Origin of the sequence: Massilia jejuensis (assembly GCF_042656795.1) — a bacterium.
GTDB lineage: Bacteria > Pseudomonadota > Gammaproteobacteria > Burkholderiales > Burkholderiaceae_D > Telluria > Telluria jejuensis.
This window is the reverse complement of sequence record NZ_JBHSMS010000023.1, coordinates 1-230,686: the sequence shown is the minus strand read 5'-3', so window position 1 is coordinate 230,686 and position 230,686 is coordinate 1. Positions and strand designations below refer to the sequence as shown.

Annotated in this window: 191 protein-coding genes, 3 tRNA genes and 1 pseudogene (1 of these 195 cut by a window edge); 95 read left to right on the top strand and 100 right to left on the bottom strand. The window is 64.7% G+C overall.

The features are described from left to right. From ACFPOU_RS06685 to ACFPOU_RS06675, 3 genes are all read right to left on the bottom strand, one after another. Positions 1–1,632 carry the 5' portion of a T6SS effector phospholipase Tle3 domain-containing protein gene (locus tag ACFPOU_RS06685; RefSeq protein WP_379718500.1) on the bottom strand. It extends 648 nt beyond the left edge of the window, so 1,632 of the gene's 2,280 nt are visible here — the first part of the coding sequence; the start codon lies at positions 1,630–1,632; its stop codon lies off the left edge, out of view. A gap of 20 nt (positions 1,633–1,652) precedes the next feature. Further along, entirely contained in the window at positions 1,653–4,556 is a 2,904-nt protein-coding gene (locus ACFPOU_RS06680) for a type VI secretion system Vgr family protein (protein WP_379718497.1), read from the bottom strand. A 529-nt stretch (positions 4,557–5,085) separates the two neighbouring features. Continuing rightward, on the bottom strand, positions 5,086–6,249 hold the full coding sequence (locus ACFPOU_RS06675; protein ID WP_379718494.1) for a GGDEF domain-containing protein: 1,164 nt from the start codon (positions 6,247–6,249) through the stop codon (positions 5,086–5,088). Positions 6,250–6,935: 686 nt separating this feature from the next. Here ACFPOU_RS06675 and ACFPOU_RS06670 point away from each other — a divergent pair. Continuing rightward, on the top strand, positions 6,936–8,315 hold the full coding sequence (locus tag ACFPOU_RS06670; RefSeq protein WP_379718491.1) for a PQQ-dependent sugar dehydrogenase: 1,380 nt from the start codon (positions 6,936–6,938) through the stop codon (positions 8,313–8,315). A 290-nt stretch (positions 8,316–8,605) separates the two neighbouring features. On the opposite strand, the gene ACFPOU_RS06665 is transcribed toward ACFPOU_RS06670, so the two are convergent. The 15 genes from ACFPOU_RS06665 to ACFPOU_RS06595 all read right to left on the bottom strand — a co-directional run bounded on the left by ACFPOU_RS06665 (position 8,606) and on the right by ACFPOU_RS06595 (position 27,443). Beyond that, entirely contained in the window at positions 8,606–8,893 is a 288-nt protein-coding gene (locus ACFPOU_RS06665; protein WP_379718488.1) for a hypothetical protein, read from the bottom strand. 97 nt (positions 8,894–8,990) lie between these two features. Beyond that, positions 8,991–9,335 carry a hypothetical protein gene (locus tag ACFPOU_RS06660; RefSeq protein ID WP_379718485.1) on the bottom strand — a complete coding sequence of 115 codons (345 nt, stop codon included), beginning with the start codon at positions 9,333–9,335 and terminating at the stop codon, positions 8,991–8,993. A gap of 139 nt (positions 9,336–9,474) precedes the next feature. Then, a complete protein-coding gene (locus ACFPOU_RS06655) occupies positions 9,475–11,931 on the bottom strand; it encodes a cation-translocating P-type ATPase (protein WP_379718482.1) in 2,457 nt (818 codons plus the stop codon). Positions 11,932–11,938: 7 nt separating this feature from the next. Then, positions 11,939–15,358, bottom strand: a complete 3,420-nt coding sequence (locus ACFPOU_RS06650; protein WP_379718479.1) for an efflux RND transporter permease subunit — start codon at positions 15,356–15,358, stop codon at positions 11,939–11,941. After that, entirely contained in the window at positions 15,351–16,565 is a 1,215-nt protein-coding gene (locus tag ACFPOU_RS06645) for an efflux RND transporter periplasmic adaptor subunit (RefSeq protein ID WP_379718476.1), read from the bottom strand. The genes ACFPOU_RS06650 and ACFPOU_RS06645 overlap by 8 nt, the downstream gene beginning before the upstream one ends. Then, positions 16,562–17,839, bottom strand: a complete 1,278-nt coding sequence (locus tag ACFPOU_RS06640) for a TolC family protein (protein WP_379718473.1) — start codon at positions 17,837–17,839, stop codon at positions 16,562–16,564. The genes ACFPOU_RS06645 and ACFPOU_RS06640 overlap by 4 nt, the downstream gene beginning before the upstream one ends. Positions 17,840–18,309: 470 nt before the next feature. Then, a complete protein-coding gene (gene gph / locus ACFPOU_RS06635; protein ID WP_379718470.1) occupies positions 18,310–19,008 on the bottom strand; it encodes a phosphoglycolate phosphatase in 699 nt (232 codons plus the stop codon). After that, the gene (gene tkt / locus ACFPOU_RS06630; RefSeq protein ID WP_379718467.1) at positions 19,008–21,032 is read right to left on the bottom strand and encodes a transketolase; all 2,025 of its coding nucleotides are present in this window, start codon (positions 21,030–21,032) and stop codon (positions 19,008–19,010) included. Before tkt ends, gph begins: the two co-directional genes overlap by 1 nt. A 34-nt stretch (positions 21,033–21,066) precedes the next feature. Continuing rightward, positions 21,067–21,951 (bottom strand): phosphoribulokinase, encoded by an 885-nt coding sequence (locus ACFPOU_RS06625; RefSeq protein WP_379718464.1) that lies wholly within the window; start codon positions 21,949–21,951, stop codon positions 21,067–21,069. 37 nt (positions 21,952–21,988) lie between these two features. After that, positions 21,989–23,077: a class 1 fructose-bisphosphatase gene (locus ACFPOU_RS06620; protein WP_379718461.1), complete on the bottom strand. Its 1,089-nt coding sequence runs from the start codon at positions 23,075–23,077 to the stop codon at positions 21,989–21,991. Next, on the bottom strand, positions 23,074–23,802 hold the full coding sequence (gene rpe / locus ACFPOU_RS06615; RefSeq protein WP_379718458.1) for a ribulose-phosphate 3-epimerase: 729 nt from the start codon (positions 23,800–23,802) through the stop codon (positions 23,074–23,076). The genes ACFPOU_RS06620 and rpe overlap by 4 nt, the downstream gene beginning before the upstream one ends. 1 nt (position 23,803) lies before the next feature. Continuing rightward, complete coding sequence (locus tag ACFPOU_RS06610) at positions 23,804–24,571, bottom strand: HAD-IA family hydrolase (RefSeq protein WP_379719014.1); 768 nt, start codon at positions 24,569–24,571, stop codon at positions 23,804–23,806. Then, entirely contained in the window at positions 24,568–25,500 is a 933-nt protein-coding gene (gene cbbX, locus ACFPOU_RS06605) for a CbbX protein (RefSeq protein WP_379718455.1), read from the bottom strand. Before cbbX ends, ACFPOU_RS06610 begins: the two co-directional genes overlap by 4 nt. An 18-nt stretch (positions 25,501–25,518) precedes the next feature. Next, positions 25,519–25,950 (bottom strand): ribulose bisphosphate carboxylase small subunit, encoded by a 432-nt coding sequence (locus ACFPOU_RS06600; protein ID WP_379718452.1) that lies wholly within the window; start codon positions 25,948–25,950, stop codon positions 25,519–25,521. Between the two features lie 29 nt (positions 25,951–25,979). Further along, complete coding sequence (locus ACFPOU_RS06595; protein WP_379718449.1) at positions 25,980–27,443, bottom strand: form I ribulose bisphosphate carboxylase large subunit; 1,464 nt, start codon at positions 27,441–27,443, stop codon at positions 25,980–25,982. Positions 27,444–27,558: 115 nt separating this feature from the next. On the opposite strand from ACFPOU_RS06595, the gene ACFPOU_RS06590 reads away from it, so the two are divergent. After that, entirely contained in the window at positions 27,559–28,470 is a 912-nt protein-coding gene (locus tag ACFPOU_RS06590; RefSeq protein WP_379718446.1) for a LysR family transcriptional regulator, read from the top strand. A gap of 10 nt (positions 28,471–28,480) precedes the next feature. Here the strand turns inward: ACFPOU_RS06590 and ACFPOU_RS06585 are convergent, their stop codons facing one another. After that, entirely contained in the window at positions 28,481–30,985 is a 2,505-nt protein-coding gene (locus ACFPOU_RS06585; RefSeq protein ID WP_379718443.1) for a CehA/McbA family metallohydrolase, read from the bottom strand. Between the two features lie 386 nt (positions 30,986–31,371). After that, positions 31,372–32,712 (bottom strand): type VI secretion system baseplate subunit TssK, encoded by a 1,341-nt coding sequence (gene tssK / locus ACFPOU_RS06580; RefSeq protein ID WP_379718440.1) that lies wholly within the window; start codon positions 32,710–32,712, stop codon positions 31,372–31,374. 234 nt (positions 32,713–32,946) lie between these two features. Here tssK and tssE point away from each other — a divergent pair, with 234 nt between their 5' ends. Genes tssE through tssG form a run of 3 tightly spaced genes read left to right on the top strand, consistent with a single transcriptional unit; the run spans position 32,947 to position 36,327 of the window. Next, positions 32,947–33,435, top strand: a complete 489-nt coding sequence (gene tssE / locus ACFPOU_RS06575) for a type VI secretion system baseplate subunit TssE (protein WP_379718437.1) — start codon at positions 32,947–32,949, stop codon at positions 33,433–33,435. Position 33,436: 1 nt separating this feature from the next. Beyond that, on the top strand, positions 33,437–35,278 hold the full coding sequence (gene tssF / locus ACFPOU_RS06570; RefSeq protein WP_379718434.1) for a type VI secretion system baseplate subunit TssF: 1,842 nt from the start codon (positions 33,437–33,439) through the stop codon (positions 35,276–35,278). Then, positions 35,242–36,327 carry a type VI secretion system baseplate subunit TssG gene (tssG, locus tag ACFPOU_RS06565; protein ID WP_379718431.1) on the top strand — a complete coding sequence of 362 codons (1,086 nt, stop codon included), beginning with the start codon at positions 35,242–35,244 and terminating at the stop codon, positions 36,325–36,327. The genes tssF and tssG overlap by 37 nt, the downstream gene beginning before the upstream one ends. Positions 36,328–36,367: 40 nt before the next feature. Here the strand turns inward: tssG and ACFPOU_RS06560 are convergent, their stop codons facing one another. From ACFPOU_RS06560 to ACFPOU_RS06545, 4 genes are read right to left on the bottom strand one after another with little or no spacing between them, the layout of a single operon-like run. Then, on the bottom strand, positions 36,368–36,805 hold the full coding sequence (locus ACFPOU_RS06560) for a DoxX family protein (RefSeq protein ID WP_379718428.1): 438 nt from the start codon (positions 36,803–36,805) through the stop codon (positions 36,368–36,370). 26 nt (positions 36,806–36,831) lie between these two features. Then, the gene (locus ACFPOU_RS06555) at positions 36,832–39,120 is read right to left on the bottom strand and encodes a xanthine dehydrogenase family protein molybdopterin-binding subunit (RefSeq protein ID WP_379718425.1); all 2,289 of its coding nucleotides are present in this window, start codon (positions 39,118–39,120) and stop codon (positions 36,832–36,834) included. Further along, entirely contained in the window at positions 39,113–40,144 is a 1,032-nt protein-coding gene (locus ACFPOU_RS06550; protein ID WP_379718422.1) for an FAD binding domain-containing protein, read from the bottom strand. Before ACFPOU_RS06550 ends, ACFPOU_RS06555 begins: the two co-directional genes overlap by 8 nt. After that, positions 40,141–40,665 (bottom strand): (2Fe-2S)-binding protein, encoded by a 525-nt coding sequence (locus ACFPOU_RS06545; RefSeq protein WP_379718419.1) that lies wholly within the window; start codon positions 40,663–40,665, stop codon positions 40,141–40,143. The genes ACFPOU_RS06550 and ACFPOU_RS06545 overlap by 4 nt, the downstream gene beginning before the upstream one ends. 307 nt (positions 40,666–40,972) lie before the next feature. Here ACFPOU_RS06545 and ACFPOU_RS06540 point away from each other — a divergent pair, with 307 nt between their 5' ends. Further along, positions 40,973–41,986 carry a zinc-binding alcohol dehydrogenase family protein gene (locus ACFPOU_RS06540; protein WP_379718416.1) on the top strand — a complete coding sequence of 338 codons (1,014 nt, stop codon included), beginning with the start codon at positions 40,973–40,975 and terminating at the stop codon, positions 41,984–41,986. A gap of 132 nt (positions 41,987–42,118) precedes the next feature. Here ACFPOU_RS06540 and ACFPOU_RS06535 read toward each other — a convergent pair whose 3' ends face one another. Then, positions 42,119–42,772 (bottom strand): DUF6624 domain-containing protein, encoded by a 654-nt coding sequence (locus ACFPOU_RS06535; protein ID WP_379718413.1) that lies wholly within the window; start codon positions 42,770–42,772, stop codon positions 42,119–42,121. A gap of 115 nt (positions 42,773–42,887) precedes the next feature. On the opposite strand from ACFPOU_RS06535, the gene ACFPOU_RS06530 reads away from it, so the two are divergent. Then, a complete protein-coding gene (locus tag ACFPOU_RS06530) occupies positions 42,888–43,478 on the top strand; it encodes a histidine phosphatase family protein (RefSeq protein ID WP_379718411.1) in 591 nt (196 codons plus the stop codon). A gap of 287 nt (positions 43,479–43,765) precedes the next feature. Next, on the top strand, positions 43,766–44,545 hold the full coding sequence (locus ACFPOU_RS06525) for a glutaminyl-peptide cyclotransferase (protein WP_379718408.1): 780 nt from the start codon (positions 43,766–43,768) through the stop codon (positions 44,543–44,545). Positions 44,546–44,548: 3 nt separating this feature from the next. On the opposite strand, the gene ACFPOU_RS06520 is transcribed toward ACFPOU_RS06525, so the two are convergent. The 3 genes from ACFPOU_RS06520 to ACFPOU_RS06510 form a co-directional block, all read right to left on the bottom strand. Continuing rightward, positions 44,549–45,568 carry a zinc-dependent alcohol dehydrogenase family protein gene (locus ACFPOU_RS06520; protein WP_379718405.1) on the bottom strand — a complete coding sequence of 340 codons (1,020 nt, stop codon included), beginning with the start codon at positions 45,566–45,568 and terminating at the stop codon, positions 44,549–44,551. A gap of 64 nt (positions 45,569–45,632) precedes the next feature. Beyond that, positions 45,633–46,097 (bottom strand): DUF2269 family protein, encoded by a 465-nt coding sequence (locus ACFPOU_RS06515; RefSeq protein WP_379719011.1) that lies wholly within the window; start codon positions 46,095–46,097, stop codon positions 45,633–45,635. After that, positions 46,097–47,386 (bottom strand): SDR family oxidoreductase, encoded by a 1,290-nt coding sequence (locus ACFPOU_RS06510; RefSeq protein ID WP_379718402.1) that lies wholly within the window; start codon positions 47,384–47,386, stop codon positions 46,097–46,099. Before ACFPOU_RS06510 ends, ACFPOU_RS06515 begins: the two co-directional genes overlap by 1 nt. 31 nt (positions 47,387–47,417) lie before the next feature. Here ACFPOU_RS06510 and ACFPOU_RS06505 point away from each other — a divergent pair, with 31 nt between their 5' ends. Beyond that, on the top strand, positions 47,418–47,888 hold the full coding sequence (locus ACFPOU_RS06505; RefSeq protein WP_379718399.1) for a hypothetical protein: 471 nt from the start codon (positions 47,418–47,420) through the stop codon (positions 47,886–47,888). Positions 47,889–48,068: 180 nt separating this feature from the next. Here the strand turns inward: ACFPOU_RS06505 and ACFPOU_RS06500 are convergent, their stop codons facing one another. Both ACFPOU_RS06500 and ACFPOU_RS06495 read right to left on the bottom strand, forming a co-directional pair. Further along, positions 48,069–50,555, bottom strand: coding sequence for a TonB-dependent receptor plug domain-containing protein (locus ACFPOU_RS06500; protein WP_379718396.1), 2,487 nt, complete (start codon positions 50,553–50,555; stop codon positions 48,069–48,071). Between the two features lie 173 nt (positions 50,556–50,728). Beyond that, positions 50,729–51,673, bottom strand: a complete 945-nt coding sequence (locus tag ACFPOU_RS06495; protein WP_379718393.1) for a DUF808 domain-containing protein — start codon at positions 51,671–51,673, stop codon at positions 50,729–50,731. A 199-nt stretch (positions 51,674–51,872) separates the two neighbouring features. On the opposite strand from ACFPOU_RS06495, the gene ACFPOU_RS06490 reads away from it, so the two are divergent. From ACFPOU_RS06490 to ACFPOU_RS06435, 12 genes are all read left to right on the top strand, one after another. Continuing rightward, a complete protein-coding gene (locus tag ACFPOU_RS06490; RefSeq protein WP_379718390.1) occupies positions 51,873–52,085 on the top strand; it encodes a BrnA antitoxin family protein in 213 nt (70 codons plus the stop codon). Positions 52,086–52,210: 125 nt separating this feature from the next. Beyond that, positions 52,211–52,495: an HU family DNA-binding protein gene (locus tag ACFPOU_RS06485; protein WP_379718387.1), complete on the top strand. Its 285-nt coding sequence runs from the start codon at positions 52,211–52,213 to the stop codon at positions 52,493–52,495. Between the two features lie 108 nt (positions 52,496–52,603). Further along, positions 52,604–53,239, top strand: a complete 636-nt coding sequence (locus ACFPOU_RS06480; protein WP_379718384.1) for a LysE family transporter — start codon at positions 52,604–52,606, stop codon at positions 53,237–53,239. Positions 53,240–53,356: 117 nt separating this feature from the next. Then, complete coding sequence (locus ACFPOU_RS06475; RefSeq protein WP_379718381.1) at positions 53,357–55,108, top strand: DUF6600 domain-containing protein; 1,752 nt, start codon at positions 53,357–53,359, stop codon at positions 55,106–55,108. Positions 55,109–55,208: 100 nt separating this feature from the next. Further along, positions 55,209–55,475 (top strand): DUF493 family protein, encoded by a 267-nt coding sequence (locus tag ACFPOU_RS06470; RefSeq protein WP_379718378.1) that lies wholly within the window; start codon positions 55,209–55,211, stop codon positions 55,473–55,475. 92 nt (positions 55,476–55,567) lie between these two features. After that, the gene (lipB, locus tag ACFPOU_RS06465; protein ID WP_379718375.1) at positions 55,568–56,260 is read left to right on the top strand and encodes a lipoyl(octanoyl) transferase LipB; all 693 of its coding nucleotides are present in this window, start codon (positions 55,568–55,570) and stop codon (positions 56,258–56,260) included. Positions 56,261–56,284: 24 nt separating this feature from the next. Beyond that, the gene (lipA, locus tag ACFPOU_RS06460; protein WP_379718372.1) at positions 56,285–57,277 is read left to right on the top strand and encodes a lipoyl synthase; all 993 of its coding nucleotides are present in this window, start codon (positions 56,285–56,287) and stop codon (positions 57,275–57,277) included. 324 nt (positions 57,278–57,601) lie between these two features. Continuing rightward, positions 57,602–57,781: a hypothetical protein gene (locus ACFPOU_RS06455; RefSeq protein WP_379718369.1), complete on the top strand. Its 180-nt coding sequence runs from the start codon at positions 57,602–57,604 to the stop codon at positions 57,779–57,781. Continuing rightward, positions 57,782–58,420: a phospholipase D-like domain-containing protein gene (locus tag ACFPOU_RS06450; RefSeq protein WP_379718366.1), complete on the top strand. Its 639-nt coding sequence runs from the start codon at positions 57,782–57,784 to the stop codon at positions 58,418–58,420. It abuts the gene before it with no gap. A gap of 1 nt (position 58,421) precedes the next feature. Then, positions 58,422–58,961, top strand: coding sequence for a hypothetical protein (locus tag ACFPOU_RS06445; protein ID WP_379718363.1), 540 nt, complete (start codon positions 58,422–58,424; stop codon positions 58,959–58,961). A gap of 85 nt (positions 58,962–59,046) precedes the next feature. Then, positions 59,047–59,448, top strand: a complete 402-nt coding sequence (locus ACFPOU_RS06440; protein ID WP_379718360.1) for a DUF6396 domain-containing protein — start codon at positions 59,047–59,049, stop codon at positions 59,446–59,448. Between the two features lie 26 nt (positions 59,449–59,474). Next, positions 59,475–59,753: a PAAR domain-containing protein gene (locus tag ACFPOU_RS06435; RefSeq protein WP_379718357.1), complete on the top strand. Its 279-nt coding sequence runs from the start codon at positions 59,475–59,477 to the stop codon at positions 59,751–59,753. A gap of 125 nt (positions 59,754–59,878) precedes the next feature. Here ACFPOU_RS06435 and ACFPOU_RS06430 read toward each other — a convergent pair whose 3' ends face one another. The 16 genes from ACFPOU_RS06430 to ACFPOU_RS06355 all read right to left on the bottom strand — a co-directional run bounded on the left by ACFPOU_RS06430 (position 59,879) and on the right by ACFPOU_RS06355 (position 75,014). Further along, a complete protein-coding gene (locus tag ACFPOU_RS06430; RefSeq protein WP_379718354.1) occupies positions 59,879–61,219 on the bottom strand; it encodes a type II secretion system protein GspD in 1,341 nt (446 codons plus the stop codon). Next, on the bottom strand, positions 61,216–61,545 hold the full coding sequence (locus ACFPOU_RS06425; protein WP_379718351.1) for a hypothetical protein: 330 nt from the start codon (positions 61,543–61,545) through the stop codon (positions 61,216–61,218). Before ACFPOU_RS06425 ends, ACFPOU_RS06430 begins: the two co-directional genes overlap by 4 nt. Continuing rightward, positions 61,542–62,120 carry a hypothetical protein gene (locus tag ACFPOU_RS06420; protein ID WP_379718349.1) on the bottom strand — a complete coding sequence of 193 codons (579 nt, stop codon included), beginning with the start codon at positions 62,118–62,120 and terminating at the stop codon, positions 61,542–61,544. Before ACFPOU_RS06420 ends, ACFPOU_RS06425 begins: the two co-directional genes overlap by 4 nt. Next, positions 62,117–62,767, bottom strand: coding sequence for a hypothetical protein (locus ACFPOU_RS06415; RefSeq protein WP_379718346.1), 651 nt, complete (start codon positions 62,765–62,767; stop codon positions 62,117–62,119). The genes ACFPOU_RS06420 and ACFPOU_RS06415 overlap by 4 nt, the downstream gene beginning before the upstream one ends. Next, positions 62,760–63,863, bottom strand: coding sequence for a pilus assembly protein PilM (gene pilM, locus ACFPOU_RS06410; protein WP_379718343.1), 1,104 nt, complete (start codon positions 63,861–63,863; stop codon positions 62,760–62,762). Before pilM ends, ACFPOU_RS06415 begins: the two co-directional genes overlap by 8 nt. Beyond that, on the bottom strand, positions 63,860–65,014 hold the full coding sequence (locus tag ACFPOU_RS06405; RefSeq protein WP_379718340.1) for a GGDEF domain-containing protein: 1,155 nt from the start codon (positions 65,012–65,014) through the stop codon (positions 63,860–63,862). The genes pilM and ACFPOU_RS06405 overlap by 4 nt, the downstream gene beginning before the upstream one ends. Positions 65,015–65,025: 11 nt before the next feature. Then, positions 65,026–65,943: a DNRLRE domain-containing protein gene (locus ACFPOU_RS06400; protein ID WP_379718336.1), complete on the bottom strand. Its 918-nt coding sequence runs from the start codon at positions 65,941–65,943 to the stop codon at positions 65,026–65,028. Beyond that, a complete protein-coding gene (locus ACFPOU_RS06395) occupies positions 65,940–66,401 on the bottom strand; it encodes a prepilin-type N-terminal cleavage/methylation domain-containing protein (protein ID WP_379718333.1) in 462 nt (153 codons plus the stop codon). The genes ACFPOU_RS06400 and ACFPOU_RS06395 overlap by 4 nt, the downstream gene beginning before the upstream one ends. A 2-nt stretch (positions 66,402–66,403) precedes the next feature. After that, positions 66,404–66,832, bottom strand: coding sequence for a type II secretion system protein (locus ACFPOU_RS06390; RefSeq protein WP_379718330.1), 429 nt, complete (start codon positions 66,830–66,832; stop codon positions 66,404–66,406). Next, positions 66,829–67,413, bottom strand: coding sequence for a GspH/FimT family pseudopilin (locus ACFPOU_RS06385; protein ID WP_379718327.1), 585 nt, complete (start codon positions 67,411–67,413; stop codon positions 66,829–66,831). The genes ACFPOU_RS06390 and ACFPOU_RS06385 overlap by 4 nt, the downstream gene beginning before the upstream one ends. 17 nt (positions 67,414–67,430) lie before the next feature. Further along, entirely contained in the window at positions 67,431–67,991 is a 561-nt protein-coding gene (locus ACFPOU_RS06380; protein ID WP_379718325.1) for a prepilin-type N-terminal cleavage/methylation domain-containing protein, read from the bottom strand. A gap of 117 nt (positions 67,992–68,108) precedes the next feature. Further along, positions 68,109–69,236 (bottom strand): type II secretion system F family protein, encoded by a 1,128-nt coding sequence (locus ACFPOU_RS06375; protein ID WP_379718323.1) that lies wholly within the window; start codon positions 69,234–69,236, stop codon positions 68,109–68,111. Between the two features lie 9 nt (positions 69,237–69,245). Then, positions 69,246–71,270 carry an ATPase, T2SS/T4P/T4SS family gene (locus ACFPOU_RS06370; RefSeq protein WP_379718321.1) on the bottom strand — a complete coding sequence of 675 codons (2,025 nt, stop codon included), beginning with the start codon at positions 71,268–71,270 and terminating at the stop codon, positions 69,246–69,248. Beyond that, positions 71,271–72,788, bottom strand: coding sequence for an HD domain-containing phosphohydrolase (locus ACFPOU_RS06365; protein ID WP_379718319.1), 1,518 nt, complete (start codon positions 72,786–72,788; stop codon positions 71,271–71,273). It abuts the gene before it with no gap. Next, positions 72,778–73,182 (bottom strand): response regulator, encoded by a 405-nt coding sequence (locus ACFPOU_RS06360; RefSeq protein ID WP_379718317.1) that lies wholly within the window; start codon positions 73,180–73,182, stop codon positions 72,778–72,780. The genes ACFPOU_RS06365 and ACFPOU_RS06360 overlap by 11 nt, the downstream gene beginning before the upstream one ends. Beyond that, entirely contained in the window at positions 73,179–75,014 is a 1,836-nt protein-coding gene (locus tag ACFPOU_RS06355) for an ATP-binding protein (protein ID WP_379718315.1), read from the bottom strand. Before ACFPOU_RS06355 ends, ACFPOU_RS06360 begins: the two co-directional genes overlap by 4 nt. 255 nt (positions 75,015–75,269) lie before the next feature. On the opposite strand from ACFPOU_RS06355, the gene ACFPOU_RS06350 reads away from it, so the two are divergent. Together ACFPOU_RS06350 and ACFPOU_RS06345 are read left to right on the top strand one after the other, a co-directional pair. Beyond that, the gene (locus ACFPOU_RS06350) at positions 75,270–77,264 is read left to right on the top strand and encodes a helicase-related protein (protein WP_379718313.1); all 1,995 of its coding nucleotides are present in this window, start codon (positions 75,270–75,272) and stop codon (positions 77,262–77,264) included. Positions 77,265–77,344: 80 nt separating this feature from the next. Then, the gene (locus tag ACFPOU_RS06345; RefSeq protein WP_379718311.1) at positions 77,345–77,764 is read left to right on the top strand and encodes a PaaI family thioesterase; all 420 of its coding nucleotides are present in this window, start codon (positions 77,345–77,347) and stop codon (positions 77,762–77,764) included. 11 nt (positions 77,765–77,775) lie between these two features. Here the strand turns inward: ACFPOU_RS06345 and ACFPOU_RS06340 are convergent, their stop codons facing one another. The 6 genes from ACFPOU_RS06340 to ACFPOU_RS06315 form a co-directional block, all read right to left on the bottom strand. Beyond that, positions 77,776–78,417: a hypothetical protein gene (locus ACFPOU_RS06340; RefSeq protein WP_379718309.1), complete on the bottom strand. Its 642-nt coding sequence runs from the start codon at positions 78,415–78,417 to the stop codon at positions 77,776–77,778. A 229-nt stretch (positions 78,418–78,646) separates the two neighbouring features. Then, on the bottom strand, positions 78,647–79,162 hold the full coding sequence (locus ACFPOU_RS06335) for a peroxiredoxin family protein (protein ID WP_379718307.1): 516 nt from the start codon (positions 79,160–79,162) through the stop codon (positions 78,647–78,649). A 35-nt stretch (positions 79,163–79,197) separates the two neighbouring features. Beyond that, on the bottom strand, positions 79,198–79,833 hold the full coding sequence (locus ACFPOU_RS06330; protein ID WP_379718305.1) for a BON domain-containing protein: 636 nt from the start codon (positions 79,831–79,833) through the stop codon (positions 79,198–79,200). Continuing rightward, a complete protein-coding gene (locus ACFPOU_RS06325; protein ID WP_379718303.1) occupies positions 79,826–80,422 on the bottom strand; it encodes a phosphoheptose isomerase in 597 nt (198 codons plus the stop codon). The genes ACFPOU_RS06330 and ACFPOU_RS06325 overlap by 8 nt, the downstream gene beginning before the upstream one ends. A 78-nt stretch (positions 80,423–80,500) precedes the next feature. Next, positions 80,501–80,860 carry a YraN family protein gene (locus ACFPOU_RS06320; RefSeq protein WP_379718301.1) on the bottom strand — a complete coding sequence of 120 codons (360 nt, stop codon included), beginning with the start codon at positions 80,858–80,860 and terminating at the stop codon, positions 80,501–80,503. Between the two features lies 1 nt (position 80,861). After that, positions 80,862–82,121, bottom strand: a complete 1,260-nt coding sequence (locus tag ACFPOU_RS06315) for a penicillin-binding protein activator (RefSeq protein WP_379718299.1) — start codon at positions 82,119–82,121, stop codon at positions 80,862–80,864. 18 nt (positions 82,122–82,139) lie between these two features. On the opposite strand from ACFPOU_RS06315, the gene rsmI reads away from it, so the two are divergent. Both rsmI and ACFPOU_RS06305 read left to right on the top strand, forming a co-directional pair. Then, the gene (gene rsmI, locus ACFPOU_RS06310; protein WP_379718297.1) at positions 82,140–83,045 is read left to right on the top strand and encodes a 16S rRNA (cytidine(1402)-2'-O)-methyltransferase; all 906 of its coding nucleotides are present in this window, start codon (positions 82,140–82,142) and stop codon (positions 83,043–83,045) included. 101 nt (positions 83,046–83,146) lie between these two features. Next, positions 83,147–83,223, top strand: a tRNA-Pro gene (locus tag ACFPOU_RS06305). A 124-nt stretch (positions 83,224–83,347) separates the two neighbouring features. On the opposite strand, the gene ACFPOU_RS06300 is transcribed toward ACFPOU_RS06305, so the two are convergent. From ACFPOU_RS06300 to ACFPOU_RS06235, 14 genes are all read right to left on the bottom strand, one after another. Beyond that, positions 83,348–84,268: a hydroxymethylglutaryl-CoA lyase gene (locus ACFPOU_RS06300; RefSeq protein ID WP_379718295.1), complete on the bottom strand. Its 921-nt coding sequence runs from the start codon at positions 84,266–84,268 to the stop codon at positions 83,348–83,350. A gap of 1 nt (position 84,269) precedes the next feature. Further along, the gene (locus tag ACFPOU_RS06295) at positions 84,270–85,199 is read right to left on the bottom strand and encodes a 2-hydroxyacid dehydrogenase (protein ID WP_379718293.1); all 930 of its coding nucleotides are present in this window, start codon (positions 85,197–85,199) and stop codon (positions 84,270–84,272) included. Next, the gene (locus tag ACFPOU_RS06290) at positions 85,200–87,242 is read right to left on the bottom strand and encodes an acetyl/propionyl/methylcrotonyl-CoA carboxylase subunit alpha (RefSeq protein ID WP_379718291.1); all 2,043 of its coding nucleotides are present in this window, start codon (positions 87,240–87,242) and stop codon (positions 85,200–85,202) included. 107 nt (positions 87,243–87,349) lie between these two features. After that, positions 87,350–88,384, bottom strand: coding sequence for a biotin synthase BioB (gene bioB / locus ACFPOU_RS06285; RefSeq protein WP_379718289.1), 1,035 nt, complete (start codon positions 88,382–88,384; stop codon positions 87,350–87,352). An 18-nt stretch (positions 88,385–88,402) separates the two neighbouring features. Next, the gene (gene bioD, locus ACFPOU_RS06280; RefSeq protein WP_379719008.1) at positions 88,403–89,170 is read right to left on the bottom strand and encodes a dethiobiotin synthase; all 768 of its coding nucleotides are present in this window, start codon (positions 89,168–89,170) and stop codon (positions 88,403–88,405) included. A gap of 59 nt (positions 89,171–89,229) precedes the next feature. Further along, positions 89,230–90,411: an 8-amino-7-oxononanoate synthase gene (gene bioF, locus ACFPOU_RS06275; protein WP_379718287.1), complete on the bottom strand. Its 1,182-nt coding sequence runs from the start codon at positions 90,409–90,411 to the stop codon at positions 89,230–89,232. A gap of 14 nt (positions 90,412–90,425) precedes the next feature. Next, on the bottom strand, positions 90,426–91,766 hold the full coding sequence (gene bioA / locus ACFPOU_RS06270; RefSeq protein ID WP_379718285.1) for an adenosylmethionine--8-amino-7-oxononanoate transaminase: 1,341 nt from the start codon (positions 91,764–91,766) through the stop codon (positions 90,426–90,428). A 25-nt stretch (positions 91,767–91,791) separates the two neighbouring features. After that, positions 91,792–92,577 carry an enoyl-CoA hydratase/isomerase family protein gene (locus ACFPOU_RS06265; protein WP_379718283.1) on the bottom strand — a complete coding sequence of 262 codons (786 nt, stop codon included), beginning with the start codon at positions 92,575–92,577 and terminating at the stop codon, positions 91,792–91,794. A gap of 8 nt (positions 92,578–92,585) precedes the next feature. Further along, positions 92,586–94,193 (bottom strand): carboxyl transferase domain-containing protein, encoded by a 1,608-nt coding sequence (locus ACFPOU_RS06260; protein WP_379718281.1) that lies wholly within the window; start codon positions 94,191–94,193, stop codon positions 92,586–92,588. Between the two features lie 13 nt (positions 94,194–94,206). Further along, a complete protein-coding gene (locus ACFPOU_RS06255) occupies positions 94,207–94,662 on the bottom strand; it encodes a YchJ family protein (RefSeq protein ID WP_379718279.1) in 456 nt (151 codons plus the stop codon). A 93-nt stretch (positions 94,663–94,755) separates the two neighbouring features. Beyond that, positions 94,756–96,837, bottom strand: a complete 2,082-nt coding sequence (locus ACFPOU_RS06250; RefSeq protein ID WP_379718277.1) for a PAS domain-containing sensor histidine kinase — start codon at positions 96,835–96,837, stop codon at positions 94,756–94,758. Between the two features lie 116 nt (positions 96,838–96,953). Continuing rightward, positions 96,954–98,012, bottom strand: a complete 1,059-nt coding sequence (locus ACFPOU_RS06245) for an AI-2E family transporter (protein WP_379718275.1) — start codon at positions 98,010–98,012, stop codon at positions 96,954–96,956. A 112-nt stretch (positions 98,013–98,124) separates the two neighbouring features. Beyond that, positions 98,125–99,360 carry a D-amino acid dehydrogenase gene (locus ACFPOU_RS06240; protein WP_379718273.1) on the bottom strand — a complete coding sequence of 412 codons (1,236 nt, stop codon included), beginning with the start codon at positions 99,358–99,360 and terminating at the stop codon, positions 98,125–98,127. A 117-nt stretch (positions 99,361–99,477) separates the two neighbouring features. After that, positions 99,478–100,812, bottom strand: coding sequence for a serine hydrolase domain-containing protein (locus ACFPOU_RS06235; protein WP_379718272.1), 1,335 nt, complete (start codon positions 100,810–100,812; stop codon positions 99,478–99,480). A 114-nt stretch (positions 100,813–100,926) separates the two neighbouring features. Between ACFPOU_RS06235 and ACFPOU_RS06230 the strand changes: the two genes are divergently transcribed. From ACFPOU_RS06230 to ACFPOU_RS06190, 9 genes and pseudogenes are all read left to right on the top strand, one after another. After that, positions 100,927–101,670 (top strand): GntR family transcriptional regulator, encoded by a 744-nt coding sequence (locus ACFPOU_RS06230; RefSeq protein ID WP_379718270.1) that lies wholly within the window; start codon positions 100,927–100,929, stop codon positions 101,668–101,670. Between the two features lie 95 nt (positions 101,671–101,765). Beyond that, the gene (gene murQ / locus ACFPOU_RS06225) at positions 101,766–102,647 is read left to right on the top strand and encodes an N-acetylmuramic acid 6-phosphate etherase (RefSeq protein ID WP_379718268.1); all 882 of its coding nucleotides are present in this window, start codon (positions 101,766–101,768) and stop codon (positions 102,645–102,647) included. A 75-nt stretch (positions 102,648–102,722) separates the two neighbouring features. Next, entirely contained in the window at positions 102,723–103,988 is a 1,266-nt protein-coding gene (locus ACFPOU_RS06220; protein ID WP_379718266.1) for an MFS transporter, read from the top strand. Positions 103,989–104,253: 265 nt separating this feature from the next. After that, complete coding sequence (locus ACFPOU_RS06215; protein ID WP_379719005.1) at positions 104,254–105,852, top strand: glycoside hydrolase family 10-like protein; 1,599 nt, start codon at positions 104,254–104,256, stop codon at positions 105,850–105,852. Positions 105,853–105,947: 95 nt separating this feature from the next. Further along, positions 105,948–106,871, top strand: a complete 924-nt coding sequence (locus tag ACFPOU_RS06210) for a BadF/BadG/BcrA/BcrD ATPase family protein (RefSeq protein WP_379719002.1) — start codon at positions 105,948–105,950, stop codon at positions 106,869–106,871. 34 nt (positions 106,872–106,905) lie between these two features. Then, positions 106,906–107,673: pseudogene (locus tag ACFPOU_RS06205) on the top strand (N-acetylmuramoyl-L-alanine amidase); the annotation flags it as partial. A gap of 303 nt (positions 107,674–107,976) precedes the next feature. After that, complete coding sequence (locus ACFPOU_RS06200; RefSeq protein WP_379718264.1) at positions 107,977–108,882, top strand: LysR family transcriptional regulator; 906 nt, start codon at positions 107,977–107,979, stop codon at positions 108,880–108,882. Next, positions 108,883–109,503 carry a M15 family metallopeptidase gene (locus ACFPOU_RS06195; RefSeq protein WP_379718262.1) on the top strand — a complete coding sequence of 207 codons (621 nt, stop codon included), beginning with the start codon at positions 108,883–108,885 and terminating at the stop codon, positions 109,501–109,503. It abuts the gene before it with no gap. Between the two features lie 159 nt (positions 109,504–109,662). Continuing rightward, entirely contained in the window at positions 109,663–110,292 is a 630-nt protein-coding gene (locus ACFPOU_RS06190) for a hypothetical protein (protein WP_379718260.1), read from the top strand. A gap of 14 nt (positions 110,293–110,306) precedes the next feature. On the opposite strand, the gene ACFPOU_RS06185 is transcribed toward ACFPOU_RS06190, so the two are convergent. From ACFPOU_RS06185 to ACFPOU_RS06175, 3 genes are all read right to left on the bottom strand, one after another. Continuing rightward, positions 110,307–112,772, bottom strand: coding sequence for a TonB-dependent receptor plug domain-containing protein (locus ACFPOU_RS06185; protein WP_379718258.1), 2,466 nt, complete (start codon positions 112,770–112,772; stop codon positions 110,307–110,309). A gap of 287 nt (positions 112,773–113,059) precedes the next feature. Continuing rightward, a complete protein-coding gene (dacB, locus tag ACFPOU_RS06180) occupies positions 113,060–114,523 on the bottom strand; it encodes a D-alanyl-D-alanine carboxypeptidase/D-alanyl-D-alanine endopeptidase (protein WP_379718256.1) in 1,464 nt (487 codons plus the stop codon). 16 nt (positions 114,524–114,539) lie between these two features. Then, a complete protein-coding gene (locus ACFPOU_RS06175; protein WP_379718254.1) occupies positions 114,540–115,778 on the bottom strand; it encodes a nucleoside recognition domain-containing protein in 1,239 nt (412 codons plus the stop codon). A gap of 232 nt (positions 115,779–116,010) precedes the next feature. On the opposite strand from ACFPOU_RS06175, the gene ACFPOU_RS06170 reads away from it, so the two are divergent. The 4 genes from ACFPOU_RS06170 (at position 116,011) to ACFPOU_RS06155 (ending at position 122,370) form a co-directional block, all read left to right on the top strand. Beyond that, positions 116,011–117,813: an ABC transporter substrate-binding protein gene (locus ACFPOU_RS06170; protein ID WP_379718252.1), complete on the top strand. Its 1,803-nt coding sequence runs from the start codon at positions 116,011–116,013 to the stop codon at positions 117,811–117,813. 186 nt (positions 117,814–117,999) lie between these two features. Next, complete coding sequence (locus tag ACFPOU_RS06165; RefSeq protein ID WP_379718250.1) at positions 118,000–120,843, top strand: TonB-dependent receptor domain-containing protein; 2,844 nt, start codon at positions 118,000–118,002, stop codon at positions 120,841–120,843. A gap of 88 nt (positions 120,844–120,931) precedes the next feature. Next, the gene (locus tag ACFPOU_RS06160) at positions 120,932–122,017 is read left to right on the top strand and encodes a S66 peptidase family protein (protein ID WP_379718248.1); all 1,086 of its coding nucleotides are present in this window, start codon (positions 120,932–120,934) and stop codon (positions 122,015–122,017) included. Between the two features lie 209 nt (positions 122,018–122,226). After that, positions 122,227–122,370: a hypothetical protein gene (locus tag ACFPOU_RS06155; RefSeq protein WP_379718246.1), complete on the top strand. Its 144-nt coding sequence runs from the start codon at positions 122,227–122,229 to the stop codon at positions 122,368–122,370. Here ACFPOU_RS06155 and ACFPOU_RS06150 read toward each other — a convergent pair. The 7 genes from ACFPOU_RS06150 to ACFPOU_RS06120 all read right to left on the bottom strand — a co-directional run bounded on the left by ACFPOU_RS06150 (position 122,367) and on the right by ACFPOU_RS06120 (position 129,712). Then, on the bottom strand, positions 122,367–122,918 hold the full coding sequence (locus tag ACFPOU_RS06150; protein ID WP_379718244.1) for a GNAT family N-acetyltransferase: 552 nt from the start codon (positions 122,916–122,918) through the stop codon (positions 122,367–122,369). The two genes, ACFPOU_RS06155 and ACFPOU_RS06150, sit on opposite strands and share 4 nt — an antisense overlap. Positions 122,919–123,009: 91 nt before the next feature. Continuing rightward, positions 123,010–124,137, bottom strand: a complete 1,128-nt coding sequence (locus tag ACFPOU_RS06145) for an acyl-CoA dehydrogenase family protein (RefSeq protein ID WP_379718242.1) — start codon at positions 124,135–124,137, stop codon at positions 123,010–123,012. Positions 124,138–124,169: 32 nt separating this feature from the next. After that, positions 124,170–124,838: an SDR family oxidoreductase gene (locus tag ACFPOU_RS06140; protein ID WP_379718240.1), complete on the bottom strand. Its 669-nt coding sequence runs from the start codon at positions 124,836–124,838 to the stop codon at positions 124,170–124,172. Between the two features lie 64 nt (positions 124,839–124,902). Continuing rightward, complete coding sequence (locus ACFPOU_RS06135; protein ID WP_379718238.1) at positions 124,903–126,102, bottom strand: acetyl-CoA C-acyltransferase; 1,200 nt, start codon at positions 126,100–126,102, stop codon at positions 124,903–124,905. Beyond that, positions 126,095–127,918 (bottom strand): bifunctional isocitrate dehydrogenase kinase/phosphatase, encoded by a 1,824-nt coding sequence (gene aceK, locus ACFPOU_RS06130; protein ID WP_379718236.1) that lies wholly within the window; start codon positions 127,916–127,918, stop codon positions 126,095–126,097. The genes ACFPOU_RS06135 and aceK overlap by 8 nt, the downstream gene beginning before the upstream one ends. Before the next feature lie 77 nt (positions 127,919–127,995). After that, positions 127,996–129,180: an isovaleryl-CoA dehydrogenase gene (locus tag ACFPOU_RS06125; RefSeq protein WP_379718234.1), complete on the bottom strand. Its 1,185-nt coding sequence runs from the start codon at positions 129,178–129,180 to the stop codon at positions 127,996–127,998. 112 nt (positions 129,181–129,292) lie between these two features. Next, on the bottom strand, positions 129,293–129,712 hold the full coding sequence (locus tag ACFPOU_RS06120; protein ID WP_379718232.1) for a MerR family transcriptional regulator: 420 nt from the start codon (positions 129,710–129,712) through the stop codon (positions 129,293–129,295). 113 nt (positions 129,713–129,825) lie between these two features. Between ACFPOU_RS06120 and ACFPOU_RS06115 the strand changes: the two genes are divergently transcribed. The 3 genes from ACFPOU_RS06115 (at position 129,826) to ACFPOU_RS06105 (ending at position 131,867) form a co-directional block, all read left to right on the top strand. After that, complete coding sequence (locus ACFPOU_RS06115) at positions 129,826–130,878, top strand: MBL fold metallo-hydrolase (protein WP_379718230.1); 1,053 nt, start codon at positions 129,826–129,828, stop codon at positions 130,876–130,878. A gap of 286 nt (positions 130,879–131,164) precedes the next feature. Next, positions 131,165–131,578: a hypothetical protein gene (locus ACFPOU_RS06110; protein WP_379718228.1), complete on the top strand. Its 414-nt coding sequence runs from the start codon at positions 131,165–131,167 to the stop codon at positions 131,576–131,578. Positions 131,579–131,693: 115 nt separating this feature from the next. Further along, positions 131,694–131,867, top strand: a complete 174-nt coding sequence (locus ACFPOU_RS06105) for a hypothetical protein (RefSeq protein WP_379718226.1) — start codon at positions 131,694–131,696, stop codon at positions 131,865–131,867. Positions 131,868–131,881: 14 nt separating this feature from the next. Here the strand turns inward: ACFPOU_RS06105 and ACFPOU_RS06100 are convergent, their stop codons facing one another. Next, positions 131,882–132,484 (bottom strand): UbiX family flavin prenyltransferase, encoded by a 603-nt coding sequence (locus ACFPOU_RS06100; protein WP_379718224.1) that lies wholly within the window; start codon positions 132,482–132,484, stop codon positions 131,882–131,884. Next, the gene (grxD, locus tag ACFPOU_RS06095; protein ID WP_379718222.1) at positions 132,477–132,794 is read right to left on the bottom strand and encodes a Grx4 family monothiol glutaredoxin; all 318 of its coding nucleotides are present in this window, start codon (positions 132,792–132,794) and stop codon (positions 132,477–132,479) included. Before grxD ends, ACFPOU_RS06100 begins: the two co-directional genes overlap by 8 nt. 155 nt (positions 132,795–132,949) lie before the next feature. On the opposite strand from grxD, the gene ACFPOU_RS06090 reads away from it, so the two are divergent. Next, positions 132,950–133,258 carry a hypothetical protein gene (locus ACFPOU_RS06090; protein WP_379718220.1) on the top strand — a complete coding sequence of 103 codons (309 nt, stop codon included), beginning with the start codon at positions 132,950–132,952 and terminating at the stop codon, positions 133,256–133,258. A gap of 70 nt (positions 133,259–133,328) precedes the next feature. Here the strand turns inward: ACFPOU_RS06090 and ACFPOU_RS06085 are convergent, their stop codons facing one another. Then, positions 133,329–135,683, bottom strand: a complete 2,355-nt coding sequence (locus ACFPOU_RS06085; RefSeq protein ID WP_379718218.1) for a Tex family protein — start codon at positions 135,681–135,683, stop codon at positions 133,329–133,331. Between the two features lie 443 nt (positions 135,684–136,126). Here ACFPOU_RS06085 and ACFPOU_RS06080 point away from each other — a divergent pair, with 443 nt between their 5' ends. The 31 genes from ACFPOU_RS06080 (at position 136,127) to ACFPOU_RS05930 (ending at position 168,511) form a co-directional block, all read left to right on the top strand. Then, positions 136,127–139,243, top strand: a complete 3,117-nt coding sequence (locus ACFPOU_RS06080; RefSeq protein ID WP_379718216.1) for a DEAD/DEAH box helicase — start codon at positions 136,127–136,129, stop codon at positions 139,241–139,243. Between the two features lie 255 nt (positions 139,244–139,498). Next, positions 139,499–140,683: a PAS domain-containing sensor histidine kinase gene (locus tag ACFPOU_RS06075; RefSeq protein ID WP_379718214.1), complete on the top strand. Its 1,185-nt coding sequence runs from the start codon at positions 139,499–139,501 to the stop codon at positions 140,681–140,683. A 16-nt stretch (positions 140,684–140,699) separates the two neighbouring features. Beyond that, positions 140,700–141,380, top strand: coding sequence for a response regulator transcription factor (locus ACFPOU_RS06070; protein ID WP_379718212.1), 681 nt, complete (start codon positions 140,700–140,702; stop codon positions 141,378–141,380). Between the two features lie 99 nt (positions 141,381–141,479). Continuing rightward, positions 141,480–142,184, top strand: coding sequence for a transposase (locus tag ACFPOU_RS06065; RefSeq protein WP_379718210.1), 705 nt, complete (start codon positions 141,480–141,482; stop codon positions 142,182–142,184). Between the two features lie 214 nt (positions 142,185–142,398). Further along, positions 142,399–147,120 carry a glutamate synthase-related protein gene (locus tag ACFPOU_RS06060; protein ID WP_379718208.1) on the top strand — a complete coding sequence of 1,574 codons (4,722 nt, stop codon included), beginning with the start codon at positions 142,399–142,401 and terminating at the stop codon, positions 147,118–147,120. 95 nt (positions 147,121–147,215) lie between these two features. Beyond that, the gene (locus ACFPOU_RS06055; protein ID WP_379718206.1) at positions 147,216–148,679 is read left to right on the top strand and encodes a glutamate synthase subunit beta; all 1,464 of its coding nucleotides are present in this window, start codon (positions 147,216–147,218) and stop codon (positions 148,677–148,679) included. 268 nt (positions 148,680–148,947) lie between these two features. Further along, entirely contained in the window at positions 148,948–149,751 is an 804-nt protein-coding gene (locus tag ACFPOU_RS06050) for an ABC transporter ATP-binding protein (RefSeq protein ID WP_379718204.1), read from the top strand. After that, entirely contained in the window at positions 149,748–150,530 is a 783-nt protein-coding gene (gene mlaE, locus ACFPOU_RS06045) for a lipid asymmetry maintenance ABC transporter permease subunit MlaE (RefSeq protein ID WP_379718202.1), read from the top strand. The genes ACFPOU_RS06050 and mlaE overlap by 4 nt, the downstream gene beginning before the upstream one ends. Positions 150,531–150,587: 57 nt before the next feature. Then, on the top strand, positions 150,588–151,061 hold the full coding sequence (mlaD, locus tag ACFPOU_RS06040) for an outer membrane lipid asymmetry maintenance protein MlaD (protein ID WP_379718200.1): 474 nt from the start codon (positions 150,588–150,590) through the stop codon (positions 151,059–151,061). Continuing rightward, positions 151,058–151,870 (top strand): MlaA family lipoprotein, encoded by an 813-nt coding sequence (locus tag ACFPOU_RS06035; RefSeq protein WP_379718198.1) that lies wholly within the window; start codon positions 151,058–151,060, stop codon positions 151,868–151,870. Before mlaD ends, ACFPOU_RS06035 begins: the two co-directional genes overlap by 4 nt. 74 nt (positions 151,871–151,944) lie before the next feature. Next, the gene (locus tag ACFPOU_RS06030) at positions 151,945–152,592 is read left to right on the top strand and encodes an MlaC/ttg2D family ABC transporter substrate-binding protein (RefSeq protein ID WP_379718196.1); all 648 of its coding nucleotides are present in this window, start codon (positions 151,945–151,947) and stop codon (positions 152,590–152,592) included. Between the two features lie 2 nt (positions 152,593–152,594). Next, a complete protein-coding gene (locus ACFPOU_RS06025; protein ID WP_379718194.1) occupies positions 152,595–152,870 on the top strand; it encodes an STAS domain-containing protein in 276 nt (91 codons plus the stop codon). Positions 152,871–153,075: 205 nt separating this feature from the next. Then, positions 153,076–154,008 (top strand): ABC transporter ATP-binding protein, encoded by a 933-nt coding sequence (locus ACFPOU_RS06020; protein ID WP_379718192.1) that lies wholly within the window; start codon positions 153,076–153,078, stop codon positions 154,006–154,008. Further along, complete coding sequence (locus ACFPOU_RS06015; protein WP_379718190.1) at positions 154,005–154,772, top strand: ABC transporter permease; 768 nt, start codon at positions 154,005–154,007, stop codon at positions 154,770–154,772. The genes ACFPOU_RS06020 and ACFPOU_RS06015 overlap by 4 nt, the downstream gene beginning before the upstream one ends. Before the next feature lie 44 nt (positions 154,773–154,816). Continuing rightward, positions 154,817–155,053: a BolA family protein gene (locus tag ACFPOU_RS06010; protein ID WP_056341013.1), complete on the top strand. Its 237-nt coding sequence runs from the start codon at positions 154,817–154,819 to the stop codon at positions 155,051–155,053. Then, on the top strand, positions 155,054–156,304 hold the full coding sequence (gene murA, locus ACFPOU_RS06005; protein WP_379718188.1) for a UDP-N-acetylglucosamine 1-carboxyvinyltransferase: 1,251 nt from the start codon (positions 155,054–155,056) through the stop codon (positions 156,302–156,304). 7 nt (positions 156,305–156,311) lie between these two features. Next, complete coding sequence (gene hisG / locus ACFPOU_RS06000; RefSeq protein WP_379718186.1) at positions 156,312–156,986, top strand: ATP phosphoribosyltransferase; 675 nt, start codon at positions 156,312–156,314, stop codon at positions 156,984–156,986. A 4-nt stretch (positions 156,987–156,990) separates the two neighbouring features. Further along, on the top strand, positions 156,991–158,319 hold the full coding sequence (hisD, locus tag ACFPOU_RS05995; RefSeq protein WP_379718184.1) for a histidinol dehydrogenase: 1,329 nt from the start codon (positions 156,991–156,993) through the stop codon (positions 158,317–158,319). Further along, positions 158,316–159,158, top strand: a complete 843-nt coding sequence (locus ACFPOU_RS05990) for a DNA-methyltransferase (RefSeq protein WP_379718182.1) — start codon at positions 158,316–158,318, stop codon at positions 159,156–159,158. Before hisD ends, ACFPOU_RS05990 begins: the two co-directional genes overlap by 4 nt. Continuing rightward, positions 159,155–160,252 (top strand): histidinol-phosphate transaminase, encoded by a 1,098-nt coding sequence (gene hisC, locus ACFPOU_RS05985; RefSeq protein WP_379718180.1) that lies wholly within the window; start codon positions 159,155–159,157, stop codon positions 160,250–160,252. The genes ACFPOU_RS05990 and hisC overlap by 4 nt, the downstream gene beginning before the upstream one ends. A gap of 28 nt (positions 160,253–160,280) precedes the next feature. Then, positions 160,281–160,871: an imidazoleglycerol-phosphate dehydratase HisB gene (gene hisB / locus ACFPOU_RS05980; RefSeq protein ID WP_379718178.1), complete on the top strand. Its 591-nt coding sequence runs from the start codon at positions 160,281–160,283 to the stop codon at positions 160,869–160,871. A 4-nt stretch (positions 160,872–160,875) separates the two neighbouring features. Then, the gene (hisH, locus tag ACFPOU_RS05975; RefSeq protein WP_379718176.1) at positions 160,876–161,517 is read left to right on the top strand and encodes an imidazole glycerol phosphate synthase subunit HisH; all 642 of its coding nucleotides are present in this window, start codon (positions 160,876–160,878) and stop codon (positions 161,515–161,517) included. 47 nt (positions 161,518–161,564) lie between these two features. Beyond that, positions 161,565–162,341, top strand: a complete 777-nt coding sequence (gene hisA, locus ACFPOU_RS05970; protein ID WP_379718174.1) for a 1-(5-phosphoribosyl)-5-[(5-phosphoribosylamino)methylideneamino]imidazole-4-carboxamide isomerase — start codon at positions 161,565–161,567, stop codon at positions 162,339–162,341. A gap of 17 nt (positions 162,342–162,358) precedes the next feature. After that, positions 162,359–163,120 (top strand): imidazole glycerol phosphate synthase subunit HisF, encoded by a 762-nt coding sequence (hisF, locus tag ACFPOU_RS05965; protein ID WP_379718172.1) that lies wholly within the window; start codon positions 162,359–162,361, stop codon positions 163,118–163,120. 2 nt (positions 163,121–163,122) lie between these two features. Next, positions 163,123–163,542 (top strand): phosphoribosyl-AMP cyclohydrolase, encoded by a 420-nt coding sequence (hisI, locus tag ACFPOU_RS05960; protein ID WP_379718170.1) that lies wholly within the window; start codon positions 163,123–163,125, stop codon positions 163,540–163,542. Further along, on the top strand, positions 163,539–163,880 hold the full coding sequence (locus ACFPOU_RS05955; RefSeq protein WP_379718168.1) for a phosphoribosyl-ATP diphosphatase: 342 nt from the start codon (positions 163,539–163,541) through the stop codon (positions 163,878–163,880). Before hisI ends, ACFPOU_RS05955 begins: the two co-directional genes overlap by 4 nt. Positions 163,881–163,975: 95 nt before the next feature. Next, complete coding sequence (locus ACFPOU_RS05950; RefSeq protein WP_379718167.1) at positions 163,976–164,350, top strand: histidine triad nucleotide-binding protein; 375 nt, start codon at positions 163,976–163,978, stop codon at positions 164,348–164,350. A gap of 116 nt (positions 164,351–164,466) precedes the next feature. Next, positions 164,467–164,712 carry a Sec-independent protein translocase subunit TatA gene (tatA, locus tag ACFPOU_RS05945; protein WP_379718165.1) on the top strand — a complete coding sequence of 82 codons (246 nt, stop codon included), beginning with the start codon at positions 164,467–164,469 and terminating at the stop codon, positions 164,710–164,712. Between the two features lie 15 nt (positions 164,713–164,727). Continuing rightward, a complete protein-coding gene (gene tatB, locus ACFPOU_RS05940) occupies positions 164,728–165,219 on the top strand; it encodes a Sec-independent protein translocase protein TatB (RefSeq protein WP_379718163.1) in 492 nt (163 codons plus the stop codon). Between the two features lie 6 nt (positions 165,220–165,225). Next, positions 165,226–165,981, top strand: a complete 756-nt coding sequence (gene tatC, locus ACFPOU_RS05935; RefSeq protein WP_379718161.1) for a twin-arginine translocase subunit TatC — start codon at positions 165,226–165,228, stop codon at positions 165,979–165,981. Between the two features lie 220 nt (positions 165,982–166,201). Beyond that, on the top strand, positions 166,202–168,511 hold the full coding sequence (locus ACFPOU_RS05930; protein ID WP_379718159.1) for a TonB-dependent receptor: 2,310 nt from the start codon (positions 166,202–166,204) through the stop codon (positions 168,509–168,511). An 86-nt stretch (positions 168,512–168,597) separates the two neighbouring features. Here the strand turns inward: ACFPOU_RS05930 and ACFPOU_RS05925 are convergent, their stop codons facing one another. The 6 genes from ACFPOU_RS05925 to ACFPOU_RS05900 all read right to left on the bottom strand — a co-directional run bounded on the left by ACFPOU_RS05925 (position 168,598) and on the right by ACFPOU_RS05900 (position 181,460). Continuing rightward, entirely contained in the window at positions 168,598–170,097 is a 1,500-nt protein-coding gene (locus ACFPOU_RS05925; RefSeq protein WP_379718157.1) for an alpha/beta hydrolase, read from the bottom strand. 194 nt (positions 170,098–170,291) lie between these two features. Further along, the gene (locus tag ACFPOU_RS05920; protein ID WP_379718155.1) at positions 170,292–172,028 is read right to left on the bottom strand and encodes an extracellular catalytic domain type 1 short-chain-length polyhydroxyalkanoate depolymerase; all 1,737 of its coding nucleotides are present in this window, start codon (positions 172,026–172,028) and stop codon (positions 170,292–170,294) included. Between the two features lie 279 nt (positions 172,029–172,307). Next, a complete protein-coding gene (locus ACFPOU_RS05915; protein WP_379718153.1) occupies positions 172,308–173,111 on the bottom strand; it encodes a CsgG/HfaB family protein in 804 nt (267 codons plus the stop codon). 165 nt (positions 173,112–173,276) lie between these two features. Then, the gene (locus ACFPOU_RS05910) at positions 173,277–175,211 is read right to left on the bottom strand and encodes a DUF885 domain-containing protein (RefSeq protein WP_379718151.1); all 1,935 of its coding nucleotides are present in this window, start codon (positions 175,209–175,211) and stop codon (positions 173,277–173,279) included. A gap of 169 nt (positions 175,212–175,380) precedes the next feature. After that, positions 175,381–179,526, bottom strand: coding sequence for a DEAD/DEAH box helicase (locus ACFPOU_RS05905; protein WP_379718149.1), 4,146 nt, complete (start codon positions 179,524–179,526; stop codon positions 175,381–175,383). Then, positions 179,523–181,460: a S9 family peptidase gene (locus ACFPOU_RS05900; protein WP_379718147.1), complete on the bottom strand. Its 1,938-nt coding sequence runs from the start codon at positions 181,458–181,460 to the stop codon at positions 179,523–179,525. Before ACFPOU_RS05900 ends, ACFPOU_RS05905 begins: the two co-directional genes overlap by 4 nt. Before the next feature lie 167 nt (positions 181,461–181,627). On the opposite strand from ACFPOU_RS05900, the gene hemE reads away from it, so the two are divergent. The 3 genes from hemE (at position 181,628) to ACFPOU_RS05885 (ending at position 186,781) form a co-directional block, all read left to right on the top strand. Beyond that, positions 181,628–182,710, top strand: a complete 1,083-nt coding sequence (gene hemE / locus ACFPOU_RS05895; protein WP_379718145.1) for a uroporphyrinogen decarboxylase — start codon at positions 181,628–181,630, stop codon at positions 182,708–182,710. A gap of 566 nt (positions 182,711–183,276) precedes the next feature. Next, entirely contained in the window at positions 183,277–185,298 is a 2,022-nt protein-coding gene (locus ACFPOU_RS05890) for a primosomal protein N' (RefSeq protein WP_379718143.1), read from the top strand. Positions 185,299–185,341: 43 nt separating this feature from the next. Next, a complete protein-coding gene (locus tag ACFPOU_RS05885; RefSeq protein ID WP_379718141.1) occupies positions 185,342–186,781 on the top strand; it encodes a dihydrolipoyl dehydrogenase in 1,440 nt (479 codons plus the stop codon). Positions 186,782–186,827: 46 nt separating this feature from the next. On the opposite strand, the gene ACFPOU_RS05880 is transcribed toward ACFPOU_RS05885, so the two are convergent. From ACFPOU_RS05880 to modA, 3 genes are all read right to left on the bottom strand, one after another. Next, positions 186,828–187,313, bottom strand: coding sequence for an SRPBCC family protein (locus ACFPOU_RS05880; RefSeq protein WP_379718139.1), 486 nt, complete (start codon positions 187,311–187,313; stop codon positions 186,828–186,830). A gap of 63 nt (positions 187,314–187,376) precedes the next feature. Further along, positions 187,377–188,075, bottom strand: coding sequence for a molybdate ABC transporter permease subunit (gene modB, locus ACFPOU_RS05875; RefSeq protein WP_379718137.1), 699 nt, complete (start codon positions 188,073–188,075; stop codon positions 187,377–187,379). Beyond that, positions 188,072–188,842: a molybdate ABC transporter substrate-binding protein gene (modA, locus tag ACFPOU_RS05870; RefSeq protein ID WP_379718135.1), complete on the bottom strand. Its 771-nt coding sequence runs from the start codon at positions 188,840–188,842 to the stop codon at positions 188,072–188,074. The genes modB and modA overlap by 4 nt, the downstream gene beginning before the upstream one ends. Before the next feature lie 75 nt (positions 188,843–188,917). On the opposite strand from modA, the gene ACFPOU_RS05865 reads away from it, so the two are divergent. Then, positions 188,918–190,999: a UvrD-helicase domain-containing protein gene (locus ACFPOU_RS05865; RefSeq protein WP_379718133.1), complete on the top strand. Its 2,082-nt coding sequence runs from the start codon at positions 188,918–188,920 to the stop codon at positions 190,997–190,999. A 31-nt stretch (positions 191,000–191,030) separates the two neighbouring features. Further along, positions 191,031–191,237: a SlyX family protein gene (locus ACFPOU_RS05860; protein WP_379718131.1), complete on the top strand. Its 207-nt coding sequence runs from the start codon at positions 191,031–191,033 to the stop codon at positions 191,235–191,237. A gap of 7 nt (positions 191,238–191,244) precedes the next feature. Here ACFPOU_RS05860 and ACFPOU_RS05855 read toward each other — a convergent pair whose 3' ends face one another. Then, the gene (locus ACFPOU_RS05855; protein ID WP_379718129.1) at positions 191,245–192,537 is read right to left on the bottom strand and encodes an FAD-dependent oxidoreductase; all 1,293 of its coding nucleotides are present in this window, start codon (positions 192,535–192,537) and stop codon (positions 191,245–191,247) included. A gap of 316 nt (positions 192,538–192,853) precedes the next feature. Here ACFPOU_RS05855 and ACFPOU_RS05850 point away from each other — a divergent pair, with 316 nt between their 5' ends. The 5 genes from ACFPOU_RS05850 (at position 192,854) to ACFPOU_RS05830 (ending at position 200,269) form a co-directional block, all read left to right on the top strand. Further along, complete coding sequence (locus tag ACFPOU_RS05850; protein WP_379718127.1) at positions 192,854–194,989, top strand: M3 family metallopeptidase; 2,136 nt, start codon at positions 192,854–192,856, stop codon at positions 194,987–194,989. A 141-nt stretch (positions 194,990–195,130) separates the two neighbouring features. After that, entirely contained in the window at positions 195,131–197,293 is a 2,163-nt protein-coding gene (locus tag ACFPOU_RS05845) for a M3 family metallopeptidase (RefSeq protein ID WP_379718125.1), read from the top strand. Positions 197,294–197,407: 114 nt separating this feature from the next. Next, positions 197,408–197,623 (top strand): VF530 family protein, encoded by a 216-nt coding sequence (locus tag ACFPOU_RS05840; RefSeq protein WP_379718123.1) that lies wholly within the window; start codon positions 197,408–197,410, stop codon positions 197,621–197,623. A gap of 7 nt (positions 197,624–197,630) precedes the next feature. Continuing rightward, entirely contained in the window at positions 197,631–197,915 is a 285-nt protein-coding gene (locus ACFPOU_RS05835) for a DUF4404 family protein (RefSeq protein ID WP_379718121.1), read from the top strand. A gap of 164 nt (positions 197,916–198,079) precedes the next feature. After that, positions 198,080–200,269, top strand: a complete 2,190-nt coding sequence (locus tag ACFPOU_RS05830; protein ID WP_379718999.1) for a YgiQ family radical SAM protein — start codon at positions 198,080–198,082, stop codon at positions 200,267–200,269. A 128-nt stretch (positions 200,270–200,397) separates the two neighbouring features. Here ACFPOU_RS05830 and ACFPOU_RS05825 read toward each other — a convergent pair whose 3' ends face one another. The 3 genes from ACFPOU_RS05825 to ACFPOU_RS05815 all read right to left on the bottom strand — a co-directional run bounded on the left by ACFPOU_RS05825 (position 200,398) and on the right by ACFPOU_RS05815 (position 203,468). Then, positions 200,398–203,124, bottom strand: coding sequence for a PAS domain-containing hybrid sensor histidine kinase/response regulator (locus ACFPOU_RS05825; protein ID WP_379718119.1), 2,727 nt, complete (start codon positions 203,122–203,124; stop codon positions 200,398–200,400). A gap of 155 nt (positions 203,125–203,279) precedes the next feature. After that, positions 203,280–203,356: transfer RNA gene (locus ACFPOU_RS05820), tRNA-Asp, on the bottom strand. A 36-nt stretch (positions 203,357–203,392) separates the two neighbouring features. Further along, a tRNA-Val gene (locus tag ACFPOU_RS05815) sits at positions 203,393–203,468 on the bottom strand. Between the two features lie 610 nt (positions 203,469–204,078). Between ACFPOU_RS05815 and ACFPOU_RS05810 the strand changes: the two genes are divergently transcribed. The 3 genes from ACFPOU_RS05810 to ACFPOU_RS05800 all read left to right on the top strand — a co-directional run bounded on the left by ACFPOU_RS05810 (position 204,079) and on the right by ACFPOU_RS05800 (position 208,049). After that, positions 204,079–205,860 (top strand): S8 family serine peptidase, encoded by a 1,782-nt coding sequence (locus tag ACFPOU_RS05810; protein WP_379718117.1) that lies wholly within the window; start codon positions 204,079–204,081, stop codon positions 205,858–205,860. 128 nt (positions 205,861–205,988) lie between these two features. Beyond that, on the top strand, positions 205,989–207,065 hold the full coding sequence (dinB, locus tag ACFPOU_RS05805) for a DNA polymerase IV (protein ID WP_379718115.1): 1,077 nt from the start codon (positions 205,989–205,991) through the stop codon (positions 207,063–207,065). Between the two features lie 87 nt (positions 207,066–207,152). Next, entirely contained in the window at positions 207,153–208,049 is an 897-nt protein-coding gene (locus tag ACFPOU_RS05800; RefSeq protein WP_379718113.1) for a recombination-associated protein RdgC, read from the top strand. A gap of 66 nt (positions 208,050–208,115) precedes the next feature. Here ACFPOU_RS05800 and ACFPOU_RS05795 read toward each other — a convergent pair whose 3' ends face one another. Beyond that, entirely contained in the window at positions 208,116–208,601 is a 486-nt protein-coding gene (locus tag ACFPOU_RS05795; protein ID WP_379718111.1) for an asparaginase domain-containing protein, read from the bottom strand. Positions 208,602–208,739: 138 nt separating this feature from the next. Between ACFPOU_RS05795 and ACFPOU_RS05790 the strand changes: the two genes are divergently transcribed. Further along, positions 208,740–209,495 (top strand): L-asparaginase, encoded by a 756-nt coding sequence (locus ACFPOU_RS05790; protein ID WP_379718109.1) that lies wholly within the window; start codon positions 208,740–208,742, stop codon positions 209,493–209,495. A gap of 24 nt (positions 209,496–209,519) precedes the next feature. Here the strand turns inward: ACFPOU_RS05790 and ACFPOU_RS05785 are convergent, their stop codons facing one another. Then, positions 209,520–210,503, bottom strand: coding sequence for a D-2-hydroxyacid dehydrogenase family protein (locus tag ACFPOU_RS05785; protein WP_379718107.1), 984 nt, complete (start codon positions 210,501–210,503; stop codon positions 209,520–209,522). A 337-nt stretch (positions 210,504–210,840) separates the two neighbouring features. On the opposite strand from ACFPOU_RS05785, the gene ACFPOU_RS05780 reads away from it, so the two are divergent. After that, positions 210,841–212,706 (top strand): phosphoenolpyruvate carboxykinase (GTP), encoded by a 1,866-nt coding sequence (locus tag ACFPOU_RS05780; protein WP_379718105.1) that lies wholly within the window; start codon positions 210,841–210,843, stop codon positions 212,704–212,706. 175 nt (positions 212,707–212,881) lie between these two features. Here the strand turns inward: ACFPOU_RS05780 and uvrA are convergent, their stop codons facing one another. Continuing rightward, complete coding sequence (gene uvrA, locus ACFPOU_RS05775; RefSeq protein WP_379718103.1) at positions 212,882–215,731, bottom strand: excinuclease ABC subunit UvrA; 2,850 nt, start codon at positions 215,729–215,731, stop codon at positions 212,882–212,884. 450 nt (positions 215,732–216,181) lie between these two features. Here uvrA and ssb point away from each other — a divergent pair, with 450 nt between their 5' ends. The 5 genes from ssb to ACFPOU_RS05750 all read left to right on the top strand — a co-directional run bounded on the left by ssb (position 216,182) and on the right by ACFPOU_RS05750 (position 222,011). Beyond that, positions 216,182–216,679: a single-stranded DNA-binding protein gene (gene ssb / locus ACFPOU_RS05770; RefSeq protein WP_379718101.1), complete on the top strand. Its 498-nt coding sequence runs from the start codon at positions 216,182–216,184 to the stop codon at positions 216,677–216,679. A gap of 134 nt (positions 216,680–216,813) precedes the next feature. Beyond that, positions 216,814–218,064, top strand: a complete 1,251-nt coding sequence (locus ACFPOU_RS05765; protein WP_379718099.1) for a tyrosine-type recombinase/integrase — start codon at positions 216,814–216,816, stop codon at positions 218,062–218,064. Then, the gene (locus ACFPOU_RS05760) at positions 218,051–219,586 is read left to right on the top strand and encodes a site-specific integrase (RefSeq protein ID WP_379718097.1); all 1,536 of its coding nucleotides are present in this window, start codon (positions 218,051–218,053) and stop codon (positions 219,584–219,586) included. The genes ACFPOU_RS05765 and ACFPOU_RS05760 overlap by 14 nt, the downstream gene beginning before the upstream one ends. Beyond that, entirely contained in the window at positions 219,583–221,580 is a 1,998-nt protein-coding gene (locus tag ACFPOU_RS05755; protein WP_379718095.1) for an integrase, read from the top strand. The genes ACFPOU_RS05760 and ACFPOU_RS05755 overlap by 4 nt, the downstream gene beginning before the upstream one ends. Continuing rightward, positions 221,577–222,011, top strand: a complete 435-nt coding sequence (locus tag ACFPOU_RS05750; protein ID WP_379718093.1) for a hypothetical protein — start codon at positions 221,577–221,579, stop codon at positions 222,009–222,011. Before ACFPOU_RS05755 ends, ACFPOU_RS05750 begins: the two co-directional genes overlap by 4 nt. Before the next feature lie 253 nt (positions 222,012–222,264). Here ACFPOU_RS05750 and ACFPOU_RS05745 read toward each other — a convergent pair whose 3' ends face one another. From ACFPOU_RS05745 to ACFPOU_RS05725, 5 genes are all read right to left on the bottom strand, one after another. Further along, positions 222,265–224,673, bottom strand: coding sequence for a GAP1-N1 domain-containing protein (locus ACFPOU_RS05745; RefSeq protein WP_379718996.1), 2,409 nt, complete (start codon positions 224,671–224,673; stop codon positions 222,265–222,267). 20 nt (positions 224,674–224,693) lie between these two features. Beyond that, entirely contained in the window at positions 224,694–225,539 is an 846-nt protein-coding gene (locus ACFPOU_RS05740; protein WP_379718091.1) for a TRAFAC clade GTPase domain-containing protein, read from the bottom strand. Beyond that, on the bottom strand, positions 225,526–226,392 hold the full coding sequence (locus ACFPOU_RS05735) for a TRAFAC clade GTPase domain-containing protein (protein WP_379718089.1): 867 nt from the start codon (positions 226,390–226,392) through the stop codon (positions 225,526–225,528). The genes ACFPOU_RS05740 and ACFPOU_RS05735 overlap by 14 nt, the downstream gene beginning before the upstream one ends. Positions 226,393–226,484: 92 nt before the next feature. Beyond that, complete coding sequence (locus ACFPOU_RS05730) at positions 226,485–227,780, bottom strand: GTPase-associated system all-helical protein GASH (protein WP_379718087.1); 1,296 nt, start codon at positions 227,778–227,780, stop codon at positions 226,485–226,487. Between the two features lie 13 nt (positions 227,781–227,793). Beyond that, positions 227,794–229,104 (bottom strand): 5'-methylthioadenosine/S-adenosylhomocysteine nucleosidase family protein, encoded by a 1,311-nt coding sequence (locus ACFPOU_RS05725; protein WP_379718085.1) that lies wholly within the window; start codon positions 229,102–229,104, stop codon positions 227,794–227,796. Between the two features lie 171 nt (positions 229,105–229,275). On the opposite strand from ACFPOU_RS05725, the gene ACFPOU_RS05720 reads away from it, so the two are divergent. Together ACFPOU_RS05720 and ACFPOU_RS05715 are read left to right on the top strand one after the other, a co-directional pair. Beyond that, positions 229,276–229,416: a zf-TFIIB domain-containing protein gene (locus ACFPOU_RS05720; protein WP_379718083.1), complete on the top strand. Its 141-nt coding sequence runs from the start codon at positions 229,276–229,278 to the stop codon at positions 229,414–229,416. A 69-nt stretch (positions 229,417–229,485) separates the two neighbouring features. After that, positions 229,486–230,535: a PIN domain-containing protein gene (locus tag ACFPOU_RS05715; RefSeq protein ID WP_379718081.1), complete on the top strand. Its 1,050-nt coding sequence runs from the start codon at positions 229,486–229,488 to the stop codon at positions 230,533–230,535. Positions 230,536–230,686 lie beyond the last annotated feature (151 nt).

Below are 230,686 nucleotides of genomic sequence, written 5' to 3'. Positions count from 1 at the left end.
CAATCCGTTTTCGATCGAGATCGCGATCGCCGCCGTGATCGGGTCCACTTCCTCGCACGGCCCGCGGTCGGCCGCTGCCAACCTTGAGTGGGTCGAGCTTGCTGGAATCCCATTGGCGTCGATTTGATTGCCCCGCATGTCCGCCAGACAGGGCTTGATCAATGGTTCGCCATTGATCCTGCGGATTCCGTAGCGCTGATCCTCCGGCTTGTCGCCCTGCTGAATCGGCCACTTGGCGACTTGGAGCGATGCGCGCAACCCGCGCCCGCTTTCTGCGACGTGCGCGTGATCGTCCTCACCTTTGATACACAAGGCGAAATCGTGGGGTGGCTGGCCAATCAATACCGGCACCACTTTGCGCGTCCGTAGGTCGAACCGCTGCTTTGACGTGAACACGCGTTGGCGGAAGCTGTCTCCGAGTTCCTTGAGAGGCATGCGCGTGACCGTGGAAGGCACCCACTCCATTCGCGTCACGAAATCGTAGTCGCTCCCGCGTCCGATCCTTTTTTTCACTTGCTTGTATTTCGCTTCGGTGCCCTGAATGTAGTCAGGCACCCCTTGCCATCCAATGCCCTTCATATTTTCAAGCGCGACCGTCATGTCTTCCGGGCTGAAGTAGAGGTACACCTTGCCCCGGTTATCACGGTCCCCATCCGGTTTCCAGCGGCCCTCGACCATGCCGCCGCATTCTGCCTCGTTAATTTTTGTAAAGGCCGGGGTAGTTGCCTTGGCTTTGGCTACGCCTTGTACGATGTTAACGAGCGTCTGCAACCTGCCATGCAGGCTCTGTAACCCGGCAATACGGTCGTAATGACCTTTCATTGGTGCGTCTTCTCCACCGAAAAAGAAATTGGCTATATCGACCTTCCAGTTCAAATCCTCTTCTAGGCTATACGGTGGATGGGTCAGGATCAGGGTGTCGGCCGTGCGCTCGCCACGCTCCATCAGGAACGCCTGCGCGAGCAAACTCAGCAAGCCGCCCTGGCTATGGGCGACGATCGTAACCGTCTCGTCTGGTTCGTAGTCGCGGATCATTGCGATCAGCGCCGCCAGGCGCCGCGCGGCGAGCACCATGTACATGCGGCCGGGACCATTCTTGAGCGGCCGTAATGGGTCACTCATGAGGTCCAGCGGCGCGCCTACACCGCGGTTCCACATGTCGGGGAGAGTGCTGGTGGCATTGGCGAACGGGCCCCCGCCCTTGGACATGTCCTTGTCGAGACGAGTACCGAAACGGTCTGTCTTCTGGCCATTGACAGTTCTTGTTTGTTTTCCGAGCTCGCGAAAGCCCCAATAGAAGGGAATGACAGGGCTGTCCGTGTCGCTAGTCACCTTACGCTTGAAGTAGGTCGCATCCGGGTCCTCGACCACCTTGTCCTTGTCGGTCGGCAGCGAGTACTTCGCCGGCTTGAAGCAGCGAGACAGCCGTTGTTCCAGCCCGGCGCACAGGCCTTCCTCCACTTCACTAAAGTTGGTGCCGACATCGTTCACACCATGGACGATGATGACGTTACAAGGCTTGTCGCGGGGGTGCTCGATGACCCTGTCGGACACACGCTTATTTCGCAACACCGTGCAGGTGTGGTTCGCCAGATATTCAGACTTCGGATATTTTCTGCTCGAATCTGCCATGAGTTCACCTTCCGATAGGGCTATTGGTCGCCGCCGCGCATCAAGCTGATTTCGGCCATATGCATGGCGTCGCGCTCGATCAGTTCGGATTTGCCATCTGCACCGCTGCGCACCTGCATGTCGCTGCCGTCACTGAGCCCGATTTTCATCTTGGCGTCCTTGACGGCGCCGCCCAGCGGCCGATCGCCATTCTCGAGCGGCGTGCCCCGCGCGTAGTGCACCGCCAGCTTCTGGTCGGCGCCGCCCTCGCCGAACTTCGGGAACTGGGCCGTCATGCTCTCGGGCTCGTCGTACAGGAAGTCTGGTGCGTGGAACTTGAGCGGTTGTTTGCTGCCCAGTACTGGAGGCCCGTCGCCCAGTTTCAGGAACGAGCCGTCCTCCGCCACCAGCAAGATGATTTTGCCGGACACCGTGACCGTGCCTTCGGTGGCGGTCACGTTCAGGTTCTTGGCCGAGTTGATGTCGGTGTCGTCATGCTGGCTCTGGAGCAGCAGTTTGCCGAAGTGGGCAATACCAATGAGGCCACCATGCTGGGCGAACAAGGCAATGCCCTTGCCGGCGTTCAGGCTGAAGCGCTGGCCGGCGGTCATCTGCAGATGCTGCTGCGCCACGGTATCGATGTTCCGGGCCGAATAGCTGACAATGGCCTGGCTGCTGGCAAAGCCTATCCCCGCCGGGGATGTGATGCCGATGACCGGCTCACCCGGCTCGGTTGCCTTGGGTGCGGTGTTGCTGCCGTCTTCCCACTTCTTGAAGCGGGCCAGCAGTTCGTCCTGCTCCTTGGTGTCGATCGGCATGCCGTTGTGTTCGGCCGCGAAGTTGCCGAGCGCGGCGCACAGTTCACCGCACTCGCGCAACAGGCCCAGATAATCCTCGCGCGCGAGCTGGCTACCTTTCGAGTTCGCGCCCCCCAGCAGCTTCCACGTGCTCAGCAGGATGCCTCTGGCAGCGTGCAATGCGATCGCCTCGTCGCTGCGCAACTCCGCGCCTTCGCCGCGCGGAGCGGCACTGCCGTCCTGGCGCAGCTCGGTCAGGTAGCCGAGGTTGAGCTCCGTGGTGGCATGATCGCTCGCCAGCTGCGCGCTGATCTGGCCAGTCGTGTCGTCCAGACGTAGCTGGTTGCCGCGCCTGCCGCGTATTTCGCGCGAACGGATGCCCGACTGGTACTTGGTGTTCGGCAGCCCACCCTCCTGGCGGAATGCGGGCGGCGGGCCACTGCCGTTGTACAGCTGGCCAATGATGATTGGCTTGTCCGGGTCTCCGCCGGCCCAGCCGACCAATACCTCGGTACCGACCGGAGGCAGCAGGCGCGTGCCGCACTGCCCGGCGGTACCTGGGCCGTTGCCGGCCCAGGTGGAAGCCACGCGCACCCAGGCCGAGTCGGCGTCCGAGTCGGAGCTGCCGGCACCGTTGGCGTGTGCGTGGTCTTGCGCGCGCGTCGCCGGAAAGCGGATCTTGACGCGCCCCATGTCGTCGCACCAGACCTGCTCGTTCGCGGGGCCGACCACGATCGCCGTCTGCAGCGCCGGCCGCGGCAAGGTCGCGCGGGGCGGGGCGATACGAATGCCGCGCCGCACGCAGGTGAAACGCGTGTTGTAGCGGATCGGCTCATCGTCGCCATTGGCAAAGATTGCGTAGTCGCCCTGGCTCCAGCCGTTGCGGTTGAACAGCCGCTCGACACGGGCGCTAACCTCGACCGGCAAATTGTTCTGTGCCGCGATGTGCTGCGCAGTGATGACGAACTCGCGTTCCTTCGCGGGGTGGGTGTCGATTTCAGGGTGGCCGTCAAGGCTGAACCATTCACCTACCGCCAGGTCGCGCACGCCGCCTTCACCGTGAAAGCTCTTGGCTTCATATTCGTAGTGCGCGATCTGCGCATAGCCCAGATCGGCGAGGTCGCCTGCAGTGTCGCCGACGTGCGGCGCTGCGACGTAGTAGTCGTCGAGGCTGGCGGCCAATGCATTACCTCGCTCGCCCTGGTCGGTCTGCGATTCGGTGCGTGTTTCCATGAACACGCCGCCGGATAAATTCTTGTAGTCCCAGGTGTGTAGAGAAGCGCTGCCCGGCTGCAGCGTGCGCACGGCGCTCCAGCCAGTGATGGCGTCGCGCTGCTCCGTGGCGGCGTCCCGATGAAAGCGCACACTGCCGGCCGCGTTCTGCTCCAGGTGATTGGCGTCATCGAACAGGAACAGCGTATGCCCGATTGGCTCTTGCCGCGGGCGGCGCCGGGAAGGATCGCTTGGCAAGCCGGCACGGAAGAGCCAGGCGATACCGCGACGCTGCAACAGGCGCCGTATGAAAGCGGCGTCCGACTCGTTGTATTGCATGATGAATTCACGCTGCGCGAGCTTGCTGCCGAGCCCTATGTCGACCTGCAGCTCGAACGTCGCACGCAGCACAGAATTGCGCTCGTGCCATTCGGCCACCAACGTCGCGATGACGTCCAGTTCACTCTGATTCCGAAACACCCGGGTGTTGGTCCGGCCTTCCATGACCGACAGCGCATCGCGCATCATCAGCTGGTAGGTCGCAAGCGCGCCGTCGCTCTGGCCCGATGCCGCTTCGGTGACGATCCCGCAGATGCGACGTACATGCCCCCGGTCGGTGATCACGCGCAGTTCGGCAGCTACCCCGATGAAGTCCTTCAGGGCGAGCGCCGCGTTATCGGCCACGCAAAGAACGCGGTATTCGAAGCCGCCGCAGACGGCTTCCTTACCGATCATCCTCTGCGGTAGCAATACATCATCGTGCGCTCCGCCTGCGCGGGCAAGCGCTAGTCCTAAAGGGCGATCTCGCGTACCGAGCCTCGATACGGCAAGCCGAAGTTCCTGCATGGTGCGGGTGTCTGCCATCGCGTTCGTGGGGCGTGATCGAAAAAGCAGATTATTGACGTACGTTAAGCAGAGCGTGATGCGTTTGCGCAAGAGCTATCGGTTGCTTTTCTCTGTACTGCCGCGTGGCCAGGGCTGCAGCGTTCTCCGTCCTGCCCGCTATCCAGCGTCATGAAAGCAAGGTCTATCGTAGACGGTACATTGGAACTACAGTCCGGATGTACGGGTGCAATCTTCACCGTCTGCTCGTCAATGAATCTGTGCTTGGCACACCAGGGACGTCCATGTACGGCTGATTGTGTTGAAAACTCTCAGGCAAGAACAGTCTTGACGAAGTGACTGTGCAGGAAAGATGCGTCGAGTAGCTGGTGCTGGGTTCGCTCAGCTGGTCGCTGGTTCGATTCCCCGTTGCGGCGAAAGCAGTTTTTTCGCCATTCGCCGAAGTTATGGGCTGGCGCCGTCAGCAGAAACTCATCATGAGCACCACTGGCCCTAGGCAAGCGCAATTGGCCAAGCTTTAGGATACGTTTTGAGTCGTTTGCAGCCGGTCGTAGCTGCTCAAGGATAGGCCCGCATCCTTCGAAGCTGTCTTTCACTGGCGCGCAGCCGCCTCGGGCCAGGTTCAGGCTCTGTTGATGGCTTCCCATCCCGTCACGTGAACCCGGTTGCGGCCACTGCGTTTGGCGGCATACATCAGTTGATCGGCCCGCGCGATCAGGGCTTTACTGGTAATGCCGGGCAGGCCAGGCGAAAGGCGCACGCTGACCACGCCAAAGCTTGCCGTGGCGCCAATCCGGACCTGGTCGTGCAGGCTGCCAGATTCGGCAAGGCGTGCGCGCATGCTTTCGGCGAGTGCATGGCCATCGGCCAGATCGGTGTCAGGCAGGATCAGCAGGAATTCTTCGCCGCCGTAGCGCACCACCGTATCAATACCTTCACGGGTCATCGACAGCAGCAGACGGGCGAAATCATGCAGGAGCGTGTCCCCGGCTTGATGACCATGGGTATCGTTGATGGCTTTAAAACTGTCCAGGTCGCACATAATAATAGTGAGCGAGGTACCGCGGCTCCGGGCGCGGTCGATTTCACGTTCGAGCAGGCCGGCGTTCAAGTGACGCCGGTTGAAGGCGCCAGTGAGGGAGTCGCGGACTGACTGGTTGATCAGATGTTGCTGGGCCCAGTATTGCCGTCGCGACGAATGGGCGTCGCGCCGCGCGGCAGCGGCGCCGAATAGATTCGCGAGCAGCAGGAGCATCGCCATGGTCCACAGGTGGCGTGGGCTAACCATACCCTGGGCGTAGACGAGCGCCAGGAAGGCGGCGCTCGCGCTGAGTGCAACCAAGGTTGCATTGACCAGGCGGTTTGGAATGAACAGGTAGACGATGATCAGCATGATGGCCATCGACATGCCGTGAAGTAGCAGTTCGCCTCGCCAATAGGCTACTAGCAAGAACGAGAGCATCGCGAGGCTGGTGAATACGGTCGCTGCGCGATAGGCGGTGTTTCCTGGATTCGCGCTGCAGCGGGTTAGCACGATGCCGCTCACGGCGACCGCGGCGATTGCCAGGCGCACGATGAACAATGCCAATGTCTGGCTGCCATAGCCAAGATGGGCCATGTCGGCAAGCGCAAATATCAAATAAGCGATCCCACAAAATGAGAGCGAGCGTGTCAGTTCCTGCTGGATCACGCTGCCCTGATCGCGAAGGAAAGCCGATTCCAAGCTGGTGGAGATGAATTCACCGCGCCAGCGCAAGATGGCGCCGGCAGACTGCGGCTTGGACATGGAGGAGGCATGGAACGGGAAAGTGTCCGACTGTAGCGGCTTATCGAATTACTGTAAAGAATTATGTAATGGTCAACGCAATAGTTGTGGTAATGGCCTCCTGGCACCGATCAGCGGCGCTGCAAGCAGGGCTTGCAGCGTCAACATGCGGGCGTACGGCCTGATCGCCGCCAGCAATCCCTGGATGCCAAGTACGGGTGCTCGACCGTCGAGCGCCGAACTTGCATGGGCTCCGGCGTTGCTCAAGGCGATTCACTCCGTACTACTTCTTCCGGCGCTGAAAGGTCTGCTCAGAAATGCCGAGTTAGCGTAAGCATCAGTATCAGCCAGGTTGGTCGGGTGGGGGATAACGCGCACTGGGTGGGGGAAAACACCCAGTATCGGTCCCAGTGCCTGTACAGGCTTGAGAGATGAAGCCGGAAGCCCCGTACGACCACGAACCCTTATTTGGCATATGAATTGCTTGTGGGGTGGGAACTGCTTGCCAAGCCGGCGCAGTCTTTTCCTGGGGGTACGAAGGCGGGGATTTTCCATACTTGGACTGAAATCTATTCTTGTCGCGCGTAGCTCGCCAGTAAAATTTCTTGCATTCTAATGAAAATTTTGTCGTTACTTTTGTTTTTCTAATTTTGCTATGCAAATGAAAGTTCTATATCGGAGCAAAAATAGTTTGAGGGAGAACCGCCATGAACGCTGCACCTCGTCTTAGGAAAACACTTGTTGCGAGCATTGCTTACGCTGCTATTTCGCTGGTTCCAATTAATCAGGTTCATGCTGGGAAGGGTATCGACGTCGGGCTCAATACGATTGCATCGGGATTAGCGGCGCCGGTTGCAGGAGTCGCGGCGCCCGGCGACCTGGGCAATCTCTACGTTGTTGACCAGATCGGGAAAGTGTATAAGGTCGACACGGCCACCGGTGATAAAACTGTATTTCTTGATGTGATGGGTTTATTGACACCATTAGGAATTCCAGTCCTGGGGGGGTATGACGAACGCGGTCTTCTCGGGTTGGCCTTCCATCCAGACTTTGCTACTAATCACCTCTTCTATACCTTCACCACCGAACCCCCCAGCGAGCAAGCAGACTTTCCCAGCAAACCGGTAGACCATGACAACGTTATTCGAGAGTGGAATGCCATGCGCCCTGAGGTATCGCGAGTCGTGCTAAGGGTCGCGAACCCGCAGTTCAATCACACGGGGGGCACGATCGCTTTCGGACCGGACAGGATGCTATATATATCTTTGGGGGATGGGGGAGGCGAAGACGATCAGGATTGCCAAATCGGCGTGGACGGCACTGTCACCCAGGGTCATGGTTCTGATGGAATTGGCCAAGACCCGAACAGTATTCTGGCATCCATCTTGCGCATCGACCCAAATCCTGACAGTCAGGGTGCCCTATCTGCCAATATGCAATATCGAATCCCGTCGGATAACCCGGGCGTCATCACGTTTGCATCCGGAAGAGCCAGCGTCATTCCTGAAGTGTGGGCAAAGGGGCTGCGTAACCCGTTCCGGTTTTCTTTCGATTTCCCCACAGCACAGCTGATTGCCGGCGACGTCGGCCAGGATGATATTGAAGAAATCGACCTGATCAAGAAAGGCGGAAACTACGGCTGGCGCGTAAAAGAGGGTAGCTTCCTGTTTGATCCGAGGGGATGCGAAATCAAGGGATTTCAAACAGATGGGCGTGCATTCCGGGAAAGTCCCCGGTTTCCTGCTTTCGCAATCGATCCAATCGCCCAGTATCGTCACAACCAGGGCATTGCTGTCATCGCCGGGTTTGTCTACCGCGGCGATGCCATTCCAGCGCTCAGAGGCAAATATGTGTTTGGCGACTATTCGAAGAACAGCAACAAGCCGCGGGGAGTCTTATTCCATCTGGCCGCACCGGTTTCCGACAACCGCAATAAAATCGAGGAATTGGGCGATACCCTTGATATCTTCGTGCTGGGCTTTGGACAAGATTCAGCTGGCGAAATATACGTTCTCGGAAACCTCACTGGGATACCCGCAGGCAGTAGTGGGGTAGTCAAGAAGATCGTTCGTCGTTCCAAGGATTAGACATCATGGAGTATGCTGGAACCAGGCGTCCTCTCTTGTCCAGCAAAGCGTTATGGACTTGCCGAGTTTGATGCAACCCTTCGCGCGAATTCGCCCTCCTCTCCCTGACTGTTCGATTCGAACTGCGGTGAACAGTCGGGGAGAGCAATAGATGAGGGAGCAAGCGGCGAAAGGCGCCAACTGGATGCCTGCATGCCGCTCATGATGGATAAATAGCCGGCTAAAACTGGTGGCGCCACCCAAGGCAATTCAACGACCCACTGCAAGCCGGACATCTCCATCCCGCGTCGCTACGCCAGGACGTCCGTGATGACATATAAGATTAGCGCTAAGATCATGAGCCAACAGGCCCATTCCGCAGCGATTGCCCATCGCGGCTGCGTCGTGTGGGCCTGGCGCTCCAGGCGCCCCTTGGCGAACATGGCCCAGCCATGGGCTGCAATGCCGATGATGAGCGCCGCCAGGAAGTAAGGCTGCAACCACCGGGAAAACAGCAGCGCGATGCCTGCTCCAAGAACGCCGGCGCCCAGACTTCCCAGCAATTCAAGCTGCTTGAGCCTCTTTGCGTCGCGGTCCATACGCCTTCCTCCGTCTGCGCGATCATGGCGGCGGTTCAGCGCTCGCAGAAGCGCTGCCCAGCGCTTGTATGGTTCACCTCATCCTTCACCTCATCGGTCACTTCATCTGCATGATGAGCTGATGCTGCCCCTGCATCTGATCGAGCATCTGCTGCATGAGCTTCTGATGCTCGGCCATCCATGCTTCATGTTCTTGCGGGCTGAGGCCGGGCTTCGGCTTCATCGTTGCCATCTGTGCCATCATCTCCTGCATCATCTTCATATGTTCGGTCATGAGCGCCTTGCGTTTTTCGCCCCTGGCGGCCTCGGCCTGCTGGAGCTTCAGCTTTGCCGCCATCGCACGTTGAATCATCTGTCGTTGCGCCTCATCCTGTCCGGCCGTTGCCGAAAAAGTGGCGCTTGCCATGGCGATCATTGCTGCAATGAGCATGTTCGATTTCATTTCAACCTCCCGATAAAGACATGAATGGAGCCGTGTTGGTCGCTTACACGGCGAAACGATTGAGAGTACCTAACGAAACCTCCATGGCTGCGTTGCAGCTTCTCGCCGTACCGCCTGCACTATGCTGAAGGTCGGAAAATTAATGTCCTCGTATCCACTTGCGCGCAAACAGCTTCCATGCCTCGATCACGGTGAGCGGAATGAGGCCGATGACGATCGTGAGCATGCAATCGCTCAGGGACAGCGGCGTAAGCTGCATCAACTCGCGCATGACCGGCACATGGTGGATGCCGATTTGTACGACCGCCGACAGCATGACGATCGCAAACAGGCGCCAGTTGCTCAGGATGCCGACTTCCCAGAAGGTCTTGTCGCTGCGGCGTGCGCCAAAAGCACGGAACAACTCGCCGAAGACGAGCGTTGTAAACGCCAGGTTGCGTGCCTCGTCGAGTCCCCTTGCCTGCAGGGCCCAGGCAAATACGGTCAAGGTCACCAGCGCCTGGAGTGCGCCGGTGGCCAGCACGACGCTCCATTCGCGCCGCCCGAGCATGGGTAGCGCCGGGTCGCGCGGGGGCCGGCCGTTGACGTCTTCGTCGGTCGGATCGGTCACGAGCGCCAATGCGGGCAGGCTGTCCGTGACCAGGTTAATCCAGAGGATATGCAGCGGGAGCAAGGGAATCGGCAGCGCAAGCACTGCCGCAAACAGCATCACCGCCAGTTCGCCGGCATTGCCTGCCAGCAGATAGATCACGGTCTTCCGGATATTGTCGAATATGCCGCGCCCTTCGCGCACAGCGCCGACGATGCTGGCGAAATTGTCGTCCGTGAGGATGATGTCGGCGGCTTCGCGCGTCACTTCGGTGCCGGTGATGCCCATGGCGATGCCGATATGGGCTTCGCGCAGCGCCGGTGCATCATTCACGCCGTCCCCCGTCATGGCGACCACGGCCCCCTGGGCTTTCCAGTCCCTGACAATGCGCAGCTTATCCCCGGGCGTCGCGCGCGCGTGGATGCGCCCTTGCACCGCTTCGTCCGGGGCCAGGATACCCAATTCCCGGGCAATCGCCTCGGCGGTGACCGGATGGTCTCCGGTGATCATGACGGTGGTCACGCCGGCGCGGCGGGCTTCGGCGATGGCCGCAATGGCTTCGGGACGCGGCGGGTCGGCCAATCCGACGAGGCCCAGCAGAGTCAGGCCTTCTTCCGTTTCGCCCTCGCCGGTCGCGATGGCGAGCACCCGCAGGCCGCGCCGCGCCATGTCGTCGGCGGCCTCGCTCACGCCCTCCGGCGCCGAGCGGCTCCGGGCCAGCACCATTTCGAGTGCGCCCTTGACATATAAAACGCCGTTGGCGCGCCGGATCGCCATGCTCTTGCGCACGGAATCGAAAGGGATCACAAAGCGCCTGGGGAAGTCACGCTCGAGGTCTTCTGCGCGGATGCCCCGCTCCCATGCTGCCACCAGGATCGCCAGTTCGGTGGTATCGCCCACCCCTGCCTTGCCCTGGCTGTCGAGTTGGGCTTCGCAGCATGCCGCGGCGGCGAACAGCAGGGCATGCTCGTCGGCGCCCCACAGTGCGCGGACGATCATGTTGCCCATCGTCAGCGTCCCGGTCTTGTCGGTACAGACGACGGTCGCGCAACCGATCGTCTCGATGGCATCGAGGCGCCGTACCAGCACCCGCTGGGCAGCCATGCGCTGGACACCCAGGGCCAGCGCGATCGTCACCACCGCGGGCAAGCCCTCGGGCACGGCGGCCACCGCCAGCGTGACCGCCAGAATGAGCACATTCATCCAGGACATGCCTTGGATGAAGCCAAGAAGGGCCACCAGCAGGACCACGGCGAGGCACAGCAGGATCAGCGTGCGGCTGATGCGGGCCAGCTGTGCCTGCAGCGGTGTCACGCTGTCTTCGACCGTGGCCAGCAGATGCGCGATCTTGCCCAATTCGGTCCGGGCGCCGGTCGCGGTAACGCACGCGACACCGCTGCCGTTGGCGATCGCGGTTCCCATGAACAGCGCGTTGTGCCGCTCGGCCAAGGGCGCTCCGGGGGCGTCGGCAAGCGCAGCCTTTTCGGTCGGCATGCTCTCGCCAGTCAAGGTCGCCTCGTTCACCAGCAAGGCATAGCACGCGAGTATCCGGGCATCCGCCGCCACGATGTCGCCCGCCTCGACCAAAAGAATATCTCCGGGCACGACCTCGGCCGCCGCGATCAGCCGTGCCTGCCCATCGCGCCGCACCCGGGCGCGCGGCGCCGTCAGCGACCGCAGTGCCGCCATCGCCCGTTCGGCGCGGTACTCCTGGAAGAAACCCACCAGGCCGTTGACGACCAGGATGACGCCGATGGCGACGGCGTCCGCCCATTCGTCCAGGGCGGCCGAGACGACACAGGCAATCAGCAGCAGGCCGACCAGGGGGCTCAGGTATTGTCCCAGCAGGATTTTCCAGGCAGGACGCCTGGCCTGCTTGGCCAACTCGTTGCGTCCCGCCTGCGCCAGCAGTGCCGCCGCCGCCTCCTGCGACAAGCCTCGCTCGGCAGCGGGCTGCGCGTTCCCGGCGGGAGCCGGTTCGGCCAGGTGCGTGCTCGGGTGGGTCATGGCGTCCTCATTGCCCACTACCTTGCGCAGCCCAGCGGCGGTGGCGCCAGGAAGCATAGGCGGCGGGCAAGACCAGCAAGGTCAACACGATGCATGACAGCAGGCCCCCGACCACGGGCGCTGCAGTGCGCGCCGTCACGTCGGCGCCGACGCCGCTCTCCCACAGCAGGGGCAGCAAGCCGAGCACGGTCGTTGCAACGGTCATGACCAGCGGCCGCACCCGGGTCGCGGCGCCTTCGAGCACGGCGGCATCGACATCGTCCGGGCCGCGCAGGCGTCCTTCCTCACTGTAGCGGCGGTAGGTCTCGTCGAGGTACACGACCATCACGATCCCGGTCTGCGCCGCCACCCCGCCGACCGCGATCAAGCCGACCCATACGGAGGTCGACAGGTTGTAATCCATGAACGCCAGGAGCCATACGCTGCCAGCCAGTGCGAATGGAATGGCGAGCAGCACCAGCAGGGTCTGGGGCCATCCGCGCATCGACATGTAGAGCAGCCCGACGATCAGCACCAGGGTCAAGGGCAACATGATCCGCAAGCGCTGCTCCATCTCGGCCATGAATTCATACTGGCCAGTCCACTGGAGCCGGTAGCCCGTGGGCAGTGCCAGCTCCGCATTGACCAGCTTCTTGGCATCCTTGACCCATCCGCCCAGGTCGCGCCGGCTGCCGTCGATATCGGCGAACACGAAACCGACCAGCACGCCGTTTTCGTCCTTGATCATGGGCGGTCCACCCACCACGCGGATCTCGGCCAGTTCGTCCAAGGGCACGGAAGGGCCGCGCGCGCGGCCTAGCCGCATCGGGTCGGCGCCCGCCGGCGTGCTCGGCATGCCGGCCTGCGGCAGGTTGCCGGCAGCCGCGCCGGCTGCCGCGGCCGCCTGGGCGCCGCCCATACCAGCCATGCCGCCGGCCGCGCCGCCGGGGGCGGCCGGCGGCATGGCCGGCGCGACGCCGGCACCGCTTCCTCCCCGGTCGACGTCGGACACGGCGGCACTGGCGGCAATCGGCACCAGGATGGCGCGCAAGGCGTCCGGGTCGCCGCGGTAGTCCGCGCCATAGCGAACGTTCGCCGAGAACCGGGCGCGGCCGTCGATAATCGTCGACATCGGCATCCCGCCAACGGCGGCCTCGAGCACGTCGTGGACATCGCGCACCGTCAAGCCGTAGCGCGCGATTGCATCGCGCCTGGGGATGATGTCGATATATTCGCGCCCTTGCTGGCGCTCGGCGAAGGTGCTGCGCGTGCCATCGACCTTCCTCAGCATCCCCTCGAGCTGCACGCTGATGCGCTCGATCTCGGCCAGGCTAGTGCCGAACACCTTGATGCCTACCGGCGTGCGCACGCCGGTCGACAGCATGTCGATGCGGGTGCGAATGGGCGGCGCCACCGCCATCTGGTAGCCCGGCATTTGCAAGGCCCCCGACAAGGCGCCGCTCAGCTCGTCGAGCGTGCGGCGCCGCCGTTCCGGCCAGACGGCACGCAAGGCCGGCCTGAGAAAAGCGGGACCGATATCGCTATGCCAGCGCTTGGCAGGCTGCAGCGGCCACTGCGCACGCGGCTTGAGCGCGATCGTCAATTCGTTCATATCCAGTTGGGCGGGGTCGGTCGCCGTTTCCGCACGGCCAGCCTTGCCATGCACGGAAGCGACTTCGGGAAAATCCATGATGATGCGGTCCTGCGCGATCATGGCCCGTCGCGCCTCCTCGATCGCAATGCCGGGAAACGTCGTGGGCATCACCAGCAGGCTGCCTTCGTCGAGCGGAGGCAGGAATTCCGATCCGAGCCGCATGAACACGGGCACGGTGCCGATCATGGCCAGGACCGCACCGGCCATGACGAGGCGGCGCGACCGGATGACGCGGCGTGCGACGGGCTGGTAGATGCGGCCGAGGAAGCGGTTCACCGGATTTTCCGCTTCGGTGCGAAAGCGCCCGTGCAATAACAGCACCATGAGGGGCGGCGCCAGCGTGATCGACAGGATGGCGGCGGCGAACATGGCAGCCGTCTTGGTATAGGCCAGCGGATCGAACAGCCGCCCCGCCTGGCCGCTCAGCGTGAAAATCGGCAGGAAGCTGACGGTGATGAGCAGCAGCGAGAAAAAGATCGGGCGCCCGACTTCCTTGCATGCATCGATAATGATGCGCTCCCGGTTCGCGCCAGGAGGCGCGCGCGCCAGGCGCACATGGGCGTTCTCGACCAGGACAATGGCCGCGTCGGCAAGCTCCCCGACCGCAATGGCGATGCCGCCGAGGGACATGATATTGGCAGTCAAGCCCAGGTAGCGGATGGCGATGAAGGACATCAATACCGACATGGGCAGGATGATCATCGCCACCAGCGCCGAACGGGCGTGGAACAGGAACACCACGCAAATCAGGGACACGATGACGCCCTGCTGGATCAGGGTATCGGTCAGGCTGGCGATCGCCCCCTCGATCAGCTCCGAGCGGTCGTAGGTGGGAACCAGGCGTACCCCGGGCGGCAATGCGAGTTGCCCGATTTCTTGCTTGACGGCGCGGTTGACGTCGAGGGCGTTCGAGCCGATGCGCATGACAACGATGCCGCCCACCGCTTCGCCTCGGCCATTCCAGTCGGCCGCGCCGCGCCGTATCTCGGGACCGAACTGCAGCACCGCGATGTCGCCCAGGCGCACCGGCGCCCCGCCCGCCCCCAGCGTGACGATGCTCTGCTCGAGGTCGGACAGCGACTTGGCATAGCCGCGGCCGCGCAGGACATACTCGCGCCCCGCCATTTCGATGACGCGTGCCCCCACCTCCGAATTCGCGCCTTGCAATGCCTTCGCGACATCGGGAACGGTCAGCCCGAATCCTGCCAGCCTGACCGGATCGAGCACCACCTGGAACTGGCGCTCGAAGCCGCCTAGCGAGGCCACTTCGGCGACGCCCGCGACCGACTGGAGGGCCGGGCGGATGGTGAAGTCCTGCAGTTGACGCAAGGTCGCGGGATCCAGGCGCCCGCTTGCGTCCTCGATCACGTACTGGAAAACCCAGCCGATGCCGGTAGCGTCCGGGCCGAGCTCGGGAGCCACATCCGGCGGCAGGAATTGCCGGGCGCGTCCGAGCTGTTCCACGACACGGGTGCGCGCCCAGTAAATGTCCGTCTTGTCCCTGAAGATCACGTAGACGAAGCTCATGCCGAACATCGAATAACCGCGCACCACCCGCACGCCCGGAGTGCTCTGCAAAGCCCGGACCAGGGGGTAGGTCACCTGTTGCTCCACCAGGTCGGGACTGCGCCCCATCCAGTCGCTGAACACGATGACCTGCGGGTCGGACAAATCCGGCAGCGCGTCGAGCGGCGTCTTCCTGAATGAATCGACGGCCCAGAGACCGAGCAGCAGCGCGCCAACGAACACGGCAAGGCGGTGCCCGGCGCACCATTCGATGATCCGCTCAATCATGGGCCGTTCCCCCGTGCCCCTGCGCCGGCCGGGAAGGCGGCGCCGATGGCGGCGCGTGCGCGCCGTGGGCGGCGCCCTGGCCGCCCGATGCGCGCAAGCGGCTTTCCGAATCGAGCAGGAACACACCCGACATCGCCACCCTGTCCTGCTCGCTCAAGCCGTCGAGGATCTCGATCCGGTCTTTCAGGCGCGTCCCGGTGCGCACCGCGCGTGGCGCATAGCTGGTCCCGTCGGTGAGCACGTACACATACTGCGCATCCCCGGTGTCGACGACCGCGTCACGCGGCACGGTCAGCGCCACGCGCGGCCCGGTCTGGAACACGGCTGTGCCATAGCTGCCCGGTCGCAACGCACCCCTGGCATTGGGCAGGGAAAAGCGCACCTTCAGTTTGCGGGTGGTCTCGGTCAAGATCGGGTCGATGAATTCCACCTTCGCCGCGATGCCGCCCGCGCCGCCACGGCCGAACTCCAGCCGGGCCGGCACGCCGGTTCCGATCGCGGCGGCGGCCGACTCGGGCACTTCGGCCCATACCCATACGCGTGAAAGATCGAGGATGGTGGCGATCTCGGTCGAGGGGTCGACGGCCGTTCCGGCGACGATGCCGCGGTGCGCCAGGATCCCCGAGCGCGGCGCGGCCAGCGTCACCAGGCGGCGCGGCTTGCCGCTTTTCTCGATGGCGTCGATGGCGTGGTCGCTCATGCCGAAATAACGCAGGCGCGCCCGGCCGCTTTCGACGGCGGCCGTCGGCGGTCCGGTCAGCGTCCGCACGGACAGGTACTCCGCCTGGGACGCGAGCAATTCTTGGGAAAAAATATCGACGATCGGCTGGCCAGCCCTTACCGATTCGCCCGTATTGCTGACATGAAGCTTTTCGACCCAGCCGCTGACCCGGGTATGGATGTGCGATATGCGCGACTCATCGGGCACGACCGTGGCAATGACGCGCAATTCTTCGCTCAGATGTTGCCTGGTGACCGGCGCCACCTGCAGATTGATCGCTGCCGCCTGATTGCTGGCAAGGGTCACTGGCGTGCGCGCCGGGCGGCTGGCGTCGGATGAACTTGCCGCCTCGCCACCGGAGAGCGGCGCCGTCACGCCGGCATCCTGGCCGCGCTCGATCTTGAGGGCGACGACCGTGCCTGCGAGCAGCAACGCAAGGCCGGCGCCGCCAAGGAAAAACAGCCATCGTCTGGCGTTCTCCGTCATGGGATGCCTCCGAAATGCCCGATCGCGCTCCGGTGGCGGACCCAGGCCATTCCCAGCGAGGCCTCGGCCATGACGGCCTCTTCCTGGATCGACCACAGGGCCTTGTTCGCTTCCAGAACGCTCGCCAGCGGCAGGCCACCGCTGGCGTAGGACGTCATGGCCGATCCCGCTGCGCGCTCGGCGCGCGGCAGCAACTCGTCGCGAAACGCCAGGTTGGTCGCCACCGCGCCCCGCAGCGACTCGAGCGTCGCCGCGACCTCGCCATCGATCATGCGCACCATCGCTTCGCGGTCCGCCTCGGCCATCGCCGCCATGGCACTCGCCTCGCGTACCCCGGCGCGCAAGCGGGCGCCCCAGATCGGCACACTGACGCCCACCATCAGCATGTAGCCGCGCCCCGCAGTCATGGTATCGGCCATGCCGGCGCGCACCATTACCATGGGCTGGTACATGGATTTCATCACGTCGATTTCCGCCCTGGCGCGCCGGATCTCGGCGTCGGTCATGCGAAATTCAGGTCGACGGCGCAGCGCCGTCTCCAGCGCGGCGGGAAGCCCGGGAACGAGCGAGAGGCGCTCCTGGATTCCTTCCACCTGCAGGGCGGGGACCGGAACCCCGGGCTGGAGGCCGAGCGCGGTATTGAACATCGCCTCGGCTGCACGTGTTTCGGCCAGGATGGCCGCCTGGCGGGTGCGCAGGCGAGCCACTTCGATCTCGGCGCGCAGTACCTCGGCCTGGGGCGCGGAGCCGACCGCGTGGCGGGCCGCGGCCAGCTTGACGATATCGCGCGCCAGCCCGAGCTGGCGGCCCAGCGTCGCATGGGTCTTGCGGCGCTCGTTGAGCATGAAAAACGCTTGGCCCACATCGGCTTCGATCTTCAGTGCGGACTTGCCCGCCTCCCCCACGTATTTGTCGACATCGGCCTCGGCGGCGCGGCGCCGGTGCGAACGGATGCGCGACAAGGGGAAACTTTGCTCGAACGTGATGCTGCGGTCGGTCTTCATCATCGGATCGACCGGCTTGTGGTCGATCGACGGGGCGAGGACAGGATCGTCCAGGGCCGCCACGATGGCTGGCCGCTCGCGGGCGGCGTCGACACGTGCGGCAACGACGCGCGTCTCGGCCCGCGACCGGTGGGCCAGGCTGATGGCGGCATCCAGGCTGAGCGCACCCGCCAATTCTGCCGGATTCGCTTCGACGCTCGCCGTCACTGCCGACAATACGAAGAGGAGCAGCCTGGCGCCGCCGTAGCGTCGCCGTGTGGCGGCAGTCACGGGGAGCCCCGGCGATGCGATACCATCCCGGATGCGGCGGCGGACGCCAGCGGTCCCGGCGGCAGTAAGCGTGAATGCATATCATTGCTCCCGAACAGGAACGTGGCACATGCAAGCCCAATGAACGACAAACGAGAACGCTGTATTAAATCAGAGCTGTCGAATCGATTCTTTGATGCAATTCAAACACGACTTACTGAATGCTAGGAACTTTGTAGTCAGGAAATGCTCATGCGAAGCTGCGCTGCAACGGCAAGGTCCGGTCCATGTTTGCACAGCCGGCGCACGGGTGCCGTTATCGGTGAGCAATTCGACGAGCTTGATGGTGCAGGCAGCGCCCCGGAGCGGCGCGCAAATACATCGTCGCATGAAAGCCGGGTTCATGCAATTGCCGGTTTTTCGCCATGCATGGGCGCATCACAAAGGAGTGTTTGCGAGCAAATTTCCCTATCCATATTTGTCGTTCAAGCTCATTGCCGGCCCTGGTTTGCAGCATCCAGCATGGCCGGTAACTCCTCCAGCGAATCGATGAAGCCATCGCATGCCATGGCCGCATGCCCCTCCGGCCCCGGATAGCCGTAGCGCACGATAAACACCGGCATCTGCGCGGCACGCGCCGCCGCGATGTCGACGTGGGAGTCGCCGACCAGCACGCAGCGATCCAGGCGCGCGTGCAGGGCGCGGCAGGCGTGCAGCAGCGGTTCGGCGGCGGGTTTCATCTGGCTTAATGTATCGCCGCCCACCACCACCTCGAACCAGGGCGCCAGCGCATGGATGTCCAGCAGGGCCACGCTCGCCTCGTAGAATTTGTTGGTGACGCAGCCGAGCCGGTAGCCGGCCCCTTGCAAGGCCGCCAGGCCCGCGCGCACGCCGGGATACACGTCGCCGTAGCGCCCGTTGGTATCGCGGTAGTGGCGCTGGAACAGCGCCAGCGCCAGCACCTCGTCGATGTGGGTGAGGGCACTGGCGCGCAGCACGCGCCGGATCAGGGTCGGCACGCCATGGCCGATGAAGCCGCGCACCGTGTCAAAGGAGAGCGGCGCGGCGTGCAAGTCCAGCAGCAGGCGCCGCACCGCTTCGACGATGTCCGGCGCGCTGTCGACCAGGGTGCCGTCGAGATCGATCAGGACCGCGTGCCGTGTGTGGTGTGTGAAGTCGATGCTGTTCATTACGCAGCCTCCAGCAGCGCCAGCGCGCGTGCGCTCACCTGCGCGGCCGTCAGGCCGGCATGGTCGTACAGTTGCGGCGCCGGCGCCGATTCGCCATACCGGTCGATGCCGATGGCGACGCCGTGCTCGCCGACGACGGCGCGCCAGAACCAGGTGACGCCGGCTTCCACGCTCACCCGCGGCACGCCCGGCGCCAGCACCTGGTCGCGGTAGGCCGCATCCTGCGCATAAAACAGTTCGACGCAGGGCATCGACACCACCCGTACGGCCACGTCCCGCAGCGCCAGCTGCTGCGCCGCGGCCACGGCAATCTCGACTTCGGAACCGGTTGCCACCAGCACCAGCTGCGGCGCCTGCGCGCATTCGACCAGTATGTAGGCGCCGCGCGCGATGGCGTCCAGTTGCACCGGCGTGCGCGTCCAGCCCGGCAACGCCTGGCGCGACAGGACCAGGCAGCTCGGGCCGTCTGCCCTGGCCAGCGCCGCTTCCCAGGCGACCGCGGTCTCGACGCCGTCGCAGGGGCGCCAGACGCGGTTGTTCGGCATCAGGCGCAGGCTGGCCAGGTGTTCGATCGGCTGGTGGGTCGGTCCGTCCTCGCCCAGGCCGATCGAGTCGTGCGTGAAGACGTGGATCACGCGCAGTTTCATCAGCGCGGCCATGCGCACGGCGTTGCGCGAATAGTCGGAAAAGGTCAGGAAGGTGCCGCCGTAGGGAATGAAGCCGCCGTGCAGCGCCATGCCGTTCATGATGGCCGCCATGCCGAATTCGCGCACGCCGTAGCTGAGGTAATTGCCGCTACCGCCATGGTTCACCCACACCGAGGCGTCCACATTGGTCAGATTCGAGCTGCTCAGGTCGGCCGAGCCGCCGAACAGTTCCGGCAGCGCCTCGACCAGGTGGCCGAGCACGTGCTGCGAGGCCTTGCGGGTGGCGAGCTTTCCCTGCAGCGCGGCGTCGCCGGCGGCCAGCGCCGTCAAGCGCGCCGGCCAGCCGGCGGGCAGGACCCCGGCGCTGCGCCGTTCCAGTTCGGCCGCCAGCGCCGGCCAGGCCGCCCGGTAAGCGGCCATGCGCGCGCTCCACGCCTGCTCCGCGAGCGCGCCGGCCGCGCGCGCATCCCAGGCCTGCGCCAGTTCCGGCGCCAGCGCGAAGGGCGCCGACGCCCATCCCCGGCCGCTGCGCATGGCGGCGATTTCCTCGGCGCCGAGCGGCGCGCCGTGGACCTCGTGGCCGCCGGCCTTGGTCGGTGCGCCGTGCCCGATCACGGTCTTGCAGCAGATCAGGGTCGGCTTGCCGTGCTGCGATTTGGCCTGGTTGAGCGCGCGTTCGACGGCTTCGGCGTCGTGGCCGTCGACATGGTCGATGACATGCCAGCCGTAGGCGGCGAAGCGGCGCGCCGTGTCGTCCCTGAACCAGCCCGAGACTTCACCGTCGATCGAGATGCCGTTGTCGTCGTAGATGGCCACCAGTTTTTCCAGTCCCAGGGTGCCGGCCAGCGAGCAGACTTCGTGGCTGATGCCTTCCATCAGGCAGCCGTCGCCCACGAACACCCAGGTGCGGTGGTCGACCACGGTGTGGCCCGGCCGGTTGAAACTGGCGGCCAGCAGTTTTTCCGCCAGCGCCATGCCGACCGCGTTGGCCAGGCCCTGGCCGAGGGGACCGGTGGTCGTTTCCACGCCCGGCGTCAGGCCCGTTTCGGGGTGGCCCGGGGTGCGCGAGCCCAGTTGGCGAAAGCGCTTGAGTTCATCCATCGGCAGGTCGTAGCCGGTCAGGTGCAGCAGTGCATACAGCAGCATCGACGCGTGGCCGTTGGACAGCACGAAGCGGTCGCGGTCGAGCCAGTGCGGGTTGGCCGGATTGTGGCGCAGGTGGCGGCGCCACAGCACCGCGGCGATGTCGGCCATGCCGAGCGGCGCGCCGGGATGGCCGGACTGGGCCTGTTGCACCGCATCGGCGGCCAGGAAACGCAGGGTGTCGGCAAGCGCTGTCGGGGAAACGGCAGGGACGCAAGGTTCGCGGGTATCCATGGTGGTCCTTTATCAGGGTGCAGTCGGCGTGCAATCAAAGTGCATTCAGGGCCCGCTTCTTGCGCTCCATCATGCGCAAGATGAAGGGAGTAAAAATCAGCTGCATCGACAATTCCATCTTGCCGCCGGGGACGACGATGGTATTTGCACGCGACATGAAGGAGCCGCCCACCATCGCCAGCAGGTACTGGAAATCGATCCCCTTCGGATTGGCAAAGCGGATCACGACAAAGCTTTCGTCGGGCGCCGGGATTTCGCGGGAAATGAACGGGTTCGAGGTGTCGACACAGGGCACGCGCTGGAAGTTGACGTGGGTACGCGAGAATTGCGGGCAGATGTGGTTCACGTAGTCGGGCATGCGGCGCAGGATGGTGTCGGTCACCGCCTCGGTCGAATAGCCGCGCTTGGCCTTGTCGCGCCACAGTTTCTGGATCCATTCCAGGTTAATCACGGGCACCACGCCGATCAGGAGGTCGGGATAGCGCGCGATGTCGATCGCCCCGTGCACCACGCCGCCGTGCAGGCCCTCGTAGAACAGCAGGTCCGAATCCTCGGGCAAGGCTTCCCAGGGGGTAAACGTGCCCGGCTCCTGGCGGTAGGGCGCCGCTTCTTCATGGTCGTGCAGGTATTTGCGGTGCTGCGCCCTGCCCGTGCCGGCGTAGTTCGCGAACATCGCCTGTAGATCCTCGAACAGGTTGTTGTCGGGCCCGAAGTGGCTGAAGCTGGCGTCGCCCGCCAGTTCGGCGGCGGCCAGCTTGACCTTCATTTCGGCGCGGTCGTAACGGTGGAAGCTGTCGCCCTCGACGATGACGGAGCGGATGTGCTCGCGCCGAAAAATGCTCTCGAAGGTATGGGTCACCGAGGTGGTCCCGGCGCCCGAGGAGCCGGTAATGGCGATGATGGGGTGGCGTTCGGACATGGCAATCGACTCCCGCAAAATGTTCAAAAAGATCGAATCAGGCCGATGCGCGGAACAGCCCGTGCTCGTGGAACAGCGGCGAAGGCAGATCCGCCATCTGCACATCGTGGTGGTAGCCCTCGATGCGGTCGACTTCCTCGCGCGACCCGAACACCAGGCCGACCCGCTGGTGCAGCGCCGACGGCTGCACCTTCAATACCGGCTGGCGCCCGGTGCTGGCGCGCCCGCCCGCCTGTTCGATGATGAAGCCGATCGGGTTGGCTTCGTACAGCAGGCGCAGGCGCCAGCGCAGGTCCGGGTTCTTGTGGTCGCACGGGTAGAGGAAGACGCCGCCGCGCATCAGGATGCGGTGCGCTTCGGCCACCAGGGAGGCGATCCAGCGCATGTTGAAATCCTTGCCGCGCACTCCGCTCCTGCCGGCCAGGCACTCGTCGACATAGCGTTTCACCGGCCCCTCCCAGAAGCGGCTGTTGGAGGCATTGATCGCAAATTCGCTGGTCGCGGCGGGCACCGTCAAGGCAGGATGGGTGAGCATGAATTCGCCCAGGTTCGGGTCCAGCGTAAAACCGTTGACGCCATTGCCGACGGTGAGCACCAGCATGGTCGCGGGGCCGTAGACGGCGTAGCCGGCGGCCACCTGTTCGGTGCCCGGCTGCAGGAAATCCTGTTCCGTCACCGCCGCTTCGCCCGCCGTTTCCTCACGCGTGGCGCGCAGTACCGAAAAGATGCTGCCCACCGCGACATTGACGTCGATGTTCGAGGAGCCGTCGAGCGGATCGAAGACGAGCAGGTATTTGCCCCGGGGATGGCAGTCGGGGATCTGGTAGGGCGTTGCCATCTCCTCGGACGCCATGCCGGCCAGATTGCCGCTCCATTCGCTGAAATCGATGAAGGCCTGGTTGCCGATCACATCCATCGGCTGCTGGGTTTCACCCTGCACGTTCAGGGCGCCTCCCGCGTTGTCGCGACAGGCGCCGAGTGCGCCCAGGGCCACCTGGCGCGCGATGGCCTTGCAGGCCAGCGCCACATTCAGGATCAGGCTGTTGAAATCGCCGCTGGCATGGGGAAAGTGGCGCCGTTCCTCGATCAGGAATTGGGTCAAGGTGGTACGGCAAGGCATCGTCATGGCGCACTCCGGTGGGGTGACAGGTCGGCCGCATGCGCGCGCAGGCGCCGCAGGATGGTGTGGTAGCCGCGGTCGGCGTCGGGCGCCCCGAACACGGCGTTGCCGGCGACGAAGGTGTCGGCGCCGGCGGCGCGGATCGTGCCGATGTTTTGCGCGTTCACGCCGCCATCGACCTGCAGCCAGATGGGCTGTCCGCCGGCGGCCACGTGCGCATCGATCAGGGTCCTGGCCTGCCGCAGTTTGGCCAGCGTGCCCGGGATGAACTTCTGTCCGCCAAATCCCGGGTTCACGCTCATCAGGAGCACCAGGTCGACCTTGTCGAGCACATGTTCGAGCAGGGCCAGCGGGGTGGCAGGGTTGAAGGCGAGCCCGGCCTTGCAGCCGAGCTCGCGAATCATGCCCAGCGTACGGTCGACGTGGCGGCTGGCCTCGGGATGGAAGCTGATGATCGCGGCGCCGGCCTTGGCGAACAGCGGCACCAGCGCGTCGACCGGCTCGACCATCAGGTGGACATCGATCGGGATGGTGGTGTGCGGGCGGATCGCCTCGCACACCAGCGGGCCGACCGTCAGGTTCGGCACATAATGGTTATCCATCACGTCGAAGTGCACCAGGTCGGCGCCGGCCGCCTCGATGGCGCGCACCTCCTCGCCCAGGCGGGCGAAATCGGCCGACAACAAGGAGGGGGCGAGCCGGATCGCCTGCGATGCGGGGGTCGGGTTCATGTCAGTTCACCTCGAGTTCGGTAGCAGCGGCATGCCAGCGGCGCAGGGCCGCCAGGTCGACCCAGCGCTGCCCGCTGCCGGGTAGCGGCCGGTCGAGGGGGCAGTCGGGGTCGCCCAGGTGATCGAGGCGCAGCAGCGCGCCGTCGAAGCACTCGGCGCGGGTGTACGCCGTCGGCGTCACCAGCGTCGGGATGCCGGCCGCGCGCGCGGCCTGCAAGCCGTTGGCGGAATCCTCGACAGCCAGGCAGGCGTCCGGCGGCAGGGCCAGCGCCGCCAGCGCGGCGTGGTACACGTCAGGCGCCGGCTTTTTATTTTCTGCCGCGCCGGCGTCGCAGACGGCGCGAAACAGCGAGCGCCAGCCGGCGCCGAACGGGGTGCGCAGCAAGGCATCGATGTTGGCGAACGTCGTCGTGGTGGCGATCGCCAGCGGCAGGCCTGCCTGTTCGGCTGCGCGGACCAGGCGCAGGATGCCGGGGCGCAGCGGCAGCTGGCCGCTGCCGACCAGGCGCGCGTAGTGGCGGGTCTTACACGCATGCAGGACGGCGATCGTGGCGCCGGCGTCGGGGTTCGCCGCGCCGGCCGGATCGACCCCCTGCCAGTAGTGAAGAATGCGCTCCTTGCCGCCACTGACCGCGAGCAGCTCCGTGTACAGGGCCATGCTCCAGTTCCACCTGAAACCGGCGTCGCGAAAGGCAGCGTTGAAGGCGGCGCGGTGCGCCTCCTCGGTATCGGCCAGGGTGCCGTCTACATCCAGGATCAGCGCTTTCAGCATGGCGGCGGCTCCCCGGCGGCGGCGCGTGCATCCGATACCGAAAACACGCGGCTAGCCAGCAAATCGGGCGCGCGGATGGTCGCCAGCCAGGCCTCGTCGTTGCAGGCGGCCGGGTCTTGCAGCAGGCGCGAAGCATGGCGCAGGCGCGCCCGGTCGAGCGCATTGCGCACGCTGCGCGCGTTGGCGAAATGCGGCTGGGCCAGGCGCCGCCCCAGGTAGTCGACGAAGACGCGCGCCGCTTCCTCGTCGAAGCGGTAGTGCATCGTTGCCAGCATCAGGTCGGCAATTTTCGCCAGTTCGTCGACGCCGTAGTCCGGAAAATCGATGTGGTGCGCAATGCGCGAGGACATGCCGGGATTCGATTCGAAGAACTTGTCCATCCGGTCCTTGTAGCCGGCCAGGATCACGACCAGGTCGTCGCGGTTGTTCTCCATTATCTGCAGCAGGATTTCGATCGCTTCCTGGCCGTAATCGCGCTCGTTCTCCGGGCGGTACAGGTAATACGCTTCGTCGATGAACAGCACGCCGCCCATCGCCTTTTTAAGGACTTCGCGCGTCTTGGGCGCCGTGTGGCCGATGTACTGGCCCACCAGGTCGTCGCGGGTGACGGCGACCAGGTGGCCCTTGCGCACGTAGCCGAGGCGGTGCAGGATGGCCGCCATGCGCAGCGCGACCGTGGTCTTGCCTGTCCCCGGATTGCCGGAAAAGCACATGTGCAGGCTGGGCGCGCCGCCGACCATGCCCCGCTCGGCACGCAGCTTGTCGACCAGCAGCAGCGCGGCGATGTCGCGGATGCGCGCCTTGACCGGCGCCAGGCCGACCAGCTCGCGCTCTAACTCGGCCAGCAGCTCGGTGATGCCGGATTCGGCCAGGGCGGCGGCGAAGGGATTGGCGGGCGCGTGGCGCCCGATGTCGTCGATGTGCATGATGTGCTCGCGCCCGGGCTAGTTCGCTTGCGTGTAGCGCGCGCCCTCGGGCTGGGCCTGCACCGCATAGCTCTCGATGCTGTAGCGCACCGTGCGGCCTTCGACTTCGTGGCGCAGCAATTTGAAACCCGGTTCGACCTGCGGGCGGTTGACGATGAACGCCATCACGATCGATTCGGTGCCGGCGCTCGAATCGAAGGCGGTCAGGCGGATGTAGTGCTGCGGCCAGGTGGCGCGGCAGCCGGCCAGTTCGGCCATGATCCCGGCAGCGTCGCGCAGGTCGAACATCGGCGCGCCGAACATCTCCCAATAGGTATTGCGGGGGTGCGGGTCGTCCGTGTATTCGATCCCCAGGGCCCAGCCGTTGCCGAGGCAATAGTCGATCTGGCGGGTGATCTGCTCGTCGCTCAGGTCGGGCAGGAAGGAAAAGGTGCCTTGTGTGATGCGCATGATGTGCTCCTGGTGTCCGGCGTCTGGCTTCAGGCGACCGATGCGGTCGGGGTAAAATCGGAGGTGTCGGTCGGGGTGTAGTTGAATGCGATCTCGCCCCAGGTATCGAGCGCCGCCTTCAATGGCCCGCACCAGCGCGCGGCGTCGCGCAGGATGTCGGGCCCTTCGTTGGCGATATCGCGCCCTTCGTTGCGTGCCAGCACCATCGCTTCGAGGGCGACGCGGTTGGCCGTGGCGCCCGCCTGGATGCCTTGCGGATGGCCGATGGTGCCGCCGCCGAACTGCAGGATGACGTCGTCGCCGAACAGGTCGAGCAGCTGGTGCATCTGGCCGGCGTGGATGCCGCCCGAGGCCACCGGCATGACCTTGCGCAGCGAGCCCCAGTCCTGCTCGAAGAACAGGCCGCGCGGCAGGTCGACCTCGGTGCGGGTATCGCGGCAGACCTTGTAATAGCCCTGCACCGTCATCGGATCGCCTTCCAGCTTGCCGACCGCGGTACCGGCGTGCATGTGGTCGACGCCGCACATGCGCAGCCATTTGGCGATCACGCGGAAGGAGACGCCGTGGTTTTTCTGGCGCGTGTAGGTGCCGTGACCGGCGCGGTGCAGGTGCAGCACCATGTCGTTCTGGCGGCACCAGTACGACATCGACTGGATCGCGGTCCAGCCGACCACGAGGTCGATCATGATGACGATCGACCCGAGTTCCTTGGCAAATTGCGCGCGGCGGTACATTTCTTCCATCGTGCCGGCGGTCACGTTCAGGTAGTGGCCCTTGACTTCGCCGGTGGCGGCGGTGGCCCGGTTGACCGCCTCCATCACGAACAGGAAGCGGTCGCGCCAGTGCATGAAGGGTTGCGAATTGATGTTCTCGTCGTCCTTCATGAAATCGAGGCCGCCTCGGAGGCCTTCGTACACCACCCGTCCATAGTTGCGGCCGGACAGGCCCAGTTTCGGCTTCGTCGTCGCGCCCAGCAAGGGCCGGCCGAACTTGTCCATGCGTTCGCGTTCGACGATGATGCCGGTCGGCGGCCCCGGGAAGGTCTTGATGTAGGCGACCGGGAAGCGCATGTCTTCCAGGCGCGCCGCCTTCAAGGGCTTGAAGCTGAACACATTGCCGATGATGGAGGCGGTGACGTTGGCGATCGAGCCTTCCTCGAACAGCGACAGGTCGTAGGCCACCCAGCAGAAATACTGGCCCGGATTGTTCGGCACCGGATCGACGCGGTAGGCCTTGGCGCGGTACATGTCGCAGGCGGTGAGGCGGTCGGTCCAGACCACGGTCCAGGTGGCGGTCGAGGACTCGCCGGCAACCGCCGCCGCCGCTTCGATGGCGTCGACGCCTTCCTGCGGCGTGATGCGGAACACGGCCAGCACATCGGTATCCTTGGGCTGGTAGTCGGCGTCCCAATAGCCCATCTGTGCATACTTCAGCACACCGGCCGAGTAACGTTTTTTCGAGTCCTTGATCTGCACGATTCCATCGGCTTCCATGACGATTCTCCTTGACTGGGCGCGGCTGCGTTAAGCAAACTATAAGTAGCCCGTCATATCAGGTCCAATCAAAAAAAACGCGGTCGATATAAGTGCTTCCTTATGGATTGCCCGTATGCGCCGGTACACCCTCCGTCAACTCGACACCTTCCTCGAAGTGGCGCGCCAGCTGTCGATCTCGCGCGCCGCCGAGGCCCTGCACGTCTCGCAGCCGGCGGTATCGATGCAGTTGCGCCAGCTCGAAGAGATCGTCGGCATGCCCCTGTACGAGCAGGTCGGGCGCAAGATCCGGCTGACCGATGCCGGGCAGGAGGTGGAACAGCATGCGCTGGCGGCGAGCGTCCAGTTGCGGCAGATGGAAGACGCGATGGCGGCGCGGCGCGGCATTCGCAAGGGGCGGGTCGAATTGGCGATGGTCAGCACCGCCAAGTATTTCGTGCCGATGCTGCTGGTGCTGTTTCGCAAACAATTCCCCGATATCGAGGTCACGCTGCAGATTCACAACCGTGAAAGCATCATGGCGCTACTGATGCGCAATGAAGTCGACCTGGTGATCATGGGACGCGCGCCGGAGACGATCGATTGCGTCGCCTACGCGTTTGCGACCAATCCGCTGGGCATCATCTGCGCTCCCAGCCACCCCTTTTCGCGGCGCCGCAACGCGCCCCTGTCGATCCTCAACGACCAGGAATTCGTCGTGCGCGAGACCGGCTCGGGGACGCGGCAGGCCATGGAGCGCCTGTTCGGCGAACAGGGCATCCACCCCCGGGTGGTGATGGAAATGCCGAGCAATGAAACCATCAAGCAGGCGGTGATGGCGGGCATGGGGATGAGTTTCCTGTCGCTCAGGACGATTCGCCAGGAACTCGGTTCCGGACATCTGGCGCTGGTCGACATCGAAGGATTGCCGATCGTGCGTCACTGGCATATCACGCACCTGGCTGCCAAGCGGCTCTCGCCGGCAGCCAGTGTGTTCAAGGATTTCATGATGACCGAGGCGGCATCCCTGATCCGGTCATGGGCTTGATGAAGCGGCCTTACGGCACCGTCAGCGCCACATCGTCGACCAGGAAGGTCGTTTGCAGCGACGCATCCTCGCTCCCCGTGAAAAAGACCTGCACGGTCTGCCCCTTGTAGGCCGACAGGTCGACGCTCCTTTGGGTATAGCTGCTTGCCTTGTTCAGGTTCGAATACGTCGCCGGCGTGGCCAGGATGGTGCCGCCGCTGTTTCTCACTTGTACCTTGAGGGTGTCGTAGGCGGTGCTGGTCGTCGTTTCCGCCGACTGCACTTGCAGCCAGAACGATAATGTCGCGCTGGCGGCGCCCGCGGGAATCGCGACTTGCTGGTACAGGTTGTCGGTGCGGGTGGCGCCGGTACCGGCCAGTTTTGCTTTCCAGCTGCCGCTGCGCGCCGGCGTCGTCGTCGCGTTATTGATGATGCCGCTGCCGCCGCTCCAGGATACCGCGCCCGACTCGAAACCGGGATTGAGGAGCAGCTGGGTGCCGCCGGTGCCGCCGGTGCCATTGCTGATGCTGAAATTCACGCTGGGTGCGCTGCCGACATTGCCGGCCGCATCGTAGGCTTTCGCGCCCAGTACGTGGCTGCCATTGGCAAGGGTGGTCGAATCGAGCGTCATCGCATACGGGGCACTGGCGTCGCTCCCTTTCAATACGTTATCGACATAGAATTCGACCCGGCTGACGCCGACGTTGTCGCTGGCGCTGGCCGACAGGGTAATTGTTCCGCTCGTGCCGCTTTCACTGGCGGAAACAGTCGGCGCGACCGTGTCGCCGGCCGTGGCCGACTGGGTGACCCAGACCGGCGCCGACCACAGGATCTTGCCATCGCTTTGCGTGATCTTGGCATAGTAAAAGTACGTGCCGATCTCAGGGGTGATCGTCGTGCTGGCGCTCGTCGACAGCTGGGTGACCGTGCCGTTACGGCCCGGCACGCCCTCGAACAGCGCCACCGAGGATACCGTCTTGCCGGAAGTATTGGCGAAGTTGGCCGTCAGGGTCAACGGACCGCTATTCGTGAACCGCTCGCCCATCACGCGGCCGTTGGCGGTCAGTACCAACTGCGAGGTCTTGTCCATGGTCGCGAACACCCGGCGCGCCTGCAGTGCCGCAATAAAACTGGCGTTCGTCAAGGGCGTGCCGGTTGGAATCAGGACACCGGTACGGTTGGTGTAGGCAGCGCCCCAGTTGGCGCAGTGGTTGTCCTGGTTGGTGGAAAACGCCACGTGGAAGCCCGCTTCCAGGGCTTTGTTGCAGGCGCTCTCGAAGGTGCTGCGGCCGGTTTCGGTCTCGGTCGTGTTGGTCGAAAATGCCGAGGTGTTCATCACTTCGCACAGCACCATCGCCTGGTCGCCATCGGCCGTATACCCGAGCGGAACGCCGTTGACCAGGAACTGGCCGGTCGAATCCGGGTGGTTGAACTGGCCGACCCAGCCGCGGGTCTTCATCAGGGTATAGAGTGCGGCGTAATCGTTCTTGGCCGTATAGGTGTCGCCCAGCAACTGGTTGCTGGCATTGTATTCCCACTCGAGCAGTTCGGGGCTGTTGAGGATGTTCAGATGGCCGCCATTGCTGATCACGCCCCATTCCAGGCCATAGACGGCCAGGAAATTCGGGTTGGCGGCATTGAAGTTGGCGGCTGCCGTCAAGCCCGACTGGTAGAGCGCCTTGGCCGTTGCCGCGCTGGCCGAGGTATCGGTGCCGGCCGAGCCGTCGTACATGTGGTTGTGCTCGGACGCCATCAGGATGTCCAGGCCCTTGTTTTTCGCATACGCGAAGGCATCGGCCGGGCCGAAGGCGCCCGCTTGCGGACTTTGCGAGCCGGTGCACGACGCCAGGGCACCGCCGCCGTCGCTGTGGTTGGTCTGGCTGTGCAGGTTGGCGTAATAGACGGTATACGGGAGCGAGGCGGTCGCCGGGGCCGAGGCAGGCGAGACCGTGCCCGGGGCGGCGCCCGTGTCCGGGCGGGCCACGGCCGCCTTGCCGCCGTTGGTGCCGGTGGCCAGGGGGGCGAAGGCCGGCATCGGCACGCTGTCCGGGGTGCCGACCGCGATGTCCCAGGCCTGTTCGACGCGGTGGCCGCTGCCGTCGGCCTCGAGCAGCCCATCCGTCTCCGCTTCCGACAGCCGCTGCGCGCCGCTGGCCCCTGCTTCGCGCGCCACGGCGACCATGCGCACCTGGTAGAGGCCGTCGCGCAGGGCCGGGTCGGCGGCGCGTCCGCGCCACCTGACCTTGACCTCGACCGGCTTCCCGGACAGCCGGTCGAGTCCCTGCCAGCGTTCGATCACGCGTTGCGCCGGATCGAGCAGCTCGAGGCGCCAGACGATGTCATGCGCTTCCTGGACGAACGGATAGCTGAACGCCAGCGCGAACGTGCGTCCTTCCTGGGCGGAGGCCAGCGCCGTATAGGGCGCATGCAGCGTCGCCTCGAATTCGCGATGGTCCGCTTCCGAGGCAACACCTGCGGGACTGAAACTCAATGCCAGCACCAGCGGCAGCAACTTCATGGTGTGAACGCGACGCATGCGACTCCCCTTCTTTCATTGTAAGAATACAAATTTTTGCAACAATGCATGACATACGAATGACAAGCAAGCAGGTTGTGCGAATAACTGCTGGGCTGGCGCGGTGGCGGCCAATGCCGGGGGACGATGGCGGGAAATGGGCGGGAAATGGGCGGGAAACGGGCGGGAAACGGGCGGGAAATGGGCGGGAAATGGGCGGGAGCTTGCCCGCTATGGGCAAAAAAATGCCGCTGGCGTCAGCGGCATGTATGGCGGCGCGCCTGCCCATGCGGGCGAGGTGCGGTCGGCGCGGACGGTCAAGGGGCCGGAGACGGGGACTCTGTGCAGGACCAGCCCCGCTGCCGGGGACTGGCGCCCGCTCTGTATTTGATGGGGTCGCTGAATGCCTAGGCCGCGACGGCCAGCAACTCGAGTTTCAGTTCTTTCATTCCGGCCGGCACATAGATCGAGACCGATTGCGCCTTGAGCATGCGCTCGTACATGTGGCCTTTCGATTCGAGCATGAAATAGCACGTATCGGGACGCACGGCCAGGGCCGCCGGCGGTTGCGGCGTGTATTGCAGGCGCACGCCCGGGAGGGCCGACAGGACGAACTTCTCGACGTCGTCCGGGGCCCCGACCTTGAAGCGCAGCGGCACGACGTCGACCAGCTGCACGGCCGGGATGTCGGCCGCGACGGCGATATACAAGGTCGTCTTGTCGTCGATCTTGTCCGAATCGATGGCGCCGATGTGGTACGAGGGCCGCACCTCGGCGAGCGCGATCGCGAAGTATTTCGAAGAGATCACGGTGTCGAGCAATTCGCGGATGATCGTGTGCAGGCTCGCGAAAGCGGGGCCCGGATCGCCATGCTGGTAAGCCGGCAGATCGGCCAGGGTCCAGCTTTTCGAAAAGGTCATCAGGCTGCCGGCGACGGCGAGCAATTGTTCGTAGAGGCGTTCCGGATGCAGGCTGGGGTGGTGAAACGGGTGGGTCAGCGTGGCGTAGGCGGAACTGGCCGTGTGCAGCAGCCAGAACGAAGACATGTCGCCTGAGCGAAATTCGATCACGTTGCGGCTAGGCTCGCGGTGGTGGCCGTGCAGGGCGCCCACTTTCGCCTGCAATGCGTCGAGCAGGCGCCGCAGTTGCTGGAACAGGGGCGGCGCTGCGCCGATCGACAGGCTGGGCGGCACGAAGCCCGGATCGATCTCGAAGCCGCCGACGGCCGCGCGGCGCAGGCGCAGCAAGGGGAAGTGGACATAGGCGTCGCGCGGGTCGGACTCAAGCACCAGGCGCACCGATTTTTTCAGGTAGGCCAGCTGCACCGGCGCCGCCTGCGTGTATAAATCGGCCGTTTCCTGGTTGGCCTGGACGAAGCGGACCGTGCTCGCCGCCTGGCCCTGGGGCGCGACATTGCCGCTGAACGGTTTCAGGCCGGGCAGGGCCGCGTAATAAGTCACGCTCTGCTGCGATGGCCCGAGCAGGCTCAGGTCGACCGTGTCGGGCAGGGCATCGAGGTTCGGCGCATCGACCAGTTCTCCATCCTGGAAGCGCAGTGCCAGGTCGAGGATGCGCAGCACGTTATTGGCCAGCGCTTCGCGGTCGACCTGCAGCCGCTCCACGCCCCAGGCATACGGGTGCACGGCCTTGATGCCTCTTTGCAGGCAGTGCTCGTGGTACTGGTCCTGGCGCTGGAAATGCTGGGGGCGCAGCAATAAACCCTCGCCCCAGAGTACTTTGCTGGTCATATCCGCTGTCATCCCTGTCGTTGATTTTTCGTTGCGCGCAACTTTTACCAAAGGAAACAGTAGCACCGCCCTCCCCGGTCGCGGTTTGCGCTGGCTCAAACGTCGGGTTTGCACAACGCCATTACGGATGATTGCACTTCCTTATCTTTTTTCAAGGTTGAGCCAGGCAGGCGCGGTGAGACTACGAAGCTTGCCGGTGGCGCCGTGCGCCGGCCGCTTTAACAGGGGAGTCCAATGAATGGGTTTACGCCAGGCTTGTTCGACCGCCTGCTCGGGGTGGCGCTGCGCCGGGACAATGGTCCGACGCCGCGCATGTCGGTCGAGGACATGAAGGATGCCGTCGCGCGCGACCTGGAAGCCCTGCTCAACACCCGCGCCGTGCTGCCGCAAGCGTGGCTGGAGGCCTATCCGGAATGCAGCCGATCGATCGTCAGCTATGGGATGCAGGATTTCGCCGCGATGTCGCTGTCGAGCCCGGCGGACCGGGCGTCGATCTGCGAATGCATCGAAAAGACGATTGCCCGCCACGAGCCACGCCTGCGCCACGTCAAGGCCTCGCTCGAGCTGCGCCAGGGCGCGGTCAACCGCCTGGATTTTTCAATCACCGGGGTATTGGTCGCCAGCGTCTTGCAGGAAGCCGTGAATTTCGACGCCGTGCTGCAGCCCTCGACCCTGAGTTACAGCATCAGCAAGGCCGGCCGCGCCGCGCCGACGGGAGCTTAATTTGGAACAATTACTGCCGTACTATGAAAGCGAGCTGGGCTATCTGCGCCGCAACCTGCGCGACTTCGCCGAGCGCTACCCCAAGATCGCCGGCCGTCTCCTGATCAGCGCGGAGATGTGCGACGACCCGCATACCGAGCGCATGATCGAATCGTTCGCGCTGCTCAACGCGCGCATCGCCAAGCGCCTCGACGACGACTACCCGGAATTCACCGAAGCGCTGTTCGACGTGCTGTATCCGCATTACCTGCGCCCCTTTCCCTCGTGCTCGATCGCGCGCCTCGATTGCACCGGCGCGGCCGGGCAGCAGGGCGGGGCCGGCGTGCTCGCGCGCGGCACCCGGCTGACCACGCGCCAGGTGCGCGGCGCGCCCTGCACGTTTCGCACCGTGTACCCGGTGGCGATGGCCCCGCCGGCGCTGACAGGGGCACGCTTTTCCGAGATCCTGCGCGCGCCGGACGCCGCGCGCGCGCCGCCCGGGGCCACGGCCGGCATCAGCCTCACCCTTGCCGGCGGCGCCGGGCAAACCGGCATCGGCCAGCGCGATGCAGCGGCGCTGCGCGTCTTCATCGATGGCGAACCCTCGTTTTGCGCCGCCCTGCGCGACGCGCTCTTCATGCACACGGTCGCCGCGTATGCCGAAGCCGACGCCAGCGGGCGCTGGGTCGGGCTCGATGCCATCCCGGTCGAGCCGGCCGGTTTCGCGGACGACGAAGCGCTGATCGATTTCCCGGCCCGCTCGCACGCCGCCTACCGCCTGCTGACCGAGTATTTCTGCTTTCCCGAAAAATTCAATTTCTTCGATATCGACCTGCGCGCGCTCGCCGCTGCCGTGCCCGGCGCGAAATCGGTCACCCTGCACCTGGCCTTGTCCGGCATCCGCAGCGACTCGAATACGGCGCGCTTGCTCGGCACCTTGTCGGCCAACAACCTGCTGCTTGGCTGCACGCCCGTGGTGAATCTGTTCCGCCAGCGGGGCGAGCCGATCCGCCTGACCCATACCAGCGCCAGCTATCCGGTACTGGGCGACGCCCGGCGCGCTTTCGCCTTCGAGGTGCAGTCGATCGATTCGGTGAACCTGGTGCGCCAGACCCCGCAGGGAGAAAGCGTGGTCGAGTTTCGGCCCTTCTATTCGCTCCAGCATGCCCAGACGGCCGAGCGCAACGGCCATTACTGGGCCATGCGGCGCGACGAGACGCTGGCCGAGTGCAGCCCCGGCTTCGAGACCCAGATCACGATCGTCGATATCGACTTCGATCCGGCCGAGGTCGAAACCGATACGCTGAACCTGGAACTGACCTGCTCGAACCGCGATCTGCCTTCCCTGCTGCCGTATGGGCAGGCCGGCGGCGACCTGTTTCTCGAGGGCGGCTCCAGCGGGTACACCATGCAGTTCCTGCGCAAGCCGAGCGCGTCCTGGCGCTTTTCCGGCGCGCGCAGCGCGCACTGGCGCCTGATCTCCCACCTGGCCCTGAATCACCTCTCGATCAGCGCCGGCGGGGTGGAAGCGTTTCGCGAAATGCTGGCGCTGTACGACCTGCCGCGCTCGGCCTCCTCGCAGCGCCAGATCGGCGGCATTCACGCCATCGAACAACGGGCCACCAGCACCTGGCTCGCCGGCAACCCCTTCAATTGCCTGGTGCGCGGGGTCCAGGTGCGCCTTGCCATCGACGAGGAAGCCTTCGTCGGCAGCGGCATCCACGCCTTTGCCCACATCGTCGAGCGCTTCCTGGCCCTGTACGTGCACGCCAACAGTTTTACGCAACTGATCATCGTCTCGGCCAACACCGGAGAAGCGCTATTCACATGCCATCCCAAAAGCGGCGATTTGAGCCTGCTGTAATCGAGCGCCTGTTTCGCGAACCCTACCGCTTCGAGTATTTCCAGGCGGTGCGCATGCTCGAACTCTGGCTGCGCCGCCACGGCGCACCCCAGCACGGCCTGGTCGCGAATTTCCTGCGCTTTCAAAACTCGACCTCGTTGCGCTTTCCGGCCAGCGAGCTCGAGGCGATCCATACCGAGCCGCGCGACATCGCGCCCACGGTGGAAGCGCTGGGCGCGGCCTTGCAGTCATCGCGCCTGACATGGATCCGGATCACGCCGACCTTCATGGGCCTGCTGGGCAACCACGGCGTGCTGCCGCCGCACTACACGGAACGCATCGCCGAGCAGCAGTTCAACGAGAAGGACGAGGGTGCGCGCGCCTTCCTCGACACGTTCTCGAACCGGTCACTGGCGCTGTTCTACGAAGCCTGGCGCAAGTACCGGCTGCACCTGAAATACGAACCTGGCGGCAAGGACCGTTTCCTGCCGCTGCTATTGGCGCTGGCGGGACTGGGCCATCCGTCGCTGCAGCAACGCCTGGCACGGCCCGAACAGGGTGCCGTGCTCGACGAGTCGCTCGGCTATTTTGCGGCCTCGCTGCGCCAGCGGCCGGTCTCGAGCGTGCAGATGGGACGCGTACTGTCCGCGTATTTCGGGCAAGCCATCACGGTCCAACAATTCGTCGGCGCCTGGTATGCCGTGCCGCCCGTGCAGCAGAGCACCCTGGGCTGCGCCAGCGCCACCCTCGGCACCTGCGCCATTGCCGGCGAGCGCGTCTGGCAGCGCGACTTGCGCCTGCGCCTGGTGATCGGCCCGCTCGACCGTGCCGGCTTCGACGCCTTCCTGCCGGGCGGCCTGGCGGCGCGCGCCTTGACCAGCCTGGTGACGATGTCGACCGGACTGGCGCTCGAATACGAGGTCGAGCTGGTGCTGCGCGCGGCCGACGTGCAGGGCGCCAGCCTGTCCGGCGAGCCCCACGCCGGGCGCCTCGGCTGGGGCACGTATCTCGTGGCCGGCCCGCAGACGCACGACCGCAACGACGTGCACTACGCGCTCTGCATGGCGTGAGAGGCGCTGCGACGCGCTCCTGCCATGCACCCCTGGCGGCTCAGTTCCACTTGCCGCCGCGTCCGCCGATGCTGTAGCGCCCCGCGCCGAGCAAGGCGACGGCGATCGCCGCAAAGAAATACATTCCCTGCAGTTCGAGTGCCCAGCCGCCGGTTTGCGACATCGTGAAAAATTCCTTGGCGTGCACCAGCAGCACGGCGACGACCATGTTGCCGGCGACAATCAGGGCCGCCAGGCGCGTCCACACCCCGACCAGGATCAGGAGCGGCGCGATGACTTCACCGATATACACCAGGTAGCCGAGCGCCCCCGGCAAGCCCATTTTCTCGAGCATGCCGGTAATGAAATCGATGCCGCCGATCAGTTTTGAGACGCCGTGGAACAGCAGCAGCAGCGCCAGCGCGACGCGCAGCACGAGCCGGCCGAGATCGGCTTGCGAAGCGTCGAGCGTGTCGCTGGTGACAGGGATGGTTCTCATCGAAAGCTCCTGGTGGGGGAGTTACATTACGGTCCACCGGCCAGCACCTTCTCGGGCGTGATCGGGGTACTGCGGATACGCTTGCCGGTGGCGTGGTAGATGGCGTTGCTCACCGCTGCCGCCACGCTCACCAGGCCGATCTCTCCCACCCCCTTGGCGCCGAGGCGGCTGACGATGCGATCGTCTTCCTCCACGAAGACGACGTCGATATCGTGGATGTCGGCATGCACCGCCACGTGATATTCGGACAGGTTGTGGTTCATGAAGCGCCCGAAGCGGTGGTCGGCATGGCTTTCCTCGTGCAGCGCCTGGCTGATGCCCCAGACCACGCCGCCGGCGATCTGGCTGGTGGCCGTCTTCGTGTTCATGATGCGCCCGGCCGCCACCGCGCTGACCACCCGCGTCACGCGCACCACGCCGAGCTCCTCGTCGACCCGCGCTTCGACGAACACGGCCGAGTGCACCATGCGCCGGAACTTGCGCTGCTTGAGGCTATTGGGCAGCATCAGGTATGTTTCCTCGATCCGCTCGCGTCCGGCGCGCCCGACGATCGTTGCCAGCGAAATGAAGGTGTGCGGATCCTGTTTCAGGCGCATCCGGCCGTGCGCGAATTCGACATCCTTCAAGCGCTTGTCGCGGAAAGGAGAATCGGGCGCCGATTGCGCATAGCGCAGCAGCGTCAGTTGCAGCTTCTCGCAGGCGCCGGCGACGGCCGAACCGACCGTGGCCACGTGCGAGGAACCGCCTTCGATGGGCGCGGCCGGCAGGGTCGAGTCGCCGAGCTGGAAGGTGACGCGCTCGAGCGGCAAGCCCATGGCTTCGGCAGCGATCATCGCCATCACGGTGTAGGTGCCGGTGCCGATGTCGGTGGCCGCGCTCGAGACCACCAGTGTGCCGTCCGCATGCATGACGGCGCTGGCGCGGGCGAACATCTGCAGCGCATCCCAGGCGCCGGTCGCCATGCCCCAGCCGACGTATTCCGATCCCTCCTTGCGCGCACGGGTGGCCAGCGGACGCTGCGACCAGCCGAATTTCTCGGCCCCCCGCTCGTAGCAGGCGCGCAGCTCCTTGCTCGAATACGGCTTGTCGTCGGCGGGCGAACGCTCGGCATAGTTTTTCAGGCGCAGCGCAAGCGGGTCCATCTTCAGGGCGTAGGACAGCTCGTCCATCGCCACTTCCAGCGCATGCATGCCGTGCGCCGCGCCCGGGGCGCGCATGTCGAGCGGCGTGTACTGGTCCAGGCTCACCAGTTTATAGCCGAGCTTGATGTTTTCGCAGGCGTACACCAGTCCCGACCAGTTGACGACGACTTCGACGTAATCCTCGATCTGCGAGGTCTCCGCGATCGCCTCGTGCTGGATCGATCGCAGCGTGCCGTCGCGGTCGGCGGCCAGTTTGACCCATTGCACCGTCTCCGGGCGATGCCCGAAGCTGAACATCTGCTGGCGGGTGAGCGTGACCCGCACCGACCGCTTCAGGTGCAGGGCGGCCATCACGGCCAGCGGCAGCTGGTATTGCGGGCGCAGGCCGGAGCCGAAGGCGCCGCCCACGAACGGGTTGCGCACCGTGACCTTGTCTTTCGACAGGCCGAACACGTGCGAGACATACCAGCGGCTGTTTTGCGAGCTTTGCGTCTTGTCGTAGATGGTCAGGTGGCCATCGGGCTCGACGATCACGGTCGAGGCGAACAGTTCGAGCGGATTGTGGTGCTCGACGCCGTGGTAGAACTCGGCCTCGATGTTGACGGGCGCAGCGTGGTAGGCCTTGTCGGCATCGCCCTTTTCCTTCGGCGGCGACTCGTAGCCGGCCTTCAAGGGGCGCGGCGTGTAGGCGCGCCCGAGGTTGGCCAGCAGGCGCGTGTCGTGGTCTTCCTCGTCGTAGCGCACGCGCACCAGGGCCGCTGCCCGGCGCGCCGCCTCGAAGCTCTCGGCCAGTACCAGCGCCACCGGCTGGCCGCTATAGAGGACGCGGTCATCATAGAACGGACGGAACGGGGAACCAGCCGGCGCCGTCATGTCCTTGTAGGCGATGTCGAAGGAGCGTAGCTTCGGGCGGTTCAGGTGGCTCATCACGTCGACCACGCCATCGAGCAGCAGCGCTTCCTCGGTGTCGATGTCGAGGATGCGGCCCTTGGCGATGGTGCCGCTGACGACGACGCCGTACAGCATGCCGGGCACGGCATATTCGGCGGCGTAGCGGGCGTCGCCCGTGACCTTGGCGCGGCCGTCGACGCGCGAGACGGCGCTGCCGGTCTTCACCTGGCCGGTGCCCGGCTCGGCGACGGGCGTTTTCAGGTCCTGGATCAGGTCAGTCATGCGGCTCTCCGGTATTGGTGACGGTGCCTTGCACCGCGGTCTGCAGCGCGCGCACGATGGCCTTGCGCGCCAGTCCTATCTTGAAATCGTTGTGGCCCTGGCCGACGGCGCCCTCGAGCAGCAGGTCGGCCGCGCGGCCGAACAGGGCCGGGTCTTCCTTCTGCCCTTCGAGCAGCTGCTCGGCCTCGACCTTGCGCCACGGTTTATGGGCGACCGAGCCGAGCGCGATGCGGGCGCTGCGAATGATGCCGTCCGACCCGATGTCGAGTGCCGCGGCGACCGACACCAGCGCGAACGCATACGAGAGGCGCTCGCGGATCTTGAGGTAGGCCGAGTGGCGCTCGTAGCGGCGCGCCTCGGGCAGGGTGATGTGGGTAATGAGTTCGTCGGCTTCGAGCACCGTGTCGTACTGCGGCGCGTCGTCGGGCAGGCGGTGGAATTCGGCGAACGGGATCGAACGCTTGCCGCGCGCCGATTCCACGTGCACGGTCGCTTCGAGCGCGGCCAGGGCCACGCACATGTCCGACTGGTGGGTCGCGATGCAGTGGGCGCTGGCGCCGAGAATGGCGTGCTGCTTGGTGATGCCGCCGATGGCCGAGCAGCCGCTGCCCGGGTCGCGCTTGTTGCAAGGCGTGGCGAGATCGTAAAAATAGTAGCAGCGGGTGCGCTGCAGCAGGTTGCCGCCATTGCTGGCCATGTTGCGCAGCTGGGGAGACGCGCCGGCCAGGATCGCGGCCGCCAGCAGCGGATAGCGTTCCCGCACCAGCGGGTGGTAAGCGGTATCGGCATTGCGGGCAAGGGCGCCGAGCGTCACGCCCTCGCCGTCTTCGGCGATCTGATCCAGGGACAGGCGGTTGATGTCGACCAAGCGGCTCGAGACCATCACGCCTTCCTTCATCAGGTCGAGCAGGTTGGTGCCGCCGGCGATGAAGCGCACGGCCTCGCCGGCGAAGCTGGCGTTGCCTGCGACCTGGGCCAGCGCTTCCCGGGCATTGTCGGGCTGGGCAAAAGTGAAGGGATTCATGCCGGCACCGTCGCGGTCACGACCGGGCGCACGGCGTTGTCGGGGTCGGCGATGCCGGCCACCGCGCACACCGCCTTGCGGATGCCCGGGTAGGCGCCGCAGCGGCAGACGTTCCCGCTCATCAGTTCGCGCACTTCGGCCACCGTCCTGGCTTGCCCCTCGTTGATCAGTCCGACCGCCGAGCAGATCTGGCCCGGCGTGCAGTAGCCGCACTGGAAGGCATCGTTGTCGATGAAGGCCTGCTGCATCGGGTGCAGTGCATTTCCCTCGGCCAGGCCCTCGATGGTGGTGATCTCGCGCCCGTTCTGCATCAGCGCCAGCGTCATGCAGGAATTGATGCGCTTGCCGTCGACGAGGACGGTGCAGGCGCCGCACTGGCCGTGGTCGCAGCCCTTCTTGGTACCGGTGAGGTCGAGGCGCTCGCGCAACAGGTCCAGCAGGGTCACCCAGGCTTCGACTTCCATGTCGTGTTGCTGGCCATTGATGCGCAGGGTGAGCCGATAGCGCTCGGGAGCGGTCATGGTGAATCCTTTCTGGATGGTGTTCGGCGAAGCTGAACGCGCGCACAGGCGCAAAAGGCGAGCGCGGGCGGCATCAGCCTGGAATGCTGTTGTCATTCCGTTACGGCTATCTTAGTAGCAAGCGCTGGGGCACCGGCGCACAATTAGTCGCACAAACAGGCCATGGCGGCGCGCACGCGGACAAACTTGCCCGGTCGAATTGGTCGATAAATACGGGCAAGATGCGGTGACCGTTTTCGCAGCGTGGCCGATCGAATTCGCCGCAACTGGCTACACTGGCGCTTATTCACACAGACAAGAGGTCATCATGAAAGCCATCGCCGCCTACGCATCCCTGCCTGCCACCGACGCACAGGCCCTGCAAGACATCGTGCTGCCCGACCCGGTCGCGACCGGCCACGATCTGCTGGTCGAGGTGCACGCGGTCTCCGTCAACCCGGTCGATACCAAGGTGCGGCGCCGCTTGCCGGCCCAGGCGCAAGCCGAGCCGAAGGTGCTGGGCTGGGATGCCAGCGGCGTGGTGCGCGCGGTCGGTCCGTCGGTCACGCTGTTTCGTCCCGGCGACCGGGTCTGGTATGCCGGCGCCATCGACCGCCCGGGCAGCAACAGCGAACTGCAGCTGGTCGACGAGCGCATCGTCGGGCGCATGCCGGCCACGCTCGGCTTTGCCGAGGCGGCCGCCTTGCCGCTGACGGCGATCACGGCCTGGGAATTGCTGTTCGACCGCCTCGGACTGGAATTCGGCGGCCACGCCGGCGCAAAGCTGCTGGTGGTGGGCGCGGCCGGCGGCGTCGGCTCGATCCTGGTGCAGCTGGCGCGCCAGTTGACGGGCATTACCGTGATAGGCACGGCTTCTCGCCCGGAAACGCGGGAATGGGCGCGCATCTTCGGCGCCCACCACGTGATCGACCACGGCAAGCCGCTCGATACCGCCCTGGCCGAGGCCGGCCTGGGCGAAGTCGATTACGCCATCAGCCTGACCCACACCGATCAACATTTCGCCGCCCTGGTCAATGCCATCAAGCCGCAGGGAAAACTGGCACTGATCGACGACCCCGAACCGATCGACGTGCGCCTCCTGAAACGCAAAAGCATTTCGCTGCACTGGGAAATGATGTTTACCCGCTCGCTGTTCAAGACACCGGACCTGCAAGCCCAGCACAGCCTGCTCAACGAAGTGGCGCAGCTGGTCGACGACGGACGCATCCGCACCACGCTGGCGCAGCACCTGGGGCCGATCAACGCGGCGAACCTGCGCCGGGCCCACGCGTTCATCGAAAGCGGGGCGGCCAGCGGCAAGGTGGTCCTGGAAGGTTTTTAAACGCTGAAATCGGCGGTGCACGCTGTTTTTAGGCACCGTTAAAAAACATCGGCAACCGCCCAAGGAACAGCCGTTCCATAGGGTAAACAGTTTATATGATGGATATCGATTAAACGATTTATACAAATCTTGTCAACGCCCGGTGCGGGTTGCCGGCGCGCCTGGCGCCGGGCAGTGTTCGCTGATAATCATGGCGTTGATGGCATGGCGATGGCTTTCCAGGGAGGGCAAGCCGAGCCGCTGGCGGCGCGCCTCGACCCGGGCCACATCGTCCAGCGGATGGTAATCCCAGGTGCAGGCGCCGGACTGGCGCAGCTGGGTGCCATAGCGCTGGGGGCGTCCTTCCTGCACCGCCAGCCGGTCCGAGGCCGTGGCCAGGTGCAGGGCCGGGGCTTCGCCGTCGAGCACGGCCAGCTCGAGCTGGCGTACGACCTGGCGCTGGAACGCCAGGTCGTGCTCGCGCTGCCGGGCCACGAGCCAGGCGTCGCGCGCCGCTTGCACGCCCTCGACGCTGGCGCGGGGCCAGCCGCAACTGGCCATCAGCCTGCCCAGGCGATCGGCGTTGTCGCGCTCGACCAGCGCCAGCCGGTCGTGGTGCGCGGCCGCCACCCGGTCCTCGGGCGGCGCCAGGTAGTCGACGCGGCCGCGCGCGGCCTCGGCCGCCTCCACCATCAGCGCCAGTTCTTGCGCGTAGGCCGCGCATTGCGGCGCGGCAAGCGCCGGCGCGGCAAGCGCGGCGGCGAACAGGGGAACCAGGACTTGCCAGCGGCGTCGACTTGCCATCATCTCGTTCTCGAAAAAACAATCAATAAAGCCTAACATAACCGATGCGCCGTCCCGCGTGCGCCGGATCGGCGGCGTCGGGCGCATCATTTGCCTACATAACCCCACCGGAGGCTCCATGAAAGCGCGTCGGTTCCTGTTGGTGCTGGCACTGTTCGGCGTCCATGCGCACGCGGCGCAGATGAGCGAGGACGCGCTCTGGCAAGCCCTGCGCGGCGGCGGCGTGACGGTCTTGCTGCGCCATGCGGCGACCAACCCCGGCATCGGCGATCCGCCCGGTTTCAAGCTCGACCAGTGTGCGACCCAGCGCAACCTGTCCGAGGCCGGGCGCGCCGATGCGCGCGCGATCGGTGCCGCCTTCGCGCGCCACCAGGTCACGCCCGGCGCCGTCTGGTCGAGCCGCTGGTGCCGCTGCCTGGAGACCGCGCGCCTGGCTTTCGGACGCGTGGAGCCGGAGCCGAGCCTGGACTCGATGTTCAGGGACGAGGAGGATCAGTCGGCCGCGAAACTGCGCGCGCTGCGCACACGCCTGGCCGCGCGCAGCGCCACGTCGCCGCTGGTGCTGGTCACGCACGACGTCAACATCCGCGCCCTGACCGGGCAATCGCTGGCGCAGGGAGAAATGGTGTTGGTGAAGCAGCGCGACGATGAACTGGAGGTGCTCGGGCGCATCGCCGTGCCGAGGCAGGACCGCGCAGCGGCGCGCTAGGAACAGGTTGTAAGTAGGCGGCCGGACACTGTCATTGCCCCAGGTTCGGGCGCAGGAACGGCACCCGTGGCGGGGAACTGCGCTTGCGGCGCCGGACCTTGCCCGCCGATCCGGCGTTTGTCCATGACACCGGTGCCGGCCGTGCTGACGGTGCCGATCGCCCTCGCCTTGCGCCTGCGGTCCGAAAAAATTGCGCCTGCGGTCCGAAAAAAACGTGGCCGGGCGGGACACGGGCGTGCCGCGCCACATGCTACAGTTCCCGTTCCAACGAACCGCGTCCGCCCAGCATGCTGAAATCCTTCGCCCTCACCGCCCTCGTCCTTGCCGGCTGCGCCGCCACCAGCGCCGTGGCGGCCCTTCCCGTCTACGGCTTCGTTGTCAAGAATACCTATCCGCACGACCCGCAAGCCTTTACCCAGGGGCTGTTCTTCCGCAACGGCCAGCTGTTCGAAACGACCGGCATCATCGGCCGCTCGACGCTGCGCCGGCTCGACCTGAAAACCGGCAAGGTATTGCAGCAGGCCGCGCTGCCGCGCGACGTCTTCGGCGAAGGGTCCACGGCGGTGGGCGAGCACATCCTCGGCCTGACCTGGCAATCGAAGACGGGCTATGTGTTCGACGCCAAGACCTTTACGCTGAAAGGGAAATTCCCCTACGAGGGCGAAGGCTGGGGACTGGCCAGCGACGCCAGGCACGTCTACATGAGCGACGGCAGCGCCAGCATCCGCGTGCTCGATCCGGCGACCTTGAAGGAAGTGCGGCGCGTGCCGGTGACGGCCGAGGGCAAGCCGATCGCTTCCCTGAACGAACTCGAAATCGTCGACGGCGAACTGTATGCGAACGTCTGGGGCACCGACATCATCGCCCGCATCGATCCGGCGTCCGGCAAGGTGACCGGCTGGATCGACCTGACCAACCTGCTGCCGCGTGAAAAGCGCGGCACCAGCTCGGTCGATGCCGTTCTCAATGGCATCGCCTACGATGACAAGCAGCGCAAGCTGTATGTCACCGGCAAGTTCTGGCCGAAGCTCTTTGAAATCGAACTGGTGCGTTTCGAGGGACGCTGAGCGTCATGCCGTCATCGAAATGACGACCTTGCCGAAGTGCGCGCCCGATTCCATGTAGCGGTAGGCTTCTTTCGCCTGGTCGAAGTGGAAGACACGGTCGACCACCGGCTTGATGCCGCTCGTCGCCGCAAAGCGCATCACCTGTTCCAGCATCAGGCGGCTACCGACGAAGATGCCGACCAGGCGCTTGGCGCCGCCCAGCAAGGTCACCGGATTGATCTCGCCCCCAAAACCGCTGACGCCGCCGATGATCGCCACGCTGCCGCCCATCGCGGCGGCCGCCACCGAGCGGCCGACGGTGCCCTGCCCGCCCACTTCCAGCACCACGTCGGCGCCCATGCCATGGGTCACGCGCAGCACTTCGTCCTGCCACTCGGGCATGCTGCGGTAATTGATCGTATGGTGCGCGCCCAGCGCTTGCGCGCGCTCCAGTTTCTCGTCGGAAGAGGAGGTGATGATGGTGCGCAGTCCGGCCGCTTGCGCCAGTTGCAGCCCGAGCACCGAGACGCCGCCCGTGCCCAGCAGCAGCACCGTGTCGCCCGGCCGGATGCCGTTGCTCGACTCGAAAATCGCATTCCAGGCAGTCACGCCCGCGCAAGGCATGGTGCACGCCTCGACATGGCTCAGTTGCGGCGGAATCTTGGCCAGCGCATCCTCGTGCAGCACGACCTCTTCGGCCAGCATGCCGTCGATGTCGCCGCCGAGCGCGTGGCGGATCTTGCTGGGCGAAGTACGCCCATCCTGCCAGTACGGGAAGAAGGAGGCGGCGACGCGGTCGCCCACCTGCACGCGGGTCACGCCATGGCCGACGGCCAGCACTTCGCCGGCGCCGTCCGAGCAGGGAACGATCGGGTTATCGACATTCACCAGATAATTGCCGCTGGCAACCATCAGGTCGCGGTAATTCAGCGAAACGGCGTGCACGCGGATGCGCACCTCGCCGTTCGCCAGTTCGCGCTGCGTGGCATCCACGCACTGCAAGCCGTCGATGTTATCGCCCGGCAGAATTTGGTAAGCCCGCATGGTGTTCTCCGTCAGTAGCTGGTAGCGGGCCATTCTACTGCGCCTGCCGCGCCGCCCTGTTCCGTTAGGCCGGTTTCGCCACCATCAGCCAGAAGATCGCGACAAAGGCGATAAAGGCCGGCACGCCCAGCGCGACCCAGATCCGAAAGTAATGCCAGTACCGGGGCGGCAATGCGCACTGCGTGCGCGCGGCCTCGGCGGCCAGGTCGCGCATGCGCATCTGGATCCAGACCACCGGCAGCCAGCAGGCGCCGGCCAGCACATAGAGGGCGATCGACCACATGATCCAGGCGCTGTGCAGCGGATAGCCGGCCAGGTGGATCATGTAAAAGCCGGTGGCCGGCTGGACGATGACGGTGGTGGCCGTAAAGACCCAGTCGGCGAGCACGACATGGCGGCTGACGACGGCGACCGCGCGCACGTCGCGGCTGAGGGTCGCGAACAGCATGTACCAGGCCGAGCCGATGCCGGTGCCGAACAGGAAGGTCGACGACAATATATGAATCCATTTCACGAAAACGTAATCCATCATTCTTCCATTTCATAGAGCAGCCAGATGGCGGCCAGCAGCGGCAAGTTCTTGGTCAGCGGCCCATAGGGATGGAACAGGAATTCAGGCAGCTTCCACGCTATCACGACCGTATAAAAACCGATCAGCGCCAATTGCGCCGCCCACAGCGGGCGCCGCCGCGGCAGCAAGGCAATCCCGAGCCCGAGCAGCAGATCGAAGCTCGCCGCGCCGTAGAGCATCAGCGGCTGCCAGGCGGGCGGGATGCCGGTGCGCGCCAGCAGCGCGTAGCTTTGCTCGACCGGATACAGACCGAAGGAGACGACCGCCGTGGCGATCCAGACCGCGACGATGCTCCAGCGCAGGAGCGGCAGCAGCCAGCCGAGCTTGGCCAGCGTGCGCGCGGCGCGCGGCGCGCCGATGAAGGCGGCGATCGGCGTCGGCGGCCGTCCCAGTAGCCGGGTGATGAGGGCCGGGTCGCCCGTGTTGCCGCGCTCGAGCATGCGCAGCGCGTCTTCGTCCAGCAGGGCGCCGGGCAGCCAGCGGCCGGCCTTGGCCAGCAGCCGCGCCAGCGCGTCCGGCAGCGTCAGCACCGCCTGGCGCCCCATTCCCATCCCCGCGCGCAGGCGGGCGAGGTAGTCGGTGAAGGACAGCGCTTCCGGCCCCACCAGCGGCACCCGCATCGACGTGGCGCCGGGTGGCAGCGGCAGGCGCCCGTGCAGCAGGCCCAGGATGGCGCCGACCACGTCGTCGATGTGCACCGGCTGTACCAGCTGCGGCGCGCGGCCCAGGCGCACCCCCAGCGGCATGCTGGCCAGGCCTGTCAACACCCGGGCGCTGGCGCCGTCGGGACCGTAGACCAGGGACGGCTGCACGATCCAGGCCCGCAGCGGCAAGGCGGCGAGGCAGTCGTCCGCCGCCTTCTTCGACAAGTGATACGGCGTGTCCGCTCCCGCGTCGGCGCCAAGGGCCGAAAGCTGGATCACCATCCGCACTTCCCTGGCGGCGGCGCAGGCGGCGAACAGGGCGCAGGGAGCGAGCGTATGCAGGCGCGCGAAGCTTTGCTTGCCCGACTCGCGGAAAATGCCGACCGCGTTGATGACGGCCTCGACCCCGGAAAGGCGCGCCAGCCAAACGGATTGTTCGGTATCGTTGGCGAAGTCAGCATGGATATAGGTCAGGCGCGGGTGCGCGCTGGCGCCGCTCTCGGGCCTGCGCACCGCGCACACCACGTGGTGGCCATCGGCCAGCAGGGCAGCCAGTACATGCTGTCCAATAAAACCGCTGGCGCCGGTGAGCAAGATACGCATGCAATTCCCTTTACGAACAAGGATGAACACTATGTCAGATTGGACCACCTCTTTGCAACGCGGCCTGGTCGGCGGCGCCGCTTCCAGTATCGTCTCGACCGCCGCCCTGGCCCTGCTCGGACGCACCGAGGCCGGCAGCGCCTTTGCGCCCACCAACGCCGTCAGCCACTGGATCTGGGGCGACGAAGCGGCCGAACACGACGGCTTCTCGCTGAAGTACACGATCACCGGTTACGCGATCCACCATGTCAGCGCCACCTTCTGGTCGGTGCTGTTCGAAAAGCTGGCCGGCGAAAAGCTCGACCGCAAGGACTTGCGCGTGACCCTGGCCGCTTCCGCCGCGACCTCCGCCATTTCCTGCTTCGTCGACTACAAGCTCACGCCCGAGCGCCTGAAGCCGGGCTACGAAAAGCGCCTGTCGAAAAAGTCGCTGGCCGGCGTGTATGCCGCCTTCGCCGTCGGGCTGGCGCTCGGCGCCGTCGTCCTGCGCCGCAAAGGCTGATCCGGCACCGGCGAGGCTGCGCCGCCGTCGGCGGCCAAGGGTCTGTTTCCCGGTGCGCAAGGCAGGTCGCTGCGCGCTTGCCGCACGGCGCGCGCGCATCGCCGGCACGGCTGAAAAAAACGCGCCCGGGAGCGAACTCCCGGGCGCGTTTTCATTCAGGCGGCGTGCGCCGGTAGCCGATCAGAACGCGTAGTTCGCGCGCGCGTACACGAAGCGGCCCGAACGGCCGAACGGCGAATAGTTCGAGAACGGCGTATTGCCCGTCGTGTTCAGCGCCGGCGGCAGCGTTTCCGGATACTGGTCGAAGACGTTGTCCGCGCCGAGCGCCAGCGTCATCTTTGGCGTCAGGGCGTAGCGGCCTTCGAGGTCGACGACGGTGCGCGCCGCGAGCGGGAAGTCGAAGGCGGCGACCGTACCCGGGGTCATCGTCTTGCCGTAGCGGGTGGCGCGCACGGTGGCGCCGAACCTGTCGAGCTTCCAGTTGACGTTGGCGCTGACCTTGTTCTTCGGCTGGCCATCCTCGATGGCGATGATGTTGGCGCGGCCGAACAGCACCGGCGCCGGGGTCAGGGCCGCCAGCTGGGCCGTGACCGGGGTCTTGGTCACTTCGGTGCTGTTGAAATTGGCCGCCAGCGTGGCGTCGAAGCGCCCTGCCGCACCGGCATTGACGGGCCAGTTCATGACGATGTCGACGCCGTCGGTGGTGGTGTCGACGCCGTTGATGAAGAAGCGTCCGCCGCCCACGCCGATGAAACCTTGCGCGGCGATGTAATCGCGCACGTTGGCCTGGGTCAGGTTTTCCGACAGCACGATGCGGTCGCGGATCTTGATCCGGTATGCGTCGACGGTCAGGCTGACGCGGTCGAAACGCAGGACCGCGCCGAGCGACAGGTTGACCGATTTCTCGGCGTCGAGCGGCTGCGCGCCGAGGGCCACGGCGACCGGGTCGGTCGGTTTGAAGGTGGTGATCTCGAACGGCACGCCGTTGATGAAATTGGTCGACGTCGAGGTGAAATTCTGCTGCTGCGGCGAGGGCGCGCGGAAGCCGTTCTGCACCGAGCCGCGCAGGGCGAACTGCTTGCTGAAATCGTAGCGGCCCGACAGTTTGCCGGCCAGGCTTTCGCCGAAGTCCGAATAGCGTTCGGCGCGCACGGCGACCGAGGCCAGCAGCTGCGGGGTGATGTTCGCTTCCAGGTCGACAAAGGCGCCGGCCGCGGTGCGGTGGGTGTCGATCTCGTTGGCCGGGCGGAAGCCCGGGAACACCTGGGCGCCCGGCGCGGCCGGCACGCCGCTCGGCAGCACCACGCCGCCGTAGCGGTAGGAATCCGGTTCGCCGGCGAACAATTCATAGCCTTCGCGGCGTACTTCGGTGCCGAGTGCGATGTTCAGCGGCGAGGACAGGCCGGCCACGTCGAGGCTGCGCACGCCGGTCAGGTTGAACACCAGCTGGTCGTAGGCGAAGCCGCCGGCATCGAATGCGGTCCTGCTCGACGGCCCGATCGAACGGTTCAGCGTGTTCTCGATCTGGAACTGCATCTTGTTCTTGCCGTAGCCGAGCGAGGTGTCCATGTCCCAGTTGCCGAGCGCCCAGGTGACGCCGCCGGTCATGCTGAAGTCCTGCACTTTCGGCGCGATCAGCGGCAGGAAGCCGTTCGGATAGATGGAAATAATGTTGCGCGCATCCTGGGCCGTACGGAAAAAGCCGGCCGAACGCGCATCGCGCTCCTGGAAGCTGGCCCAGCCATATACCTTCGCGCCGTTGCCGAGGTCGTTGCCGGCGTTGGCGAAGAAGGTGGTTTGCTGGATTTCCGGGTCGCCGTACCAGGCATTGAAGCGGTCGATCGTGTTTTCGCGCGGATCGAAGGCGCCGTTTGCCAGCCGCGGGTATTGCTGGCGCATGTCGTAGCCGCCGCGTTCGGTGCGCGCCTGGTCCTTGTATTCGGCGGCGATCGTCAGGTGGCCGGTCTCGCCCAGCGCCAGGCCCTTCCAGGCGCTGACGGTGGCGCTCTGGCCATCGGTGCGCTCGCGCGAGGCCGGGCCGCTCCAGGTGCCGCCGGCCGGCGGCACGTCGTTGCGTAAATCGTATTCGGTGATGCGCGCGCCATAGGTCACGCTCGCTTCGCCGCCATCGCGGTCGGTGCGCAGGCGCAGGTTGATGACGCCGGAAATGGCGTCCGAGCCGTATTGGGCGGCGGCGCCGTCGCGCAGCACTTCGATGTTCTTCACGATCGCGGTCGGGATCGTGTTCATGTCGACCGCGGCCGAACCGCGGCCGACGGAACCGTTGAGGTTGACCAGGGACGACGAATGGCGGCGCTTGGAGTTCACCAGCACCAGGGTCTGGTCGGGTGCCATGCCGCGCAGCGTGGCCGGGCGGATCGTGTCGGTGCCGTCGGTGAGCGAAGGACGCGGGAAGTTCAGGGAAGGCAAGGCGACCGACAGCGCCTGGTTCATTTCCGTGGTGCCGGAGTTTTTCAGGGTCTCGGCCGAAATGATGTCGACCGCGGCGCTGGTGTCGAGCGCGCTGCGGTTGGCTACGCGGGTGCCGGTTACGACGACCGTTGCCGTGCTGCCTTCGGTGGCGCTGCTTTCCTGCGCCTGTGCCATGCCTGAAAACATGGCGGCGATCGACAGCGCCAGCACCGTTTTCTTCCTCATTCTTTGCATTGCGTTTCCCTCACATGTTGGTCTGAAGCGGCTCATTGCTCGGTCCAGTCTGGAGGGCGCACCCGGTCTTGTCAAATTGCAACGGATGCGGGAGTACAGAATGCAACAGTTGTCAGGATGTCAGGCTGACGTAAGGAAATTCGGCATCGTGGCCATGCTCGGCTTCCCGCGCTTCAATGCGCCGCCACCGGCTCTTTCTTGCCGCGCATCTTGTTGACCAGCGTCACAACCAGCAGCACGAGCACGCCGACGACGATGCCGACCAGGGCGTCGAAGACGACCGGGCCGATGGCGTGCAGCACGCCGCCGACGACCGGGATCTCGCCCAGGGTGTTCGCCATGGCTTCCGAATAATGGTGCAGCAGTTCCCAGTTGTGGGCGACGATGCCGCCGCCGACCATGAACATGGCGGCGGTGCCGACGATGGAGAGGAATTTCATCAGGCGCGGCGCCAGCGCCAGCAGCATGCGTCCGAGACCCTGGGCGAAACCGCCGCTCTTCTTGGTCAGGTGCAGGCCGGCGTCGTCGATCTTGACGATGGCCGCCACCAGGCCGTACACGCCGACCGTCATGAGCAGGGCGATCAGCACCAGCACCGCGACCTGCTGCATGAACGGCATCTGCGATACCGTGCCCAGCGAGATGACGATGATCTCGGCGGACAGGATGAAGTCGGTGCGGATGGCGCCCTTGATCTTGTCCTTCTCGAGCGCGACCATGTCTTCCTTGCCGACCAGCGCCGCAGCCAGGCGCTCCTTGTGGGCCGCGTCTTCTTCCGGGCTGTGCAGGAACTTGTGCGCCAGCTTTTCAGCGCCCTCGTAGCACAGGAAGGCGCCGCCGATCATCAGGAGCGGAATGATCAGCCAGGGTGCGAACGCCGAGATCAGCAGCGCGGCCGGTACCAGGATCGCCTTGTTCCAGAGCGAACCCTTGGCGACCGCCCAGACCACCGGCAATTCGCGCGTGGAGTCGACACCGGTCACCTGCTGGGCGTTGAGCGCGAGGTCGTCGCCCAGCACGCCCGCGGTCTTCTTGGCGGCGACCTTGGTCATGAGCGTGACGTCGTCGAGCACGGTGGCGATATCGTCGAGTAAAGCGAGCAAACTGCCTGCGGCCATGGAACTACTCCTGAAATTAGCAATATGGCAGCATCTTAACCGAGGGCAGGGTCCGCAGGCACACGGTTCAGCGCGATAAATTGCGCTTCACGCCCGAAAATCTGCAGCTCGTCGCTTTGACCGGACCGGCCCGGCGCGCCGTACGTATAGTCAACATCGAAGGCTGCGGTCCGCCAGCCTCGCCCAGCCGATGGAGACCATGATGATTCCGACCACGAACCAGACCGCCACCCCGGTGCGCCGCACCCGTCCGCCAAAGCGCAAGACGCGCATCACGATCTACCTCGACGACGAGGTGCTCGACGAATTTCGCACCCTGTCCGAGCGCTGCGGCACCGGCTACCAGACCCTGATCAACGCCGCCCTGCGCACCCGCCTGGCGGCGGCCGGGATCGAACCGAGCCTGCTCTGACGGGCACGCCTTGAAACGCCCGCGGCCGGCGGGCGCCGGTGTGGCATCCGCGAGAAGGGCGCGAGAAAGTTACAAGTGGCAAACATTTGTGCTACTCTTTCCGCTCTTTCAACCCCGGAGGCACCATGAAAAAAGGCGAACTGATCGCGGAATTTGCCAAGCGTACCGAGATGTCCGGTAGCGCTGCCAACAGCGCGGTCAACACGATCATCGAGATCATCACCGAGCGTCTGAAAAAAGGCGATACGGTCGGCATCACCGGCTTCGGCACGTTCTCGGTGACCAAGCGCGCGGCGCGCAAGGGTCGCAACCCGGCAACGGGCGAAGTCATCAAGATCGGCGCATCGAAAACCCCGCGTTTCTCGGCCGGCGCCACCCTGAAGGCTGCCGTCAATCCGCGCAAGAAGTAAGCAAGAAGTAAGTAAGTAAGCCGGCAACTTTCCGGCATCCTGCATGGCGCCGTGGCAGCGAGCCGCGCGCCATTTCCCCCCGTCGTTGCCGTTTTCCCGAGTTCCCCCATGTCTTTCGCCACCTGGATCGCCTTCGTCATCGCCGGCACCGTGATCGCCATTTCTCCCGGTTCGGGCGCCGTGCTGTCGATGTCGCACGGCCTGGCCTATGGCGTCAGGAAAGCCAGCGCGACCGTGCTCGGTCTGCAGTTCGGCCTGGTCCTGGTGCTGGCCATCGCCGGCGCCGGCGTCGGCTCCCTGCTGCTGGCCTCGCCCACGGCTTTCCTTGCCGTCAAAGTGGTCGGCGCGCTGTACTTGATTTATCTGGGCGTGTCGCAGTGGCGCGCCAAGCTCGACTCCGGCCCGACGGCCAGCGCCGCCGGCCTGGCCGCGCACCCCTCCTTCGGCAAGCGCGTGCTGACCGGTTTCCTGACGAACGCGACCAACCCGAAAGGCATCATCTTCATGGTCGCCGTGCTGCCGCAATTCATCTCCAAGGATGCCGCGCTGCTGCCGCAACTGGTGATCCTGGGCGTGACCATGGTCACCATCGACAGCATCGTGATGCATGGCTATGCGACGCTGGCGTCCTCGATGCAGCGCCTGTTCCGCGATCCGCGCGCGATGCGCCTCCAGAACCGGTTTTTCGGCGCCGTGCTCGTCGTCGTCGGCTCGATGCTGTTTTTCGTGAAACGCACGGCCTGAGCGCACCCGTGCCGCTTGTGCGGCAGTTGCAACCGTCTGTAATTCCGGTTGCCGTGACCTGGATCGCTGAGGTGTAATGAGGTCGCCGCACTCCGTCCCCACCGCCTGGAGCCATTCATGACCCTCCGTTTCCTGAAAACCGCGACGCTGCTTGCGCTGGCGGCCTGTTCCACCCTGGCGCTGGCGGACGATCCGCCGTCCCGGGTCGGCCGCGTCGCCCTGACGCAAGGACAAGTCCAGATCAGCGGCGCCGGCGCCGCGACGCAGGCGGCGCTGGTCAACTGGCCCGTCACTTCGAACCAGACCATCTCCACGGCGCCCGGCGCGCGCACCGAGCTGCGGATCGGCTCGACCGCGATTCGCCTCGATGGCGATACCGCCCTCGAAGTGCTCGCACTCGACGAGGACAAGCTGCGCCTGCGCCTGCACCATGGCAGCGCCAGCATCCGTGTCGTCAGCGACGAGGTCGCCGACGGTTTCGAGCTCGGCACGCCGCAGGCGCGCGTGCTGCTGCAGGGGCCGGGCCGCTTGCGCGTGCACGCCGAGCGCGGGCGCGACAGCAGCAGCGTGCGCGTGTTCGAGGGCGTGGCCAGCGTCGAGGGCGGCGGCGAGCGCCTGACGGTGCGCAGCGGACGCAGCGCCGAGATGCAGGGCAGCGACTTGCGCATGACGCAAGCGGTCGGCGACGCCTTCGACGCCTGGGCCGCCGCGCGCGACCGCGAAGTCAATGTGGCGCGCGCCACCCGCTATGTGCCGGCCGAGATGACCGGCGTCGAGGATCTCGACCGCCACGGCAGCTGGCGCGACGACAGCGAATACGGCGCCCTGTGGCTGCCGTCGGTCGCCTCGAACTGGGTGCCTTACCGGGACGGCCGCTGGACCTGGATCGCTCCCTGGGGCTGGACCTGGGTCGATAACGCCCCCTGGGGCTATGCGCCCTTCCATTACGGACGCTGGGTCCATGTCGGGAACCGCTGGGCCTGGGCACCCGGCCGCCTCGACAGCCGCCCGGTGTGGGCCCCGGCCCTGGTGGGCTGGGTCGGCGGCGCCGGCTGGAACGTGCATGCCGGCAACGGCTCGGCGCTCGCCCAGGGCTGGTATCCGCTGTCGCCCCATGACCGCTTCGTACCCGGCTACCGGCTCTCGGACAAGCACCTGCGGCGCCTGAATAACCACGACGGCTGGCGCCACCGCGACCACGACCACGATTACCGCCAGCGCGGCTTGACGGTGGTGCCGCAGGACCGCTTCGGCCAGCGCGGCGAGGTCGTGGTACGGCACGAGGGCCGCGTGACGCCGCCGGCGAACTGGCAGCAGGCGCCGCTGGCCCAGCCGCCGGTGCCGCGCAGCTGGCGCGAGCGCGCGCATGACGATGGCCACCGCGAGCGGCGCGGCAACGATGGCGACGGCTGGCGCCGCGATGGGCACGACGGGCACGCTGCAGCCGAGGATGGCTGGCGCCAGCGTGGTGCCAGACAGCGCGAGGCCGTGGTCGTGACGCCTCCGGCGCCGCAGGTGTTCACGCCTCGCGGCGGCGTGGGCGGGGCGATCGAAGCGGCCACCATGCGGGCGCAGGCGCAGGCGCAGGCCCAAGTGCAGGCGCAGGCGCAGGCGCAAATGCAGGCGCAGGCGCAGGCCCAAATGCAGGCGCAGGCGCAGGCCCAAATGCAGGCCCAAGCCCAGATGCAGGCGCAGGCCAGGGCGCAGGCCCAAGCGCAGATGCAAGCCCAGGCCCAGCGGCAAGACCAGGCGCTGACGGCGGTTGCGCCGCCGGTGCCACGCGCGGCACCGGCGGCGTTCGACCCGCCGCCCGCGCGCCGCGTCGAGCGCCAGCGTCAGGGCGACGGCGACCGCCATATCGAGCGTTAAGAGATCGAGCGTTAAGGGATGCGCGCGCGCTTACTTCCTGCTGGCAATTTTACGCGGCAGGCGCGCATTGGCTACAATGGCGTTTTGCACAGGAGCCTGTATGGACCCGAAAGAATCCCTCATTGAGTACCCGAGCGACTTCCCGATCAAGGTGATGGGCCCCACGCACGACGCCTTTGCCGCCACGATCGTCGAAGTGGTGGTCGGCTTCGATCCGACCTTCCACGACGGCCGCCTGGAAGTGCGTCCTTCACCGAAGGGCAACTACACCGGCCTGACCTGTACCGTGCGCGCCACCAGCCGCGCCCAGCTCGACGACCTGTACCGCGCCCTGTCGGCGCATCCGATGGTCAAGATCGTCATGTAATGCTGTTTTGGCGTAGCGGGCCTGGCCCGGCGCCGGGCAAGGCCCGCTACGCTGCCTTATAATGTCGGGGCTGTCACTTCCCGACCGACTCCATGCACCCCACCCGCCCCGCCAGTGCGCTCGTCCGCGACCTGGGCCGCGCCGATTACGAGCCCGTGTTTGCCGCCATGCGCGCCTTTACCGATGCGCGCACGCACGACACGCGCGACGAACTGTGGATCGTCGAGCATCCGCCGGTGTTTACGCTGGGCCTGGGCGCCGACCGCGCCCACTTGCTGGCCGGGCCAGGCGTGCCGGCGCACGGCATCCCCGTGGTGCAGACCGACCGCGGCGGCGAAATCACCTACCACGGCCCGGGCCAGGTCGTGATCTACCTGCTGGTGGACCTGCGCCGCAACAAGCCCGGCGGCAAGTTATACGCCCGGCAGTTTGTGGAAAAAATCGAACAGGCGGTCATCGACGTGCTGGCGGCGTATAATCTGGGCGGTGAACGCGTTGCCGGTGCGCCCGGCATTTATATTGCCGCCGGCCCGCGCCGCGGCGCGAAAATCGCCGCGCTGGGCTTGAAAGTGCGCGGCAATGGCTGTACCTATCATGGCGTCTCGCTGAACGTGGCAATGGACCTGGCGCCGTTTTCGTGGATTAACCCCTGCGGCTATTCCGGCCTGTCCACCGTCGACATGCGCACCATGGGCATCGAGGCGCCGCTGGCCGACGTGCAGCACGCGCTGGCGCAAGCACTCCTGCGCCACCTGGCCCCCTGTGACCCGAACAACTCCAACTGACAGCCCGCCTGGGCCCGAGCGATTATGACTACCGACACCGATACCGGTCTGAATCCCGCCTACAACGCCCTCGACAAGCAGAAGGGCGCCAACAAGACCTCGCGCATCCCGATCAAGATCGTGCCGATCGGCGACGCCGAGCGCCTGAAAAAGCCGGACTGGATCCGCGTGAAGGCGGCGACCGCTTCCTCGCGCTTCTACGAGATCAAGGACATCCTGCGCGCGAACAAGCTGGTGACCGTGTGCGAGGAAGCGAGCTGCCCGAACATCGGCGAATGCTTCGGCAAGGGCACGGCCACTTTCATGATCATGGGCGACAAGTGCACCCGGCGCTGCCCGTTCTGCGACGTCGGCCACGGCCGCCCGGACCCGCTCGACGTCGACGAGCCGGGCAACCTGGCCAAGACCATCGCCGACCTGCGCCTGTCGTATGTCGTCATCACCTCGGTCGACCGCGACGACCTGCGCGACGGCGGCGCCGGCCACTTCGTCGACTGCATCACCAAAACGCGCGCCCTCTCGCCCAACACCAGGATCGAAGTGCTGGTGCCGGATTTCCGCGGCCGCCTGGCCAAAGCCCTGGCGATCTTCGCCGACGGCTTGCCGGACGTGATGAACCATAACCTGGAAACCGTGCCGCGCCTGTACAAGGAAGCGCGTCCCGGCGCCGACTACAAGCACTCGCTCGAGCTGCTGCGCGACTTCAAGGCGCTGTACCCGAACGCGGTGACGAAATCGGGCATCATGGTGGGCCTCGGCGAAACCGACGAGGAAATCCTGCAGGTGATGCGCGACATGCGCGAGCATAATGTCGAGATGCTGACCATCGGCCAGTACCTGTCTCCGTCGAATTCGCACCTGCCGGTGCGCCGCTACGTGCACCCGGACCAGTTCAAGAAATTCGAGGAAGCCGCCTACGAAATGGGCTTTGTCCACGCCGCCGTCGGCGCCATGGTGCGCAGCTCCTACCACGCGGACCAGCAGGCGCATAACGCGGGCGTGGCTATGAACGCCTAGAAGATCATGAGACCAGGTAGAACATAGCGAGACAATTCAACGACGCTAGGTCGACATTCATGTTCGGACAACATCAGCCATCGAGGTAAAAGTCGATGGCTTTTTTGTCGCTGCTCCCATGTGCCGGGTCAGCAAACAGAAAGCCCCGTCGAGGCAGTGATCGAAACATCCATCCGCCTCCAGGAATCTGTCAGAAAAATTTGGACATGGCGCAGGGAAGTGTGTTGACTCTAATCAATTTCCAATAAGCGAGCTCAGAGTAAGGTCTCCGCTGACCTTTTCACTTGCGCTACGGCTATGCCGCGCAGTCATCGGAGACAATCCATGGGCGAAGGCCAGGAAATCGCGGCCGGCGCCGCGCGCTCGGCGTTCAGCGGCGCATCCCAGCACAAGCGCCTCATGCGGCTCGACTTTCCGTTCAAGGATGGGCCACCCGCGATCCTGCTGCCGAACAAGCTGGTCGCGCACGAGGAAGTCTCGCGCGGTTTCCGCTTCGAGCTCTAGGTGCTGTCGGACGACCCGCGCATCCCGCTGAAAACATTGATGGGCCGGATGGTGACCATCTCCCTGGTGCGGGAAGACGGATCGCTGCGTTACTTCAACGGCTACATCACGGAATGTCGTTTCGTGCGCTGCGATGGCGGCTTCGCATCGACTACGAAACGCCTGACCGCGCCGTCGGCTACGAAGGCAATAGGGGATAAGACGAAGATGCCTATTACGGCCGAGGCATTAGCCGATAGAGGGATCAAGGCGCTCATGGGGTCGATGTGGAGCGGCGCCGCGCAGCCGAAATCCACGAAGGATTATGAGGAGACGTACATCCACGCGAAGGTGGCGATCGTCGACGACGCTGCTTTCACGGTGGGGTCCGTCAACCTGAACGTGCGCAGCATGGCCCTCGACAGCGAGCTGAATCTGCTCAGCCAGGCCATGGATGTGGCTTTCGACTTGCGCAAGAAGCTGTTCAAACAATGCACCAACGACGAGGGGCCGGCTCAGTTCGGCAATATGAAGAAAACATTCGAGGCCTGGCTGGACCTCATGAACGACAACACGGAAGCGATGGCGAGTGGATTGCCGCTGTCGGGCCAGATCGCCACGTTCCACGTCGACAGGCAACCCGGCTCGCCGGTGATTTGACATGCGACGCCCGCTTCCGCGCTGGATTTTGGTTGCTAGTGCTTCGGTTGTGTACGCAACGAGCGCTTATTTTTTACAACAACATGTGGAGTATGTGAAGATGCACACGATCCCCGCTGGTTTGCAGGCGTTCGATGTGAACGGGCCGGTCCCGACCTGCAGACGGTGGAAGGACACGATGCCGGGAACCCGTGACCAGGCCGCCTATCGGCTTTATATTGATGCACGCAAACTGTGGCGAAGCAAGATTGCGTGGCAGCTGACGCGTCAGGAATTCACCAGCATTCTTCACGACGTGCAGTCCGCCGCAAATCAAGGCGACTGGGGAGCGCGCGCATTGATGGCCCACTTCTACCGGTCCGGCCTGGGCCCCCTTGACACCAACCACGTGCTTGATATCGATTGGACAAATCAGTCGACATCGTTCGTACAGCCGTCGCTGCCGGCCAAGCCTGGGGATACTACGATCTCGGTGTCGCACACGAGCAAGGCTATGGCGGTGCTGTGCAGGATAAACGGATCGCGTGGGCCTATTACCTGAAAGCGGCGGAGCTCGGCAGTCCGGAAGCGCAGATGGCTCTGGCGGGTGCCTATCTGAAGGCCGAACGCCGCGATGCCCAGAAGCGATGCTGATATGCGCGTATCGAAAGGGCCATGGTCCTGCTGCCCACAAGTTGGGAGTTAGGGCCAAACTTCACAAGAATCTCGCCTTAGCGCTGGAGTATTACCAGGCGGCGACGAGGTTTGGCAACAAAAACTCCTCAGTGGCACTGAGAATCATATTTGGCCTTGAACACTGGAGTTCGCGCGACAAACAGGACCAGGCTACGCTTAGAGAGTTCGAAATCGCGCCCGATCCCGAACGTGAACGTCGGTACGATCAGATCTCGGATGCGCTAGACCTCAACCCCGACCTGAAACTGACTCGCCTCGACCAAGTGCTGCCGCTGCCTCCTGCGGAACTACCCGCATGGAAGGGCATCCAGGACGCAATCGAGCCCGAGCCGGACGGCCCGCCGAGCTACTGACTTCATCAGCCGATAAGGAGACAGATATGCCTCTAAAAATAATCACGGTCGGCGACAAGACCGATCATGGCGGAACCGTCATCAGCGGCTCGCCGGATCACGATATGCGTGGACGCGCGATCGCAAGGCTCGGGGATCAGGTCGACTGCCCACAGGTCTACCCGGGAGGAAAACCGCACGGGGTCAACAAGATTGTTACTGCCTCCAAGTCCTTCACCGTCAACGGCGTACCGGTCGCGGTCGAAGGGTGCACGACAGAGTGTGGGTGCAAGCTGATCGGCAGTCAGCCGGCCAGCGTCGGCTAGCGCCGCGACATCTGGAAGTAAGGACGATGGCGCCTAAAGCCGCAGTGAAGGCTTGACCGGCCAGACCGGCGGCGCTCCATGCAAACGGCCTGCGAACAGGCCGTTTGCATGGAGCGCGACGGTGCTTATTCCAGGCTCGCCGGCGCCTTGAACTTGCGGTCGAATTCCCCTTGCGCACGCTCGACCCGCTCGACCGTCTGGGCATCGCCGCCCACCGGCCGCGTCGGCACGATGCGCGGCGTGATCAGGACGATGGTTTCGGTCGAACTGCCGGTTTCCTCGGTGTTTGAAAACAGTTTGCCGAGGCCGGGCACGTCGGCCAGCAGCGGCACGCCGGTACGGCGCTGGCCGGTGCTGGCCTTGATCAAGCCGCCGATCAGGATCGACTGGCCGTTTTCCGCCACCAGCTGGGTATTGACTTCGGTCGTCTTCTTCGACGGGATGCCGCCCAGCAGGGAACCCGAACTCACTTCCGGGCGCACGCGTAGCGCGATGCGGCCATCGGTGTCGACCGACGGCGTCACGCGCAGGATCACGCCGGTCTCGAGGAACTGGATGGTCTCGCTGGTGACGTTGTTGATCGTCGTCGTCACCCGGTAGCCCAGCTTGTCGCCGATGTTCGTGCTCGCTTCCTGGTTTTCCAGCGTCAGCAGCTTGGGCGTGGCCAGCGTGCGCACCCGTCCCTTGTTGCTCAGGGCGTTCAGGTAGAGGTCGACGTTCTGGTTGACCAGGTTGAAGACCAGGCCCGGCGCCCCGCGCGCGACCAGCCCGCTCGTGCCGATGCGGTTGGCACTGGCGCCCTCGCCGCTGAACACCTTATTCCACTCGATGCCGAAATTCTCGGTCTCGTCGAGCGTGATCTCGAGGATCTTTGCTTCGATCATGATCTGCTGCGGCTGGGTGTCGATCTCGCGCAGCAGGACCACGATGCGCTGCATGCCTTCCGGCGTATCCTCGACCACCACCATCCGGCGCGCCGGCAGCACCGTCACCTTGCCGCCGCGGCCGACATGCTTGGCCAGGATGTCGGCCACCAGCTGCGGCTCCGAATACAGCACTTTCAAAGCCCGCACTTCCATCTGGCCGATGGCTGGCATCTCGCTCGTTGCCGCCTGCGCCGGGTTGACGATCACATAGCCGTTCTCGCGCTTGAGTACCTGGTAGCCGCCCGCTTCCGCGATGGCATAAATGGCCTGGCGCGGCGTGATGTCGTACAGGCTCACGGCCACGTTGCCTGTGACGCCCTTGCCGAGCATGATGTTGACCCGTTCGTGGCGCGAGATCATTTCGAACAGCTCGGCGATCGGCGTGTCGCGAAACACGAAGGAGGTGGACACGCCCGGTGCGGACGCGGCGCTCGAGGACACCGCGGTGGCCGGCTGCGCGGCCTGGGGGCCTGCCGCCGCGCCGCAGGCCGTCGCCAGCAAGGACCCTGCCAGGGCCAGGTTCAACACGTTCTGCTTCATTTGCGGCTTGCCTCGTCGAGTACCAGAACGCTGCGTACGCCACGCTTGCTGAGCGTGACGCCGCGTTCTTCCACCTTGATTAGTTGATAGTCACCGAACCACTCGCCGACGGCGAGGATCTGGCCATTGATGTTTGCCAGCGCGCGTCCCGGCGTGACCATGAGGGCGCGCAGTTGCGGCAGCAGCGGCGGCGTTTGCATCTGCGTTTCGTCGGCGACGGCGCGCGGCGGCAGGGTGGGGCGCGCGAACGGATCGCGCAACTGCGGCCCCTGCGCGGCGGCCAGTAGCGGCGCCAGCGCCAGCAGCGTCGTTGCAAGGTGTTTCATGGCTGGTTCCCCTGCGGCTGCAAGGCCGCGACACGGATCTTCATGGCGACCTGGCCCGGCTTGTCGCCCGCGCGCATGTCGAAGCTGACGATGGCCAGATTGGGCTGGGCGCCTTCGATCGCGCCCATCCAGGCCAGCAGGCTGGCATACGAGCCGCTGGCGTCGGCGTCGAAACCGGTCTGGCTAAAGGACACGACGGTTTCCTCGGGCACCGGCGTGACCCCGTGCAGGGTCACGTTCCTGGCCTGCGCCAGCGCGCCGAGCTCGCCGATCAGGCGCACCAGCGGCTGCACCGCCGGTTGCGCCGCCGTGTGCGCAGACACCGCGCCCAGCCGTTTGACGAGCACCTCGACGTCGGTATCGAGCACGGCCAGCTGCGCGGCCAGCAGGCGTGGGTCGTTTCCGGCCAGGGCCAGCTGCGCCTGTTCGGCGCGCACCGCGCGCAGCGCCGCCAGCGGCGCCCGCAGCGCATAGAACCAGAGGCCGGCGGCGACGATCAGGAGCAGCCCGGCGCCCAGCAGGTGCAGCTGGCGCGGCGGCAGCGCGGCGGCCTTGCGGATCAGGGCGGCGTTCATGGCTGTTCCTCCCGTTTTACCAGCGAAGCGGCGAGGTTGAAGCTGACCGCGCCGCCATCTTCCGCCGCCGCCGTGCTGCTGTTGAGAAAGCGTACATTGGCCAGCAGCGGGTCGGCAGCGAGCGCCGCCAGAAAACCGGTCATCGCGCCATGATCGAGGGCCTGGGCGCCAATCTCGACCTGGCTGCCGAGGCGCCAGGCTTGCACCGCCGCGGTTTGCGGATTGCGGATCTGGACGACGCCGGCCGGCAGCGGCGCGGACGGTGGCGCCTGCAGCAATTCCTGGGTGCGCGAAAAACGCAGCTGAGCGAACCAGACCTTGCCGTCGAGCGTGCCGTTGACGCTGGCGGCCAGCGCGCCGACTTCGCCGGCGCCGCGCAGGGCGCCCAGGGCCGCGACGCTCTCGCGCAAGCCATCCTTGCGCGCTTGCGCGGCGACCAGCTGGGTGCGCATCGCGCTCGCCTGCGCCGACGCCGAGCGGGCCTGCTCGAGGCGCGGGGTTTCCAGCGCCAGGCGCCAGCGCAGGAGCGCGCCGGCGGTCCCGCCGAGCACCAGCAACAGGCCGAGGGCAAGGCCGTACCGGGTCACGGTGCGCCGCATGTGCAGCCCCTCGCGGTAGCTGCGCGGGATCATGTCGATATCAGCCACGGACTTCTCCTCGCAATGCCAGGCCGGCCGCCAGGGCGATGCCGTGGATGTCGCTGCCGACCGGGCTCGACAGGGGCGCGCCGCGGAAGGCTTTCAAGGGGGCGAGCAGTTCGACCGGCAGCCGCACCAGTTCCTCGACCCGCTCCTGGATGTGGCGGTAGCGCGCCACGCTGCCGTTCAGGTACACGCGGCTGATCGCGCTGCCGCGCGTGCGCGAGGCGACATACACTTGCGTGCGCACCAGTTCCTCGGCCAGTGCCGCGAATTCCTGGTACAGGATCTCGCGCACGGTGCGTCCGATGTCGGGCGCGCCGCCGGTCCCGTGCGGCGCGCCGGCCGGCGTGCCGATGCCGTGCTCGCGCAGCAGCGCCAGCGCGACGTCGGTGGACAGGCCGAGCGCGCGCGAGAGCCGGTCGACCAGCTGCATCTCGCCGAAATCGATCTCGCGGTCGAGCATCAGGCGCCGGCCCCAGATCACGGTCAGAAAGCTTTTGCTGGCGCCGAAATTGATCAACAGGACCGACTGGTCGAAATCGTCCTGCATCGCCGCCAGCAGGCGCGCGATCGCTGCCGGGCCGATGTCGAGCGCGACCGGCTCGAGCCCCGCGCCGCGCAGCGTCTCCAGGTAGGCCAGCACGCCCGTGGACGCCGCCACCGCTGCCAGCACCTGCTTTTCCGGGCCGGTCGCCTCGACGCTGCGCACCTGGTAGTAGTCGACCACCGAGTCGGCGGCCGCCGCGCCCAGCTGCTCGCGCACGGCCCTGGCCACCGCCTGCGGCTCGCTCTGGCCCGAGGGCACGTGCACCGTCAGCGGCAGGATCCGCACTTCGCTCGGCGCCAGCACCGACACCACGCGGCGCCCGGCAAATGGCGCCGCGCCCAGGGCCTCGCGCACGAATTGTTTCAGGCGGCGCGGGTCCGCCAGCAACTGGGCACGCTCGAACGGGTAAGGCAGCGACAGCGCCGCGCGCACCACCAGGCCATGGGCGGAAGGGGCGGTCTGCAGCATGTTCAGGCGCTGGGCGGCGAAATCGACGCCGATCGGCGCCGGCGCCGCAGCGCCGCGTCGGGCCAGCGCGGCAAGCCAGGACTTCATGCCGCCGCCTTTTCCGCCACGTTGGTGCGGATCGCGTTGCCGCCCGCATGCTTGGCCTCGTACAGCAATTCGTCGGCCAGTTTATAGGCCGCGTCGAAGTGCAAGCCGCCGTCGCAGGGCAGGCGCACCAGGCCCAGGCTGACGCTGGGCGTGACGGCGCCGGGCAGGGGAGCGGCCATGCGCGCCGAGATCGAGGCCAGCGCCTGCTCGACGCGCGCCGGCACCTCGCTGCCGCACATCAGCAGCGCGAACTCGTCGCCGCCCAGGCGCGCCAGGTATTCGACGTCACCCGGCAAGTGGGCAAACGCCGCCTGCACCGCGCGCAGCACTTCGTCGCCGCAGCCATGGCCGAAGGTGTCGTTGATCGATTTGAAGCGATCGATGTCGAACAGGCCGAACCAGCAGGCGACGCCCGCCTCGCGGTGATGGGCGGCCACGCGGTCGAAGTCGCGCTCGATGTGGCGCCGGTTCCAGGCGCCGGTGAGGTGGTCGCGGTTGACCAAGTCGGTCAGCTCGCGCTGGGCACGCTCCAGGTGAAAGCGCATCGTCAGGTCGTGCTTGCGCAGGCCCAGCGCGCGCGCCACCAGCGCCAGCGAGATCACGGCCGCCACCAGCATCAGGCATTGCAGCACCCACAGGTCGAGCGCGGCGAAGCGAACGCGCGCCAGGTAGGTCGAGGCGGTAAACATGAGGTAGATGGCGCCGGTGGTGGCCGCCGCCTCGCGCAAGCCCCAGGGCACGACCGGTACCAGCATGATCAACACCGCCACGCTCAGGAGCAGCATCGCGTGCAGGTGGCCCGAGCGGTGCGCCAGCAGCACCAACGAAGAGGCGCACACGACCAGCAGCAGCATCGCCAGCAGGTACAGGGCGCGCAGCTGCGCGATCTTCGCGCTCGACAGGTAGACGTGCAGCGCCAGCGCGCACAGCACCGAATAGGTGTACGTGTAGGCGGTGCCGAGTTCGAACACGGCCGACATGGCGGTGGCCAGGATCAGGAACAGCAGCGCGACAAGGCTGAGCAGGGCGACGCCGCGCCGGGTTTCATGCGTGATCACGGGCGTGGCGTAGTCGCGCAGTTCGGAGGCACCGAAATCGAGGCAGGACCAGACGCTGGACAGTGCGCTGAAGAGGGAGGCGGTTGTTTTCATGGCATTTGCGGTTAACTGCAGGGCAGGTAATAACCCACGTCGAGTTCAGGCTTGCTGGAACCGTCGAAACTGGTGAATGTCGTGTTGACCAGATGCGTCGGCTTGAGCAAGAGGCCATAGTTTCTTACCGTCCCGGCCGCCCATTGCTCGACCAGCACGGCGATCGAGGCCGTGTAGACCCCGTTGAACTGGGTCGGCGCGTTCGGGTCGATGGTCATGCTGGCCGCCGCCGCCGCCACGTAGTCGCCGCCCGGCGCGGTCCACGGCGTGCTCCAGGTAACGTTGTGGGAGGCCCAGTCGGTGGTGATGCGGTGGATGCCGAGGGAACGGTTGGTCTGGGTCGAGTTCGACCATTGCTTGGTCAGTTTCAGGTCGGCCTGGACGATCAAGGCCTTGTCGAATTCTCCCGGCAGCGCGAAATACACCAGCGGGTGCGCCGTGCCGTCGGTCGCTTCGAGTGTTTCGGCGCTCGCCAGTCCCCTTGGACCGGTGCGCATGATCGTGATGTCGTCGTCGCCGTCTCCCATCAGGATTTTCTGCTTCGGGTCGCCCAGGTTGTGGACCCGCACCTTGCGCGTCGACGCATGCACGGCGCCGGCGCCCGCTCCGGTGGTGGTGGCGGTCAGACCGACGGTCAGACTGCCGTTCGACCACGAGGTCGTGTTGACGACGACGGTTCCGCCGGGGAGCGCAAGCGTGCCGAAGTTGGCTTGGGCGCCGTTGTTGCACTTGTCTTTCGCGGTGCGCCATTTGGCCAGCTGCACACCGCTGGCAGCGAGGTAGCGCGCCACGTCGGCATCGTACTGGGCGTCGATGGCGGCGACGTTCATGCTGCCGTCACGGGTCATTGCGTAGGCCAGCGCGCCGATGACGGCCAGCGTCAGCGTCACCGGCAGCAGCAAGATCCCCTGTTGGCGGCCCCGGCTCATCGCGCGCTTCCCATGCGTACGGTGGCGCTGGCGGTCGTGTTCGGGCCGCCGTCCGGCAGGCCCAGGCTGAGGCTGACCGTAACCAGCGGCTGCTCGCTGTCGGCCGCGGCCACCGTCATGCCGAAGGCCGTGACCCCCTCGGCGAGGGGCGACGTTTTCTTGCCGATCTGTTCGACCAGCACGCCGGCGCTGACGCTGTAGACGGCGGGCTTGAGCCATTCCTCGCTCGGCTTGTCGATCAGGGCGGTCGACGGCGCCGTGAGACGGATGCGCGCGGCGATCCGTTCCAGGGCGAAATCGGCATCGCGCTCGAGTGCGATGCGCGCGCCCGCGACGGGGGCGGCAGCCGATGCGCTGCGCAGCATCGCCACCAGCGGCGCCATCACGAGCGCGCCGATGGCCAGGCCGAGCAGCAGCTCTACCAGGCTCAAGCCGCGTGCGTGGCTGTGGCCGGCCATGCTCACCGGGAGACCAGGGTCGTGAACCCATACCCGGTGTTCGTGCTGAGGGCGACGTGCAGCATGGCGGACCTGGCCCGCTCCAGGGCCGTCCCGGTGGGCAGAAAAACCGGCGCCTTGTTCGCTTCGTGCTCGTACAGCGAGATGGTGAGCTTGCGCACGACGTCCGCGCACGCGGCGTCCGCCGGCAGGACGTAGCTTGCGGCGCGGTCCTTCAGGGCGGCGCCCCACAGCGTCTGGTGCGGCTGCGCCAGGATGGTTTCCATCGTATTTTTCATGCAACGCAATTCCCGTGCTTTCGCCACGCCCACGTCCGCCGCCAGCAAGCCATTGCTGATCGCGTCTGCCATCGGCACGGCGCAGACGGCGAGCAGCACGACGGCGACCATGATCTCGGCGTAGGAGAAGCCATGTTGGCGGCGGCCGTTCAAAACGTCACCCGGCCGGTGCGCGGCGCCACCCGCACCACGCGCTCCACATCGCCGTGGCGAATCGTGACTTTGCCTTCTTCCTTGAGCTGCTCGGCGTCGCTGGCGCCGAGCACCATGCCTGGGGCTTGTGTGGCCAGCTTGGCAGGCATGGGGTACACTGGCGCGCCATCCGGACCGAAGACGGCATAATTGGTGCTCGCCCCGCCTTCGTAATTGAAAACCGAACTGACGATCGTCACATGCGGCATGCTGTTTTCCTGAAACCTGATCACGTAAGGGCGCTTGTCCACCGGATGGCCGGTCGCGAGGTCGCTGGAGGAGGTTGGCCGCACGATCCGCATGGTCTGGCTGCCAGGATCAACGCTGATTTTCTGGTAACTGCCGCTGCGGATGGCCTCTTGCCGGGCGAAACGCACCGCCCGTGCAATCTCGGCGGCGACCGCGTCGGCGGCGATGACCGCTTGCGGGTCGGCCCGGGGAATCGCGATCGCCGCCGTGACAGCGAGCACGGCGACCACCGTCAGCATTTCCGCAAGTGTCAGCCCGGCCTGGTGCCGCCCGGGAACGCCCCTGCCAGCCATGTCGGGCGTGGCGTCGATTAATGCAGGTGGTAGGCGCGGCCGTCGCGACCGACGGCTTTGCTGTTCATGTAAAACTTGCCGATGACATTGCTGAACACCCAACCGCCCGTTTCCACGGTAGGGGTGCCGGCGGCGGCATCCATGACGACCGTACTGACATTCTTGATCGAATCCTTCGGAATCTCGCGCAGGTAGGGACCGAACGGGAAATCGGGATGCGGACGGGTGCAGGTAGCACCGTCGGCGTTCGAGTAAGCCGTCAGTTGATCGACGAATGCCTGTTCCACGTCCTTTGCCCCGGTGCCGAGCACGCCGCCCGCGGCCGTGCAGCTGGCGCTCAGACCGCCGGAAGAAGGCGTCTTCGACGGATAATTATTCTTGTGTTGCACACGATACAATTCAATCGCCGAGCGTACCGTGCCCAGATTGGTATCGAGTGCCGCTTCCTGCGCATCGCTCGACGAACTGGAAAACTGTGGAATCGCAATCGCAGCCAGGATGGCAATAATGATAACCACGATCAAGAGTTCGATCAGCGTGAAGCCGCGGGCAGCATGGTTGCGCAAAGTGGAAGTCATCGTCATTTTAGGTAAGTGGCTGCGATTGGTTTACGGTTAGGGGGAAGAACAGAGATTAACATGAAGGCTGGAATGAATTATTGCCCGCAAACATTAAATTGCCAAGATTGTGGTTTTTTAATGCGCCGCCCGTGACATCTTGAAAATCGGCAGGATGATCGAAGTAACGATCGTCCCAACCAGAATGCCCATCACCAGCAGCATCACCGGTTCGGCCATTTTCGCCAGGGAATTCAACTGGCGCGTCAGGTCGCGTTCGTAGAAATCGGCAACCCGGCCCATGACGCGGCCGAGGGTGCCGGTCTGCTCGCCGGTATCGATCATCTGCTTGACGCTGACCGGGATCAAGGGGCTGTCGCGAAAGCCCGCGGCAATCCCGCGCCCTTCGGTCACTTGCACTTCGAGTTCGCCGATGAAGCGCTGGAATTCGGCGTTCGGAATGACGTTGCGGCACGCGCCCAGCGTGGCGAGAATCGTCACGCCGCGCTCGAGCGATATCCCCATCACGCGCATCAGGCGCGTCAAATAAATCTTGATGAAGATGTCCTTGACGAAGGGCAGGCGCAGCTTGAGCCGGTCCAGCGCCTCGCGCGCCTCCGGACGGCGCAGCGCCAGCAGGGCGCCTGCCGCCAGCGCCAGCAGGCCGATGCCGAATACCGCGCCATGCCTGGTCAGCACGTCGCTGGCGAAGATGAAGACCTTGGTCGTGACCGGCAGGTCGTCGTAGATCGCCGCGAACATCACCGAAAATTTCGGGAACACGGTCACCAGGATGAACACCACCACCAGGACCGAGAACACGATCAGGAAACCCGGATACGACAGGGCCGAGACGATCGTGCTGCGCAGCCGTTCCTGCTTCTCGTCCATGTCGACCAGCTGTTCCAGCACCGCGGGCAGGAAACCGCCTTCCTCGCTGGCGCCGATCAGGTTGATGTAGGTCGGCGGGAACAGGTCCGGGTGACGCGCCAGGGCTTCGGAAAAGCGCTGGCCGCCGACGATGTCGTTCGCCACTTCGCCGATGATGGTTTTCAGGCGTGGCTTGCCGGCCTGCTCGTGCAGCACGTTGAGCGCGTCGTGCAGGGGCACGCCGGTTTCGAGCAGCAAGGTCAGGCGTTCGGTAAACAGCATGCGGTCGGCGCTGCCGATGCGCGCCTCGGCCGTCAGGTTCCAGGCCGGCTTGCGTGCGGCCGCGGCCTTGGCGGCGGGCGCTGCCGCCGGTGCGTCATCCCATTCGAGTGCCATGCCGATTCCTTATAGCGAGTGCACGACGCGCGCGATTTCCTCGGGCGTGGTATCGCCGCCGAAGGCGCGCTCCATTCCGTCGGCATAGAGATCGCGGTGACCGCTGGCCGCGACGTGCTGGGCCATCACGTCCTTGCCGGTGTTGGCCACGATCATGCGCTGCAGGTCCGGTCCCACTTCGAGCAGTTCGTAGATGCCGAGCCGTCCCTTGTAGCCGGAGTCGTAGCACGACGGGCAGCCGCGCCCTTTTAAAAGCTTGAGGTTGCCTTCCCCCTTGTAGCCGTAGGCGGCGGCCGCGTTCGGCGGCACCAGGTAGCTCGTCTTGCAGGCCGGGCAGATGCGGCGCACCAGGCGCTGCGCCATCACCCCGATCAGGGCCGACGACAACAGGTAGGGCTCGACCCCCATCTCGACCAGGCGCGCCACCGCGCCGAGCGTGTCGTTGGTGTGCAAGGTGGTGAGCACCAGGTGCCCGGTGAGCGCGGCCTGCACCGCGATCTCGGCGGTCTGGCGGTCGCGCACCTCGCCCACCATGATGATGTCCGGGTCCTGGCGCAGCACGTGTTTCAGGATTTTCGGGAAGGTGAGCCCGATCGCATCGTTGACCTGGTTCTGGTTGATGATGTCGAGCTGGTACTCGACCGGATCCTCGATCGTGACGATGTTTTTTTCGATGCTTTTCAGGTAGTTGATCGCCGCGTACAGGCTGGTGGTCTTGCCGCTGCCGGTCGGCCCCGTGACGAGAATGAGTCCGTGGCTGCGTCCGAGCAGGCGTTTGAAGGTGTCGACGGCGCCGCCGTTCATGCCGAGTTTGTCGACGTCGAGGATCGACTGGTTCTTGTCGAGCACGCGCAGCACCACTTTTTCGCCGTAAATGCCGGGCAGGGACGAAAAGCGCAGGTCGACCGTGCGCCCTTGCGTCATGACCTGGATGCGCCCGTCCTGCGGCAAGCGGCGTTCGGCGATGTCGAGGTGCGCCATCACCTTCAGGCGCGAGACGATCGCCGGATGCAGTTCCACGCGCGGCGACATGACTTCGTACAGGATGCCGTCGATCCTGAGCCGGATGCGCGATTTGTTGCGCGAGATCTCGATGTGGATGTCGCTGGCGTTGTCGTGGATGGCGCGCTGGATCACCGCATTGACCATGTTGATCACCGGGCTGGCGCCGGCCATCTGGTCGATCTGCGTGTAGTCGTCCGGGATCTGGTTTTCCACCAGCTCGAGGTCGTCGGCCTCGCTGTGGATGAAGTCCGGCATCGTGCCGCCGTAGGCATCGTCGCGCACGCGGTTGATGTCGGCCGGCGGCGCCATCGCCACGCGGATGCGGCAGCCGGTACGGGCGCGGATCTCGTCGATGCTGTGTACCGCCTGCGGTTCGCCCGTGGCGACCGTCAGCGTGTTCTCGACCACGAACAGCGGAATCACGTTCAGGCGTTTGGCCACGTCGCGCTCGAGCATCGACACGGCGACCGGGTCGTACAGGCCGGCGCGCAGGCTCACGAAAGGCAGGTCGAGCTGCTCGGCCAGCGCCTGAAACAGCGCCGACTCCGACAGCCACTTCTTTTCGGCCATGATGAAACCCATGCGCTTGCCGGTCTGCTCTTGCAGGCGCGCCGCTTCCGCCACCTGGGCCGCGGTGACGATGCCGCGTTCGACCAGGATGTCGCCCAGTTTCAGCTGGCCGGCCTTGCGCGCCGGTTTCGCCTGCGCCTGGGGCGCGTCGTACAGCGCCACCTGGTCGGCCACGCCGGTTACCGTCAGGATGTCGAGCAGCAGCGGGCTCGGATAGGCCAGCTTCAGCCAGCCGCCCAGCGCGCCGAGGCGGCTCGCCGCGCGCGTCATCAGTTCCAGCGCGCGCCCCGACAACAGCGCCACCTTGCCCAGGTCGAGCACGATGCTGACCTGGTGCTGGGCGATGCATTCGGCGATCGCGCTTTCCAGCGCATCGATGGCCTCGGCGGCCACCAGCGCCATCGACGGCGCCAGGTAGGTCATCGAGCCGATGCGGCTGCGGGTCACTGCTTCGCTCATTTATGCGGCAGCCTTCGCCATGTCGCGCGCGATATTGAAACGCGCGATCCATTCAGGCTCGCCGGCGCAGATTTCCTCGAACACCTTGATGATGCTCGGGTCCAGCTGGCTGCCGGCCACGCGGGCGATTTCCGCCATCGCCACTTCATGGCTGCGCCCGGCGCGGTAGGCGCGCGAGCTGGTGATCGAATCGTAGGTGTCGGCCACCGCGATGATGCGCGCGTGCAGTGGAATGTCGTTGCCCTTCAAGCCGTGCGGGTAACCGGTGCCGTCGTATTTTTCCTGGTGGTGGCGCGCGCCCGGCACCGCGCCCTTCAAGCGGTCGATGTGGCGCAGGATCTCGTAGCTGCGCTCCGGGTGCACTTTGATGAAGGTGAACTCGTCGGCCGTCAGGCGGCCCGGCTTGCACAGCACCGCGTCGGGAATGCCGATCTTGCCCACGTCGTGCAGGAGCGAGCCCCAGAACAGGTCTTCGGTGTCGCGCGGGCCCAGGTTCATGGCCGCGCCGATCTGCATCGTGATGTGATGCACGCGCTCCGAATGGCCGCGCGTGTACGGGTCCTTCGCTTCGACCGCCTCGATCAGGGCGTTGGCCATCTGGTCGTTGAACTTCTGCGTTTCCGCCAGCATGCCGTACATCTTCGACAGGCCGGAGAGCTGGTTGGCCAGCAATTCGCCGAGCTTGCGGTCGCTGTTCGAGAAATCCGGCTTGGCCAGGTGGTTGGCCAGTACCAGGATCGCCACCACGCTGCGGTCGTGGATCACCGGACAGCACAGCAGTTTGAAGGGGAGGTCGGTAAAGATGTAGGCGCGGCGCGGGTCGGTGACGTCGTTGATGACGATCGGCGCGCGCGCCGAGTGCGTGAAGCGATAGAGGTCGCCGCGCATCTCGACCAGCACCAGGTCGAGGTTGTGGATCGGCGCCGACAGGTTCGTCGCGTGCACGCACAGGTTTTCGCCCGGTTTCACGAAAGCGGCAACGTCGGCCTCCATGTGTTCGGCCCAGCTTTGCAGCAGGCGCTGGAACAGGTCGGCTCCCGGTTCCAGTTGCTGGACCTGCTTGTCGATCGCATACACCAGGTGCAGTTCCTCGTAGCGCTCGGACAGTTCCAGCGCCATGTTGTCGAGTTCGCGCCTGGACGCGACCTCGTCGGCAATGCCGGCGCCGATGTCTTCCAGCGTTTCGGCCAGCGCGTCCCAGGCCACCGGTGCGTCCGGCAGGGGCGCGACCCGCACCGCCAGAAACCCGAGCAGGCCGTGCTTGCCGTTGACAGGCAGGTAGAGCAGCGTGACGCCGTCCGCATCGTGGCGCTGCATGCCGTCGCCGACGCAGGGCCAGGCGAAGCCGCTTGCAACTTGGGCGGCGATCCAGTCCCCGATGTCGCTGTCGGCCCGTGCCGACCAGAGCGGCGCGCCGGCCGCGGCGCAGACCGCGAAATCGTGCTCGACGCCGGTGGTGCGGCGCAGCCAGCGTGCGTAGCGGGTGTAATCGAGCTCGTTCAGGACTTCAGGCTGCATGGATGTTCTCCTGCCGGGTGGCGGCATGTGCGAAATGCGTCGCCAGGCGCGCAATCAATTGGCGGGGGCTGAGCGGCTTTTCGAGAAAGTCGACATTGGGCAGCTCGCGCACCCATTCGCGCTCGCCCGAGGCCGTCATCGAGGTCATCACGAAGATCGGGAAGCGGTCATCGGGATAGCGCGCGCGCGTGGTGCGGCACAGTTCGCGCCCGTCCATGCCGGCCATCTGGATGTCGCTGACCATCACGTCGGGGCGGCGCGCGCGCATCCGCTCGAGCGCTTCGCCGCCATCGTTGGCGCTGACGACCTCGTAGCCCTCGCGTTCGAGCATCAGGCGCAGTACGCGGATCACGTGCGGCTCGTCGTCGACGAGCAGGATGGTACGTTTGTTCATAGGACTTGGCCTCCTTCGACCAGGGCCGGCATCTTTTTCAGGTGGATCGAGAACACGCTGCCGTGTCCGAGTTCGCTGTCGATCGTCAGGCGGCCATGGTGCAGCTCGACGATCTGGTTGGTCAGGTACAGCCCGAGGCCGTGGCCGCCGCGCTGTTCGGTGCCGGTTTCGCGCACGCGGAAGAATTTCTCGGTCACGCGCTCGCGGTCTTCCGGCGTCATGCCGATGCCGCTGTCGCGCACGGCGATGACGACATCGGCGTCGCTTTCATCGGCGGCCAGCACGACCGTGCCGCCGGACTGGTTGTACTTGATGGCGTTGTTGAGCAGGTTGTTCACGGCGATGCGGAACAGGTCCTTGTCGACCGAGACGGCGGCCAGCTCGCGCGCCACCTGCAGCTCCAGGCGAATGCCCTTCGCTTCGGCACGCCCACGCGCCTGCTGCCAGGCATCGCGCAGCAGGTCGTCGAGTTTGACCCGATGGCGCTCGGGACGCATGCTGCCCATCTCCAGCTTGCTGACGTTGAGCAGGTTGTTGACCAGCGAATTCATGCGCTCGACTTCGTCCTGGATCACGTTGATCGCCTCGACCCGCACCGCCGGATCGTCGACGCCGGCATCGGCCAGCATCTCGCCGTACATGCCGATCGCGTTCAGCGGCGACTTCAGTTCGTGCGCCACGTGGGCCACGAAATCGTTGCCGGCCTGGCGCGCCAGGTGTTCGCGGGTGGCGTCGCGCAGCACGACCAGGGTGCCGTAGGCCATCGCGTGTCCCAAGAGCGCCTGGGCCGTGGCCCACAGGCGCTTGTCGGGCACGCCGGCCGGATTGAATTCGATCGTCATCTGGCTGCGCGTGTCCAGGCCGGCGCTCCGGAAGCGCGCCAGCATCGCGCGCAGTTCGGGATCGCGGCACCAGGCCTCGACCGGCTGCGACAGCACCTCGGCCACCGATACGCCCAGCAGCGGTTCGATTTTTCCGGTTGCAAACGTCACTTCGCCGGCCGGGTCGAGCACCAGCAGACCGTCGGGCAGGCACTGCAGCACCGCCTGCATCTTGTTGCTGCCGTATTCGAGCAGGCGCCCGCTGGCCATGCTGGCCACGCTTTCCTGCTCCAGTTCGCGGATGCGGGCGCTGGCCTGGTCGAGGTAGCGATTCAGCTTGCGGGCCAGGCCGCGCACGTCGGCGTCGGCCTCGGCGGCCGGCGCGAGCGTCAATGCCTGGCCGGCGCCGGCCTGGCTGGCGGCCACCGTGCGCAGCTGCTCGCCGAGCGCGGCCAGCGGCGCCATCTCGCGCTTGATCACGAGGTAGATCAGCGGCACCAGCAGGAACATGGCCAGCGCGATCAGCGCATAGAAGGGCAGGTCCTTGATGGCGAAAGGCGTGCGCGGTTCGAAGTAACCGATGCGCACTTGCATTTTCTCGTCGGCGCTGGCCAGCGGGCCGTGGAATTCGCGGATCGCGCGTCCGTTCTGGCCAGCCGGCAGCGCGCGTTCGGCAAAGCCGGTCAGGGCCAGCGGCGCCGGCGGCGGCACCAGGGCGCCGGCGCTGGCCACTTCGGCCAGGTTGCGGCCATTGTCCGCGCTGACGGCGGCATAGGCGAAATCGGGATTGTCGCGGTAGGCCAGGATCGAATCGAGCACGCCGGGCGCGCCCTTGGCCGGCACCAGCACCGACAACGGCAGCGCCGCCAGCGAGCGCACCATGCCCAGTCCCTGGACGCGCACCTGTTCTGCGTGCCCGGTCTGCTGGCGCTGCAGCAGCAATGCGACGACCAGTGCGATCACCGCCAGTGAGGACACGACGAGAATCAGGCCGATCCGGTTGTTTTTCATGGTTGGGGCGGTCCTTGCAGGCGCTCGGGCGCAGGTCGACGGTAAGTGGAGCGGAAGCGCAAACTATAGTTGAAAATTTCTTTAAGGAAAATAACATTCTGCTGCGGCGACCGCTCCGGTCAAATTTTTGTCGATGCCGGGACACATATCCGGCCGATCGCAGGGTCGAACGTCGCCCCGCCGCCGCATTGCGGAACAGGACGTTCGCATCATCCGCGCTATAGTGATAGCAACCAGACATCATCCTGACGACACATGAGCCATTCACGCAACGACGCCTCCGACCACGACCAGGGCGATGACGATTTCCTCGAACGCGAACTCGGCCTGGCCGCGCGCGGCATCGAACTGGTGAAAATGGAAGGGCGGGTGTTCCTGCGCTTTTCAGGCGAAGTCACCTACCATGGCCTGCGCGTGCCCTATGCGCTGGTGCCCGCGCGCGGCGTCCTTGCCAAGCCGAGCAAATGGCGCAAGATGGAACTGGCGGCACGCCGCGCGCTGATCGAGGAACGCACCGGCGACAAGGCGCTGGCCGAACTCCAGCTCGACACCGAGGAATTCGTGCGCGACATCGCCGAGCAGGCCGACGACGCCGGCTTCGACCCGCGCCTTTTCCTCGGCGTGCTCGACGAGCTGGAAACGTCGGAACCGGCCGAGTACGTATTCGAGCGCATTCGCCAGCGGGTCGACCACGCGATCGAGCGCGAGCAGGAAGAGCGCCACGCCGCGCGCACCAAGGAAAGCATCAACCTGGCCGAATACCCGGAGTCGTTCGAGGTCGCCAGCCGCATGCAGCGTAGATTCATCGCCCTCCTGGGGCCGACCAATTCCGGCAAGACCCACCGCGCGATGGACGCGCTGGCGAAAGCGGCCAGCGGCGCCTACCTGGCTCCCTTGCGCCTGCTGGCGCTGGAAAATTACGAACGCCTGCAGGCAGCGCGTCCGCACGGCGCGCCCTTGAAGGTAAGCCTGATCACGGGCGAGGAACGGCGCATCGCCGCAGGCGGCACGCACGTGGCCAGTACCGTCGAAATGCTCGACAGTAAAACGCCGATCGAGGTGGCCGTGATCGACGAGATCCAGATGCTGGCCGACCGCGACCGCGGCGCCGCCTGGACCGCCGCCGTCTGCGGCGCGCCCGCCTCGGTCGTCTACCTGGTCGGCGCGCCCGAAGCAAGGCGCGCGATCGAGGCCTTGGCCGAACGCCTGGAAGTGCCGCTCGAGGTGCACGTCCTGAAACGCATGGCGCCGCTGGCGATGGAAGCGGCGCCGGTGCGCAAGCTGTCGAACCTGCGCCGGGGCGATGCCGTCATCGCTTTCTCGCGCCGTGAAGTGCTGATGTGGCGCGACATGATCACCGACAAGGGCCTGTCGGTCGCCACCGTCTACGGCAACCTGTCGCCGGAAGTGCGGCGCGCCCAGGCCGGGCGGTTCCGGGAGGGGCAGGCCGACATCGTGGTCGGCACCGACGCGCTGGCCATGGGGCTGAACATGCCGATCGCGCGCATCGTGATGACGACCGCCGTGAAATACAACGGGGTCGAGGAAGAAGAGATATCGGCGGCGCTGGCGAAACAGATCGCCGGGCGCGCCGGGCGCTTCGGCGTGCACGAAGAGGGTTTCGTCGCCGGCTATGACGACGACACCCACGAAGTCATGCGCGCCCTGATGAAGGAGAAAATCCCGCCGGTGCCGGCCAGCGGCTTTGCCGTCGCCCCTTCCCTCGAGCAGCTGCACCGCATCTCCTCGGTCACCGGCGAGACCTCGCTGGTGAAACTGCTGCGCCGTTTCGTCCACAACATCGATGTCCCCGACGGCTTCTTCTATCCGCGCATCACCGAAGACCAGAACGAACGCGCCGAATGGCTCGACACCCTGGACCTGTCGGTGGCCGACAAGTTCATGCTCTCCCTGGTGCCGATCTCGAGCCGGGTGCCGATGCTGCAAAGCGCCTGGGAACACTGGGCCTTGTCGCTGGCGAAAAAGAAAGTCGCGCGCCTGACGCCTCATCCCGAAGGCCTGTTCTGGAAGAATTTGCAGGAAGTGGAAGACACCTGCCGCCTGTATTCGGCCTATGCCTGGCTCGGTTACCGCGCACCGGAATTTTTCCCCAGCATCGAGGAAGCCCAGCAACTGGCGCGCGAGGCGTCGGAGCGGGTCGACGCGCTCTTGCAGCAGCAGAATGCGGCCACGCGCAAGCGCCACGCGACGACGGCCGGCAAGCCGGCCAGGCACAAGCGCCGCGCGTGATCCGGCGCAGGCGCGGCGGCCAGCCTGCGTCCTGCCCGGCCGCGGTGTACGATGGCGGATTCGCCACTGGAGCATCGACCATGACCACCCAGCACACCTTGGAGAGTTTCAACCAGCGCGGCATCGGCACGCTGCCCGGCTACCTCGGCATCGAAGTCCTCGAGATCGGCCACCAGAGCATGACGGCGCAATTGCCGATCAAGCCGCATTTGCTGGCGCCGAACGGCTACCTGCATGCCGGCAGCGTGGTGACCCTGGCCGACACCGCCGCCGGCTACGCCTGCATCGCCAACCTGCCCGAAGGGGCGCAGAATTTCACGACCATCGAGCTCAAGTCGAACCATGTCGGCACCGCGCGCGAAGGAACGATCCTGGCCGTGGCGAGCGTCGTGCACATGGGGCGCACGACCCAGGTGTGGGACGTGAAGGTGACGGACAAGTCGAACGGCAAGACGATTGCCCTGTTTCGCTGTACCCAGATGATCCTGTACCCGAAATAGAATCGCGCCTGTCACGGCGGTGGCGGCACGCACGCCGCCGCCACGCCGCCGGCGCTGCCGCCGACGGCCGGCAAGTCGGAAGGCGGTTTGCCGTTGCCGACCAGGATCGCCGGCTGGCCCTTGTAGGTCAGCGTCAACTGCTCGCCCGCATAGTGGTCGAGCGTTTTCGGTACGAAGACGGCGAAGCGGTAATTCAGGTCGGGATAGAAGCCACTGTGGAAAATCTGTTCCGACGGTCCTTCCTGGATTTCGGCGGCGATCGCGTCGAGGATGGGCAGGGTGTCGCCGGCGTTGTTCAGGTCGACCTGGCCCTGGTAGCGCAGCGAGTAAGGCGGCAGGCCGCCGAACTCGCGACCTTCGTAGCTGACGCGAAATTGATTGACGTTGTAGTGAAAGCCGCGCCGGGCACGGTCGGTGACGTCGATATTACACAGCACAAAGATTGCCCAGAAGCCCTGCGAGTCGACCGGCGACAGGTAGCCGACCCGGTACAGGGCCGCCGACAGCGGGATCGGGTTGGTAAAACGGATTTCGTGCGCATTGGCGACGTGCTGGTAGTGCAGCACGGCGAGCGCCTTCGGCCGCGGTCCGGCGCAGGCGGCCAGCGCGAGCAGCGCGGCGAACATGGCTATCCGGCGGAAAACATAACCCATTGCATCTCCTTTGCGCGCATGGCTGCCGGCCCATCGCCAGCGAATGCATCAAGCTTGGTCCGTCGCGGCGTCGCGCTTTTGCGCTAAGTCAGGCGTGCTGTAGCATTTGCAGCGCCATGCATACGATCCAGTGTAATGACAGAAGGGCATCGCGGCAAGGCGAGCACGGCAGGTATCCGCGGTTGGCGCCGCTCCAGCCGAGCGGGGCAGGCCGGTGGCGCCAGCGGCGTCAGCCGGCGGCCAGCGCCTTTTGCAGCAGGGCGTGCACCTGCGTGAAATCGGGTTCGCCGACATAGCGCTTGAGGATGGTGCCGTCCTTGCCGATCACGAAAGTGGTCGGGGTCAGGGTGACGTCGCCGAAGGATTTGGCGATGTCGCCGCCGGCGTCGAGGGCCACGATGAAGGGGAGCTTGCGCGTCTCGGTGAAGTTCAGCACGTAGTTCGGCGGGTCGTACTGCATGGCGACGGCAACGAATTCCAGGCCCTGGCCCTTGAACTTGTTGTAGGTGTCGACCATGGCCGGCATTTCCTTCACGCAGGTGGTGCAGGAGGTGGCCCAAAAATTGACCATCACCACCTTGCCGCGCAAATTGGCGGTGCTGATCTTGTCGCCGGCAATGCTGATGAAGGTGACGTCGGGCGCCTTTTCCCCCTTCGCCATGAACGTGTACGCGGCGCCCGCCAGCGCCAGCACGACGGCGCCGATGGCGGCGGGTTTGATCCAGGAACGGTGTCGAGCAGTCATGGCGCGGACGAAAAAAGGCGGGAACCCCGCCAGGATTACAGGGCGACCGAGGAAGTCTTGGGGAACTGCGTGCGCAGTTCTTCTTCGGTCAGGTATTCGAAGATCTTGACGACGCGCTGGACGCCGGAGACGCTTTTCGCGATGTTCGCCGCCAGATCGCCTTCGCGCTGGGTCACGCGTCCCATCAGGTAGACGGTGCCGCGCTCGGTGACGACCTTGAACGAGGTGGCCGAGATCGTCTTCATTTCGATCAGGCTGCCCTTGACGTTGCCGGTGATGATGGCATCCGAGGAGCGCGAGGTGTAGCTCGACGGACCGGCGATGACGAGTTCGTTGATGACGTCGGCGACGTTCTCGATGCGGCGCACTTCGCGCTCGACGGCGCTCTTCATGGCTTCGTCGCGCACTTCGCCGGTCAAGAGCACCTTGCGGTTGTAGCTGGCGATGTTGACGTGGCCGGCGCTGCCGACCAGCTTCGGTACCTGCACCTCGGCCTTGACGGTGATCGACTTGTCCTCGGTCTGCGCGCCCAGCGTGCGGCGGTCCATGGTGGCGGCCGCGCTCATGGCGGCGCCGCCGATGACCAGCGGCACGCAGCCCTGCAGCGCGGCGAGCAGGGCGACGCACAGGGCGGCCTTGGCCAGGGGGCGGTTCAGGCCGGGTTTATTCATTCTCGTCTCCTCCGAAAAGCGCGACGTCGATGCCGTCGCAGATGCAGTGAATGGCGACCAGATGCACTTCCTGGATGCGCGCGGTACGGCTGTGCGGCACGTTGATGTGGACGTCGGCATCGGTCAAGAGCTTGGCCAGCGCGCCGCCATCCTTGCCGGTGAGGGCGACCACGCGCATCTCGCGCTCGAGCGCGGCTTCGACGGCGGCCAGCACGTTGGCCGAATTGCCCGAGGTCGAAATCGCCAGCAAGACGTCGCCGGCCTGGCCGAAGGCTTGCACCTGCTTCGAGTAAATCTCGCGGAAACTGTAGTCGTTGCCGACCGCCGTCATGATCGAGGTGTCGGTGGTCAGCGCAATGGCGGGCAGCGGGAAGCGCTCGCGCTCGAAGCGCCCGACCAGTTCGGCCGCAAAATGCTGGCAGTCGGCGGCCGAACCGCCGTTACCGCAGGCCAGGATCTTGTTGCCGTTGGACAGGGCACCGAACATCAGTTCGATCGCCTGCGAAATGGGGTGCGCCAGAGCCGCGGCCGACTGCAGTTTCAGGTCGGCGCTCTCCTGGAAGTGCGCGAGGATGCGTTGAGTATTCATAGCCGAAGATTATAGTGCAGTCGAGCGCGCGGGCGGCAAAGCGATGTAAACAATGCTTACAAGCGGCGCGATCAGTTGTCAAACCTGAATCGCGTCGCGCAGCCAGTCGAGTTCCTCGCCATCGATGGCGACGACGTCGAAGCGGCAGGGCGGCAGCGCCGGCAGGCGTTGCAGGTAGACCTGGGCGGCCCGCACGATCCTGCGGATTTTACTGGGGGTGATGCTGGCGGCGGCCCCGCCGTGGCGGCGGTCGGCGCGCTGGCGCACCTCGACGAAGACGAGCGATTCGCCGTCGCGCATGACCAGGTCGATCTCGCCGCCCTTGCAGGTGAAATTGGCTTCGATCAGGACCAGGCCGTGGCGGCGCAGGTAGCGCAGCGCCGCCTGTTCCCAGTCGCGCCCTTGCGCCTGCTTCCCGGACAGATGGGCCGCGCCCATCTCATTTCCCGGCCACCGTCTCGTACCCGATGCCGTCGCGGTAGATGGCGGCCGTCTCCAGGCGCTGCAGGCTCCAGGCGCCATTCTTGCGGCGTACCGACAGGCGGCCGGTGACGCCATCGAGCTCGAAGTCGGCGTCCGGCTGGCGCGCCAGGGTGCGCGCCACCTGGAAGGCGTCGATGCCGAGCGCATACAAACGCTGCATGTCGAGCGAGTCGGCCTCCACCGGGCGCGGGTAGACCATCACTTGCGGGTGGTCGGGCTGGACGGTCCAGGGCAGGTCGACCAGGCGCACGCCATCGAGTTCCGGCGCCGACCGACCCGGTGCGCGGCCCGGATTGGCGGCCGAGATGGCATAGGTCGGCAAGGAGGTGCCGAGGGCGCTCCTGACCTGGCGCAGGGCGCCGGCGTCGAGCGCGGCAAACACCAGTTGCGGGCGCTCGATGTCCATGCGCGAACGCAGCGCGGCCAGCGCATTGGCGTCGACATAGCCGTCGAACATCGGCAGCTCGACGGTGGCGTGCTCGTAACCCAGGCGCGTCCAGCGGCCGCTGAAGGCGCCGGCGGCGCGCTGCTGCCAGGCCGCTTTGCCGCCGAGTACGAGGGCGCGTGCGCCGGGATGTTCTTTCGCGGCCCAGTCGGCCACCTGGCGCGCTTCTTCTTCCAGCGACAGGCCGACCACCAGCAATTGCGGCGGCAGCGGGCGATCCAGCTGCGGATGGTTCAGGGCCAGCGTCGGTTTCGTGACCGCATTGCCGGCAATGAGCGCGGCCACGCTCGAGCGCGCCAGCGGACCGACCACGATGTCGTTCCCGGCCGCCGCCTCGGCATAGGCTTGCAGGGTCGATTCGGGCGAGTCGCCGCTCGCGATGACGGTGACTTCGATGCCGGCGCGGTCGCGCTCGTGGCCGGCCAGAAAGCCGGCGCGCACCGCTTCGGCCGCCTGGCCCAGCCCCGGCGACTGCAGCGGCAGGAGCAGGGCGATGCGCGCCGCGGCGCCGGCAGGGAGGGCTTGCGCGCCGGGCGTACCGGTGCCGGGATACAGTTCCACCGGCGAAGTGCGGGTTTCCGAATCGGCCGGTTCCGCAGGCGGACGCAGCCGCTCGACCGGAGGCGCACTTGTGTTTGGTTCCAGGGGCGCGCACAATCCGCCCGGTACGCCGCAACCCAGATCGGGCGGCATCGGTGTGCTGGCACAGCCAGCCAAGCTTGCAACCAGGCCGATCGCGGCCGCGGCAATGGCGTTTTTCAGACTTTTCATGCGCATCCTATCCTCAACATGACCGACAACCAGTCCATCGATATCGCCCAGCTCCCCGTCATGGCCGAGGCAGCTCAGCAGTCTTATCCTACAGCAACATTGTACGTGGTGGCCACCCCGATCGGAAACGCCACCGACATTACGCTGCGCGCGCTGTACCTGCTGGCGCTGGCCGACGTGATCGCCTGTGAGGATACGCGTAAAACCGGCGCGCTGCTCACCCGTTACGGCTTGAACAAACCGATGCTGGCGGCGCATCAGCACAACGAGCGCGAAGCGGCCGACAAGCTCGTGGCGCGCCTGCAAGCCGGCGAACGTGTCGCTTTGGTGTCGGACGCCGGCACGCCCGCCGTCTCCGATCCCGGCGCGCGCATCGTCGACGCCGTGCGCGCCGCCGGCCTGCGCGTGATCCCCTTGCCGGGCGCCTCGGCCTCGGTGACGGCACTGTCGAGCAGCGGCCTGGTCAACGACCGGTTCAACTTCGTCGGCTTCCTGCCGGCCAAGGCCAAGGGACGCGAAGCGGCCTTGCTGGCGCTGGCGCGCGAGTCCGCCACGCTCGTCATCTACGAGGCCCCGCACCGGATCGTCGATTGCGTCGAAGCCCTGGTGGCCGTGTTCGAGGCGACGCGCCAGGTCGTGTTCGCGCGCGAGCTCACCAAGATGTTCGAGGAAATCCACCGCTGCCCGCTGGGCGAGGCGCTGGCCTGGGTCAAGGCCGATCAACACCGCGAGCGCGGCGAATTCGTGGTGCTGGTCGAAGGGGCGAGCGTCGAGACCGATGCGCAGGACGTCGAGGCCGAGCGTATCCTGAACATCTTGCTGGCCGAGTGCAGCGTCAAGCAGGCGGCGAACTTGACGGCGCAAATCACGGGGAGAAAAAAGAATGCCTTGTACGAGCGGGCCTTGCAGATCAAGGGCGAGTGAGCGCCCTTTCGGAGTGAACCCGCACCGGTCAACATGAAAAGCGCGGTTTTTGAAGACCCGACCTTGACCGATGGCGCTCCAGGCGCTATGATGCCTGTCTTCGGAGTGTAGCGCAGCCCGGTAGCGCACCTGGTTTGGGACCAGGGGGTCCAAGGTTCGAATCCTTGTACTCCGACCAGCATGTAGAGAAAAGCCGACAGTGAAAACTGTCGGCTTTTTTCGTTGACGGTTGCCGATCCTGGGTGCCGCTCATGGAAAAGCGCCCGCCGGACAAGCTTCGCGCGGGCGCTTTTTTCTTCGCTTCAGCCCAGGCGTCTGGCCGCGATCGCATTGCCGGCACGGCTGGCCCCTGTCCTGCCCAGCTGGCGCGAGATGAACTGGCCGGCGTCGACCACCTGGTCCAGGTCGATGCCCGTCTCGATGCCCAGGCCATGCAGCAGGTACAGCACGTCTTCGGTCGCCACGTTGCCGGTGGCGCCCTTGGCATACGGGCAGCCGCCCAGGCCCGAGACCGAGGAATGGAAAATCTGCACGCCCACCTCCAGGCTGGCGTAGATGTTCGCCAGCGCCTGGCCGTAGGTGTCGTGGAAGTGGCCCGCCAGCTGCGGCAGCGGGAATTCGCGGCTGGCCGCCAGCATCACTTCCTGGGTCTTGCGCGCGGTCGATACGCCGATGGTGTCGGCGATGTCGATCTCGTCGCAGCCGAGGTCGCGCATGCGGCGCACCACGTCGGCCACCGCGTCCAGGGGCACGTCGCCCTGGTAGGGGCAGCCGAAGGCCGTGCTGATGCTGCCGCGCAGGCGCAGGCCGTTCGCCTTGGCCGCTTTCGCCACCGGCTCGAAGCGCGCGATCGACTCGGCGATCGAGCAGTTGATGTTCTTGCGCGAGAACGCTTCCGAGGCCGAACCGAAAATGACGACTTCGTCGGCTCGTGCCGCCAGGGCCGCTTCGAAGCCTTGCATGTTCGGCGTCAGGGCCGAATAGATCGTGCCCGGCAGGCGCGCGATGCCGGCCATGACCTCGGCGCTGGTGGCCATCTGCGGCACCCATTTGGGCGACACGAAGGAGGCCGCTTCGACGTTCGAAAAGCCCGCGCGCGCGAGGCGGTCGACCAGCTCGATCTTCACCGCGGCGCTGATGGTATCCTTCTCGTTCTGCAGGCCGTCGCGCGGACCGACTTCGACGACTTTCACTTTGCCCGGCAGGGTCGTTTGGCTGTTCATCTCAATATCCCAGGTTGCGGTCGACGGTATCGTCGACCGGTTGTCCCGCTTCGAAAGCGGCGAGTTTCAGGGCGATCTGGCGCACGGCCTCGGCGCGCACGGTCAGCGCCGAGATGTGCGGCGTGATCGTAATGCGCGGCTCTTCCCAGAACGGGTGCGGCGCCGGCAGCGGTTCGTTGCGAAACACGTCGAGCGTGGCGCCGGCGATGTGGCCGGCGCGGATCAGGGCCAGCAAGTCCGGCTCCGCGATTTGCGCGCCGCGCGCGACGTTGATGACATACGCGCCCTTGGGCAGCGTCGACAGGCGGCGGCGATCGAGCAGGTGGCTGGTGTCGGGCGTGAGCGGCAGCAGCGACACCAGCACGCGCGTGCCGCGCAGGAAATCGTCCAGCGCCTCCATGCCGGCGAAGCAGTCGACGCCCGCCAGGTCCTTGAGCGTGCGGCTCCAGCCGCGCACCGGAAAGCCGAACCCGCGCAGGGCTTCGACCACGCGCGAGCCGAGCTTGCCCAGTCCCATGACGCCGACCGTGAACTCCTCTTTCGCGTACGCCGGCAATGGCGACCAGAGGCCGTGGCGCGCCTGCTCCTCGTATTCGTCGAAGCGGCGGAAATAGCGCAAGCAGGCATAGGCGACATACTCCGCCATCTGCACCGCCATGCCGGCGTCGCCCAGGCGCACGATCGGCACGCTGGGGAGCGCGTCGCCGAATTTCAGGATGGCGTCGGCCCCCGCGCCCATCAGGAACACCGCTTTCACGCCTGCCAGTTGCGCCAGCAGGGCGGGGGAGGGCTCCCACAGCACGGCATAGTCGCATGGCGCAAGCATGCCGCCCTCCCGCCAGCACACCGTCTCCACGCCCGGCAGCGCCTGCGCGAGGTCCTCGGCCCAGGGGCCGGTCCGGCCATCGCCGCGGTACAGCAGGACGCGCATTTACGCCGCCCTGAAGGCCAGCAGCGGCGCGCCGTCGGCAACCTGGTCGCCGACCGCATACAGCACCTCTTCGACCAGGCCGTCCGCCGGCGCGGCGATGGTGTGCTCCATCTTCATCGCTTCCATGATGACGAGCGGGTCGCCCTTTTTCACCGACCGGCCTTGCTCGACCATCACGGCGACGACCTTGCCCGGCATCGGCGCCGTCAAGCGGCCACCGGCAGCTTCGGCCTCGCCGGCATGGGCCATCGGATCGTTATAGTCGAGCCAATAATGTTCGCCGTTCGTAAAGACATGGAACAAGGCGCCGTCGCGGCGCACGGTGCCGTGCATCGAGCGCTCGCCCAGGCGCACCGACAGCGTCGCGCCCTCGCGGCCGCTGACCGCCAGGGGCTGTTTCACACCGTCGATGTCGAGTTCCCAGCCCTGCGGGTGGTAGACCAGGCCGACCTGGTAGGCGCCGCCCGGCAGGCCGGCCGCGTACTCGTCGCCGAAGGACAGCACGCGGCGGTAATCGCCGTTCAGGCGCCAGCCCTGGGCCTGGCTCCACGGATCGCTTGCAGTGGCGCCGGCGCCGGCCGACGCGCGCTTTTCCGCTTCGACCAGGGCAACCGCCGCCAGCGCCAGCGCGCCGTCGGGCGCCGCTTTCGCAGGCGGGAACAGGGTCGCGCCGTTGCGTTCGATCAGGCCCGTGTCGAGGTCGGCCGTGGCAAACGCCTCGCCTTCGACCAGGCGTTTCAGGAAGGCGATATTCGTGGCCAGGCCCACGATCTGGAATTCGGCCAGGGCTTGCGACAGGCGTGCCAGCGCCTGCGTGCGGTCCGCGCCCCAGACGATCAGCTTGGCGATCATCGGATCGTAGAACGGCGAAATCGCATCGCCTTCGCGCACGCCCGAATCGATGCGCACGGCGGCCGGCGCGACGCCGGCGACGCCGCCCAGCTCGAAATGGACGGCAGGCGGCGTATCCATGTGGCGCAGCGTGCCGATCGACGGCAGAAAACCCTTCTCGGGATTTTCGGCATAGATGCGCGCCTCGATCGCATGGCCGTGGATGGCCAGTTCATGCTGCTTTTTCGGGAGCGGCTCGCCGAAGGCGACGCGCAGCTGCCATTCGACCAGGTCGGTTCCGGTGATCATCTCGGTGACCGGGTGTTCCACCTGCAGGCGCGTGTTCATCTCCATGAAGTAGAACGAGCCGTCCTGGTTGGCGATGAATTCGACCGTGCCGGCACCGACATAGCCGACGGCGCGCGCGGCATTCACCGCCGCTTCGCCCATGGCCGCGCGGCGGTCCGCCGGCATGCCCGGGGCCGGCGCTTCTTCCAGCACCTTCTGGTGGCGGCGCTGCACCGAGCAGTCGCGCTCGTGCAGGTAGACGCAGTTGCCCAGCTGGTCGGCAAACACCTGGATCTCGATGTGGCGCGGACGCTGCAGGTATTTTTCGACCAGCACCTTGTCGTCGCCGAACGCGCTGATCGCCTCGCGCTTGCACGAGCCGAGCGCGGCGACGAAGTCCTCGCTGCGCTCGACCACGCGCATGCCCTTGCCGCCGCCGCCGGCGCTCGCTTTGAGCAGCACCGGATAACCGATGGCGTCGGCTTGCTGGCGCAGGAACTGCGCGTCCTGGTTCTCGCCGTGGTAGCCCGGCACCAGCGGCACGTTGGCGCCTTCCATCAGCCCCTTGGCGGCGGACTTCGAGCCCATCGCGCGCATCGAGGAAGCCGGCGGGCCGATGAAGACCAGGCCCGCCCGTTCGCAGGCTTCGGCGAATTCCGCGTTCTCCGACAGGAAGCCGTAGCCCGGGTGGATCGCCTGCGCACCGGTGGCTTTCGCCACGGCGATGATCTTTTCGCCGCGCAGGTAGCTTTCCTTGGCCGCGGCCGGTCCGATCGACACTGCCTCATCGCAGACCGCAACGTGTTTCGACCCGGCATCGGCTTCCGAATACACGGCGACAGTGCGGATGCCCATGCGGCGCGCGGTGGCGGCGACCCGGCAGGCGATTTCGCCACGGTTGGCGATGAGGATTTTGCTGAACATGCGTTGGTCTCGCTTTATGGTTCTTGGAGGTGGTTGTAACAGGGCTTAAAACCTGTCCCGGCAGGAAGGCATCGTCATCCGCTCCTCCCTCCTGCCGAGATAGCTTCCTAGCAGCCGCAGGCTTCTTTCGGCGCCGAGTCCAGCGTGGCCGAACGCGTCTTCAGGCCCAGTTTCGCCAGCAGCGCGCGGTCGTCCTCGGCTTCCGGGTTGCCGGTGGTGAGCAGCTTGTCGCCGTAGAAGATCGAATTGGCGCCGGCCATGAAGCACATCGCCTGCACCGCTTCGCCCAGCTGGCGGCGGCCGGCCGACAGGCGCACGCGCGCCTGCGGCATGGTGATGCGGGCCACGGCGATGGTGCGCACGAATTCGAGCGGGTCGAGCGGCTCGATGCCGTGCAGCGGCGTGCCTTCGACCTGCACCAGGTGGTTCACCGGCACCGATTCCGGATACGGGTTCAGGTTCGCCAGCTGCGCCAGCAGGCCGGCGCGCTGCTCGCGCGTCTCTCCCATGCCGACGATGCCGCCGCAGCAGACCTTCAAGCCTGCCTGGCGCACGCGGCCCAGGGTATCGAGGCGGTCCTGGTATTCGCGGGTCGAAATGACGTTGTTGTAGAAGTCGGGCGCGGTGTCGATATTGTGGTTGTAAAAATCCAGGCCGGCGTTCTTCAGCTGCTCGGCCTGGCCCTCTTCGAGCATGCCCAGCGTCGCGCAGGTCTCCATGCCCAGTGCCTTGACTTCGCGCACCATTTCTTCGACCTTGGCCATGTCGCGCTCTTTCGGGCTGCGCCAGGCCGCGCCCATGCAAAAACGCGTCGCGCCGCTGGCTTTCGCCTGGCGCGCGGCGTCGAGCACGGTGTCGATGTCGAGGATTTTCTTCGCTTCCACGCCGGTGTCGTAGCGCGCCGCCTGCGGGCAGTAGCCGCAGTCTTCCTCGCAGCCGCCGGTTTTGATCGACAGCAGGGTGGCCAGTTCGACGTCGCCGTCGGGGAAGTGGGCGCGGTGGGTGCCGTGGGCGCGGAACATGAGCTCGTTGAACGGCAGTTCGAACAGCGCCAGCACGTCGGCCAGCGGCCAGGTGGCGTCGGGCCGCTCCTTGATCGCGGCGGTGGGACGGTGGAGGGCGACGGAGTGGGGTGCGTTCATGATGGTTTCCTTGTTGCGTTACAGAGCCCGCGAGGACGGCCAACCCGGCAGTCCCGCGAGATCGATGAATCGGGCCGCATGCGCGGCTGTTGCTTGTTCCAGGCGCGGCACGATGCCCAGCATCGGGGCCGGGATGCGTGCGGCCAGCGCCTGCAGGTTCTCGTCGAAATAGGCCATGTCCGGGTCCACCGTGTTGGCGACCCAGCCGGCCAGCACCAGGTTGCGCGCGACGATCGCTTCGACCGTCAGCAGCGCATGGCTGATGCAGCCCAGGCGCATGCCGACCACCAGGATCACCGGCAGATTGAGCTGCGTGGCCAGCTGGGCGCTATCGAAACTGTCGGAAAACGGCACGCAGAAGCCGCCCACGCCTTCGACCACGACGGCGTCGGAGGCGGCCAGGATCTCGGCATAGGCCGCGATGATCGGCACCGGCTCGATGGCCACGCCTTCCAGGGACGCCGCGATATGCGGCGCGCAGGCGGCGCGCAGCAGGTAGGGCGTGGTGATGTTGCGCGGCAGGTGCACGTTGCCGGCGGCGGCCAGCATGGCGGCGTCTTCGTTGACCAGCTCGCCATCGACCAGCTCGGCGCCGGCCGCGACCGGCTTCATGCCGCAGGCGCGCTGGCCGCTCTCGACCAGGTTGTGCAGGATCGCGCTCGACACCAGGGTCTTGCCGATCTCGGTATCGGTGCCGGTGACGAAGCAGCAGAAGCGGGAAGGAATGCCTTCGGCGGCCAGCGCCTGGTTCGGCTGCGTCACCGGTTCGTCGTCGAACTCGGGCAGCAGCCCGGGCGGCACGACGGTTTCGACTTCCGGTTCCTGCGGATCGTTCAGGTTGTTGATCACATCGCCTCCAGTTCGTTGAGTGCCGTCGCCAGCTGGGCGACTTCATCGTGGGTATGCGCGGCCGACAGGGTCACGCGCAGGCGCGCCGTGCCGTTCGGGACCGTCGGCGGGCGGATCGCCGGCACCCACAGGCCCCGGGCGTACAGGGCCGCGGCGATGCGCAGCGCTTCGTCGTTGGGGCCGATGACGATCGGCTGGATCGGCGTGCTCGACACCACCCGCTGCCAGCGCGCCAGGCGCAGTTCGGCATCGAGCTGCGCGACCAGCAGTTCCAGGTGGCTGCGCAGGCCCGCGCCTTCCTCGCCCGTGATGATGTCCAGGCTGGTGAGCAAGGCGTGGGCCAGCGCCGGCGGCGCCGCCGTCGTGTAGATGTAGGGGCGCGCGCGCTGGACCAGCAGTTCGATCACGCTGGCATGGGCCGCGATGAAGGCGCCGCCGACCCCGGCCGCCTTGCCGAGGGTGCCGACGTAGACGATGTTCGGCGAACGCAAGCCGAAGTGTTCGAGGGCGCCGCGACCCTGGGCGCCGAGCACGCCGAAGCCGTGGGCGTCGTCGACGAACAGCCAGGCGCCGTGGCGCTCGCACAGGGCCAGCAACTGGGGCAGCGGCGCCAGCTTGCCGTCCATGCTGAAGACGGCGTCGGTGGCGACGATCTTGGTCGCGGCGGTGCTGGCGGCGAGCTGCGCTTCGAGCGCCGCCACGTCGCCGTGCGGGTAGACGGTGACGGCGGCACGCGCCAGGCGCGCGCCGTCGATCAGGGACGCATGGTTCAGGGCTTCGGAAAAGATGACGGCGTCGTTGTCGGCGCCGAGCGCGGTCAGCACGGCCAGGTTAGCCATGTAGCCGGTGCTGAAGTACAGCGCGCGCGCCTCGGGCAGGTGGGGCGCGGCCAGGTCGGCCAGGCGTTCTTCGAGGATGGCGTGGGCGCGGCTATGGCCGCTGATCAGGTGCGAGGCGCCGCTGCCGGCGCCGTACAGCTGGGCGCCTGCGCGCAGCGCCTCGACCACGCGCGGGTGCGCCGCCAGGCCCAGGTAGTCGTTGCTGCAAAAAGCCAGCATGGCGCGTCCGTCGACCACCTGCAGCGGGGTGCAGCGGGTGTCGGCGATGCGCCGGCGGCGGGTCAGGCTGTGCGCCTCCAGGTCGGCCAGCTTGCGCTCGACGTGCTCGATCGGGTCCATGCGCGGGTCCATGCTCAGGATGCCATCACGGAATCGAACACGGTATTGACGCGCGCGCCGAGCAGGGCGATCTCTTCGTCGTCGAGCACGTAGGGCGGCATCAGGTAGACGGTGCGCCCGATCGGACGCAGCAGCAGTTCGTGCTCGACGGCCGTGGTGAAAAAGCGGCGCGCGAAGCTGGCCGCGCGCGCGGCATCGGGCTCGATAGCGTCGAACGCGAAGATCGTGCCGCGCTGGCGGAAGTGGCGCACGCGGCCGTCCCCGGCCAGCGGCGCCATCGCCATCGCGAGTTTCGCCGCCCGCTCGCGGTTGCGGTTGAGCACGTCGTCCTCGCGGAAGATCTGCAAGGTCGCCAGCGCCGCGCGGCAGGCCAGCGCGTTGCCGGTGTACGAGTGCGAATGCAGGAAGCCGCGCGTGATGTCTTCGCTGTAGAAGGACTGGTAGACCGCGTCGGTCGTGAGCACCAGGGAGAGCGGCAGATAGCCGCCGCTGATGCCTTTCGACAGGCACAGGAAATCGGGCCAGATGGCGGCCTGTTCGCACGCGAAGAACGTGCCGGTACGGCCGCAGCCGACCGCGATCTCGTCGGCGATCAGGTGCACGCGGTGGCGGTCGCACAGTGCGCGCAGCAATGCCAGGTAGAGCGGGTCGTGCATCGCCATGCCGGTCGCGCACTGCACCAGCGGTTCGACGATGATGGCCGCGATGTTCGCGCCGCGCTGCGCGAACAGGCGTTCCACATCCAGGATGGCGCGCCGCGCCACGTCCTGGGCGCTTTCTCCTTCCAGCGCCTGGCGCGCGTCGGGCGAGGCCACCACATGGGCGGCGCGCAGGAGCGGGCCGTAGGCATCCTTGAACAGCGGCACGTCGGTGACGGACAGGGCGCCGATGGTCTCGCCGTGGTAGCTGCCCTGCAGGCAGACGAATTCCTGCTTGTCCGGGAAACCCGCATTGCGCCAGGCATGAAAACTCATCTTCATCGCGATCTCGACCGCCGAGGCGCCGTCCGAGGCATAGAAGGCGTGGCCGAGCGCGTGCCCGGTAAGGCTTGCCAGCTGCTCGGACAATTCGATCACCGGCTCGTGGGTGAAGCCGGCCAGCATCGCATGCTCCAGCGTGTCGAGCTGGTCCTTCAACGCGGCGTTGATGCGCGGGTTGGCATGGCCGAACAGATTGACCCACCACGAGCTGATGGCGTCGAGGTAGCGGCGCTCTTCATGGTCGTACAGCCACGGCCCCTTGGCCCGGCGCACGGCGATCAGCGGCACCTGTTCGTGGTGCTGCATCTGCGTGCAGGGATGCCACACGCTGCGCAGGCTGCGTGCGATCCAGTCGGACGATGTCTGGTGCTTCACGATGATTCCTGACCCTTTTCAGCGGTTAATCGAGCCATGACGGCCTGCGTTTGTCCAGGAAGGACGCCACCCCTTCGCGGCCCTCGTTCGACGCGCGGATCGCCGCGATGCGCTCGGCGGTGTCGAGCAGCAGCGCGTCGGTGAGCGGCTGGCCGACCACCTCGCGCACCAGCTTTTTCGCCTCGCGCACCGCGTTCGGGCTGTTCGCCACGAGCGCCTTGACGATGCCCGCCACCGTGATGTCGAGCGCTTCCATCGCAACGACTTCGTGCGCAAGGCCCAGGCGCAGCGCGGCCAGGGCGTCGAAACGCTCGGCCGTCAGGAAATAACGGCGCGCGGCCTGCTCGCCCATGGCCTTGATCACGTAGGGCGAGATCGTGGCCGGGATCAGCCCGAGCTTGACCTCGGAAAGGCAGAAGTTTACTCCTTCCGCGGCAACCACGATGTCGCAGGCGGCGACCAGGCCCATGCCGCCGGCGTAGCAGTCGCCCTGCACCTTGGCCAGCGTCGGCTTCGGGCACAGGTAGATCGTGCGCAGCATGTCGGCCAGGCGCGAGGCGTCGGCCAGGTTCTCGTCCTGCGAGTAGCCGGCCATTTTCTTCATCCAGTTCAGGTCGGCCCCGGCGCAAAAGGCCGGACCGCTGGCGGCGAGGACGACCGCGCGCACCAGTTCGTTGCGCCCGAGTTCGTCGAAGGCGAGCGCCAGTTCGGCGATCGCCTGCTCGTTGAAGGCATTGCGCAGCGCGGGGCGGTCGAGGGTGACGGTGGCGACCTTGTCGTCCAGCGTGATGCTGAGGGTCTGGTAATCCATGCTCCCGCCTACATCCGGAAGACGCCGAACTGCGTCGCTTCGATCGGCGCGTTCAGCGCGGCCGACAGCCCCAGGCCCAGCACCATCCGGGTATCGGCCGGATCGATGACGCCGTCGTCCCACAGGCGCGCGCTGGCGTAATACGGGTGGCCCTGATGTTCGTACTGCTCCTTGATCGGCTGCTTGAAGGCAGCTTCGTCGTCGGCGCTCCAGTGGCCGCCCTTGCCCTCGATGCCGTCGCGCTTGACGGTGGCCAGCACGGACGCGGCCTGGTCGCCGCCCATGACGGAAATGCGCGCGTTCGGCCACATCCACAGGAAGCGCGGCGAAAACGCGCGCCCGCACATGCCGTAGTTGCCGGCGCCGAAACTGCCGCCGATGATGACCGTGAACTTCGGCACCGCGGCCGTGGCCACGGCCGTGACCATCTTGGCGCCGTTGCGGGCGATGCCCTCGTTTTCGTATTTTCTGCCGACCATGAAGCCGGTGATGTTTTGCAGGAAGACGAGGGGAATCTTGCGCTGGCAACACAGTTCGATGAAATGCGTCCCTTTCAACGCCGACTCCGAGAACAGGATGCCGTTGTTGGCGATGATGCCGACCTTCATGCCATGGATGTGGGCGAAGCCGCACACCAGCGTGGTGCCGTAGCGCGCCTTGAATTCGTCGAACTCGCTGCCGTCGACCACGCGCGCGATCACTTCGCGCACGTCGAAAGGCTTGCGGGTATCGACCGGAATGACGCCGTACAGCTCCTGCGGCGCATAGGCCGGTTCGACGGTGTCGCGCGTGGCGCCCTGCACCGTTTTGGTGCGGTTCAGGTTCGACACGATGGTCCGGGCCAGCGACAGCGCATGCAGATCGTTCTGGGCCAGGTGGTCGACCACGCCCGACAGGCGGGTATGGACGTCGCCGCCGCCCAGGTCTTCTGCGCTGACGACTTCGCCGGTGGCCGCTTTCACCAGGGGCGGGCCGCCCAGGAAAATCGTGCCCTGTTCCTTGACGATGATCGATTCGTCGCTCATGGCCGGCACGTAGGCGCCGCCGGCCGTGCAGGAACCCATCACGACGGCGACCTGCGGTATGCCCTTGGCCGACAGGTTCGCCTGGTTATAGAAGATGCGGCCGAAATGGTCGCGGTCCGGGAAGACCTCGTCCTGGTTCGGCAGGTTGGCGCCGCCCGAATCGACCAGGTAAATGCAGGGCAGCTTGTTTTGCTCGGCGATTTCCTGGGCGCGCAAGTGTTTCTTGACCGTCATCGGGTAATAGGTGCCGCCCTTGACGGTGGCGTCGTTGCAGACGATCACGCATTCCTGGCCGGCGACGCGCCCGATCCCCGTGATGATGCCGGCGGCGGGGGCCGCACCGTCGTACATGCCGTAGGCGGCCAGCTGGGAGAACTCGAGGAAGGGCGTGCCGGGGTCGAGCAGCATCTGCACGCGCTCGCGCGGCAAGAGTTTACCGCGCGCGACATGCTTGGCGCTGGCGGCCTCGCCGCCGCCCTTGGCGCTGGCCGCGACCTTGGCGCGCAAGTCGTCGACGATGCGCCGCATGGCTGCGGCGTTGGCCTTGAAATCATCGCTGCGCGGGTTGAGTTTGCTCTCGATATGGGGCATGCCGTCCTCTTCTTTAATGCTCTTGCTTGGGAAAAGTGCCATCCAGGTAGAACCAGCGCGGCGTGCCGCCCAGGCCGGGATCGGGTTCGCGCAGGAAGCGACTGCGCTCGTGCAGCCGGTGCGCGCGGCCTCCTGTCTTGTAGCGGGCGACGAATTCGACCGTGTCGCTGTTTGGCTGATCCGCCAATTCTGCTTTACGTTGACGTAAACGTAAAGCAGATTTTATGTCCAGGCCCAGCCAGTGCAGCCGTGCGCCGGGCTCGAGGATGGCGTCCACGGGGCGCGTGCTCGGATGCCAGGTGGCGCGCAGATAGGCTTCGTCGCGCAGGACATGGGCCGTGTAGCGCGAGCGCATCAGCGCTTCGGCCGTGGGCGGCAGCGATGCGCCGGCAAGGAAGGGACCGCAACAAGTGGCGAGCGAGGCGCCGCCGCAGGGGCAGGCACCGGATGAGCTGGTTGGCATTGGCATCCCGCGATTATCCGCGATTTTGCGGCGCGCCGATGCTGTCCGCAGCGGCAGCGGGAACGTCCCGTGCCTGCGTACGCATCGAGGAAGCCGTGTTTATTTCGGGTCGCGTCCTTCAACGGTCTGCAGCGACACCGTAAACGTGCTGCCGGTCCCGGCGCCGTCGCTGTGCACGGTGACCTTGCCGCCATGCAGGCTGACCACGTTCTTGACCAGGGCCAGGCCGATTCCGAGCCCGCCCTGGGAGCGGTCGGGCGTGCGTTCGGCCTGGGTGAACAGGTCGAATACCTGCGGCAAGAGGCCGGCGTCGATGCCGATGCCGTTGTCCTGCACGCGGATGTCGACCAGGCTGCCGTCGCGCTCGACCGCGAGCACGATGCGCCCGCCGCGCGGCGTGTATTTCGCCGCGTTGTTGAGTAAATTGACGACCACCTGCACCAGCCGGTTGGGGTCGCCCATGACGCGCGCGCCGCCCGGGTCGCGCGCCACCGCCAGCACATGCTCGCGCGCTTCGATCAGCGGGCGCGATTGCTCGATGGCGCTGTGGAGAATGGCGTCGATGTCGACCACGACATGTTCCAGCTGGATCAGGCCGCGCGTGACGCGCGAGATGTCGAGCAGGTCGTCTACCAGCGAGGTCAGGTGTTTCACTTGCCGGCTGATCACTTCGCTCGAGCGGCGTACCCGTTCCTCGCTGGCGATGCCGATCTTGAGCAGTTCGGCGGCCGAGGCGATCGGTGCCAGCGGGTTGCGCAGCTCATGCGCCAGCATCGCGAGGAACTCGTCCTTGCGGCGGTCCTGTTCTTTCAGCGAACTGTACAGGCGGGCATTTTCGAAGCCGTTGGCGGCGATCGAGGCCAGCTGCACCAGGATCGCTTCGTCCTGTTCCGTGAAGTCGCCGTCGACCTTGTCCGAGGCCTGGATCAGGCCGATATTTTTTCCTTTGCGGTCGATCAAGGGCACGGCCAGCCAGCCGCGCATCGCCGGGTGCTGCGCGGCATGGGCGCCGAAGCCTTTCCAGGCCGGATGGGCTTCCAGTTCCTGCTGGGTCAGGCGCATCACCTGGTTGGTGCGGCAGACCTCGGCATAAATGCCGCTGCCGTCCGGTTTCACGTCGTAGCTGCGATAGCGCGCGTACTTGTCCGACATCGACACCGCATTGATTTCCTGGGTGCCGCCCACGCCCAGCGACACGACCGCCTGGTGCACTTCGAGGATCGCGCGCACTTCCTCGACCAGCCCGGCGGCGATGTCCTCGCTCGAGAGGGCGCTGCCGAGGGTGCGCGAGGCTTGCGCCACTTTCACCAGCAGGGCCGAATGGCGCCGTTCGCGGTCGAGGCGCTCGGCCAGTTCGGTCTGCGCCAGCACCTTCTCGTGAATGTCCGTATTGGCGCCGACCCATACGCGCACGGCGCCGTGCGCGTCGATCAGGGGAATGCCCTTCACCGCGGTCCAGCGGTAGACGCCGTCGACCCGCCGCAGCCGGTATTCGGTCTCGAACACCGACTGGCTGGCGACGCACGCGATCCAGGCGCGGTGGGTGGTTTCACGGTCGTCCGGATGCAGAGCGTCGAGCCAGCCGAAGTCCTTCCACTCGTCATAGGACTGGCCGGTAAAGGCGCGCCAGGACGGCGAATCGTCGAGCACGCGTCCATCGGGCGTATTGGTCCAGATAATCTGCGAGGTCGCCATCACGAGCGAGCGGAAACGTTCTTCGCGCTCGCGCAGGGCCGTTTCGGCCGCCACGCGGTCGGTGATGTCCTCGTGCATCAGCATCACTTCGACGGTCCGTCCCGCGCCATCCTTGACCGGGTGCGCGCGCGCGCTCACCCAGCGCGAGCGGCCGCTGGTCCCCAGCTGGCCGACATCGTAGTAGATCGCCGGAATGTCGACCGATTCCCCGTCCAGCGCCCGCTGCAGGTAGCCGGCCACGCCGGTGGCGATCAGTTGGGGGTCTTGCAGCAGGCAATAACCGGTGCCGAGCACCAGGTCGTACAGCGGCGTGCCGGCATGGATCTGCCACAGGTTTTCCCAGGCCTGGTTGACCCGCAGCGTGCAGCCGTCCAGCCCGAGGAGCTGGATGCTGGTCGGCGCCTGCTCGAACAGTTCCTGGAAGCGTGCGTCGGCACGGTCGTGGCGGTCGGGTCCTGATGGGGTGGAAGGAAAGTCGGGCGACATGGTGTCCGAAAATGGGTAGGGCGGCCAAACAGCTTGGCGCGGAGTTTGTTGCGCGCGGTACTATGTCATAGTTCCACGCTGTCCGCTGAACAATCCGAGTTCCAACCCTCGTGCATTCACTGTGGATGAAACTCCTCGGTCGACACGAACAGATCCCAGCACGCCAGGAACAGCGCCGCGACCACGGGGCCGATCACAAAACCGTTCAGTCCGAACAAGGCCATGCCCCCGATGGTCGAGAGCAGCACCAGGTAGTCCGGCATCTTCGTGTCCTTGCCCACCAGGACCGGACGCAGCACGTTGTCGACCAGGCCGATGACCATCACGCCGAAGACGATCAGCACCACGCCTTGCCAGATCGCGCCCGTGACCAGGAAATAGATGGCCACCGGCGCCCAGACGATGGCCGCGCCGACGGCCGGCAGCAGCGACAGGAAGGCCATCACGACGGCCCACAGCAGGGGGGCATGCACGCCCAGGAACCAGAAGATCAGCCCGCCCAGCGCGCCCTGCGCCACCGCGACCAGCACATTGCCCTTGACGGTGGCGCGGATCACGGTCGTGAAGTTGGTAAACAGGCGCTGCTTGTATTTGCTGCTCAGGGGAATGGCGTACTTGATGCGGGTGGCCAGCGACTGTCCATCGCGCAACAGGAAGAACAGCAGGTAGAGCATCACGAACATGCTGACCAGGAAATCGAAGGTCTTGCTGCCGATATTGATTGCCTGGCGCGCCACCGTCTGGCTGACCTGGGCCGCGCCTTCCGACAGTTTCGCCTGCAGCGAGGCCAGGTCGGTCAATTCGAAACGCTCGAGCAGGTTGACCACCCATTGCGGCAGCGAATGGACGATGCGCAGGAAATAGGCGCCGAAATTGATTTGCCCCGAATTGATCATCTCGTACACGGCCACGGCCTGGTTCACCAGCGAGGCGGAAATGAGCGACAGGGGCAAGATCACCATCACGACGATCAGCAACAGGGTCGCCAGCGCGGCCAGCGTCGGCTTGTCCTTCGTTTCGCGCAGAAAGCGGCGCTGCAGCGGCGCGAACAGGATCGCCAGCACCACGCCCCAGAAGATGGCGCCGGAATACGGCAGCAGGATGTAGACGAAGGCCAGCGTGACCGCGACCAGGAGGAACAGGAAAAATTTCTGCTGCAAGGTGTACTGGGTCATGATGCCGATGCAATTTTTATAATGTCGGGCACATGATAGTACATTCGGCCCCGGCAACGGGTTGCACGCAAAAAACGCAGGCGCTCAAAAAGCCGCCGCGGCGGCCTTGCCGTCAGCGCCCCGGCGCCAGCATGTCGAGCGCGAACGGCGGCGCCTTGCCCCGCATCAGGTCGGCCAGCACGCGCGCCGTGCCGGCGGCAAAGGTAAAGCCGAGCGGGCCGTGGCCGACGTTGAGCCACAGGTTCGACAGGGCGGTCGCGCCGATCAGCGGGGCGCTGTTGGGCGTGGCCGGGCGCAGGCCGGCCCAGGCCGAGATGCGGTCGTAGTCGGCCGCGTGCGGCATGGTTTCGCGCACCTGGCGCGTCAGGCTGCCGATGCGTTTCGGGTTCAGGGCCAGGTTTTCGCCGACCATGTCGACCATCGCCGCCACCCGCAGCTTGTCGCCGATGCGCGCGTACAGCACCTTTCTTTCGAAGTCGGTCACGCTGATGCCGGGCGCGGTGTCGCCCGGGCGGATCGGCGCCGTCAGGCTGTAGCCCTTCAATGGGTAGAGCGGCAGCGCGATGCCGGCGTGGCGCGCCAGGTTGCGGCTTTCGATGCCGGCCGCCAGCACGAAGGCATCGCCGCCGATGGTGCCGATGCTGGTGTCAAGCCCGGCCACGCGCCCGCCGGCGGCGGCGATGCGCGTCACCTCGGCCTGCACGAAACCGGCGAAACGCGGATGGGCGCGCACGCGTTCGGCCAGCGCCACGCAAAAGGCGTGGCAATCGGCGACCGCCTCGCCGCGGTTATAGATGCCGCCGGCCAGTTGCGAGCGGGCCGCGCCCAGGGCCGGTTCGCGCGCGGCGCATTCGTCGCCGCTCCAGATGGCGCCGGCCGTGGCCTTGCCGGCGGCTTGCTCGAAGACGGCCGGGGAGCGGTACACGACGAGTTTGCCGGCGTCGCGCCAGGCGAAATCGTCGGGGGAAACGATGGCCTCGAGCTGCTGCATGCCGGTTCGCGACAATTCGCCCAGTTCCAGCAGTTTGGCCGTGGTGCGGCGGTTGGCGGCCGTCGTGCACTGGCCGAGGAAGCTGGCCAGCCAGCGCCATTGGCGCAGGTCGAGTTCGGGTTTGAAACGCAGCGGGCCGTGTTCCTGGAAGAGCCAGGCGATCGCTTTCAGGGGCACGCCGGCGTCGGCCAGGGGGGACACGTAGCGGTAGCTCAGCTGGCCGCCATTGCCGTAGCTGGCGCCGCTGGCCACCTGCGGCGCACGTTCGACGACGGTCACGCCAAAGCCGGCCTCGAGCAGCCACCAGGCCGAGGTCAGGCCGACGACGCCGCCACCGATGACGATTACTTGCTGCATCCCGAAAGTCCGTTGTGTGCTGGTATAAAAAGAGCTTAGGGGCAACCGGCGCGCAGGGCCAATGAAAGTGCAGGGCCGGGCCATAACCGGCAGTCATGCATGGACGCTCCCCCCGTTCTACCGCGCGGCAATGACGTGCTGGAACAGGCTCGTCATGATGCGTTCCTCGAAGCGCGCCAGCGCCGAATAGGCGCCCGGCTGCAGGCCAGGGTCGGCCGCGCTGCCACCGGCCAGCACGATCAGGCCGTTGCGCCTTGGCAGATCGGCCGCGAAGACCGAGCGCAAGCCGTAGGCGTCGCCCAGGTGCCCGGCCGCATCGAAACCGCCCTCGACCAGGCGCCGCCCCGGCTGGTCCGGGAACTGGGCGTTACCCAGGCCCCAGCAGGTGAACAGGCCGTCCGAGGTCGCGCCATTGCCGCCCTGGCCATCGGCCGTCCACTGGCGCGCGAACATGCGCGCGAGGGTGGCGCGGCGCAGGATGCGCCGGCCCTCGTGCATGCCATCGTTCATCAGCATGCGCATCACGGTCCCCAGGCCGCGCGCCGATATGCGCAGGCCGCCGGTCGGACTGAAGGGCGTGGCATTGTCGCCGATGACATAGCGTTCGCTGCCCGGCGGCGGCAGCGCGGGCTGGACGGAGTAATCGTCGACCTGGGCGATCCAGGGGCCATGCCGGTGCCAGGCCTCGGTGTCGACCGGGCGCTTGCGGTAGAGGGTAGCGAGATTGTCGAGGGCTGGCGGCGGCAGGGCGGCCGGGTGATAGCCCGCCTGCAGGCCCAGCGGCTGCAGCAGCAGGCGCTCCATCAGGCGATCGAAGCGCTCGCCGCCGACGCGTTCCATCAGGGTGCCGATCACGCCCCAGCCGAGGTTGGAATACGTGAAATAGTCGCCGGGCCCGGCAGTGGTTGCCCACATCGCACCGTCCCCGTGCAGCCGTTCGCCAGGCATCGTCAATTCCCGCAAGGCGGTGCCGGCTGGCAAGGAATACCCGGCCGCGTCGCGCAGGGACGAGGTATGCGTGAGCAGGTGGCGCAGGGTGATGGGGCGGGCCGGAAAGTTCGGATTGCGCAGGGTAAAGCCGAGGTAGCCGGAAACGTCGGCCTCGAGCGTGACGGCGCCGTCTTCCACCAGGCGCATCAGGCCGAGCGTGGTGACCATCTTCGAGATCGAAGCGACGCGGTACAGCGTGTCCGGGGTCGCCGGCAAGTCGGCAACGGCGCCGTGGCCGATCCGGCGCCGGCCGAACTGGCCCTCGTAGGCCAGTTCGCCGTTGCGGATCGCCAACACCGACAGGCTGGCCAGTTCGCAAGCCGGGTCGGCGGCGATGGCCGCCAGTTCGCGCTCGAGCTTGTCGAACGCGCGGCGCCCGCCGCCCGCGGGCGCGGCCGCGCAGACCGGTGCGCATGCGCCCGCCAGGGCCATGCCGAGCAGCGTGCGCCTGTATCCATTCATGCTGCCTCCCGAATAATGCGTATGGCACATCATAAACGATGGCGCCGGCGCGATTTTCAGCCTGCCGGGCCGTGCAGCCTTTACACTGGCGGCAAGCCACCGACGCACACGTCCATGAACCAAGCCACCATCGATTGCATGATCGATTTCAACGACCATTCGCCGCTCTACATGCAGCTGGCGCGCAAGCTCACCCGCGACGTGCGCGAAGGCCGCTACCAGGCCGACCAGGCGCTGCCTTCGGAACGCACGCTGTCCGAGCAGCAGGGCGTCTCGCGCGTCACCGCGCGCAAGGCCATCGACCAGCTGGTCGAGCAGGGCCTGGTGGTGCGCCGGCGCGGTTCGGGCAATTACATCGCGCCGCGCATCGAGCAGCCGCTGTCGAACCTGTCGAGCTTTTCCGAGCAGCTCCAGCAGCGCGGCTATACGCCGCGTTCGCGCTGGCTGCGGCGCGCGCTCATGGTCGCCGATGCCGACGAGCAGCTGGCGCTGGGCCTGTCCCCCGGCGCGCGCGTGGCGCGCCTGGAACGCCTGCGCCTGGCCGACGACGTCGTGATGGCCTATGAAACGAGCGTGATTCCCGCGACCGTCCTGCCCGATCCGGGCGCGGTCGAGCATTCCCTGTATGCCTGCCTCGAGCGCGGCGGCCACATGCCGGCGCGCGCGCTGCAGCACATCCGCGCCATGAATGCGCCGGGCGACCTGGCCGGCAAGCTCGGCGTGCCGGAAGGGCAAGCCGTGCTCTTCATCACCCGGGTCGGTTACCTCGACTCGGGCGTGGCCGTGGAATTGACGCATTCGTATTGCCGCAGCGATTACTACGATTTCGTCGCCGAGCTGCGGCGCGCCCCGGCATAACTTTTCGGCATGCGCCTCGCCCTTCCTTTCATGGCAGTCTTGCCTCAATTGGTATTACACTGGTTTTATCGAAAATCCGTCACTTCCTTGCCGCCATGCTGAAAACCGAAACCCCGGCCCAGGACCATGTCCTGCTCGACCAGTACCCGACCGCGGAACTGGTCAATGTGCTGGTAGACGACCAGATGAATGCGGTCGACGCCGTGCGCGCCGCCGCGCCGCGCATCGCCGCCGCGGTGGCGGCCGCCTTGCCGCGCGTGCAGGCAGGTGGCCGCCTGATCTATGTCGGCGCCGGCACCTCGGGCCGCCTGGGCGTGCTCGACAGCGTCGAGCTGTACCCCACCTTTTCCTGGCCGCATGGGCGCGCCGTGGCCCTGCTGGCCGGCGGGACTGACGCCATGTTCGTCGCCGTCGAAGGCGCCGAGGACGACCTGGTGCAGGGGGCGGACGACCTGCGCGCGGTGAACGTGATGAGCGGCGACGTCGTCCTGCTGGTGGCCGCTTCCGGCGCCACGCCTTACGTGCTGGGCGCGCTGCGCGCCGCGCGCGCCGTCGGCGCCCTGACGATCGGCTTTGCCAACAATGTCGACGCTCCGGTGGCGAACGAGGCGGACATCGGCGTCACCCTCGACACGGGCACGGAAGTCATTTCCGGCAGCACCCGCCTGAAAGCGGGCACCTCGCAAAAAATTGCCTTGAACACTTTTTCGACTGCCTTGATGGTGCGTTTGAACAAGGTTTATGGCAACCTGATGGTAGACTTGAAGGCGACCAACGCCAAGCTGGTGCTGCGCGCCATCCGCCTGACGGCCTTTGCCACCGGCGTCGACGAAGCGGCAGCGCGCGCGGTGCTGGAACAATGCGATTTCCATGTCAAGACCGCGATCGTGGCCTTGTCCAAACAAACCGGTGTCGAGCAAGCCAGGGCCTTGCTGGAAGCAGCGGACGGCAATGTGCGCCAGGCACTCGCAGACTAAGCCGTGACACGGCAGATGCTGCCTGGGCCGCTGCCGTGGCCCCGCCGGCCCCCTTTGCCCGAACACGAAGGCGTAATGAAAACTTCTCAAGCAAAAAGTCCATGGCTGTGGGTGCCGTCGCTGTATTTTGCCCAGGCCATTCCGTATGTGGTGGCGATGCAGTTATCGGTCATCATGTACAAGGATCTGGGCGTGTCGAATACCGACATCGCCTTCTACACCAGCCTGCTGTACCTGCCCTGGGTGATCAAGCCGCTATGGTCGCCCGTCGTCGACATGTTCGGCACCAAGCGGCGCTGGACGGTGCTGCTGCAACTGGTCGTGGCCGCTTCCCTGGCGGCGGTCGGCACGGTGCTGCACCTGCCCGCCTTCTTTTCGGTCAGCCTGGCCGTGATGTGGCTGATGGCCTTCAGTTCGGCCACCCACGACATTTCGGCCGACGGCTTTTATATGCTGGGCCTGCGCCAGAAAGACCAGGCCGCTTTCGTGGGCGTGCGCAGCACCTTCTACCGGCTGGCGACCCTGGCCGGCCAGGGGCCGCTGGTGGTGCTGGCCGGCTACCTCGCCGTCTCGCTCGGCGATACGCACAAGGCCTGGTCGATCGTCTTTTTCGTGCTGGCCGGCGTGTTCGCCGCCGCCTTTGCCTGGCACCAGTTGATGCTGCCGAAACCCGAGGGCGACCATGCGGTCGCCGCCGGCGCCAATCCGCTGCGCGAATTCTTCGGCACCTTCGGCGCGTTTTTCCGCAAGCGCGACATCTGGCTGATCCTCGGCTTCATCCTGACCTTCCGCCTGGGCGAAGCGCAGCTGCTCAAACTCGTCGCGCCCTTCCTCAAGGACCCGCTGGAAAAGGGCGGCCTCGGGCTCACCACTGCCCAGTACGGCTGGGCCTATGGCACGATCGGCATCATTTCGCTCACCATCGGCGGCCTGGCCGGCGGCTACCTGATCTCGCGTATCGGCCTGAAACGCTGCCTGTGGCTGATGGTGTTCGCCGTGCACTTGCCCGACCTGGTCTTCGTCTACCTGTCGCAGGCGCAGCCGACCAGCCTGGCGCTGATCTCGGCCTTCCTCGCGATCGAGCAGTTCGGCTACGGCTTCGGCTTCACCGCCATGATGCTGTACATGATCATGGTCGCCGACGGCGAGCACAAGACCGCGCATTACGCGATCTGCACCGGCCTGATGGCGCTGGGCATGATGGTGCCGGGCATGTGGAGCGGAAAGCTGCAGGAATACCTGGGCTACCAGAACTTCTTTATCTGGGTGTGCATTGCGACGATTCCGGCCTTCGTCATGGCGGCCCTGGTGAAGATCGATCCGGAGTTCGGGAAAAAATAGGCGCCTGCCGGCGTGCGCCGGCCAGGCGCATGAAGACCGGACCATGACATGGTGAACCACCGCGCACAGGCGCCCGCGCCGGGCCGCCTGGCCGGCGTGCCTATTGTTTCCTGCTGACGGGCTGAGCTTTGCTACTATTGCCGCCTTCTCCTGGCGGCGCGCTGGGCGGCGCCGTTGCGCGGGGGTAGCGCCGGGCCAGGCTGGCGCAAGCGGTGGTTTATCAACGTAGGACGATCGAGATCGAGTGGGAGCGGTAGTGGCTGATATGAAAAAACGCGCATTGGCGCTGGCGGGTATGGCGGGCATGCTAACCCTGGGTGGGCTCCTGGCGAGCTGCTCGACGCCGAAAAAGGAGGCGGCCGCGCCGAAGGGGACGATCGCCGCCAGCGGCAAGCTGCCGCCGGCCGCGCCGCGCGAGTTCCGCGCCGCCTGGGTGTCGACGGTGGCCAATATCGACTGGCCGAGCCGGCAAAACCTGAAGGCGTCCCAGCAGCAGGCCGAGGCGATCGCCATCCTCGACCGCGCCAAGGCGATGAACCTGAACGCCATCGTGCTGCAAGTGCGCCCCTCGGCCGACGCCATCTACGCCTCGCCCATCGAACCGTGGTCGGAATACCTGACCGGCGCCCAGGGCCAGGCGCCGCAGCCCTGGTACGACCCGCTGAAATTCTGGGTGACGCAAGCGCATGCGCGCGGCCTCGAGCTGCATGCCTGGTTCAATCCCTACCGCGCCCGCCACGACGGCGCCCGCTCGCCGGCCGCCGCCAACCACATCACGCGCGCGAACCCGTCGGCCGTGCGCCGCTACGGCAAGTTCATGTGGATGGACCCGGGCGAGGAATCGGCGTCGCGGCAGACCCTGGAGGTCGTGCTCGACGTGGTGCGCCGCTACGACATCGACGGCGTCCACATCGACGACTATTTCTATCCCTACCCGATCGAAGCGAGCCCGACGGTGGCCGGCAACCAGGCGGCGCTCGACGGCAGGAACGGCATGAAGGCCGAGCTCGACTTTCCGGATACGCCGGCCTGGGAGCGTTATCTCGCCCGTGGCGGCAAGCTCGACCGTCCATCCTGGCGCCGCCAGAACGTCAACGACCTGATCGAGGAAATGTACAAGGGCATCCACCGCGAAAAAAGCTGGGTGCGCTTCGGCATCAGCCCCTTCGGCCTGGGCCGCCCGGACCGCCGCCCGCCTGGCATCGCCGGCTTTTCGCAGTACGACAAGCTGTACGCGGACGCGGAACTGTGGCTGCAAAAGGGCTGGCTCGACTATTTCACGCCGCAACTGTACTGGGCGCGCAGCCAGGCGCCGCAAGCCTACGACGTGCTGCTCGATTACTGGATCGGCCAGAACACGCAAGGCCGCCACATCTGGCCCGGCCTGTTTACCAGCCGCATCGGTGCCCCGACCAAGGAGTACCAGCCGCAGGAAATCCTCGACCAGATCGACGCGACCCGTGCGCGCCCGCAGGCGGGCGGCCACGTACACTTCAGCATGATTGCCCTGATGCAGAATCGCAAAGGCATCGCCGACCAGCTGAGCACGGTGTCATACGCGACCCCGGCGCTGGTGCCGGCCACGCCCTGGCTGGGCAACGCGAAACCGGGCTTGCCGCGGGTAAAAGCGCTGCGCAACGGCAAGGGGATCGATCTAAAACTGACGGCTGGCAAAGCCAATGCCCTGTACACGGTATGGGCGCGCCATGGCAACGAGTGGAAGTTGGCGGTGGTGCCGGCCGCAAGGGAAGACTGGACGGTGCAGGACGATGCGCAACTGGGCGCGGCCGATGCGGTATTCGTCGGCGCCGTGGACCGGCTCGGCATCGAAGGCGACCGCGTACAGGTGTGGGGCAAGTCGTAAGGCGGATGGGTGCATGAACCATTCAGTGTTTCGGCTCATAAATAGTTGCCTTTATTCATCAATTCCAATCATGAAATGTCGGCTATCACGTGTCCATGCTCGATTCGACCACTGAGCCCGGCATCGGCCTGGGCATCGACGCCGGCGGCACCCAGACCCGCTGGGCCCTGGCCGCGCCGGACGGCGCGATCCTGGCCGAAGGCACGCTCGCCGGCTTGTCCGCCCTGCAAATGAGCACCCCCGAGGGCCGCGCCAGCGTGCAGGCCACGTTTGCGCTGCTGGCCCAGGCCGTGCTCGCGCACGCGCAGCCGGACCGGGTGCGCGCCGGCCTCACCGGGTTCGGCGGCGACGGCGGTCAGTTGACGCGCTGGCTGGCCGGGCTGCTCGGCATCGCGCCCGCATCGATTGTCATGTGCAACGACATCGACATTGCCTACCGTGCCAGTTTTACGCCCGGCGCAGGCTACCTGGTCTATGCCGGCACCGGCTCGATCGGCGCCTTCATCGATGGCGACGGCAGGTTTCACCGGGCCGGCGGACGCGGCGTCGTGCTCGACGATGGCGGCGGCGGCTTCTGGATCGCGCGCGAAGCATTGCGCCGGATCTGGCGCCTGGAAGACGAAGCGCCGGGCAGCTGGGAACGCTCGCCCATGGCGCGCGCCGTGTTCGACCACGTCGGCGGCTCGGCCTGGGCCTGTTCGCGCCAGTTCATCTACGGCAAGGAACGCGGCGAAATCGGCCAGCTGGCGCTGGCCGTGGCGGCCAGCGCGGCGCACGACCCGGCCGCGGCCGCCATCCTGGACGAAGCCGGCCGCGAGCTGGGCCGCCTGGCAAGCGCGCTGATCCGGCGCTTCGGGCCGCGTCCGGTGGTCCTCTCCGGCCGTGCCGCCGCCCTGCACCCGTCGATTGCCGCGAGCATGCGCGCCAGCCTGGCGCCGGACTGCATCCTCACCCAGAGCGCCATGCGCGCGCACCATGCCGCCGCCCGCCTGGCCGCGGCGGGCGCCGCCACCCCTTGATCTCCCTTTTATGATGATAATGACCCGGACCGCCATGAAATCGCTTGCCGCTACTCTCCTGATCGCCCTGCTTGCCGGTTGCGTGACCGCGCCCGACGGCATCGACAAGACTTATTCGGCCAAGGGCCAGGCCAGCCGCGTGCGCTTCCTGGTGCTGCACTACACGGTGGCCGACAAGCCGGCCTCGCTCAAGATCCTGACCGAACAGCAAGTGAGCGCCCACTACCTGCTCACCGACGATGCCCGCCCGACCGTCTACGGCCTGGTCGACGAAAGCCGCGCCGCCTACCACGCCGGCATCTCGAGCTGGAAAGGCTATACGCAGCTCAACAACAGCTCGATCGGCATCGAGATCGTCAATGCCGGCTGGACCGATACCCCGCAAGGGCGTGTCTACGCGCCTTTCCCGCAAACCCAGATCGACGCCCTGATTCCCTTGGTCAAAGGGATCGTCGCGCGCCATGGCATCCTGCCCGAGAACGTGGTCGGCCACAGCGACATCGCCCCGCTGCGCAAGCAGGATCCGGGTCCGATGTTCCCCTGGCGCCAGCTGGCCCAGGCCGGGCTGGTGCTGTGGCCGGACGCGCAGCGCGTCGCCGCCGTGCGCCAGGTGTTCGATATCCAGATTCCGGACGCCGCGTGGTTCCAGAAAAAGCTGGCCAGCCACGGTTTCGGCTTGACCCAGTCCGGTGTCTTCGACCAGCCTACCCGGACCGTGATCGCCGCCTTCCAGATGAAATACCGGCCGGCAAACTGCATCGGCGAACCGGATGCCGAAACGGCGGCCATGCTCGAAGTGCTGACGACGCCGGCGAATGCGCCGTTGCCCTCGGTGCCGATCGTGCCGGCGCTACCGCCGCTGGCGCCGGAAGCGCCGATCCCGCCCGAGCTGCGTCCGGTGCCGCCAGCGCCAGCGCCGCCGCCGCCGCCGCCGCCGGTGCCGCCGGAAGCGCCGGCCGCGCCCGTCACCGCGGCGCCGCTCACGGCGCCGCCCATGAGCGCGCCGAACACGCCGCCGGTCGTGCGGTGACGGTCGCCGTGCACCCGGTTTCGCCGTATCCTGCGGCCTGCCCGCTGCCACCGGGCGTTGCGAAGGATTGACCCAATGCGCTTGCGCCACATCGAAGTTTTCCACGCCATCATGCAGGTCGGCACCATCAGCGGTGCCGCCCAGGTACTGCACATCTCGCAGCCGGCCGTCACCAAGGTGCTGCAGCACGCCGAGCTGCAGCTGGGCATGCCGCTGTTCGAGCGCGTGCGCGGAAAACTGTATCCGAAGCCGGAAGCGCACCGCCTGTTCGCCGAAACCGAAAAACTCAACCGCGACCTGCAAGGCATCCGCCGCCTGGCCGCCAGCCTGAAGGGCCGCGCCGTGGAAACCGTGCGCCTGGTGTCGACGCCGACCCTGGCCATCGGCGTGCTGCCGCAGGCGATGACGGCCTGGCGCCGCGATTTCGCGCAGACCCGCTGCGAGCTGGCGACTTACCACACGAGCGAGATCGTCAACGCGCTGCGCCTGGGCGAAGCCGACCTCGCCCTGTCGTTGCAAGACCCGCGCCACCCCGGCATCGTCGCCGAACCGATCGCCCAAGGCGTGCTCACCGTGATCGCCCCGGCCGGCACCTGGAGCGCGGCCGAATGCACGCAGCCGATCGGCCCCGCCGGGCTGACGGGCGAACTGATCGGCCTGGCCGACAACGACCCGATCGGCGAAATCGTCGTCGCCGCCTGCGAAGCGCAAGGGGTGCAGCCCGTGTTCCGCACCGTCGTGCAGACCTACCAGATTGCCCGTTCGCTGGTCGAGGCCGGCGCCGGCACGGCCGTGGTCGACCCGTTCACGGCGGCCTCGGCCACGTCCGGCAAGGTCCAGCGCCGCCAGTGGGCGCCTCCCATGCCGGTCCAGCTGTTCCTGCTGACGGCGAACCATGCGCCGCTCTCGCACGGCGCGCGCGCGCTGGCCAATTGCATCGGCGCCACGGCGCGCGCCTGCCTGGAACAGGGAGCCGCCTGAATGGCCGGCGCATGCCCGACGCTCGCCAGCGAAGACATCGCCGCCAGCGCGGAGTTCCGCCACCTGTCGTCGATCGCCGGCATCGCGGTCGACCTGCGCTACGCCGGCGCCAACAATTTCGTCGGGCGCGACCTGTATTCTCCGTTCGACTGCGCCTGGCTGCACGTCGAGGCCGCCGCGGCGCTGGAAACGGCGGTCGCCTGGCTGGCCGGGCAGGCCCCCGGCCACACCCTGCTCGTGCTCGATGCCCTGCGCCCGCAGCGGGTGCAGCAGCAGTTATGGGATGCTCTGGACGGCACCGGCCTGCAGATGTACCTGGCCGACCCGGCGCGCGGCTCGATCCACTCGTACGGCATGGCGCTCGACGTGACCATCCTCGACCCCCAGGGCCGCGAGCTCGACATGGGAACCGGCTTCGACGACATGACGGACTTGTCGCACCCGGCACTGGAAGCGGGATTCCTGGCCGCCGGCCGCTTGAGCGAACGGCAGCTGGGCCACCGCCGCCTGCTGCGCGGCGCCATGGTCGGCGCCGGCTACGCCGGCATCAAGACCGAATGGTGGCATTTCGACTGTGGCGACCGCGAGCGCGTGCGCGCCACCTTCCGCCGCGTGCTCTGACCCCCCTCGCGCGCACGCTTGAGTTTTCTCAGCCTTTAGCGCTGTCCTGGCCCGGACAATCGGTTGGTATCGACGAGAGATTGATGCCATGGCTTGACGAGTCCGCTTCTTTTCCTCTCGCGCAATACCCATTCTTCCAACGGACAGGAGAGGTGCGCAATGAAACGATTGATGATGGCGGCGTCCGTGGGCGCGGCGCTGGCGGGTTGCAGCACGGGCGCGGGCGAGATGTTCGCGGCGCGGGACCGGACGGTCGAGTATGTCCGGGTGTTCGACATCAAGACCGAGGCGGCGCCGCCGGCCGTGGCGCGCGCGGCCAGCGAGGGCATCAGCCGCAATATCAACAACGCCATGCTGGCCACGCCCCTGCCTGAAACGGCCGAGGTGCTGGACCAGCCGGGCCGCTTCAAGCTAGCCGAGACCCCGGGCGCGGCGCGCGGCCCCACCTGCGACGGCGCCAGCTGGACCGCCCGCGCGCGCCCCGAGGTGCGCGGCGGCCAGGACATGCAGATCGTCGCCTGCCTCTACCCGTACAAGACCGGCTACCACCTCGACCTGTATGCCGGCTTCACCAAGAAGGAAGGCGGCTGGCTGGCATGGCCGCGCCGCGCCACCGGCATGGTGCTCGGCACGCCCGAAAAATACGCGGAAAAAACGATGCTCGACGTTATCCGCACCATTCGCGAAGCGACCAAGGCGCAAGTGGCGCTGGTCGAGGCCCGGCCCGAGGTGGCCGGGGCCCCTTGGCTGGAGCCTGCGGGAAGCGGCACGCCGGCGTCGAAACCCTGACGCCGCGTGCCTTCTTAGAACGCGTAATCCACGCGCGCGTACATCTGGCGGCCGTTAATGCCGATTGGACAGGTTTCCCAGCAATGCGTGAAGCCCAGCTGCGGGAACGGTGCCGCGCGCACCTTGTCCCACTCGGTCGGGTAGGTGTCGAACAAGTTGTTCGCACCGACGGCCAGCGAGAGGCGCTTGGTGAAGGCATAGCGCACGCTCAGGTCGACCAGCCACTTCGCTTCCCAGGTCTGCACGAACGGGGCGGTGAAGCCCTGGCCCTGCACTTCGCCGAAATAGCTGGCGCGGGTGTTCAGGTTCCAGGGGCCGCGCGTGTAGTCGGCGGCCACCACATGGTGCTGGCGCGGCTGGCCGCGTTCGATCAGCGTCACCTGGGCGTCGTCGAACAGCTGGGCGCCGGTCAGCACCGGCGACTGCGAGCGGCGCGCCTTGACTTCGGTCTTGTTGAAGCCGAGCTGGCCGGACAGCACCAGGGTCGACCCTGGCCAGCGCGTGGTGTGCTCGGCCACCAGGTCGAAACCGTCGGTGCTGGTGTCGATCGCGTTGGTGAAGAACTGCGCCTGGCCGACCTTCAGTGGATCGAGGATGGCGCGGATCGGGCCGGCGCCGGCTTCGGGAGCGATGTTGCTCGAAAAAACGATGCGGTCGTCGATGTCGATGCGGTACAGGTCGGCCGTGACCGAGAAGTTCGGCAGCGGACGCAGGACGATGCCGACGCTGGCGTTCTTCGAGGTTTCTTCCTTCAGCGGCGCGATGCCGAAGGCACGGGTGACGGCGCTGCCTTCGCGCGCGGTCAGGGTTTCGGTCAGCACGCCGGCCGCGTTCAGGTTGGTCGAGACCGAGCTGTAGAACTTCTGCTGCACCGACGGCGCGCGGAAGCCGGTCGAGATGCTGCCGCGCAGGCCGAGGGTGCGCGACGGATCGTAGCGCATCGAGAGCTTGCCGGTCGTGGTGTTGCCGAAGTCCGAGTATTTCTCGTAACGGACCGCGCCGGCGACCAGCAGCTTGTCGGTAATGTTGTGCTCGGCGTCGAGGTAGAAGGCGATGTTGTGGCGGCCCTCGTCGACTTCGGTGGACGGCGTGTAGCCCGGGAAGCCCTGCGCGCCCGAGGCGGCGATGCCGCCGTTCTGGTCGCGGATGACGATGGCCGGATTGTTGGTGCGGCCGTACTGGTAAGAGACCGGATCGCCCGCTTCGATTTCGTAATTGTCCCTGCGGTATTCGAAACCGGCCGCCAGCGAGATCTTGCGTCCAGCCAGCTCGACCGGACCGCGCAGGTCGGCATTGAAGGTGGTCTGGTTGAACTTCAGGGTGCCGGTATCGGCTTCCAGGGGCGACTCGGCGTAGATGCCGCCGCCCGGTTTCGGCTCGAACCAGTAGCTGATGTTGATCGATTCGCGCTCATGGAAACCGAGCTGGCTGCGGCCATGGTTCACGCTGGTGTCGAACTTCCAGTCGTTGGCCAGGTTGTGGCGGTAGCCGACGGCGAAGGACGCGTCTTTCACCGTGGTGACGATGTTCGGCAGGAAGCCGTTCGGGTAGACCGCGGGCACATTGCGGCCGTCGCCCCGGCTGCGGTAGAAGCCGGACGAGTCGCCGGTGCGCTTGGAGACGCCGCCGAAGGCATAGAACTCGCTGTCGGCGTTGATCGGCAGGCCGGCGTTGACCCACAGGAAGGCGTCCTTGGCCAGGCTGTCGCCGATGCGCTGGGTCACGCGCGGCGGATCGACGCGCAGGGTATCGACGCCGGCGCGGTTGGTTTCGCCGCGGCGGCGGCCTTCGGCCGACAGGTTCACGAAGCCGCCGTCAGTGCCGAGCGCAAAGCCCGTGTTGGCGCTGGCCGAGATCATGTCGCCGTCGCCTTCGGCGGTGGTGCCGACCGAGCTGCTGACTTGCGTTTCCTTGACCTGCGATTTGAGGACGATGTTGATCACGCCGGCAATCGCGTCCGACCCGTACTGGGCCGCCGCGCCGTCACGCAGCACCTCGATGCGCGCGATGGCCGACATCGGGATCGCATTGATGTCGGTACCGGCCGAGCCGCGGCCAATGGTCTGCTGGACATTGACCAGCGCTTGCTGGTGGCGGCGCTTGCCGTTGACCAGCACCAGCAGCTGGTCGGGGCCAAGGCCGCGCAGCGTGGCAGGACGGATGATGTCGGTGCCGTCGCTGATGAAGGTGGTCGAGAAATTGAACGACGGGTCCAGCGTTTGCAACAGTTTGCCGAGTTCCAGGGGACCGGCGGTCTGCATGTCTTTCGCGCTGATCAGTCCCACCGGCGCGGCCGTATCGAGCGCGGTCTTGGCGCTCGAACGCGAACCGAGCACGACCACGCGGGCCGGATTGGTTTCGTCGGCACCGGCGCTGCCGGTGGCGCCCGTCTCCTGCGCCGTGGCAGGGTAGAGCGCGGCCAGCAGGGCGGTCGCGAGCAGGGTTTGGCGGAAAGGATGGCAGGCAGGGCGTCTCGTCATGTTCTCTCAATTCTTGGTTATCGAAGCGGATTGCCTCGGCATGGGCTGTGTCTTCGGAAAAATGTTTCCGTAAAAGCAAAAGATAGTAACAATTGTGTTCCGTACATACCAATGCTCCCGCTACAAGCGTTGTATTTGGGTATCACCTTATCAATATTGCGTGCGAAGCAAGAGAAAAGACAGTAAGCTCGATTAGTTGAGCTTGCGCAACGCGCCGCTCCAATATCCGTCAAGCCCGGCTTTGCGCTGGGCGGATGCAGGCAGGCGCGCGCCTCCACCTTCCGATCCTAGGGCGCAGCCGGCGCCCCCGACTTCGCCACCCAATCGACCAGCGCATCGACCACCGCCCGCCCGCGTCCGTCGCCGGCCAGCTCGTCGTTGACCATCGCCACCACCACATGCTGCACGCCGGCGGCATCCGGCACATAGCCCGCCACGGCCACCACATTGCGCAGCGATCCCGTTTTCAGGCGCGCGCGTCCCGCCGCCGGGCTGTCGTGCAAGCGCCGGCGCATCGTCCCGTCGGTCGCCGCGATCGGCATGCTGGCCAGGAATTCCGGCGCCCAGTTGCTGCGCAGTCCGGCGCGCAGCAAGGCGCCCATCTGCAGCGCGCTGATGCGCTCGATGCGCGACAGGCCGGAGCCGTTGTCGATCACAAAACCGCTGTCGTCGATGCCGCGCGCGCGCATCCAGTGGCGCACGGCGCCGTCGGCGCGGGCATAGGTCGTCGCGTCCGCGGCCGGCGGCAGCGGACGGCTGCCCAGCACCGGGTCCGCTTCCAGGGCGCCCAGGCTCAGGAACAGCGTGCGCGCCAGCGCGTTGTCCGACGGTTTATTCGTGTCGCGCACCAATTCCGGCAGCGTCCGCGCGCGGTGTTCGGCCAGCAGGCGCGCATCGGACGGCGCGTTGCCGGTCACCGTCTTGCCGCTCAGCTCGCCTCCGAGCTGCCGCCATGTCAGGCGGAACAGGCCGTCGAGATAGTCGTCGCGGTCGAGCACGTTGATGCTGCTGGTACGGGCACAATGTTTAGGGTAGGTGCCTTGCAGCACGACCCGGATCGTGCCGCCCGCGGTGCGTGTTACCTGCGGCAGTTTCCAGCCGTCTTCCCAGCTGGCGCAATCGGCGTCGATCAGCCTCATGTTGGAAGCGATCGTGACCCCGGCCAGCGCCGGCTGCATGTCGAGCCGGATGCGCTTGTCGGTCGAGCGCATGTCGATCTGCAGCATGTTCTTGTTGACCAGGAGCGCGTCGGGAATGACGTTGTAATACGCCTCGGGCGACGCGTCGAACGGGGGCAGGCCGGCATCGGGCCGCGCCGGCGTGAACAGGCTGCGGTCCAGCACCAGGTTGCCGTCGATGCGCTCGATGCCCGCATTGCGCAGGGCGCGCAGCATGCCTTCCAGTACTTCGCCCGAAAAATCCGCATCGGCCCCGCCGCGCAGCACCAGGTCGCCCTGCAACACGCCCTTGTCGACGGCGCCGTTCGTGCGCAGTTCGGTACGCCCGCGAAATACCGGCCCCAGCTGCTCCAGACTCACCAGGGTCGTCACCAGCTTCATGATCGAGGCCGGTTGCATCGGGCGCTCGGCCAGGTGCTGCAGGACAACCTGGTCGCCGCGCAGCACCAGGGCGCCGACGGAATCGGGCCGCATGCCCCCTTGCGCCAGCAGCTGCGTCACCGGTTCCGGCAACTGGGCCTGGACGGGTAGCCAAGCGAGGAGGGCGGCGGCGAGGGCGAGGTGGCGCAGCATGGGGCTCCTTGATCGATCAGCCGAAGAACAGGTAGGCAACGAAGATGGCGGCGATCACGCCGGCGAGGTCGGCCAGCAGGCCATAACCGATCGCGTAGCGGGTCTTGCGGATACCGACCGAGCCGAAATACAGGGCGACGATATAGAACGTGGTATCGGCGGCGCCTTGCAGGATCGAGGCGAGGCGGCCGACGAAGGAGTCCACGCCGTAGGTCGTCATGGCGTCGATCATCATCGCGCGCGAACCGCTGCCCGACAGCGGCTTCATCAGCGCGGTGGGCAGCGCGCCGACGAAATCGGTGCGCAGGCCAAGCTGGGTGAATACCCATTCGAAGGCGTTGACGATCAGGCCCAGGATGCCCGAGTTGCGCACCACGCTGATCGCCACCAGCATGCCGACCAGGTAGGGAATGATTTTCAGCGAGGTTTCGATGCCGCCCTTCGCGCCCTCGATAAAGGCTTCGAAGACATTGACCCCCTTGCGCAGCGCCGCCACCATGAAGGCGGCGATGATGGAAAAAAGAATCAGGTTGGCAGCCACGACCGATACCAGTTCGATCTCGGCCTTGGCCAGGTAATTGGTGAGATAGAACACGAGGGCGCCAATGATGGCGGTCAGGCCGCCGATCCAGCCGAACACCACCGGGTCGAGCAGGTTGATGCGCTGGCGCAGGCTGACGGCGACGATCCCGGTGAAGGTCGAGCAGAAGGTAGCGATCAGGGTCGGAATGAAGATATCGGCCGGATTGGCCGCGCCGAGGATGGCGCGCTGGGCCATGATCGCCAGCGGAATCACCGTCAAGCCCGAGGTCTGGATCACCAGGAACATGATCTGGGCATCGCTCGCTTCATCCTTGCGCGGGTTGAGCGTTTGCAGGCTTTCCATGGCCTTCAGGCCGAACGGGGTCGCGGCATTGTCGAGCCCCAGGATATTGGCCGAGAAATTCATGACCATATGGCCATTCGCGGGATGTTCACGCGGCACCCCCGGGAAGATGCGGGAAAAGAAGGGGGCGATGAGGCGCGCAAACAGGTTGATGGCGCCGGCTTTTTCGCCAATGTTCATGATGCCCAGCCAGAGCGTCATCACGCCGGCCAGCGGCAGGGCGATGTCCATCACCGCCATCTTGGCCGAGCTGAAGGTGCCGTCGATAACGCGTTTGAAAATTTCCGAGTCGCCCAGAAACAGCCATTGGGCAAGCGCTGCCACGAAGCCGACGAGGAAGAAACCAGTCCAGATGTAATTCAATGCCATGAGTGGGTCCGATAAGGTCATGGGCCGGTGGCCGCGATGACGCTGTTTCCTGTAGCCGCAGACAAGGTCACGGCTGGTCTCGCACGATGGTGCAGCGGTGAGTATAGGCGCAGAGCAAGGTGCAAGGAAGAAAGAATACAGCCGCATCATGCAGAAAGGTGGTGAGCGCAGCCTTGCGTTTGCCTCCCTACAGCGTCGCGCATATGATACGAACGCTCAACCAGGACTTGCCATGACACGAAGCACCTCGACTTTCGCCCTGCTGCTGCTTGCCGCCGCCTGCGCGGGCGCGCCGGCGGCCATCGGTGCCGCGCCGGCGGCGGCGCCGGGACAGAAAGTGCTGCGCATGTTCCTGTCGACCAGCGAGACCGGGCTCGATCCGGCCGCCGCTTCCGACAGCGCGACCTTGTCGCTGCTGGAAAACCTGTTCGACCCGCTGTTGCGCTACGACTACCTGGCGCGCCCCGTGACATTGCGTCCAAATACGGCAGCGGCCATGCCGCAAGTGAGCGCCGACGGCCGCACCTATACCTTCCGCATCCGCCCCGGCATCCATTTCACGCCCGACCCGGCCTTCAAGGGAATAAAACGCGAAATGACGGCCCAGGACATGGTCTACAGCCTGACCCGCCTGTACGACCCGGCCCTGAAGTCCCCCTGGCTGTACATGTTCGACGGAAAACTCGTCGGCGATGCCGCCCTCAAGAAACAGTTCAGCTACGACAGGCCGATCCCCGGCTTGCAGGCGCTCGACCGGTTTACCTTGCGCATCCGCTTGAACGAGCCCGACAACAATTTTCTGTTTTACATGGCGACCCCCGCCTCCGGCGCGGTGGCGCGCGAAGTCATCGAGGCCTATCCGGGCCAGGCGGGCAATCACCCGGTCGGCACCGGTCCCTTCATGATCGGCGACTGGAAGAGAAGCGAGCGCATCGTGCTGCTGGCGAACCCGTATGCGAGCGCCGTCTTCAGCGCCACGCCGGGCAGCGACCCGGAAGACCAGCGCATTGCGGCGGCCCTGAACGGCAAGCGCCTGCCGCGCGTCGACCGCGTGGAAGTCAAGATCGCCGAGGAATTCCAGGGCCGCATGCTGGGCTTCCTGAACGGCGAATACGATTACCTCGAGCAGGTGCCCGAATCGATGACCGACATGGTGATCCGCGACGGCGCCCTGAAACCCGCGTTGCGGGCACGGGGCATGCAACTGTCGCGCTTTCCCGTGCTGCAAACCTATTACATGTGGATGAACATGGACGATCCGGTGCTGGGCGGTTACGGCAAGGACCGGATCGCCCTGCGCCGCGCCATCGCCCTGGCCTACAACAACGCCGAGGACGTGGCGCTGCTGAAGAAAGGCTTTGCCATCAAGGCCGAGTCGCCGCTGCCGCCCAACGTGCTCGGCTACGACCCGGCTTACCGCAGCCCGGTGCCCTACCACCCGGCGCTGGCCAACGCGCTGCTCGACCGCCACGGCTACGGCAAGCGCGATGCGCAAGGGTTCCGGCGCGCGCCCGACGGCCAGCCGCTGACGCTCACGATGCACAGCGAAGCGACGGTCGGTGGCCGCCTGCGCGACGAGTTATGGAGAAAATGCCTCAATTCCATCGGCCTGCGCGTGGCGTTCAAGTCGGACAAGAAGACCGAAATCATCAAGGCCTCGCGCCTGGGCAAGGTGACGATGTTCGAGAGTAACTGGATCGCCGACTTCCCCGACGGCGACAATTTTTACCAGCTGCTGTACGGCCCGAATGCAGGCCGCGCCAACTATGCGCGCTTCAACTTGCCGGCGTATAACACCCGCTACGAACAGGCACGCATGCTCGGCGACGGCCCGGTGCGGCGCCGCCTGTACTTCGAGATGAACCAGTTGATCCATGCCTACAACCCCTGGGTGCCGCTGACCCATGCGGTATCGGCCGATGTCCGCCATCCGTGGCTAAAAAACTACAAGCGCCATCCGGTCGAATTCACTTCCTGGCGGTATCTGGATGTGGATGTTGTGCACAGGGCACGCCTGTCGCGGCAGGCGCCTTAGCCCGCGTAAGATTTCCTCTTTTAAACATTCCTAGAAGTTATACTTCCTGCCAGTTTTTTCATTGGCTGGCGCCCCATGCCCCGCGTAGTCTCGAAATGGCGCATACCGCCGTGCCATGACTTTACCCATAATAAATAACGTAATACTGCCCAGTATGAAGTTCGACGGAAACCTTAGGAGAGACGCGTGAAGCTGAAGAAAATAGCCCATCTGATTGCCCTGATCGGGGTGGCCAGCCCGGCCGTTGCACAGGAATTGCAACAAACCCCGATGGCGCGCGTCGAAGTGACCGGTTCGAGCATCAAACGCATCGCCAGGGAAGGCGCGCTGCCGGTCGAGGTGATCTCCCGCAAGCAGCTCGAAGAGCAGGGCATCGTCACTGCCGAGCAATTGATCGCCACCTTGAACATCAATGGCAACGGCTCGGACAACCTGGCATCGAACGCCGACGTGACGTCGGGCGCCCAGCGCGGCAACAATGGCGCTTCTTCGGCCAACCTGCGTGGCCAGGGTGCCGATTCCACCCTGGTGCTGCTCAACGGCCGCCGGGTCGCGACCCACGGCATGAAGGGCTCGGCGGTCGACCTGAATTCGATTCCGATGGCGGCGGTCGAACGCGTCGAGGTACTCAAAGATGGCGCCTCGGCCACCTACGGCACCGATGCGATCGGCGGCGTGATTAACTTTATTCTTCGCAAAAACTACCAGGGTCTGGAAACCCAGGCCTTCACCGACGTGACCGAGGCGGGCGGCGGCAACATCCACCGCGTCTCGGCGACCGGCGGTTTCGGCGACCTCGAGGGCAAGGGCTATAACGTCCTCGTTGCCGCTTCCCACAGCCGCAACCAAGCCTTGCGCGGCGACCAGCGCGACTTCGTCGATACCTTCCAGCCCGAGCGCGGCGTGTCGGTCGAGACCCGCGGCGCACCCTCGGGCAACGTGTTCGCCACGCCCGTGGCGCCATCGCTGCTGTCGCGTACCGGCACCGGTCCGACCCTGCCGGGCGGCACGGTTGCCTTCAACGGCATTAGCCTGCTCGACCTGCCCGGCGGCGCCGGCTGCGACAGCATCGACGGGATGGGCGCCTACGACGAAAAACTGTGGGACAACCCGGGTTCGGCTTTCGGCTGTGCCTGGGATACCGGCCGCGCCGCCGTCCTGCAGCAGCCCGTGAAGAACACCAACGCCCTGGCACGCGCGACCTTCCAGGCCGGCCAGCACCAGCTGTTCGCCGAACTGGTCGGCTCGCAAGTCGAGGTCGCCAAGCGTTTTTCGCCGAACCAGGTTTCACCGAGTGCCAGCACCTTCCCCGGGTCCTCGTTCTACCCGAGCAGCGGCCCGTACTACAACCGCGTCTACGATGCGCTGGTCAAGGTGTTCCCGAGCGTGGCGGCGAACCGCGGCCTGCCGATCGCCTACCGCTGGCGCTGCATGGAGTGCGGCAACCGCGAGATCGAGACCGACACCAAAGCCGGCCGCCTGCAGATCGGCGCCGACGGCCCCGTCAACTTCGGCAACGTCGGCACGTTCGATTACCGCGTCGGCCTGTCGCGCGCCTTCAGCGAATCGACGTCGACGCTGGGGTCCGGCTACAACTATACGGCGGCCCTGGCCAAGGCCCTCGGCAGCGGCATCATCAACCCCTTCCTGCTGCCGGGCGAAACCCAGACCCAGCAAGCGATCGACCTGATCCGCTCGACCTCGGCCGAAGGCGTGATCCTGTACGGCGGCAAGACCATCCTGACCCAGCTCGACGCATCGCTGTCGGGCGAGATCTTCAAGCTGCCGGCCGGCGCCGTCATGGCCGCCGTCGGTACCGACCTGCGGCGCGAAGAATACCGGTTCAATGGCGACGCCCGTGCCGTCAACGCCCGTCCTGCGATCCTGAACGCACCGTTCGACGACACGAATACGCTCGACAACGTGCACCGCGATATCAAGGCGGTCTACGCCGAAGTCCTGGTGCCGGTCACCAAGGCGCTGGAAGTGACTTTCGCCGGCCGGCGCGACCAGTATTCGGGCTTCGGCAGCACCTTCAACCCGAAAGTGTCGTTCCGTTACCAGCCGATCGCCTCGCTGCTGTTCCGTGGTTCTTACAACACGGGTTTCCGCGCGCCTTCGTTCAATCAGCTGTTCAACGGCGTGACCGAGTCGCCCTACGCGGGCAAGGATCTGGCCGATCCGGCCAAGTGCCCGACCCTGAAAGTCGATTCGACCAAGCCGGGCTGCGAAGCCGTCAACCCGATCATCCTCACCGGCGGCAAGCGCAACCTGGGCCCTGAGACGGCGAAACAAGCCTCGTTCGGTTTGGTCTGGGAACCGGCCGCGCGCACGTCCTTCAACGCCGACATCTGGGAAGTGCGCAAGGAAGACACGATCGACTCGTTCAACCTGGCCACCATGCTGGCGAACTACAACCTGTTCGGCGATGCCTTCCTGCGCAATGCCGCCGGCGAACTGGTCGCGGTCGACCAGCGCTGGATCAATGCCGGCGAACGCATCACGCGCGGCCTGGAAGTGGGCGCGCGCACCGGTGGCAGCTGGGAAGGCACGGTCTGGGGCCTGGGCATCGACGGCTCGCGCCTGCTCGAGAAGAAGTCGCGTCCTACCCGCAATGCCACTTTCGGCGCCAGCGAAGTGGGCCGGTTCACCTATACCGGCGACCTCGGCCTGAAATGGAAGCACACCGCCTACCTCAGCGCCCGCCACGGCCACTGGAGCGGCTTGCTGCAGAACGTCTACCGTGCCGGCTACAAGGACCAGGTGCTGCCAGGCGTGGCCAGCGGCCGCGTGCTGCCGTCGAACTACAATCCGAAGGTCGATTCGTACATCGTCTTCAACGCCAGCGTCAGCTACACCGGCGTCAAGAACCTGACCCTGACCGGCGGCATCAAGAACCTGTTCGACGAAGACCCGCCGTTCGCCATCACCTACGACAGCAACTCGGGTGCCGGCAGCAGCTGGGAACCGCGGGTGGCCGATCCGCGCGGCCGCGCGTTCACGCTGACGGCGAACTACCGGTTCTTCTGAGCGCGTTCGCGCAAGCGTAGCGGCCCGCGCACGAAGAAGGCGATGCCTTCGACGCCCGCGGGCCTTGTTTATCCACTATCCTGCCCGGATGCCGCATTTCCCCGACCCGCGCCGCCGCGCATTGCTCTCCCTGCTTGGCAGCGCCTTCCTGCTGGCGCCGGGCCTGGCGCTGCCGGCGCAGGCAGGCGCGCGCCGGCGCCGCCCGTCGCTACCGAAGATGTCATCCCTGATCAAACCTCCGCGCCTGCAGCCGGGCGACACCGTCGGCCTGATCGCGCCGGGCGGCTACGCCACCGAAAAATCGATCGCCAAGGCGCGCTGCAACATCGAGGCGCTGGGTTTGCGGGTGCGCGAAGGCGCGAGCCTGCGCGCGGTGTACGGCAATTATGGCGGCAGCGTGCCGCAGAGACTGGCCGACCTGCATGCGATGTTCGGCGACCCCGAGATCAGGATGATCTGGCCGATCCGCGGCGGCTCGGGCTGTATTTCGCTCCTGTCCCGCCTCGATTTCGCGCTGATCCGCGCCAACCCGAAGATTTTATTGGGCTACTCGGACATTACCGCGCTGCACCTGGCCATCCATAAACATGCGCGCCTGGTGACCTTCCACGGTCCGGTGGCCTCGTCGACGATGACCGACTACGCGACCGAACACATGATGGCGGTATTGAGCGATCCGCAGCCGCGCTACACGATTCCGATGGCCCTGGAAAACAGCCGGCGCGCCCTGGAGCAGCCGCATTTCGCGCTGCGCACCGTGCACGCCGGCGTGGCCAGCGGGCGCCTGATGGGTGGCAACCTGAGTTTGCTCGCGGCGCTGGCCGGCACGCCCTATGCGGCCGATTTCAAGGACAGCATCCTGTTCCTGGAAGAAGTGAACGAAGCGCCGTACCGGATCGACCGCTGGATGACCCAGCTCGATTTGTCGGCAGGCTTTGCGAAAGCGGCGGGGGTAATGGTCGGCATCTGCGAAAACTGCGGGCCGGAGCACGAGGACATTTCGCTGACGCTCGACCAGACGCTGGACCTGCACCTGGCGCCGCTGTCGGTGCCGGCGGCGAGCGGCTATTCGATCGGCCACATCCGCGACCAGTTCACGATCCCGCTGGGGATCCGCGCCACGCTCGATACCGAACGGCACACGCTGACGCTGCTGGAGCCGGCGGTCAGCTAAACCAGGCCATGTCGGCATCCGGCGCTGCCCGCCATCGATGCGCTAAAGCCAAAAGGCTGGGGTCACGTCTGACATTCGGACACAAGCTCAACCATTCTCACAGCCTGGTCCGTATCTCAAAGCCCACGTTTGCCACCCCGCGCGATTGGCGATCAAGGAAGAGGCCGTGTCTGAATGTCAGACTTGACCCCAGTGGTTTTAGTGGTTCAGTGGTCCAGTGGTCGTCGGTGCCGGCGGTGAGCGGCTATTCGATCGGCCACATCTGCGACCAGTTCACGATCCCGCTGGAAATCCGCGCCACGCTCGATACCGAGCGGCACACGCTGACGCTGCCGGAGCCGGCGGTCAGCTAGACCTTGCAGGTCATGTAGACATACCCGTGCTGCTCGCCGTCGATGCGAAACAGGTCGGGCAATTCGCCGGCGAACGCAAAACCGCTGCGCGCGTAGAGGCGGCGCGCCGGCCCGTTCGACGACAGCACCTCGAGGTCGACCCAGTCGAGCGATTCTTGGGCATGGGCCCAGCCGAGCGCCGTGGCCAGCAGGCGTTCGCCCAGGCCCTGGCGCCGCCAGTCGCGGTGGACGCCCATGCCGAGCAGGCAGCGGTGGCTCGATGCCCGCTCGGGCCGCGCGCGCAGGTCGGCGTGGCCGCAGATGGCGCCGTCGGCATCGAGCGCCATCCAGGCGCGCCGCCAGCCGGGCGCGCCGACCTCGGCACCCAGGCCGAGCGCAAACGCGGCGCGCTTGTCGACCGGGAAGCGTGAATCGGCGCGCGCCATCGGCTGGAACAGGGGCGTGCCGGCGCGGCCGTTGTCCTGCAAGTGGTCGTCCAGATAGACGAACAAGGCCGGCAGGTCGGCCGGCGCCACCTTCTCGATCGCGGGCCCGGCCTGGCCGTTCAACGCAGCCCGGCCGGCAGGGCGGCCGCCGGCTCAGCGCCGCCGCCGGCCCTTGGCGGCGCCACGGCGTGCGCATCGTTCCGGATCGCGCCCATCAGAGTGCCCGCGCGATCAGGATCTTCTGGATGTCGCTCGTGCCTTCGTAAATCTGGCAGACGCGCACATCGCGGTAGATGCGCTCGATCGGGAAATCGGCCACGTAGCCGTAGCCGCCGAAGACCTGCATCGCGCTCGACACCACGCGCTCGGCCATCTCGGAAGCGAACAGTTTTGCCATTGCCGCTTCCTTCAGGCAGGGCAGGCCCGCATCCTTCATCGAGGCCGCGTGCAGGATCAGCTGGCGCGCCGCCTCGATCTGCATCGCCATTTCGGCCAGGCGGAACTGGACCGACTGGTGTTCGAAGATCGGTTTGCCGAAGCTCTCGCGCTCCTTCGAATAAGCGAGCGCGGCGTCGAAGGCGGCGCGCGCCATGCCGACCGATTGCGAAGCGATGCCGATGCGTCCGCCCTCCAGGCCCGACAGGGCGATCTTGTAGCCCATGCCTTCTTCGCCGATCAAATTGGCGGCCGGCACGCGGCAATTCTCGAACACGATCTGCGCCGTGTCCGAGGAATGCTGGCCCATCTTCTGCTCGAGGCCGGCGACGCGGTAGCCGGGAGAGTCGACCGGCACCCAGAAGGCGCTGATGCCTTTCTTGCCGGCCGCCTTGTCGGTGACGGCCATGACGATGGCGACATCGCCGTACTTGCCGCTGGTGATGAATTGCTTGGTGCCGTTGATGACATAGTCGTCGCCGTCGCGCACGGCGCTCGTGCGCAGGGCCGCGGCATCGCTGCCGGTGTGCGGTTCGGTGAGGGCAAAGGCGCCCAGCAGCGCGCCCCGCGCCAGCGGCACGAGCCACTGCTGCTTTTGCGCTTCGCTGGCGTACATCATGGCAATGCTGCAGACCGGGCAGTTGTTGACCGAGATGATGGTCGAGATGCCGCCGTCGCCGGCCGCGATTTCTTCGAGCACCAGCGCCAGCGACACGTAGTCGAGGCCCGCGCCGCCGTACTGTTCCGGCACCGCCACGCCGAAGGCGCCGAGCCGGGCCAGCTCCTGCAGTTCCGCTTTCGGAAAATAGTGCTCCTTGTCCCAGCGCGCCGCTTGCGGCGCCAGGCGTTCCTGCGAAAAGCTGCGCAGGGCGTCGCGGATCATCTGGTGTTCTTCGGTCAGGATCATCGTGTCTCTTGTCTCGTCGGTTCTATCAGGGCTTACCAGGGAATCGGGTCGCCGTCGTGGTTCAGGAAAGTGCCGTTGGCCTCATGCGTGGCCTTGGCCAGCGTCGCGCGCAGGTCGCGCACGCTGTGGGCGACGTCGATCGTCGCGCCGCTGCCGCCCATGTCGGTCTGGACCCAGCCGGGGTGGAAAGCGATGCAGGTGGCGCCCTGCGGGCCATGGGTGAGCGCGGTGTCGCGCAGCACCGAGTTCAGGGCCGCCTTGCTGGCGCGGTAGAGCGAACCGGTGGTGCCGGTGCGTGCGCCGATCGAGCCCATGCGGGAGGACAGCACGCCGAGTTTGCCGCGCGCCGCGGACACCAGGGGCGCGACGATCGGCAGCAGGCGCATCGCCGCCAGCACGTTGGTGTGCATGACCTTGTCGAAATCGTCCTGGGTCGGAAAGCCGTCGTCGCGCGGGCCGTAGACGCCGGCCACCAGCCAGGCGGCGTCGAGCTTTTCGTCGGCGAGTTTCCAGCCGAGGGCGGCGATCGCTTCCGCATGCGCGACATCGAGTTCGTGCGCTTCGGCGCCCAGCTGCGCCAGTTGCGCCAGGTCGTGCGGTTTGCGCGCGGTGGCGATCACGCGCCAGCCGTCGGCGCGGTATTGGCGCACCAGTTCGCGGCCGATGCCGCGCGAGGCGCCGAGGATCAGGACGGTAGGCATGGTGGGGGCTCCTGGAAGGCGGTGGGCCAGCTCCGGGTCGACAGGCACCCGGAGGGCAGGTCACTTACACCATCTCGATGGCCATCGCGGTCGCTTCGCCGCCGCCGATGCACAGCGCGGCCACGCCGCGCTTGCCGCCGGTCTTCTTCAGGGCGCCCAGCAGGGTGACGACGATGCGCGCGCCGGAGGCGCCGATCGGGTGGCCCAGCGCGCAGGCGCCGCCGTGGATGTTGACCTTGTCGTGCGCGATGTCGAGGTCGCGCATGGCGGCCATCGGCACGGCGGCGAAGGCTTCGTTGATCTCGAACAGGTCGACGTCGCCCGCGGTCCAGCCGGTCTTCTTGAACAGCTTGTGCATCGCGCCGATCGGGGCCGTGGTAAACAGGTTCGGTTCCTGGGCATGGGTGGCGTGGCCGACGACGCGCGCCAGCGGCGTGAGACCGAGCTCCTTCGCTGTCGATGCGCGCATCATGACGAGGGCGGCGGCGCCGTCGTTGATCGACGAGGACGAGGCGGCCGTCACGGTGCCGTCCTTCTTGAAGGCCGGCCGCAGCGAGGCAATCTTGTCGACCTTGGCTTTCAACGGGCCTTCGTCCTTGTCGACGACCACGTCGCCGCCGCGCGAAGTCACGCCCACCGGTGCGATCTCCCAGTCGAAGGAGCCGTCATTGTTCGCCGCCTGCGCGCGCTTGACCGAGGTGATGGCGAAGTTGTCCTGTTCTTCGCGGGTGAAGCCGTAGGAGGCGACACACTCTTCGGCGAAGGTGCCCATCGAGCGGCCCTCTCCGGTCTTCTCGTTGCGCGAGTAGGCATCTTCCAGGCCGTCGAGCATCATGTGGTCGAACATCGGCGCGTGGCCGATACGGTAGCCGCCGCGTGCCTTCAAGATCAGGTAAGGGGCGTTGGTCATCGACTCCATGCCGCCGGCGACGACGACATCGGCACTGCCGGCGACCAGCTGGTCATGCGCGAAGATCGCGGCCTGCATGGCCGAGCCGCACATCTTCGACAGGGTCACGGCGCCGGTCGAGACCGGCAGGCCGGCCTTGATCAGGGCCTGGCGTGCCGGGGCCTGGCCCTGGCCGGCCATCAGGCAGTTGCCGAAATAGACGTGCTCGACCGACTGCGGATCGACGCCGGCACGCTCGACCGCGGCCTTGATTGCCACCGCACCGAGGTCACTTGCCGTTTTCGAGGAAAAATCGCCCTGGAAGGCGCCCATCGGGGTGCGGGCGGCGCCGACGATAACGACTGGATCATTCATGTTCTAGGTTCTCCAAAAGGGGTGGCGCATGCGGTGGCGCCGGGGTGGCGTTCGGTTGGTGGAAACGGATGTGCTGCGGGTAAGGAAAAATGTCGTGCACTTCGCCTGCCAGGATGCGGTCCTTGTGCGCCTGCCACCAGGCACGCGTCAACAGGTTCGCGTTGTGTTGTAGAAAATAGCGGCGGATCTTCGCGTTTCCAAGCAGGAAGCGGCCGAATTGCTCCGGGAAGACATCGTGCTTGCCGACCGGGTACCAGGGTTCGGCCGCCATTTCTTCTTCTTCGGTGCGCGCTTCGGGAATATCGCGGAACACGCAATCGGTGAGGTATTCGATTTCGTCGTAATCGTAAAACACGACCCGGCCCTGGCGCGTGACGCCGAAGTTTTTGTAGAGCATATCGCCCGGAAAAATATTCGCGGCGACCAGGTCGCGAATCGCATTGCCGTATTCGCGGATGCCGTGTTCGATGCGCGCGTCGTCGCCCGCCTTGTCGGCATCGGCCAGATAGAGATTGAGCGGCACCATGCGGCGCTCGATATACACGTGCCTGACGATGATGCGCTCGCCTTCGATCTCGACCAGGGACGGCGCATGGTGGCGCAATTCGGCCAGCAATTCTTCGGAAAAGCGCGCCAGCGGAAAGGCGACGTCGGAATATTCGAGGGTATCGGCCATGCGCCCCACGCGGTCGTGGTGTTTGACCAGTAAATATTTTTCCTTGATCTGGGCGCGCGTGGTGTCTTTCGGCGGCGGATAGAAATCCTTGATCACCTTGAATACGTAGGGGAAGGAGGGCAGTTCGAACACGAGCATGACCAGGCCGCGGATGCCGGGCGCGCTCTGGAAACGGTCCGAGCTGTGTTTCAAGTGCTGCAGGTAATCGCGGTAAAACAGCGTCTTGCCCTGTTTTTGCAGTCCGAGCAGGGTGTAGATCTCGCTTTTCGGTTTTCTCGGCATCAGGCTGCGCAGGAATTGCACATAGGCCGAGGGCACTTCCATATCGACCAGAAAATAAGCGCGCGTAAACGAAAACAGGATGGCGATCTGCTCCGGGTCGGTCAGCACGGTGTCGAGCACGAGTTGGCCGCGCCGGTTGTGCAGCACGGGAATCACGAACGGGTATTCGCGCGCGCCGTTGATGGCGCGCCCGACGATATAAGCGCCCTTGTTGCGGAAGAAGGGGCTCGACAGCACCTGGAATTGCTGGTTCGATTCGGGCTTGTCGAGGCCGAAGGTGGCGCGCAGGCGCGCTTCGACCAGTTGCACGTCATGCTCGAGGGCGGCGAACGGGCAGGCGAACTGGAAATTGGTGACGATGCGTTGCAAGGCGAAGCGCAAGCCGTCGGCAGCCGGGTAATACACGCGGTAGGTCGGAAGCACTTCGTCGGTCTCGATATACTCGGTCGAGATCACCGGACGCACGAAGATGAAATCGTTGTGGTAATAGGTGCGGTGCAGGATGTGGCAGCTGACGGAATTGAAGAAGGTTTCGGCCAGTTCCGGCTGCTTGTGACCGGACAGCAGGCCGATATAGTGCAGCTTGATTTCGCGCCAGACGTGGTCGGCCAGTTCTTCGGGCGCGTAATCGTCTTCCAGCGCGTGCACGGCTTCCTGCACGCGCTGGTCGTAATAATCGATGCGCTCGCGCGCGGCGCGTTGGGCGACGGACCAGTTGGCGGTCTCGAAATGGTGCTTGGCGGCCTGGCTGGCCTCGCGGAACAAGCGGTAATGCTTGTCGAAGCCGTCGAGGATGCTTCGCGCGATGTCGAAGGCGATCTGGGAAGAAAGCAGTTTAGGGAACGCAACTTGGGTCATCGTTCGTCTCGCGCCTGGGTCGGTTGAGCGGCTTTATTGCAACGGCTGGGTGGGCGCGGGAGGCCCACCCCGTCAATTTACATCGTTTCGCCAAACAGCTCGCGTCCGATCAGCATGCGGCGGATCTCGCTGGTGCCGGCGCCGATTTCGTAGAGCTTCGCATCGCGCCACAGGCGGCCGACCGGATATTCGTTGATATAGCCGTTGCCGCCCAGGGCCTGGATCGCCTCGCCGGCCATCCAGGTCGCCTTTTCGGCGCTGTACAAGATGGCGCCGGCGGCGTCCTTGCGCAGGGCGCGGATGGCGGCGGCGTTATCGGCGCGGTCGCAGGCCTGGCCGACGGCATACACGTAGGCGCGGCAAGCCATCATGGTCGAATACATGTCGGCGATCTTGCCTTGCATGAGCTGGAATTCGCCGATGGCCTGGCCGAACTGCTTGCGCTCGTGGATATAGGGCACGACCGCATCCATGCAGGCCGCCATGATGCCGAGCGGGCCGCCGGAGAGCACGGTGCGCTCGAAGTCGAGGCCCGACATCAGGACATTGACGCCCTTGCCGACGCCGCCGAGCACGTTTTCGACCGGCACTTCGCAATCCTGGAATACCAGTTCGCCCGTGTGCGAGCCGCGCATGCCGAGCTTGTCGAGCTTTTGCGCGATCGAAAAGCCGGCAAAGCCCTTTTCGATGAGGAAGGCGGTCATGCCGCGCGGGCCCGCTTCGAGGTCGGTCTTGGCGTAGACGACCAGGGTATCGGCGTCGGGGCCGTTGGTGATCCACATCTTGTTGCCGTTGAGGACGTAACGGTCGCCTTTCAGGTCGGCGCGCAGCTTCATGCTGACCACGTCGGAACCGGCGTTCGGTTCGGACATGGCCAATGCACCGATGTGCTCGCCCGAAATCAGCTTCGGCAGGTAGGTGCGTTTTTGTTCTTCGCTGCCGTTGCGCTTGATCTGGTTCACGCACAGGTTCGAGTGGGCGCCATAGGACAGGCCGACCGAGGCCGAGGCGCGCGAGATTTCTTCCATCGCGACGATGTGGGCCAGGTAGCCCATGTTGGCGCCGCCGTATTCCTCGCCCACCGTGATGCCGAGCAGGCCGAGCTCGCCCATCTTGCGCCACAGGTCCATCGGGAACTGGTCGCTACGGTCGATCTCGGCCGCGCGCGGCGCGATCTCCGCCGCGGCGAACTGTTGGACTGCTTCGCGCAGCGCGGCGATGTCTTCGCCATGGTCAAAGGTCAAGCCTGGAAGATGCAGCATGTCGTCCTCTCGGTGAGCGGGTTAGCGGTGGGCATGCGGCATGATACCGCTGTGTGACGTTAACGTAAACGTCAAGCAGAGGGCGCACATGCCGGCCCGCTCCGTTCGTGAATCAGGCGGCCCTGGTGTCCGGCGGGGTGCCGGGGGCGCCGGCTTCGGCCAGCAGGCGGCGGCATTCTTCCTCGTGCGCGGAAATTTCTTCCAATGCCATGTCGATATCGGCGCGTTGCTGTTCGAGCGTTTCGCGCTGGTGCGACAGCACCCCCAGGAAACGGTTGATTTGCGCCGCCGTGTCCTTGGGCGACTCGTACATGTCGACGATGCTCTTGATTTCCGACAGCGTCAGGCCGAGACGCTTGCCGCGCAGCGTCAGCTTCAAACGGGTACGGTCGCGCGGGGTGTAGACCCGGTTGCGTCCGCCGACGCCTTCGCGGCTCGGGCTCAGCAGGCCCTGGTCTTCGTAGAAGCGGATCGCGCGCGCGGTGATGTCGAATTCGCGCGCCAGTTCGGCGATGGTATAGGTCGTGGGCATGAAAGCGGCTGAAAGTGGCAGTTCGGGGAATCGCTTAGAATGTTTTCCGTTTACGTCAACGTCAACCACATTGTAGCGCGCCCGCCTTGCCTGACCACGAAAGATTGTCGACCATGAATCCGCTCGAATCCCAGCTCGTTTATCCTTTTGCCGACGAATTGCCCGCGCCCGGCGGCATGCGCGAGGTCGCGCCGGGCCTGTTCTGGCTGCGCATGGGCTTGCCGTTCGCGCTCGACCACATCAACCTGTGGCTGCTGCGCGACGAGCGCGCCGGGCGCAGCGGCTACACGGCGATCGATTGCGGCGTGGCCAACGATGCCACCCGCGCCAGCTGGGAACAAGTGTTCGCCGGCCCGCTGGCGGGCGCCCCGCTCGTGCGCGTGCTGGCCACCCATTGCCACCCGGATCACGTCGGCCTGTCGGGCTGGCTGTGCGGGCGTTTCCAGGCGCCGTTCTGGATCACGGCCGGCGAATTCGGCTTCGCGCGCATGATGGCGGCCGCCTTGCCGGGCGTCGACGGGCCCTCCGCGATTCCCCATTTCGAGCGCCACGGCCTGGTCGACGCCGGCATGCTCGAGCAGATGCGCAGCCGCCGCAATTACTATCCCTCGCTGGTGCCCGCCGTGCCCGCGTCCTACACCCGGCTGCAGGACGCGCAACGGATCCCGATCGGCACGGCCGAGTGGCGCGTGATCACCGGTTTCGGCCATTCGCCCGAACACGCGGCCCTGTATTCGCAGGCATTGAACGTGCTGATCTCGGGCGACATGGTCTTGCCGCGCATTTCAACGAATGTCTCGGTGTTCGCCGTCGAACCCGAAGGCAATCCGCTGCAGCACTACCTCGATTCGCTCGACAAGTTCGCCGGTTTGCCGGAAGACGTGCTGGTGCTGCCTTCGCACGGCAAACCCTTCCGCGGCCTGCACACGCGCATCGATCAATTACGCGCGCATCATGTGGCGCGCCTGGCCGAGGTGGAACAAGCATGCCGCGAGCCAGTCAGCGCCATGGACATCGTGCCGATCATGTTCCGGCGCAAGCTCGACGCCCACCAGCTCAGTTTTGCTTTGGGCGAAGCGCTCGCACACCTGCACAAACTTTGGAATGATGGTATGTTAAAGCGTGTAACTGGCGTCGATGGAATCATTCGCTTCCATCTGACCTGAACGATTTCCGGCCGGCGCCGCCTGGGTGTTCTCCCACCCTCCGGCGCCGGTGCGACGGCCCCCGGCCGACTGCGCGTGCCTCGCATGTGCTCACCAGTCGTTTCTGCGCGGACATAGATACGAACATATTCATGCTTAACGGAAATTTTGTGGCATGATTCGTTCAGCGTGCGAAAAATCTCTTCAATTTCCACACCTTTGTTAATTTATTGGCCGCAATCGTGTCATTAATGGTCTGCGGACCCCGTTAACTGACTTTTGTAGTCGAGCATGAAATAGTGCCATCATGAATTCCACGAACGAACGTGAGAGCTTTAGCGAGCGTCTCCAACAGGCGCTGAAAAACGCCCATTACTCGCCCGATAGCCCAACCCGCCTGGCGCGCGAATTTAACATTCGCTTCGAAGGCCGGCCGATCACGGTGCATGCAGCCCGCAAATGGCTCGTCGGCGAAGCGATTCCGACCCAGGAAAAGTTGCGCATGATTGCCCAGTGGCTGGGCGTGCCGGCCGATTGGCTGCGCTTCGGCGGCGCCGATACCCCGGACGCGCAAATGGACGGCAGCGCCAGCGCGCGTTTCGAATCGGCCGACGTCAAGCTGATCGCCGACCTGCAGCGCCTCGATGAGCATCACCGCCAGCTGGCCCGCGAATTCATTCGCATGCTGGTACGGATGAACCATCCGGCGCCCCCAAAGTAAGTCCGCGCCTTCGTCAAGACTGCGTTTCCTCTTACAAATTTTCTTCCTTGTCAGGCAGTACAAATTGTCCTGAACTGGCGCATAATCGACGTTCACAGCCGAGGAACGTGCGCCAATGAAAAGCAATTACATGAACACCGCCCAGCTGAAAGAACTCATGACGGCACCGCCGATGACGGCCGCGCGCCATGCCGAGGTAATGCGCAAGCGCATTGCCCAGCGCAGGATGCTGGAGGAAGCCAGGGAATTGAAGAAGGCCGGCGACGGCGACTACATGATGAAGCGCTGAGTATTTTCAGCGTCTCAGGTGGCTGGCGTATCCGGCGTGCCGCGCATGCCGGCCCAGCGCGGCGCGCTGTCGTTATCAATGCCGAGCAAATCCAGCACGCGATCGAGCGTCTGGTCGACCATCTCCTCGATGCTCGCGGGACGATGATAAAAGCTGGGCAAGGGTGGGAATACGATGGCACCCATCTCAGTCACCGCCGTCATGTTGCGCAGGTGCGCCAGGTTGAGCGGCGTTTCGCGCACCATCAGCACCAGGCGCCGCCGTTCCTTGAGGACGACATCGGCCGCGCGTGCGACCAGGTTGTCCGCCAGGCCATGGGCGACCGCCGCCAGGGTTTTCATCGAGCACGGTGCAATCACCATGCCATCGGTCTGGAACGAGCCGCTGGCGATCGATGCACCGATTTCACGGTTTTTATGGACGACGTGGGCCAGCGCCTCGACCTCGCGCCGCTGCATGCCGACTTCCTGGTGCAGGGTCAGGGAAGCGGCGTCGGACACCACCAGATGGGTCTCGACGCCGGCAACGCTGCGCAGGCGCGCCAGCAGGCGTACGCCGTAGACCGCGCCGGTCGCGCCGGTGATGCCGACGACGATCCGGCGTGGCCGGTCAGCCATTCTTCGGGAACAGCGCCTGCAGTTCGCCCGACGCGTACATCTCGTTCATGATGTCGGTACCGCCGATGAATTCGCCGTTCACGTACAGCTGCGGAACGGTAGGCCAGTTCGAATAGTCCTTGATGCCCTGGCGAACTTCCGGATCTTCCAGCACGTTGACGGTGGCGAGGTTGTCGACGCCGCAGGCTTTCAGGATCTGGATGGCGCGGCCGGAAAAGCCGCACTGCGGAAATTGCGCGGTGCCCTTCATGAACAGCACGACCGGAGTCGTGGTCACGGTTTCTTTGATCCAGGTTTGTACGTCGCTCATGTGCTTGCCTTTGGTGGAAATGGGTTGGATGGCGACATTCTATAAGAAATCGACCGCGGCGGTGCGTCGCAAGGCCCCTGGCCGCGGCTGGAGCGGCCGGCGCGATTGCGGTATGATCGGCCCGTTTCTTTTGTATCAACTACCCGGGATCATTCATGCAACAGCGCCCCAGCCCCGCGCCCTCGGCCGGTTTCAATGTCGTGCTCGCCGGCGTGCTTGGCTTTGTCGGCCTCTACGACCTTTATAGCGGCGCCACGCGCGACGGGGCAGGGGTAGTCATGACCGGGCTGGCGCTGACGATCTATGCCGCCGTCCTGCTGCGCGACGCGCTGCATATCAGGCAGACGGGCCAGCCGGCGCTGGGACGCAAGCGCATGAACCAGATCGGGCTGGCATGCCTGGCGCTGTATGTGTTGGGCGTGCTCGTCAAGCGCGTGCCGGAGATGGCGCAGTTTTTCGCTTGATGTCCAGGCTGGGCGCGCGCCCGCTGCGCGCCCTCTTGCACGGCTTACTTGCACGGCTTACTTGCGCAGCTTACTTGCGCAGCTTGGCGAAGGCCGCCGCCATCGCCCCGGCCGCATCCTGCGCGGCGGGACGCTCCTGGCGCCCATGCTGGGCCACGCGCCTGGCATCGGTGCGGTCGCCGCGCTGCTGCGGCTGCGCGCCCGGCTGGGGCGCCGTATCGGTCAAGCGCATCGTCAGCGCGATGCGCTTTCGCTTCGGATCGACTTCCAGCACCTTCACCTTGACGACCTGGCCTGCCTTGACCACCGTGTGCGGATCCTTGACGAAGGTGCTCGACAGCGCCGAGATATGCACCAGGCCGTCCTGGTGCACGCCGATGTCGACAAAGGCGCCGAAGGCGGCGACGTTGGTGACCACGCCTTCCAGGATCATGTCCGGGCGCAGGTCGCCGATCTCTTCCACGCCTTCCTTGAAGGTGGCGGTGCTGAATTCCGGGCGCGGATCGCGTCCCGGTTTTTCCAGTTCCTTCAGGATGTCGGTCACGGTCGGCACGCCGAACTGCTCGTCGGCATACCTGGCGGGATCGAGGCGCTTGATCAGGGCGCTGTCGCCGACGACCCCCTTCATGTCGCGCTTGACGTCCGCCAGGATCTTTTGCACCACCGGATACGATTCCGGGTGCACCGCCGAAGCGTCGAGCGGGTTGTCCCCGCCCATCACGCGCAGGAAGCCCGCCGCCTGCTCGAAGGTCTTGTCGCCCAGGCGCGGCACGGCTTTCAATGCCGCGCGCGAGGCGAAGGCGCCCTTCAGGTCGCGGTAGCTGACGATGCTCTGGGCCACGCTCGACGACAGGCCCGAGACGCGCGCCAGGAGCGGCGCCGACGCCGTGTTGACGTCGACCCCGACCGCGTTCACGCAATCCTCGACCACGGCGTCGAGCGAGCGCGCGAGCTGGGTTTGCGAGACGTCGTGCTGGTACTGGCCGACGCCGATCGATTTCGGATCGATCTTCACCAGTTCGGCCAGCGGGTCTTGCAGGCGGCGCGCGATCGAGACCGCGCCGCGGATCGACACGTCCATGTCGGGCAGCTCGCGCGAGGCGAATTCCGAAGCCGAATACACCGAGGCGCCCGCTTCCGACACCACGATCTTCGTCAGTTTCAGTTCCGGCTTCGCCTTGATCAGGTCCTGCGCCAGTTTATCCGTCTCGCGCGACGCGGTGCCGTTGCCGATCGAGATCAGGGAGACCTTGTGCTTCGCCGCCAACTGGCCCAGCACCTGCAGCGCGCCGTCCCAGTCGTTGCGCGGCTGGTGCGGGTAGATGGTGGCCGTGTCGACCACTTTGCCGGTGGCGTCGACCACCGCCACCTTGACGCCGGTGCGCAGGCCGGGATCGAGGCCCATGGTGGCGCGCTGGCCGGCGGGCGCGGCCAGCAGCAGCGCCTTCAGATTGCGCGCGAAGACCTTGATCGCGTCGAGCTCGGCCTTGTCGCGCAGGGCGCCCATCAATTCCGTCTCGATGTACATGAAGCTTTTCACGCGCCAGGTCCAGCGCGCCGTGTCGAGCAGCCATTTGTCGGCCGGCCGGCCCGCGCCCTTGATGCCGAAGCGTGCGGCGATGCGGCTTTCGCACGGATTGAGCGGCGCGTCCCATTTCGGTTTTTCAGGCTCGCTATCGAGGCGCAGGATCACGTCGAGGATGCCTTCGCGCCGACCGCGCATCAGCGCCAGTGCGCGGTGCGATGGAATGCTGGAAAGCGGCTCGGCGTAGTCGAAGTAATCCGCGAATTTTTCGCCCGCGTCCTGTTTGCCGTCGACCACTTTCGATTCGACCACGCCGTGCTCGCCCACATAGTCGCGCAGCGCTTGCAGCAGCGTGGCGTCTTCGGCGAAGCGTTCCATCAGGATCTGGCGCGCGCCGTCGAGCGCGGCCTTGGTATCGGGCACGCCGGGGTTGCTCACGCCGTCGGCGTTGCTGAAGGCCTCGCGCAGGTAGCGGGCCGCTTCCTGCTCCGGATTGCGCGACGGGTCGGCCAGTAAATCGTCGGCCAGCGGGGCCAGGCCGGCTTCGACCGCGATCTGCGCCTTGGTACGGCGCTTTTGTTTGTACGGAAGATACAAGTCCTCCAGGCGCGTCTTGTCCTCGGCCAGCGCGATCTGTTGCAGCAGTTCCGGCGTCATCTTGTTCTGCTCGGTGATCGAGGCGACGATCGCCGCGCGCCGGTCTTCCAGCTCGCGCAGGTAGCGCAGGCGTTCTTCCAGCAGGCGCAGCTGGATGTCGTCGAGGCCGCCGGTAGCTTCCTTGCGGTAGCGCGCGATGAAGGGAACGGTGGCGCCCTCGTCCAGCAGGGCAATGGCGGCGGCGACTTGCGCCGGCTTGGCGGCCAGCGCGATGGCAAGGCGTTGTTCGATGGAAGGCAGCATGGGACAGGAATTGGGTGGGTCAGGCGGGCAGTGTTACGCAAACCGGCGCGCAGCGCCAGTCTTGACAGACGCTGGCGGGCATGCCGTTAGACGCGGGCGCGGGCGCATGCCGGCGCGACGGCAGAGCGTGGTCCGGTCCACCGGGCAAGCGGCCGGCGATGCACGTGAATCCGGGAAAACAGAAGCGGACCGCGACGGACAGTGACCGGCACGGTGACGCGCCGGTTTCGGCAGCCAAACAACGTTTATCTCCCTCTGCGTACCTGGCAAGGCGGATGGCGGGGGCAACGACTGTTGTGAAAGCCAGCAATATGTAATGATGAAGAATCAGTCTTTCACACCGTAAAGATTTCTCGGGTACGTGCGATCACGAACAAAACTGAAGTGCCCGTATGAGAGATAATGGTGGTTGTTGTTTTTTTTTATACAGGTTCAGGGGCCCAATGCACACAGTTGATTTCCCACGCGAACACGCGAACGATGCCCCGGCACCGCGCACGGCACCAGCGCGCGCGCCCGCACTGCCCGCACCGGTGACGACCTGGCTGCAACGGGTCGAGGCAGCCGCGCATCCTCAACCCAAACTGAGCGCCGAAGTGCCCGATCCGAAGGCGGTCCAGTACAAGTTCGTGTATGTCATGGCGCCCACCAGCGGCGGACGCCACGTGGCGCTCTGCCTGTGCAAGGCACGCCTGCGCCCGAACGGCGAAGTCGCTGCCGCCAGCCCGGTCAACGAAGTGTTTTCGCTGCTCTCGGCCCCGCCCGCCTACCTCGAAGGCGAGGACGAAGACCTGGTGCGCTTCTTCATCGCCATGCGCAGCGGCGCCTCGCAGAGCACCAGTGCGACCGAGCCCAAGGGCAAGGTCGGCGCCATCCTGCTCGACCTTCTGTTACGTCAGGGCAAGCTGCTGTGGGCCAATTCCTGGGCCGACATGGCAAACGGCCTGGTCTATCCGCTGCAAGCCGGCCCGACCCGCCAGGCGAACCTGGCCTGGCGCGACGAAGGCCGTGCCGCCAAGCTCGGCTGGTCGGTGGAGCCGGCCAACGGCGCCACCCACCCGGGCGCGGACCTGATCGACTACATGCTGCCGACCGATCCGCCCTGGTATATCGACAACCTTTCCTGCGGTCCCCTGTCGCTCAACCGCGGCGGCGTCGACATCTCGCTGGCCGAATTGCAGGCGCTGGTCGCGCAGGCGCCTGTGCTGACCGGCAACGACAAGAAGCGCGTCTCTCAATTGCTGCTCGCCCATGGCCTGCAGGAACTGATGCCGCTGCCGCAGCCGCTGGTGCAGCGCCTGCGCGACGACGTCAAGCCGCAACCTTTCCTGTTGCTGGACGCGGTTGCCCTGGCCGATACCGGCACCCAGCGCTGGCATGATTTTGCCGTGCTCTCCTTCGACTACGACGGCCAGCGCGTCTCGTTCGACCCCTCGCAGCGCGTGGTGCGCCAGATCGGCGACGTCACCGAAATCATCGAGCGCGATGCCGCCGCCGAGGCCGCCGCCCTCGACACCCTGGGCGAACTGGGCTTTCGCAAACCGGCGACGGCGCCGCTGTCGGGCGTCGCCGGCGCGGTCCAGCTCGAGAGCCAGGCGCACTGGCTGCGTTTCGCCGAAAGCGAACTGGACGCGCTGTCGGATGCCGGCTGGCACCTGCAGAAATCGAACAAATACCGCTATGACGTGGTGCCGGTGGAAGACTGGTATGCCGAGATCGACGAGCCCGAAGAAGCCGGCAAAGCCTGGTTCGAGCTGGAGCTGGGCATCGTCGTGAACCGCAAGCGCGTGCCGCTGTTGCCGGTGCTGGTGCAGATGATCCGCAACGCACCGATGGATTTCGACCCGGCCGTGCTCGCCGCCCATGGCGAAGCCGACCAGATGCTGGCGACCCTGCCGGAAGGCGTGGGCGTCGCCCTGCCATGGGCGCGCGTGAAACCGATCCTGGCGACGCTGGGCGAACTTTATTTCAACGACAAGATCAAGAACCGCGTGCGGCTGTCGACGCTGGACGCGGGCCGCCTCGAAGAATTGGCGCGCGGCGTCGACATGCGCTGGTTCGGCGGCGAGCAATTGCGCGAGACCGGCCGCAAGCTGAGCCAGTTCGGTTCTGTCAAGAAGGTCGCGCCACCCGCCGGCCTGCAAGCGACGCTGCGCGATTACCAGCTCGACGGCTTGTCGTGGATGCAGTTCCTGCGCGAATACGACCTGGCCGGCATCCTGGCCGACGACATGGGTTTGGGCAAGACGGTGCAGACGCTGGCCCACATCCTGACCGAAAAGGAGGCAGGCCGCCTGACCAGTCCGGCCCTCGTCATTGCGCCGACCAGCCTGATGACGAACTGGCAGGAAGAAGCGGCGCGCTTCGCGCCGGGCTTGAAGGTGCTGCTGTTGCAGGGCAAGGAGCGCATCGACCTGTTCGACCAGATCGCCGGGGCCGACATCGTGCTCACGACGTACGCCCTGCTGCCGCGCGACGAGGAAAAACTGCGCGAACACCACTATCACTTGGTGATCCTGGACGAATCGCACTACATCAAGAACACGCGCTCGAAAGCGGCGCAGACGGCCGGCTCGCTCGACGCGAACCACCGCCTGTGCCTGACCGGCACGCCGCTGGAAAACCACCTGGGTGAACTGTGGTCGCAGTTCCATTTCCTGCTGCCGGGCCTGCTGGGCGAGGAAAAAGCCTTCAATACGCAGTTTCGCCACCCGATCGAACGCCAGGACGATCCGGTGCGGCGCATGCTGCTGAATCGCCGCATCCGTCCATTCCTGCTGCGCCGCACGAAAGACAATGTTGCCAAGGAACTGCCGCAAAAAACGGAAATGGTGCGCCGGGTCGAATTGACCGGTCCCCAGCGCGACCTGTACGAAACCGTGCGCCTGGCGATGGACAAGAAAGTGCGCGAGGAAATCGACCGCAAGGGCGTGGCGCGCAGCCAGATCGTGATCCTGGAAGCGCTCTTGAAACTGCGCCAGGTCTGCTGCGATCCGCGCTTGGTCAAGGCCATGCCGTCGAAGAAGAACACGGCGGCGATCTCGGCCAAGCTGACCGACCTGATGCAAATGGTCGACGACTTGCTGGAAGAGGGCCGCAAGATCCTCGTGTTTTCGCAATTTACCAGCATGCTGGCGCTGATCGAGGAAGAACTCGCCGCGCGCGGCATCCGCTATGCGATCCTCACCGGCGAAACGCGCGACCGCTCGGCGCAAGTGGCCGCCTTCCAGCAGGGCGCGGTGCCGATCTTCCTGATCAGTTTGAAGGCCGGCGGCGTCGGCCTGAACCTGACCGCGGCCGATACCGTGATCCACTACGACCCGTGGTGGAATCCGGCGGCGGAAAACCAGGCCACCGACCGCGCCTGGCGCATCGGGCAAGACAAGCCTGTATTCGTCTATAAACTGATCGCGAAAGGCACGCTGGAAGAAAAGATCCAGTTGCTGCAGCAAAAAAAATCGGAGCTGGCGAACTCGATCCTGGCCGAAGGCGAATCGCAAAAGATGGCGTTGACGCAGGAAGACTTGCAGGCGATTTTCGCGCCCCTGGCAGAGCAGTAATGCGGTCGCACGCATGACCATGCCCGCCTCGGCGGGCATTTTTTTTATCGTTCCAGGATTTGTATGCGGCCTGAATAGAATCCGGTGCGTTTCGACGTATATTGAAAGATAATGAACACCTGCGGTGATCGGACGGCGCCAGCGCGCGCTAGTGCTGCAAGACGCGCCTATACAGAAGGGCATGCCCGGCGATATACTCGCCGGTGGTGCCGGTCCCGGCTCGCCCCGTTTGCTCTAGTTTTTGGAAGGGTTTGGATGAATCGCAGCGCCAGCATCGATTGTCGCGACCATGCCGGCCTGGCGCTGGCCGAGCAGTTTCGGGTCATTGCCGAAATCGGCGGCGACATTGCCTTCAGCATCGATTGCGCCAGCGTCCAGCTGCGCTATCTCAGCCCTTCTGTCGAGCAGCTGATCGGTTACACCCCCGAGGAATTGGCGGACGGGATGGGACCGGGCGCAAACGGCCTGTTGGCGGCGCTCTGTGCCGGCTTGCCGGAACGCCTGCGCCGCCTGCGCGCCGGCGACCGCAGCCGCCTGCGCCTGGTGCGCGAAACCGAATTCCACGGTGCCCACGGTTATCCGATCCCGGTCGAAATCATTTCTTGCCTGCTGTGCGACGACGATGGCCAGCCGCGCTCGCTCGTCGGCCTGGTGCGCGACCTGTCGTCGCGGCGCCTGCGCGAAGCGGAACAGAAGCGCTTTGCCAGCATGCTGAACCACGAGTTCCGTACGCCCCTGTCGACCATCGACGGCGCCATCCAGCGTCTCGAAGCCACCGGCGCCGATGCCGACGAAGCCACCCGCGCGCGCTACCGCAAGATCGCGCTGGCCGCCGACCGCCTGATCGGCATGCTCGACCATTACCTGTCGCCCGAGCGCATGGCCGGCATCGGCAGCGAGCGCCAGCCGACTTCGCTGGCGCCGCGCGCCTTGCTGGAAGAGGGGGCCGGGCAATTACGCGCGGCCGGCCGGGTGGCCAGCATCCAGGCGTGCGACTTGCCCGCGAGCTTGCGCTGCGAACCGGAAGGCTTGCGCCTGGCGCTGAAGGTATTGATCGACAACGCCATCGCCTATTCGCCGCCCACTTCGCCGGTCGTGTTGCTGGGACGGCTGGCGGCCAGCGGCATCGAACTGGGCGTGCGCGACCACGGTCCTGGCGTGCCCCAGGATGAACGAGGCTGCGTGTTCGACAAGTTCTATCGTGGACGCAATGCCGACGGCATGCCGGGCAGCGGCCTGGGCCTGTACATCGCGCGTTCGATCGTCGAAGTGCATGGCGGGGTGCTCAGCCTGGTCACCCCGGCCGGCGGCGGCGCCGAATTCCGCATCTGGCTGCCGGCGGCCGGCGCCGCGCATTCCCTTGCGCGCCAGGGTTCGACCCCCGATTCTGCGGCTGCTGAAGCAATGGCCCTGCCACCCATGACTGGCAATACACAATGAAGGACACGGCAATCCGATGACGCAGATATTGATTGTGGAAGACAACGGCGACTATGCCGGGGACATGGCCGATTTCCTGCGCGAACTTGAACATCACGTGACGATTGCCACCTCCGCCAGCGAAATGTGGGCGGTGCTGACGCGCACCCCGGCCGCGGTCGTGGTGCTCGACCTCGGCCTGCCCGATGAAGACGGCTTTGCCGTGATTCCGCGCATGCGCCAGCTGTATCCGGAAATCGGCCTGCTGGTGCTGACCGGGCGCGTCGCCTTCGACAACCGCATCCTCGGCCTGCAACTGGGTGCCGACCATTATTTGACCAAGCCGATCAAGTTCCCGGAACTGGCCGCCCACATCGAAGCGCTGGGACGGCGCGTGCGCCCGGCCGAACCGGCGCCGGCGCCGGTGAAATGGACCCTGCGCGTGAGCGCGCGCCAGCTCGAACTGATGGGAAAATTGATCGATCTGACGGAAAAGGAATTCAATTTCCTGCACCTGTTGACGATCAACACCCGCCCCGTCCCGCGCGCCACGATCGTGGCCGGGATGGGCGGCGACGATCCGGACGCCAGCCGGCGCGTCGATATGCTGGTGTATCGGCTGCGCAAGAAGACGCGGTCCGCGTTGGGGCAGGAGTTGCCGCTGCGTAGTGCGTATGGCGAGGGCTACAGTTTATCGGCCGGCTTCACGCTGGCCTGAACGGGGTGCACCCGAGGATCACCCCGGGGGAAGCAGCTGGAAAATAAATCGGGGACATGGTGCTAGAATGGCTGGCATGTCCTTCGCACCGACGTCGCCATGGCCCGCCAACCCCGCCTCATCCTCCCCAAGCAACCCCACTATATCCTCCAGCGCGGCAACGACCGCCAATCGATCTTCCGCGACCCGGACGATTACGCGCGCTTTCTCGGCTGGCTGGCCGAAGCGGCCCGCTCCTGTCGCGTCGCCATCCATGCCTACGCGCTGCTGCCGAGCCAGCTGCACTTGCTGGCCACCCCCGAGACGGCGGCAAGCCTGGCGGCGATGATGCAAAAGATCGGGCGCCTGTACGTGCCCTGGTACAACGCCAAATACGAACGCGCCGGCGGCTTGTTCGAAGGGCGCTTCCGCACCGCCGTGGTCGATACCGACCAGCACTTCCTGCAGTGCAGCCGGTTCATCGAACTGGCCCCCGTGCGCGCCGGTGAGGCGGCCGGGCCGGACGGCTACTCCTGGTCGAGCTACCGCCACCATGCCGGCGTGCAGGCCGATGCCGTCATCACCGAACACGCCCGCTTCTGGGGACTGGGCAATACGCCCTTCCAGCGCGAGGCGGCGTATATCGACCTGGTCGGGCAGGGCATCGGCGCGGACGAACTGGCGCAGATCGCCAATGCGGTCCAGAAGGGGCAGCCGCTCGGCTCGCACGCCTTCAAGGCCCAGCTCGAACATGCCACCCAGCGCCGTATCCTGCCTGCCAAGCGCGGCCGTCCATTCAAACAGCCACCGGTGACATCGGCGTAATACAAGCCGGCGGTGTCCTGCCGTCGGACGACTTTATGTTGCATTTGTGCCGGGCAAACCGTCGCCGTGGCCGTCGTTCAACCTGTCCCTATTTAACTTATTGCTTACGCATAATTCATTTAATTCGACTCCGACCCTCATTGTTTCGCTTGCTGCTTGTGCTGCGTTGCACTATTCTCGTCCCTCATCCCTGAAAAGCTGTGGAGATTCCCGCATGATTGCCCAAGGTTTATACGATCCCGCCAATGAACACGATGCCTGTGGCGTTGGTTTCATTGCCCATATCAAAGGCAACAAAAGCCATTCCATTATCGATCAGGGGTTGTTGATCCTGAAAAATCTGGATCACCGGGGCGCCGTCGGCGCCGACGCCTTGATGGGCGATGGTGCCGGCATCCTGATCCAGATTCCCGATCAGTACTTCCGTGACGAGATGGCCAAGCAGGGCGTCGAGCTGCCACCGCCGGGCGAATACGGCGTCGGCATGGTCTTCCTGCCGAAAGAGCATGCTTCGCGCATTGCCTGCGAACAGGAGATCGAGCGTGCCGTGCGCATCGAAGGCCAGGTCGTGCTCGGCTGGCGCAATGTGCCGGTCGACGAAGCGATGCCGATGTCGCCCACCGTGCGCGCCAAGGAACCGGTGATTCGCCAGATCTTCATCGGCCGCGGCCCGGACATCATGGTCACCGATGCGCTCGAGCGCAAACTGTACGTCATCCGCAAGTCTTCCGGCCACGCGATCCAGGCCTTGAAGCTCTTGCATGGCAAGGAATTCTTCGTGCCTTCGATGTCGGCACGCACCATCGTCTATAAAGGCCTGTTGCTGGCCGACCAGGTCGGCGTGTACTACAAGGACTTGCAGGACCCGCGCTGCGTCTCGGCCCTGGCCCTGGTGCACCAGCGCTTCTCGACGAATACCTTCCCCGAATGGCCGCTGTCGCACCCTTACCGCCTGATCGCGCACAACGGCGAGATCAATACCGTCAAAGGCAATTTCAACTGGACCCGCGCGCGCGAAGGCATGATGAAATCGGCCGTGCTGGGCGACGACCTGCAGAAACTCTTCCCCCTGATTTACGAAGGCCAGTCCGATACCGCCTGCTTCGACAATGCGCTCGAATTGCTGGTGATGGCCGGTTATCCGATCGCCCAGGCGATGATGATGATGATTCCCGAAGCCTGGGAAAACCATACCTCGATGGATGACAACCGCAAGGCTTTCTACGAATACCACGCGGCGATGATGGAGCCGTGGGACGGCCCGGCCGCGATGGCGTTTACCGATGGCCGCCACATCGGCGGCACCCTGGACCGCAACGGCTTGCGTCCGGCGCGTTATGTCGTCACCGAAGACGACCTGGTGGTGATGGCTTCGGAATCGGGCGTGCTGCCGATTCCCGAATCGCGCATCGTCAAGAAATGGCGGCTCCAGCCGGGCAAGATGTTCCTGATCGACCTCGAAGCGGGCCGCATCATCGACGACAAGGAATTGAAAGACACGTATTCGAATGCCAAGCCGTACAAGGCGTGGATCAAGTCGGTGCGCATCAAGCTCAACGAAATCAAGCTGAGCGAATCGCAGCTGGCGCAAAACCGCGTGAAAGATACCGCGGCACAAGGCGAGAAGGCGGCCATTTCCCTGCTCGATCGCCAGCAAGCCTTCGGCTATACCCAGGAAGACTTGAAATTCCTGATGGCGCCGATGGCCGTGCTGGGCGAAGAAGCGACCGGTTCGATGGGCAACGATTCGCCGCTGGCAGTGATGTCGAACAAGCTCAAACCTTTGTACAATTATTTCAAACAATTGTTTGCCCAAGTGACGAACCCGCCGATCGACCCGATCCGAGAAGCGATGGTGATGTCGCTGGTGTCGTTCATCGGTCCGAAGCCGAACCTGCTCGACACGAACAACGTCAACCCGCCGATGCGCCTGGAAGTGTCGCAGCCGGTACTGGGTTTTGACGACATGGCGCGCCTGCGCAACATCAGCATCCATACCGGCGGCAAGTTCAAGTCGTATGAACTCAACATCTGCTATCCGGTCGCCTGGGGCAAGGAAGGCATCGAAGCCTCGCTCGCTTCGCTGTGCGCCGAAGCGGTCGACGCCGTCAAGTCCGGCCACAACATCCTGATCGTCTCGGACCGCAACGTCGCGACCGACGTCGTCGCCATTCCGGCATTGCTGGCCACGTCCACCATCCACCAGCACCTGGTGATGCGCGGCCTGCGCGCGTCCACCGGCCTGGTCGTGGAGACCGGCTCGGCCCGCGAAACCCACCATTTCGCGCTGCTGGCCGGTTACGGCGCCGAAGCCGTGCACCCCTACCTGGCGCTCGAAACCCTGGTCGACCTGGCCCAGCACCTGCCGCACGAAATGGACCCCGGCGTGGCTGCCTACAACTACACCAAGGCGATCGGCAAGGGCTTGATGAAGGTGATGTCGAAGATGGGCATCTCGACCTACATGTCGTATTGCGGCGCCCAGATCTTCGAAGCGATCGGCTTGAACAAGTCCCTGGTCGACAAATACTTCCGCGGTACCTCGTCCACGGTGGAAGGCATCGGCCTGTTCGAAGTGGCCGAGGAAGCGCTGCGCCTGCACAACCTGGCCTTCGGTCCCGATCCGCTGCTGGCCAACGCGCTGGACACGGGCGGCGAATACGCCTTCCGCGTGCGCGGCGAAGACCATATGTGGACGCCGGACGCGATCGCGAAGCTGCAGCACTCGACCCGTGCGAATAACTTCAGCACCTATAAAGAGTACGCGCAGATCATCAACGACCAGAGCCGCCGCCACCTGACGCTGCGCGGCCTGTTCGAATTCAAGCTCGATCCGAGCAAGGCGATTCCGCTCGGGGAGGTCGAGCCGGCCAAGGAGATCGTCAAGCGCTTCGCCACCGGCGCCATGTCACTCGGCTCGATCAGCACGGAAGCCCATGCGACCCTGGCGATCGCCATGAACCGTATCGGCGGCAAGAGCAATACCGGCGAGGGCGGCGAAGACCCGCGCCGCTACCTGAACGAATTCAAGGGCATCACGATCAGCAAAGGCGAGACGCTGTCCTCGGTGCTCGGTTCCGACCGCGTCGCCGTCGACCTGCCGCTGGAAGAGGGCGACTCGCTGCGCTCGAAGATCAAGCAGGTGGCCTCGGGCCGCTTCGGCGTCACCGCCGAATACCTGAACTCGGCCGACCAGATCCAGATCAAGATGGCCCAGGGCGCAAAGCCGGGCGAAGGCGGTCAGCTGCCGGGCCACAAGGTATCGGAATACATTGCGTCCTTGCGCTTCTCGGTGCCGGGCGTGGGCCTGATCTCGCCGCCTCCGCACCACGACATTTATTCGATCGAAGACCTGGCGCAGCTGATCCATGATCTCAAGAACGCCAATCCGCGTGCCTCGATCTCGGTCAAGCTGGTATCGGAAGTGGGTATCGGTACGGTTGCCGCCGGTGTGTCGAAGGCGAAGGCCGACCACGTCGTCGTCGCCGGCCACGATGGCGGCACCGGTGCCTCGCCGCTGTCCTCGGTCAAGCACGCCGGCACGCCATGGGAGCTGGGCCTGGCTGAAACGCAGCAGACGCTGGTCCTGAATGGCTTGCGCAGCCGTATCCGCGTGCAGGCCGACGGCCAGATGAAGACCGGCCGCGACGTGGTGATTGCCGCCATGCTCGGCGCGGACGAGATCGGTTTCGCCACGGCGCCGCTGGTGGTCGAGGGTTGCATCATGATGCGCAAATGCCACCTCAATACCTGCCCGGTGGGCGTGGCCACGCAAGACCCGGTCCTGCGCGCCAAGTTCCAGGGCAAACCGGAACACGTGGTCAATTATTTCTTCTTCGTCGCCGAAGAAGCGCGTCAATTGATGGCGCAGCTGGGCATCCGGACTTATGACGAACTGATCGGCCGCGCCGACCTGCTCGACAAATCGGGCGCGATCACCCACTGGAAGGCGCAGGGCCTCGATTTCAGCAACATCTTCTATCAGCCGAAGACCGATGCGCCAGGCAACCTGTTCCATACCGGCGAGCAAGACCACGGCCTCGACCGCGCGCTCGACCACAAGCTGATCGCGCAGGCGAAAGCGGCGCTGGAAAAGGGCGAGCGGGTCTCGTTCATTTCGCCGGTGCGCAACGTGAACCGCACGGTCGGCACCATGCTCTCGGGCGAAGTCGCCAAGCGCTACGGCCATGCCGGCTTGCCGGACGACACCATCCACATCCAGCTGCAGGGTACGGCGGGGCAATCGGCGGCCGCCTTCCTGGCTGCCGGCATCACGCTCGACCTGGTCGGCGAAGGCAATGACTACGTCGGCAAGGGCTTGTCGGGCGGACGCGTGATCGTGCGGCCGAACACGGAATTCCGCGGCTGGGCGGTGGACAACATCATCGTCGGCAACACCGTGCTGTACGGCGCGATTTCGGGCGAAGCCTTCTTCAACGGCGTCGCTGGCGAACGTTTCGCGGTGCGCAATTCGGGCGCCACGACGGTCGTCGAGGGTTGCGGCGACCATGGCTGCGAATACATGACCGGCGGCACGGTCGTGGTACTCGGGGATACCGGACGCAACTTCGCGGCCGGCATGTCGGGCGGCGTGGCCTATGTCTACGACCCGAAGAACGAATTCGAGGCGCGCTGCAACACGACCATGGTCAACCTCGAGCGCGTGGTGTCGACGAAGGAACAGGGAGACGTTTCCGGCTGGCACAGCCAGAGCCGGGAGACGGAGCGCGAATCGGACGAAGTCATCCTGCGCCGCCTGATCGAACGCCACTTCAAATACACCGGCAGCACCCGTGCCCGCAACTTGCTCGACGACTGGGCCAACAGCCGCGGCAAGTTCGTCAAGGTGTTCCCGACCGAGTACAAGCGCGCGCTGGAAGAAATGCACAACAGCAGCATGGAAGAAGCGAACGACAAGATCGAGCTCGCGGCGTAAGGCTGACGACACCCGTAGCGGGGACGGCGTTGCCGTCCGCGCGTTCAACCAGCTTTAGCGCAGCCCGACTGCATCGAGATGAAAAGGATAAAAACGTGGGCAAAATCACCGGTTTCATGGAATTTCAACGGCAGGAAGAAGATCACCTGGAACCTGCCGCACGCGTCAAGAACTACAAGGAATTCGTCGTCACCCTGACCGACGGCCAGGCCAAGGTGCAAGGCGCGCGCTGCATGGATTGCGGCATCCCCTTCTGCAACACGGGCTGCCCGGTCAACAACCAGATCCCCGACTGGAACGACCTGGTCTATCACAACAATTACCGGGCGGCGATCGACAACCTGCATTCGACGAATAACTTCCCGGAAGTGACCGGCCGCATCTGCCCGGCGCCTTGCGAAGCGGCCTGCACGCTCGGCATCAACGACGAACCGGTCGGGATCAAGTCGATCGAGCGCAAGATCGCCGACGCCGGCTGGGAGCACGGCTATGTCGTTCCGCAGCCGCCCTCGGTCAAGACGGGCAAGAAAGTCGCGGTGGTCGGTTCCGGTCCCGCCGGCCTGGCCGCCGCCCAGCAATTGGCGCGCACCGGGCATGAGGTGACGGTGTTTGAAAAGAGCGACCGCATCGGCGGCCTGCTGCGCTATGGCATTCCCGACTTCAAGATGGAAAAGACCCTGATCGACCGCCGCATCGAGCAGATGCAGGCCGAAGGCGTCACCTTCCGCACCAGCGTCTTGATCGGCAAGGATTTCCCGGCGGCAGTGAGCAACATGGCACGCGACACGATCTTCCCGGACGTCCTCGCCGCCGAATTCGATGCCGTCATCATGGCCGGAGGCGCCGAGCAGCCGCGCGACTTGCCGGTGCCGGGACGGGAATTGAAAGGCGTGCATTTCGCGATGGATTTCCTGCCCCAGCAAAACCGCGTCAATGCCGGCGACAAGCTGAAAGACCAGATCAAGGCCACCGGTAAACATGTGGTCGTGATCGGCGGCGGCGACACCGGGTCCGACTGCGTCGGCACCTCGAACCGCCATGGCGCGGCCAGCGTCGTCCAGTTCGAACTGATGCCGCAGCCACCCGAGCACGAGAACAAGCCGCTCGTCTGGCCTTACTGGCCGACCAAGTTGCGCACCTCTTCCTCGCACGAGGAAGGCTGCGAACGCGATTTCGCCGTGGCCACCAAGCGCTTCGAAGGCAAGAACGGCAAGGTCGAAAAGCTGATCGCCTGCCATGTCGAGTGGAAAGACGGCAAGATGACCGAAGTGGAAGGCAGCGAATTCGAGTTGAAGGCCGATCTCGTGTTCCTGGCCATGGGCTTTGTCTCGCCGGTACAGCAAGTGCTCGACGCCTTCGGCGTGCAAAAGGATGCGCGCGGCAATGCGCGCGCCACCACCGATGGCGAGACGTGCTACCAGACCTCGGTGCCGAAGGTGTTCGTGGCGGGCGACATGCGCCGCGGCCAGTCGCTGGTGGTGTGGGCGATCCGCGAAGGGCGCCAGTGCGCCAGGGCGGTCGATGAGTTCCTGATGGGGACGTCCGTATTGCCGCGATAAACCTGGCGTAATTCACAGGGTGGGAATCCACCCTGTTTATCGCCTGGTGATGTTTTTAGGCAATATAAAGTAACTCAAGTCAACAAAAGTAAGTGTTGCAAAAATGCACATCTGAATGAAAACAATGACTTGTAGCATTAAATATCTGACTTGTAAGTTATTAGTGTTGTAGCCATACGTCGGAACCGGGAGTGAAACGGGCCTGTCCCAAGCAGGGATTGACGTTTCTGCACTACAATACGAGATTCCCAAATCCGACGATCCCCCTGTGTCCAATCTTGTAGAAATACGTGACCTCGAGTTTGCCTACGGCGATCGCAAGATCCTGTCGAACCTGCGCATGGATTTCCCGCGTGGCAAACTCATTGCCGTCATGGGTGGTTCCGGCTGCGGCAAGACGACGGTCCTGCGCCTGATCGGCGGCCAGATCCGGCCTCAGCGGGGCGCGGTCCGGGTGGGCGGCGAAATCGTGCACGAGTTGCGCACCGAGGGCCTGTACCGCCTGCGCCGCCGCATGGGCATGCTGTTCCAGTTCGGCGCCCTGTTTACCGATCTCACCATTTTCGACAATGTCGCCTTCCCGCTGCGCGAGCATACCGACTTGTCGGAAGAGCTGATCCGTAACCTGGTCCTGATGAAGTTGAATGCGGTCGGCCTGCGCAATGCCTCCAAATTGAAGCCGGGCGAAATCTCCGGCGGCATGGCGCGCCGCGTGGCGGTGGCGCGCGCCATTGCGCTCGACCCGGAACTGATCATGTACGACGAGCCCTTTGCCGGCCTCGACCCGATCTCGATGGGCCTGACCGCTGCCCTGATCCGCAACCTGAACGACGCGCTCGGCTCGACCTCGATCCTGGTCTCGCACGACGTCAACGAAACCTTTGCCATCGCCGACTACGTGTATTTCATGTCTGCTGGCAAGATCGTTGCCGAAGGCACGCCGGCCGAGTTGCGCGTCTCGACAGACCCGTACGTGAAACAGTTCGTCAATGCCGAGCCGGACGGCCCGGTGCCCTTCCACTATCCGGGTAAATCGCTGGTCGACGACCTGGGACTGGGAGTGAAACGATGATCCTGCGTTTCCTGGAGTCGACTGGCGCCACCGTGCGCGAATCGGTCGAGAGCCTCGGTTTTGCCACGCGCGCCTTTTTCAACCTGCTGCGTTTTTCGCCGGGAGCCTGGCGCCGCCCGAGCCTGATTTCCGAACAAGTCCATTTCATCGGCAACTATTCGCTGCTCATCACCATCGTCTCGGGCCTGTTCGTCGGCCTCGTGCTGGGCTTGCAGTTCTATGTCAACCTGATCCAGTTCGGCGCCGAAGATAAACTCGGTTCGCTGACCGCCTTGTCGCTGATCCGCGAACTCGGTCCGGTCGTGACCGCGCTCCTGTTCGCGGGCCGCGCCGGTACCTCGCTGACCGCCGAGATCGGCCTGATGAAGGCCGGCGAGCAGCTGTCGGCCATGGAAATGATGGCCGTCAATCCGGTGCAGCGCGTGCTGGCGCCCCGTTTCTGGGGTGGCGTGATCGCCATGCCGGTGCTGGCCGCCGTGTTCTCGGCCGTCGGCATCATGGGCAGCTACCTGGTCGCCGTCAAGATGCTGAGCCTGGACGAAGGCGCGTTCTGGTCGCAGATGCAGGCCGGCGTCGACGTCAACCGCGATGTCGTCAGCAGTGTCATCAAAAGTTTCGTGTTCGGCATTGCCGTGACGTTCACGGCCGTGTTCCAGGGTTACCACGTGAAGCCGACCCCGGCCGACGTGGCGCGCGCTACCACGCGCACGGTCGTGATCGCCTCGCTGCTCGTGCTGGGGCTCGATTTCGTCATGACTGCCTTGATGTTTGCCCAATAAGCCAAATAAATCGTTTCGTATGGCCGCGCACAGACGGCCTGAACACTAGGAAATACTATGCACCGTAAAATCATCGATGTCTGGGTCGGCCTGTTTGTCCTGCTGGGCGCCGCTGCTGTGTTGTTTCTCGCTCTGCAGGCAGGGAATATGAGTTCGCTCTCGTTCGCCGAGACCTACGCTGTCACTGGCAAATTCGATAACATTGGTGGATTGAAGCCGCAAGCGCCAGTCAAGAGCGCCGGTGTCGTGGTCGGCCGGGTAGGCGACATCAGTTTCGACGACAAGACTTACCAGGCCATGGTTCGCCTTGACCTGGATCCGAACTACAAGTTTCCGAAAGATTCGTCGCTCAAGATCCTGACCGCAGGTTTGCTGGGCGAGCAATACATTGGCATCGAGCCGGGCGGCGACACCAAAAATCTCGCCGACGGCGATCGAATCAACCGTACACAATCGGCCACCGTGCTGGAAGACTTGATCAATCAATTCATCTACAGCAAGGCCGCCGAGGGAAAGGAAAGCAGCGAATGAATAGCAATACAATGAGGTCCCTGCGCGGGATGGCGCTGGCAGCAGGGGCCTGCGCCGCGCTGGCCGGCTGTGCTACCCCGACCAATCCGCAAGATCCGCTGGAAAAGTTGAACCGCGCAACCTTCGCCTTCAATGACACGGTCGATCGTGTCGCCTTGAAACCTGCGGCGACCGCTTACCAGAAGGTTTTGCCTGGCTTCGTGCAAACGGGCGTGAGCAATTTCTTCGGTAACTTGGCCGATGTGTGGAGCTCGGCGAATAACCTGCTGCAAGGCAAGGGTGAAGCGGGTGCCACCGATTTCATGCGTTTCGCGCTGAATTCGACCTTCGGCATCGTCGGCATTCTCGACATCGCCTCGGAAGCCGGATTGCAAAAACACAATGAAGATTTTGGCCAGACGCTCGGTACCTGGGGCGTTCCGTCCGGTCCCTACTTGATGTTGCCATTGTTGGGCCCATCTACGTTCCGTGATACCGCGGCATTGCCTGCCGACTTCTGGGCCGATCCGTGGACGACCGTGACACCGGTGAGCACGCGTAACATCGGCATCGGCTTGCGTGCCATCGACCAGCGCGCCGCTCTCCTGGAAGCGTCGACCCTGATGGAGGAAGCCGCGCTCGACCGTTACGAGTTCATCCGTGACGGCTACCTGCAACGCCGCCAGAGCCGCGTGTTCGATGGCGAGGCCGGTCCCGAGAGGGACATGCCGAAGCAAGAGGCGAAGGACGAGGCGAAGGATGTGCCGGCCTCGAACACCCAGGTCGTGCCGGGACCGGCCTCGCCTGCCACGGAATCGCCGCGCAAGTAATCGTTCGAAGGAGCCAGCGCGACGCTCGACGCGACGCGCAGGCTGCTCCCGCCACTGACTAGAAAAGAGAGCTTATGAAACCAATCGCCCACCTCATCGCCACCGCCGCAACGCTCGTGTTCGCCACCAGCGTCATCGCCGCACCCGCCCCGGCCAGCAACGAGGCGCCGGACGTGCTCGTCAAGCGCATCAGCGCCGACGTCATCGAGACCGTGAAGGCCGACAAGGATATCCAGGCCGGTAACCGCAGCCGCATCATGGAACTGGTGAACTCGAAGATCCTGCCGCATGTCGACGCCGAAAAGATGACGGCCCAGGCTGCCGGCCGCTTCTGGCGCCAGGCTTCCCCGGAGCAGCAAAAGCGCCTGGCGGAAGAATTCCGCACCCTGCTCGTGTACACCTACTCGGGCGCGCTGTCGCAGATCAAGAATGAAACCGTCGAGTTCAAGCCGATGCGCTCGCAGCCGACCGATACCGATGTCGAGGTGCGCTCGCAAGTGAACGTCGCGCGCGGCGAGCCGATCACCCTGAACTACCGCCTGTCGAAGGACAGCGGCACCTGGAAGATCTACGACATCAACGTGCTCGGCGCCTGGCTGGTCGAAACCTACAAGGGCACCTTTGCCGCCGAGATCAACAAGTCGGGCGTCGACGGCTTGATCGCCAAGCTGGCCGACCGCAACCGCCAGCTGGCGAACAAGCCGCTGAAGGCCCCGACCTGAGCATGGCCGAAGCAAATCCGATGCTGTCGCTCGACGCCCTGACCTTCGATACCGCGCAAGCGGCATTGGAGCAGGGCTGCGCTGCGATCCGGGCCGGCGAGACCGTGTTCGACCTGGGTGGCGTGCGCGCCGCCGATTCGTCGGGCGTGGCCTTGCTGCTGGCCTGGCAGCGCCGCGCGCAGGATGCAGGGCAAAAACTCACGTTTATCAACGTGCCGGACAATATCGATGCCTTGACGCATTTATACGGGCTGGACGGGGTGCTGGCGCGGTCGTGAGCGCATGCGTTCCGGCGGCCTTTCCCTTGGGCGCGCCGCCGAGCACTTCCTTCTCTCCTGTTCGGTAGCGCCGCTGCCGATCGCGCGCCCTGCCGCGTGCGCCCCTCCCAATGCCGTCAGGCTCTTGTATTCCCGATTTCCCCTATAATGGGCCGTTTCCCCGCCCGGTTCGCGCACGCCTGTGCCCGGCCACCTTCGAAGAATAATGACAGCGATCCAGATTAACAGCGTCGAGAAAAGCTACAAGGGCTTCCAGGCCTTGAAGGGTGTCTCCCTGACGATCGAACAGGGCGAGTTCTTCGGCCTGCTCGGTCCGAACGGCGCCGGCAAGACCACCCTGATCTCCACCGTCGCCGGTCTGATCAGGCCGGACGCCGGCAGCGTCCAGATCCACGGCCACGACGTCGTCACCGATTTCCGCGAAGCGCGCAAGAACCTGGGCGTGGTGCCGCAGGAACTCGTGTTCGATCCCTTTTTCACGGTGCGCGAAACGCTGCGCCTGCAGTCAGGCTATTTCGGCATCAAGAACAACGACAAGTGGATCGACGAGGTCATGGAAAACCTCGATCTCACCAGCAAGGCCGATGTCAACATGCGCGCTTTGTCGGGCGGCATGAAGCGGCGCGTGCTCGTCGCCCAGGCGCTGGTGCACAAGCCGCCCGTCATCGTCCTGGACGAGCCGACCGCCGGCGTCGACGTCGAACTGCGCCAGACCCTGTGGAAGTTCATTTCCCGCCTGAACCGCGAAGGCGGGCATACGGTCGTGCTCACCACTCATTACCTGGAAGAAGCGCAAGCCATGTGCGAGCGCGTGGCGATGCTCAAATCCGGACAAGTCGTGGCCCTGGACACGATGGCGGCGCTGCTGCGCCGCGTGTCGGGCTCGCAGCTGACCGTGCACCTGAAAAGCGGCGCCTTGCCGGCCGGCCTGCGCCATCTGGTCTCGCATGACGAGCGCGGCAATGGGAATGGCAGCCGCACCGGCAACACCTACAGCCTGCGCGTGAACGACTATGCGGAAGTCGAGCCGATCCTGGCGCGCCTGCGCGAGAGCGGGGCGGTCATCGACGAGATGCAGCTGCAGCAGGCCGACCTCGAGGATATCTTCCTGCAAATCATGGACAAGGGCACGCTGTGAGTTTCGTTTCCGTGGGTTTCCGTACCCTGTTTTACAAAGAGATGCTGCGCTTCTGGAAAGTGGCGACGCAAACCATCGCCGCGCCGATCCTTACCGCCATGCTGTACCTGCTCATCTTCGGCCACGTGCTGGAAGGGCGGGTCGAGGTCTATCCGGGCGTGTCGTATACCGCCTTCCTGGTGCCGGGCCTGGTGATGATGAGCGTGCTGCAAAACGCCTTCGCGAATGCCTCGTCCTCGCTGATCCAATCGAAAATCACCGGCAACCTGGTATTCATCCTGCTGCCGCCCTTGTCGCACTGGGAAATCCTGCTGGCCTATGTGGCCGCTTGCGTCGTGCGCGGCGTGGTGGTTGGCGCCGGCGTGTTCGCCATTACCGCCTGGTTCGCGCACCTGAGCTTCGCCGCGCCCCTGTGGATCATCGTGTTCGCCCTGCTGGGCGCGGCCATTCTCGGCACCCTCGGCGTGATCGCCGGTATCTGGGCCGATAAGTTCGACCAGCTGGCCGCATTCCAGAATTTCCTGATCATGCCGGCGACTTTTCTCGCCGGCGTGTTCTATTCGATCCACTCGCTGCCGGCATTCTGGCAGGCGGTCTCGCATTTCAACCCGTTCTTTTATATGATTGACGGGTTCCGCCACGGCTTCTTCGGCCAGTCCGATATCTCGCCCTGGACCAGCCTTGCCATCGTCTCGGCCTTCTTCGTGGTGCTGGCGGCAGTGGCGATCAGGCTGCTGCGCGGCGGGTACAAGTTGCGCCACTGAGTGCGTCATTGAACTGTATTGCATATAAAACCTTAGGAATTATCGTGTCGACCACTCCAGAACTGATCCACAGCTACATCGAAAACGGCCTGCAATGCACGCACTTGCAGGTCGAGGGCGATGGACGTCACTTCTCGGCCCTGATCGTCTCGCCTGCCTTTGCCGGCAAGCGCCCGATCCAGCGCCACCAGCTGGTCTATGCGGCGCTGGGCGACCGCATGCGCGAAGAGATCCATGCACTGTCGATGAAAACCCTGACGCCCGAAGAATACGGAGGATAAATGGACAAGCTCCAAATCGTGGGCGGCAAGCGCCTGAACGGCGATATCGCCGTCTCCGGCGCCAAGAACGCGGCGCTGCCGATCCTGTGCGCGGGCCTGCTCACCGCCGGCGACGTCGCGCTGTCGAACGTGCCGCGCCTGCATGACGTGAAAACCATTTTGAAGCTGCTCGAGCAGACCGGTCTGAAGGTGACCCGGGACGACGAGAACGTCACCCTGAACGGCGCCGGCATCACGCGCCTGGAAGCGCCGTACGAGCTGGTCAAGACCATGCGCGCGTCGATTCTCGTGCTCGGACCCTTGCTGGCGCGTTTCGGTGAAGCCAAGGTCTCGCTGCCGGGCGGCTGCGCCATCGGTTCGCGTCCCGTGGACCAGCACATCAAGGGCCTGCGCCAGATGGGCGCCGAGATCACGATCGAAGGCGGCTATATCTACGCCAAGGCGAAAAAGCTCAAGGGCGCGCGCATCCTGACCGACATGATCACCGTCACCGGCACCGAGAACCTGCTGATGGCCGCGACCCTGGCCGAAGGCGAGACGGTGCTGGAAAACGCCGCGCGCGAGCCGGAAGTGACGGACCTGGCCAACCTGCTGGTGGCCATGGGCGCCAGGATCGACGGCATCGGCACCGAGCGCCTGGTGATCCAGGGCGTGGCCGAGCTGCATGGCGCCCGGCACGCCGTCATCTCCGACCGCATCGAAGCGGCGACTTTCCTGTGCGCGGTGGCGGCCACCGGCGGCGATATCGTCCTGACCAACACCCGCACCGACATTTTCGACGTCGCCCTCGACAAGCTGCGCGAAGTCGGATTGCAGATGGAGATCGGATCGAACACGATCCGCGCGCGCATGGACGGGCGAGCGCAGCCGGTTTCCTTCCGCACCACCGAATACCCGGGCTTCCCGACCGACATGCAGGCCCAGTTCATGGCGGTCAACACGATCGCCGCCGGCCCGAGCCGCGTGACCGAGACGATCTTCGAGAACCGCTTCATGCATGTGCAGGAGATGAACCGCCTCGGCGCGCAGATCTCGACCGAGGGCAATACCGCCTTCATCAAGGGCGTCCCGCGCCTGGCCGGCGCGCAAGTGATGGCGACCGACCTGCGCGCCTCGGCCTCGCTGGTGATCGCCGCCATGGCCGCCGAAGGCACCACCCTGATCGACCGCATCTATCACCTCGACCGCGGCTACGACCGCATGGAAGTGAAACTGTCGCAGGTCGGCGCCGAGATCGTGCGCATCAAATAAGGGCATTATGAGTATCGCAACGCAATCGACCGAACCGGGCCTGATCCTGGCGCTCTCGAAAGGCCGGATCTTCGACGACACGCTGCCGCTGCTGGCCTCGGCCGGCATCAGCGTCCTCGAAAACCCGGAAACTTCACGCAAGCTGATTCTGGCGACCAACGACCCGGGCGTGCGCGTGCTGATCGTGCGCGCCACCGACGTGCCGACCTATGTCCAGTATGGCGCGGCCGATTTCGGCGTGGCCGGCAAGGACGTGCTGCTCGAGCATGGCGGCGAAGGCCTGTACCAGCCGGTCGATCTGAACATCGCCGCCTGCCGCATGTCGGTGGCGGTCAACGCCGGCTTCGATTACGAAAGCGCCGTGCGCCAGGGCGCGCGCCTGCGCGTGGCGACCAAGTTCGTCAACACCGCGCGCCAGCACTTCGCCAGCAAGGGCGTGCACGTCGACCTGATCAAGCTGTACGGCTCGATGGAGCTGGCGCCGCTGGTCGGGCTCTCGGACGCCATCGTCGACGTGGTCTCGACCGGCAATACCCTGCGCGCGAACAACCTGGTCGAAGTCGAGAAGATCATGGAGATCTCCTCGCGCCTGGTCGTCAACCAGGCGGCCTTGAAACTCAAGCGCGCGCGCCTGCAACCCATCATCGAGGCTTTTGAACGGGCCTCAAAAACACAAGGCTGACACCATGTCGATACGGATCCGCACACTCGATTCCACCCAGGACGGCTTCCAGCAGCAGTTGCATGCGCTGCTCGCCTTCGAGGCCGAGACCGACGATGCGATCGAGTCCAGCGTGGCGGCCATCCTGCGTGACGTGAAAGCGCGCGGCGACGCCGCGGTACTGGAGTACACCAACCGCTTCGACCGCGTCGGCGCCACCGGCATGGCTGCCTTCGAGGTCCCGCAGGAAGAACTGCAGGCGGCGCTCGACGGCCTGCCGCAGGCCCAGCGTGGCGCGCTGCAGACCGCCGCCGAGCGCATTCGCGTCTTCCACGAGCGCCAGAAGCATGAACTGAACGGCTTCACCTACACCGAGCCCGACGGCACTGTGCTGGGCCAGCGTGTCACGCCCCTGGACCGCGTCGGCATCTACGTCCCCGGCGGCAAGGCCACCTACCCGTCGTCGGTGCTGATGAACGCGATTCCCGCCAAGGTTGCCGGCGTCAAGGACATCGTGATGGTGGTGCCGACCCCGGACGGCGTGAAGAACCGGATCGTGCTGGCGGCCGCCGCGATTGCCGGGGTGACGCGCGTGATCACCATCGGCGGCGCGCAAGCGGTCGGCGCGCTCGCTTACGGCACCGAGACCATTCCCGCGGTCGACAAGATCGTCGGCCCCGGCAATGCGTACGTCGCCGCCGCCAAGCGCCGCGTGTTCGGCACGGTCGGCATCGACATGATCGCCGGCCCGTCCGAAATCCTGGTGCTGTGCGACGGCACCACCGATCCGGACTGGGTGGCGATGGATTTGTTCTCGCAGGCCGAGCACGACGAACTGGCGCAGGCAATCCTGCTGTGTCCCGATGCCGATTACATCGCCCAGGTCGAAGCGAGCATCCACAAGCTGCTGCCGACGATGACGCGCCGTGAAACGATCGTCACCTCGTTCTCCGACCGGGGCGCCCTGATCAAGGTGCGCGACATGGCCGAGGCTTGCGCGATCGCCAATGACATCGCCGCCGAACACCTCGAGATCTCGGCCGAGAACCCGCGCCAGTGGGCCGACCGGATCCGCCACGCCGGCGCCATTTTCCTCGGCCGCTTTTCGTCGGAATCGCTGGGCGACTACTGCTGCGGTCCGAACCACGTGCTGCCGACCTCGCGCACGGCGCGTTTTTCTTCGCCGCTGGGCGTGTACGACTTCCAGAAGCGTTCGTCGATCATCGAAGTGAGCGAGGCCGGCGCCCAGACGCTCGGCAAGATCGCTGCCGAAATCGCCTATGGCGAAGGCTTGCAGGCGCACGCGCGCAGTGCCGAACTCCGGCTCCGCGGTGCCGGCATCGAGCGCCCATGACCGGCTGGGTCGACCAGGTCTTTTGCGAGGATGCGCTGGCAGGGCTGGCGCGCATCCCCGATGGCTCCGTCGACCTGCTCCTGACCGACCCGCCCTACAACCTCGGCAAGGACTACGGCAACGGCTCCGACCAGCAAAGCGTCGCCGCCTATCTGGCCTGGACCGAGGGGTGGATCGATGCCGCGCTGCCCAAGCTCAAAGCCAACGGCAGCCTGTACATCTTCCTGACCTGGCGCTTCGCGCCGGAGATCTTCGTGATGCTGAAGAAGCGCATGACGATGATGAACGAGATCATCTGGGACCGGCGCGTGCCCTCGATGGGCGGCAGCGTGCGCAGCTTTTCGTCCGTGCACGACACGATCGGCTTCTTCGTGAACCGCAAGGATTATTATTTCGACCTCGATGCGGTGCGCATCCCGTATGACGCGGCGACCAAGAAGGCGCGCTCGCGCTCGATCTTCATCGGCGCCAAGTGGCTCGAAGTCGGCTACAACCCGAAGGACCTGTGGAGCGTGTCGCGCCTGCACCGCGAGCATCCCGAGCGCGCCGACCACCCCACGCAAAAGCCGCTCGAGATCATCGAACGCATGATCAAGGCTTCCTGCCCGCCGGGCGGCGTCGTGCTCGACCCGTTCATGGGCAGCGGCACCACCGCCATCGCGGCGCGCGCCCTGGGCCGCCGGTTCACCGGTTTCGAACTGAACCCGGAATACTGCGCCATCATCGCCGCGCGCCTGGCCGCGCCCAAGCCGAGTCCGACCATCAAACAGCGCAAGAGCATCGCGCGCGCCGCCAAGGCGGTCATGCGCGCGGTCGGCGCCACCGAGGAACAAGCATGAGCTTCATCGACAACCTGATCGCCAACGTCATCCGCGAAGACATCCGCGCCAACAGCGCCTATGTCGTGCCCGATTCCTCGGGCTTGCTCAAGCTCGACGCGATGGAAAACCCCTACGGGCTGCCGCGCGCGCTGCGCGAGGAGCTGGGCCGGCGCCTGGCCGATGCGGTGTTGAATCGCTATCCGGTGGCGTCCTACGCCACCCTGAAGGAAAAGGTGATCGGCAAGCTCGGCATCCCGGCCGGCTACGATGTCTTGCTCGGCAACGGGTCGGACGAGCTGATCCAGATCGTCACCACCACCGTCGCCAACCAGAAGCGGCGCGCCAGCGTGCTGGCACCGGTGCCGGCCTTCGTCATGTATGCGCGCTCGGCCCAGTTCGCGGGCGCCGACTTCGTCGGCGTCAAGCTGAAAGACGATTTCTCGCTCGACATGGACGCCATGCTCGCGGCGATCGCCCTGCACCAGCCGGCGGTGGTCTTCCTGGCCTACCCGAACAACCCGACCGGCAACCTGTTCGATACGGGCGACGTCGACGCCATCGTCGAGGCGCTGGGCGACAAGGGCATCGTCGTGATCGACGAAGCCTACCAGCCGTTCGCCGGTACGACGCTCATGGGCAGCCTGCCCGAGCATGACAATGTGGTCGTGATGCGCACCGTCTCCAAGCTCGGCCTGGCCGGCATCCGCCTCGGCTACATGACGGCGCATCCGCGCCTGCTGGCCGAGTTCGAGAAGGTGCGCCCGCCCTACAATGTCAACGTGCTGACCCAGGTGGCGGCCGAATTCGTGCTCGACCATATCGACGTGCTCGACGCCCAGGCCGCCAGCATCATTGCCGAGCGTGAGCGGATGATGCCCGAACTGGCGGCGCTGCCGGGAGTCCAAGTATTTCCATCGAAGGCCAATTTCATCACCCTGCGCGTGCCGGATGCGGCCGCCGTTGGCGCAAAACTCCTGGACCAGAAGGTGCTGATCAAAAATTTGAGTAAAATGCATGGATCGCTGGCCAATTGCATCCGTGTCACGGTCAGCACCCCGGAAGAAAATTCCGCATTCCTGAATGCCCTCAAGGCCGCGCTCACGCCAGCGTGAGCCGCCCTGAACAGACGAGCACCCTTTCATGACCCGCACCGCAGACATCACCCGCAACACCAACGAAACCCAGATCCGGGTTTCGCTCAATCTCGACGGCACCGGCCGCCAGAAACTCAACACCGGCGTGCCCTTCCTCGACCACATGCTCGACCAGATCGCGCGCCACGGCATGATCGACCTGGAAGTCGAGGCAGTGGGTGACTTGCACATCGACGCCCACCACACCGTCGAGGACACCGGCATCACGCTCGGCATGGCCATCGCCAAGGCCGTCGGCGACAAGAAGGGCATGACCCGCTACGGCCACGCCTACGTGCCGCTGGACGAGGCGCTGTCGCGCGTGGTGATCGATTTCTCGGGCCGTCCGGGCCTGGAAATGCACATCCCGTGGACGCGCGCGATGATCGGCAGCTTCGATGTCGACCTGACGGGCGAATTCTTCCGCGGCTTCGTGAACCACGCCGGCGTGACCCTGCACATCGATAACCTGCGCGGCGTGAACGCGCACCACCAGTGCGAGACCGTGTTCAAGGCCTTCGGGCGCGCGCTGCGCATGGCGACCACGCTCGACGAGCGCGCCGCCGGCATCATCCCTTCGACCAAAGGCAGCCTGTAGAGCCATGACGAACAAGATTGTGGTGGTCGACGGCCTGGGCAACCTGCGCTCGGTGGCGCAGGCGCTGCGCGCGGCCGCGCCGCAAGCGCAGATCCTGGTGTCGAACAAGGCGGCCGACATCGATGCGGCCGACCGCATCGTGCTGCCGGGGCAGGGCGCGATGCGCGACTGCATGGCCAGCCTGCGCGAGTCCGGCGCCGAAGAAGCCTTGCTGCGGGCCGTGAACAGCCGTCCGGTCATGGGCGTGTGCGTCGGCGAGCAGATGCTGTTCGACGAGAGCGAGGAAAATGGCGGCACGCCGGGCCTGGGCCTGTTCGCGGGCAAGGTGGTACGCTTCCAGCTCGACGGCAAGCTGCAGGCCGACGGCTCGCGCTTCAAGGTGCCGCAGATGGGCTGGAACCGCGTCCGGCAAACGCGCTCGCACCCGCTGTGGAACGGCGTCGACGACGCCAGCTATTTCTATTTCGTGCACAGCTATTACGTCGCGCCCGAACACGCAGGCGACACCATCGGCGAAGCCGACTACGGCGGCGCCTACACCTGCGCCGTTGCGCGCGACAATATCGTCGCCACCCAGTTTCACCCCGAAAAAAGCGCGGCCGCCGGACTGCGCCTGTATCACAATTTCATCCACTGGAATCCGTGAACGCGCGCGTTCACGCTACCGTTTCCGCCAACTACACGATACCGACCATGCTGCTGATCCCCGCCATCGACCTGAAAGACGGTCACTGCGTTCGCCTCCAACAGGGCGATATGGACCTCGCCACCGTCTTTTCCGAAGACCCCGCCGAAATGGCCCTGCACTGGCTCAAGAAGGGCGCGCGCCGCCTGCACCTGGTCGACCTGAACGGCGCCTTCGCGGGCAAGCCGAAGAACGAGCCGGCCATCAAGTCGATCCTGCAGGTCGTGCAGGAATATGCCGAAGAAAACGGCATCGACGAGATCCCGGTCCAGCTGGGCGGCGGCATCCGCGACCTCGACACCATCGAGCGCTACCTCGACGACGGCATCAGCTACATCATCGTCGGCACCGCCGCCGTCAAGAATCCGGGCTTCCTGCACGACGCCTGCGGCGCCTTCCCGGGTTCCATCATCGTCGGCCTCGACGCGAAAGACGGCAAGGTCGCCACCGACGGCTGGAGCAAGATGAGCGGCCACGAAGTCATCGACCTGGCCAGGAAATTCGAGGGCTACGGCGTCGAATCGATCATCTACACGGACATCGGCCGTGACGGCATGATGGGCGGCATCAACATCGAAGCGACCGTGCGCCTGGCGCAAGCGGTGCGCATCCCGATCATCGCCTCGGGCGGCCTGCACAACCTGGCCGACGTCGAGGCGCTGTGCGCGGTGCAGGACGAAGGCATCGAAGGCGTGATCTGCGGCCGCTCGATCTACGAAGGCACGATCGACCTGGCGTCGGCCCAGGCGCGCGCCGACGAACTGACCGAGGGCGAACAGGCTTGACAGGCCTGGGAAACACTATGCTCGCAAAACGCATCATTCCCTGCCTCGACGTCACCGGAGGGCGCGTCGTCAAGGGCGTCAATTTCACCGAACTGCGCGATGCCGGCGACCCGGTCGAAATCGCCCGCCGTTACGACGGCCAGGGCGCCGACGAAATCACTTTCCTCGACATCACCGCCTCTTCCGACAACCGCGACCTGATCCTGCCGATCATCGAAGCGGTCGCCTCGACCGTCTTCATTCCGCTCACCGTCGGCGGCGGCGTGCGCCGCGTGGAAGACGTGCGCCGCCTGCTCAATGCCGGCGCCGACAAGGTCAGCATGAACACCTCGGCCGTGCAGAATCCGCAGCTGGTGTTCGAGGCCTCGCAAAAGCACGGCGCCCAGTGCATCGTCGTGGCCATCGATGCCAAGCAGGCCGGCCCCGGCAAATGGGAAGTGTTCACCCACGGCGGACGCAACGCGACCGGCATCGATGCGGTCGAATGGGCGATCGAGCTGGAAAAGCTGGGCGCGGGCGAATTGCTGCTCACCAGCATGGACCGCGACGGCACCAAATCCGGTTTCGACCTGGGCCTGACGCGCGCCGTCTCCGATGCGGTCGGCATCCCCGTGATCGCCTCGGGCGGGGTCGGCGGCCTGCAGGACCTGGCCGATGGCGTATTGGCCGGTCATGCCGACGCGGTGCTGGCCGCATCCATCTTCCACTACGGGCAGCACACGGTCGGCGAAGCGAAACGCTTCATGGCCGGCCTGGGCATCCCGATGCGCCTGGAGTGAGCATGCCCCATTCGACGACGGCCAATGCGGCCTGGCTGAAAAAAGTGCGCTGGGACGAAAACGGGCTGGTGCCCGTCATCGCCCAGGAAGCCGCCACGGGCGACATCCTGATGTTCGCCTGGATGAACCGCGATGCCCTGGCGCGCACGGCCGAACTGGGCGAAGCGGTGTACTGGAGCCGTTCGCGCAAAAAACTCTGGCACAAGGGCGAGGAATCCGGGCACACGCAAAAAGTGCTGGAGATGCGCCTCGACTGCGACGAAGACGTGGTGCTGCTCAAGATCGAGCAGGCCGGCGGCATCGCTTGCCACACCGGGCGCCATTCCTGCTTCTACCAGAAATTCGACGGCGACGACTGGCAGGCGGTGGAACCGGTGCTGCAGGACCCGGAGACGATTTACACGAACAAGAAGGCCCCATGAGCACGACCCTGGCGCGCCTGGCGCAAACGATCGAATCGCGCAAGCTGGAAAACGGCGGCGACCCGGCGACCTCGTATGTCGCCAAGCTGTTTTCCAAGGGCGACGATGCGATCCTGAAAAAGATCGGTGAAGAGGCGGTCGAGACCGTGATGGCGGCGAAAGATGCGCGCGTCTCCGGCGAGTCGGCCGCGCTGGTGTACGAAGTGGCCGACCTGTGGTTCCATTCGATGGTGCTGCTGGCCAGGTTCGATCTCACGCCGCAGCAAGTGATCGACGAGCTGGCGCGCCGCGAGGGCTTGTCCGGCCTGGACGAAAAGGCCTCGCGCAAGGCAGACTGATGGCGCGGCGTCACGGCGCCGTCATCGTCCTCGATTAAGATGGTTCGGATTGTCCTGCGGTGCAGTTGCCGCAGCAACAAAGATTGGAGACAGGTATGGAGCACTGCATTTTCTGTAAGATTGCCGCCGGGCAGATTCCGGCGCACGTCGTGTTCGAAGACGAGGACCTGCTCGCGTTTAAGGACATCAATCCGGCCGCGCCGGTGCACTTGCTGGTGATTCCGAAGCGGCACCTCGACACCTTGTCCGACGTGGGCGCCGAGCACACGGCGCTGCTGGGCAAGATGCTGGCGCTGGCGCCCAGGCTTGCTGCCGAACATGGCGTGGCGGTGACGACCAACGCCGACGGCAAGCGCAGCGGCGGCTACAAGACCCTGATCAACACCGGTCCCAACGGCGGGCAGGAGGTCTATCACCTGCACATGCACGTGTATGGCGGCGAACGCCCCTGGCGCGGCCTCGGCACCTGAGCGCTTGCTAAGGGATTACTAAGCGTCACCAACGCCAGCATGGCTTATACTGGCGCCGTAGGTATCAACCAGGCTTTAACGATTGCGGGCGCCGGGCGCCTGCTGAGGAGATCGAAATGGGTTCAATGAGCATTTGGCACTGGGTCATCGTGCTGGTCGTGGTGGTGCTGCTGTTCGGCACCAAAAAGCTGGGCAACGTGGGTTCCGACATCGGCAAGGCCGTCAAGGGCTTCAAGGATGGCGTCAAGGGCGACGAAGAAAAGTCGACCGTCAATACGACGACCACGACCACCGTCCACCCGAGCCAGGTCGCGGACAAATCGACGATCGACGTCGAGACCCGTGAAAAGCACCGTTCGTAATCCGGTCGCCGCCGTATGATCGATCTGGGATTGTCGAAGCTGGCCATCATCGGTGTGGTGGCGCTGATCGTGATCGGCCCTGAAAAGCTGCCGAAGGTAGCGCGCATGGCCGGCACGCTGTATGGCCGCGCCCAGCGCTACTTGCACGACGTCAAGTCCGAGGTCAGCCGCGAAATCCAGCTCGACGAGCTGCGCAACCTGCAAAAAGAGGTGCACGACAGCGCGGCCGAGTTCAAGTCGGATGTCGAGTTCCACATGCAGAGCAGCGTCCAGGAAGTCGAGGCCGCCTGGCGCGGCGATATCCAGCCGAGCGCGCCGGCGCCTGCCGCCAGCATGGATAACCTCGAGCGCAAGGCCAAGGATTTCCGGCGCAAGAAACTCGTGCGCAGCTCCGCCGTGCCGGCCTGGTACAAGCACCGCAACGGCGCCAAGACCCGGGTGCTGTCGGGCGCTGCGCGCGTGCGCAAGTTCCGCCCTGGCGTGAAATCCACGAATTCATTCTTTTAGAACTACATGACCGAAGAAGCGCCAGTCGAAGAAACCTTCATTTCCCACCTCGTCGAACTGCGCGACCGCCTCGTCAAGGCCATCATCGGCGTGGCGATCGTCTGCATCGGTCTGATGATCTGGCCGGGGCCGAAGGAAATCTACGACTTCCTCGCCGAGCCGATGCTCGCCTCGCTGCCGCCGGGTGCGAAAATGATCGCCACCGGCGTCGTCGCGCCCTTCCTGGTGCCGATGAAGGTCACGCTCATGCTCGCGCTGATCGTCGCGCTACCCTGGGTCTTCTACCAGCTGTGGGCCTTCGTCGCCCCTGGCCTGTACGCGCACGAGAAGCGGCTGGTGCTGCCACTGGTGATCTCGTCCTCGGCGCTGTTCATCGGCGGCGTCGCGTTCTGCTATTTCCTCGTCTTCGGCCGCGTATTCCATTTCATTGCCGAATTCGCCCCGTCCTCGATCGCCGTCATGCCCGACATCGAGAACTACCTCGACTTCGTGATGTCGATGTGCCTGGCCTTCGGCGCCACCTTCGAGGTGCCGGTGGTGGTCGTGATCCTGGTGCGCATGGGCATTGTCAGCGTCGAGAAGCTCAAATCGATCCGTCCCTACCTGATCGTGGGCGCCTTCGTCATCGCCGCCATCGTCACGCCGCCGGACGTGGTCAGCCAGCTGGCCCTGGCCATTCCGATGTGCCTGCTGTTCGAACTGGGCTTGCTGGTCGCGCCGATGTTTACGCGCATGACGCAAGCGCCGGAAGAGCCGGCCTGAGCGAGCGCGCCACGATCGATGAAGCCGGGCTTGCCCGGCTTTGTCTTGCGCAAAACGGTTCCTTTCCCCAGGGTGTGAAAAAACATCATTGTGCGGAAATCCCGTCATTACGGGATAGCGCGTTGATATAATTCCGCTTTTGCAATTTTGCCCAGCGTTCATGCGCTTTTGCGCCGCTGCAAATATTGTCGCCGGTTTTCTCCGCTACTTAAGGAATACGATGAAACGTCCAGGATCCCGCCTGTCCTTCCCAAGCTGCCGCACCCTCATGTTCATGGCCGTCGCCAGCGCCTTCCCGCTGCAGGCAAGCCAGGCCCAGGAGGCAGCCGCGCCGGCGCAGGAAACGCCTGCCGCGCAGGCCGACGCGCAGTCCGGACAGCGCCTCGACGTCGTGATCGTGACGGCCCAGCGCCGCGCCGAGAACATCAAGGACGTGCCGATGGCGATCACCACCTTCAGCGGCGACCGCCTCGGGGCAGTCACTGCCGGCGGCCAGGACATCCGTTTCCTCGCCAGCCGCGCGCCGAGCCTGAACGTCGAATCCGACTATGGCCGCTCCTTCCCGCGCTTTTATATCCGCGGCCAGGGCAATACCGACTTCGACCTGAATGCATCGCAGCCGGTGGGCCTGGTGGTCGACGACATCGTCCAGGAAAGCCCGATGTTGAAAGGCTTCCCGGTGTTCGACGTCGAACAGGTCGAGGTGCTGCGCGGCCCGCAGGGCACGCTGTTCGGCCGCAACTCGCCGGCCGGCGTGATCAAGTTCGATTCGGTGCGTCCGGTATTGGGCAAGACCGAGGGTTACTTCAGCGGCGGCTTCGCCACCCACCGCTCCTTCAATGCCGAAGGGGCCTACAACCTGCCGATCAGCGAGACGGTGGCCGCGCGCGTGTCGCTGCAGTCGAACGTGCGCGACGACCGCGTGCACAACCCGCGTCCAACCGGCACCCGCGACTTCGAAGGCTATACCGACACCGCCGCCCGCGTGCAGGTGCTGGTGCAGCCGAACAGGCAATTCAGCGCCCTGTTCAACCTCCATGGCCGCGACCTCGACAACAATGCCACGCTGTTCCGCGCGAACATCATCAAGAAGGGCACCAACGCGCTGGTCGACGGCTTCGATTACGGCAGCTATCCGACCGATGGCGTCAACGAGCAGACCCTGCGCACCAAGGGCGCCAACATGCGCCTGCGCTGGAACCTCGACCGCGTGACCCTGCACTCGATCACCGGCTACGAGACGGCCGACTTCTTCAGCCGCGCCGACGTCGACGGCGGTTTCGGCGCCGTCTACGCGCAGCCGATGGGCCCCGGCTTCATTCCCTTCGTCGTCGAGACGGCCGACCTGCTGCCCGAGCACAAGCAGTACACGCAGGAGTTCCGCGCCGAGTCGAACGTGCCCGGTCCGCTGCAGTGGATCGGCGGCCTGTTCTTCTTCAAGGAAGACATCCGCATCGACAGCATCAGCTTCGATTCGCTCGCGCCGGGCAATCCGCAAAATCCGTTCTACGCCACCCAGGACCAGTCGACCAAGTCGTGGGCAGCCTTCGGTTCGCTGAACTACGCGGTCTCCGAGCAACTCAAACTGCGCGCCGGCCTGCGCTACACCAGCGACAAGAAGGATTTCTCGGCACGCCGCGTCGAAGCCACCACCGCCGGCCCCTTCGGCATCCATAACGATTCGGACAACGTCAGCTGGGACCTCTCCGGCACGTATGCGCTGAACAAGGACACGAACCTGTTCGCGCGCGTCGCCACCGGCTACCGCGCACCGAGCATGCAGGGCCGCCTGAACGGCCTGGCCGACCGTCCATCGTTCGCCGACGCCGAGAAAGCCCTGTCCTACGAGGCCGGCATCAAGCAAGACCTGTTCGACCGCCGCGCGCGCGTCTCGGCCAGCGTCTTCCAGTACCGCGTGAAAGACAAGCAGCTCACCGCCGGCAGCGGCGTGATCAACATGAACCAGCTGATCAACGCCGACCGGGTCACCGGCCAGGGCGTCGAGCTCGACCTGCAGGCCGTGCTGAGCGACTCGCTGCGCATGACCCTGGGCGCCAGCTACAACGATACCGAGATCAAGGATGCGTCGCTGTTCGTCCAGCAATGCGGCAACTTCGCCAACACCGGCGCCCTGGCCGGCTGCACGGTCACCGATCCGGCCGGCCCGTTCGCCGGCACCGTGCGCATCGACGGCAACCCGATGCCGCGCGCGCCGAAGTGGCAGGCCAACTTCAGCCTGCGCTACACGGTCCCGCTGGGCGAGGGCGACTTCTTCGCCTACACCGACTGGGCTTACCGCAGCACCTACAACATGTTCCTGTACGAAGCGCGCGAGTACAAGGCCAGGTCGCTGGTCGAAGGCGGCCTGCGCGTCGGCTACAAGTGGGGCGACGGCAAGTACGAAGTGGCGGCCTTTGCACGCAACATCACCGACCGCGTGCAGATCGTCGGCGCCATCGATTTCAATAACCTGACCGGTATCCTGAACGAGCCGCGCACCGCGGGCGCCCAGTTCCGCGTCAACTTCTGATCGGCGCCGCAAGGTAAAAAGCCGGGCCGATGCGAATCGGCCCGGCTTTTTTCATGCGCCGGCCTTATCGGGTCGGCCGTGGCGCCTCAGGTGCCGCTGCACTGCGGCAGCGATCTGCGCGTGTTCAGCAGCGTCGCGCTGTCGCCCTCGGACGGCGTGTTGTCGGTGAATTTGCAGCCGTACTTCGGATCGGCTAGCACCGCGGGCGTGAGGACGTCGTCGCCTTCGGGCTTGATTCCCTGCTGCTCCCATTTCACCATCGCCTCGAAGGCCGCGACCTGCTCGGCGAGCGTGAAGTCGCAGTGGCTGATGCCGCGGATCGCGCGCTGCACCAGCAAGCCGGCCGTGCCGGCCGCATCGGCGCGGCGCTTGTAGATCTGCTCCATGCTGAAGGGCACGTACATGTCGCCCAGGGTGTGGATGGTGACCATCGGGACCCTGATCAGGGCATTCGTCTTCGGCACCCAGCGCAGGCCGTCGCGGCGCAGGCGGTTCGCATCGGGCTGGGCCTGGACGCGGAAGATCGACGCGTTGTACGCCTGCTCCTCGGCGCTCAGGGCCGGGTCGGCATCGAGCTGGAACACGATGTCCCTGGTGCTCACCACGTCCTCGCTCAGGATGCCGTTGATCTTGCCGTCGCGTCCGAAGGTGCCCCAGACGGTGGCCTGCAGCGGACCGGCGTAGGCAAGGTCGAACAGCGGGCGCGGGCCGCCGGTCAGGTTCTGGACGATCTGCTTGAGGCGCAGGCCCTGCGCCGTCGGCACGGCCGGGCCGTTCGGGGTGCCGCCCGGGAAGCTGGAGAACAGCTTGGCCTGCACCTGCGGCGCGATGGCCGCCCAGTTCGCCACCGGCCAGCTGGTGGCGGGCATGCCGGCTTCGACCTGGGCCGCGCTCTGGTAGGCGGCAAAATAATCGAACAGCTCGGTGTCGCCCAGCACGGCGCACATCGGCAAGGCGCCGTTGTAGCGGATGCGGTTGTTGGCGGTGGCGATGTTCTCCTCGTCGACGGCGGCGGCCGTGATATGCCCGCCCATCGACACGCCCATGATGTAGGTTTTGAATGGGGCCGCCAGGGTGCGGCCGTTCTGGCGCGCGATGTTGACGAATTCGATCGCCAGCGCGTTCGTGTCTTCCACGCCGGCGCGCACGTCATAGTAATTCTTGCTGTAGCTCGAGGCCGCCCAGGCATAGCCCTGGCTCAGCAAATGGCGCCGGATCGCCGGCGGCGACACCGACAGGTTGGCGCCTTCGCCGGCATAGCCGTGCGCGTACATCACCAGCATGCCGTTCCAGTTCGTCGGCACCTCGACCTGGTAGCTCGTATTGTTCAGGATGCCCGACCAGCGGTCGGTGGCGGGCGTGCCGGCCAGCGCCGCGAAGGTCGCCGCGGTCTGGACCGGGGCGAAGGTGCGCGTGTCCTGCGCCCGTGCCGGTTCCGGCGCCGCAGCGAAGGGAACCGGTGTCACCGCTGCCTGCGGCAGGCGCGCCGTGTCGTCGTCGCTGCCGCCGCAGGCGGACAGGACAAGTGCCGCCAGCAGGGGGGCGATGTGCCGACGCGATACGAAAATGCTGAGCTGCTTTTTCATCGAAGGTCTCCATGGTTATTGTTTTGCACAGCGAAACCAGAGTCCGCTTGGCGGTTTTATTCTAGAGTTAATCGGAAAACAATGTAAGCAAAGCCTGCGCGCGTGACCCGACTGCAACGGTTGATCCGGGGCGGGTGCACGGATGGGCGAAAAAAAACCGGGGCAGCGGCCCCGGCAAGGTCCTGCGCCTTCGGTTACGGGCAATTGCCGATGATGTAATAGCCGGCCGAGGTTTGCGCCAGCGTGGACGTATAGAAGGTATTGTTCAGGCCCATGTTCTGGTTCGAGCCGTTCGCCAGCGCATAGCCGCCGCTGTCGTGGGCGCGCCCGGCCTGCACATGCGTGTAGTTGCTGGCGCTGGTCGTGGTGCAGGCAAACCCGGACGTGGTGCTGCCGGTCACCGTCGCCGAGCGCGCGCTCTCCACGCCGCCGTTGCCGAGCGCCGAGACTTGATAGCTGTAGCTGGTGGCTGCCGCCAGGCCGGTGTCGGTGTAGCTGGTGGCCGCGACCGCCGACGCATTGACCTTGGTCCCGTTGCGGTAGACGTTGTAGCCGGTGGCGCCGTTCGACGCGTTCCAGCTCAGCGCGATGCTGGCGGCCGTGCGCGCGCCGACCGCGAGATTGGCCGGGGCCTGCAAGGCCGGTGGCGCGCCCACCAGGAACTGGGCGATGGCGCAGGCGGTGGACGTCAACCCGGTGCCGCTGTCGGTCGCCGTCACGCTGCCGCTGTAATAGCCGTCGGCGCGCGCCGCATAGGCTTTGCTGAAACTGGCGCCGCTGCCGGCGGCCGCATCGTTGACCGGCGTCGGCCCGTTCAAGACCACGTGATAGCTGCCGATGGTGCCGCTGGCCGCCCCGTTGACCGTGACGGTGGAACCGGACACGCCGGCGCTGCACGAGCTCATCGACGGCGGCGCGACGCGGGCCACGCGCAGGTTGTTCTTGAACCAGAAGTCCATCACGAAGGCAGGGTAATTCACCTTGGTGGCGTCGACATAGTTCCCGCTCTGGCCGCCGCTGCCGGCCGGCCAGGCGTGGCCCATGCCGGTGACGGTGATTTCCGAGGTACGCACCTTGCCGTTCGCATCCGTGTACGGGATGTTGCTGCCGCCGGTCGGCACGGTGGCGGCCACGCCCTTGGCATACGTGCCGCCATAGGCGATGCGCATCGCCGCCGCGTCGAGCGGGCCGTAGGCCTGCGCCACCGTGTAGTCGTTGGTACCCCAGATGACGCCGGCCACCTGGGTGGAAAATTGCGGGAGATTGGCGCCTGCCAGGTTCTTGCAGTTGTTGGCGGCCGTGGTGGCCGTGTAGCCGGACGGCACCGCGCCGATCTGCAAGGTCGTCACGCCCGGCGGCGGGCCGGCGTTGATGCCGATGCCGGCGAAGATGTCCGGCGCCAGGCAGCCCATCACCATGGTCTGGGCGCCGCCCGAGGAGAGACCGGCGACATACACCTGTTTCGGGTCGATCGCGTACTGCGGGTTGCTGACGAAGCGGTTGATCAGATCGAGCAGGATGCCGGAGTGGCCGGTGCTGCGGCTGTGGGTGCTTTTCGCCCAGTCCCAGCAGTGCGAGCCGTACAGGTTGCCGGTGGCGTTCGGGGCCAGGATCACGGCGCCGTAGCTGTCGGCCACGCCTTTCCAGTTATAGCCCTTGTCGGCCGCGCCGTCGATGACGTCGCCGGCGGCGCTCTGGGAGCAGCCGTGCAGCACCAGCACCAGCGCGCGCTTGCCGGCCAGCACAGGCGCGGTGGCGGGCCAATAGTAGTAACCGGTCAGGGCGCCGCCGTTGACGGTATCGCTGGCCCAGGTCTGGTTGCCGGACCAGGTCCCGGGTCCGGCCTGCACCTGGGCCTGGGCGCCGGCCCAGGGAATCAATGCGGCGAAAAGGACAGCCTGGCGGGCCGCCTGACGAAACGAACATGCCATGTGACGCCTCCGTTGCGTGAAACACGATGATCGACCCGGGCGCGAGGACGCGACGGCGTCGCACTGGACGCACCGGGATAGGTGAAACGGGAGAGCAGGCAGCTTGCGACTGAACGCTAGGAGGCGGGCGGGGGAAGGGTAGGCATTGGCCGGTCTCCGCTGTCGGTATGGTGTATCGCGACGGGAAGTCGCCAGGGTATTCTAGACCTGCTCCCAAGCCGCACAAGCGGCGCGCAGGCACGCCGCTTGTGCGGTTTTGCACAGCATGCGTGGCGTTCCTCAGTTGGTCTTTAACAGGCCGCCATTGCCCATGCCGCCGGCGACCGACTGCGCTTTATAGCTGCGCACGGCTTTCACCAGCTGGTTGTACGAATCCATGAACGAGGCGGCCAGCACCTTGCCCTGCGGCGTCCGGCTGTAGCCGCTGGCGCCGGCCAGGCCGTGCTGGAAGAAGCCGGCCATCAGGCCCAGGTCCCAGTTCTGGGCGCTGCCCTCGGCCGCGGCCAGCTGCAGACCCGAGCGGTTGTCGATCAACAGCAGCATCGTCGAGGCCTCGTTCGATTTCATCGAGCTGCCGACCAGCGAGGCAACCATGCCGATGCGCCCGCCAAGCAGGGCCCCGTAGTTGCTGGTGCCCTTGGCGCTGAAGGTGACCGAGGGCGTGACGGTGTAGTCGGCGGCGACCATCTGCCCCTTGCCGAGGTTGCTGGTCTTGCGCAGCTCGCCTGCGTCCATCAGCGTGCGCTCGGCCTGCATGTTGCGAAACACCTGGCCGCGCTCGACGATGGCGAAGCAGTTCGACTGCTGCACGATCATGCGCAGCAGCGGCACCGTGCTTTGCATCCGGTACTCGGCGGTGAACTGCTGGAGCCAGGGCTGGTTCGATTCCTCGACGATCGACAGCGTACCGAGCGTGCGGTCGCATTTTTCGAGCTGTCCGCTGGCATTCACGGCAGTGGCGCCGCCGGCGGCGCCCGTGGCCACCGTCTTGGCGCCGGAGGCGCCGATGGTCGGCGTCGTGCCGCAGCCGGCCAGCGCAACGGACAGGAGGGAAATCAACAGCGGAACGCGGATCGCTTTCATACAGGGTCCTTGGGTGAGGTGGAGGAAAAATGCGCCAGCCTCCGATCCTAAGGTTTGCCCTATAGCATCATTTGTCAGCCATCAAACCGCGGCAGTCAAGCTCGCCGCGGGCATGAAAAAAACCGGGGCGCGCGGCCCCGGTTCGTTGTTTTCAGATCGTCCGCATCAGTCCTGCATCAGCTCCGCGATCATCTTCACCGGCGCATTCCCGTAGCTGAGGAACTGGTCGTGGAACTGCTTCTGGTTGAAGCGCTCGCCCAGCGCCTGCTTGCGTTGCTCGCGCAATTCCATGATGTCGGCATAGCCGCTGAAATAGCTGGTCAGCTGCACCGAGGACAGCTGCACGCGCCGCCATTTTTCGGTGGCCTCCTGGCGTGTCTGGAAGGCCTGGCGCGTCAACAGGTCGAGCGCCTCCTCGCGGCCCATGCCGTTCACGTGTACCGAGTAATCGAGGATGGTGTTGGTGACGCTGCGCAGGTTCCATTTCGAGTACATCAGCCACATCTCGGGGGCGTTGCCGCCATAGCCCGATTCGAGCATCATGCGCTCGCCGTAGACGGCCCAGCCCTCGACCATGGCGCCATTGCCGAACAGCGATTTCACCAGCGACGGCGAACGGTTCGCATGCACCAGCTGGGCGTAGTGGCCGGGGATGGCTTCGTGGATGTTCAGGATCTGCAGGATCCATTCGTTGTACTCGCGCAGGCTGCTCTCGGCCTGCTCCGCCGACAAGCCATCCAGGGGCGTGACGTTGTAATAGGTCTTGTCCTTCGGACGGTAGGGGCCTGGCGCATCGATGCTGGCGCCGGCCACGCCGCGCTGGTACATCGGCGTCTCGCGCACTTCCAGCGGTTTGCCCGGATCGAGCGTCAACAAATCGTTCTTGATCACCCAGTCCTGCAGCAGCGGGATCTGGCGCCGGATCTCGGGGAAGAAGTTTTCGCGCGCGACGTGGCGCGTCGAGAGGCGGTCGATCAGCATGCCGATCTTCTGGAAGCGGTCGCCCGGCTTGGCTGTCCCGGCCATGTAGCGCGGCCAAAGTTCGTCCGAGATCGCATTCATGCGCGCGATGAGCTCCTCGCGCGCGGCGAGCGCCTTGCGGTAGGTTTGCTCGGCGCTGCTGGCCGACTGGATCTCGAGCGCGAATTTTTGTTCGTACAGGGCTTTGCCCAGCCTGAACGGACGCGCGGTGCCGCTGGCCGATTGCGTCTTTTCCAGGTTCGTCAGGAAGTCGACATAGCCGAGCACCGCGCTGCCGGCCGCGGCGACGCGGCGCGCGAACAGCGCCTTTTCCTGGGCATTCAGGATCGAGCCTTGCGCGGCCTGGCCCAGATCTGCCAGCACCACCAGCGTGCCCGGCGCCTGCGAAAGGGCCAGCTGCGTGTGCTCGCGCGTCGGATTCACGAGCGACGCTTGCGCTGCCTGGTAATAGGCCGGCACGTTGGCCAGGCGCTTGAGGATCGTGCGCAGGCGCTGCGGCTTGGCCGCGTAGTCGGTATTGAGGATCAGGTCGAGCGGCTGGGCCACGTTGTACTGCGCCGGGTTCCATTCGAACTCGCGCAGCGTCGTCAGGCGCCAGCGGTCGTTTTCCAGCTTGTTGACCAAGAGGGCGAGGTCGGTGCGCTGGCGCGGCGACAGCTGGCGCGGGTCGATCTTGCGGAATTTTTCGAGCCACTCGTTGCTGAAAGCGAGTTTCTTGGCGCGCGTGGCGGCGTCCGGAACCGTCAGGCTGGCCGCGGCATCGAACTTGCCGACCGCGATCGCGCCTTCCGGATCGACGCGCCAGAGCGCCGTCAGGTATTGCATGCTGAGCGAGTCGGCGCGGCGGTCGAGGCGCTTCTCGTTCGATGCCAGGACCGGCGCCGGGGTCTGCGCCTGGGCCGGCTGCGCCGCGACAGCGGCCACGGCGGCGGCGGCGACGGCGGCCTTGCCCTTCTTGCCCTTGCTCTTGGCGGCAGGGGCGGCGACGCGCTTGGCGCCGGCCTGCGGTTTGACGACCTTGGCCGCTTTCGGCTTCGATGGTCTGGCTTGCTTGGCGCTGGCCGGTGCCAGCGCGAGGCTGGCGATCATGGCTGCCAGCACGAGTTTCGATTTCATCATGGTGTTCGGCCCGTAAGGATGGGGATTCGGGTGGGCGGCGCCGCTGCAGGTTTCGACGCGGCGGCACGGCAGCGCGCAAGATTAGCATTTTTCGCGCGGATCGCGCTGCCCCGCAGGCCGATCGCCTGGACCGGCGCCATGGCATGCCCGGCAGCGCCAGATGCCGGGTTCAGCCGCCCAGCCCCTGCTGCAGCATGGCCAGCATCTCGCCCGGCGCCATGCGCGCCGACAGGTCGCCGCCCTCGAGCAGGCTGTCGGCCAGGTCGCGCTTGTGGCGGTGCAGGTCGACGATGCCTTCCTCGATCGTGTGGCGCGCCACCAGCCGGTAGATCGTCACCGGCCGCAGCTGGCCCATGCGGTGTGCGCGGTCCGAGGCCTGGTCCTCGACCGCAGGGTTCCACCACGGGTCCATGTGGATTACGTAATCGGCCGCCGTGAGGTTGATGCCGACCCCGCCCGCCTTCAGGCTGATGAGGAACAAATCTCCGTCTCCGGCCTGGAAGGCGTCCACCCGCTTCTTACGTTCCTGCATCGGCGTCGCGCCGTCCAGGTACTGGTAGCCGATGCCGCGCCCGTCCAGGTGGGCGCGGATCAGGGACAGGTGATCGACGAACTGGCTGAACACGAGCACCTTGTGGCGGTTCTCGAGCAGGCCCTCGACCAGGTGCGCGAAGGTCGCCAGCTTGCTGCTGGCGATCCCGAGGCCGGGCGCGACCAGCTCCGGATTGCAGCAGGCGCGCCGCAAGCGCATCATCTCGGCCAGGATCGCGATCGACTTCTGGCTTTGCGGCGCTTCCAGCGAGGCCAGCTTGTCGAGCGCTTCGCGGCGCAGCGATTCGTACAGCGCCATCTCCTGCGCACTGAGTTCGACCGGCAGCACGATCTCGGTGCGCGGCGGCAGCTCGGTCAGCACCTGCGCCTTGGTGCGGCGCAGGATGAAGGGCTGCGTCAGGCGCTTCAGGCGCGCGCGCGCCGCACTTTCGGCGCGCTTGTCGTGTCCATTGAGCTGCGCCTTTTCGATCGGGCCGGCAAAGCGCAGCTGGAACTGGTCGGCCGTGCCGAGCAGGCCCGGGTTGATGAAGCGGAACAGGTTCCAGAGTTCTCCCAGGTGGTTTTCCAGCGGCGTGCCGGTGGCCACCATCCGGAAGTCGCCCTGCAGCGCCATCACCGCCTGCGAACGGCGCGTGGCGGCATTCTTGAACGACTGCGCCTCGTCCATCACGATCGTGTGCCAGCGCTTTTTCGCGAACAGCGGCGCTTCCAGCTGCAGCAAGCCGTAACTGGCGACGATGACGTCGAAGTTGCCCGCTTGCGCGATCATTTCGGCGCGCTCGCCCGGCCCGAACAGCTTGATGTTCAAGGTCGGCGCGAAGCGTTCGGCTTCCGCGATCCAGTTGGTGCAGACCGAGGTCGGGGCGACCACCAGGGCCGGGCCGTCCGGGGCGCGCAGCAGCATCAGCGCCAGCGCCTGCAGGGTCTTGCCGAGTCCCATGTCGTCGGCCAGGCAGGCGCCCACCCCCCAGTGCGCCAGGCGCGCCAGCCAGTCGAAGCCCTCGCGCTGGTAGTCGCGCAGCTCGGCCTGCAGCGTGGACGGCAGCTGCGGCTCGTAGGCCGCGTTGTCCGCCATCTTCTTGATGTGCGCGCGCCAGGCTTGATCGGCTTCGACGCCACCGGCGCCGAGGGCCAGTTCTTCCAGCGCGAAGCTGGCCAGCGGATGGACACGCAACACCTCGCCATCGGCGTCCGTGAAGGCGGCGACGTCCAGCAGGCGCCGGTGCAGTTCGTTGGTCAGCGCCAGGAACTGGTTGTCCCCCAAGGCGACGAAACGGCCGTCGCCGGCGCGCACCTTGTCGAGCAGCTCGCGTAAATCCATCACGCGGCCCTCGTCGATGGCCACGTCGCCATTCGCGGCGAACCAGTCCTTGTCACGCTTGATGTTCACGCGAACCGATTGCGAGCTCACCTTCCTGCTGACGCGGAAAGGCTCGCCTTCCGGCCAGCCGATCACGACCTGGGCCGGATCGAGTTCCTGCAGTTCGCTCACCAGTTCCAGGCACTGGATCGGCTGCCCGAGCAGCCATTCGCCGTGTTCTTCCTCGGCGCTTTCCAGGGCGCGGCAGGACGCGACGAGCTGGCGTTCGGCTTCGCGCTCGGCATTCAGGTCGCGCCTGGCTTCGGTGCGGATGCCGTTGAAATCGGCGATCACGCGTTCGGCGCCGCTGCCCGGCGCGTAATAGGCGCCGGTGTCGGGCAGCGGGCGCACCAGGATGCGCATGCGCAGGCCATGCTGATACGGCAGCAGGTGCACGTGCAGGCGCGCATCGGCATCGATACGTTCGATGTCGGCCGCGCTGGCGCCGATGTCTGACTGCACCGTGACGATCGACGAGATCGCGCCGATTGCCTGCAGCACGCGCACTTGCGCTTCCAGCGGCACCACCAGCGCCTCGCCGACGATCGCGCCGATGCGGCGGTGCTCGTCGCGCACGCGCACCACGCGCAGGCGGGTCGGCGTCTCGCGCGTGACGACGACGTCGCCGCTGGCCGCGCCCAGCGGTGGGCGCAGCGAAATGGTGACGTGTTCGTTCGCCGCTTTGACCAGCAGTTCCGGTTCGCCCGGCAGCAATTCCACGCGGGTGCCGGGCGCATCGAACCAGAACAGCAGCGGGTGGCCGATCAGGGCGGCGAGCGCCTTGTCGAGATCGAATTCGTAGCGCAGGCCGCTGCCGTAGTACTGGCGCGCCGCGCCGATGCTCGAGACGGCCAACAAATCCTGCGCGGTCAGAAAATCGAGCGCGGCCGCGTCTTCCGTCAGGCGCTTGAGCCCCATCGGCCGGCCGCGGCTCCAGGCGCCTTGCGCGTCGCGCTTCTGTTCGCGCGGTTCCAGTTCCTGCACGCCCATCTGGGCGTCGTAGCGGATCAGCCAGACCAGGCGCGACTCCTTGACCACCTCGACGTTGACCGCCGGCTGCAGGTTGATCAGGGCGTTCAATTGGCGCTCCCACGGCTGCTCGCGCTCGAACCAGTGGGTCATGTCGGTAAAGCGGTGCTGCTGGCGCAGGGCGACGGCGCGCTGCTCGTGGTGAACGGCGCCCAGTTGGCCGAGCATGCCGGCCAGCTGGGCGGCGATGAAATCGAAGCCGGCTGCCGCCGCCAGCGCCGCCGCTTCTTCGAGCCTGGCGCGCTGGCCGGACAACTGCGGCATGCCGAGCCACCAGTGCAGCAGGGCGCGGAACATGACCGGCTGCAGCGCGGTCTCCCAGTTGCGCGAGGGCAGCACCTCGGCATCGACCGTACCGCCGCGGATCTGGCGCAGCATGCTCAGTTGCTGGTACACCGCCGTATCGTGGCTTTGCACCGCGCGCGTGGCGCTGCCGAGATAGCTCTCGACGGCCTTTTGCTGTTTGGCGTCGCCGCGCCGCAGCAGGGCCGCGACATACAGGTGGCCGCCGAAGCCCGCGAACACGGCCTTGCGCTTGCCGGTCTCGCGCCGCAGCAGTTTCAGGGCCGCGTCGAAGCCGGCCAATGCTTCGTCGATGTGGTCGCGCAGGAGCAGCAGCACGCTGCGGTAGAACAGCGCGGCCGAATCGTCCAGGTCGTGCAGCAGGGCGCCCGCATCGTCCAGGCGGCCGCACAGGATCAGGTGCTCGGCCAGGGCGATGCGCAATGCCATCGAGGCGCCGCCCCGCGCCACCTGCGCTTCGGCATGGGCGCGCACCGCCGGCGCCATGAGCGGCTCGCGCTGGACGTGGTCGACCAGCACCGCCAGCACCTCGTCGCGCAGTGCCGGGTCGATGTGCTCGACCAGGGCGGGTTCGAACGGATGCCCGCAAATTTCCACGAGTGGGTGCAGGTAGGCCGCTTCGTGGCAACGCAGGCAGGCGTTCAACAGCGGCGCGATCGATTGCGGGCCGTCGCCTCCGATCAATGCCATGCGCAATAGCGCCACGCCCTGGCGGTAGCTGCGCAGCACCGGGACACCCTGCCAGTCGCGCCGCAGCGGGTTGAACGCGTGGTAGATGTCGCGCATTTCGCCGAACCGCCCGCTACGCAGCAGGAAGTCGATCGCGGGCCAGGCGATGTCCGGCGTGACGACGGTGCCGCGCCCGCTCACCATGCTGGCCAGGCCGCGCTCCTGCAGGATGGCAAGACAGTCGGCGAGATGCTGGTCCGAATCGAGCACGCCGAGCGCATCGAGCTGCTCGCCCAGGCGTGTGCGGCCGAGCGGCTCGCCCGCCAGCGCCAGCACGGCGAGGATCGTTTTCGCAACCGCCGGGCATTGCTCGAATTCGTGGAGCAGGGCAGTGTCGTTCATGCAGCCAGGTTCTCGATCTCCAGCGGCGGCAATCCTTCAGGGAGCGCGATGCCGAACACGCGCAAATAAAACGCCAGCTCCGCTTCCAGGGTACGCACCACGCTCTCCGCCTTCCTGAAGCCGTGCCCTTCGCCTTCCAGCGCCAGGTAAGCCACCGGCACGCCGCGCGCGCGCAAGGCGTCGACCATCGTTTCCGATTGCTGCGGCGGCACCACCTTGTCGTCCAGGCCCTGGAAGAAGATCATCGGACGCTTCAGGGCATCGGTGTGGTGGATCGGCGAGCGCTCGCGGTAGACCGCTTGCGCCTGCGCCTTCGGGGCGATCAGGTATTCGTTGTAGTGCGATTCGAACTTGTGCGAATCGGCGTCCAGGCCTGCGAGATCGGACACGCCGTAATAGCTGGCGCCGGCTTTGAAGACGTCGTGGAAGGTGAGGGCGCACAGGGTGGTCAGGCCGCCGGCGCTGCCGCCGCGAATCAGGAGGCGCTCCGGGTCGACCAGGCCCTGCTCGGCCAGGTAACGGGCGCCGGCCACGCAATCCTCGACGTCGATGACGCCCCATTGTCCCTCGAGCAGGTCGCGGTAGAGGCGCCCGAAGCCGGCGCTGCCGCCGTAGTTCACGTCGAGCACGGCAAAGCCGCGGCTGGTCCAGAACTGGGTGGCCAGTTTCAGGGTGCTCGTGGCCATGCTGGTCGGGCCGCCGTGGCTGATGACGATCAGGGGCGGCAGTTCGCCCTCGGGCAGGGTGAAGTCGGCATTCGCCGGTGGGTAGTAAAACGCGTAGGCGCTGCGGCCGTGCGCGCTCGGATAGCGGATGCTGCGCGGGACAGACAGATACGCTTCAGCAGGCAGGTGGGCGATCGACCGCACCAGCACGCTACGTTCGCCATTGCCGGGGTCGATCAGGGCCAGTTCGAGCGCGATCGTCGGCGCGCCGGCCAGCACCGCGACGCGCTCGGACGAGACGCGCAACTCGCGGATCTCCTGGTAGGGGGTCTCGATCGGCGTCAGGCTGCAGCCGCGCGTCGACAGGCGGCCCAGGCGGCTGATGCCGTCCTCGATATAGGTGCAGATGATTTCCTCGGCCGAGCGAAAGCCGTACATCGAGGCGCCGAAGCTCCAGTGCGGCCCGCCGAACTCGGCGTCGCGCGGGCAGAGCGGGTGGACCACGCCGCCTTCGAAGCGGTACAGGTTCCACCAGCCGCTGCGGTCGGACACGAAGTGCAGCAAGCCGTCGGGCGACCATTCGGGCTGGCAGATCGACTCGGTCATGCCGCCCGCGACCAGGCGCCCGTCGACCAGGCTGCCGTCCGGCTGGAGGTCGGCCACCCACAGTTCCGTACCCTGCCACGGCATGCGCGGGTGGTCCCAGCACAGCCAGGCCAGCTGGCGCCCGTCTGGCGAAATGCGCGGCGCCGCATAGAAATCGTTGCCGTCCACGAGAATGGTTTCGCTGCCGTCGAAGCCGACCGCGCAGATGGTATTGACCGGATAGGCCGCGCCCGCCAGGTGGTCTTCGCGCACCGCGACCAGGCGCGCACGCGCGCGGTCGGGCACGAAGTCGGCGTAGCGCACGGCTTCTTCCCTGGTGAGCATGACCGGTTCGCCGCCATCCTCGACCCGGTACAGGTGGTTGTCGGCGAAGTGCGAGAACCAGACCGTGCCCCCGTCGACGGCATACGCGCCGCCGCCGTACTCGTGCACGCGATTGCGCACGTTGAACGGGGCCGGCGTCAGCTCGGAAAGCGCGCCGGCGCGCAGGCGCTGCAGCGTGGTGCGGCCCGCCTCGCTGGCGCGCCCGGCCAGCCACAACACGTCGGCGCCGTCGAGCGCGATGTGCGACAGCGGCACGGCGCCGGCCGCAACCACGGCGGCACTGATCGGGGAAGTCCAGGTGCCGCTGGGGGCGGCCTGCTTGCAAGTGGGCTCGGTCATGGTGGCGTAGGGCGTCGGTAAAGGATGGAACCGCATTATAAGAGCCTATGCCGGTAGACAGGGAAGCGGCGGGCGATGCCTGGCAAGCGCGGGCGCGCGCGGCCCGTCGCAAATGCGGGGCAAGGAATGCGATAATAGCCGTCTTCCGACGTCCTTTATTGTCAGCCATGCCACAATTCGCCCCGCTCAAGAACGACACCTTCCTGCGCGCGCTGCTGCGCCAGCCGACCGAGTACACGCCCGTGTGGCTGATGCGGCAGGCGGGGCGCTACCTGCCGGAATACCGCGCCACGCGGGCGCGCGCCGGTTCGTTCCTGGGCCTGGCGAAGAACCCGGACTACGCCACCGAAGTGACGCTGCAGCCGCTCGACCGCTATCCGCTGGACGCCTCGATCCTGTTTTCGGACATCCTGACGGTACCCGACGCGATGGGCCTGGGCCTGTATTTCGCCGACGGCGAAGGCCCGAAATTCGAGCGTCCCCTGCGCACCGAGGCCGATGTCATGGCCTTGAACGTACCGGACATGGCGGCGCTCGACTACGTCTTCAAGGCCGTCACGCAAATTCGCACCGAAATCGCTGGCCGCGTGCCGCTGATCGGCTTTTCCGGCAGTCCGTGGACGCTGGCCTGCTACATGGTCGAGGGCCAGGGCTCGCGCGAATTCCACACCATCAAGAAGATGCTGTACGCGCGCCCGGACCTGATGCACCGCATCCTCGACATCAATGCCACGGCGGTGGCCCGGTACCTGAACGCGCAGATCGACGCCGGCGCCCAGGCCGTCATGATCTTCGACTCCTGGGGCGGCGCCCTGGCCGACGGCGCCTACCAGGAATTTTCGCTGCGCTACATGGAACGGGTGCTGGCCCAGCTCCAGCGCGAGAAGGACGGCGTGCGCATTCCGGCGATCGTCTTCACCAAGGGCGGCGGCATCTGGCTCGACGAGATGGCGGACATCGGCGCCGACGCGCTGGGCCTGGACTGGACCGTCAACCTGGGCCGCGCGCGCGCCCTGGTGGGCGAGCGCGTCGCCTTGCAGGGCAACCTCGATCCGGCGATCCTGTTCGCGCAGCCCGAGCAGATCCGCCTCGAGGTCGAGCGCTCCCTGAGTGCCTATGGCGTGCCGTCGGCGGGCTCCGGCCATGTGTTCAATCTCGGTCACGGGATTTCCCAATTCACGCCGCCCGAGTCGGTGACGGCCATGGTCGAGGCAGTGCATGCGTTCAGCCGCCGGCAGCGCGCCGGCTGACCCCGTATTGTTGCGGCGCCGCAGGAAAGATGCCGTGCAAAAGGCGCTGGATCGGAGCGCAACATCACACTTGTTCACATGTTGCGAAAGCGTGTCTTGCGATCCTGTGGACAGGTCCAGTGGCGGCGGAGAAATCATAAGTGGTTGAAATTGCTAGGGTTTATCTTTAAATCCCGGCGCCCATAACCACTTGGAAGCTATTCTTCCAGCATAGAAACCGCAGTTTCCCGGGCCTTGTTCACAAAGTTATGCACAGGCTGTACAGCTCAGCGATAAAAATGCCTGCCCCGACAAGCACTTACGGGCGGCACCGGAGAGTCTTGTTTAATTCCTGATCTTGCGTGGGCATGTACGAGAAGAAAAAACACAGTTATACACAATCGTTGCATTGCAGGAAGCGAGTTGCTGTGGACTACTTCGTTAATCGCAAGTCATTGAATTTAAATGGAATATTCTTTTCCAACGTTGACTGATCCGTATGTCATTTGACTTAACGTAAACTCTGCACCGGGTCAAGCGCTTCCTTCTCCACAAAGTTTTCCACAGCTTTTATACAAGGTCAGACATTGGCGCATTGCATCCTTCCGCACTGCATCCTTCGGATTGCGCTCGATACGCCGCTCAACAGCGTATTCGATTACGGCTGGCCGCATGATCAGGGCAGCCTGCCCCAGGTGGGACAACTGGCGCTCGTCAGTTTCGGGCGGCGCGAAGTCGTCGGCCTGATCGTCGCCATCGCGCAGGAGACCGAGGTCGCGCCGGATAAACTGAAAAACGCGATCGCCGTGCGCGACGCCTTGTCCGCCCTGTCGCCGCAATGGCTGGCGCTGGCCGCCTTTGCCGCCGATTACTACCAGCGTCCGCTGGGCGAAGTGGCGCTGCCCGGCCTGCCGAAGAATGTGCGGATGCCGACCACCGTGGCGCTCGACCGCGCCCTGAAAAAAATGGCGAAGCTGGCGCCGCCGGGCGACCCGGCGCCGGTCGGCATGCCCGCCCTGAACCGCGAACAGCAGGAAGCGGCCGACGCCATCGGCGGCGCGGTCGGCTTCACCCCGCTGCTGCTGTACGGCGTGACCGGGAGCGGCAAGACGGAAGTGTATTTGCAGGCCTGCGCCCAGGTGCTGGCGCGCGATCCGCAGGCGCAGATCCTGATCCTGGTCCCCGAGATCAATCTCACGCCTCAACTGGAAGGCAACATCCGCGCGCGCTTCCCGGGCCTGATGCTGGCGACCCTGCACAGCAGCCTGTCCGAAGGCGAGCGCATGCTGCACTGGCTGGCGGCGCACCAGGGCCGCGCCCGCATCGTGCTGGGCACGCGCCTGGCGGTCCTGGCCTCGCTGCCGCACCTGCAGCTGATCGTCATCGACGAGGAGCACGATCCCTCGTACAAACAGCAGGAAGGCTTGCGCTATTCGGCGCGCGACCTGGCCGTCTGGCGCGCGCGCCAGCTCGCCATTCCGATCGTGCTCGGCTCGGCCACCCCGTCGCTGGAAAGCTGGCACCATGCCCAGACGGGCCGCTACCGCAAGCTCGAACTGCGCGAGCGCGCCGTGCGCGAGGCCGTGCTGCCGACCGTGCGCGTGCTCGACATGGAGCGCGACAAGCCGAAAGAAGGACTCACCGCGGGCCTGCTGGCGGCGCTGCGCCAGCGCCTCGAGCGCGGCGAACAGTCGCTGCTGTTTTTGAACCGGCGCGGCTATGCGCCCGTGATCACGTGCGAAGCCTGCGGCTGGATCAGCAACTGCAGCCGCTGCACGTCGTTCATGGTGCTGCACAAGCCCGAGCACCGGCTGCGCTGCCACCACTGCAGCCTGGAATTGCGCATTCCGCGCCATTGCCCGACCTGCGGCAACGTCGACCTGCAGCCGCTCGGGCGCGGCACCCAGCGCTTCGAGGAGGGGCTCGCCGCGATGTTCCCGCAAGCGCGCATCCTGCGCATCGACGCCGATTCGACGAGGAAGAAGGGCAGCGCCCAGGAAGCGTTCGATACCGTCCACCGCGGCGAAGTCGACATCCTGATCGGCACGCAAATGGTCGCCAAGGGCCACGATTTCAAGAAACTCACGCTCGTCGGCATCCTCAATCCCGACACGGCCCTGTTCTCGCAGGATTACCGGGCCAGCGAGCGCCTGTTCGCGCAGCTGATGCAGGTGGCCGGCCGCGCCGGGCGCGCCGGCAACGCCTCCGAGGTGCTGATCCAGACCCGCTATGCGGCCCATCCGCTGTACTCGGCCGTGGTGCGCCACGACTACGACCGCTTCGCCGGCAGCCTGCTCGAAGAACGGCGCCAGGCCGCGCTGCCGCCCTACATGTACCAGGCGCTGCTGCGCGCCGAGGCGCCCGAGCTGGCCACCGCGATCGCCTTCCTGGAAGAGGCGCGCGCCATCCTGCCGAGCGACGCCGTGACCCTGAACGACCCGATTCCGATGACGATGACGCGCGTCCAGAATGTCGACCGCGCCCAGCTGCTGGCCGAGTCGGCCTCGCGCCCGGCGCTGCAAGCCTTCCTGAAGGAGTGGCTGTCGCTATTGCGGGCGGTGAAGACGCGCGTGCGCTGGTCGCTGGAAGTGGACCCGCTCGACATTTAAGTTCGAAACGGCGTATCGTCTTGGAAGTCCTAGGGAGAACAGCATGAAGAAAATGAAAGTCGACGTCGCCGTGATCGGCACCGGCACGGCCGGCATGTCGGCCTACCGCGCAGCGGTGGCCCAGGGCGCGCGTACCGTCGTCATCGAAAGCGGGCCCTACGGCACCACCTGCGCGCGGGTCGGCTGCATGCCCAGCAAGCTCTTGATCGCCGCGGCCGACGCCGCCCACATGCTCGACCTCGCGCCCGGCTTCGGCGTGCATCCCGGCGACAAGCGCATCGACGGCCGCGCCGTGATGGAACGCGTGCGCAAGGAGCGCGACCGTTTTGTGGGCTTCGTGCTGGAAAGCGTCGAGAGTTTTCCGCTGGAAGACCGCATCCGCGGCCATGCCCGCTTCACCGGTCCGCATACGCTACAGCTCGACGAGCATACCGAGATCGAAGCGGCGCGCATCGTGATCGCCACCGGCTCCACGCCCGTGATCCTGCCGCAGCTGCAGGGCGTCGGCCCCGGCATCGTCACCAGCGACGACGTGTTCGATTGGGACGATCTGCCAGGCTCGGTGGCCGTGATCGGCACCGGTGTGATTGGTCTGGAACTGGGCCAGGCGCTCACGCGTCTGGGCGTGAAAGTGAGCCTGTTCGCGCGCGGCGGCAGCCTCGCCCAACTGAGCGACCCGGAAGTGCTGGGTGCGGCGCGCCATGCGCTGGCCCAGGAACTTGACCTGCGCTTCCAGACCGAAGTCGTGGGCGCCGAGCAGCAGGGAGAGCGGGTGCGCCTGACCACGCGCGACGCGCGCGGGGTCGAGACCGAGGAACATTTTCAGTACGTGCTGCTGGCGACGGGACGCGCGCCGAACCTGCACGGCATGGGACTGGAAGCGAGCGGCCTGGAGCTGACGGCGAACGGCGTGCCCGATTTCGACAGCCGTACCATGCAGTGCGGGACCAGCCACATTTTCATTGCCGGCGACGCGAACAACGAACTGCCGTTGCTGGCGGAAGCGGCCGACCACGGCAAGATCGCCGGCGAGAACGCGGGCCGTTATCCGGACGTGCGCCCCGGCCTGCGCCGCACGCCCTTGAGCATCGCATTCACGGAACCGAACATCGCCACGCTCGGCAAGAGTTACAAGGCGCTATGCGCGGGCGGGCGGCCGAAATTCGCGATCGGGCAGGTGTCGTTCGTGAACCAGGGCCGCAGCCGGGTCATGTTGCAGAACAAGGGAATGCTGCGCGTGTATGCCGAGTATGGCTCCTGCCGCTTTCTCGGCGCCGAGATGATCGGACCGCGCGGCGAACATCTGGCGCACTTGCTGGCCTGGGCGGCGCAAGCCCATTTGACGGTGCCGCAGATGCTCGACATGCCCTTCTATCATCCGGTCATCGAAGAGGGCGTGCGCACGGCGCTGCGCGACCTGGCGGCGAATCTGGCGACGAGGACGAATCACACGGACGCAGCCGATTCGGAGCCGGGCACGTGAGCATGGGGAGGGCGCACCTGCCCTCCCCATGGCGACGCGCGCCGGGTCAATTCAAATAACTCGCATCCAGGTTGCCCTGCTCGGCCATCTGGCGCACGATGCGCATCGTGTCGATATCGGCTTCCTGGTAGGCAGACTTCTTGAATTCCTCGTACATCTTCGTCGCGCCGTCGGTCGACTCGGCCATGCCGTCGTCGTAGCTGAAGCGCACGTACAGCATGTGCTCGGACGGCGACTCGATGGTCATGGTCAGCAGCGAGGCGCTGATGTCGCCCTGGGCCGGGACTTCATAGCGCACTTCCTGCAGCGGGCTCAGGAGGACGGTATCCTCGACAATCAGGTCGCCGTAACGCAGGCGGCGCTTGAAACTGCCCGCCTGGCGCGCGCTGATGTCGCACTCGTCGAGGTGCGGAATGAACAGCTTGGGCGACTCGGCGCGGATCACCAGGCCGCGCCATACCTGCTCGCGGGTCAGGGTGTCCATCAGCGGGTTGAGCGGGTCGTTCACTTCAATCAGGTGTTCAAATTTCATTGTGTCGTGCTCGTCAAGGGTGGCGCGGGACGCCAAAGGGGCGATGGTAGCCTAAATGACGTCCTAGTTCGACAGCAAAATCGCGTTCTGCCGCCGCTGCAAAAAGGCAATGCCGATCAGGATGGCGAACGAAATTGCCAGCAATACCAGCGCATATGCGTGCGCCGTCCCATAATTCAACTTCTGCGCTTCATCGTAGAGCGCGATCGACGCCACCCGGGTCTGGCCCGGGATATTTCCACCCAGCATCAAGACCACGCCGAATTCTCCCATCGTGTGGGCAAAGCTGAGCGAGACGCCGGTCAGGATGCCGTGTTTCGACAGCGGCAGCACGATCGTCCGGAAGGTTTGGCGCTTGGTCAGGCCGAGTGCCAGCGCCGACTGCACCAGCTCGCGTCCGACACCGCGAAACGCCGCCTGGAAGGGCTGCACCGCGAACGGCAGGCTGTACAGCACCGAGCCGGCCACCAGCCCCGCGAACGAAAACGGCAAGGGGTGGCCGAACACCGACACCCAGGCCGCCCCGACCGGTTGTTGGGGCGCCATCAGCATCAGCAGATAAAAGCCGATGACAGTCGGCGGCAGCACGATCGGCAGGCTGACCAGGGTTTCAATAAAAATGATCCCGCGCATCTTGCTGTTGTTGAGCCAACTGGCCAGCGGAATACCGATGACCAGCAATACGATCGAGGTGACGGCGGCCAGGCGCAGCGTCAGGCCGATGGCCTCCCACAATTCGGATGGAAACTGCCACTCGGTCATTCGGCGGCGCCCGCGGGCACGCCGAAGCCGTTGCGCACCAGGATCGCGCGCGCTTCCCGCGATGCCAGGAAACGCACGAAGCCGGCCGCATGGGGGTTGCCGGCGCCGGCGCCGGTGACGATCGCGCCTTGCTCGATCGGCGGCAAGCCGTCCGTTGGCACCAGCGCATGGCGGCCGAGCGCTTTCAGTTTGCTTGCATGCAGGGTGGCAAACGAAACGATGCCGAGTTGCGCATTGCCGGTCTGGACGAACTGGGCGGTCTGGGCGATGTTTTCGCCGACCACGAGTTTCGGCTGGACTTGGTCCCACAGGCCGGCGCGCAGCAAGGCCGCCTTGGCCGCGCGGCCGTAGGGGGCCGTGATTGGGTTGGCGATCGCCACCCGTTTGACGCGGGCGTCGGCGACCAGGGCGGCCAGGCCGCGCGCCGGGTCGACTTGCGGGTCGAGCGACCACAAGGCGATGTGGCCGATGGCATAGGGTGTCAAGGTAGCCCCGTCGGCCACGCCCAGCTTGCCCAGCTGGCGCGGGTAATCCATGTCGGCCGACAAAAACACCTCGAAGGGGGCACCGTTGCGAATTTGTGCAAAAAAGTTGCCCGATGCGCCAAGCGAGACCTTCGGCGCAACCTCCGGCGCCGTTTTCCGGTACGCGGCGACGAGTTCATCGATACAATAGCCGAGATCGCTGGCAGCGGCGACCAGCAAGGGCCGCGCCAGCGCCGGACCCGCGCAGGTCCATGCCAGTAACAAGATGAGCAATTTTTTCATGCTGAACATTGTAGCGCGGGGCGCATCTGCCTCGGATTTCGCTTCGCTGTTCGGCTGTCTCCAAGAATATTCCCCATGTCCAATGCACCAAAATTCGGCTTGAACGGGCCGCAAAGCGAAGCCGCGCTGTATCTGGACGGCCCTTGCCTGGTGCTGGCCGGCGCCGGCTCGGGCAAGACGCGCGTGATCACGCAAAAAATCGCCTACATGATCGAAGACCGCGGCTACGATCCGCGCACGATCGCCGCCCTGACGTTTACGAATAAAGCGGCTTTGGAAATGCAGGAGCGCATCGCCAAGCTGCTGAAGCAGCCCAAGCAGGCCAAGCAGTTGACGGTATCGACCTTTCACTCGCTGGGCGTGAAGATCCTGCGCCAGGAAGCGGCCGGGGTCGGCTTGAAAGACCGCTTTTCGATCATGGACAGCGACGACTGCTACACGATCGTCTCCGACCTGGGCCTGACCACCGATAAACAGGAAATCCGCCGCATCCAGAATGCGATCTCCTTGTGGAAGAACGGCCTGGTCGATCCGGAAGAGGCGATCCGCGCTGCGCAAGACGAGGACCAAGCCCAGGCCGGCCGCATCTACCGCAGCTATGTCGCGACCCTGTCCGCCTACCAGGCGGTCGATTTCGACGACTTGATCCGCCTGCCGGTAGAACTGTTTCGCAACAACGAGGCGATCCGCGACCGCTGGCAGAGGAAACTGCGCTACCTCTTGATGGACGAGTACCAGGACACGAATACCTGCCAGTATGAACTGGTGAAATTGCTGGTGACGGGCATCGGCAAGAAGCCGATGTTCACGGCCGTCGGCGACGACGACCAGGCGATCTATGCCTGGCGCGGGGCCTCGGTCGAAAACATCAAGACGCTGCAGACCGATTTCCCCGACCTGCGCGTGATCAAACTCGAGCAGAACTACCGCTCGACGACGCGCATCCTGCAGGCGGCCAATGCCGTGATCGGAAACAATCCGAAGCTGTTTGAAAAATCGCTCTGGTCCGAACACGGCCTGGGCGAGCCGATCAAGGTACTCGGCATGCAAAGCGACGAGCAGGAAGCCGACCAGATCGCGATCATGATTTCGGCGGACCATTTTCAGCGCAAAAATAAATGGACCGATTTCGCGATCCTGTACCGCGGCAACCACCAGGCCCGCATCATCGAGCAGGCGCTGCGCAAGGAACGTATTCCGTACACGATTTCCGGCGGCCAGAGCTTTTTCGATAAAGCCGAAATCAAGGACATCATCGCCTACCTGCGCCTGATCGCGAACGACGGCGACGACCCGGCCTTCATCCGCGCCATCACGACGCCGAAACGCGGCGTCGGCATGGCGACCCTGGAAGTGCTGGGCGAGTTTTCAAAACAGTGGAATTGCTCGCTGTTCGAAGCGGCCTTGAAAGGCGGGATCGAGGGCAAGCTGGCCGACCGCCAATTGCACCCGCTGCGCGACTTTTGCCATTTCATCAATGAGCTCGAATCGCGCGCCAGCCGCCCGGGGCCGTCGGGCAGTGGCGAGCATGCCGCCGAAGTGCTCGACGACATGATGAAAGAGATCAATTACGAGCATTACCTGTACGAGAATTTCGACGACCGCGCCGCGCAAGGCAAATGGCAGAACGTGATGGAATTTACCAACTGGCTCAAGGAGCGCGGCAATGGCGGACGCGACGGCACGGGTGAAGAAAAAAACCTGCTCGAGCTGACGCAAATGGTGGCGCTGATGTCGATGTTGGAGGGCAAGGACGAGGAACCGGACGCGGTGCGCATGTCGACCCTGCACGCCTCGAAAGGGCTGGAGTACCCGCATGTCTACCTGGTCGGCGTGGAAGAGGGGATCTTGCCGCACAAGGGCGACCCGGACGACCCGATCGAAAAGATCGCCGCGCGCATCCAGGAAGAGCGGCGCCTGATGTATGTCGGCATCACGCGCGCCCAGCGCACCCTGCACATCACCTGGTGCAAGAAGCGAAAGCGCGCCGGTGAGCTGGTGCATTGCGACCCGTCGCGCTTCATCAAGGAGATGGCGCTGGACGAGGGCATTGCGGTGCCGCTGGAATCCGAGGTGATCAGTCCCAGGGACCGCCTGGCGAGTTTGAAAGCCTTGCTCAATACCCCGAAGCCGGATGCCGGCAAGCTGCTGTCATAATGCCCGCTCTTGAAAAATGCCAGGAACCGCCGTGGAACACGAAGACCGTTTTGTCGATATCGAAATCAAGCTGGCGCACCAGGAAGACCTGGTCGACTCGCTGAACCAGACCGTCTACCAGCAGGCGCGCCGCATCGACCAGCTCGAAGCGATGGTGCAGCAGCTGGCCGAGCACCTGCGCACCATGCGCGAGGTCGGGCGCCAGACCCCGCTGAACGAGCGTCCGCCGCATTACTGAGGCGGCCTTACGCGACGCCGGCGAGCCGCATCCCCAGCCGTTTGCCGAGGCACAGCAAGGTCAGCGTCGGCGGCAAGCCCCACGGTCCGGGAATCACCGACGCGTCGCACACGTACAGCCCCGGCGTCCTGGTCTGCAAACCGGCATCGACGCCTTCCCCGATACGCACGCTCCCGCCCGGGTGGGCCGCGAAATGCCAGGATGTAAAGATGTGATGCGCGCCGGCCTCGCGCAGGATCGCCTGCGCCATCCCGACCCCGTGCGCCAGCTTCTTGCGGTCGCCCTCCTGCAGCGTCTTGTCGGCCCAGCGCGGCCCGATGCGCCCGCCGATGGCGTCGCGGATCTTGACCATCACCGACAGGGTGCGCCGGTGCGCAAACAGGCGGTCGATCCGGCCGACCTGCAGCGCAAAGGCTTGGTACATCGGCTGCGGCAGGGTCAGGTCGGCCAGCGCGACGCCCGCTTCGGGCAAGTGCAGGCCGGCCGCCATCGGCACCTCGGCACCGCCGTCGATGTCGTCGACGCTGCCCATCACGGCGACGACCGGATCGCTGAAGAAGGACGACTCGCGCGGCCCCAGGCCTGAGGCATGCAGCAGGCGCGGGCTGCCCAGGCCGCCGCCGGACGACACCACGATGGGCGCCGACAGGGTGCGCAGCTTGCCGCCAATCTGCACTTCGACCCCGGCCGCGCGGCCATCCTGCACCAGCACGCGCAGCACGCGGGCGCGGTCGACCAGCTGCGCGCCGTGGCGGCAGGCCTCGTCGAGAAAATCGCGCGCGGTCCACTTGGCGCCGAAGGGGCAGCCGTAGACGCAGCGCCAGCAGCCGCTGCGGCAGGATGCGGGACGGATCATTTTTTCTAATTTTTGCCAATCGAGCGACAAGGCGCGCGCGGCCGTCATCATGCGCGCCGCCATCGGGCCGATCAAGTCGTCCGGCAGGGGCGCCATCGGCAGTTCGGCGCGCAGGGCGGCCAGCGCCGGTGCGAGGTCGATGCCGTGGCGCGCGAACAGCGCCCGCGGCGGCGGCGCGGCGGTGGCGAAATTGATGGCCGAGCTGCCGCCGGCGGTGATGCCGGCCACCAGCAGCGAGGCGTCGCGGTGCAGGTAGGCGCCCTTGCCGGGCACGGCGGCCATCGCGGCCATCTGCCCCACGGTTCCTTTCAGGGGATCGGCGCGGCCCTGCTCCAGCACCAGCACGCGCATGCCGCGCCTGGCCAGTTCGCGCGCCGTGCCGGCGCCGCCGGGACCGCTGCCGACGACGATCGCATCATACGAGGGACGAACAATGGGCAGCATGGCAGAGAGGGCGAAGGCGGGGCCCCGATGCTACCACGGGCCTACTTGTTCGACGGCAGCACCGACCTCGGACCGTGCGTCACCACCAGCGGGAACACGCTCGCGTGATCCTTGTCCGGCTGCCGCCGTACAAGCATCCGAGGGCGCTGCGACCAGGGGCGTCCGTGGCGGAACCCCAGTCCGGATAAGTCGTCTATACATTTTTGTATGCAGTTTGTTTCACTGTGCCGGCACGACAATAAAGCCTGCTATGATCTGGCGCGCATCTGCCCGCGGCGATCCCGCGGCAGCCTTTTTCGTGTCCGTGAGAGAGACCATGAATCGTCCACAAATGCTCATCATCGCAGCCAGCCTGGCAGTCGCCGGCGCGGCCTTTGCAGCGCCTGCCGGATCCGGCACCGCGCTCGACGCCTCCAACCCCTTCGCCAGGCCGAGCGCCTTGCCGTTGAACTACCCGGCCTTCGACAAGATCAAGGACGAGCACTTCCTGCCGGCCTATGCCGCCGGCATGCGCGAGCAGCTGCGCGAAGTGGCGGGTATCGCCGACAATACCAGGGCGCCGACCTTCGAGAACACGATCGTGGCGATGGAGCGTTCCGGCCAGATGCTGGCGCGCGTGTCCGCCGTGTTCTCGAACCTGCAGACCGCCAATACGAACGACCGCCTGGACGCGGTCGACCGCGAGATGTCGCCGAAACTGGCGGCCCACAACGATGCGATCTACCTGAACCCGAAGCTGTTCAAGCGCGTCGAGACCCTGCACGCCAGGCGCGACAAGCTGGGCCTGGACGCGGAATCGCTGTTCCTGCTCGAGCGCTACTACAAGGAATTCGTGCGCGCCGGCGCCAAGTTATCGGGCGCCGACAAGGAAAAGCTCAAACGCTACAACGGCCAGATCGCCTCCCTGCAGTCGGAGTTCTCGCAGCGCGTGCTGAAGGAAGCGAATGCCTCGGCGCTGGTGCTCGACACCCGCGCCGAACTGGCCGGCATGTCCGATGCCGAGATCACGGCGGCCGCCGCGGAAGCGAAGAAGCGCGGCCTGGACGGCAAGTACGTCATCACGCTGGCCAACACGACCATCCAGGCGCCGCTGGCGAGCCTGACGAATCGTGCGGTGCGCGAGCGCCTGCAGGCCGCCTCGATGAACCGCGGTTCGCGCGGCGGCGAATTCGACGCGCGCGAGCTGGTGCTGAAACTGGTCAAACTGCGCGCCGAGCGCGCGACCCTGCTCGGCTACCCCAACTACGCGGCCTATTCGCAGGAACTGGAAACGGCGAAGAACCCGGCCGCCGTGAACCAACTGCTGGCCGAGCTGGCCAAGCCGGCGATCGGCAACGCGCGCAAGGAAGCGGCCGAGATGCAGAAGATCGTCGACGCCGAGAAGGGCGGCTTCCAGATCGCCGCCCACGACTGGGCCTATTACGCCGACAAGGTGCGCGCGGCCAGGTACAACTTCGACGAAAACCAGCTGCGCCCCTACTTCGAGCTCAACAACGTGCTGGTGAACGGCGTCTTCTTCGCCGCCACCAAGGAATACGGCATCACGTTCAAGGAACGCAAGGACTTGCCGGTCTACGACCCGGACGTGCGTACCTTCGACGTCATCGACGCCGACGGCAAGCAGCTGGCCATCTTCCTGTTCGACCCTTACGCGCGCGGCAACAAGCAGGGCGGCGCCTGGATGAACGAATACGTCTCGCAGTCGCATTTGCTGGGCAAGCAGCCGGTCGTGGGCAACCACCAGAACATTCCGAAGCCGCCCGCGGGCGAGCCGACCCTGCTCACCTACGACGAGGTGCGCACCATGTTCCACGAGTTCGGCCACGCGCTGCACGGCATGTTCTCGAACGTGAAATACCCGCACTTCTCGGGCACCAACGTGCCGCGCGACTTCGTCGAGTATCCGTCGCAGGTCAACGAGATGTGGGCCATCTGGCCCGAGGTGCTGTCGAACTACGCCAGGCACCACAAGACCGGCGCGCCGATGCCGAAGGAATTGCTGGACAAGGTGATCGCGTCGAAGAAGTTCAACCAGGGCTTCATGACCAGCGAATACCTGGCCGCGTCGCTGATCGACCAGCGCTGGCACCAGCTGACCCCGGCGCAGATCCCCACCGATGTACTGGCCTTCGAGGCCGCCGCGTTGAAGGGCGCCGGCGTCGACTTCGCCCCGGTGCCGCCGCGCTACCGCACGACCTATTTTTCGCACTCGATGAACGGCGGCTATTCGGCCGGCTACTACGCCTACCTGTGGAGCGAAAAGCTCGACGCCGACACGGTCGAGTGGTTCAAGGAAAATGGCGGCTTGTCGCGCAAGAACGGCGACCACTTCCGCAAGACCCTGCTCTCGCGCGGCGGAACCACCGAGGCGATGAACCTGTTCAAGGATTTCCGCGGGCGTGATCCGGTGATCGAGCCGCTGCTGGAACGCCGTGGGTTGACGGGCAACTGATGCACGCGTGGGTTCTCCGAGCCCACGCGCCACGATTCACACACGATTCACACACGATTCACACACGATTTTCACGCGCGGGCGAGTACTTGGTCGCCTGCGCGTTCCTGCAACAAATCAACAGATCATCAACGAGACTTCATGAACCGTCCTCACCTCCTGCTGCTTGCCGCCAGCGTCGCCATGGCCAACCTGGCCCATGCCCAGCCTGCGGCGCAGCCCGCGCCCGCCACCCACACCCAGCCGTCCACCGTCTTCGACGCGTCGAACCCGTTCGCCGCGAAAAGCACGCTGCCGCTCGAATACCCCGCCTTCGACAAGATCAAGAACGAGCACTTCGCTCCGGCCTACCTGGAAGGCATGCGCCAGCAGGCGGCCGAGATCGAGGCGATCGCCGCCAACCGCGCCGCGCCGACCTTCGAGAACACGATCGTGGCGATGGAGCGCTCGGGCCAGCTGCTCAACCGCGTCGGCATCGTCTTCGGCACCCTGTCGGGCTCGTACACCAACGACACGCTCAAGGCCCTGGACAAGGAGATGGCGCCGAAGCTGTCGGCGCATGGCGACGCGATCCGCCTGAACCCGGCACTGTACGCGCGCATCAAGTCGCTGTACGACAAGCGCGCCAAGCTCAAGCTCGATGCCGAGTCCGCCTACCTGCTCGAGCGCTACCACACCGATTTCGTGCGCGCGGGCGCCAAGCTGTCGAATGCGGACAAGGAAAAGCTGAAGGCCTACAACAGCGAGCTGGCGAGCCTGCAGACCGCGTTCGCGCAAAACGTGCTGAACGAATCGAACGCTTCGGCGCTGATCGTCGACACCCGCGCGGAACTGGCCGGCCTGTCCGACAAGCAGATCGACGCCGCCGCGGCGGAAGCGAAACGGCGCGGCATGGACGGCAAGTTCGCCATTCCCGTCGTCAACACGACCGGCCAGGCCGGCTTGTCGCTCCTGACCAACCGCGCCACCCGCGAAAGGCTGCTGGCGGCGTCGACCGCGCGCGGTTCGCGCGGCGGCGAGTTCGACAACCGCGACGAAGTGCTGCAGATCGCGAAGCTGCGCGCGCAACGCGCGGCCCTGCTGGGCTATCCGAGCCACGCGGCCTACATGCTCGAAGACCAGACCGCGAAGACCACGAAAGCGGTCAACAGCCTGCTGGCCGAATTCGCCAAGCCGGCCGTCAACAACGCACGCAAGGAAGCGGCCGAGATCCAGAAAGTCATCGATGCCGAGAAGGGCGGTTTCCAGCTCGCCGCCCACGACTGGGCCTTCTACAGCGACAAGGTGCGCGCCCGGCGCTACGCCTTCGACGCGGCGCAGCTGCGTCCGTATTTCGAACTGAACCGCGTGCTGGTCGACGGCGTCTTCTTCGCGGCCACCAAGGAATTCGGCATCACCTTCAAGGAACGCAAGGATTTACCTACTTACCATGAAGACGTGCGCACCTTCGACGTGTTCGATGCCGACGGTTCGAAGCTGGCCATCTTCACCTTCGACCCGTACGCGCGCGCCAACAAGCGCGGCGGCGCCTGGGCCAACGCCCTGGTCGGCCAGAGCGCGCTGCTGGGCACGAAACCGGTCATCGCCAACAACCTGAACGTGGCGAAACCGGCCGCGGGCGAGCCGACCCTGCTCACCTACGATGAAGTGCGCACCACCTTCCACGAATTCGGCCACGCGCTGCACGGCATGTTCTCGAACGTGAAATACCCGCGCTTCTCGGGCTCGCGCGTGCCGCGCGACTATGTCGAGTTCCCCTCGCAAGTGAACGAAATGTGGATGGTCTATCCGGAAGTGCTGGCCAACTACGCCAGGCATTACCAGACCGGCGCGCCGATGCCCAAGGAGTTGCTGGACAAGGTGCAGGCCTCGCAGCAGTTCAACGAAGGCTTCCGCACCACCGAGTACCTGGCCGCCTCGCTGCTCGACCAGAGCTGGCACCAGCTGAGCCCATCGCAGATTCCGACCGACGTGCTGGCCTTCGAAGCGGCGGCCCTGAAGAAAGCCGGCGTCGATTTCGCCCCGGTGCCGCCGCGCTACCGCACCACGTATTTCTCGCACGTGTTCTCGGGCGGCTATTCGTCGGGCTATTACGGCTACCTGTGGGCGGAGAAGCTGGACGCCGATACCGTGAACTGGTTCAAGGAAAATGGCGGCCTGACGCGCAAGAACGGCGACCACTTCCGCAAGACCCTGCTCTCGCGCGGCGGCACGCTCGACGCGATGCAGATGTACCGCAATTTCAGCGGACGCGATGCGCGGGTAGGGCCGCTGCTGGAGCGGCGTGGCTTGACGGGGCAGTAACCGGCGCGGCGACGGTGCCCCGGTGCCGGCACCGTCGCCACGCGTTTTTTTCACGGCCCCCGTCATCCGGTGTATAAACTGCATCAAAGTCCCTTTTCGAAACAAAGTGCAGCGATGAGTGTTCAATCCTTGAACGGTATTACTTTAGAATCCCTGTTAACCCGCCTCGTCGACCAATACGGCTGGGAGGGACTCGGCCGCCGGATCGATATCAATTGCTTCCAGAAAGATCCGAGCATCAAGTCGAGCCTGAAGTTTTTGCGCCGCACGCCTTGGGCGCGCGAGCAGGTCGAGGCCTTGTACCTCGCGACCCGCTTCACCAACCAGTGAGAACGACATGCTGAACGAGAACGATTCGAACCTGAAGGCGCACCTGAAAACGCTGCACCGCAGCCTGGCCGACACCGACGAGGTCGACGAAGAACTGCAGATGCTGCTGCGCCAGCTCGACGGCGACATCAAGCAGGTGCTCGAGCGCCGCGCCAATGCCGATCTCGACGCCAATACCTATGGCCTCGGTTCGCGTACCCAGGAGCTGAGCGCCCGGTTTACCGCGCGCCATCCAAACGTGGCCTCGGCCCTGCGCGAACTCGGCAATATGCTCTCGAGCATGGGGATTTAGACGTTCCTCATCCACAAGTCATTGATAGATAAGCCATTTTCACGGCGGGGAGCAGCCGGGTAACCGGTTTTCCGGTAGAATACCGGCCAATGAACTCCCCAGCCAATCTCTTCGCGAGCGTCCCGAAACGCTCCAGCCGCGCAGCCGCCGCGCCCTTCCTCCCGATGACCCGCGCCGAAATGGACGCCCTGGGCTGGGATTCGTGCGACGTGATCCTCGTCACCGGCGACGCCTACATCGACCATCCGAGCTTCGGCATGGCGCTGGTCGGCCGCCTGCTCGAGGCGCAAGGCTACCGGGTCGGCATCATCAGCCAGCCGGACTGGCACTCGGCCGAGCCCTTCCGCGCGCTGGGCAAGCCGAATTTGTATTGGGGCATCACTGCCGGCAACATGGACTCGATGGTCAACCGCTACACGGCCGACCGTAAAATCCGCTCCGACGACGCCTATACCCCGAACGGCGAGCCGAATAAACGCCCCGACCGCGCGGTGACCGTCTACGCCCAGCGCGTGCGCGAAGCCTATCCCGGCGTGCCGGTCGTGATCGGTTCGATCGAAGCGTCGCTGCGCCGCATTGCCCACTACGATTACTGGTCGGATAAAGTGCGCCGTTCGGTGCTGTTCGAATCGAAAGCCGATCTGCTGATCTTCGGTAACGCCGAACGCGCGCTGGTCGACGTCACGCGCCGCATCGCGGCCGGCGAATCGATCAGGGACATCCGGGATATCCGCGGCACCGCCTTCCTGGTGCAGCCGGGCTGGCTGCCGGATGCCGAATGGTCGGTCCACAATTCCACCCGCGTCGACGTGCCGGGCCGCATCGACGCCCAGCCGAATCCGTACGCGATGGCGCAGGAAGACGTCAAGGCCTGCGCCACCGAGAATGCGCAGCCCGAGCCGGTCCTGAAACCCATCGTGATCATGACGCGTGAACAGCGGCAGCAGGCCGCCCGCGAAAAAGCGCTGAAAACCGTGGTGCGCCTGCCGGGCTTCGAGACCGTCAGCACGGACCCGGTGATGTACGCCCACGCCTCGCGCGTGTTCCACCTCGAATCGAACCCGGGCAATGCGCGCGCGCTCGTGCAGAACCATGGCGACCGCGATGTCTGGCTGAATGCGCCGCCGCTGCCGCTGGCCATGGATGAGATGGACAATGTCTACGACTTGCCGTATGCGCGCAATCCGCACCCGAGCTACGGCAAGGCCCATATCCCGGCCTGGGAAATGATCCGTTATTCGGTCAACATCATGCGCGGCTGCTTCGGCGGCTGCACCTTCTGCTCGATCACCGAGCACGAAGGGCGCATCATCCAGAGCCGCTCGGAACCGTCGATCCTGCGCGAGATCGAGCTGATCCGCGACACGACGAAGAATTTCGCCGGGACGATCACCGACCTCGGCGGCCCAACCGCGAACATGTACCGCCTGGCCTGCAAGGACAAGGCGATCGAGGAATCCTGCCGCCGCCTGTCTTGCGTCTATCCCACCATTTGCAGCAACCTCGGTACCGACCACAGCAAGCTGATCCAGCTGTACCGCAAGGCACGCGCGATTCCCGGTGTAAAGAAAATCCTGATCGGTTCCGGCCTGCGCTACGACCTGGCCGTGCGCTCTCCCGAATACGTGAAGGAACTGGTCACGCACCACGTCGGCGGCCTGTTGAAAATTGCGCCGGAACACACGGAAGAGGGGACGCTGTCGAAGATGATGAAGCCGGGCATCGGCGCCTATGACGAGTTCAAGCGCCTGTTCGACAAATACTCGCTGGAAGCGGGCAAGAAGCAGTACCTGATTCCGTACTTCATCGCGGCCCACCCCGGCTCGACCGACGAGGACATGCTGAACCTGGCCCTCTGGCTAAAGAAAAACAATTTCAAGCTGGACCAGGTCCAGACCTTCACGCCGACCCCGATGGCGATGGCGACGACGATGTACCATACGCGCAAGAATCCGCTGAAAAAGGTGACCGAGGAATCGGAAGTCGTCGAAACGGCGCGCAGCGGCAAGATGAGGAAGGCCCATAAAGCCTTCCTGCGCTACCACCACCTGGAGAACTGGCCGATCCTGCGCGAGGCCCTGGTCAAGATGGGCCGCGGCGACCTGATCGGCAATGGCGAGCGCCACCTGGTGCCGGCCTGGCACCCGTCCGAGGACAATGGGACGGCCCTGGCCGGCGACCGCAAGCGCCAGGGCGGCATGCCGGCGCCCCAGCCGCCATCCATCGCCGCCGTCAAACGCCAGCCGCAGCGGGCACCGGCGGCGGGGGCACGCGCCGCGGCGGCCTCACCCGAACGGGCGCGGCCGTCGATCCTGGCGACCATCAAGGCCAAACCGAAGGGGCCGCGTAAATAGACGCATCCATCGAAGCGCCCCCATCAAGTTTTGCAACAAGCCGGTCCCCGCTCGATGCGCGGACCGGCTTTTCTCCGTCGCCTTGCACGGGCGTGGCGCTTGCCGTTTCGGGCAAGCGCAGCGCCGGTTCAGTCGGTGCGCTGCAACCGGCTCAGCAGATCCTGCAAGGCCTGCATCTGCGCCGGTTTCGTCAGGTGGTGGTCGAACCCGGCCTTGGCCGAGCGCAGGCGGTCGCTTTCGGTGCCCCAGCCGGTCAGGGCGACCAGCGTCACGTTTTCCAGTCCCGGCGTGCGGCGCATGGCGCTGGCTGTTTCGTAGCCGTTCAGGCCGGGCATGCCGATATCGAGGAAGGCAAGCTGCGGCAGGAATTCCGGCGCCGCGGCCAGGGCCGCGATGCCGTCGTGGACCACGCGCGTCACGTGCCCGCCCGCTTCGAGGATCATCGACAGCGTCAGGGCCGCGTCGACGTTGTCGTCCACGACCAGGATGCGGATGCCTTCGGTCCGGCCCGACGGGACGTGAGCGTCATGCGGGCGCGGCGGCGCGGCGGCGACGGCGCCGCTTGCCAGCGGCAGGCGCACCTCGAAGGTACTGCCCTGGCCAACGCCGGCGCTGGCCGCGCCGACCGAGCCGCCATGCATCTCGACCAGGCGCCGCACCAGGGACAGCCCGATGCCGAGACCGCCCTGTGCGCGTTCCATGTGGCGCTCGACCTGCTTGAACATGTCGAACACGCTGTTGATGGAATCGGCGGGAATGCCGACGCCGCTGTCGCGCACCGCGATCACCGCCATGGCGCCGTCCTGGCGCACCGACAAGTCGATGCGCCCGCCGGCCGGCGTGTATTTCGCGGCGTTGTTGAGCAGGTTGGCCACTACCTGGGCGATGCGGGTGACGTCGGCGTCGATCGTCAGGGGCGCGTCCGGCAGCGTCACCTGCAGCTGGTGGCGCGCGGCCTCGATCAGGGGCTGGCTGGTTTCGACGGCGCTGGCGAGCACGCGTTTGAGGTCGGCGCGCTTGCGCTTGAGTTCGAGCTTGCCGCCGCTGATACGGGCGATGTCGAGCAGGTCGTCGATCAGGTGCACCATGTGGCCCACTTGCCGCTCCATCATCTCGCGCACCTTCACAACAGCCGCCGGATTGTCGCCCGCCAGGCGCATGACGCCAAGGCCGCTGCGGATCGGCGCCAACGGATTGCGCAGTTCGTGCGCGAGCGTCGCCAGGAACTCGGTCTTGCGGCGGTCGGCATCGGACAGGTCCGCCGCCAGCTGGCGCAGCTGTTCCTGCGACTGGCGGCGTGCCGTGATGTCGGTAAACAGCAAGGCCACCTTGCGGCTGTCGGCGCCGCCGAGACGGGTGGCGTAGACGTCGAACCAGCGACCGAGGGCGGTTACTTCGTTTTCGAAGCGCACCGCTTCGCCGGTAAGCGCGACCTTGCCATAGGTATCGAACCAGAAGCGGTCGAGATCCGGTAACAGTTCGCGCGCCGTCTTGCCGGTGGCGTCGGCCAGGCCCGTGTGGCGCTCGAACATCGCATTCATTTCCAGGAAGCGGTAGTCGAACGGCGCGCCCTCCTCGTCGAACATCATCTCGAGGATGGCGAAACCCTGGTCCATCGATTCGAACAGGGTGCGGTAGCGTTCCTCGCTGGCGCGCAGCTTGGCCGCGGCTTCCTCGGTCTCGGTCGTGTCGAGCACGATCGCCACCAGGCCCTGGAATTCGCCATCGGGCCCGCGCAGGGCGTTGACGCTGCTGGTGGCCGACATCGTCGAGCCGTCCTTGCGCAGGTAATGCTTGTCGATCACGAAGCCGGGACCGCCGGCCTTCAGGGCGGCGATGCGGTCGAGGGTCGGCTCGAGCGAATCGGGCGCCGTCACGTCGGCCACGCTTGCGCCGGTCAGCTCGGACTCGGTGTAGCCGAGCATGTCGCAATACTTCTGGTTGACCAGGGTGATCCGCCCCTGCGTGTCCAACTCGACCACGCCGGTGGCGGCCTGGGCGACGATTTTCGCGAAGCGTTCGCGGCTGTCGAACAAGCGCTGCTCGGCCAGCTTGCGGTCGGTCTGGTCGACGCCGTGCACCAGCAAGCCGGTGATCTCGCCGTCGGCGTCGCGCAGGGCGGTGAAGACCATGTCGACGAAACGCCGTTCCAGTGCCGCGCCGGGATGGCGCTGGAGCATGACCGGCATGTCGGTGCCGACGAATTGCCGGCCGCTGCGGTAGACCTGGTCGAGCAGTTCGAAGAACCCCTGGCCGTCGATTTCCGGCAGGGCCTGGCGGATCGGCTGGCCTATCAGGTCGCGCTTGCCGACCAGTTGCAGGTAGCGCTCGTTGACCATTTCATAGACGTGCTCCGGCCCCTTGAACACGGACATGAAGGCCGGCGCCTGGTGGAAGATGTCGGTCATGCGCGCGTTGGCGGCCTGTACTTCGCGCAGCAGGCGTTCGCGCTGCAGGCCGGCCTCGTGCGCGGCGGTGACGTCGCGCGAGACCGCCAGCAGGTTTGACAGGCGGCCATCGTCGCCATGGACGGCGGAGACGACCACTTCCCACCAGCGCGGCGAACCCTTGGCGGTCGGGCAGAACGCTTTCACCTGCGCGGTGCCGCCGGCGCGCGCCATAGCGATGGCGGCGTCGATCTTGTCCTGGCTTTCCTGCGGCCACAAGCTACGCCACATGGAGCCGGCGAAGGAACTGAAATCGTCGATTTCCATGGCGCACAGGCCGTTCTTGTTCATCGCCAGCACCTGGCCCTCGTTGCTGAGCAATTTCACGCAATCGGGGCTGCTCTCGAACAGTTGCAGACCGAGGGCATTGGTGTCGATGATGGGATCGGTCGTAATGTCTTGCTGCATGGGGGGATGCCGGGAAGCGCCGGGAATGAGCGGCCTGTAAGCTTACACGGTTTACTTGGCCTCTGCGCACCGGGGACGTGCAGAGGCCTGGCGGAGGATGAAAAGAACAGCGGAAACGAAAAAGGACCGACAAGTCGGCCCTTTTTCATTGATGCTGGCGGAGCGGACGGGGCTCGAACCCGCGACCCCCGGCGTGACAGGCCGGTATTCTAACCAACTGAACTACCGCTCCGTTTTTACTGATCGGTTCTTCATTGCAAACTGAATCTGGTGGGCGCTGAGAGGCTCGAACTCCCGACCTAATCCTTGTAAGGGATCCGCTCTACCAACTGAGCTAAGCGCCCGGCCTGCCGTTTCCAGTTTCATCCGACGCTTGTCACCGCGTCTGAAGAGGCCCGAATCATAGCGTATGGCTCCAAGGATGTGCAAGGGTTTTTCTAAAAAAATGGAAGGGACACCCGCCACCTTGCACCGCCCGCGGTTCTGCCCGCGCATATTCAGACTTATTTCCAGCCGAGTTAGTCGTCCTGCCAATGATTACACGAGGCTGACGGATTACAGATCGATACAAAAAAGACGGGCAGGGACCGGCGCACTAGGCCAAGGAACGCTATTTGCATATCTATTTGACAATAAGTTGTCTTGTCTTATTGCACAGTAAGGATTGTTGCGACGATGATAATGAAAATGGGCCATATGTTATTTGGCGCACAGTCAACATGTGCAAATAAACGATGTTTTTGTTAAGTCAACCGTTCAAACCGTTGCGAAATTGCATCAATCAGCAGGAAATTCCCGACATGCATGATTACTCCGCAGTACATTTTCTCAGCCGCCAGTTCGAGGGCATTTCGGTTATCGCCGAAAACCATAAACCAGGGCACTACCTGCCTTGACGGAAAAACTACACACGAAGGGCTCAACATGAAGTCGACGCATTCGATTCACCCGTGCTTGTTGAAAGTTGCAGTCGCAGTCTCCATCGCCACCGGCTCGCTCGCGGGCGCCAATGCCGCCGGGATCGCTCCCGATGCACAGGCGACGGCGACCTCGCAGTTCATCCTCAATACCGACCGCCTGATCGTCAAGTACAAGGACGCCAGCGTCGGCGCCGCCAAGGCACGCGTGGCCACCGCGATGACCGCCGCACGCCAGGCGATCGCCGACCGTGCCGGCCAGGAGTTCGGCCTGCGCCTGCAGGCGCTGCGCACGACCGCCACCGGCGCGCACGTGTTCAAGATCGACCGCAAGGCCTCGGTCAAGGATGTCGAAGCGCTGGCCAGGGAGATGATGGCGCGCGACGCCTCGATCGAATACGCTGAGCCCGACCGTATCATGACCAAGAAGGCCACGCCGACCGACCCGATGTACGCCCAGCAATGGCATTACTTCGAAGCCACCGGCGGCCTGCGCCTGCCGGCTGCCTGGGACACGACGACCGGCGTCGGCGTGCGCGTTGCCGTCATCGATACCGGTATCCGTGCCCATGCCGACCTCTCCGGCCAGATCCTGGCCGGCTACGACTTCATTTCCGACGCTGCCATCGCCAACGACGGCGGCGGCCGCGACAGCGACGCTTCCGACCCGGGTGACTGGACCGCCGCCAACGAGTGCGCCGCCGGCGACCCGGCGTCGAATTCGAGCTGGCACGGCACCCACGTGGCAGGCACCGTGGCCGCGGCCACCAACAACGGCGTGGGCGTGTCCGGCGTTGCCTACGGCGCCAAGATCGTGCCGGTGCGCGTGCTCGGCAAGTGCGGCGGCTATACCTCCGACATCGCCGACGCGATCATCTGGTCGTCGGGCGGCGCCGTTGCCGGCGTTCCGAACATCGCTGCTCGTGCACAAGTGATCAACATGTCGCTCGGCGGCGGCGGCGCCTGCGGCACCACGACCCAGAACGCGATCAACAGCGCACGCTCGCGCGGCACCGTCGTCATCGTCGCGGCCGGTAACGAGAACGTCAACGCCAGCAATTCGAATCCGGCCAACTGCGCCGGCGTCGTGACGGTCGCCGCCACCAACCGCAATGGCGCCCGCGCACCGTACTCGAACTACGGCGCCGTGGTCGACGTCGCCGCTCCCGGCGGCGATGCCAACGGCTACATCCTGTCGACCCTGAATGCCGGTACCCAGGCACCGGCCGCGGACAACTATGCCGGCTACCAGGGCACCTCGATGGCGACCCCGCACGTGGCCGGCGTGGCCGCGCTGATGTTGGCCCGTAACAGCGCATTGACCCCGGACGAGATCGAATCGAAGCTCAAGAGCACGGCACGCGCCTTCCCGGGCACGTGCACGAGCTGCGGCACCGGTATCGTCGACGCGACGGCGGCCGCGGCCGCGGCCACCACGGCGCCGGCCGGTCCGACGATCTCGGAAACCGAGTCGAACAACACGATCTCGACCGCGAACGCGATCAGCACCACCGGCACCACCGTCAACGGCACCATGAGCGCCTCAACCGACTCGGACTATTTCGTCGTACAACTGCCGGCCGGTAAGACGCTGTCGGCATCGATGACGCCTGGCCTGTCGACCTCGGACTACGACGTGTACATCTACAACAGCGCAGGTACACTGCTGGCCGCGGCCGAAGGCGGCGCCGGCGTCACCGACACCGCGACCGTGACGAACACGACCACCTCCACCGCCGCACGCTACGTGCGCGTCAAGTACTACAGCGGCGGCACCGGTTCGACCAACGGCAAGTACACGCTGAAACTGACCTGGTAATCGACGCTTCCGTCGTCGGCTCGATCGGACGCGCGGCTTGCCGCGCGTCTTTTTTTTGCCCTTGCACCAAACCCCAATTGACGAGATACTGTACGAAATGACAGTAGTCGGCCCCGGCCGCCGCCAGAGTGAACCCCCCCGCACGTAAAATCATCCATTGCGATTGCGACTGCTTCTACGCGTCGGTCGAGATGCGCGACGACCCGTCGCTGCGCGGGCGTCCGCTCGCCGTCGGCGGCCGTCCCGACCAGCGCGGCGTGGTGGCGACCTGCAACTACGAGGCGCGCCGCTACGGCATCCATTCGGCGATGGCCACCGCGCAAGCGATGAAACGCTGTCCGGAACTGCTGGTCATCCCGCCGGCGATGGAAAAATACCGCATCGCCTCGCGCCAGATCATGGAGATCTATGCCGACTACACCGACCTCGTGGAACCGCTTTCGCTCGACGAAGCTTATCTGGACGTGTCCACTTCCGCGCACTGCAAGGGCAGCGCCACCCTGATCGCGCAGGAAATCCGCCGCCGCATCTTCGAGACCGTCGGCATCACCGCCTCGGCCGGCGTCGCACCCAACAAGTTCGTGGCCAAGATCGCCAGCGACTGGAACAAGCCCGACGGCCTGTTTCTCGTGCGTCCGGAAGAAGTCGATGCCTTCGTGTCGGCGTTGCCGGTCAAGAAGCTGCACGGCGTCGGCAAGGTCACGGCGGCCAAGCTCAATCAGCTGGGCGCGCAAACCTGCCTGGATTTGCGCGGCTGGACGATGCAGCAATTGCAGCACCACTTCGGCAGTTTCGGCGCGCGCCTGCACGACTTATGCCGCGGCATCGACAACCGCGAAGTGCGCGCCGAGCGCGAGCGCAAGTCGGTCAGTACCGAAGAGACCTACACGAACGACGTGCCGGACTTGCCCGCCTGCCTGGCGCTGCTGCCCGAGCTCTACCAGCACCTGCTGGGCCGTATCGGGCGGGCCGGCGCCGAAAAATGCATCAACAAGCTGTTCGTCAAGATTAAATTCTCGAACTTCCAGCAGACCACCGTCGAGTGCGTGGGCCATGCGCCACACCTGCCGACCTTTGCCCGGCTGATGGAAACCGGCTGGCTGCGCGCCAGCCGCCCCGTGCGCCTGCTGGGCGTGGGCGTGCGCCTGGGCGAGACCGAACACGTCGAACAGCTCAACCTGTTTGACGAACATGCAACACATTAAAAAAGGCGCTGTTGCCACCCGAAAATAGGCGGCGCTCAGCGTGTAGAATGTCGTTCCCCTGAAATACTGAAACAACAGAAAGCAACTATGTGGTTCAAGAATCTTCAGATTTACCGCCTGCCCGCACCGTGGGCCTTCACGCCCGAACAGATGGAAGCGGCGCTCGCGCCCCAGGCCTTCACGCCGGCGAACAGCAACGAACTGCTGCGCCAGGGCTGGGATGCGCCGCGTCCGAACGGCGCTCTGGTGCACGTCGTCAACAAGCAGATGCTGATGATGCTGGGCACCGAAAAGAAGCTGCTGCCAAGCTCGGTGATCAACCAGGTCGCCAAGGCCAAGGCTGCCGAGATGGAGGAGCAGCAAGGTTTCCCTCCAGGTAAGAAGGCGATGAAAGAACTGAAGGAGCGCGTGGCCGAGGAACTGCTGCCGCGCGCATTCACGATCCGCAGCAATACCTGGACCTGGATCGACCCGGTCAACGGCTGGCTGGTGGTCGACGCCGCCAGCCCGGCCAAGGCCGACGAAGTCGTCAAGCTGCTGCTCAAGGGCGTCGACCGCATGCCGCTCGAATCGCTGCGCGTGCAGCGTTCGCCGGTGGCCGTGATGACCGGCTGGCTGGAAGCCGATGAAGCGCCATACAACTTCACGATCGACCAGGACACGGAACTGCGCGCGACCGGCGAAAGCCGCGCTGCCGTGCGTTACGTGAAGCACTCGCTCGATCCGGACGATATCCGCCGCCACATCGCCGCCGGCAAGCAATGCACGCGCCTGGCCATGACCTGGAACAGCCGCGTGTCGTTCGTCCTGACCGAATCGCTGGCGATCAAGGGCGTCAAGCCGCTCGACGTCATCAAGGAAGGCGAGAGCGTCACCAACAGCGACGACGAGCGTTTCGATAACGACATCATGCTGATGACCGGCGAACTGGCCAAGATGCTGGCCGACGTGGTCGACGCGCTGGGTGGGGAAGCGAAGGCGTAAATCGCGCGCCGCCGGATCGGCTTGCGACGAAAACGGACCCGCATACGGGTCCGTTTTCGCATCGGTCTACAGCGGCTGGAACACGCCGGCGGCGCGGTTCTTGGTCACATTGTCCCAGGCAAACACTTGTCCGTTCATGCCGACATACACGCCGGCCGGCAGCGTTTGCGCGACCCCGCAGGCAAAGCCGAGGTTGAACAGGGCGTCCGAATTGGCAATTTCGTAGGGAATCATGGCGCCGGTCAGCACGATGGTCTTGCCGAGCCTGGCGGCGCCGAGCACGGCGGCCGTTTGCGGCATGGTGTCGGTGCCGTGGACGATGACGAGCGCCTGTTCGTCGGCTGCCTGGCAAGCTTCCAGCACGCGCTGGCGGTCGGCATCCTGCATGTCGAGCGAATCGAGCAGGGGCAGGGTTTGCAGTGCGACGGGAACGGTCAGACGGGCCCGGCTGATCACGGCCGGCAAGTGGCTGTCGGAAAAGCCGAGCACGCCCGTCAATTCGTTGTAATGTTTGTCGAAGGTGCCGCCGGTGGCGATGAGTCGCAAAGTCATATCGGTTTATACACGCAGAAAAAAAAGGTGGGACATCATAGCGCCAAACCCGTGCGTATCGCGCCGTGACTGCGCTAGAATCGCCGGGATCGGATGAGTAGGCATCCTTTTTTTTCATGGCAAGCCCAGCAGAATTATATGAAAGCCGTTGCTCCAGGAACCGTTATTTTCCACCGTCACCGCGGGTATGGCGTGATCACCCATGTCAACCTGCTGACGGGCTGGATTTCGGCGCGCTTCGGTAACGAAGCACGCACGCTCGACCTGAACCTGTCGAGCGACGAAGTCCAGCACGCCGACGGCGAACCCATTCTCTTCCGGCGCGCGCCGCCCGACCGCATGCCGCATGCGCGCCTGATGGCGGTCGTGCGCGCGCTGCACCAGGCCGGCTACCAGAAGCTCTACCTGTACTCCTGGCCCAAGCCTTCCGGCCTGCACTGGCGCTGGCATCTGTTTACCGGCCAGCGCAACTGGATGCAGCGTTCCTGGCGCGAAGGCTGGTACGGCTCGGGCGCCGAGTACAACAACAATCCGGTGCTGGGCTGGGGCGACACGCCCGGCGCCACCACCGAAGAGCTGATCCACGCCTTGGCCAGGTTCGACCCGCAAGGCCTGGCCCAGGCACTCGGCCGCGACGAGGACCACACGGCCTGGTTTGCCGCCACCTGCGATGCGCTGTTGCCGGGCTATATGTACAGCCTGAACCTCGAGCGAACCCCTGGCGGCGGCCTGGTCGAGGCGCCGCCGGTACCGGTGGTGGCGGTGCGCGCCGGCTTGCCGGCCTATGCCGGACCCGAGATCGGCTGGCCGCCGGGCTGGGCCGGCTTGTGGACGCGCCCGCACGCAATGCCGGCGCGCAAATTCAACCTGGCGGGCGAGCCAGAACTGCGCTGAGCGCCACCACGCTGCCGGCGCAGCCTACAACACCTCGGGATTGACGATATTCGTCGGCGTGCCGGCCGCAAATTGCGCGACGTTCTCGAACGCCGCCCTGAAATACGATTCATAACTGTCGCGCTCGACATACCCCAGGTGCGGCGTCGCCAGCACCGTCGGAATCCGCAGCAGCGGCGCATCCGGCCCCAGCGGCTCTTCGGTAAACACGTCGAGCGCCGCCATCCCCGGCCGCCCGCGATGCAGCGCCGCCACCAGGGCACCTTCCGCCACCAGTTCGGCCCGGCTCGTATTGACGAACAAGGCGTCCGCTTGCATGCGCGCCAGGTCCGCGCCGGTGACGATGCCGCGCGTGGCATCGGCCAGCCGCAAGTGCAGGGTCAATACATCGGCTTCTTCGAAGAACGCCTCGCGCGAGGGCGCCACTTCGATCCCGTCGGCCAGCGCCGCTTGCCGGCCGGCCTGGCTGCCCCAGACCAGCACCCGCATCCCGAACGCCTGCCCATAGCCGGCCACCAGCTTGCCGACCTTGCCATAGCCCCAGATCGCCAGCGTGCGCCCGCGCAGCACGCGGCCGATGCCGTTGAGCGCGGGATTGACGGAGGCGCTCTGCCATACGCCGTCTTTCAGGTTGTTTGCATATGGCACGATCTTGCGGCTGGCCGCCATGATCAGGGCCCAGGTCAGTTCGGCCGGCGCCACCGGCGAGCCGCCGCCCTCGGCAACGGCGATCCCGCGAGCGGTGGCGGCGGCAACGTCGACGTGCGCGCCGACCCTGCCGGTTTGCACGATTAGCTTCAGGTTCGGCAGCCTGGCCAGCAGGGCAGCGGGCAGGCTGGTCCGTTCCCGGATCAGCACCAGCGCATCGAAGGGCGCGAGCCGGATGGCAAGCTGGCCCAGGCCGCGCGCAGAATTGTTGAACACTTTGACCGCGTGGCCGTCCAATATGTTGTAACAGTCGAGCGCCGGTACGGCGTTCTGATAATCGTCGAGAATGGCAATTTTCATCGGAATTGAGCGAAGTTGTGGATGAGCACGTAAAGGAATAACGCTTTCTCCGGGAATCGAAGTAGCCCACTACATTAGTCAACTATATTTCCTACATTTTTCGATTCGTGGCGCTTGAAACGCGTTTGGCAGGTGTACAATCGGCCGATTAATTGAGGGTTTGACAGCACGGAAGTGTATAACAGACCTGGCTTGACCCCGTTCCATCGCCTTGCCTTCGAGGCCGTCGACACGACCGCCGTACCGCCGCGCTCAGGGATTCCACCGTGCAGTCCCGGGCACCGACGACGCTCCGCCGTGCCGGGACCACCCAGAATTCTTAATTGTTGGAGGTACCATGAACCAGCCCGTGATGAGCGGTGTCGCCGCCCTGAACGTTCCCGCCCACATCAAGCACCAGAAGCTCATCGCTTGGGTGGCGGACATCGCCGCCCTGACCAAGCCGGACGCCATCTACTGGTGCGACGGCTCTGAAGAAGAGTACGACCGCCTGTGCGCGCAGATGGTCGAAGCCGGCACGATGAAGCGCCTTAATCCGGCATTGCGCCCGAATTCCTACCTGGCCCAGTCCGATCCGTCGGACGTGGCGCGCGTGGAAGACCGCACCTATATCTGCTCGGCCACGAAAGAGCAGGCCGGCCCGACGAATAACTGGACCGACCCGGCCGAGATGCGCACGACCCTGAACGGCCTGTTCGACGGCTGCATGGCCGGCCGCACGATGTACGTGGTGCCGTTCTCGATGGGCCCGCTCGGTTCGCCGATCGCCCACATCGGCGTCGAACTGTCCGATTCGCCCTATGTCGCCGTCAACATGCGCATCATGACGCGCATGGGCAAGGCCGTCTACGACGTGCTCGGCACCGACGGCGACTATGTCCCGTGCGTGCACAGCGTTGGCATGCCGCTGGCGGCCGGCCAGCCGGACGTGGCCTGGCCATGCAACAGCACCAAGTACATCGTCCATTATCCGGAAACCCGCGAGATCTGGTCCTTCGGTTCCGGCTATGGCGGCAATGCGCTGCTCGGTAAAAAATGCTTCGCGCTGCGCATCGCCTCGAACATGGGCTACCAGGAAGCGCAAGCCGGCGGCACCGGCTGGCTGGCCGAACACATGCTGATCCTGGGCGTCGAGTCGCCGCAGGGCGACAAGAAATACGTCGCCGCCGCTTTCCCTTCGGCTTGCGGCAAGACCAACTTCGCCATGCTGATCCCGCCCAATTCCTTCGACGGCTGGAAAGTGACGACCATCGGCGACGACATCGCCTGGATCAAGCCGGGCGCCGACGGCCGGCTGTACGCCATCAATCCGGAAGCCGGTTATTTCGGCGTCGCACCGGGCACGAACGACAAGACCAACTCGAACTGCATGTCCTCGCTGCGTGAAAACGTCATCTTCACCAACGTCGCGCTGACCGACGACGGCGACGTCTGGTGGGAAGGCATGACGAAAGAAGCGCCGAGCCACCTGATCGACTGGCAAGGCAAGGACTGGACCCCGGCATCGGGCACCAAGGCGGCCCATCCGAACGCGCGCTTCACGGTGGCCGCCACCCAGAACCCGGTGATCGATCCAAGCTGGGACGATCCGGCCGGCGTGCCGATCTCGGCCTTCATCTTCGGCGGCCGCCGTTCGACCACCGTGCCGCTGGTGACCGAAGCGAATAACTGGGTCGAAGGCGTCTACATGGCCGCGACCATGGGCTCGGAAACGACCGCCGCCGCCGCCGGCCAGATGGGCGTCGTGCGCCGCGATCCGTTCGCGATGCTGCCTTTCATCGGCTACAACATGAGCGACTACTTCCAGCACTGGCTCGACCTGGGCAAGAAGGTCGAGGCGAAGAACGCGGCCGCGCTGCCGAAGATCTTCTGCGTCAACTGGTTCCGCACCGACGAGTCGGGCAATTTCGTGTGGCCGGGTTACGGCGACAACATGCGCGTGCTGAAGTGGATCCTCGAACGCACCGAAGGCCAGGCCGGCGGCAGCGAGCACCTGTTCGGCACCTCGCCCGGCTACACCGACTTGAACTGGGAAGGCATTGAGTTCACCGAAGTGCAGTTCGAGCAGATCACCTCGATCGACAAGGACGCCTGGCGCGAAGAATTGAAACTGCACACCGAACTGTTCGAAAAGCTGTCCTATCGCCTGCCCCAGGAACTGGCGACGACCAAGCAGCAACTGGAGCGCCGCCTGGCTGAATAAGCTTGGTGGAAGGCGCTTGCGGCAAGCAGGCGCATAAGCGGAAAAGGGATAGGCGGCGCCTGTCCCTTTTTTCATTTGGACGAGTGCGATTTTATGCCAAGGCGTGCCGCGGCCGGCGCCCTGGCCCGGTACGATCTGCCCGATGCGGAATGAGCGGCGACCGGGACCCGCTTGCCTACTGCACCAGTAAAGGCTTCAGGTACTTGCCCGTCACGCTGGCCGGGTTGTCCGCCACCTCTTCCGGCGACCCGCTGGCGACGATCTTGCCGCCGCCGGCGCCGCCTTCCGGCCCCAGGTCGACGATCCAGTCCGCCGTCTTGATGACGTCCAGATTGTGCTCGATGATGGCCAGGGTATTGCCCTGGTCGCGCAGGCGGTGAATCACCTTCAGCAGCAAGTCGATGTCGGCAAAATGCAGGCCGGTGGTCGGCTCGTCCAGGATGTACAGGGTGCGGCCCGTGTCGCGCTTGGACAGTTCCAGCGACAGCTTGACGCGCTGGGCCTCGCCGCCCGACAGCGTCGTCGCGCTCTGGCCCAGCTTGATGTAGCCGAGGCCGACGTCGAGCAGGGTCTGCAGCTTGCGGGCGATGACCGGCACCGGCTTGAAGAAGGCATGCGCGTCTTCGACCGTCATCTCCAGCACTTCGGTAATGCTCTTGCCCTTGTAGTGCACTTCGAGCGTTTCGCGGTTGTAGCGCTTGCCGTGGCAGACGTCGCAGGGCACGTAGACGTCCGGCAGGAAGTGCATCTCGACCTTGATCACGCCATCGCCCTGGCAGGCTTCGCAGCGGCCGCCCTTGACGTTGAACGAGAAGCGGCCCGCCGAATAGCCGCGTTCCTTGGCCGTCGGCACCGTTGCGAACAGGTCGCGGATCGGCGTAAACAGGCCGGTGTAGGTCGCCGGGTTCGAGCGCGGCGTACGGCCGATCGGCGCCTGGTCGACCGAAATGACCTTGTCGAAATGCTCCAGCCCGAAGATCGCATCGTGCGGCGCCGGTTCCGTCTGCGAGCCATACAGGTGGCGCGACAGGGCCGGATACAGCGTGTCGTTGATCAGCGTCGATTTACCCGAACCCGAGACACCGGTAATGCAGGTCATCAGGCCGACCGGCAGCGTCAGGGTCTCGCCCCGCAGATTGTTGCCGGTGGCATTCGTGATCACCAGCTGGCGCTCGGGATTGGCTTGCGTGCGCTTCTTCGGCACCACGATCTTGCGCCGGCCGTCGAGATACTGGGCCGTGATCGAGTGCTCGTTGGCCATGATCTGTTCGAGCGTGCCCTCGGCGATGATCTGGCCGCCGTGCACGCCCGCGCCCGGACCCATGTCGACGATGTAGTCGGCGGTACGGATCGCATCCTCGTCGTGCTCGACCACGAGCACGCTGTTGCCGATGTCGCGCAAGTGCTTCAGGGTGCCGATCAGGCGGTCGTTGTCGCGCTGGTGCAGGCCGATCGAGGGTTCGTCGAGCACGTACATCACGCCCGTCAGGCCGGAGCCGATCTGCGAGGCCAGGCGGATGCGCTGCGCCTCGCCGCCCGACAGGGTATCGGCGCTGCGGTCGAGCGACAGGTAATCGAGGCCGACATTGTTCAAAAATTTCAGGCGCGCGATGATTTCCTTGATCACGCGTTCGGCGATCTCCTTCTTGGCGCCGGTCAAGACCAGGGTCTCGAAGAATTCCAGCGTGTCACGCAAGGGTTTGTCGGACACCTCGTAGATGGCGCGCTGCTGGGCGCCCTGGCCGATCTTCACGAAACGCGCTTCGGTACGCAGGCGCGCGCCGTCGCAGGATGGGCACTTCTTTTCGTTGATGAACTTGGACAGCTCTTCCTTGACCGCCATCGAATCGGTCTCGCGGTAACGGCGCTGCAGGTTGTTCACCACGCCCTCGAAGGTGTGTTCGCGAATCACGGTACGGCCGCGCTCGTTCACATAGGTGAACGGGATCGCATTCTTGCCGGAACCGAACAGCACGGCATCCTGCGCGCTCTTCGGCAATTGCTCGAAGGGTTTATCCAGGTCGAACGCGTAATGGGTCGCCAGGTTCGACAGCATCTGGAAATAGAACTGGTTGCGTCGGTCCCAGCCTTTCACGGCGCCGGACGCCAGCGACAAGTTCGGAAAGGCGACGATGCGTTTCGGGTCGAAGAACTCGATGTGGCCGAGGCCGTCGCACTGCGAGCAGGCGCCCATCGGATTGTTGAACGAGAACAGGCGCGGCTCGAGTTCCTGCAGCGAGTAACCGCAGACGTTGCAGGCGAACTTGTTCGAGAACACGGTGGCCTGCTCGGAATCCATCTCGAAGGCGACGGCGCGCCCATCGGCCAGGCGCAGGGCCGTTTCGAAACTTTCGGCCACGCGCTGCTTGATGTCCGGATTGACCTTGACGCGGTCGATGACGACGTCGATCGTGTGCTTTTCCGTTTTTTTGAGTTTCGGCAGTTCGTCGATCTCGTAGATCTTGGCCGGATTGACCCCGCTCTGGATGCGGAAACGAATGAAACCCTGGGCCTGCATGCCCGCGAACAAATCGCTGTGCTCGCCCTTGCGGCCGGCCACGACCGGCGCCAGGATCATCAATTTCGTGCCTTCGGGCATGGCCAGCACGGTGTCGACCATCTGCGAGACGGTCTGCGCCGCGAGCGGCTCGTGCGGGTGGTCGGGACAGTAGGGCGTGCCGACGCGCGCGTACAGCAGGCGCAGGTAATCGTGGATCTCGGTAACGGTGCCGACGGTCGAGCGCGGATTGTGCGAGGTCGCCTTCTGCTCGATGGAAATGGCCGGCGACAAGCCTTCGATCAGGTCGACGTCCGGCTTTTCCATCAGCTGCAGGAATTGGCGCGCATAGGCCGACAGCGATTCGACATAGCGGCGCTGGCCCTCGGCGTACAGGGTGTCGAAGGCGAGCGAGGATTTACCCGAGCCCGACAAGCCGGTGATCACGATCAGCTTGTTGCGCGGTAGATTGAGATTGATGTTCTTCAGATTGTGCGTGCGGGCGCCGCGAATACGAATTTCTTCCATTGAGGTTGGCAGGCTTTCAATAATTTTATGCGGGCCGCGCACGTGACTGTCGCGGTGGGCGGGCCAATCGAGGGGAATCTGCTAGTTTAACGCGTTTTTGTTGCGGCTGTACATTCATCCAGTACTCTGATGGTGCAGCGTCGCCAGCGTCCCTTGTCGTTCGGGCAAGCTGACTTGAAATCGACAATATCCGTTCCGCCGTATGTGAGCCGTTTCGGCAAAGCTTCAATGTCAAAGCGTTCAGAATCCGAAAATAAATGTGCGTGCCCGGCGAGGCACCTGGCGACAGCGATCCGGTGCTTTTTGCGCCGCTCCCGATGCTGACTCAGCCCAACAAAATTGTCTTTTAAAGGCGCCATTTCGGCCCCATAATATCGCGTTGCAGTACCCAGTTCCCTGGCGTTCAGTCTTGTGCAGAGTCAGGGTCACATCATTTGAAGGAGTACCACCATGGCATCAGTCAACAAGGTCATCATCGTCGGCAACCTCGGCCGCGATCCGGAAATTCGCTATATGCCGAGCGGCGACGCCATCGCGAACATCGCGGTCGCCACCTCATTCAAGTCGAAGGACAAGAACACCGGCGAGCAGAAAGAGCTGACCGAATGGCACCGCATCTCGTTCTTCGGCCGCCTGGCCGAGATCGTCGGTCAATACCTGAAAAAAGGTTCGTCGGTCTACGTCGAAGGCCGCCTGCAGACCCGCAAGTACACGGACAAGGACGGCATCGAGCGCTACGCCACCGACATCGTCGCTGAAAACATGCAGATGCTGGGCGGCCGCGCCGGCATGGGCGGTGGCAACGACATGGGCATGGACGACGGCGGCGGCTACGAGCCGCAGCAGCGTCCGGCCCCACGCCAGGCGCCGGCGGCGCCAGCGGCCCGTCCGCAGCCGCAGCGTCCGGCGCCGAACTTCTCGGACATGGATGACGACATCCCGTTCTAATCGAGCCTAAACACAATTTTGTTGTTAGCGGACCCCTTCTCCCTATGAGAAGGGGTCTTTTTCTTTACCCACATCAATTTATATGTTTTAATCAGGCAATTGCTTAATTGCGCTTTTGTCAGATTGGTGGGTAGATGACGCGATTCATCGCCAAACGTATCCAGTTCCGGAACGGAGAGCGCCACTCTGTGTTGAGTCGCGTTGGCGGTCTACCTGTTCATGAAGCTACCCTGTTCCTCGCGAGTTTCAGAACTCGAGGGAGGGCGGCAAACACAATTCATGTCGTATGCACGACTTTGGCCTTAGTCTATCGGTGGCTGCATGAAGCAAAGATAGATCTGTTGGCGCGGCTTCAAAGCGGTCAGTTTTTAACCGCCCCAGAGATACATCGTTTAGTCGATATAGCGCAATATAGAGCCGACGATCTCAGCGAGGACACTTCAACGAAGTCCAGCAAGAGCAAAGTCATAGACCTGCATCGCGTTCGAATGCGGCGGAAGGTAACGCAGCCTGACCGCCGACCGGTTGGGGTCGCAAACCACGCGACCCGGCTTCGATACATCATCAGCTACTTGAACTTCCTTGCCGGCTATATTGCTCCAGGCCTTCCCCCGGACTTGAAAAGCCAGCTTCTGGCCGAGTCGAAGCAGGTCTTAGACATTTTGCGGGCTCAAGTTCCCACGGTTTCCAAGCGGGCCACGCTTGGCGACCGCGAAGGGATGTCCGAGGCGGATCAGAACCGATTGCTTGCGATAATTCACCCCCAATCACCGAATAATCCGTGGAAGCGAGGCTTTGTCCGGGATCGGAACTGGTTGATAGTGGTCCTGCTTTTGGCCACAGGAATGCGGCGCGGCGAACTCCTGAACATCCAGCTTCGCGATCTAAAGCAGCGCGAGCCCAAGCTGGATATCATCCGACGGGCCGATGAGAGTGTGGACACTCGATTGATTCAGCCGACGCCGAAGACGCGCGAACGAACAATTGAGCTACGGCCCTCAATCATGAGGGCAGTGTGGACCCATGTCGCTCTGCGACGGGAGATAAAGGCTGCCCGAAAGCACCCATACCTTCTCGCGTCCGAGGAAGGCCCAGCGCTGGCCTACAAGACCATCGACAAAATCTTCGCTGACATACGGCGTGCATGCCCTGGTCTAGAGATAAACCTGTCCAGCCACGTCATGCGCCATACATGGAACGACCGGTTCTCGGAGCAGGCCGAGGCGATGCAGTTGAGCGAAGCTGTTGAGGAGAAGGCGCGTAATGAACAACAAGGGTGGGCGGACAACTCTAAGTCGGCTGCCACTTATACCCGGAGGTACGCGGCCCGCAAGGGGCGTGAATTATCATTGAAGTTACAAGAAAAATTAGATGTCCCAGACTAATCAAGTTCGCGCCTCGACGGCGGTTGCCATCTCTCTACCCGACCGAATTTTTTCAAGAAACGGTGCTAGCTTAAATCCCAATGCCGACATTTGGATGTGGACAGATGGCCCATTCAAAGCCCGCATCGACTTCACGCGCTACTCAGGGGGATATGAACGCTATGTCCTCTCACTGAAGCATGCCCTCACCGCATTCTTCAAGTCTAGCTCGTCGGCGCATGTTGTCAATCTAGAGGTAGCCTTTCGGTACTTCGTTGAGCTGACAGGCCCCTGCCCGGTGGGGGAGTTTACTGCAGCGAGTCTTTCAAATTTCGCATCGAAACTTCGTCACAACGAAGCCTGGAGGATTGGCACCCTCAACGGGCTCATCCAGAAGTGGGTGGCATTAAATCTTCCGGGAATAAGCCATGAATGCGCAACATATCTTGCAGAGCAGAGGAAGCCTGGAAATAAGAAGGGAGAAGCGGTCACGACTCGAAATCCCTTAACTGGTCCTTTGAGTGAGGTCGAGGTGACAGCCCTATACTCTGCGGTCAACGCAGCATACGGCCGGGGACACCTCCCGCTTTGGTCCGTCATTCTGTGTCGCCTGCTGTTGGCGTGCGGTGGGCGGATTTCGCAGTACGCCTCTCTTAAAATCATTGACTTCAACCCGGATACGCGGGTACTTCGGCTGCCGCAGGCCAAGACACGCGATGAGCATGCTCGAAGTCGCTTTTTGGAATTTGACATCAGCCCGCAGACAGCACACCTTCTTTCAGACTATATAACCGGACTGAAAGGGGACGGATATACGGATGATTCCCCGCTCTTCCGTGAAGACGTTATCATGCGCCAAGGACCAAGAAAAGAACTTCGCAACCCCGATGATCTTTTTTATGGCCACTGCGAGCCGAGGCATTTGTCACGCCGATTTCAGGAGGAGGTTGAGGAAGTAGCGCCACCGACTGCTCGCCTTGACTTCGCACCTCTGCCTGTAACGCCCAAACGTTTCCGGTACACGTACGGGACACGTCTCGCCGAAGAGGGTGCTAGCAAGGTGGTTATCGCCAACCGCCTAGGGCACGCCGACCTCCAGAACGTCGATGTGTACTTCTCTGCCTCTCCGAAAGTCGTTGAGAACATAGACAAGGCGATGGGGCCATTGCTCGCACCTCTCGCAAGGGCCTTTCAAGGTCGCCTGGTGGAAGATGAAGCCAACTCGACGCAGAAGGGGACGCCGGGTAGCAGAATCATCGATTTCCGAATATCAGACGAGACGCTGGGCGGTTGCAACCAATGCGCCAAAGGCTGCGCGTTCAATAAACCTGTCGCCTGTTACACCTGCTTCCGATTCGAGCCGTTCTTGGACGCGCCGCATGAGGAGGTGCGCGAGCGCCTCCTAAAAGAACGCCAGCAAGCGGCGGAAGACTCCCGTATGGTCTCCATCAATGACGAGGTCATCCGTGCAGTCGAAGAAGTCATCGCTCTGTGTGAGCAAGTGCGCCAAGAGCGCATGGCAGAGGCGGAGAACGCTGCATGAGCACTCCTGTCCTTAATTTCGTTCCACGCGCGGAACTGGACCCCATGTCGAACGTCTTAGCTTTTGTCGAGCTCTGTAAAAGCTCAGATGTGCTGGCGGCTAGTACCCAATTCGAGTTGAATGCGTGGGCCGTTGGCTATCTCAAGGGACAGAATAAAGTTAATCGGGTAGTGTTTAGTACTCTTGAGGCATCCGCAAAGGCAGAACCGGAGCCGAGCATGCCTGCCCCATTCCTGGATTTCGCCAAAGGGACGGTCATCTACCTGCACGACAAACGCCCTGTCGTGTCTCATTCCCCTCTCATCACCGCATTGCGTTGCATGGAAGCGGCTCTTCGCCAATGGAATAAGGCGTCGCGACCAACAGCTGTCAACCAAGAAGTACTGGACACTGCAATCGAGTTAGCCTATGCGCAGGTATCGGACGCCGTCGCTTATCGTGTCGCCGGCCAGCTTAAGACTATCGCTAGCTTTATGCAGACAAAGGGGTTTATTACCCTTCGTCAGCCGTGGCACCATGGGAGAAAGAAGCCCCAAGAAACTGGGACACGGATATCCAAAGAAGCGCTGGTAGCTCGACAGGAGAAGCTGCCATCGCGGGCTTGTCTTCGGGCGATCGCTGGCATTTTTAGTACGGCAGTCAAAGCACCGGATATCCTCGTGTCCAGCAACACAGCTCTTATGATGTGCGCGCCGGAACGCATTAACGAGGTTGTCCGGTTACGCCGCAATTGCCTTGTAGAGGGAGATGGTGAGTTCAAAGGCAAGCTTGGCCTTCGATGGTCAGGTTCGAAAGGTTTTGAAAACACGACTAAGTGGTTGCCGTCAGCTATGGTCCCGGTTGCTCGAGAAGCAGTGGGCAACCTTCTGCAGATCACCACGCCTGCCAATGTCCTTGCACGGTGGTACACCGAGAACCCTGAGACCATCTATTTGCATGCAGATGCCGAGCACCTTAAGGATAGAACAACGCTGTCACTTTCAGACATTGCGTTGCTGCTGTGGGGTAATGAGTCAGGAGCGGACGTGGCGAAGAACTGGGCCAAGGAAACGCATGACTTGCGCCCCTGCGGCGAAAATGAATATTTATTTGCAGACGTAGAAAAGGCGGTGCTTGGCATGCTGCCGGCAACTTTTCCGTTCATGCCAGGTGAGCCTGATCTTAAATGTCACGATGCGATGGCCGTCATGCGCGTTAATGAGATGCACTCAATCAGGAGCACCTACCTATGCATGTTCACCACGGTAGATTACCAGACCATCACAAACCCCTATGGGGCCCGGGAAGGTCGGGAGTCCATTTTTAAGCGTTTTGGCTACACAGAGGACGATGGGTCTCCTATCGAGTTGCGTAGCCACGCATTGCGCCACTACTTGAACATGCTAGCCCAAACCGGAGGTTTAAGTAGTGCAGAAATCGCCCTTTTCTCGGGACGTAAAGACCAGAGGCAAAACAGGGCCTACGACCACATGACTTCTGCGGAGGTGCAGGCGCCCATTTCAGACGCATTAAAGAACGGTTTCACATCGGAGCTAGAGCTTGTATCCGATGAGCATCGCCTCATCGAGAGAAACGAGTTCAGGGGGCTCGGAATTGCCGCCGCACACACGACCAAATACGGCTGGTGTCAACACGACTTCGCCAGCGAACCGTGCCAGTTGTACGCCGACTGTATTAACTGTGAGGAGCAAGAGTGCGTCAAGGGCGACTCTCATAAAGAAGCCAACCTGCGTCAATTAAAGGACGAGACCGAGGTCCTGCTAGGGAGGGCTCGCCAAGCGCTTAGCGAGGAGGAGTTTGGGGCAGATATCTGGGTCGCACACCAAACCAAGACCTTGGAACGGGTCAACTCGCTGATTGCGATTCTGGAGGATCCGAGCGTGCCGTCCGGAGCCCGTATTCGTCTCGACGTAACCAACGCTCCCCTTGTCACGAAAGATAACGCGCATTCGATAAAGTTTGTCCGCAAGACGCGACACAAGGTGGTGGTATGAAGAAGAGCCGCGCACCAGACCTGACACATGAAGTTCTCCAGCAGGTTCTCAACGCCCTAGATGGCTGGCAGAGGAAGCTCACTTGGGATCTCCTCCTGGACGAGGTGGAAATCCTAACAGGCCACCGGTACTCCCGATTCACGTTTGCCGACTATCCTGAGATTGCAAATGCTTTCTCTTTTAAAAAGGACATTCTTCGTGGCACTCTACCCCGGACTAGCAGCGAGCCAAAAGATGAGCGGCTCCGGGTCGCATTGGAACAAGTCTCCCGACTGCAAGCTAAGGCCGAGCGGCTCCAGGCGGAGAACAACTTGCTCAGCGAGCAGTTTGTAACTTGGGCGATTAATGCTGAGCGCAAAGGCATCACAATGAGTATGCTCAACGCGCCGTTGCCTAAGCCGAATCGTGATCAAAATAAGGGCATCAAGTAACGGTGACCGGGTGCTGGTTGATACCGTTCCAAGCAAACTCCGGTTGCAATGTCGCCGGAGCAAATGGCCGGCTGGCTAAAGCACGCGTATCTCAGTGACGAGGGCTATCACGTCTCACACACCAAACGGTATACCGAAGCAGCCGTTCAACAAGTTCCACCAGATATGTGGACTCTGCCAAGACGACAGAAAGAGCAACCGCCTTCATTCAATTGACCAGTGCGAGTATGGATGAAGGACGGCCAGAATTACTTTAACGTGGGCTTCGCAGCAACTCGCGTCGGAGATCGACAAGCTGATGGTTATTAGGGAGATCGGCTAGTAGAACATTTACTAGAGCCAGTAAGCCTCCGTCCAGTGCGCCATCATTTGCTTTTCTGCACGCTTGATTCCATCTTTCAGCCGGCGTCCCATGTGCCAGTAGTACCTTTACAGATCCGCCAGCGCGTTCCCAGATGTCGTCGAGCGACGTCGCAGCCAAATCGCCGCCAAGTTCTCCAGCGCGACGCACGAGATCATCCCTCGTGGGTGCTGCACTACCGGCTGAGCCAGGTACTGGAATCTGTATCCTCTCCCACCACCATAACTGATCCCGACACTCGCTGAGAGCTGTAAGTACTTCTCTTTCTCCCGAAATAAATCGAACGTAGAGATCGTTGGCAGTGTTGTTCCAGTGGCGGTCGCGGATAAGCTTACCAATTTGCCGGCCGACCTCGCCTGTAAGGGATACCTGACGTATCCAGCTTCGTACGGCTCGTTCTTCAAGCGCCAGATTCCACGAAATGATCGACACGAGGGTCTGTGCCGCCAATTTGATTTGTCCTGCCTGCGTTAGAACGGCATCGGACAAGGCCAGCTCCGGTTGGGGAAATTCTTCCCCTTGTTCTAGTTTTTTCAGCAAAAGCTTGGCAGTTTCTTGCACAAGTAAGCTTGCCTCGTTGGCGTCCAAGTGCGACCAGAGCTTTTCCCGTCCTGGAAGTTCAAGCGCTGCTACCGCAAAATCCGGTGCCAACCGCGCAATTGGACCTCGTTGGTATTGATTGGTGAGGACGGCATGAAGGAATTTGGACGCTTCAACATCACGTGCAATTCCGCTTGGCCAAGGGTTTCCTCCTTCAGTGATATGCTTGACCCAAACTTGCCGCCACCCAATTACTGCTAGATCCATCGAGCGGAGAAGGGTAGGCTTCGCAATCGACAAACGTGCAGCTGTGCTCACCAATCGCGCATCCCCTAGCTCGACAGCGCCACGCACCACATCTTCATCACGAGCTTCCTGTAGAAGCACCTCGGCACCGTCCCAAGGGTTTACGGGGAAACGGAGTTGTTCCTTGATGGCTTCGAGAGAAGGAAGCAAGCGCCACACGGTAGTGGCGTGTAGACGTGACCATCCGAGTGTGTAAGTAGCTCGGCGTAGTGCTTGAAGTTCCTCTTTAGTGAGCTGAGAGCTTGCAACCGCGTTTATTACGCCGAATTCTAGTTCGGAAGAATTGACGATGTTCGAGGAAAGTGTCGACAAATCTGGAATGTTGCACAGGCAGAAGAGCATCACGTTACACCAGGCTGGGTGTAGGCAGTTGAGCCCTTCGCGCAATCCATCGCGAAACGCAGTGAGCCACCAAGGTTGCGCTTTGTCAGTTAGGAAGACGTTGAGAGCGATTTCCATATCGCTGGGAGGTAAATTAGGCAGCTGGTCGGACACCCATGCTCGAAGCGCGGTTGATGGCATCGCGTCCGCCGGGAAGTGCGTTGCATCGAGATTAGCAAGGGCGCGAATTGCTGAGAGTGGGGAAGAAGCTAAGTTCACGCACACTGCGCGTAACGCCTCCTTCTTAAGCTGCAGTGCCCCGGTGGGCCTTGGGTCAATGGCTGCTAGAGTCCGTGCCAGTTCTGTTCCAGACGCGGCATCTGGAGCGCTACGTACTCGGTCCAAACGTTCGGCTGCGCGCGCGATACGATTCAAGTGTGTTGCGGAACCATCTGGAAAAGGACATTCGACAAGCAGCTCGTCGAGGGTAGCATCAGAATTTCCCATCAACCATCGTGCCCCGCGACTGATGGTAGGAGTATCGAGCGGATTGACGATAACGTTCGATGGCCATTGCTTTTCCCGGCCTGAAGGAACCGCGTAAAGCCAAGGAATGTACTTTGAGTCCCCCATCTGTGGAGGACTCAGGGTTACCCAAGCCGAAAATTCTCGACGCGCTGCCGGCCACAATCTGGGCCACAAACCTGCTAGGACGCTAGGCCACACTTGGAGGTCGGCGATGAGGTGGGGATCACTGTCGCGGATCAAGGCTTCAGCAACGGCAGCGAGGAGTTTTGGTGATGCGGCCGGTACCGGCACGCCTCCATTGAGGGACTCCATTACTTTGCCTAGGTCGTCGATTTCAGATACATCTTCAAGAAGCCAAAGTGCGACCTCTGCACGCGCCATGCCAGCTCTAGCAGCCCGATCATCAGGCACAGACCACCAGATCGCCCACCAATCACCAAAGGGACCGCAGCCAACAGAGGGCCACCAGCAGTCTCCAGGTCCCAAATGGCCTTGAGGTTTGTCGGTAAAGCCGGCTAAGGTTGCAGGTAAGGCGTGCCCATCCCTGGTGCATGAGAGCAAGGTGTGCATGTTGTCCTTTTCCCCATAAGTAGCTCGGACAGGCATGCTTGGACGTATTGGTGCATTCATTTGGACTGCAGTAGCCAGTGTAACGGCAGCGTCAGGTCTTGGCTGCTTGGGCCGCCGGCCGGCAACACCGTCCAGCCTTGGGTCTCCGGCCCGTTATCTATAAAAGCGTCATCGTGACTTCTTCTGTTTAACTCCCGTCCCAAGGAAGAAAGTCCCCATACGCTGACAGCATCGGATGGCCAGACGCTATGCAGGAATGTCGAGAACAGTGGCAAGTATCGGGCTAAGATTGTTGCTGGTGGCACTTCTCCAGCATTGACCTCGTCATAACATGAAAGCATGATTGCAAGTCGGGGCAGGTGTTTCTGTTCTACTGTACCGAGACCACCTACATGCAGCAAGATTTGGGTGAGTTCAGTCCAATAAGCATTCGAATCCCAGTTGGTTGCTCGCGACGATCCTTGCTCGTTGGTGTGACTGCGCTCCACCATCCGCTCAATAGCGCCTGGGTAGGTGACTTCAGTTTTCAACCGGATCATGAGAATCCACCCCTGAGCGCCTTTCAAGCGAGTCCGCCACAATTCAGAGATAGCGCGTTCATTGAATGCTGTACGAAGCTGTTCCCCGCCATAGTCGGGCCAGTTCAGCTCGAATTCAGTTCCGGTGTCATCAACGATTGGAAGAGTAATTTCTGCCCAGGTGCTGGCAGACGTGTGCTCCGCAGCGCGCCCTTCCTCCAAGCTAGCCAGGACATCTTCAAGTGGCGACAGATCTACAGGAGTTCCACCTTCAGCTAGCCTCAAACGGCCTGGGCGGCGGCGGAGGCGGCCGTAGAGTTGTCCCGCGTAATGCGTCTTCCCGCTATTTGGTCCGCCAAGCAAGACCATTTTAGGTTTGTCCATGATGCCCTCTGAACGCCCAGAACGGATTAGCAACGCTTACTGGTTCAATGATCGGCAGTGCGACCTTGCCCTCCCACGTCGATAAAACGATCGTTGCAAGAACATCGACAAAGGATTCTGGTGCTGACACGCTTGACGAAAGCTCGACTGCATGCGGAAGGTTGACTTTTAACGCCTCTGTGATTGATCGACGGATACCGTCGGGGACGGTATGTTCGCTCTTTGTCCATACTAAGACTGCTGGCCTGCCATCGATGTGATTACCGAGGCGTTCCAAGAGTTGTCGCAACTCGTTGCGTGCTGGTCCTTTGTTTGCACCTGAAAGACGTTCGCAATCGGCTGCGATAAGGAAAGCGTCAGAATGCTGGACAATCCATCTTGCGCCCTCTGCGTCAGGTGCGTCCTCTTTGATAGCCCATCGAGAGAACCATTCGCCTGGAGCGTCCGTGAAAAAGACGTCTCGAAAACCTACAGATCGACTGCGAAGAGCCAAGTGAAGCATTCCTGGAACACGCCCCGTTCCCCTAGGCGTGTGTGGTGGGAACGACGGTTCGCGCTTGTCCTGAAACCGCATCCATGCGGCCAAAGATTCCCACGCTCCTAGTGTCCAAGAGCCAGAGAAAGTGCGATCGGCAAGTACGCCGCTTTCGAGGATTTTTAAGTAATTCGCTGTCAGCAATGTGGTTTTGCCTGAGTCATGCGCTCCGATCACACCGATTAACAAGTGACGCGCACGGCTGGCCAGTAGGAATAGGTCATCTAACCCCAAAGCGCTGCCCGACCATGGCACACGGGCCTGCTGTGCAATGGCCGAAGGCGTAGGAGCGCTCTTTCGAGGTGCACCTTTCTTCATCGCGTCACATTCGGCAGCGGGGGCAAGGTGACCCAAGGGGCAGGTTTCCCCTTCATGCTGGTAACAGTTTGGATTAGTGCAAACGCGTGCGTTCATTGCTTCGTCGCCGCGAGACGTACAGCGTGTTCCTGGCGCAATACTGCTCGGCCGAATTCCGGCAACGACATCTCTGTTGCTGGAGCTATCGCTGCTCTGCCCAGCAAGCTATTAATGTCCGGAGCATCATTCAACAGCGCAGCTATGACTAAATCGCGCAGGCTGAACCGCGCATCGGGTACGCTCGGCTTGATGCCCTTGAGCCAGTCAGCAGGCAACCGTGAACGCTGTTTATTAAGATTGTATAGAAGGGTTTCAATCGAAACCTTTTCGCGGAAGGAAGCTCCCGGCAACCGGTTAATCCCCTCTGCAAGCAAGTAAGGAAGACTGGCGGGCATGACGCCTGACATGAGAGATAGCAAGTCGTACGCCATCGTGACGGCCGCGAGCTCGTTGTCCAGTTCTCGATAACTGCAGTGTAATGACGTGGAGTACAAGGATTCTAACCACCACAAGGTGTCGAGGCGTTGCCGCTCTGCCGGCGAAGTGTCGCGCGCCTTTGCAATTTCCTGCTGTGCTGTTTTCTTAATTGATTGGAGTTGCTGCACGGTTCGTGCCTCCAATTTGGCCATTTGCTCCTCATTAGCCGCGGCTAGTTCGTCTAGCTGCTCTGAAATTGCGTTTTGCAGACGTGGAGCTGCGTCATGCGCCCACTCCTGAGGGTTGGCGTGCGGCCAGTAGCGATTATGGTCTGTTAGCGCCTTACCGTTGCGACTGGTTTGACCGAGCGCGGCTGCTATCCTGAGTTCGAAAGCGTCCCGGTCGACCCTGGCGTTTTCAATCTCTGAAGTAGCTTTCCTAGGGGAACTGGACGACGACCGACTCTCGCTGCTCTCTTGGGGCACTGCGCTAGCTACCGCAGCCTCTTCAGCCCGGTGCGCCATTTCTTGCATCATTTCTCTAACTGCGGTTGCTTCGCGGTCCAAGGGCGAGTACCTCAGCGTATCCGCTGCGGTGTACCAAATTACAGCGGCATTGGCGCCGTCCCCAGCTTGCTGGCATGCGTCAAGCAACAGCGCCCGGTATAGAGAAATCGGCTGGTCTGTGTGTACAGTAGCCACGGTAGGCCATTCCGACTGAAGTGCCTGTTCGGCTTTCAACATCATGGCGTCGTTAATGGTCGCGTTAGCGTTCAGACCCGTAAGTACAGCAGGAATCAACAGCTGTCGATCCTTCCGAAGCGCCTGGGCAAGCACAGCCGCTGCACGGTTTATTTTCCCGAGGCGATCGTCATGGCCATCCAGTTTGGTTACAAGACCGGCTGAGATCAGGTCTGTCAGCATTTTGCCCATCGTATTTCCTTCTCTATACTTTCGACCAGTTCGCCAAATGCCGCTGGATCACTTCATTAAAAGGAGCATCAGTTTTTACGACTTGTAAGAGCATGCCCGGTCGAACGGACGCTCCACGGGTGCTGCGAAGCCAAAGGCGCTGCCAAAGGTCTTGCGGCCGGCTGACATTTTCGACTTCAGAACCCTTTCCGCCAGCGCGTTCCCAGATTGCGCGTGCTTGCCCGACCTCCGGATAGAGCTCGGCAAGTATTTCGATCAGATCAAGCGGCACGCCAGCTACTGCGGCGCTCGCCTCGGGAGTACTCGAGACAGCAGTGCCGGGCAACAGGTCCATTGACATTTTTAACAGACGCAGTAGGTACTCAGCTGAGGCGCGCGCTGCAAAGTACCGATAACGATCGTCTTTAAATGGGTCACCGAAGTCAGAGACTGCTTTAACCACTATGACTGGGATATCGCGGAAATGCGCCGCTGCGCCCAGCGCGCTAGCTTCCATGTCAATGCCCAATACTTTGCGCATGCTTTGCGCTAGACGAGGAAAGATTCCGGTGTCTTCCACGACTGCGGCGCCAGTAGCCATCGGTGCCACATGTACCGTGAATGGCTTTGGGGGCTGTGGCCCATCCGGATGGGACAAGCGGAGTTCGTCAGCGCGCGCGCGACCGGTCTCAGTTAGTGTCAATCCTTTTTCAATCCATTTACGGCGAGTGAGACGACCCAGGACCTCGGGCCAGTCTGGACACGCTTTCTTGAAGTCAGGCGCCTGAAGCGGATTTTCGCCGTCGATCAAGCGTCGCAAGACCCATTCTTCCTGCTGCTCATGCGCCGGTTCGGGACGGGTCCCTACCCATGACCCCGGCGCCGAGTTTGCGACCGCAATCATGCGCTGCACCCACTGACGACTAGGATTGAATTGCAAGATATCGCCTTCGAATTTCGTCAGGCCGTCCTCTACAGTGATTTTGCCTGCGTCGTAGGAATAGAGGCGATCGGCGAAAATGACGTCTCCGAGGGAGACCTTGCCGCGTCGACCTGCACAGATACCGCTCATCGCCACACAGCGCGCAGGATGTTCGTTCAAGAGTTCCATAACAGTCGCCAACGCGATTTCTCGACCCATACCGCTAGCAAATGTGGCGACAATGCGAACCATTTCTGCTTGGTTGCCTCGGAACGTAGCACTAGCCGTCAGCCAGCCGCTTTTACTCGTTTCATTTGCCCAGCCTGGCTCCACGATGCCTTCGGTGACGTCGAGCAGAGCCTGAAATTCATCAAAAAGTGCGCATACGACTAAGACATCGACAGCAATAGGGGCGGAGGGCATAAATAATATTTCTCGCTGGAAGCACAAGCTCCCAATATTGCGCAAGTTACATTTAATTTCAAGGGCGAATGTGAAGAGAATTTAAGAATGAGTTAAGCGTAAAGGGGTGCGTCGGCAGCCCATGGCATTAAGGGCGCACCGATCAACCATGTCTAGGTAGCTGAGTCCCTCTTGCCGATCCGGAGGGACGACATGCAGATAGACAGTTGTCTGGACTGTGGCGGATTGTGGTTCTCCTGCCCACTCAGATGTTGGCTCTTTCCGCAGAGCGAATTCCGTGGTAGACAATGGCTTCTGTCTCTAAACTGGTAGCAGGTCACTTCGAACGTAAAGTGCATCCGACCACATGGATTGTTGACATAACTTCTACCTTATACCGGCATGCCCAACTCTCCTCAAAAAGTTTTTCTCGATGCGAACGTCTTGATTCAAGAAGGTAAACAAGGTAGTCCGATCATCGAACGGCTAGGCGACCTTGTTGATGCTGGGTTGGTGTCAGTACTGACAACCGATTTAACCATGATAGAGGTTGCGAAGAAGCATGCCGAGAATGACCTCGACGTGGTCAAAGACTTTTCTCGCCCGCATTTTCGAGCGATTTTAAATGACGTACTCGGCGTGACACTGCCCGAGATCACTAAAGTTAAGCTGAAAGACTCGTTGGTCGAGAAATATCGGAAAGCTACTGAGCGAATGTTTGAGGCGCTTGGAGCAAAGATTCTATCTGTGAACGATGTGCTACCTTCTGAAGTGTTGGAGGCGTACTCAAGACGTGAAGGTTTTTTCAGCGGGGAGGGAAAGAAGGACCAATTCCCTGATGCGTTCATCTTTGGATGTCTTCGGAGAATAGCCGACAACGGATTGCCGATCATTATTGTGTCGTCGGATGGCGACTTTGTGGGGCCGTCGAAAGCGGTGAGCAACATTTCACTTGTAAAGACATTCGCAGACTTGTTCGCGGTATTGGGGCTCGAAATTGCAGCTCCAGAGCTCGAGGGGTTCTTCGATGATGACCACGATGAGCTTGTTTCCCGTTTCGATGCAGAAGTGTCCAACTGGGGCCTTCAAGTTTTGGATGTCGAAGGTGGGGAGATTGATGACGCGACAGTGACCAACGTAAAACTCGATTATTTCACTGCATTTCGTTCCATCAAGGACGGGGGAAATATTCTCGTCGCTGGGTATGCGACCGTAACGGCTGACGTGTCATATACCCATCCGGACTGGGATACTGCCTCTTGGGATTCTGAGGATAAAGTTGCTATTCCCTGGGGGGATGTAAGTGGTGAAACGGAGGTCGATTTCGAAGTTCGATTCTCGATGATTCTGTCAGTAGATGAGTCCGGCAAACCCGTTTCACTCGATAATTTAAGTTTTTTAGACGATTCTTTTGTGTACGTGGAAATCGCGCAGTACGAGACATACAAGTAACTCATCGCTTAATGGGTGCGTCGCCTCGAGCAGACCGTGGAAGGTAGAAAACGGCCATTTCCTTTGGCGTATCAGATCCACTGGTGTGAATCGCCACGAGTTTACTAGACACTCGCGAGCCGCTGGAAATACTGCTTTTCATATTCGACCG

What these genes read in the sequence shown, in the direction of transcription:
- ACFPOU_RS06675 (WP_379718494.1), bottom strand. Translation starts at nt 6,249, where the DNA reads ATGTCCAAGCCGCAGTCTGCCGGCGCCATCTTGCGCTGGCGCGGTGAA.
- ACFPOU_RS06670 (WP_379718491.1), top strand. Translation starts at nt 6,936, where the DNA reads ATGAACGCTGCACCTCGTCTTAGGAAAACACTTGTTGCGAGCATTGCT.
- ACFPOU_RS06665 (WP_379718488.1), bottom strand. Translation starts at nt 8,893, where the DNA reads ATGGACCGCGACGCAAAGAGGCTCAAGCAGCTTGAATTGCTGGGAAGT.
- ACFPOU_RS06660 (WP_379718485.1), bottom strand. Translation starts at nt 9,335, where the DNA reads ATGAAATCGAACATGCTCATTGCAGCAATGATCGCCATGGCAAGCGCC.
- ACFPOU_RS06655 (WP_379718482.1), bottom strand. Translation starts at nt 11,931, where the DNA reads ATGACCCACCCGAGCACGCACCTGGCCGAACCGGCTCCCGCCGGGAAC.
- ACFPOU_RS06650 (WP_379718479.1), bottom strand. Translation starts at nt 15,358, where the DNA reads ATGATTGAGCGGATCATCGAATGGTGCGCCGGGCACCGCCTTGCCGTG.
- ACFPOU_RS06645 (WP_379718476.1), bottom strand. Translation starts at nt 16,565, where the DNA reads ATGACGGAGAACGCCAGACGATGGCTGTTTTTCCTTGGCGGCGCCGGC.
- gph (WP_379718470.1), bottom strand. Translation starts at nt 19,008, where the DNA reads ATGAACAGCATCGACTTCACACACCACACACGGCACGCGGTCCTGATC.
- tkt (WP_379718467.1), bottom strand. Translation starts at nt 21,032, where the DNA reads ATGGATACCCGCGAACCTTGCGTCCCTGCCGTTTCCCCGACAGCGCTT.
- ACFPOU_RS06625 (WP_379718464.1), bottom strand. Translation starts at nt 21,951, where the DNA reads ATGTCCGAACGCCACCCCATCATCGCCATTACCGGCTCCTCGGGCGCC.
- ACFPOU_RS06620 (WP_379718461.1), bottom strand. Translation starts at nt 23,077, where the DNA reads ATGACGATGCCTTGCCGTACCACCTTGACCCAATTCCTGATCGAGGAA.
- rpe (WP_379718458.1), bottom strand. Translation starts at nt 23,802, where the DNA reads ATGAACCCGACCCCCGCATCGCAGGCGATCCGGCTCGCCCCCTCCTTG.
- cbbX (WP_379718455.1), bottom strand. Translation starts at nt 25,500, where the DNA reads ATGCACATCGACGACATCGGGCGCCACGCGCCCGCCAATCCCTTCGCC.
- ACFPOU_RS06600 (WP_379718452.1), bottom strand. Translation starts at nt 25,950, where the DNA reads ATGCGCATCACACAAGGCACCTTTTCCTTCCTGCCCGACCTGAGCGAC.
- ACFPOU_RS06595 (WP_379718449.1), bottom strand. Translation starts at nt 27,443, where the DNA reads ATGGAAGCCGATGGAATCGTGCAGATCAAGGACTCGAAAAAACGTTAC.
- ACFPOU_RS06590 (WP_379718446.1), top strand. Translation starts at nt 27,559, where the DNA reads ATGCGCCGGTACACCCTCCGTCAACTCGACACCTTCCTCGAAGTGGCG.
- ACFPOU_RS06585 (WP_379718443.1), bottom strand. Translation starts at nt 30,985, where the DNA reads ATGCGTCGCGTTCACACCATGAAGTTGCTGCCGCTGGTGCTGGCATTG.
- tssK (WP_379718440.1), bottom strand. Translation starts at nt 32,712, where the DNA reads ATGACCAGCAAAGTACTCTGGGGCGAGGGTTTATTGCTGCGCCCCCAG.
- tssE (WP_379718437.1), top strand. Translation starts at nt 32,947, where the DNA reads ATGAATGGGTTTACGCCAGGCTTGTTCGACCGCCTGCTCGGGGTGGCG.
- tssG (WP_379718431.1), top strand. Translation starts at nt 35,242, where the DNA reads ATGCCATCCCAAAAGCGGCGATTTGAGCCTGCTGTAATCGAGCGCCTG.
- ACFPOU_RS06560 (WP_379718428.1), bottom strand. Translation starts at nt 36,805, where the DNA reads ATGAGAACCATCCCTGTCACCAGCGACACGCTCGACGCTTCGCAAGCC.
- ACFPOU_RS06555 (WP_379718425.1), bottom strand. Translation starts at nt 39,120, where the DNA reads ATGACTGACCTGATCCAGGACCTGAAAACGCCCGTCGCCGAGCCGGGC.
- ACFPOU_RS06550 (WP_379718422.1), bottom strand. Translation starts at nt 40,144, where the DNA reads ATGAATCCCTTCACTTTTGCCCAGCCCGACAATGCCCGGGAAGCGCTG.
- ACFPOU_RS06545 (WP_379718419.1), bottom strand. Translation starts at nt 40,665, where the DNA reads ATGACCGCTCCCGAGCGCTATCGGCTCACCCTGCGCATCAATGGCCAG.
- ACFPOU_RS06540 (WP_379718416.1), top strand. Translation starts at nt 40,973, where the DNA reads ATGAAAGCCATCGCCGCCTACGCATCCCTGCCTGCCACCGACGCACAG.
- ACFPOU_RS06535 (WP_379718413.1), bottom strand. Translation starts at nt 42,772, where the DNA reads ATGATGGCAAGTCGACGCCGCTGGCAAGTCCTGGTTCCCCTGTTCGCC.
- ACFPOU_RS06530 (WP_379718411.1), top strand. Translation starts at nt 42,888, where the DNA reads ATGAAAGCGCGTCGGTTCCTGTTGGTGCTGGCACTGTTCGGCGTCCAT.
- ACFPOU_RS06525 (WP_379718408.1), top strand. Translation starts at nt 43,766, where the DNA reads ATGCTGAAATCCTTCGCCCTCACCGCCCTCGTCCTTGCCGGCTGCGCC.
- ACFPOU_RS06520 (WP_379718405.1), bottom strand. Translation starts at nt 45,568, where the DNA reads ATGCGGGCTTACCAAATTCTGCCGGGCGATAACATCGACGGCTTGCAG.
- ACFPOU_RS06515 (WP_379719011.1), bottom strand. Translation starts at nt 46,097, where the DNA reads ATGGATTACGTTTTCGTGAAATGGATTCATATATTGTCGTCGACCTTC.
- ACFPOU_RS06510 (WP_379718402.1), bottom strand. Translation starts at nt 47,386, where the DNA reads ATGCGTATCTTGCTCACCGGCGCCAGCGGTTTTATTGGACAGCATGTA.
- ACFPOU_RS06505 (WP_379718399.1), top strand. Translation starts at nt 47,418, where the DNA reads ATGTCAGATTGGACCACCTCTTTGCAACGCGGCCTGGTCGGCGGCGCC.
- ACFPOU_RS06500 (WP_379718396.1), bottom strand. Translation starts at nt 50,555, where the DNA reads ATGCAAAGAATGAGGAAGAAAACGGTGCTGGCGCTGTCGATCGCCGCC.
- ACFPOU_RS06495 (WP_379718393.1), bottom strand. Translation starts at nt 51,673, where the DNA reads ATGGCCGCAGGCAGTTTGCTCGCTTTACTCGACGATATCGCCACCGTG.
- ACFPOU_RS06490 (WP_379718390.1), top strand. Translation starts at nt 51,873, where the DNA reads ATGATGATTCCGACCACGAACCAGACCGCCACCCCGGTGCGCCGCACC.
- ACFPOU_RS06485 (WP_379718387.1), top strand. Translation starts at nt 52,211, where the DNA reads ATGAAAAAAGGCGAACTGATCGCGGAATTTGCCAAGCGTACCGAGATG.
- ACFPOU_RS06480 (WP_379718384.1), top strand. Translation starts at nt 52,604, where the DNA reads ATGTCTTTCGCCACCTGGATCGCCTTCGTCATCGCCGGCACCGTGATC.
- ACFPOU_RS06475 (WP_379718381.1), top strand. Translation starts at nt 53,357, where the DNA reads ATGACCCTCCGTTTCCTGAAAACCGCGACGCTGCTTGCGCTGGCGGCC.
- ACFPOU_RS06470 (WP_379718378.1), top strand. Translation starts at nt 55,209, where the DNA reads ATGGACCCGAAAGAATCCCTCATTGAGTACCCGAGCGACTTCCCGATC.
- lipB (WP_379718375.1), top strand. Translation starts at nt 55,568, where the DNA reads ATGCACCCCACCCGCCCCGCCAGTGCGCTCGTCCGCGACCTGGGCCGC.
- lipA (WP_379718372.1), top strand. Translation starts at nt 56,285, where the DNA reads ATGACTACCGACACCGATACCGGTCTGAATCCCGCCTACAACGCCCTC.
- ACFPOU_RS06455 (WP_379718369.1), top strand. Translation starts at nt 57,602, where the DNA reads ATGGGCGAAGGCCAGGAAATCGCGGCCGGCGCCGCGCGCTCGGCGTTC.
- ACFPOU_RS06445 (WP_379718363.1), top strand. Translation starts at nt 58,422, where the DNA reads ATGCGACGCCCGCTTCCGCGCTGGATTTTGGTTGCTAGTGCTTCGGTT.
- ACFPOU_RS06440 (WP_379718360.1), top strand. Translation starts at nt 59,047, where the DNA reads ATGCTGATATGCGCGTATCGAAAGGGCCATGGTCCTGCTGCCCACAAG.
- ACFPOU_RS06435 (WP_379718357.1), top strand. Translation starts at nt 59,475, where the DNA reads ATGCCTCTAAAAATAATCACGGTCGGCGACAAGACCGATCATGGCGGA.
- ACFPOU_RS06430 (WP_379718354.1), bottom strand. Translation starts at nt 61,219, where the DNA reads ATGAAGCAGAACGTGTTGAACCTGGCCCTGGCAGGGTCCTTGCTGGCG.
- ACFPOU_RS06425 (WP_379718351.1), bottom strand. Translation starts at nt 61,545, where the DNA reads ATGAAACACCTTGCAACGACGCTGCTGGCGCTGGCGCCGCTACTGGCC.
- ACFPOU_RS06420 (WP_379718349.1), bottom strand. Translation starts at nt 62,120, where the DNA reads ATGAACGCCGCCCTGATCCGCAAGGCCGCCGCGCTGCCGCCGCGCCAG.
- pilM (WP_379718343.1), bottom strand. Translation starts at nt 63,863, where the DNA reads ATGAAGTCCTGGCTTGCCGCGCTGGCCCGACGCGGCGCTGCGGCGCCG.
- ACFPOU_RS06405 (WP_379718340.1), bottom strand. Translation starts at nt 65,014, where the DNA reads ATGAAAACAACCGCCTCCCTCTTCAGCGCACTGTCCAGCGTCTGGTCC.
- ACFPOU_RS06400 (WP_379718336.1), bottom strand. Translation starts at nt 65,943, where the DNA reads ATGAGCCGGGGCCGCCAACAGGGGATCTTGCTGCTGCCGGTGACGCTG.
- ACFPOU_RS06395 (WP_379718333.1), bottom strand. Translation starts at nt 66,401, where the DNA reads ATGGCCGGCCACAGCCACGCACGCGGCTTGAGCCTGGTAGAGCTGCTG.
- ACFPOU_RS06385 (WP_379718327.1), bottom strand. Translation starts at nt 67,413, where the DNA reads ATGGCTGGCAGGGGCGTTCCCGGGCGGCACCAGGCCGGGCTGACACTT.
- ACFPOU_RS06380 (WP_379718325.1), bottom strand. Translation starts at nt 67,991, where the DNA reads ATGACTTCCACTTTGCGCAACCATGCTGCCCGCGGCTTCACGCTGATC.
- ACFPOU_RS06375 (WP_379718323.1), bottom strand. Translation starts at nt 69,236, where the DNA reads ATGGCACTCGAATGGGATGACGCACCGGCGGCAGCGCCCGCCGCCAAG.
- ACFPOU_RS06370 (WP_379718321.1), bottom strand. Translation starts at nt 71,270, where the DNA reads ATGAGCGAAGCAGTGACCCGCAGCCGCATCGGCTCGATGACCTACCTG.
- ACFPOU_RS06365 (WP_379718319.1), bottom strand. Translation starts at nt 72,788, where the DNA reads ATGCAGCCTGAAGTCCTGAACGAGCTCGATTACACCCGCTACGCACGC.
- ACFPOU_RS06360 (WP_379718317.1), bottom strand. Translation starts at nt 73,182, where the DNA reads ATGAACAAACGTACCATCCTGCTCGTCGACGACGAGCCGCACGTGATC.
- ACFPOU_RS06355 (WP_379718315.1), bottom strand. Translation starts at nt 75,014, where the DNA reads ATGAAAAACAACCGGATCGGCCTGATTCTCGTCGTGTCCTCACTGGCG.
- ACFPOU_RS06350 (WP_379718313.1), top strand. Translation starts at nt 75,270, where the DNA reads ATGAGCCATTCACGCAACGACGCCTCCGACCACGACCAGGGCGATGAC.
- ACFPOU_RS06345 (WP_379718311.1), top strand. Translation starts at nt 77,345, where the DNA reads ATGACCACCCAGCACACCTTGGAGAGTTTCAACCAGCGCGGCATCGGC.
- ACFPOU_RS06340 (WP_379718309.1), bottom strand. Translation starts at nt 78,417, where the DNA reads ATGGGTTATGTTTTCCGCCGGATAGCCATGTTCGCCGCGCTGCTCGCG.
- ACFPOU_RS06335 (WP_379718307.1), bottom strand. Translation starts at nt 79,162, where the DNA reads ATGACTGCTCGACACCGTTCCTGGATCAAACCCGCCGCCATCGGCGCC.
- ACFPOU_RS06330 (WP_379718305.1), bottom strand. Translation starts at nt 79,833, where the DNA reads ATGAATAAACCCGGCCTGAACCGCCCCCTGGCCAAGGCCGCCCTGTGC.
- ACFPOU_RS06325 (WP_379718303.1), bottom strand. Translation starts at nt 80,422, where the DNA reads ATGAATACTCAACGCATCCTCGCGCACTTCCAGGAGAGCGCCGACCTG.
- ACFPOU_RS06320 (WP_379718301.1), bottom strand. Translation starts at nt 80,860, where the DNA reads ATGGGCGCGGCCCATCTGTCCGGGAAGCAGGCGCAAGGGCGCGACTGG.
- ACFPOU_RS06315 (WP_379718299.1), bottom strand. Translation starts at nt 82,121, where the DNA reads ATGAAAAGTCTGAAAAACGCCATTGCCGCGGCCGCGATCGGCCTGGTT.
- rsmI (WP_379718297.1), top strand. Translation starts at nt 82,140, where the DNA reads ATGACCGACAACCAGTCCATCGATATCGCCCAGCTCCCCGTCATGGCC.
- ACFPOU_RS06300 (WP_379718295.1), bottom strand. Translation starts at nt 84,268, where the DNA reads ATGAACAGCCAAACGACCCTGCCGGGCAAAGTGAAAGTCGTCGAAGTC.
- ACFPOU_RS06295 (WP_379718293.1), bottom strand. Translation starts at nt 85,199, where the DNA reads ATGCGCGTCCTGCTGTACCGCGGCGATGGCCGGACCGGCCCCTGGGCC.
- ACFPOU_RS06290 (WP_379718291.1), bottom strand. Translation starts at nt 87,242, where the DNA reads ATGTTCAGCAAAATCCTCATCGCCAACCGTGGCGAAATCGCCTGCCGG.
- bioB (WP_379718289.1), bottom strand. Translation starts at nt 88,384, where the DNA reads ATGAACGCACCCCACTCCGTCGCCCTCCACCGTCCCACCGCCGCGATC.
- bioF (WP_379718287.1), bottom strand. Translation starts at nt 90,411, where the DNA reads ATGGACCCGATCGAGCACGTCGAGCGCAAGCTGGCCGACCTGGAGGCG.
- ACFPOU_RS06265 (WP_379718283.1), bottom strand. Translation starts at nt 92,577, where the DNA reads ATGGATTACCAGACCCTCAGCATCACGCTGGACGACAAGGTCGCCACC.
- ACFPOU_RS06260 (WP_379718281.1), bottom strand. Translation starts at nt 94,193, where the DNA reads ATGCCCCATATCGAGAGCAAACTCAACCCGCGCAGCGATGATTTCAAG.
- ACFPOU_RS06255 (WP_379718279.1), bottom strand. Translation starts at nt 94,662, where the DNA reads ATGCCAATGCCAACCAGCTCATCCGGTGCCTGCCCCTGCGGCGGCGCC.
- ACFPOU_RS06250 (WP_379718277.1), bottom strand. Translation starts at nt 96,837, where the DNA reads ATGTCGCCCGACTTTCCTTCCACCCCATCAGGACCCGACCGCCACGAC.
- ACFPOU_RS06245 (WP_379718275.1), bottom strand. Translation starts at nt 98,012, where the DNA reads ATGACCCAGTACACCTTGCAGCAGAAATTTTTCCTGTTCCTCCTGGTC.
- ACFPOU_RS06240 (WP_379718273.1), bottom strand. Translation starts at nt 99,360, where the DNA reads ATGCAGCAAGTAATCGTCATCGGTGGCGGCGTCGTCGGCCTGACCTCG.
- ACFPOU_RS06235 (WP_379718272.1), bottom strand. Translation starts at nt 100,812, where the DNA reads ATGAATGGATACAGGCGCACGCTGCTCGGCATGGCCCTGGCGGGCGCA.
- ACFPOU_RS06230 (WP_379718270.1), top strand. Translation starts at nt 100,927, where the DNA reads ATGAACCAAGCCACCATCGATTGCATGATCGATTTCAACGACCATTCG.
- murQ (WP_379718268.1), top strand. Translation starts at nt 101,766, where the DNA reads ATGCTGAAAACCGAAACCCCGGCCCAGGACCATGTCCTGCTCGACCAG.
- ACFPOU_RS06220 (WP_379718266.1), top strand. Translation starts at nt 102,723, where the DNA reads ATGAAAACTTCTCAAGCAAAAAGTCCATGGCTGTGGGTGCCGTCGCTG.
- ACFPOU_RS06215 (WP_379719005.1), top strand. Translation starts at nt 104,254, where the DNA reads ATGAAAAAACGCGCATTGGCGCTGGCGGGTATGGCGGGCATGCTAACC.
- ACFPOU_RS06210 (WP_379719002.1), top strand. Translation starts at nt 105,948, where the DNA reads ATGCTCGATTCGACCACTGAGCCCGGCATCGGCCTGGGCATCGACGCC.
- ACFPOU_RS06200 (WP_379718264.1), top strand. Translation starts at nt 107,977, where the DNA reads ATGCGCTTGCGCCACATCGAAGTTTTCCACGCCATCATGCAGGTCGGC.
- ACFPOU_RS06195 (WP_379718262.1), top strand. Translation starts at nt 108,883, where the DNA reads ATGGCCGGCGCATGCCCGACGCTCGCCAGCGAAGACATCGCCGCCAGC.
- ACFPOU_RS06190 (WP_379718260.1), top strand. Translation starts at nt 109,663, where the DNA reads ATGAAACGATTGATGATGGCGGCGTCCGTGGGCGCGGCGCTGGCGGGT.
- ACFPOU_RS06185 (WP_379718258.1), bottom strand. Translation starts at nt 112,772, where the DNA reads ATGACGAGACGCCCTGCCTGCCATCCTTTCCGCCAAACCCTGCTCGCG.
- dacB (WP_379718256.1), bottom strand. Translation starts at nt 114,523, where the DNA reads ATGCTGCGCCACCTCGCCCTCGCCGCCGCCCTCCTCGCTTGGCTACCC.
- ACFPOU_RS06175 (WP_379718254.1), bottom strand. Translation starts at nt 115,778, where the DNA reads ATGGCATTGAATTACATCTGGACTGGTTTCTTCCTCGTCGGCTTCGTG.
- ACFPOU_RS06170 (WP_379718252.1), top strand. Translation starts at nt 116,011, where the DNA reads ATGACACGAAGCACCTCGACTTTCGCCCTGCTGCTGCTTGCCGCCGCC.
- ACFPOU_RS06160 (WP_379718248.1), top strand. Translation starts at nt 120,932, where the DNA reads ATGCCGCATTTCCCCGACCCGCGCCGCCGCGCATTGCTCTCCCTGCTT.
- ACFPOU_RS06145 (WP_379718242.1), bottom strand. Translation starts at nt 124,137, where the DNA reads ATGATCCTGACCGAAGAACACCAGATGATCCGCGACGCCCTGCGCAGC.
- ACFPOU_RS06140 (WP_379718240.1), bottom strand. Translation starts at nt 124,838, where the DNA reads ATGCCTACCGTCCTGATCCTCGGCGCCTCGCGCGGCATCGGCCGCGAA.
- ACFPOU_RS06135 (WP_379718238.1), bottom strand. Translation starts at nt 126,102, where the DNA reads ATGAATGATCCAGTCGTTATCGTCGGCGCCGCCCGCACCCCGATGGGC.
- aceK (WP_379718236.1), bottom strand. Translation starts at nt 127,918, where the DNA reads ATGACCCAAGTTGCGTTCCCTAAACTGCTTTCTTCCCAGATCGCCTTC.
- ACFPOU_RS06125 (WP_379718234.1), bottom strand. Translation starts at nt 129,180, where the DNA reads ATGCTGCATCTTCCAGGCTTGACCTTTGACCATGGCGAAGACATCGCC.
- ACFPOU_RS06120 (WP_379718232.1), bottom strand. Translation starts at nt 129,712, where the DNA reads ATGCCCACGACCTATACCATCGCCGAACTGGCGCGCGAATTCGACATC.
- ACFPOU_RS06115 (WP_379718230.1), top strand. Translation starts at nt 129,826, where the DNA reads ATGAATCCGCTCGAATCCCAGCTCGTTTATCCTTTTGCCGACGAATTG.
- ACFPOU_RS06110 (WP_379718228.1), top strand. Translation starts at nt 131,165, where the DNA reads ATGAATTCCACGAACGAACGTGAGAGCTTTAGCGAGCGTCTCCAACAG.
- ACFPOU_RS06105 (WP_379718226.1), top strand. Translation starts at nt 131,694, where the DNA reads ATGAAAAGCAATTACATGAACACCGCCCAGCTGAAAGAACTCATGACG.
- ACFPOU_RS06100 (WP_379718224.1), bottom strand. Translation starts at nt 132,484, where the DNA reads ATGGCTGACCGGCCACGCCGGATCGTCGTCGGCATCACCGGCGCGACC.
- grxD (WP_379718222.1), bottom strand. Translation starts at nt 132,794, where the DNA reads ATGAGCGACGTACAAACCTGGATCAAAGAAACCGTGACCACGACTCCG.
- ACFPOU_RS06090 (WP_379718220.1), top strand. Translation starts at nt 132,950, where the DNA reads ATGCAACAGCGCCCCAGCCCCGCGCCCTCGGCCGGTTTCAATGTCGTG.
- ACFPOU_RS06085 (WP_379718218.1), bottom strand. Translation starts at nt 135,683, where the DNA reads ATGCTGCCTTCCATCGAACAACGCCTTGCCATCGCGCTGGCCGCCAAG.
- ACFPOU_RS06080 (WP_379718216.1), top strand. Translation starts at nt 136,127, where the DNA reads ATGCACACAGTTGATTTCCCACGCGAACACGCGAACGATGCCCCGGCA.
- ACFPOU_RS06075 (WP_379718214.1), top strand. Translation starts at nt 139,499, where the DNA reads ATGAATCGCAGCGCCAGCATCGATTGTCGCGACCATGCCGGCCTGGCG.
- ACFPOU_RS06070 (WP_379718212.1), top strand. Translation starts at nt 140,700, where the DNA reads ATGACGCAGATATTGATTGTGGAAGACAACGGCGACTATGCCGGGGAC.
- ACFPOU_RS06065 (WP_379718210.1), top strand. Translation starts at nt 141,480, where the DNA reads ATGGCCCGCCAACCCCGCCTCATCCTCCCCAAGCAACCCCACTATATC.
- ACFPOU_RS06060 (WP_379718208.1), top strand. Translation starts at nt 142,399, where the DNA reads ATGATTGCCCAAGGTTTATACGATCCCGCCAATGAACACGATGCCTGT.
- mlaE (WP_379718202.1), top strand. Translation starts at nt 149,748, where the DNA reads ATGATCCTGCGTTTCCTGGAGTCGACTGGCGCCACCGTGCGCGAATCG.
- mlaD (WP_379718200.1), top strand. Translation starts at nt 150,588, where the DNA reads ATGCACCGTAAAATCATCGATGTCTGGGTCGGCCTGTTTGTCCTGCTG.
- ACFPOU_RS06035 (WP_379718198.1), top strand. Translation starts at nt 151,058, where the DNA reads ATGAATAGCAATACAATGAGGTCCCTGCGCGGGATGGCGCTGGCAGCA.
- ACFPOU_RS06030 (WP_379718196.1), top strand. Translation starts at nt 151,945, where the DNA reads ATGAAACCAATCGCCCACCTCATCGCCACCGCCGCAACGCTCGTGTTC.
- ACFPOU_RS06025 (WP_379718194.1), top strand. Translation starts at nt 152,595, where the DNA reads ATGGCCGAAGCAAATCCGATGCTGTCGCTCGACGCCCTGACCTTCGAT.
- ACFPOU_RS06020 (WP_379718192.1), top strand. Translation starts at nt 153,076, where the DNA reads ATGACAGCGATCCAGATTAACAGCGTCGAGAAAAGCTACAAGGGCTTC.
- murA (WP_379718188.1), top strand. Translation starts at nt 155,054, where the DNA reads ATGGACAAGCTCCAAATCGTGGGCGGCAAGCGCCTGAACGGCGATATC.
- hisG (WP_379718186.1), top strand. Translation starts at nt 156,312, where the DNA reads ATGAGTATCGCAACGCAATCGACCGAACCGGGCCTGATCCTGGCGCTC.
- hisD (WP_379718184.1), top strand. Translation starts at nt 156,991, where the DNA reads ATGTCGATACGGATCCGCACACTCGATTCCACCCAGGACGGCTTCCAG.
- ACFPOU_RS05990 (WP_379718182.1), top strand. Translation starts at nt 158,316, where the DNA reads ATGACCGGCTGGGTCGACCAGGTCTTTTGCGAGGATGCGCTGGCAGGG.
- hisC (WP_379718180.1), top strand. Translation starts at nt 159,155, where the DNA reads ATGAGCTTCATCGACAACCTGATCGCCAACGTCATCCGCGAAGACATC.
- hisB (WP_379718178.1), top strand. Translation starts at nt 160,281, where the DNA reads ATGACCCGCACCGCAGACATCACCCGCAACACCAACGAAACCCAGATC.
- hisH (WP_379718176.1), top strand. Translation starts at nt 160,876, where the DNA reads ATGACGAACAAGATTGTGGTGGTCGACGGCCTGGGCAACCTGCGCTCG.
- hisA (WP_379718174.1), top strand. Translation starts at nt 161,565, where the DNA reads ATGCTGCTGATCCCCGCCATCGACCTGAAAGACGGTCACTGCGTTCGC.
- hisF (WP_379718172.1), top strand. Translation starts at nt 162,359, where the DNA reads ATGCTCGCAAAACGCATCATTCCCTGCCTCGACGTCACCGGAGGGCGC.
- hisI (WP_379718170.1), top strand. Translation starts at nt 163,123, where the DNA reads ATGCCCCATTCGACGACGGCCAATGCGGCCTGGCTGAAAAAAGTGCGC.
- ACFPOU_RS05955 (WP_379718168.1), top strand. Translation starts at nt 163,539, where the DNA reads ATGAGCACGACCCTGGCGCGCCTGGCGCAAACGATCGAATCGCGCAAG.
- ACFPOU_RS05950 (WP_379718167.1), top strand. Translation starts at nt 163,976, where the DNA reads ATGGAGCACTGCATTTTCTGTAAGATTGCCGCCGGGCAGATTCCGGCG.
- tatA (WP_379718165.1), top strand. Translation starts at nt 164,467, where the DNA reads ATGGGTTCAATGAGCATTTGGCACTGGGTCATCGTGCTGGTCGTGGTG.
- tatB (WP_379718163.1), top strand. Translation starts at nt 164,728, where the DNA reads ATGATCGATCTGGGATTGTCGAAGCTGGCCATCATCGGTGTGGTGGCG.
- tatC (WP_379718161.1), top strand. Translation starts at nt 165,226, where the DNA reads ATGACCGAAGAAGCGCCAGTCGAAGAAACCTTCATTTCCCACCTCGTC.
- ACFPOU_RS05930 (WP_379718159.1), top strand. Translation starts at nt 166,202, where the DNA reads ATGAAACGTCCAGGATCCCGCCTGTCCTTCCCAAGCTGCCGCACCCTC.
- ACFPOU_RS05925 (WP_379718157.1), bottom strand. Translation starts at nt 170,097, where the DNA reads ATGAAAAAGCAGCTCAGCATTTTCGTATCGCGTCGGCACATCGCCCCC.
- ACFPOU_RS05920 (WP_379718155.1), bottom strand. Translation starts at nt 172,028, where the DNA reads ATGGCATGTTCGTTTCGTCAGGCGGCCCGCCAGGCTGTCCTTTTCGCC.
- ACFPOU_RS05915 (WP_379718153.1), bottom strand. Translation starts at nt 173,111, where the DNA reads ATGAAAGCGATCCGCGTTCCGCTGTTGATTTCCCTCCTGTCCGTTGCG.
- ACFPOU_RS05910 (WP_379718151.1), bottom strand. Translation starts at nt 175,211, where the DNA reads ATGATGAAATCGAAACTCGTGCTGGCAGCCATGATCGCCAGCCTCGCG.
- ACFPOU_RS05905 (WP_379718149.1), bottom strand. Translation starts at nt 179,526, where the DNA reads ATGAACGACACTGCCCTGCTCCACGAATTCGAGCAATGCCCGGCGGTT.
- ACFPOU_RS05900 (WP_379718147.1), bottom strand. Translation starts at nt 181,460, where the DNA reads ATGACCGAGCCCACTTGCAAGCAGGCCGCCCCCAGCGGCACCTGGACT.
- hemE (WP_379718145.1), top strand. Translation starts at nt 181,628, where the DNA reads ATGCCACAATTCGCCCCGCTCAAGAACGACACCTTCCTGCGCGCGCTG.
- ACFPOU_RS05885 (WP_379718141.1), top strand. Translation starts at nt 185,342, where the DNA reads ATGAAGAAAATGAAAGTCGACGTCGCCGTGATCGGCACCGGCACGGCC.
- ACFPOU_RS05880 (WP_379718139.1), bottom strand. Translation starts at nt 187,313, where the DNA reads ATGAAATTTGAACACCTGATTGAAGTGAACGACCCGCTCAACCCGCTG.
- modB (WP_379718137.1), bottom strand. Translation starts at nt 188,075, where the DNA reads ATGACCGAGTGGCAGTTTCCATCCGAATTGTGGGAGGCCATCGGCCTG.
- modA (WP_379718135.1), bottom strand. Translation starts at nt 188,842, where the DNA reads ATGAAAAAATTGCTCATCTTGTTACTGGCATGGACCTGCGCGGGTCCG.
- ACFPOU_RS05865 (WP_379718133.1), top strand. Translation starts at nt 188,918, where the DNA reads ATGTCCAATGCACCAAAATTCGGCTTGAACGGGCCGCAAAGCGAAGCC.
- ACFPOU_RS05855 (WP_379718129.1), bottom strand. Translation starts at nt 192,537, where the DNA reads ATGCTGCCCATTGTTCGTCCCTCGTATGATGCGATCGTCGTCGGCAGC.
- ACFPOU_RS05850 (WP_379718127.1), top strand. Translation starts at nt 192,854, where the DNA reads ATGAATCGTCCACAAATGCTCATCATCGCAGCCAGCCTGGCAGTCGCC.
- ACFPOU_RS05845 (WP_379718125.1), top strand. Translation starts at nt 195,131, where the DNA reads ATGAACCGTCCTCACCTCCTGCTGCTTGCCGCCAGCGTCGCCATGGCC.
- ACFPOU_RS05840 (WP_379718123.1), top strand. Translation starts at nt 197,408, where the DNA reads ATGAGTGTTCAATCCTTGAACGGTATTACTTTAGAATCCCTGTTAACC.
- ACFPOU_RS05835 (WP_379718121.1), top strand. Translation starts at nt 197,631, where the DNA reads ATGCTGAACGAGAACGATTCGAACCTGAAGGCGCACCTGAAAACGCTG.
- ACFPOU_RS05830 (WP_379718999.1), top strand. Translation starts at nt 198,080, where the DNA reads ATGACCCGCGCCGAAATGGACGCCCTGGGCTGGGATTCGTGCGACGTG.
- ACFPOU_RS05825 (WP_379718119.1), bottom strand. Translation starts at nt 203,124, where the DNA reads ATGCAGCAAGACATTACGACCGATCCCATCATCGACACCAATGCCCTC.
- ACFPOU_RS05800 (WP_379718113.1), top strand. Translation starts at nt 207,153, where the DNA reads ATGTGGTTCAAGAATCTTCAGATTTACCGCCTGCCCGCACCGTGGGCC.
- ACFPOU_RS05795 (WP_379718111.1), bottom strand. Translation starts at nt 208,601, where the DNA reads ATGACTTTGCGACTCATCGCCACCGGCGGCACCTTCGACAAACATTAC.
- ACFPOU_RS05790 (WP_379718109.1), top strand. Translation starts at nt 208,740, where the DNA reads ATGAAAGCCGTTGCTCCAGGAACCGTTATTTTCCACCGTCACCGCGGG.
- ACFPOU_RS05785 (WP_379718107.1), bottom strand. Translation starts at nt 210,503, where the DNA reads ATGAAAATTGCCATTCTCGACGATTATCAGAACGCCGTACCGGCGCTC.
- ACFPOU_RS05780 (WP_379718105.1), top strand. Translation starts at nt 210,841, where the DNA reads ATGAACCAGCCCGTGATGAGCGGTGTCGCCGCCCTGAACGTTCCCGCC.
- uvrA (WP_379718103.1), bottom strand. Translation starts at nt 215,731, where the DNA reads ATGGAAGAAATTCGTATTCGCGGCGCCCGCACGCACAATCTGAAGAAC.
- ssb (WP_379718101.1), top strand. Translation starts at nt 216,182, where the DNA reads ATGGCATCAGTCAACAAGGTCATCATCGTCGGCAACCTCGGCCGCGAT.
- ACFPOU_RS05765 (WP_379718099.1), top strand. Translation starts at nt 216,814, where the DNA reads ATGACGCGATTCATCGCCAAACGTATCCAGTTCCGGAACGGAGAGCGC.
- ACFPOU_RS05760 (WP_379718097.1), top strand. Translation starts at nt 218,051, where the DNA reads ATGTCCCAGACTAATCAAGTTCGCGCCTCGACGGCGGTTGCCATCTCT.
- ACFPOU_RS05755 (WP_379718095.1), top strand. Translation starts at nt 219,583, where the DNA reads ATGAGCACTCCTGTCCTTAATTTCGTTCCACGCGCGGAACTGGACCCC.
- ACFPOU_RS05750 (WP_379718093.1), top strand. Translation starts at nt 221,577, where the DNA reads ATGAAGAAGAGCCGCGCACCAGACCTGACACATGAAGTTCTCCAGCAG.
- ACFPOU_RS05745 (WP_379718996.1), bottom strand. Translation starts at nt 224,673, where the DNA reads ATGCCTGTCCGAGCTACTTATGGGGAAAAGGACAACATGCACACCTTG.
- ACFPOU_RS05740 (WP_379718091.1), bottom strand. Translation starts at nt 225,539, where the DNA reads ATGGACAAACCTAAAATGGTCTTGCTTGGCGGACCAAATAGCGGGAAG.
- ACFPOU_RS05735 (WP_379718089.1), bottom strand. Translation starts at nt 226,392, where the DNA reads ATGAAGAAAGGTGCACCTCGAAAGAGCGCTCCTACGCCTTCGGCCATT.
- ACFPOU_RS05730 (WP_379718087.1), bottom strand. Translation starts at nt 227,780, where the DNA reads ATGGGCAAAATGCTGACAGACCTGATCTCAGCCGGTCTTGTAACCAAA.
- ACFPOU_RS05725 (WP_379718085.1), bottom strand. Translation starts at nt 229,104, where the DNA reads ATGCCCTCCGCCCCTATTGCTGTCGATGTCTTAGTCGTATGCGCACTT.
- ACFPOU_RS05715 (WP_379718081.1), top strand. Translation starts at nt 229,486, where the DNA reads ATGCCCAACTCTCCTCAAAAAGTTTTTCTCGATGCGAACGTCTTGATT.